General features: G+C 60.0%; 206 protein-coding genes, 6 tRNA genes, 3 rRNA genes and 6 pseudogenes (2 of these 221 cut by a window edge). 99 read left to right on the top strand and 122 right to left on the bottom strand.

Annotated elements, in window-relative coordinates; translation table 11 throughout:
* Positions 1–928: the 5' portion of an FAD-dependent oxidoreductase gene (locus tag ACX3YD_RS26570; RefSeq protein ID WP_458961445.1), read on the bottom strand. 464 nt of this gene lie to the left of the window's left edge; only the first 928 of its 1,392 coding nucleotides appear in the window; it begins with the start codon at positions 926–928; its stop codon lies beyond the left edge, outside the window.
* A gap of 70 nt (positions 929–998) precedes the next feature.
* Positions 999–2,324 carry an MFS transporter gene (locus ACX3YD_RS26565; RefSeq protein WP_458961444.1) on the bottom strand — a complete coding sequence of 442 codons (1,326 nt, stop codon included), beginning with the start codon at positions 2,322–2,324 and terminating at the stop codon, positions 999–1,001.
* Between the two features lie 268 nt (positions 2,325–2,592).
* Here ACX3YD_RS26565 and ACX3YD_RS26560 point away from each other — a divergent pair, with 268 nt between their 5' ends.
* On the top strand, positions 2,593–3,465 hold the full coding sequence (locus ACX3YD_RS26560) for a LysR family transcriptional regulator (RefSeq protein WP_103405986.1): 873 nt from the start codon (positions 2,593–2,595) through the stop codon (positions 3,463–3,465).
* Positions 3,466–3,487: 22 nt separating this feature from the next.
* On the opposite strand, the gene ACX3YD_RS26555 is transcribed toward ACX3YD_RS26560, so the two are convergent.
* Positions 3,488–4,351 (bottom strand): LysR substrate-binding domain-containing protein, encoded by an 864-nt coding sequence (locus ACX3YD_RS26555; RefSeq protein ID WP_458961443.1) that lies wholly within the window; start codon positions 4,349–4,351, stop codon positions 3,488–3,490.
* A 109-nt stretch (positions 4,352–4,460) separates the two neighbouring features.
* On the opposite strand from ACX3YD_RS26555, the gene ACX3YD_RS26550 reads away from it, so the two are divergent.
* The 3 genes from ACX3YD_RS26550 to ACX3YD_RS26540 all read left to right on the top strand — a co-directional run bounded on the left by ACX3YD_RS26550 (position 4,461) and on the right by ACX3YD_RS26540 (position 7,205).
* The gene (locus ACX3YD_RS26550) at positions 4,461–5,570 is read left to right on the top strand and encodes a 2-aminoethylphosphonate--pyruvate transaminase (RefSeq protein ID WP_458961442.1); all 1,110 of its coding nucleotides are present in this window, start codon (positions 4,461–4,463) and stop codon (positions 5,568–5,570) included.
* Positions 5,571–5,637: 67 nt separating this feature from the next.
* Positions 5,638–6,465, top strand: coding sequence for a phosphonoacetaldehyde hydrolase (gene phnX, locus ACX3YD_RS26545; protein WP_103405989.1), 828 nt, complete (start codon positions 5,638–5,640; stop codon positions 6,463–6,465).
* Positions 6,466–6,644: 179 nt separating this feature from the next.
* Positions 6,645–7,205: a cytochrome b gene (locus tag ACX3YD_RS26540; RefSeq protein ID WP_047527556.1), complete on the top strand. Its 561-nt coding sequence runs from the start codon at positions 6,645–6,647 to the stop codon at positions 7,203–7,205.
* Between the two features lie 58 nt (positions 7,206–7,263).
* Here ACX3YD_RS26540 and ACX3YD_RS26535 read toward each other — a convergent pair whose 3' ends face one another.
* Together ACX3YD_RS26535 and ACX3YD_RS26530 are read right to left on the bottom strand one after the other, a co-directional pair.
* Positions 7,264–8,190, bottom strand: coding sequence for a 1-aminocyclopropane-1-carboxylate deaminase/D-cysteine desulfhydrase (locus ACX3YD_RS26535; RefSeq protein ID WP_458961441.1), 927 nt, complete (start codon positions 8,188–8,190; stop codon positions 7,264–7,266).
* Positions 8,191–8,273: 83 nt separating this feature from the next.
* Entirely contained in the window at positions 8,274–10,313 is a 2,040-nt protein-coding gene (locus ACX3YD_RS26530) for an oxidoreductase (RefSeq protein ID WP_458961440.1), read from the bottom strand.
* 211 nt (positions 10,314–10,524) lie between these two features.
* Here ACX3YD_RS26530 and ACX3YD_RS26525 point away from each other — a divergent pair, with 211 nt between their 5' ends.
* Both ACX3YD_RS26525 and ACX3YD_RS26520 read left to right on the top strand, forming a co-directional pair.
* Positions 10,525–11,655, top strand: coding sequence for a nitrilase-related carbon-nitrogen hydrolase (locus ACX3YD_RS26525; protein ID WP_458961439.1), 1,131 nt, complete (start codon positions 10,525–10,527; stop codon positions 11,653–11,655).
* Between the two features lie 3 nt (positions 11,656–11,658).
* Entirely contained in the window at positions 11,659–12,699 is a 1,041-nt protein-coding gene (locus ACX3YD_RS26520; RefSeq protein ID WP_103405993.1) for an AraC family transcriptional regulator, read from the top strand.
* Positions 12,700–12,702: 3 nt separating this feature from the next.
* Here ACX3YD_RS26520 and ACX3YD_RS26515 read toward each other — a convergent pair whose 3' ends face one another.
* From ACX3YD_RS26515 to ACX3YD_RS26460, 12 genes are all read right to left on the bottom strand, one after another.
* A complete protein-coding gene (locus ACX3YD_RS26515; protein WP_130207725.1) occupies positions 12,703–12,888 on the bottom strand; it encodes a hypothetical protein in 186 nt (61 codons plus the stop codon).
* 150 nt (positions 12,889–13,038) lie between these two features.
* Positions 13,039–13,887 carry a DUF2242 domain-containing protein gene (locus ACX3YD_RS26510; RefSeq protein WP_458961438.1) on the bottom strand — a complete coding sequence of 283 codons (849 nt, stop codon included), beginning with the start codon at positions 13,885–13,887 and terminating at the stop codon, positions 13,039–13,041.
* Positions 13,888–14,090: 203 nt separating this feature from the next.
* Entirely contained in the window at positions 14,091–15,962 is a 1,872-nt protein-coding gene (locus ACX3YD_RS26505; RefSeq protein WP_047527544.1) for a SurA N-terminal domain-containing protein, read from the bottom strand.
* Positions 15,963–16,194: 232 nt separating this feature from the next.
* Positions 16,195–16,467, bottom strand: a complete 273-nt coding sequence (locus ACX3YD_RS26500; protein WP_002552737.1) for an HU family DNA-binding protein — start codon at positions 16,465–16,467, stop codon at positions 16,195–16,197.
* A 149-nt stretch (positions 16,468–16,616) separates the two neighbouring features.
* Positions 16,617–19,013 carry an endopeptidase La gene (gene lon, locus ACX3YD_RS26495; protein ID WP_047527532.1) on the bottom strand — a complete coding sequence of 799 codons (2,397 nt, stop codon included), beginning with the start codon at positions 19,011–19,013 and terminating at the stop codon, positions 16,617–16,619.
* 269 nt (positions 19,014–19,282) lie between these two features.
* Positions 19,283–20,566, bottom strand: a complete 1,284-nt coding sequence (clpX, locus tag ACX3YD_RS26490) for an ATP-dependent Clp protease ATP-binding subunit ClpX (RefSeq protein ID WP_047527529.1) — start codon at positions 20,564–20,566, stop codon at positions 19,283–19,285.
* A 112-nt stretch (positions 20,567–20,678) separates the two neighbouring features.
* The gene (gene clpP, locus ACX3YD_RS26485; RefSeq protein ID WP_090468346.1) at positions 20,679–21,314 is read right to left on the bottom strand and encodes an ATP-dependent Clp endopeptidase proteolytic subunit ClpP; all 636 of its coding nucleotides are present in this window, start codon (positions 21,312–21,314) and stop codon (positions 20,679–20,681) included.
* A 93-nt stretch (positions 21,315–21,407) separates the two neighbouring features.
* Positions 21,408–22,718: a trigger factor gene (gene tig / locus ACX3YD_RS26480; RefSeq protein ID WP_047527526.1), complete on the bottom strand. Its 1,311-nt coding sequence runs from the start codon at positions 22,716–22,718 to the stop codon at positions 21,408–21,410.
* Between the two features lie 402 nt (positions 22,719–23,120).
* A tRNA-His gene (locus tag ACX3YD_RS26475) sits at positions 23,121–23,196 on the bottom strand.
* Between the two features lie 78 nt (positions 23,197–23,274).
* Positions 23,275–23,359, bottom strand: a tRNA-Leu gene (locus ACX3YD_RS26470).
* A 57-nt stretch (positions 23,360–23,416) separates the two neighbouring features.
* Positions 23,417–23,492: transfer RNA gene (locus ACX3YD_RS26465), tRNA-His, on the bottom strand.
* Between the two features lie 32 nt (positions 23,493–23,524).
* Positions 23,525–23,601, bottom strand: a tRNA-Arg gene (locus tag ACX3YD_RS26460).
* 275 nt (positions 23,602–23,876) lie between these two features.
* Between ACX3YD_RS26460 and folD the strand changes: the two genes are divergently transcribed.
* Together folD and pbpG are read left to right on the top strand one after the other, a co-directional pair.
* Positions 23,877–24,731, top strand: a complete 855-nt coding sequence (gene folD / locus ACX3YD_RS26455) for a bifunctional methylenetetrahydrofolate dehydrogenase/methenyltetrahydrofolate cyclohydrolase FolD (protein ID WP_047527525.1) — start codon at positions 23,877–23,879, stop codon at positions 24,729–24,731.
* 237 nt (positions 24,732–24,968) lie between these two features.
* Positions 24,969–25,907, top strand: a complete 939-nt coding sequence (gene pbpG, locus ACX3YD_RS26450; protein WP_047527524.1) for a D-alanyl-D-alanine endopeptidase — start codon at positions 24,969–24,971, stop codon at positions 25,905–25,907.
* A 55-nt stretch (positions 25,908–25,962) separates the two neighbouring features.
* Here pbpG and ACX3YD_RS26445 read toward each other — a convergent pair whose 3' ends face one another.
* The 3 genes and pseudogenes from ACX3YD_RS26445 to ACX3YD_RS26435 all read right to left on the bottom strand — a co-directional run bounded on the left by ACX3YD_RS26445 (position 25,963) and on the right by ACX3YD_RS26435 (position 27,236).
* Positions 25,963–26,178 (bottom strand): hypothetical protein, encoded by a 216-nt coding sequence (locus ACX3YD_RS26445; protein WP_047527523.1) that lies wholly within the window; start codon positions 26,176–26,178, stop codon positions 25,963–25,965.
* Between the two features lie 31 nt (positions 26,179–26,209).
* Positions 26,210–26,416 (bottom strand): DUF6021 family protein, encoded by a 207-nt coding sequence (locus ACX3YD_RS26440; RefSeq protein ID WP_047527521.1) that lies wholly within the window; start codon positions 26,414–26,416, stop codon positions 26,210–26,212.
* Between the two features lie 90 nt (positions 26,417–26,506).
* Positions 26,507–27,236, bottom strand: a pseudogene (locus ACX3YD_RS26435) (cysteine peptidase family C39 domain-containing protein).
* A 167-nt stretch (positions 27,237–27,403) separates the two neighbouring features.
* On the opposite strand from ACX3YD_RS26435, the gene ACX3YD_RS26430 reads away from it, so the two are divergent.
* On the top strand, positions 27,404–27,574 hold the full coding sequence (locus ACX3YD_RS26430) for a hypothetical protein (RefSeq protein ID WP_167361806.1): 171 nt from the start codon (positions 27,404–27,406) through the stop codon (positions 27,572–27,574).
* Between the two features lie 77 nt (positions 27,575–27,651).
* Here ACX3YD_RS26430 and ACX3YD_RS26425 read toward each other — a convergent pair whose 3' ends face one another.
* Together ACX3YD_RS26425 and ACX3YD_RS26420 are read right to left on the bottom strand one after the other, a co-directional pair.
* The gene (locus tag ACX3YD_RS26425) at positions 27,652–28,401 is read right to left on the bottom strand and encodes a TerC family protein (RefSeq protein ID WP_047527520.1); all 750 of its coding nucleotides are present in this window, start codon (positions 28,399–28,401) and stop codon (positions 27,652–27,654) included.
* A 29-nt stretch (positions 28,402–28,430) separates the two neighbouring features.
* Positions 28,431–28,673: a hypothetical protein gene (locus ACX3YD_RS26420; RefSeq protein WP_103405995.1), complete on the bottom strand. Its 243-nt coding sequence runs from the start codon at positions 28,671–28,673 to the stop codon at positions 28,431–28,433.
* A gap of 135 nt (positions 28,674–28,808) precedes the next feature.
* On the opposite strand from ACX3YD_RS26420, the gene nhaR reads away from it, so the two are divergent.
* Positions 28,809–29,708 carry a transcriptional activator NhaR gene (gene nhaR, locus ACX3YD_RS26415; protein ID WP_458961437.1) on the top strand — a complete coding sequence of 300 codons (900 nt, stop codon included), beginning with the start codon at positions 28,809–28,811 and terminating at the stop codon, positions 29,706–29,708.
* A 4-nt stretch (positions 29,709–29,712) separates the two neighbouring features.
* On the opposite strand, the gene ACX3YD_RS26410 is transcribed toward nhaR, so the two are convergent.
* On the bottom strand, positions 29,713–30,870 hold the full coding sequence (locus ACX3YD_RS26410; RefSeq protein WP_449105160.1) for an MFS transporter: 1,158 nt from the start codon (positions 30,868–30,870) through the stop codon (positions 29,713–29,715).
* 392 nt (positions 30,871–31,262) lie between these two features.
* On the opposite strand from ACX3YD_RS26410, the gene sstT reads away from it, so the two are divergent.
* A complete protein-coding gene (gene sstT, locus ACX3YD_RS26405; RefSeq protein ID WP_458961436.1) occupies positions 31,263–32,495 on the top strand; it encodes a serine/threonine transporter SstT in 1,233 nt (410 codons plus the stop codon).
* Between the two features lie 120 nt (positions 32,496–32,615).
* Here sstT and ACX3YD_RS26400 read toward each other — a convergent pair whose 3' ends face one another.
* From ACX3YD_RS26400 to ACX3YD_RS26370, 7 genes are all read right to left on the bottom strand, one after another.
* Positions 32,616–33,125: a DUF1993 domain-containing protein gene (locus tag ACX3YD_RS26400; RefSeq protein ID WP_047527511.1), complete on the bottom strand. Its 510-nt coding sequence runs from the start codon at positions 33,123–33,125 to the stop codon at positions 32,616–32,618.
* Between the two features lie 107 nt (positions 33,126–33,232).
* Positions 33,233–34,651 (bottom strand): ArnT family glycosyltransferase, encoded by a 1,419-nt coding sequence (locus ACX3YD_RS26395; protein WP_458961435.1) that lies wholly within the window; start codon positions 34,649–34,651, stop codon positions 33,233–33,235.
* A 5-nt stretch (positions 34,652–34,656) separates the two neighbouring features.
* The gene (locus tag ACX3YD_RS26390; protein ID WP_458961434.1) at positions 34,657–35,592 is read right to left on the bottom strand and encodes an SdiA-regulated domain-containing protein; all 936 of its coding nucleotides are present in this window, start codon (positions 35,590–35,592) and stop codon (positions 34,657–34,659) included.
* Between the two features lie 11 nt (positions 35,593–35,603).
* On the bottom strand, positions 35,604–37,112 hold the full coding sequence (locus ACX3YD_RS26385; RefSeq protein ID WP_458961433.1) for an ArnT family glycosyltransferase: 1,509 nt from the start codon (positions 37,110–37,112) through the stop codon (positions 35,604–35,606).
* A 3-nt stretch (positions 37,113–37,115) separates the two neighbouring features.
* Positions 37,116–37,394 carry a lipid-A-disaccharide synthase N-terminal domain-containing protein gene (locus tag ACX3YD_RS26380; protein WP_103406001.1) on the bottom strand — a complete coding sequence of 93 codons (279 nt, stop codon included), beginning with the start codon at positions 37,392–37,394 and terminating at the stop codon, positions 37,116–37,118.
* Positions 37,391–38,131, bottom strand: a complete 741-nt coding sequence (locus tag ACX3YD_RS26375) for a glycosyltransferase family 2 protein (RefSeq protein WP_103406002.1) — start codon at positions 38,129–38,131, stop codon at positions 37,391–37,393. The genes ACX3YD_RS26380 and ACX3YD_RS26375 overlap by 4 nt, the downstream gene beginning before the upstream one ends.
* 46 nt (positions 38,132–38,177) lie before the next feature.
* Entirely contained in the window at positions 38,178–39,155 is a 978-nt protein-coding gene (locus ACX3YD_RS26370) for an NAD-dependent epimerase/dehydratase family protein (protein WP_103406003.1), read from the bottom strand.
* A gap of 308 nt (positions 39,156–39,463) precedes the next feature.
* Between ACX3YD_RS26370 and ACX3YD_RS26365 the strand changes: the two genes are divergently transcribed.
* Entirely contained in the window at positions 39,464–40,111 is a 648-nt protein-coding gene (locus ACX3YD_RS26365) for a YceH family protein (RefSeq protein ID WP_458961432.1), read from the top strand.
* A 91-nt stretch (positions 40,112–40,202) separates the two neighbouring features.
* Here the strand turns inward: ACX3YD_RS26365 and ACX3YD_RS26360 are convergent, their stop codons facing one another.
* On the bottom strand, positions 40,203–40,721 hold the full coding sequence (locus ACX3YD_RS26360; protein ID WP_458961431.1) for a cupin domain-containing protein: 519 nt from the start codon (positions 40,719–40,721) through the stop codon (positions 40,203–40,205).
* Positions 40,722–40,762: 41 nt separating this feature from the next.
* Positions 40,763–41,581, bottom strand: coding sequence for a shikimate 5-dehydrogenase (locus ACX3YD_RS26355; RefSeq protein ID WP_458961430.1), 819 nt, complete (start codon positions 41,579–41,581; stop codon positions 40,763–40,765).
* A gap of 245 nt (positions 41,582–41,826) precedes the next feature.
* Here ACX3YD_RS26355 and ACX3YD_RS26350 point away from each other — a divergent pair, with 245 nt between their 5' ends.
* The gene (locus ACX3YD_RS26350) at positions 41,827–42,219 is read left to right on the top strand and encodes a hypothetical protein (protein WP_103406007.1); all 393 of its coding nucleotides are present in this window, start codon (positions 41,827–41,829) and stop codon (positions 42,217–42,219) included.
* A 204-nt stretch (positions 42,220–42,423) separates the two neighbouring features.
* Positions 42,424–42,615: a hypothetical protein gene (locus tag ACX3YD_RS26345; protein ID WP_047538427.1), complete on the top strand. Its 192-nt coding sequence runs from the start codon at positions 42,424–42,426 to the stop codon at positions 42,613–42,615.
* Here the strand turns inward: ACX3YD_RS26345 and ACX3YD_RS26340 are convergent.
* A complete protein-coding gene (locus ACX3YD_RS26340) occupies positions 42,612–43,673 on the bottom strand; it encodes an AI-2E family transporter (protein WP_103406008.1) in 1,062 nt (353 codons plus the stop codon). The genes ACX3YD_RS26345 and ACX3YD_RS26340 overlap by 4 nt on opposite strands.
* 162 nt (positions 43,674–43,835) lie before the next feature.
* Between ACX3YD_RS26340 and trhP the strand changes: the two genes are divergently transcribed.
* The gene (trhP, locus tag ACX3YD_RS26335; protein ID WP_090468320.1) at positions 43,836–45,161 is read left to right on the top strand and encodes a prephenate-dependent tRNA uridine(34) hydroxylase TrhP; all 1,326 of its coding nucleotides are present in this window, start codon (positions 43,836–43,838) and stop codon (positions 45,159–45,161) included.
* Positions 45,162–45,190: 29 nt separating this feature from the next.
* Here trhP and ACX3YD_RS26330 read toward each other — a convergent pair whose 3' ends face one another.
* Entirely contained in the window at positions 45,191–46,054 is an 864-nt protein-coding gene (locus ACX3YD_RS26330; protein ID WP_103406009.1) for a LysR family transcriptional regulator, read from the bottom strand.
* 96 nt (positions 46,055–46,150) lie between these two features.
* Here ACX3YD_RS26330 and ACX3YD_RS26325 point away from each other — a divergent pair, with 96 nt between their 5' ends.
* Positions 46,151–47,059: a DMT family transporter gene (locus tag ACX3YD_RS26325; protein WP_458961429.1), complete on the top strand. Its 909-nt coding sequence runs from the start codon at positions 46,151–46,153 to the stop codon at positions 47,057–47,059.
* A gap of 16 nt (positions 47,060–47,075) precedes the next feature.
* Here the strand turns inward: ACX3YD_RS26325 and ACX3YD_RS26320 are convergent, their stop codons facing one another.
* The gene (locus ACX3YD_RS26320) at positions 47,076–47,786 is read right to left on the bottom strand and encodes a FadR/GntR family transcriptional regulator (protein WP_458961428.1); all 711 of its coding nucleotides are present in this window, start codon (positions 47,784–47,786) and stop codon (positions 47,076–47,078) included.
* Between the two features lie 280 nt (positions 47,787–48,066).
* Between ACX3YD_RS26320 and ACX3YD_RS26315 the strand changes: the two genes are divergently transcribed.
* From ACX3YD_RS26315 to ampC, 3 genes are all read left to right on the top strand, one after another.
* The gene (locus ACX3YD_RS26315; RefSeq protein ID WP_458945629.1) at positions 48,067–49,413 is read left to right on the top strand and encodes an MFS transporter; all 1,347 of its coding nucleotides are present in this window, start codon (positions 48,067–48,069) and stop codon (positions 49,411–49,413) included.
* Between the two features lie 36 nt (positions 49,414–49,449).
* Positions 49,450–50,793, top strand: coding sequence for a glucarate dehydratase (gene gudD, locus ACX3YD_RS26310; RefSeq protein WP_103406013.1), 1,344 nt, complete (start codon positions 49,450–49,452; stop codon positions 50,791–50,793).
* A gap of 130 nt (positions 50,794–50,923) precedes the next feature.
* A complete protein-coding gene (gene ampC, locus ACX3YD_RS26305; RefSeq protein ID WP_458961427.1) occupies positions 50,924–52,063 on the top strand; it encodes a class C beta-lactamase in 1,140 nt (379 codons plus the stop codon).
* A 60-nt stretch (positions 52,064–52,123) separates the two neighbouring features.
* On the opposite strand, the gene ACX3YD_RS26300 is transcribed toward ampC, so the two are convergent.
* From ACX3YD_RS26300 to ACX3YD_RS26255, 10 genes are all read right to left on the bottom strand, one after another.
* Positions 52,124–52,684: a DUF4174 domain-containing protein gene (locus ACX3YD_RS26300; protein ID WP_458961426.1), complete on the bottom strand. Its 561-nt coding sequence runs from the start codon at positions 52,682–52,684 to the stop codon at positions 52,124–52,126.
* 310 nt (positions 52,685–52,994) lie between these two features.
* Positions 52,995–53,948: a hypothetical protein gene (locus ACX3YD_RS26295; protein WP_458962083.1), complete on the bottom strand. Its 954-nt coding sequence runs from the start codon at positions 53,946–53,948 to the stop codon at positions 52,995–52,997.
* Positions 53,949–54,009: 61 nt separating this feature from the next.
* Positions 54,010–54,972 (bottom strand): hypothetical protein, encoded by a 963-nt coding sequence (locus tag ACX3YD_RS26290; RefSeq protein ID WP_458961425.1) that lies wholly within the window; start codon positions 54,970–54,972, stop codon positions 54,010–54,012.
* Positions 54,973–55,027: 55 nt separating this feature from the next.
* Positions 55,028–55,984 (bottom strand): hypothetical protein, encoded by a 957-nt coding sequence (locus ACX3YD_RS26285; protein WP_458961424.1) that lies wholly within the window; start codon positions 55,982–55,984, stop codon positions 55,028–55,030.
* 61 nt (positions 55,985–56,045) lie between these two features.
* On the bottom strand, positions 56,046–57,002 hold the full coding sequence (locus tag ACX3YD_RS26280; protein ID WP_458961423.1) for a hypothetical protein: 957 nt from the start codon (positions 57,000–57,002) through the stop codon (positions 56,046–56,048).
* Positions 56,999–59,692, bottom strand: a complete 2,694-nt coding sequence (locus ACX3YD_RS26275) for a toxin VasX (RefSeq protein WP_458961422.1) — start codon at positions 59,690–59,692, stop codon at positions 56,999–57,001. Before ACX3YD_RS26275 ends, ACX3YD_RS26280 begins: the two co-directional genes overlap by 4 nt.
* Positions 59,689–60,255 (bottom strand): DUF4123 domain-containing protein, encoded by a 567-nt coding sequence (locus tag ACX3YD_RS26270; protein WP_458961421.1) that lies wholly within the window; start codon positions 60,253–60,255, stop codon positions 59,689–59,691. The genes ACX3YD_RS26275 and ACX3YD_RS26270 overlap by 4 nt, the downstream gene beginning before the upstream one ends.
* Positions 60,252–62,270, bottom strand: a complete 2,019-nt coding sequence (gene tssI / locus ACX3YD_RS26265; protein WP_458961420.1) for a type VI secretion system tip protein TssI/VgrG — start codon at positions 62,268–62,270, stop codon at positions 60,252–60,254. Before tssI ends, ACX3YD_RS26270 begins: the two co-directional genes overlap by 4 nt.
* A gap of 215 nt (positions 62,271–62,485) precedes the next feature.
* Entirely contained in the window at positions 62,486–63,271 is a 786-nt protein-coding gene (locus ACX3YD_RS26260) for a sulfite exporter TauE/SafE family protein (RefSeq protein WP_047527475.1), read from the bottom strand.
* A gap of 133 nt (positions 63,272–63,404) precedes the next feature.
* Entirely contained in the window at positions 63,405–64,154 is a 750-nt protein-coding gene (locus ACX3YD_RS26255) for a hypothetical protein (RefSeq protein WP_458961419.1), read from the bottom strand.
* 201 nt (positions 64,155–64,355) lie between these two features.
* Here ACX3YD_RS26255 and ACX3YD_RS26250 point away from each other — a divergent pair, with 201 nt between their 5' ends.
* Positions 64,356–65,177 carry an aldo/keto reductase gene (locus ACX3YD_RS26250; protein ID WP_458961418.1) on the top strand — a complete coding sequence of 274 codons (822 nt, stop codon included), beginning with the start codon at positions 64,356–64,358 and terminating at the stop codon, positions 65,175–65,177.
* A 29-nt stretch (positions 65,178–65,206) separates the two neighbouring features.
* Positions 65,207–65,677, top strand: coding sequence for a DUF1810 domain-containing protein (locus ACX3YD_RS26245; protein ID WP_103406712.1), 471 nt, complete (start codon positions 65,207–65,209; stop codon positions 65,675–65,677).
* On the opposite strand, the gene ACX3YD_RS26240 is transcribed toward ACX3YD_RS26245, so the two are convergent.
* Complete coding sequence (locus ACX3YD_RS26240; protein ID WP_458961417.1) at positions 65,642–68,002, bottom strand: DNA polymerase II; 2,361 nt, start codon at positions 68,000–68,002, stop codon at positions 65,642–65,644. The two genes, ACX3YD_RS26245 and ACX3YD_RS26240, sit on opposite strands and share 36 nt — an antisense overlap.
* Before the next feature lie 289 nt (positions 68,003–68,291).
* Between ACX3YD_RS26240 and ACX3YD_RS26235 the strand changes: the two genes are divergently transcribed.
* The gene (locus ACX3YD_RS26235; RefSeq protein ID WP_047527469.1) at positions 68,292–68,732 is read left to right on the top strand and encodes a CBS domain-containing protein; all 441 of its coding nucleotides are present in this window, start codon (positions 68,292–68,294) and stop codon (positions 68,730–68,732) included.
* A 65-nt stretch (positions 68,733–68,797) separates the two neighbouring features.
* On the opposite strand, the gene ACX3YD_RS26230 is transcribed toward ACX3YD_RS26235, so the two are convergent.
* From ACX3YD_RS26230 to ACX3YD_RS26220, 3 genes are read right to left on the bottom strand one after another with little or no spacing between them, the layout of a single operon-like run.
* Positions 68,798–69,421, bottom strand: coding sequence for a glutathione S-transferase (locus tag ACX3YD_RS26230; RefSeq protein WP_130211004.1), 624 nt, complete (start codon positions 69,419–69,421; stop codon positions 68,798–68,800).
* A gap of 18 nt (positions 69,422–69,439) precedes the next feature.
* Positions 69,440–70,216 (bottom strand): hypothetical protein, encoded by a 777-nt coding sequence (locus ACX3YD_RS26225; RefSeq protein WP_458961416.1) that lies wholly within the window; start codon positions 70,214–70,216, stop codon positions 69,440–69,442.
* A complete protein-coding gene (locus tag ACX3YD_RS26220) occupies positions 70,213–71,304 on the bottom strand; it encodes a DUF1615 domain-containing protein (protein ID WP_458961415.1) in 1,092 nt (363 codons plus the stop codon). The genes ACX3YD_RS26225 and ACX3YD_RS26220 overlap by 4 nt, the downstream gene beginning before the upstream one ends.
* Positions 71,305–71,460: 156 nt before the next feature.
* Between ACX3YD_RS26220 and ACX3YD_RS26215 the strand changes: the two genes are divergently transcribed.
* Entirely contained in the window at positions 71,461–72,990 is a 1,530-nt protein-coding gene (locus ACX3YD_RS26215; RefSeq protein ID WP_458961414.1) for an FAD-dependent oxidoreductase, read from the top strand.
* 41 nt (positions 72,991–73,031) lie between these two features.
* On the opposite strand, the gene hemB is transcribed toward ACX3YD_RS26215, so the two are convergent.
* Complete coding sequence (gene hemB / locus ACX3YD_RS26210; protein WP_458961413.1) at positions 73,032–74,006, bottom strand: porphobilinogen synthase; 975 nt, start codon at positions 74,004–74,006, stop codon at positions 73,032–73,034.
* 187 nt (positions 74,007–74,193) lie between these two features.
* Complete coding sequence (locus ACX3YD_RS26205) at positions 74,194–74,904, bottom strand: glutathione binding-like protein (protein WP_103406720.1); 711 nt, start codon at positions 74,902–74,904, stop codon at positions 74,194–74,196.
* 356 nt (positions 74,905–75,260) lie between these two features.
* Here ACX3YD_RS26205 and ACX3YD_RS26200 point away from each other — a divergent pair, with 356 nt between their 5' ends.
* Complete coding sequence (locus ACX3YD_RS26200; protein ID WP_458961412.1) at positions 75,261–75,935, top strand: histidine phosphatase family protein; 675 nt, start codon at positions 75,261–75,263, stop codon at positions 75,933–75,935.
* Positions 75,936–76,022: 87 nt separating this feature from the next.
* Here ACX3YD_RS26200 and mnmH read toward each other — a convergent pair whose 3' ends face one another.
* From mnmH to ACX3YD_RS26175, 5 genes are all read right to left on the bottom strand, one after another.
* Positions 76,023–77,126 carry a tRNA 2-selenouridine(34) synthase MnmH gene (gene mnmH / locus ACX3YD_RS26195; protein WP_458961411.1) on the bottom strand — a complete coding sequence of 368 codons (1,104 nt, stop codon included), beginning with the start codon at positions 77,124–77,126 and terminating at the stop codon, positions 76,023–76,025.
* Positions 77,126–78,160 (bottom strand): selenide, water dikinase SelD, encoded by a 1,035-nt coding sequence (gene selD / locus ACX3YD_RS26190; RefSeq protein WP_047527459.1) that lies wholly within the window; start codon positions 78,158–78,160, stop codon positions 77,126–77,128. The genes mnmH and selD overlap by 1 nt, the downstream gene beginning before the upstream one ends.
* A 111-nt stretch (positions 78,161–78,271) precedes the next feature.
* Complete coding sequence (locus ACX3YD_RS26185; RefSeq protein ID WP_458961410.1) at positions 78,272–79,228, bottom strand: quinone oxidoreductase family protein; 957 nt, start codon at positions 79,226–79,228, stop codon at positions 78,272–78,274.
* Between the two features lie 31 nt (positions 79,229–79,259).
* Positions 79,260–79,433: a DUF1427 family protein gene (locus ACX3YD_RS26180; protein ID WP_081997842.1), complete on the bottom strand. Its 174-nt coding sequence runs from the start codon at positions 79,431–79,433 to the stop codon at positions 79,260–79,262.
* 107 nt (positions 79,434–79,540) lie between these two features.
* Entirely contained in the window at positions 79,541–80,320 is a 780-nt protein-coding gene (locus tag ACX3YD_RS26175) for an AraC family transcriptional regulator (protein ID WP_458961409.1), read from the bottom strand.
* A 146-nt stretch (positions 80,321–80,466) separates the two neighbouring features.
* Here ACX3YD_RS26175 and ACX3YD_RS26170 point away from each other — a divergent pair, with 146 nt between their 5' ends.
* Positions 80,467–80,694 carry a DUF6555 family protein gene (locus ACX3YD_RS26170; protein ID WP_047527456.1) on the top strand — a complete coding sequence of 76 codons (228 nt, stop codon included), beginning with the start codon at positions 80,467–80,469 and terminating at the stop codon, positions 80,692–80,694.
* Positions 80,695–80,731: 37 nt separating this feature from the next.
* Entirely contained in the window at positions 80,732–81,004 is a 273-nt protein-coding gene (locus tag ACX3YD_RS26165; protein ID WP_458961408.1) for a hypothetical protein, read from the top strand.
* A gap of 23 nt (positions 81,005–81,027) precedes the next feature.
* Here ACX3YD_RS26165 and ACX3YD_RS26160 read toward each other — a convergent pair whose 3' ends face one another.
* The 3 genes from ACX3YD_RS26160 to ACX3YD_RS26150 all read right to left on the bottom strand — a co-directional run bounded on the left by ACX3YD_RS26160 (position 81,028) and on the right by ACX3YD_RS26150 (position 82,827).
* The gene (locus ACX3YD_RS26160; RefSeq protein ID WP_047527454.1) at positions 81,028–81,195 is read right to left on the bottom strand and encodes a metallothionein; all 168 of its coding nucleotides are present in this window, start codon (positions 81,193–81,195) and stop codon (positions 81,028–81,030) included.
* A 679-nt stretch (positions 81,196–81,874) separates the two neighbouring features.
* Positions 81,875–82,333 (bottom strand): DMT family transporter, encoded by a 459-nt coding sequence (locus ACX3YD_RS26155; RefSeq protein WP_103406728.1) that lies wholly within the window; start codon positions 82,331–82,333, stop codon positions 81,875–81,877.
* Entirely contained in the window at positions 82,333–82,827 is a 495-nt protein-coding gene (locus ACX3YD_RS26150) for a DMT family transporter (protein WP_458961407.1), read from the bottom strand. Before ACX3YD_RS26150 ends, ACX3YD_RS26155 begins: the two co-directional genes overlap by 1 nt.
* A 117-nt stretch (positions 82,828–82,944) precedes the next feature.
* Here ACX3YD_RS26150 and ACX3YD_RS26145 point away from each other — a divergent pair, with 117 nt between their 5' ends.
* Positions 82,945–83,880 carry a LysR family transcriptional regulator gene (locus ACX3YD_RS26145; protein ID WP_458961406.1) on the top strand — a complete coding sequence of 312 codons (936 nt, stop codon included), beginning with the start codon at positions 82,945–82,947 and terminating at the stop codon, positions 83,878–83,880.
* A gap of 193 nt (positions 83,881–84,073) precedes the next feature.
* On the opposite strand, the pseudogene ACX3YD_RS26140 reads toward ACX3YD_RS26145, so the two are convergent.
* From ACX3YD_RS26140 to ACX3YD_RS26130, 3 genes and pseudogenes are all read right to left on the bottom strand, one after another.
* Positions 84,074–84,665: pseudogene (locus tag ACX3YD_RS26140) on the bottom strand (methyl-accepting chemotaxis protein).
* 312 nt (positions 84,666–84,977) lie between these two features.
* Positions 84,978–85,748: pseudogene (locus tag ACX3YD_RS26135) on the bottom strand (cache domain-containing protein); the annotation flags it as partial.
* Between the two features lie 141 nt (positions 85,749–85,889).
* Positions 85,890–87,206: a Na+/H+ antiporter family protein gene (locus ACX3YD_RS26130; protein WP_103406732.1), complete on the bottom strand. Its 1,317-nt coding sequence runs from the start codon at positions 87,204–87,206 to the stop codon at positions 85,890–85,892.
* A gap of 68 nt (positions 87,207–87,274) precedes the next feature.
* Here ACX3YD_RS26130 and ACX3YD_RS26125 point away from each other — a divergent pair.
* Positions 87,275–88,846, top strand: a pseudogene (locus ACX3YD_RS26125) (methyl-accepting chemotaxis protein); the annotation flags it as partial.
* Between the two features lie 102 nt (positions 88,847–88,948).
* Positions 88,949–89,704, top strand: a complete 756-nt coding sequence (locus tag ACX3YD_RS26120; RefSeq protein ID WP_404943293.1) for a methyl-accepting chemotaxis protein — start codon at positions 88,949–88,951, stop codon at positions 89,702–89,704.
* A gap of 108 nt (positions 89,705–89,812) precedes the next feature.
* Here ACX3YD_RS26120 and ACX3YD_RS26115 read toward each other — a convergent pair whose 3' ends face one another.
* From ACX3YD_RS26115 to ACX3YD_RS26105, 3 genes are read right to left on the bottom strand one after another with little or no spacing between them, the layout of a single operon-like run.
* The gene (locus tag ACX3YD_RS26115) at positions 89,813–91,129 is read right to left on the bottom strand and encodes a sensor histidine kinase (RefSeq protein ID WP_458961405.1); all 1,317 of its coding nucleotides are present in this window, start codon (positions 91,127–91,129) and stop codon (positions 89,813–89,815) included.
* Positions 91,126–91,794, bottom strand: a complete 669-nt coding sequence (locus ACX3YD_RS26110) for a response regulator transcription factor (RefSeq protein WP_103406771.1) — start codon at positions 91,792–91,794, stop codon at positions 91,126–91,128. The genes ACX3YD_RS26115 and ACX3YD_RS26110 overlap by 4 nt, the downstream gene beginning before the upstream one ends.
* A 3-nt stretch (positions 91,795–91,797) precedes the next feature.
* Positions 91,798–92,118, bottom strand: coding sequence for a PepSY domain-containing protein (locus tag ACX3YD_RS26105; RefSeq protein ID WP_103406772.1), 321 nt, complete (start codon positions 92,116–92,118; stop codon positions 91,798–91,800).
* Positions 92,119–92,514: 396 nt separating this feature from the next.
* Between ACX3YD_RS26105 and ACX3YD_RS26100 the strand changes: the two genes are divergently transcribed.
* The 4 genes from ACX3YD_RS26100 to codA all read left to right on the top strand — a co-directional run bounded on the left by ACX3YD_RS26100 (position 92,515) and on the right by codA (position 96,425).
* Positions 92,515–93,594 carry a patatin-like phospholipase domain-containing protein gene (locus ACX3YD_RS26100; protein WP_458961404.1) on the top strand — a complete coding sequence of 360 codons (1,080 nt, stop codon included), beginning with the start codon at positions 92,515–92,517 and terminating at the stop codon, positions 93,592–93,594.
* A gap of 75 nt (positions 93,595–93,669) precedes the next feature.
* Positions 93,670–94,026 (top strand): 6-carboxytetrahydropterin synthase QueD, encoded by a 357-nt coding sequence (gene queD / locus ACX3YD_RS26095; RefSeq protein ID WP_047527439.1) that lies wholly within the window; start codon positions 93,670–93,672, stop codon positions 94,024–94,026.
* Between the two features lie 133 nt (positions 94,027–94,159).
* Positions 94,160–94,990 carry an alpha/beta fold hydrolase gene (locus ACX3YD_RS26090; protein WP_458961403.1) on the top strand — a complete coding sequence of 277 codons (831 nt, stop codon included), beginning with the start codon at positions 94,160–94,162 and terminating at the stop codon, positions 94,988–94,990.
* Between the two features lie 187 nt (positions 94,991–95,177).
* The gene (gene codA, locus ACX3YD_RS26085; protein ID WP_103406775.1) at positions 95,178–96,425 is read left to right on the top strand and encodes a cytosine deaminase; all 1,248 of its coding nucleotides are present in this window, start codon (positions 95,178–95,180) and stop codon (positions 96,423–96,425) included.
* A 48-nt stretch (positions 96,426–96,473) separates the two neighbouring features.
* Here the strand turns inward: codA and ACX3YD_RS26080 are convergent, their stop codons facing one another.
* Positions 96,474–97,466: a diaminopimelate epimerase gene (locus ACX3YD_RS26080; RefSeq protein WP_458961402.1), complete on the bottom strand. Its 993-nt coding sequence runs from the start codon at positions 97,464–97,466 to the stop codon at positions 96,474–96,476.
* A 171-nt stretch (positions 97,467–97,637) separates the two neighbouring features.
* On the opposite strand from ACX3YD_RS26080, the gene ACX3YD_RS26075 reads away from it, so the two are divergent.
* Complete coding sequence (locus ACX3YD_RS26075; protein ID WP_103406777.1) at positions 97,638–98,789, top strand: MFS transporter; 1,152 nt, start codon at positions 97,638–97,640, stop codon at positions 98,787–98,789.
* A 233-nt stretch (positions 98,790–99,022) separates the two neighbouring features.
* Entirely contained in the window at positions 99,023–101,311 is a 2,289-nt protein-coding gene (tynA, locus tag ACX3YD_RS26070) for a primary-amine oxidase (protein WP_458961401.1), read from the top strand.
* A gap of 112 nt (positions 101,312–101,423) precedes the next feature.
* Here tynA and ACX3YD_RS26065 read toward each other — a convergent pair whose 3' ends face one another.
* Both ACX3YD_RS26065 and ACX3YD_RS26060 read right to left on the bottom strand, forming a co-directional pair.
* Complete coding sequence (locus tag ACX3YD_RS26065; RefSeq protein ID WP_458961400.1) at positions 101,424–101,732, bottom strand: cupredoxin domain-containing protein; 309 nt, start codon at positions 101,730–101,732, stop codon at positions 101,424–101,426.
* A gap of 14 nt (positions 101,733–101,746) precedes the next feature.
* Positions 101,747–102,715: a metallophosphoesterase family protein gene (locus tag ACX3YD_RS26060; protein ID WP_458961399.1), complete on the bottom strand. Its 969-nt coding sequence runs from the start codon at positions 102,713–102,715 to the stop codon at positions 101,747–101,749.
* Between the two features lie 153 nt (positions 102,716–102,868).
* On the opposite strand from ACX3YD_RS26060, the gene ACX3YD_RS26055 reads away from it, so the two are divergent.
* Both ACX3YD_RS26055 and ACX3YD_RS26050 read left to right on the top strand, forming a co-directional pair.
* Positions 102,869–103,381, top strand: a complete 513-nt coding sequence (locus tag ACX3YD_RS26055) for a sigma-70 family RNA polymerase sigma factor (protein WP_103405834.1) — start codon at positions 102,869–102,871, stop codon at positions 103,379–103,381.
* A complete protein-coding gene (locus ACX3YD_RS26050) occupies positions 103,374–104,111 on the top strand; it encodes an anti-sigma factor family protein (RefSeq protein ID WP_458961398.1) in 738 nt (245 codons plus the stop codon). Before ACX3YD_RS26055 ends, ACX3YD_RS26050 begins: the two co-directional genes overlap by 8 nt.
* A gap of 39 nt (positions 104,112–104,150) precedes the next feature.
* Here ACX3YD_RS26050 and feaR read toward each other — a convergent pair whose 3' ends face one another.
* The 3 genes from feaR to paaY form a co-directional block, all read right to left on the bottom strand.
* Positions 104,151–105,065: a transcriptional regulator FeaR gene (feaR, locus tag ACX3YD_RS26045; protein ID WP_103405836.1), complete on the bottom strand. Its 915-nt coding sequence runs from the start codon at positions 105,063–105,065 to the stop codon at positions 104,151–104,153.
* Positions 105,066–105,150: 85 nt separating this feature from the next.
* Positions 105,151–106,074, bottom strand: coding sequence for a phenylacetic acid degradation operon negative regulatory protein PaaX (paaX, locus tag ACX3YD_RS26040; protein ID WP_103405837.1), 924 nt, complete (start codon positions 106,072–106,074; stop codon positions 105,151–105,153).
* A 153-nt stretch (positions 106,075–106,227) separates the two neighbouring features.
* A complete protein-coding gene (paaY, locus tag ACX3YD_RS26035) occupies positions 106,228–106,824 on the bottom strand; it encodes a phenylacetic acid degradation protein PaaY (protein WP_458961397.1) in 597 nt (198 codons plus the stop codon).
* Between the two features lie 349 nt (positions 106,825–107,173).
* Here paaY and paaF point away from each other — a divergent pair, with 349 nt between their 5' ends.
* The 15 genes from paaF (at position 107,174) to paaZ (ending at position 123,007) form a co-directional block, all read left to right on the top strand.
* Positions 107,174–107,947 (top strand): 2,3-dehydroadipyl-CoA hydratase PaaF, encoded by a 774-nt coding sequence (paaF, locus tag ACX3YD_RS26030; RefSeq protein ID WP_458961396.1) that lies wholly within the window; start codon positions 107,174–107,176, stop codon positions 107,945–107,947.
* A gap of 38 nt (positions 107,948–107,985) precedes the next feature.
* Positions 107,986–108,777, top strand: coding sequence for a 2-(1,2-epoxy-1,2-dihydrophenyl)acetyl-CoA isomerase PaaG (paaG, locus tag ACX3YD_RS26025; RefSeq protein ID WP_047527419.1), 792 nt, complete (start codon positions 107,986–107,988; stop codon positions 108,775–108,777).
* 3 nt (positions 108,778–108,780) lie between these two features.
* Positions 108,781–110,298, top strand: coding sequence for a 3-hydroxyacyl-CoA dehydrogenase PaaH (gene paaH, locus ACX3YD_RS26020; protein WP_458961395.1), 1,518 nt, complete (start codon positions 108,781–108,783; stop codon positions 110,296–110,298).
* Positions 110,291–110,740, top strand: coding sequence for a hydroxyphenylacetyl-CoA thioesterase PaaI (paaI, locus tag ACX3YD_RS26015; RefSeq protein ID WP_103405841.1), 450 nt, complete (start codon positions 110,291–110,293; stop codon positions 110,738–110,740). Before paaH ends, paaI begins: the two co-directional genes overlap by 8 nt.
* The gene (gene pcaF / locus ACX3YD_RS26010; RefSeq protein ID WP_458961394.1) at positions 110,733–111,944 is read left to right on the top strand and encodes a 3-oxoadipyl-CoA thiolase; all 1,212 of its coding nucleotides are present in this window, start codon (positions 110,733–110,735) and stop codon (positions 111,942–111,944) included. The genes paaI and pcaF overlap by 8 nt, the downstream gene beginning before the upstream one ends.
* A 99-nt stretch (positions 111,945–112,043) precedes the next feature.
* The gene (paaK, locus tag ACX3YD_RS26005) at positions 112,044–113,369 is read left to right on the top strand and encodes a phenylacetate--CoA ligase PaaK (RefSeq protein ID WP_458961393.1); all 1,326 of its coding nucleotides are present in this window, start codon (positions 112,044–112,046) and stop codon (positions 113,367–113,369) included.
* A 387-nt stretch (positions 113,370–113,756) separates the two neighbouring features.
* Positions 113,757–114,746, top strand: coding sequence for a 1,2-phenylacetyl-CoA epoxidase subunit PaaA (gene paaA / locus ACX3YD_RS26000; protein WP_458961392.1), 990 nt, complete (start codon positions 113,757–113,759; stop codon positions 114,744–114,746).
* 28 nt (positions 114,747–114,774) lie between these two features.
* Positions 114,775–115,056, top strand: a complete 282-nt coding sequence (gene paaB / locus ACX3YD_RS25995; RefSeq protein ID WP_007943393.1) for a 1,2-phenylacetyl-CoA epoxidase subunit PaaB — start codon at positions 114,775–114,777, stop codon at positions 115,054–115,056.
* 8 nt (positions 115,057–115,064) lie between these two features.
* A complete protein-coding gene (gene paaC / locus ACX3YD_RS25990) occupies positions 115,065–115,826 on the top strand; it encodes a 1,2-phenylacetyl-CoA epoxidase subunit PaaC (RefSeq protein ID WP_103405844.1) in 762 nt (253 codons plus the stop codon).
* Positions 115,813–116,346: a 1,2-phenylacetyl-CoA epoxidase subunit PaaD gene (gene paaD / locus ACX3YD_RS25985; RefSeq protein ID WP_458961391.1), complete on the top strand. Its 534-nt coding sequence runs from the start codon at positions 115,813–115,815 to the stop codon at positions 116,344–116,346. Before paaC ends, paaD begins: the two co-directional genes overlap by 14 nt.
* 33 nt (positions 116,347–116,379) lie before the next feature.
* Positions 116,380–117,456: a 1,2-phenylacetyl-CoA epoxidase subunit PaaE gene (gene paaE / locus ACX3YD_RS25980; protein ID WP_458961390.1), complete on the top strand. Its 1,077-nt coding sequence runs from the start codon at positions 116,380–116,382 to the stop codon at positions 117,454–117,456.
* Between the two features lie 183 nt (positions 117,457–117,639).
* Positions 117,640–117,948 carry a DUF485 domain-containing protein gene (locus tag ACX3YD_RS25975; RefSeq protein ID WP_103405847.1) on the top strand — a complete coding sequence of 103 codons (309 nt, stop codon included), beginning with the start codon at positions 117,640–117,642 and terminating at the stop codon, positions 117,946–117,948.
* Positions 117,945–119,591, top strand: a complete 1,647-nt coding sequence (locus ACX3YD_RS25970) for a cation/acetate symporter (protein ID WP_458961389.1) — start codon at positions 117,945–117,947, stop codon at positions 119,589–119,591. The genes ACX3YD_RS25975 and ACX3YD_RS25970 overlap by 4 nt, the downstream gene beginning before the upstream one ends.
* A gap of 34 nt (positions 119,592–119,625) precedes the next feature.
* Positions 119,626–120,879 carry an OprD family porin gene (locus ACX3YD_RS25965; RefSeq protein WP_458961388.1) on the top strand — a complete coding sequence of 418 codons (1,254 nt, stop codon included), beginning with the start codon at positions 119,626–119,628 and terminating at the stop codon, positions 120,877–120,879.
* 58 nt (positions 120,880–120,937) lie between these two features.
* Positions 120,938–123,007: a phenylacetic acid degradation bifunctional protein PaaZ gene (paaZ, locus tag ACX3YD_RS25960; protein WP_458961387.1), complete on the top strand. Its 2,070-nt coding sequence runs from the start codon at positions 120,938–120,940 to the stop codon at positions 123,005–123,007.
* Positions 123,008–123,133: 126 nt separating this feature from the next.
* Here paaZ and ACX3YD_RS25955 read toward each other — a convergent pair whose 3' ends face one another.
* The 3 genes from ACX3YD_RS25955 to ACX3YD_RS25945 are packed head-to-tail and all read right to left on the bottom strand — an operon-like array spanning position 123,134 to position 126,591.
* Positions 123,134–123,985 (bottom strand): helix-turn-helix domain-containing protein, encoded by an 852-nt coding sequence (locus tag ACX3YD_RS25955; protein ID WP_178083151.1) that lies wholly within the window; start codon positions 123,983–123,985, stop codon positions 123,134–123,136.
* Positions 123,986–124,038: 53 nt separating this feature from the next.
* On the bottom strand, positions 124,039–125,457 hold the full coding sequence (locus ACX3YD_RS25950; protein WP_458961386.1) for an aminotransferase: 1,419 nt from the start codon (positions 125,455–125,457) through the stop codon (positions 124,039–124,041).
* Positions 125,458–125,487: 30 nt separating this feature from the next.
* On the bottom strand, positions 125,488–126,591 hold the full coding sequence (locus tag ACX3YD_RS25945; RefSeq protein ID WP_458961385.1) for a polyamine ABC transporter substrate-binding protein: 1,104 nt from the start codon (positions 126,589–126,591) through the stop codon (positions 125,488–125,490).
* A 232-nt stretch (positions 126,592–126,823) separates the two neighbouring features.
* Here ACX3YD_RS25945 and ACX3YD_RS25940 point away from each other — a divergent pair, with 232 nt between their 5' ends.
* The 4 genes from ACX3YD_RS25940 to ACX3YD_RS25925 all read left to right on the top strand — a co-directional run bounded on the left by ACX3YD_RS25940 (position 126,824) and on the right by ACX3YD_RS25925 (position 131,672).
* Positions 126,824–127,606: an enoyl-CoA hydratase-related protein gene (locus tag ACX3YD_RS25940; RefSeq protein ID WP_458961384.1), complete on the top strand. Its 783-nt coding sequence runs from the start codon at positions 126,824–126,826 to the stop codon at positions 127,604–127,606.
* A complete protein-coding gene (locus ACX3YD_RS25935; RefSeq protein WP_458961383.1) occupies positions 127,603–128,784 on the top strand; it encodes an acetyl-CoA C-acyltransferase family protein in 1,182 nt (393 codons plus the stop codon). Before ACX3YD_RS25940 ends, ACX3YD_RS25935 begins: the two co-directional genes overlap by 4 nt.
* A gap of 177 nt (positions 128,785–128,961) precedes the next feature.
* Positions 128,962–130,083: an HlyD family secretion protein gene (locus tag ACX3YD_RS25930; protein ID WP_458961382.1), complete on the top strand. Its 1,122-nt coding sequence runs from the start codon at positions 128,962–128,964 to the stop codon at positions 130,081–130,083.
* Positions 130,080–131,672: a DHA2 family efflux MFS transporter permease subunit gene (locus ACX3YD_RS25925; protein ID WP_458961381.1), complete on the top strand. Its 1,593-nt coding sequence runs from the start codon at positions 130,080–130,082 to the stop codon at positions 131,670–131,672. The genes ACX3YD_RS25930 and ACX3YD_RS25925 overlap by 4 nt, the downstream gene beginning before the upstream one ends.
* Before the next feature lie 24 nt (positions 131,673–131,696).
* Here ACX3YD_RS25925 and ACX3YD_RS25920 read toward each other — a convergent pair whose 3' ends face one another.
* From ACX3YD_RS25920 to ACX3YD_RS25910, 3 genes are all read right to left on the bottom strand, one after another.
* On the bottom strand, positions 131,697–132,137 hold the full coding sequence (locus tag ACX3YD_RS25920) for a carboxymuconolactone decarboxylase family protein (RefSeq protein ID WP_103405858.1): 441 nt from the start codon (positions 132,135–132,137) through the stop codon (positions 131,697–131,699).
* Between the two features lie 142 nt (positions 132,138–132,279).
* Positions 132,280–133,722 (bottom strand): mechanosensitive ion channel domain-containing protein, encoded by a 1,443-nt coding sequence (locus ACX3YD_RS25915; RefSeq protein WP_458961380.1) that lies wholly within the window; start codon positions 133,720–133,722, stop codon positions 132,280–132,282.
* Between the two features lie 180 nt (positions 133,723–133,902).
* Positions 133,903–134,769, bottom strand: a complete 867-nt coding sequence (locus tag ACX3YD_RS25910) for a pirin family protein (protein ID WP_458961379.1) — start codon at positions 134,767–134,769, stop codon at positions 133,903–133,905.
* A gap of 270 nt (positions 134,770–135,039) precedes the next feature.
* On the opposite strand from ACX3YD_RS25910, the gene dkgB reads away from it, so the two are divergent.
* Complete coding sequence (dkgB, locus tag ACX3YD_RS25905; protein ID WP_458961378.1) at positions 135,040–135,843, top strand: 2,5-didehydrogluconate reductase DkgB; 804 nt, start codon at positions 135,040–135,042, stop codon at positions 135,841–135,843.
* A gap of 3 nt (positions 135,844–135,846) precedes the next feature.
* On the opposite strand, the gene ACX3YD_RS25900 is transcribed toward dkgB, so the two are convergent.
* The 5 genes from ACX3YD_RS25900 to ACX3YD_RS25880 all read right to left on the bottom strand — a co-directional run bounded on the left by ACX3YD_RS25900 (position 135,847) and on the right by ACX3YD_RS25880 (position 144,046).
* On the bottom strand, positions 135,847–139,086 hold the full coding sequence (locus ACX3YD_RS25900) for a transporter substrate-binding domain-containing protein (protein WP_458961377.1): 3,240 nt from the start codon (positions 139,084–139,086) through the stop codon (positions 135,847–135,849).
* A complete protein-coding gene (locus tag ACX3YD_RS25895; protein ID WP_103405862.1) occupies positions 139,087–139,713 on the bottom strand; it encodes a response regulator transcription factor in 627 nt (208 codons plus the stop codon).
* 110 nt (positions 139,714–139,823) lie between these two features.
* The gene (locus ACX3YD_RS25890; RefSeq protein WP_103405863.1) at positions 139,824–140,237 is read right to left on the bottom strand and encodes a chemotaxis protein CheY; all 414 of its coding nucleotides are present in this window, start codon (positions 140,235–140,237) and stop codon (positions 139,824–139,826) included.
* A gap of 153 nt (positions 140,238–140,390) precedes the next feature.
* Positions 140,391–143,108 carry a magnesium-translocating P-type ATPase gene (gene mgtA / locus ACX3YD_RS25885; RefSeq protein ID WP_090468206.1) on the bottom strand — a complete coding sequence of 906 codons (2,718 nt, stop codon included), beginning with the start codon at positions 143,106–143,108 and terminating at the stop codon, positions 140,391–140,393.
* Between the two features lie 455 nt (positions 143,109–143,563).
* Positions 143,564–144,046: a sigma-70 family RNA polymerase sigma factor gene (locus ACX3YD_RS25880; RefSeq protein ID WP_103405864.1), complete on the bottom strand. Its 483-nt coding sequence runs from the start codon at positions 144,044–144,046 to the stop codon at positions 143,564–143,566.
* Positions 144,047–144,469: 423 nt separating this feature from the next.
* Here ACX3YD_RS25880 and ACX3YD_RS25875 point away from each other — a divergent pair, with 423 nt between their 5' ends.
* Positions 144,470–146,932, top strand: coding sequence for a TonB-dependent siderophore receptor (locus ACX3YD_RS25875; RefSeq protein WP_458961376.1), 2,463 nt, complete (start codon positions 144,470–144,472; stop codon positions 146,930–146,932).
* A 96-nt stretch (positions 146,933–147,028) separates the two neighbouring features.
* Here ACX3YD_RS25875 and ACX3YD_RS25870 read toward each other — a convergent pair whose 3' ends face one another.
* Positions 147,029–148,204: an MFS transporter gene (locus tag ACX3YD_RS25870; protein ID WP_458961375.1), complete on the bottom strand. Its 1,176-nt coding sequence runs from the start codon at positions 148,202–148,204 to the stop codon at positions 147,029–147,031.
* A gap of 174 nt (positions 148,205–148,378) precedes the next feature.
* On the opposite strand from ACX3YD_RS25870, the gene ACX3YD_RS25865 reads away from it, so the two are divergent.
* Positions 148,379–150,205, top strand: a complete 1,827-nt coding sequence (locus tag ACX3YD_RS25865) for a glycoside hydrolase family 15 protein (RefSeq protein WP_458961374.1) — start codon at positions 148,379–148,381, stop codon at positions 150,203–150,205.
* 35 nt (positions 150,206–150,240) lie between these two features.
* On the opposite strand, the gene ACX3YD_RS25860 is transcribed toward ACX3YD_RS25865, so the two are convergent.
* On the bottom strand, positions 150,241–151,224 hold the full coding sequence (locus tag ACX3YD_RS25860; protein ID WP_090468199.1) for a GlxA family transcriptional regulator: 984 nt from the start codon (positions 151,222–151,224) through the stop codon (positions 150,241–150,243).
* Between the two features lie 90 nt (positions 151,225–151,314).
* Between ACX3YD_RS25860 and inhA the strand changes: the two genes are divergently transcribed.
* Complete coding sequence (inhA, locus tag ACX3YD_RS25855; protein ID WP_458961373.1) at positions 151,315–152,001, top strand: isonitrile hydratase; 687 nt, start codon at positions 151,315–151,317, stop codon at positions 151,999–152,001.
* 334 nt (positions 152,002–152,335) lie between these two features.
* Here inhA and ACX3YD_RS25850 read toward each other — a convergent pair whose 3' ends face one another.
* Complete coding sequence (locus ACX3YD_RS25850) at positions 152,336–152,818, bottom strand: SRPBCC family protein (protein ID WP_103405868.1); 483 nt, start codon at positions 152,816–152,818, stop codon at positions 152,336–152,338.
* A gap of 202 nt (positions 152,819–153,020) precedes the next feature.
* Here ACX3YD_RS25850 and ACX3YD_RS25845 point away from each other — a divergent pair, with 202 nt between their 5' ends.
* Both ACX3YD_RS25845 and ACX3YD_RS25840 read left to right on the top strand, forming a co-directional pair.
* Entirely contained in the window at positions 153,021–153,419 is a 399-nt protein-coding gene (locus tag ACX3YD_RS25845) for a GFA family protein (RefSeq protein WP_103405869.1), read from the top strand.
* Between the two features lie 64 nt (positions 153,420–153,483).
* A complete protein-coding gene (locus ACX3YD_RS25840; protein ID WP_047527345.1) occupies positions 153,484–153,885 on the top strand; it encodes a lysozyme inhibitor LprI family protein in 402 nt (133 codons plus the stop codon).
* A gap of 143 nt (positions 153,886–154,028) precedes the next feature.
* Here ACX3YD_RS25840 and peaD read toward each other — a convergent pair whose 3' ends face one another.
* The 4 genes from peaD to peaA form a co-directional block, all read right to left on the bottom strand.
* Positions 154,029–155,147, bottom strand: a complete 1,119-nt coding sequence (gene peaD, locus ACX3YD_RS25835; protein ID WP_458961372.1) for a quinohemoprotein amine dehydrogenase subunit beta — start codon at positions 155,145–155,147, stop codon at positions 154,029–154,031.
* 24 nt (positions 155,148–155,171) lie between these two features.
* Positions 155,172–155,495 carry a quinohemoprotein amine dehydrogenase subunit gamma gene (gene qhpC / locus ACX3YD_RS25830; RefSeq protein ID WP_007971075.1) on the bottom strand — a complete coding sequence of 108 codons (324 nt, stop codon included), beginning with the start codon at positions 155,493–155,495 and terminating at the stop codon, positions 155,172–155,174.
* 1 nt (position 155,496) lies between these two features.
* A complete protein-coding gene (gene peaB, locus ACX3YD_RS25825; RefSeq protein WP_047527340.1) occupies positions 155,497–156,927 on the bottom strand; it encodes a quinohemoprotein amine dehydrogenase maturation protein in 1,431 nt (476 codons plus the stop codon).
* Positions 156,928–157,022: 95 nt separating this feature from the next.
* Complete coding sequence (gene peaA, locus ACX3YD_RS25820; protein WP_458961371.1) at positions 157,023–158,603, bottom strand: quinohemoprotein amine dehydrogenase subunit alpha; 1,581 nt, start codon at positions 158,601–158,603, stop codon at positions 157,023–157,025.
* A gap of 379 nt (positions 158,604–158,982) precedes the next feature.
* Here peaA and ACX3YD_RS25815 point away from each other — a divergent pair, with 379 nt between their 5' ends.
* Positions 158,983–159,711, top strand: coding sequence for a hypothetical protein (locus ACX3YD_RS25815; RefSeq protein ID WP_458961370.1), 729 nt, complete (start codon positions 158,983–158,985; stop codon positions 159,709–159,711).
* A 225-nt stretch (positions 159,712–159,936) separates the two neighbouring features.
* Positions 159,937–161,427, top strand: a complete 1,491-nt coding sequence (locus tag ACX3YD_RS25810; RefSeq protein WP_458961369.1) for an aldehyde dehydrogenase family protein — start codon at positions 159,937–159,939, stop codon at positions 161,425–161,427.
* A 138-nt stretch (positions 161,428–161,565) separates the two neighbouring features.
* On the opposite strand, the gene qhpG is transcribed toward ACX3YD_RS25810, so the two are convergent.
* The 5 genes from qhpG to mrdA all read right to left on the bottom strand — a co-directional run bounded on the left by qhpG (position 161,566) and on the right by mrdA (position 169,169).
* A complete protein-coding gene (qhpG, locus tag ACX3YD_RS25805; protein WP_458961368.1) occupies positions 161,566–162,861 on the bottom strand; it encodes a flavin-dependent monooxygenase QhpG in 1,296 nt (431 codons plus the stop codon).
* Positions 162,858–163,535, bottom strand: coding sequence for a subtilisin-like serine protease QhpE (qhpE, locus tag ACX3YD_RS25800; RefSeq protein ID WP_458961367.1), 678 nt, complete (start codon positions 163,533–163,535; stop codon positions 162,858–162,860). The genes qhpG and qhpE overlap by 4 nt, the downstream gene beginning before the upstream one ends.
* On the bottom strand, positions 163,525–165,243 hold the full coding sequence (locus ACX3YD_RS25795) for an ABC transporter ATP-binding protein (RefSeq protein ID WP_458961366.1): 1,719 nt from the start codon (positions 165,241–165,243) through the stop codon (positions 163,525–163,527). Before ACX3YD_RS25795 ends, qhpE begins: the two co-directional genes overlap by 11 nt.
* On the bottom strand, positions 165,243–167,147 hold the full coding sequence (locus ACX3YD_RS25790) for a sigma-54-dependent Fis family transcriptional regulator (protein ID WP_103405879.1): 1,905 nt from the start codon (positions 167,145–167,147) through the stop codon (positions 165,243–165,245). Before ACX3YD_RS25790 ends, ACX3YD_RS25795 begins: the two co-directional genes overlap by 1 nt.
* Positions 167,148–167,276: 129 nt before the next feature.
* The gene (gene mrdA / locus ACX3YD_RS25785) at positions 167,277–169,169 is read right to left on the bottom strand and encodes a penicillin-binding protein 2 (protein WP_103405880.1); all 1,893 of its coding nucleotides are present in this window, start codon (positions 169,167–169,169) and stop codon (positions 167,277–167,279) included.
* Between the two features lie 268 nt (positions 169,170–169,437).
* On the opposite strand from mrdA, the gene ACX3YD_RS25780 reads away from it, so the two are divergent.
* Positions 169,438–170,361, top strand: coding sequence for a TIGR03571 family LLM class oxidoreductase (locus ACX3YD_RS25780; RefSeq protein WP_458961365.1), 924 nt, complete (start codon positions 169,438–169,440; stop codon positions 170,359–170,361).
* A gap of 114 nt (positions 170,362–170,475) precedes the next feature.
* On the opposite strand, the gene rrf is transcribed toward ACX3YD_RS25780, so the two are convergent.
* From rrf to ACX3YD_RS25755, 5 genes are all read right to left on the bottom strand, one after another.
* A 5S ribosomal RNA gene (rrf, locus tag ACX3YD_RS25775) occupies positions 170,476–170,591 on the bottom strand.
* Between the two features lie 149 nt (positions 170,592–170,740).
* Positions 170,741–173,632, bottom strand: a 23S ribosomal RNA gene (locus ACX3YD_RS25770).
* A gap of 247 nt (positions 173,633–173,879) precedes the next feature.
* Positions 173,880–173,955, bottom strand: a tRNA-Ala gene (locus tag ACX3YD_RS25765).
* 28 nt (positions 173,956–173,983) lie between these two features.
* Positions 173,984–174,060: transfer RNA gene (locus tag ACX3YD_RS25760), tRNA-Ile, on the bottom strand.
* 80 nt (positions 174,061–174,140) lie between these two features.
* Positions 174,141–175,677, bottom strand: a 16S ribosomal RNA gene (locus ACX3YD_RS25755).
* The 16S, 23S and 5S rRNA genes sit together here with 2 tRNA genes alongside, the layout of an rRNA operon.
* 613 nt (positions 175,678–176,290) lie before the next feature.
* Between ACX3YD_RS25755 and rhtA the strand changes: the two genes are divergently transcribed.
* Entirely contained in the window at positions 176,291–177,178 is an 888-nt protein-coding gene (gene rhtA / locus ACX3YD_RS25750; RefSeq protein WP_103406312.1) for a threonine/homoserine exporter RhtA, read from the top strand.
* A gap of 167 nt (positions 177,179–177,345) precedes the next feature.
* Positions 177,346–177,627 (top strand): hypothetical protein, encoded by a 282-nt coding sequence (locus tag ACX3YD_RS25745; protein ID WP_047527319.1) that lies wholly within the window; start codon positions 177,346–177,348, stop codon positions 177,625–177,627.
* Between the two features lie 15 nt (positions 177,628–177,642).
* Here ACX3YD_RS25745 and ACX3YD_RS25740 read toward each other — a convergent pair whose 3' ends face one another.
* Positions 177,643–178,203: a TetR/AcrR family transcriptional regulator gene (locus tag ACX3YD_RS25740; protein WP_458961364.1), complete on the bottom strand. Its 561-nt coding sequence runs from the start codon at positions 178,201–178,203 to the stop codon at positions 177,643–177,645.
* 89 nt (positions 178,204–178,292) lie between these two features.
* Between ACX3YD_RS25740 and ACX3YD_RS25735 the strand changes: the two genes are divergently transcribed.
* A complete protein-coding gene (locus tag ACX3YD_RS25735) occupies positions 178,293–179,021 on the top strand; it encodes an SDR family oxidoreductase (protein ID WP_458961363.1) in 729 nt (242 codons plus the stop codon).
* Between the two features lie 36 nt (positions 179,022–179,057).
* Complete coding sequence (locus ACX3YD_RS25730; protein ID WP_458961362.1) at positions 179,058–179,648, top strand: 2-hydroxychromene-2-carboxylate isomerase; 591 nt, start codon at positions 179,058–179,060, stop codon at positions 179,646–179,648.
* Here ACX3YD_RS25730 and ACX3YD_RS25725 read toward each other — a convergent pair.
* Positions 179,645–180,643, bottom strand: coding sequence for a zinc-dependent alcohol dehydrogenase family protein (locus ACX3YD_RS25725; RefSeq protein ID WP_458961361.1), 999 nt, complete (start codon positions 180,641–180,643; stop codon positions 179,645–179,647). The two genes, ACX3YD_RS25730 and ACX3YD_RS25725, sit on opposite strands and share 4 nt — an antisense overlap.
* Positions 180,644–180,743: 100 nt before the next feature.
* Between ACX3YD_RS25725 and ACX3YD_RS25720 the strand changes: the two genes are divergently transcribed.
* Positions 180,744–181,664 (top strand): LysR family transcriptional regulator, encoded by a 921-nt coding sequence (locus ACX3YD_RS25720; protein WP_458961360.1) that lies wholly within the window; start codon positions 180,744–180,746, stop codon positions 181,662–181,664.
* On the opposite strand, the gene ACX3YD_RS25715 is transcribed toward ACX3YD_RS25720, so the two are convergent.
* The 4 genes from ACX3YD_RS25715 to ACX3YD_RS25700 all read right to left on the bottom strand — a co-directional run bounded on the left by ACX3YD_RS25715 (position 181,657) and on the right by ACX3YD_RS25700 (position 185,880).
* On the bottom strand, positions 181,657–183,468 hold the full coding sequence (locus tag ACX3YD_RS25715) for an aminopeptidase P family protein (protein WP_458961359.1): 1,812 nt from the start codon (positions 183,466–183,468) through the stop codon (positions 181,657–181,659). The two genes, ACX3YD_RS25720 and ACX3YD_RS25715, sit on opposite strands and share 8 nt — an antisense overlap.
* Before the next feature lie 64 nt (positions 183,469–183,532).
* Positions 183,533–184,690 carry a cysteine desulfurase family protein gene (locus ACX3YD_RS25710; protein WP_458961358.1) on the bottom strand — a complete coding sequence of 386 codons (1,158 nt, stop codon included), beginning with the start codon at positions 184,688–184,690 and terminating at the stop codon, positions 183,533–183,535.
* A 204-nt stretch (positions 184,691–184,894) separates the two neighbouring features.
* Complete coding sequence (locus tag ACX3YD_RS25705) at positions 184,895–185,509, bottom strand: LysE family translocator (protein WP_103406280.1); 615 nt, start codon at positions 185,507–185,509, stop codon at positions 184,895–184,897.
* Positions 185,510–185,610: 101 nt separating this feature from the next.
* Positions 185,611–185,880 carry a hypothetical protein gene (locus ACX3YD_RS25700; protein ID WP_103406281.1) on the bottom strand — a complete coding sequence of 90 codons (270 nt, stop codon included), beginning with the start codon at positions 185,878–185,880 and terminating at the stop codon, positions 185,611–185,613.
* Between the two features lie 412 nt (positions 185,881–186,292).
* Between ACX3YD_RS25700 and msuE the strand changes: the two genes are divergently transcribed.
* The 4 genes from msuE to ACX3YD_RS25680 all read left to right on the top strand — a co-directional run bounded on the left by msuE (position 186,293) and on the right by ACX3YD_RS25680 (position 190,473).
* Positions 186,293–186,856: an FMN reductase gene (msuE, locus tag ACX3YD_RS25695; RefSeq protein ID WP_458961357.1), complete on the top strand. Its 564-nt coding sequence runs from the start codon at positions 186,293–186,295 to the stop codon at positions 186,854–186,856.
* 10 nt (positions 186,857–186,866) lie between these two features.
* Entirely contained in the window at positions 186,867–188,012 is a 1,146-nt protein-coding gene (gene ssuD / locus ACX3YD_RS25690) for an FMNH2-dependent alkanesulfonate monooxygenase (RefSeq protein WP_458961356.1), read from the top strand.
* Positions 188,013–188,158: 146 nt separating this feature from the next.
* Entirely contained in the window at positions 188,159–189,346 is a 1,188-nt protein-coding gene (locus ACX3YD_RS25685) for an acyl-CoA dehydrogenase family protein (protein WP_090468151.1), read from the top strand.
* A gap of 23 nt (positions 189,347–189,369) precedes the next feature.
* The gene (locus ACX3YD_RS25680; RefSeq protein ID WP_103406284.1) at positions 189,370–190,473 is read left to right on the top strand and encodes a sigma-54 interaction domain-containing protein; all 1,104 of its coding nucleotides are present in this window, start codon (positions 189,370–189,372) and stop codon (positions 190,471–190,473) included.
* Positions 190,474–190,685: 212 nt separating this feature from the next.
* On the opposite strand, the gene ACX3YD_RS25675 is transcribed toward ACX3YD_RS25680, so the two are convergent.
* The 4 genes from ACX3YD_RS25675 to ACX3YD_RS25660 all read right to left on the bottom strand — a co-directional run bounded on the left by ACX3YD_RS25675 (position 190,686) and on the right by ACX3YD_RS25660 (position 193,700).
* Entirely contained in the window at positions 190,686–191,456 is a 771-nt protein-coding gene (locus ACX3YD_RS25675; RefSeq protein ID WP_090468149.1) for a MetQ/NlpA family ABC transporter substrate-binding protein, read from the bottom strand.
* Positions 191,457–191,530: 74 nt separating this feature from the next.
* The gene (locus tag ACX3YD_RS25670; protein WP_458961355.1) at positions 191,531–192,196 is read right to left on the bottom strand and encodes a methionine ABC transporter permease; all 666 of its coding nucleotides are present in this window, start codon (positions 192,194–192,196) and stop codon (positions 191,531–191,533) included.
* Positions 192,197–192,198: 2 nt separating this feature from the next.
* Positions 192,199–193,413 (bottom strand): SfnB family sulfur acquisition oxidoreductase, encoded by a 1,215-nt coding sequence (locus ACX3YD_RS25665; RefSeq protein ID WP_458961354.1) that lies wholly within the window; start codon positions 193,411–193,413, stop codon positions 192,199–192,201.
* 32 nt (positions 193,414–193,445) lie between these two features.
* Positions 193,446–193,700, bottom strand: coding sequence for a hypothetical protein (locus tag ACX3YD_RS25660; RefSeq protein WP_458961353.1), 255 nt, complete (start codon positions 193,698–193,700; stop codon positions 193,446–193,448).
* Positions 193,701–193,725: 25 nt separating this feature from the next.
* Between ACX3YD_RS25660 and ACX3YD_RS25655 the strand changes: the two genes are divergently transcribed.
* The 4 genes from ACX3YD_RS25655 to ACX3YD_RS25640 all read left to right on the top strand — a co-directional run bounded on the left by ACX3YD_RS25655 (position 193,726) and on the right by ACX3YD_RS25640 (position 196,458).
* The gene (locus tag ACX3YD_RS25655) at positions 193,726–194,184 is read left to right on the top strand and encodes a VOC family protein (RefSeq protein ID WP_458961352.1); all 459 of its coding nucleotides are present in this window, start codon (positions 193,726–193,728) and stop codon (positions 194,182–194,184) included.
* 221 nt (positions 194,185–194,405) lie between these two features.
* Positions 194,406–195,605, top strand: coding sequence for a PepSY-associated TM helix domain-containing protein (locus tag ACX3YD_RS25650; RefSeq protein ID WP_458961351.1), 1,200 nt, complete (start codon positions 194,406–194,408; stop codon positions 195,603–195,605).
* Positions 195,602–196,144: a thiamine pyrophosphate-binding protein gene (locus tag ACX3YD_RS25645; protein ID WP_458961350.1), complete on the top strand. Its 543-nt coding sequence runs from the start codon at positions 195,602–195,604 to the stop codon at positions 196,142–196,144. Before ACX3YD_RS25650 ends, ACX3YD_RS25645 begins: the two co-directional genes overlap by 4 nt.
* Positions 196,141–196,458: a hypothetical protein gene (locus ACX3YD_RS25640; protein ID WP_458961349.1), complete on the top strand. Its 318-nt coding sequence runs from the start codon at positions 196,141–196,143 to the stop codon at positions 196,456–196,458. The genes ACX3YD_RS25645 and ACX3YD_RS25640 overlap by 4 nt, the downstream gene beginning before the upstream one ends.
* 51 nt (positions 196,459–196,509) lie before the next feature.
* Here the strand turns inward: ACX3YD_RS25640 and ACX3YD_RS25635 are convergent.
* The 3 genes and pseudogenes from ACX3YD_RS25635 to ACX3YD_RS25625 all read right to left on the bottom strand — a co-directional run.
* Positions 196,510–196,681: pseudogene (locus ACX3YD_RS25635) on the bottom strand (GNAT family N-acetyltransferase); the annotation flags it as partial.
* Positions 196,682–196,716: 35 nt separating this feature from the next.
* The gene (locus tag ACX3YD_RS25630) at positions 196,717–198,042 is read right to left on the bottom strand and encodes an ATP-binding protein (protein WP_458961348.1); all 1,326 of its coding nucleotides are present in this window, start codon (positions 198,040–198,042) and stop codon (positions 196,717–196,719) included.
* On the bottom strand, positions 198,039–198,719 hold the full coding sequence (locus tag ACX3YD_RS25625) for a response regulator (RefSeq protein WP_047527280.1): 681 nt from the start codon (positions 198,717–198,719) through the stop codon (positions 198,039–198,041). Before ACX3YD_RS25625 ends, ACX3YD_RS25630 begins: the two co-directional genes overlap by 4 nt.
* Positions 198,720–199,009: 290 nt before the next feature.
* Here ACX3YD_RS25625 and ACX3YD_RS25620 point away from each other — a divergent pair, with 290 nt between their 5' ends.
* The 4 genes from ACX3YD_RS25620 (at position 199,010) to dsbG (ending at position 203,155) form a co-directional block, all read left to right on the top strand.
* Entirely contained in the window at positions 199,010–199,711 is a 702-nt protein-coding gene (locus ACX3YD_RS25620) for a hypothetical protein (protein WP_458961347.1), read from the top strand.
* A gap of 110 nt (positions 199,712–199,821) precedes the next feature.
* Entirely contained in the window at positions 199,822–201,558 is a 1,737-nt protein-coding gene (gene dsbD, locus ACX3YD_RS25615; protein ID WP_458961346.1) for a protein-disulfide reductase DsbD, read from the top strand.
* Entirely contained in the window at positions 201,558–202,412 is an 855-nt protein-coding gene (locus tag ACX3YD_RS25610) for a TlpA disulfide reductase family protein (RefSeq protein WP_047527276.1), read from the top strand. Before dsbD ends, ACX3YD_RS25610 begins: the two co-directional genes overlap by 1 nt.
* Positions 202,388–203,155, top strand: a complete 768-nt coding sequence (dsbG, locus tag ACX3YD_RS25605) for a thiol:disulfide interchange protein DsbG (RefSeq protein WP_103406294.1) — start codon at positions 202,388–202,390, stop codon at positions 203,153–203,155. Before ACX3YD_RS25610 ends, dsbG begins: the two co-directional genes overlap by 25 nt.
* Before the next feature lie 42 nt (positions 203,156–203,197).
* On the opposite strand, the gene ACX3YD_RS25600 is transcribed toward dsbG, so the two are convergent.
* Positions 203,198–204,010, bottom strand: a complete 813-nt coding sequence (locus ACX3YD_RS25600; RefSeq protein ID WP_458961345.1) for an alpha/beta fold hydrolase — start codon at positions 204,008–204,010, stop codon at positions 203,198–203,200.
* A gap of 840 nt (positions 204,011–204,850) precedes the next feature.
* Between ACX3YD_RS25600 and kdpF the strand changes: the two are divergent.
* From kdpF to ACX3YD_RS25585, 3 genes and pseudogenes are all read left to right on the top strand, one after another.
* Positions 204,851–205,006 (top strand): annotated as a pseudogene (gene kdpF, locus ACX3YD_RS25595) (K(+)-transporting ATPase subunit F); the annotation flags it as partial.
* Entirely contained in the window at positions 204,943–205,101 is a 159-nt protein-coding gene (locus ACX3YD_RS25590) for a hypothetical protein (RefSeq protein ID WP_458962115.1), read from the top strand. The pseudogene kdpF and the gene ACX3YD_RS25590, both read left to right, overlap by 64 nt.
* Positions 205,044–205,322: a winged helix-turn-helix domain-containing protein gene (locus ACX3YD_RS25585; RefSeq protein ID WP_458961344.1), complete on the top strand. Its 279-nt coding sequence runs from the start codon at positions 205,044–205,046 to the stop codon at positions 205,320–205,322. The genes ACX3YD_RS25590 and ACX3YD_RS25585 overlap by 58 nt, the downstream gene beginning before the upstream one ends.
* A 169-nt stretch (positions 205,323–205,491) precedes the next feature.
* Here ACX3YD_RS25585 and ACX3YD_RS25580 read toward each other — a convergent pair whose 3' ends face one another.
* Positions 205,492–206,322 (bottom strand): substrate-binding periplasmic protein, encoded by an 831-nt coding sequence (locus ACX3YD_RS25580; protein ID WP_458961343.1) that lies wholly within the window; start codon positions 206,320–206,322, stop codon positions 205,492–205,494.
* A 94-nt stretch (positions 206,323–206,416) separates the two neighbouring features.
* The gene (locus ACX3YD_RS25575) at positions 206,417–207,040 is read right to left on the bottom strand and encodes a TetR/AcrR family transcriptional regulator (protein ID WP_458961342.1); all 624 of its coding nucleotides are present in this window, start codon (positions 207,038–207,040) and stop codon (positions 206,417–206,419) included.
* 163 nt (positions 207,041–207,203) lie between these two features.
* Here ACX3YD_RS25575 and ACX3YD_RS25570 point away from each other — a divergent pair, with 163 nt between their 5' ends.
* The 8 genes from ACX3YD_RS25570 to ppnP all read left to right on the top strand — a co-directional run bounded on the left by ACX3YD_RS25570 (position 207,204) and on the right by ppnP (position 216,534).
* Complete coding sequence (locus ACX3YD_RS25570; protein WP_458961341.1) at positions 207,204–209,006, top strand: acyclic terpene utilization AtuA family protein; 1,803 nt, start codon at positions 207,204–207,206, stop codon at positions 209,004–209,006.
* Between the two features lie 12 nt (positions 209,007–209,018).
* Positions 209,019–209,888 (top strand): SDR family oxidoreductase, encoded by an 870-nt coding sequence (locus ACX3YD_RS25565; protein WP_458961340.1) that lies wholly within the window; start codon positions 209,019–209,021, stop codon positions 209,886–209,888.
* A 3-nt stretch (positions 209,889–209,891) separates the two neighbouring features.
* A complete protein-coding gene (gene atuC / locus ACX3YD_RS25560) occupies positions 209,892–211,508 on the top strand; it encodes a geranyl-CoA carboxylase subunit beta (RefSeq protein WP_458961339.1) in 1,617 nt (538 codons plus the stop codon).
* A gap of 28 nt (positions 211,509–211,536) precedes the next feature.
* Entirely contained in the window at positions 211,537–212,694 is a 1,158-nt protein-coding gene (gene atuD / locus ACX3YD_RS25555; protein ID WP_458961338.1) for a citronellyl-CoA dehydrogenase, read from the top strand.
* Positions 212,691–213,488: an enoyl-CoA hydratase/isomerase family protein gene (locus tag ACX3YD_RS25550; RefSeq protein WP_458961337.1), complete on the top strand. Its 798-nt coding sequence runs from the start codon at positions 212,691–212,693 to the stop codon at positions 213,486–213,488. The genes atuD and ACX3YD_RS25550 overlap by 4 nt, the downstream gene beginning before the upstream one ends.
* A 116-nt stretch (positions 213,489–213,604) precedes the next feature.
* Positions 213,605–215,566, top strand: coding sequence for an acetyl/propionyl/methylcrotonyl-CoA carboxylase subunit alpha (locus ACX3YD_RS25545; protein ID WP_458961336.1), 1,962 nt, complete (start codon positions 213,605–213,607; stop codon positions 215,564–215,566).
* Positions 215,567–215,637: 71 nt separating this feature from the next.
* Positions 215,638–216,180 (top strand): 3'-5' exonuclease, encoded by a 543-nt coding sequence (locus tag ACX3YD_RS25540; RefSeq protein ID WP_103406302.1) that lies wholly within the window; start codon positions 215,638–215,640, stop codon positions 216,178–216,180.
* 69 nt (positions 216,181–216,249) lie between these two features.
* The gene (gene ppnP, locus ACX3YD_RS25535; RefSeq protein ID WP_103406303.1) at positions 216,250–216,534 is read left to right on the top strand and encodes a pyrimidine/purine nucleoside phosphorylase; all 285 of its coding nucleotides are present in this window, start codon (positions 216,250–216,252) and stop codon (positions 216,532–216,534) included.
* 67 nt (positions 216,535–216,601) lie between these two features.
* On the opposite strand, the gene ACX3YD_RS25530 is transcribed toward ppnP, so the two are convergent.
* Positions 216,602–217,408: an MOSC domain-containing protein gene (locus tag ACX3YD_RS25530; protein WP_103406304.1), complete on the bottom strand. Its 807-nt coding sequence runs from the start codon at positions 217,406–217,408 to the stop codon at positions 216,602–216,604.
* A gap of 140 nt (positions 217,409–217,548) precedes the next feature.
* A complete protein-coding gene (locus tag ACX3YD_RS25525) occupies positions 217,549–218,484 on the bottom strand; it encodes a chemotaxis protein CheV (protein ID WP_103406305.1) in 936 nt (311 codons plus the stop codon).
* Positions 218,485–218,946: 462 nt separating this feature from the next.
* Between ACX3YD_RS25525 and ACX3YD_RS25520 the strand changes: the two genes are divergently transcribed.
* The 3 genes from ACX3YD_RS25520 (at position 218,947) to ACX3YD_RS25510 (ending at position 221,457) form a co-directional block, all read left to right on the top strand.
* Positions 218,947–219,414 carry a hypothetical protein gene (locus ACX3YD_RS25520; protein WP_103406306.1) on the top strand — a complete coding sequence of 156 codons (468 nt, stop codon included), beginning with the start codon at positions 218,947–218,949 and terminating at the stop codon, positions 219,412–219,414.
* Between the two features lie 493 nt (positions 219,415–219,907).
* The gene (locus ACX3YD_RS25515; RefSeq protein WP_103406307.1) at positions 219,908–220,801 is read left to right on the top strand and encodes a sensor histidine kinase; all 894 of its coding nucleotides are present in this window, start codon (positions 219,908–219,910) and stop codon (positions 220,799–220,801) included.
* On the top strand, positions 220,798–221,457 hold the full coding sequence (locus tag ACX3YD_RS25510) for a response regulator (protein ID WP_047527256.1): 660 nt from the start codon (positions 220,798–220,800) through the stop codon (positions 221,455–221,457). The genes ACX3YD_RS25515 and ACX3YD_RS25510 overlap by 4 nt, the downstream gene beginning before the upstream one ends.
* Here ACX3YD_RS25510 and yegS read toward each other — a convergent pair.
* On the bottom strand, positions 221,441–222,352 hold the full coding sequence (yegS, locus tag ACX3YD_RS25505) for a lipid kinase YegS (protein WP_458961335.1): 912 nt from the start codon (positions 222,350–222,352) through the stop codon (positions 221,441–221,443). The two genes, ACX3YD_RS25510 and yegS, sit on opposite strands and share 17 nt — an antisense overlap.
* A 227-nt stretch (positions 222,353–222,579) precedes the next feature.
* Here yegS and ACX3YD_RS25500 point away from each other — a divergent pair, with 227 nt between their 5' ends.
* Positions 222,580–222,891: a hypothetical protein gene (locus ACX3YD_RS25500; RefSeq protein ID WP_090468109.1), complete on the top strand. Its 312-nt coding sequence runs from the start codon at positions 222,580–222,582 to the stop codon at positions 222,889–222,891.
* 64 nt (positions 222,892–222,955) lie between these two features.
* Here the strand turns inward: ACX3YD_RS25500 and ACX3YD_RS25495 are convergent, their stop codons facing one another.
* Complete coding sequence (locus tag ACX3YD_RS25495) at positions 222,956–224,182, bottom strand: molybdopterin molybdotransferase MoeA (RefSeq protein WP_458961334.1); 1,227 nt, start codon at positions 224,180–224,182, stop codon at positions 222,956–222,958.
* Positions 224,166–224,705, bottom strand: a complete 540-nt coding sequence (gene moaB, locus ACX3YD_RS25490) for a molybdenum cofactor biosynthesis protein B (protein WP_047527249.1) — start codon at positions 224,703–224,705, stop codon at positions 224,166–224,168. Before moaB ends, ACX3YD_RS25495 begins: the two co-directional genes overlap by 17 nt.
* Positions 224,706–224,795: 90 nt before the next feature.
* Here moaB and mobA point away from each other — a divergent pair, with 90 nt between their 5' ends.
* Entirely contained in the window at positions 224,796–225,395 is a 600-nt protein-coding gene (gene mobA / locus ACX3YD_RS25485) for a molybdenum cofactor guanylyltransferase MobA (protein WP_458961333.1), read from the top strand.
* A 77-nt stretch (positions 225,396–225,472) separates the two neighbouring features.
* Positions 225,473–225,694: a YgdI/YgdR family lipoprotein gene (locus tag ACX3YD_RS25480; protein ID WP_047527245.1), complete on the top strand. Its 222-nt coding sequence runs from the start codon at positions 225,473–225,475 to the stop codon at positions 225,692–225,694.
* 95 nt (positions 225,695–225,789) lie between these two features.
* Here the strand turns inward: ACX3YD_RS25480 and ACX3YD_RS25475 are convergent, their stop codons facing one another.
* Both ACX3YD_RS25475 and ACX3YD_RS25470 read right to left on the bottom strand, forming a co-directional pair.
* Positions 225,790–226,068, bottom strand: a complete 279-nt coding sequence (locus tag ACX3YD_RS25475; RefSeq protein ID WP_047527243.1) for a hypothetical protein — start codon at positions 226,066–226,068, stop codon at positions 225,790–225,792.
* Between the two features lie 164 nt (positions 226,069–226,232).
* Positions 226,233–226,311 carry the 3' portion of a pseudouridine synthase gene (locus ACX3YD_RS25470; protein WP_458961332.1) on the bottom strand. Its footprint extends 812 nt past the window's final position, so the window shows 79 of its 891 coding nt (coding positions 813–891); the start codon falls outside the window, past its right edge — the gene reads right to left on this strand; its stop codon occupies positions 226,233–226,235.

The following is a 226,311-nucleotide window of genomic DNA, read 5'->3' as shown; positions in this document are numbered from 1 at the left end:
GACCACCGTAAGCGAAGGTATTGCCGCCCTTGCCGAGCATGATCCGGCCGTCGGGTGTGTTGTGGTAGTAGTGCACGAAAATCCGCGAATCGAGCACGGTGACACCGCTGGTCAAACCGATTTCGTCGAGCAGATCGGGTCGTGGTTCGGTGATCAACATGTCGCTGGAGACGATCGCCACGCTGCGTTCGAACTGTGGGAATGCCCGTGCCATCCAGGCATTCATCGCCAGCACCACACGATCGGCGCGAACGCTGCCATTGGCGGTCTGGATGACGGCCGGCTTACCTTCCTCCAGCCCGGTCATGGCGGTGTTTTCATGAATCCGCACGCCAAGCTGCAAGGCCACCCGGCGCAAACCACGCACCAGTTTGCCTGGCTGCACGCTGGCGGCGGCCGGGGAAAACCAGCCTTCCAGGTGCCTGGTAGAACCGGCCATGCGTTGTACATCAGCCATCGATCGCTGACTGAACGAGTTGATGCCGTTTCGCTCCAGCGCGGCGATCACCGCGTCGGTCGAGCCGACCTGAGCACGGTTGGTCGCGGTGTAGAGGGTGCCATCGAGGCGGTAGTCAGCGTCCACCGCATACCGTTCGCAGAAGGCCCCGATCGCGTGGATGCTGCGCTCGGATTCCTTGACCAGCCGCACCGCTTCTTCAGCGCCGAACAGGCGTTCGAGGGTGAAATACTTGGCCGACCACGACAGCGCACAACCACCGTTGCGGCCACTGGCGCCGGCGCCACAGATATCGGCTTCGATCAGCACCACTTCCAGGCCGGGGTTTTGCTCCTTGAGCATGATGGCGGTCCATAACCCGGTGTAACCGCCGCCGACGATACAGACGGCGGCGCGGGTGTCGCCTTGCAGCGCCGGACAGGTTTCGCACGTCTCGGTCTTCAAGGCCTGCTCCAGCCAAAAGGGTCTCATGGGATCACTCTCCATTCGATAGTCCGCACGCCAGCCTGCCGCAAACGCAGCAGGCGGCGACGGACAGGGTTCAGGTACGCAGGGATTTGACGCTTATTGGCCGGTTAGGCACGAGGGGATAGTGGGTTCGCAAACCACCGGGGCGGCTGTTCCAGTGCGGGATCAACACCAGTGCGGAGAACATCGCGCAGCCAGCGAAGACAATGAACACCGTCACGGTGTCGAAATAACCAGGCAGCAACCCGCCAAGAATCGCCCCGACCGAGCCGCAACCGTTGACGAAACCGGCGGCGGTCGCACCGGCCTTGGCAGTACCGAAGTCGATGGCGGCCGCGCCGCTGATCATCGAATCCGGTCCATAAAGCGTCAGCCCCATGACAAACAGCAGCGCCACTACCAGCAGCACACTGCCGGTGTGCAGGGCACCCATGAACAGCGCGAGCGACACGGTCAGCGCCAGCAGACTGAGCACACAGGCGGGCATACGTCGGGCGCCGAACATTTTGTCGGAGGCGAGGCCGATCATGATCGGTCCGAGCAACCCGGCCAGTTCGAACGCCGTCGGAATGATCGCCGCGCCGACCTTGCCCACCGAGGGCATCTGTTCGAACACAATCACCGGGCCCCAGAGCAGAATCGCATAGCGCGCCGGCTTCAGCATGAAGTACGCGAGGCCGAGCACCAGTACCGTACGATTGCGCAGAATTTCCTTTAACGGCTCCAGGACGCTGATTTTGCTTTGAGCCTGTGCCTCTTCAGCGGTCAGCTCGGGCTCGGGCTCCACAGCCGGCAAACCAACGTCTTCGGGTTTGTTGCGTTGAAAAATAAAAAACAGCACGGCGACCAGCCCAACCACCGCCGCACTGGAAATGAACGCCGCATGCCAGCTGCCGATGAGCGTATAGGCCCACCAACCGGCAAAGGGCGATGCCACGAGACCGCCAAAGGCGTAGCAGGAACTCCACAGGCCCAACACCCGCCCGCGCTGCTCGGCGGGATAGAAACTACCGAGGTTCTTGCACAGCCCCGACCAACCGGTGGACTGCGCCAGGCCTTGAATCAACATGCAAGTGGCGAAAATCGGCAACGTGGCGAAACTGCCCATCACCAGCGCGGCGGCCGCAGAAATCAGCAAGCCGCCCAGTACCACGACCCGCGGGCCGAAGCGATCGGCCAGGATGCCCCAGGTGAATTGCCCGATGGCGTAAGCGGTCAGATAGATTGCATCGAGGTTGGCCATGGCCATTTTGTCGAGCATGAACATCGAGTCTTCGCCAATCCCGAGTTTTGCAACAGAGAATGCTTTGCGAGTGAAGTAGAAAGCGGCGTAGGCGAGCCAGGTGATCGCGAAGATCTGCACGCGCCAACGTTTGATGGTGCCGATGGGCTTGTTCATTGTGGTTCTGACCTCAGGGTGTGAGTGTGCCGGCAGAATTGAAAGAAAACGCCTGTGTTTTTATTGTTGAGCACTGCGAAATCACCTTGTCCCTGTGGGCGATTCCGGTCAGATGAGTCCTGTTGTTGCACGCACAGGCTCATGGCACCCGCTGCTGTTCGATTGACCAGTCACCGGGGCTGAGGTGGATAAAAACAATTACTGATTAATAAGTGAAATCGATTTATCGTATTTCAAAAATAAGCTCAGCTTGTTATTGAGGATTCACATGTCGGTTTCCCACGCCCAACTCAAAGCCTTCCACGCCGTAGCCGTGCACGGGAGCTTTACCAAAGCCGCCGAACGACTGTTTCTCACGCAACCAGCCATTTCCGATCAGGTGCGCAAACTCGAAGAGCGCTACGGTGTGCTGCTGTTCCACCGCAACAAGCGTTCAGTGCGCCTGACCGACCTGGGCGAACGCTTGCTCGGCGTCACGCAGAAACTGTTCGTGATCGAAGCCGAAGCCCAGGAACTGTTGCAAGACTCCCAGGCCTTGCAGACCGGCAGCCTGGTTCTGGCGGTGGACGCGCCGGTGCATGTGCTGCCGCAGATCGCCCGATTCTGTGAGCGTTATCCGGGGATCAGCGTGAAGATCGAAACCGGCAACACCGATGAGTCGCTATTGCGGCTCTTCAACTATCAAGCCGATCTGGCGTTACTGGGCCGTGATGTCAGTGATGAACGTCTGCTCTCGTTACCGCTGCGCAACGACCCGATGGTGGCGTTCGTGTCGCGCAATCACCCGTGGGCCGATCGTAAGTCCATCTGCCTGGCGGACCTGGACGATACGCCGCTGGTGCTGCGGGAAATCGGTTCGGTGACGCGACAAACACTGGAAGAAGAAATGGCTGGCGCCGGTTTTCGCATCCGCCCGGCCATTCAGGTCGAAGGGCGGGAGGCGGCGCGAGAAGCGGTGGTGGTGGGGATTGGTGTCGGCGTGGTGTCGGCAGCCGAATTCGGCGCGGATTCGCGTGTGTGTGCATTGCCGATTACCGATTGCAAACGGCGGTTGACCGAGACGCTGGTGTGCTTGCGCGAGCAGAGTTCGCGGCGGGTGGTGGCGACGTTTCTGGAAATGGTGCGCGAGAGCCTGAGGTAAGCAGGTCTGGCCCCATCGCGGTTTATCGGCCTGGCACCAACTCAAAAAACGCCTGGATCAAACGCAAATCCCGGCGCCGTTCCATGCACCCCATCATGTGCCGGTTCACCAACCCCTCGCCAATGATCGGCACCGCCGTCACCCGGGGGTCGTGGCTCACCTCTACCGAAGACACCACGCCCACGCCCAACTCGGCGGCCACCGCTTCAGTCACCGCTTCGCGACTGTCCAGCTCCAGCAACACCCTTGGGTTGACCTGGGCATGGGCGCACGCCTGATCAAAGGTGCGCCGGGTTATCGAACTCGGCTCACGCAACACCATGATCACCTGATCCAGTTCCTTGAGTGTCACGCCATTGGACCGTTGCGCCCACGGATGACCGTTGGGCACCAGTGCGCAAATGCGTGACTCGCTGAGCGCTTGCAGATGCAGCCCCTTGCGCGGCTCGACTTCGGTCAGCACCGCCACGTCGGCATGTTCGGACAACAGCGCCGCCAGGGTTTCCTGAGCATTGCCCAGGCGCAGGTTCACCGTGATGCCCGGATAACGCGCCCGCAGGCTCGCGAGCATCGGCATAACCATATGCGGGCCGTCCGCCGCCACTTCCAGGCGCCCGGTCAGCAACTGCCGGTTGGCCTCCAGCATCGCCTGTGCTTCTTCGGCCAGGCCGAACATGGCCCGGGTGATCGCCGCCAGTTTGGTGCCCTCTTCCGTCAACTCCACCCGTCGCGCGGTGCGGCGCAACAGGCTGATCTGGTAGTGCTCCTCCAGCGCCTTGATGTGCCCGGTGACCGCCGGTTGACTGATGAACAGCCGTGCGGCCGCCCGGGTAAAGCTGCCCTCGCGGGCCACGGCGTCGAAAGCACGCAGCTGAAACAGATTCATGAATAAGCCTCACTGATGGCTGGCATAACAACAAACAATTTGATTGATAACACGGCAAATTGCAATTTAGGCCCCGTAGCTTCATCCCATCGATTGCGAGGACACGAGAATGAGTACTGCCGCCCCCATCCTGCTCACCCCTGGCCCACTGACCACTTCGGCACGCACCCGTCAGGCGATGATGGTCGACTGGGGTTCATGGGATGAACGCTTCAACCAACTGACCGCCAGCCTCTGCGAACAACTGCTGGCAATCATCAACGGGGGCGCCAGTCATCACTGCGTGCCCCTGCAAGGCAGCGGCACCTTCGCGGTCGAAGCGGCCATCGGCACGCTGGTACCGCGAGACGGCAAAGTGCTGGTACTGATCAACGGTGCCTACGGCAAACGCCTGGCGAAAATCTGCGAAGTGCTCGGCCGCTCGTTCAGCACCTTCGAAACCGCCGAAGACGAACCCACCACCGCCGCCGACGTCGAGCGCCTGCTGCGCGCCGATGACAGCATCACCCACGTCGCGCTGATTCACTGCGAAACCAGCACCGGTATCCTCAACCCGCTGCCGGAAATCGCTCGGGTCGTTGCGCAACACGGCAAACGCCTGATCATCGACGCCATGAGTTCCTTTGGCGCGCTGCCGGTCGACGCGCAACAGATTCCGTTCGACGCACTGATCGCCGCTTCGGGCAAATGCCTGGAAGGCGTGCCGGGGATGGGGTTCGTTTTCGCTCGCAAGGAAGTCTTGGCCAGCGCTGCCGGCAACTCGCACTCGCTGGCAATGGATCTGTTTGACCAGCACTCCTACATGGCCAAGACCGGCCAATGGCGCTTCACCCCGCCGACCCACGTGGTCGCGGCGCTGCACGAAGCCCTGCTGCAATACAACGAAGAAGGCGGCCTGCCGGCCCGGCACCGGCGCTACGCCGCCAACTGCGAGGCACTGATGGAAGAGATGGGCAAGCTTGGGTTGCGCAGCTTCCTGCCGGCCGCCATCCAGGCACCGATCATCACCACGTTCCACGCACCGAAAGATCCACGCTACCAGTTCAAGGAATTCTACGAACGGGTCAAGGCCAAGGGTTACATCCTCTACCCCGGCAAACTGACCCAGGTCGAAACCTTCCGCGTCGGCTGCATCGGTCACGTCACCCCGGCGCAGATGCGCGAAGCGGTGGCGGCGATTGGCGACGTGCTGCGTGAGATGGAAGTGTTAGAGATCTAAGCCATACCGCCTTCCCCACAGTAACCACATCGCCCCTATTAGCCAGTTGCCACAGGACTTGATCACCATGAACTACACCCATCCAAGCAAACTCCAGGCCGCCATCCTCGACTGGGCCGGCACCGTGGTCGATTTTGGCTCCTTCGCGCCGACGCAGATCTTTGTCGAAGCCTTCGCCGAGTTCGACGTCCAGGTGTCCATCGATGAAGCCCGTGGCCCGATGGGCATGGGCAAGTGGGACCACATCCGCACCTTGTGCAATCAGCCGGAAGTCGCCGAGCGCTACCGCAACGTGTTTGGCCGCACGCCCACCGACGATGACGTCACCGCCATCTATGAACGCTTCATGCCGCTGCAGATCGAAAAAATCGCCGAGCATTCGGCACTGATCCCGGGCGCCCTGGACACCATCGCCAACCTGCGCCGGCAAGGGATCAAGATCGGCTCGTGCTCCGGCTACCCGAAGCAGGTCATGGACAAGGTGGTCGAACTGGCCGCCACCAACGGTTACGTAGCCGATCACGTGGTCGCCACCGACGAAGTGCCGAATGGCCGCCCATGGCCGGCACAGGCACTGGCCAACGTGATTGCCCTGGGCATCGACGATGTCGCCGCCTGCGTGAAGATCGACGACACCGTGCCAGGCATTCTCGAAGGTCGCCGCGCTGGCATGTGGACCGTGGCGCTGATCTGTTCGGGCAACGCCCTGGGCCTGGACTACGAGGGTTATCGCGCCTTGGACAGCGATAAACTGGACAGCGAACGCACGCGTATCCATGCGCTGTTCGAAGGCTCGCGCCCGCATTACATGATCGACACCATCACCGACTTGCCGGCCGTGATCGCCGATATCAACAAGCGACTGGCCAACGGTGAGATGCCGCAAACCAGCTGATTGCCACGCCTCCAAATGCAGCGCCAGTGTGTGAACGGAACTGGCGCTTTTTGCTGTCAATCAGCTGAACCAGTGCTCCCGTGACCCATCGCCACAGGCAAACACCGTGAAACAGGATTACAGTAAAGCACACCGTCGAAGAAGAACGGTGGCTTGAGCTGACCTGTGAGGAACACCGTATGCCATGGAAAAATTCCGATTCGCGCTATAGCACCGTCTCGATAGCGCTGCATTGGTTGATGTTGGTCTTGCTGGCGTTGGTTTATGCCTGCATAGAATTTCGCGGGATTTTCCCCAAGGGCAGTGGCGGGCGAACACTGATCGTGGAATCGCACTTCATGCTCGGCCTGACCGTGTTCGTTCTGGTCTGGTTGCGTTTGTTTGCTCGCAGCCTGGGCCCGGCGCCACAAATCTTCCCGGCCTCCCCTCGGTGGCAGACGGTGATGGCCAGGCTGATGCACTGGGCGCTGTACCTCTTCATGATCACCATGCCGATTCTCGGCTGGCTGGTCACCAGTGCCAAAGGCAATCAAGTGATGTTTTATGGTATCGACCTGCCCATGCTGATCGCTGAAGACAAAGCACTGGCCAAACAAATCCAGGGTTGGCATGAACTTGGCGCAACCATCGGCTATTGGCTGATTGGCCTGCACGCGTTGGCCGGGCTTTATCATCACTACGTGGTCGGCGATAACACCTTGCTGCGGATGATGCCCAAACGAGTGAGCCGCAATTCCTGAGACCCGCAATACCTGAGTGTGGGGGCAAGCTTGCTCCCACACTGGTTTCTGTTGCCCTTCAGTGCTGCGAACCGAACCCTCGCAGGCCCTGCAAGCCTCCGGTATGGATGAAGATCAGTCGGGTCCCGGAAGCAAACCGGCCCGCCTCGACTTGCTGTTTGAGCGCCAGCAACGCCTTACCTGTGTACAGCGGTTCCAGAGGAATGCCGCTGGCGCGCTCGGTCTTTTCGATGAATTCAAGCAACGGCGGATCGACGCGGGCAAAACCGCCACGACTGGCGTCGAACAGTTGATAAACCGCCGTGGTTTCGCCCGCTTCTGCAACGATCCTCTCGACCGCCTGCGCGACCCCATGATCGTCGGGCACCGCCAACGCGCCGTAAACCGGATGATCCCCCGTTTCAGCCAGCACCAGGCCGGCCAGGGTCGTACCCGTTCCGCAGGCCAGCCACCAACCGTCGTAGTCGCTCCAGCCGACACGGGCCAGTTGCGCAGTGACCTGCGCCCTCAACTGCATGCAGCCCCGCGCGCCTGGCAAACCACCGCCGCCTTCGGGGACCGGGTGCAATGTCGGGTACAGGGATTGCCACGGCTGCCAGAAACCCGCTTCGTGCCGCGCGCGATAGCCGCCATAACCGAGCCAGTGCAACTGCATGCCGAACGCCTGCAAGTCTTTCACGGTGGGCGTTTGCTGAGGGTGGCCGCGCAGCAGACCGACCGTGGAAAAACCCAGGCGCTTGCCGGCGGCGGCCAGTGCGTGAAGGTGATTGGAGTGCGCGCCACCGAGGCTGATGATGCCCTCGGCACCCGCCCGGTCAGCGGCGTTGAGGTGTTCGATGAGCTTGAACCATTTGTTACCGCTGATCAGCGGGTCGATCTGATCCAGGCGCAGGATGGCGACTTCGATTCTGGCGCGGCTGAGCCAGTCGAGTTGCAGTGGTTCGAGGGGGGCTTGGGGTCGCCAGTTTGCGGGAGGAGAAAGCATTGATGCCGGCCCAGGGAAAAGAGCCGGCATCTTAGCAGTTGACGGGTGACGAGGGCGTTCGCGCCCTCGCCGCAGGGCTGCTATTACAACTCAGCCGCCAACCGCGAACCCTGATTGATTGCACGCTTGGCATCCAGCTCCGCCGCGACGTCGGCGCCACCGATCAAATGCACGTTCTGCCCTGCCGCGACCAGGCCTTCCTGCAACTCGCGCAACGGGTCTTGGCCGGCACAGATCACGATATTGTCCACCGGCAGCACTTGCGGCTCGCCGGTTTCGCCGATGCGGATGTGCAAGCCTTGGTCGTCGATCTTCAGGTATTCGACACTGTTAAGCATCTGCACCTGCTTGTTCTTCAAACCGGTGCGGTGAATCCAGCCGGTGGTTTTGCCAAGGCCGTCGCCGACCTTGGACTTCTTGCGTTGCAGCAGGAACACTTCACGGGCCGGGGCATGGGGCGTGGCCTTGATCCCGGCGACACCGCCGCGCGCTTCCAGGTGCGTATCGATGCCCCATTCTTTCCAGAATTCATCGCGGTTCAGGCTGGTGGACACGCCCTGGTGAACGAGGAACTCCGACACATCGAAACCGATACCACCGGCGCCAATCACCGCGACACGCTTGCCCACTGGCTTGCGCTCGAGGAGCACGTCCAGGTAACTCAGGACCTTGGCGTTCTCGACGCCTGGAATCGCCGGGGTTCTAGGGGCGATACCGGTCGCCAGGATGATCTCGTCGTAACCGCCCTCGACCAGTCTTGCCACATCCACGCGAGTGTTGAGGCACACTTCGACGTGGGTGGTTTGCAACTTGCGGTTGAAGTAACGCAGGGTCTCGTAGAACTCTTCCTTGCCCGGTACGCGCTTGGCGACGTTGAACTGGCCGCCGATTTCGCTGGCCGAATCGAACAGCGTCACTTGATGGCCACGCTCGGCCGCTACGGTCGCGGCGGACAAACCCGCAGGGCCGGCACCGACCACGGCGATTTTCTTGATCTGCTTGACCGGCACATAGTTGAGTTCGGTTTCGTGGCAGGCACGCGGGTTGACCAGGCAACTGGTCAACTTGCCGCCGAAGGTGTGGTCCAGGCACGCCTGATTGCAACCGATGCAGGTGTTGATTTCGTCGGCGCGGCCTTCAGCGGCCTTGTTGACGAAGTCCGGGTCGGCGAGGAACGGCCGCGCCATCGAGACCATGTCAGCATCGCCTTCGGCCAGAATCTGCTCGGCGACTTCGGGGGTGTTGATGCGGTTGGTGGTGATCAGCGGAATATTCACCGAACCACGCAGCTTGGCCGTGACCTTGCTGAAGGCCGCACGCGGGACCTTGGTGGCAATGGTCGGAATCCGCGCTTCATGCCAGCCGATACCGGTATTGATAAGGGTCGCACCGGCCTGCTCGATGGCCTTGGCCAACTGCACGATTTCTTCCCAGGTACTGCCGCCTTCCACCAGATCGAGCATCGACAGGCGGAAAATAATGATGAAGTTCGGCCCTACCGCTTCACGCACCCGGCGGACGATCTCCACTGGCAAGCGCATGCGGTTTTCGTAGCTGCCGCCCCAGCGGTCGGTACGGTGGTTGGTGTGGGCGGCGAGGAACTGGTTAATGAAATAACCTTCGGAGCCCATGATTTCGACGCCGTCGTATTCGGCCTGTTGCGCCAGGGTCGAACAGGTGACGAAATCGCGGATCTGCTTCTCGATGCCTTCCTCGTCAAGCTCTTTGGGCTTGAACGGGTTGATCGGCGCCTGAATGGCGCTCGGCGCGACCTGTTTCGGGCTGTAGGCATAACGGCCGGCGTGAAGGATCTGCATGCAGATCTTGCCACCCGCCTCGTGCACCGCGCGCGTCACGATCTGGTGCTTGAGCGCCTCTTCTTCGGTGGTCAGCTTGGCGGCGCCGGAATACACCCCGCCCTCATCGTTCGGACCAATGCCACCGGTGACCATCAAACCGACACCCCCACGGGCACGCTCGGCGAAATAGGCCGCCATGCGCTCGAACCCACCCGGTTTCTCTTCAAGGCCGGTGTGCATCGACCCCATCAGGGTACGGTTGCGCAGCGTGGTGAAACCCAGGTCCAGCGGGGCCAGCAGGTGCGGGTAATGGGCGGCGGTCATCGGAAACTCCACATCGAGCGATCACGGGAAAAATGCGGAAGCTCTCGTGGCCCCCGTCAGTCATGTTCGACAGACTAAGAGCCGAGTCGTTGTCACTCAATGACCATAACTGACAACTTATTGATCCAAATGCGCAGCCCCCCTTGGCAAGCGCCGGCATGGGCCATACCCTAGTCGCCGAATCCTGCTCGCGGCCGTTGACTGTTTCCCCATGCGCAAACTTTTGTACCTGACCTTCTCCATGGCGCTGATTGCTGTCCTGACGACCTACGCCATGTGGGCCGCGGATCGCCCGGTGGGGCATTACCTCTCGGACTTGCGGATCAACCTGGCCGTCGATCAGGGCACGCCTGCCGATCGCGGCAATCTGCTGGGCATCCAGCCCGAACTCTTTCCCACCGATTATCAGAGCCCTGAACGCCTGCACCGCAAACTCGCGGCCTACTTGCAGAAAGCCAAAGACCAGGGATTGCTGAACGAAAAAACCATCGTGGTCCTGCCGGAGCATGTCGGCACCTGGCTGATGGTCAGCGGCGAGAAGGATGAGCTGTACCAGGCCAGCACGTTGAAGGAAGCCATGAACTGGCTGGCCGCGAGCAACCCCTTGAAATTTGTCCGTGCCTTGATCAGCGCCGAAGGCGGCAACCGCCTGGACGATGCTCACCTGCGTATGAAAGCAAAAGGCATGGCCAAGGATTACCAGGCGTTGTTTGGCGGCCTGGCGAAAGAATTCAACGTGACGCTGGTGGCAGGCTCCATTGTATTGCCCGAGCCGAGCATCATCGATGGCACCCTGAAAATCGGCCACGGTGCGCTTTACAACAGTAGCGTGGTGTTTAGCCGCGATGGCCTGCCAATCGGGCAACCGCAGCGCCAGATGCACCCGATGTTTGCCAAGCAGGATGGGATCAAGGCCAGTGGCGAGCATTCACTCAATGTGGTCGACACACCGGCCGGACGTTTGGGCGTGCTGATCGGTCGCGACAGCTGGTATCCGGAAAATTATCGCAAGCTCGACGAGCTGCACGTGCAACTGGTTGCGGTTCCCGCCTATTTGGCAGGGCGCGGCACCTGGGATCAACCGTGGCGAGGATACCGGGGCTCGTCGACGCCACCCTCTGTCAACCTCAAGCCAGGAGAGCTCAGCGAAGGCCAGGCGTGGCAGCACCTGACCCTCACGACCCAGGCACCGGCCAGTCAGGCCTCCGCCGGGGTCAGCGTGTTTCTGCGCGGGCAATTCTGGGATCAGGGCAGCGCCGGACAAAGCTTCATCAGCAGCAGCGGCCAGCAGTTCATCGATACCAACGCGCATGGTGCGCGCTTGCTGAACCTCTGGTTGTAGCGCATGAAATCCCTTCCGATGCGTCTGGGCGATCTGTCAGTGGGGTTTGTTCACAGCCTGGCTGACGCCATACGCAGCCACGGTGTGGACCCGCAACCCTTGCTCGAACAATACGGCCTCGACGCAGCCCGACTCGGCGAAGCGTGTGCACGACTCTCGATACCCCGCTACATGCGCCTGGGCCATGGCGCTATTCAGCTGACCGATAACCCGGCACTTGGACTGCGCATGGGCCGGTACAGTCGCTTGAGCCAGGCGGGCCTCGCCGGAGTTACCGCCTCCCAGGCGCCGACCGTGCGCGAAGCGGCACGTTGCCTGATCCGTTTTGAAGCCTTGTATGGTTCCAACTATCGCGGACAATCGAGCTTTCACGAAGACCCCCAGGGTGCCTGGCTGAGGTTCTACTCGATCAGCCCTTACAACAGCTATAACCGGTTTGTGGTCGACTCGATCATTGCCGGCTGGTTGCAGCAATTGTCCAGCGTCAGCCCTGCTCCACTGCGTGCCGAGCGCATCGAGATCGAATTCGAAGCCCCCGATTACCGCGCGGACTATGAAGTGTTGGGTGACTGCCCGATCCAGTTCGGCTGCGAACACAATCAGCTGCGCCTGGGCCTGGAGAGTCTCGCTCAGCGCAACCCTGAACATTGTCCAAGCACCTGGCGTCACTTGCTGCAACTGTGCGAGCGGGAACTGGAGCAACTGACACGCACCCGCAGCCTGCGTGAACGTATCACTCAGTTGCTGGGGCCGTTGCTCAATGGCGGCCGGGAACCCGACCTCGAAGAAGTGGCGGCACGCCTGAAGCTGCCCACCTGGACCTTGCGTCGCAGACTTGCCGAAGAAGGCACGCAATTTCGCGCAATTCTCAACGACACACGTCGCGACCTGGCCATGACCTACATTCGCGACACCGAACTGGCATTCGGAGAAATCGCCTATCTGCTGGGTTTTGCCTCAGCCGAAGCCTTTCAACGCGCATTCAAGCGCTGGAACCGTCAGACCCCCGGCGAATTTCGCCGCAGCCACCGTCAGTTAGCCTGACGCTTACAGCTCGGTCGCGTCTTCGGCTGGTTCCAGCGGGTCCAGCTCAAAGGCCTGATACTCGAGCAGCTCTTCCTGATAATCGTCCATTTTGAATCCCCCACGGCTCATTGAAAATTGTCTGAATAAATGACCAGCAACTTGAGCATAAAGTCCGCGCATGAAAGAAAAATGACGCAGCCACGACACGCCTTCGCTCTACGATAAAACGTAGCAGGCGGTCAGGCATTTATCAGCGTTTTTTTCGAGACAGACCGCAGAACGGCAGCCTGGTTTGACGTGGGTCAATCTGTGCAGCGCAATGGGAGCGGTTTTCCACTCCCGCGACGCTGCAACCCGCTATTGGCCGGTAACAGGCATCGCCGGAATCGGTTCTGTCGGCGGCGGCATGTCGCTTGAATGGGTCGGCGGCGTAATGGTTTCCGAGGACGCGGCCGGCTCTTCGCTCCGGGTCGCCGCAACTGGCGCGGTTTCCGGCGGCGCAACCGGTTCAGAGGCTGCGGGAGTGGCTTCAGCGGGCACTGGGGGCACTGGGGCCGCTACGGGTGCAGGTACTGCTGCCGGTGCCGGGGTCGCTGCTAACGGAGCCGGAGCAGCCTTGGCTTCAGGCACTCCCAGATCGGTTTTCGGTTTTTCGGTGATGTGTGCAGCCTTCTTCGCCTCCGGTGGCAGGAACAGTTCGACCAGCGTGAAAAAACGCTCATAGAACTTGGCCGACGATACGGTTTCGCTGGCGACCTTGACCATCGAATCGTCAGACGAGCCTATTGGCATCGACACCGAACCCAACACACCGACACCAAGACTGGCGGAGTTGTTGGTCTTCTTCAATGCATAGCGGTCCTGCAGGGCATTGGCGAACATGGTCGCGTGGTGCCCCTCGCTACCATCATCGGTACACACCACACTGAAGCTGATCTCCATATGGGTCTCGCCGGTCTGCTGGAAGCTCTTGTGACCACTGACCAGTTTCGGATCACTGCTGGTGATGATATAGCCCTGGCTGAGCAACGCCCGACGGGCGGCTTCACAGGATTGCGCATCAGTCACCGGATAGTTACGGGAAAACGTACCGGAGTCGGCGAAGTTCTCATGCTCATAGATGGCGGCTTTTTTCGACGAGCACCCGGCCGCAACGGCCAGCACCAGCGCCAGCCCGGCAACACGCATGGGAAATGATTTAAACATTGAACATCCTGAGGAAATCGGTTCGGGGCGTATTGTGCAACAGATCGATGCTTAGCGGCGCAACGATTGTGTCTTAAAACAGTTACAGGTCCGTTGATCCCGATATTAGGCAAAAGATCCCGGAAGATTGATGACAACTGCACAAACAAAAAACCCCGACCTTTCGGCCGGGGTTCTTGATAAGCGCAAAACTCAGTCGGGCATCAGAAACGCTTGATGTCCGCCTGGCTTTCCAGCTGCTTGCGGTAAGCCGCAAAGTCCTGCTGGCCAACGCGCGAAGCGAGGAAGCGACGGTATTGAGCCTTCTCTTCTTCGGTTGGCGTTGCCGCTTCGTTGACACTGTTCAGCCGCACGATCATCAGGCTGCCATCAGGCAACGTCACGCTACTGAAGGCCGGCTTGTCTTTCGCGACAGGCTTCGGCATCCGGAACAGCGCTTGCAGCACGGTTGGGTCAACCCCCTCCTGAGCGCGAGTCGCGCCGGCGGTGACTTTCCAGTTCTGCCCGTCGATCGCCTTGTCCAACGGCGTCTTGCCAGCACGCAGACTGGCGATCAACTCGTCAGCCTTGGTCTTGGCGGCGGCACTGGCGTGCTCCTTGGTCAATTGCTCGCGGATCGGGCCGGCGACGCTTTCCAGCGGCAGCTGCGCAGGCTTGAGGTGCTCCTTGGCGCGCAACACGATCACGGTTTCCGGATCGAGCTCGATGGCAGTGCTGTTGGCACCCTCATCAAGTACTTCAGGGCTGAACGCTGCAGTCACCACGGCACGGTTGGCCGTAACACCTTCGCCACCTTCACGGCCGAACGGCTTGGAGGTGTGAACGGTCAGCTTCAGGTCCTGCGCCGGCTGAGCCAGATCGGACGCCTCGAACGAAGAGTCTTCCAGTTGCTTGGTTGCCTCGACGAAGCGCTGTTCGACCTGCTGGGCCTTCAGTTCGCGAGTCAGCTTGTCTTTCAAGCTGGCGAAGGTCGGCACTTCCGGCGCTTCCACACCCAACAGCTTGATCAGGTGGAAACCGAAGTCGGTGCGAACCGGTGCGGAAACCTGATCCTTGGCCAGTGAATACAATGCTTTTTCGAACGCTGGATCATAGACACCCGGCCCCGCGTAGCCGAGATCACCACCGTTGTTGGCCGACCCAGGATCCTGGGAGAATTCCTTGGCCAGAGCCTCGAATTTATCGCCCTTGGCCAGACGGGCCTGGATCTCCTCGATCTTGGCCTTGGCTTGCGCCTCAGTGGTCTTGTCGTTCACTTCGATCAGAATGTGCGCCGCCCGACGTTGCTCGGACAGGTTCGCGGTTTCTTTCTGATACGCCGCTTGCAGGTCTTCGTCCTTGACGCTGACCTGATCAAAGAAGGAGGACTTCTTCAACTCCAGGTAATCGATGACCACCTGATCTGGCGTCATGAATTCCTTGGCGTGTTCGTCGTAATAGGCTTTGATTTCATCGTCGGTCAACTTCACAGCCGCCGGGTCAGCCTTGATGTTCAGGGAAGCGAAATCGCGGGTCTGTTTTTCCAGACGGGCGAAAGCCAGGACCTGTGCATCGGTGACAAAACCGCTGCCCGCAACGCCGGCGCGCAATTGACCGATCAGCATTTCCTGGGCCAGCATCTGACGGAATTGCAGACGGCTGTAGCCGAGCTGACGAATAACCTGATCGAAACGCTCAGGACTGAACTTGCCATCCACCTGGAATTCAGGTGTTTGCAGGATGACCTGGTCCAACGCCGCTTCGGAGAAAGCGAATTTCGAGCTCTCTGCGCCTTGCAGCAGCAGTTTGCGGTCGATCAAGCCTTTGAGGGCCGATTCGCGCAGCATTTTTTCGTCGAGCAAGGAAGCATCGAAATCCTTGCCCAGCTGTTGCATGAGTTGACGGCGTTGCATATCAACCGCCTGGCTCAGCTCGTTCTGGCTGATTTGTTCGCCGTTGACCTTTGCCGCTTCATTGTTGTGCGTCGTGGCCTTGAAAATGGCGTCGAAACCAGTCAAAGCCATCAGTGCAACAATGACCCCGATAATGGTCTTGGCAATCCAGCCTTGTGAATTGTCCCTGATATTCTGCAGCATGCGTCCCCCATAAACGGTTGAACTTCAAAATTAGGCAACCGTGGAGCGTGGGTAGAATCCGGATAGAAGAAAGGCGCATCCGAGGATGCGCCTTCTCGTAACTGGCGGAGCGGACCGATGACTCGAACTTGCGAGCCTCGGCGTCTCGGACCGGCATCTGCCGACTGGACTACCGCTCCGCTGCCAGGTCAGGCATGACCCCGACCCGGATAGGCAAAAACCTGAATCGAACTTAGTTGACAGCTTCTTTCAGAGCTTTACCGGCTTTGAAACCTGGTTTTTTGGCTGCTGCGATTTCCAGAGTCTTACCGGTCTGCGGGTTACGACCAATGCGAGCTGGACGATCAGTGACGGAGAAAGTACCGAAACCAACCAGAACAACAGAGTCGCCAGCCTTGAGAGCGCCAGTGACGGATTCGATTACAGCGTCCAGCGCACGGCCAGCAGCAGCTTTCGGGATATCAGCGGATGCAGCGATAGCATCAATCAGTTCCGACTTGTTCACTCTAAGTCCCCTTATATCTATTTGAGTATGATTCTAAGTTTTTTTGGTGAAAGCAAAAACGAGTGCTGAATGGCCTACAGACACTTAAGAGCCGCTTTATAACAAGGGCTCTAAAAAGCTGTCAAGGAAGCCCTTCAGGCAAATACGTACTAATGCGTGCTAATTCTTTCCTTAGAATCCGACTCGCGCTTTTCATCCTTCGCGACTATCTCCGGAGCCACATCAGGCAAGGGCTCCGGCGCGTATTGCAGCGCAATTTGCAGGACCTCGTCAATCCATTTAACCGGTTTAATCTGTAGATCTTGCTTGATATTGTCGGGAATTTCCTTCAGATCGCGCACATTCTCTTCCGGAATGATCACAGTCTTGATCCCGCCACGGTGAGCGGCCAACAGTTTTTCTTTCAGGCCACCGATTGCCAACACCTGACCACGCAAGGTGATTTCACCTGTCATGGCGACATCCGCGCGCACAGGGATACCGGTCAGTGCCGAAACCAGCGCCGTGCACATGCCTACACCGGCGCTAGGGCCGTCCTTCGGGGTCGCCCCTTCCGGCATATGGATGTGCGTGTCACGCTTCTCGTGGAAGTCCAGGGGGATCCCCAAGCTCTTCGCGCGGCTACGGACCACGGTCAAGGCAGCCGTGATCGATTCGACCATCACATCACCGAGCGAACCGGTCTTGATCAACTGGCCTTTGCCCGGTACGACGGCGGCCTCGATGGTCAGCAACTCGCCACCCACCTGCGTCCACGCCAATCCGGTGACCTGACCGATCTGGTCTTGCTGTTCAGCGAGGCCGTAGCGGAACTTACGCACGCCCAGGAAGTGTTCCAGCATGTCTGCGGTGACCTTCACCGAGAAGCGTTTTTCCAGTGCATGCTCTTTGACCGCCTTGCGGCAAACCTTGGCAATCTGCCGCTCCAGCCCCCGTACACCGGCTTCGCGGGTGTAGTAGCGGATGATGTCGCGGATCGCTTCGGAGTCGAATTCCAGCTCGCCTTTCTTAAGGCCATTGGCCGTAATCTGCTTGGGCGAAAGGTATTTGACCGCGATGTTGATCTTCTCGTCTTCGGTGTAGCCCGGCAGACGAATCACTTCCATCCTGTCCAGCAGCGCGGGCGGAATGTTCATGGAGTTCGAGGTGCACAGGAACATCACATCGGACAGGTCGTAATCGACTTCCAGATAGTGATCGTTGAAATTGTGGTTCTGCTCAGGATCGAGCACTTCCAGCAAAGCCGACGCCGGGTCGCCACGCATATCGCTGCCCATCTTGTCGATTTCATCGAGCAGGAACAGCGGGTTGCGAACGCCCACCTTTGTCATCTTTTGAATCAATCTTCCTGGCATCGAACCGATGTAGGTACGGCGATGACCACGAATTTCCGCCTCATCACGTACGCCGCCGAGGGCCATGCGCACGAATTTACGGTTGGTGGCGTGCGCAATCGACTCCGCCAGGGAGGTTTTGCCCACCCCAGGAGGCCCCACCAGGCACAACACCGGGCCACGAATTTTTTTCACGCGCTTTTGAACGGCGAGATATTCGAGAATTCGTTCTTTGACTTCTTCCAGACCGTAGTGATCGGCGTCGAGAATGTCTTCGGCGCGCGCCAGATCCAGACGCACTTTGCTCTGAGCCTTCCACGGCACCTGAACCAGCCAGTCGATGTACGAGCGCACCACGGTCGCTTCCGCGGACATTGGCGACATTTGCTTGAGCTTGTTCAGTTCGGCTGTAGCCTTGGCCAGCGCGTCTTTTGGCAGGCCAGCGGCATCGATACGCTTTTTCAGCTCTTCGATTTCGTTGTGCCCCTCGTCGCTGTCGCCGAGCTCCTTCTGAATGGCTTTCATCTGCTCATTCAGGTAGTACTCGCGCTGACTGCGCTCCATTTGCTTTTTGACACGACCGCGAATGCGTTTTTCGACTTGCAGCAGATCGATCTCGGCGTCCAGCAGCGCCAGAACGTGCTCGACCCGGGCCGATAAATCGATGATTTCGAGAATTTCCTGCTTCTGCTCGATCTTCAGGGCCATGTGCGCGGCCATGGTGTCGACCAGGCGCCCGGGCTCGTCGATGCTGTTGAGCGACGAGAGGACCTCAGCCGGGACTTTCTTGCCCAGCTGCACATATTGTTCGAACTGCGACAGCAGGCTGCGCACGAACACTTCCGACTCGCGCGCAGGCGCGTCGACTTCGTCGATCAAGGAGACTTCGGCACGGCAATGGCCGTCCACTTCACTGAAACGCTCCACGGCGCCGCGTTGCTCGCCTTCGACCAGAACCTTGACCGTGCCGTCAGGCAGCTTCAGCAATTGCAGAACGGTGGCAATCGTACCTACGCGATAAAGCGCATCTTCGCCGGGATCGTCGTCAGCAGGGTTTCTCTGTGCCAGCAGAAGGATTTGCTTGTCGCCCGTCATCGCAGCCTCAAGGGCTTCGATGGATTTCTCGCGCCCCACGAACAGCGGGATAACCATGTGCGGATAAACCACGACATCACGCAATGGCAGGAGAGGCAATTCGATGGTTGTCTTCATGATTTCGCCTCTACGGCGGCCATAAGGCCGTAAACAGATGGAAGTAAGCTTGAAACCAAGATGGGGGCTGATCTGGAAAAAAACAAGCGGATAAAAGTACGACTTAAAAGATCGCTTCTTACGGCGGCAACTGTGGGGCTCGGAGACAGCGAAAAAACAGGCAGGCGGGCTGGCATGTCGCCTTCCCAGCGGCGCAGCGATCCGACAAGCCCACCGCCACAAAAGCAAAGGGGCCCGAAGGCCCCTTCTTTGTACCGGCTGCGTGACGCTTATGCGTCTGGCGCGGCCTTGGCAGCAGGCTCACTGTTTTCATAGATATACAGTGGCTTGGACTTGCCTTCTATAACGCTTTCATCGATCACTACTTTACTCACCTCAGACTGCGAGGGGATTTCATACATAGTGTCGAGCAATACACCTTCGAGAATCGAACGCAGGCCACGAGCGCCGGTTTTGCGTTCCAGTGCGCGTTTCGCAACCGATTTCAGTGCGTCTGCCCGGAATTCCAGGTCCACGCCTTCCATCTCGAACAATTTGGCGTACTGCTTGGTCAGAGCATTTTTCGGCTCGGTGAGGATCTGCATCAAAGCAGCTTCATCGAGCTCGTCCAGTGTGGCAAGAACCGGCAGACGACCGACGAATTCCGGGATCAGACCGAACTTGACCAGATCGTCAGGCTCGACTTCACGCAGGGATTCACCGACTTTCTTGCCTTCTTCCTTGCTGCGCACTTCCGCGTTGAAACCAATGCCGCCCTTGGTGGAACGGTTTTGAATAACCTTTTCCAGACCTGAAAATGCACCACCGCAGATGAACAGGATGTTACGGGTGTCGACCTGAAGGAACTCCTGCTGTGGGTGCTTGCGACCACCTTGAGGCGGAACGGAAGCGACTGTACCTTCGATCAATTTGAGCAGGGCCTGCTGCACGCCTTCACCGGAAACGTCCCGGGTAATCGACGGGTTGTCAGACTTGCGCGAAATCTTGTCGATTTCATCGATGTAGACAATGCCCATCTGGGCTTTTTCCACGTCGTAATCGCACTTCTGCAGCAGCTTCTGAATGATGTTCTCGACATCTTCACCCACATAACCCGCCTCGGTGAGGGTGGTTGCGTCGGCGATGGTGAACGGAACGTTCAGCAAGCGGGCCAGTGTTTCGGCAAGCAGGGTTTTACCCGAGCCTGTCGGGCCGATCAGCAGGATGTTGCTCTTGCCGAGTTCGACATCGTCATTCTTTTTGTCACGCTGGTTCAGGCGCTTGTAGTGGTTGTACACCGCTACGGCCAGAATTTTTTTTGCACGCTCCTGACCAATCACATACTGATCAAGGATGCCGCTGATTTCTTTAGGCGAAGGCAATTTATGCGCGCTGCTTTCGGCCTGGGCTTCCTGCACCTCCTCACGGATGATGTCATTGCACAGGTCGACGCACTCGTCGCAGATAAAGACCGAGGGGCCGGCAATCAATTTGCGCACTTCATGCTGGCTTTTGCCACAGAAGGAGCAATAGAGCAGCTTGCCGTTGTCCTCGCCGTTGCGGGTGTCAGTCATTCGTTCGATCCAAATCCGATAGGCTTGCAACACAAGATGAAGGCTATTGCGGGCTTTTTCAAGCCCGCAGGTGATCGGACCTGCCGACCAACCTTATTTTGAGCTGCTTATTTTAAGCAGGGCGCTGGCTGATCACTTCATCGATCAACCCGTATTCACGCGCGGCTTCCGCACTCATGAAATTGTCGCGGTTTGTGTCTCGCTCGATTTCTTCAAGAGTGCGACCACTATGCTTGGCCATCAGCGTGTTGAGACGCTCACGAATAAAGAGGATTTCCTTGGCATGGATTTCGATATCCGAAGCCTGGCCCTGGAAACCGCCCAATGGCTGGTGAATCATCACACGTGAGTTCGGCAGGCAATAACGTTTGCCAGGGGCACCAGCCGTGAGAAGAAACGCACCCATGCTGCACGCTTGGCCAATGCAGGTAGTCGACACGTTTGGCTTGATGAACTGCATGGTGTCATAGATCGACATGCCCGCCGTCACCGAACCACCCGGGGAGTTGATATAGAGATGGATGTCCTTGTCCGGGTTTTCCGCTTCAAGGAACAGCAGTTGCGCACAGATCAGGTTGGCCATGTAGTCCTCTACCGGACCTACCAGAAAAATCACTCGCTCCTTGAGAAGACGCGAGTAGATGTCATAGGCGCGCTCGCCACGAGCAGACTGCTCGACAACCATCGGGACCAGGCCGCCTGCGGCCTGGATATCAGAGTTCTGCTGAATATACGAATTACGGAACATGCTCTGCAGTCACTCCCAAATAGTTATGTCTTGAATACGCATAAGCCAGCACGAAGGCTGGCTTATGGTGTGTACTTCTTACCGCAAAAACAATCAGTCGGCTTGTGGAGCTTCTACCGGCTTGACCGCTTCTTCGTAAGAGACCGATTTGTCGGTCACGCTAGCTTTCTGCAGAACAGTATCCACAACTTGTTCTTCCAGCACAACCGAACGGACTTCGTTCAGTTGCTGGTCGTTCTTGTAGTACCAGGACACAACCTGCTCAGGCTCTTGGTAAGCCGAAGCCATCTCCTGAATCATCTCGCGAACGCGGGCTTCGTCAGGCTTGAGGTCGAATTGCTTGACCACTTCAGCGACGATCAGGCCCAGTACTACGCGACGCTTGGCTTGTTCTTCGAACAGCTCGGCCGGCAGTTGATCAGGCTTGATGTTGCCGCCGAACTGCTGAACAGCCTGCACGCGCAGACGGTCAACTTCGTTGGACAACAGAGCCTTAGGCACTTCGATCGGGTTGGTGGCCAGCAGACCATCCATAACCTGATTCTTGACCTTGGACTTGATCGCCTGACGCAGCTCACGCTCCATGTTCTTGCGAACTTCGGTGCGGAAGCCTTCCAGGCCGCTTTCCTTGATGCCGAATTGAGCGAAGAACTCTTCGGTCAGCTCTGGCAGTTTTGGCTCGGAAACGGTGTTTACGGTAACGGTGAACTCAGCGGTTTTGCCTGCCAGGTCCAGGTTCTGATAGTCCTCTGGGAAGGTCAGGTTCAGAACGCGCTCTTCGCCGGCCTTGGCGCCAACCAGGCCGTCTTCGAAACCAGGGATCATGCGACCGGAACCCAGAACCAGCTGAGTGCCCTTGGCGGAGCCGCCAGCGAACACTTCACCGTCGACCTTGCCTACGAAATCGATGTTCAGCTGGTCTTCGTTTTGAGCAGCGCGATCGGCCACTTCGAAACGGGTGTTCTGCTTGCGCAGGATGTCCAGCATCTTGTCCAGATCGGCATCAGCCACGTCAGCGCTCAGACGCTCTACGGTGATACCTTCGAAACCGGCAACGGTGAACTCAGGGAACACTTCAAAAACAGCAACGTATTCCAGGTCCTTGCCAGCTTCGAGCGACTTAGGCTCGATCGAAGGCGAACCAGCCGGGTTCAGCTTCTGCTCAACCACAGCTTCATAGAAAGAGGACTGGATCACGTCGCCTACAGCTTCCTGGCGAGCTTCAGCGCCGAAACGGCGCTTGATTTCGCTCATTGGCACTTTGCCTGGACGGAAGCCAGCAATCTTGGCCTTTTGGGCAGTCTGCTGCAGACGCTTGTTGACCTGAGTCTCGATGCGCTCAGCCGGCACGGTGATGCTCATGCGGCGCTCAAGAGCAGAAGTATTTTCAACAGAAACTTGCATGGATATTCCTCGTTGCACAGACGTTAGCCGGCCGTTTCCGACCCCAGAATCAAGGGCATGCATTCTAGTGGGTCAAACTCAAGAAGTCACCCTACTGAAAACGGGTAAAAAAGCAGCTGGCAATTTATAGGTGCGAATGCACGGATGCACCTCGCCCCGGTGGCAAATACAGCCAATCACGCCAGGGCTCTGCGCCGACCCTTCTATATATAGAAGAGGCGGCCAATCATCTCCCTGACAGCCGATCTTGCGAGCAAGGCCGGCGAGCAGCGCAGCATCATCGAGAAACATAAATACGACGAAACGCCCTGCCCCTGCGACCCAGAACCTGCAGCCGCTGAATACTCGAACCACTGAAACAAAAAAGGCGCCAGACTTTTCAATCTGGCGCCTTTCGAAATATGGGGTGGACGATGGGGATCGAACCCACGACAACGGGAGTCACAATCCCGTGCTCTACCAACTGAGCTACGCCCACCATATTGCATGACAAAGAAGCCAAACAACTTCTTTAGTCAGCCCCAAACAAGCCAAGCGGCATGACTGAAGCTTTATTTGGTGCGGATGAAGAGACTCGAACTCTTACGCCTCGCGGCGCTGGAACCTAAATCCAGTGTGTCTACCAATTCCACCACATCCGCGGGTTGAAGCTGTCAAAGCAAAGGCGCCAGACTTTTAATCTGGCGCCTTTCGAAATATGGGGTGGACGATGGGGATCGAACCCACGACAACGGGAGTCACAATCCCGTGCTCTACCAACTGAGCTACGCCCACCATATCGCGCTACTTGTGCCAAAGCTGCCTAATGGCGCACCCGGCAGGACTCGAACCTGCGACCATCCGCTTAGAAGGCGGATGCTCTATCCAGCTGAGCTACGGGCGCCTTGTTAATCTGTAACCTTGGAGGACTACAAACTAAATGCTTTCCAGCCTCGCAAAACCTTGATTCCGCTCGACCTTCTTAACCAGTGCTAGGCTGTGCCCGACAAGTGCGACGAATAGTATAGAGCCCCCCGAGGGTCGTCAAATCCTTTTTAAAAAAAATTCATTTAATTAAAGGAGTTAGGGGAATTTGCAGACCAAGCGCCTTTGCCCTCACCTCATGACATGCGAGAATGCGCTCTCTTTTTTTCCCCTCTCGATGGTTAATCACGCGCAATGACTGCACAACTAATCGACGGCAAATCGATCGCCGCCAGCCTGCGCCAGCAGATCGCCCAACGGGTCAACGAGCGTCGCCAGCAAGGCCTGCGCACGCCCGGACTCGCGGTGATCCTGGTCGGCAGCGATCCTGCCTCTCAGGTTTATGTCTCGCACAAGCGTAAAGACTGTGAAGAGGTCGGCTTCCTCTCCCAAGCTTATGACCTGCCTTCCGAAACCACTCAAGAAGCGCTGACCGATCTGATCGATCGCCTCAATGACGATCCGGCAATTGACGGTGTTCTGCTTCAACTTCCTCTACCGGAACACCTGGACGCGTCCAAGTTGCTGGAGCGCATTCGTCCGGATAAAGACGTCGACGGCTTCCACCCGTATAACGTCGGTCGCCTGGCCCAACGCATACCGCTGCTGCGTCCGTGCACCCCTAAAGGCATCATGACCTTGCTGGAAAGCACCGGCGCCGATCTGTACGGGATGAATGCCGTGATTGTCGGCGCTTCCAACATCGTGGGTCGCCCGATGGCGATGGAATTGTTGCTGGCCGGTTGCACCGTGACCGTCACCCACCGCTTCACCAAGGACCTGGCCGGCCACATTGGTCGCGCGGATCTGGTCGTGGTGGCCGCCGGCAAGCCGGGCCTGGTCAAGGGTGAATGGATCAAGGAAGGCGCGATCGTGATCGACGTCGGCATCAACCGTCAGGAGGACGGCAAGCTGGTCGGCGATGTGGTTTACGAAACCGCCCTGCCCCGCGCCGGCTGGATCACTCCAGTGCCCGGCGGCGTCGGTCCGATGACTCGCGCATGCCTGCTGGAAAACACACTGTACGCGGCTGAAACCCTGCACAGCTGAGTCCCGTTTTCGGCGCTGGCAACAACTCAAGGAACCCCGCCCATGGCGGGGTTCTTTTTGCCCGCGAATAAAGGCCGACCACCTGCCGGAAAATGACATTTTTTTCATGTTTCAAAGGACTTTAACCACTTCCCGGAACAACCATCGACAGTTATTCAGCCATACTCCAGAATGTCGCGCTTTTTACGAAATAGCCCGTTACAAAACGGCTTATCAACATTTTATGAGTCTGCCAGCGTGAAAATCCGTCTTTCCATCCTGAGCCTATTTTTTGCAGTTACAGGGACTTTCATCACGCCAATCGCCAGCGCTGGCGAAACCACCGCCGCGCCTCGAGACACCTCACACCTGAAGATCGCTTCCGGCAGCGCATTGCTGGTCGACTTGCAGTCCAACAAAGTCATTTACGCCAGCAATCCCGACGTCGTTGTCCCCATCGCTTCGGTGAGCAAACTGATGACCGGCCTGGTGGTGGTCGAAGCCCGGCAGAACATGGACGAATACATCAACATCAACATCAGCAACACGCCGGAAATGAAAGGCGTGTTCTCCCGGGTCAAGCTCAACAGCGAGATGCCGCGCCGGGAGATGCTGCTGATCGCCTTGATGTCTTCGGAAAACCGTGCCGCTGCGAGCCTGGCGCACCATTATCCGGGTGGCTACGCGGCGTTCATCGCCGCCATGAACGCCAAGGCCAAGGCCCTGGGCATGACCAATACGCATTTCGTCGAGCCAACCGGCCTCTCGCCACGCAACGTGTCCACAGCCCGCGACCTGAGCAAACTGCTGGTCGCCGCTCACAAGTACCCGCTGCTGACACAACTGAGCACCACCAAGGAAAAAACCGTGTCGTTCCGCAAACCCAACTACAGCCTGGGTTTCCGCAACACCGATCATCTGGTGGGCAAGCCGAACTGGAACATCGAACTGACGAAAACCGGTTTCACCAACGAAGCGGGTCACTGCCTGGTATTGGTGACCCATATGGCTAATCGTCCGGTAGCACTGGTGATCCTCGATGCCTATGGCAAGTACACACACTTTGCCGACGCCACTCGCATCCGCAATTGGGTCGAAACCGGCCACAGCGCAGACGTACCCTCTGTAGCCCTGCAATACAAATCCGAAAAAAACCTCAAGCATCGCCAAAGCGGCGTGGTTGAAGCGTCGAAATAACTGCACGACAGTCGAAAGCAAAAGCCCCGATCATTCGGGGCTTTTGCTTTCTGCCTTAATCATTGGGCAGCGGCATCTGGTCATCATCCGGAATCCCGTCGCCGGTACTCGGGTCTCTCCAGGGTTTCGGATGTTCGGTGGACACCACGGTTGGCCGAGCCAGAGGATCCCTCATCGGGCTATCCGGATCCATCACCGGATCCACATCTTGCTCCGGGGTTGTCGGGACGTTTTCCGGACGTTTATCGTCAAAGCTCGAATCAGTAGACATACGCACCTCCAATGAGACCTGGCAATGAGACCTAGGGTTTCAGATCACCGAGTGGATCGTAAGGCTTTGCCGGAGCCTTGGGATTGTCGCCCGGCTTTACATCCCGTGGCGCCTTTGCCGGACCGATGGGATCGACCTGAGGGTCGGCGAGATCCGGAGAGTCGGGGTCGAACCCCAACTCGTCGCCGGATGAATGCTCAGACGAGTGCGGACCGGCGGGAGTATTGAAATGAGCCATGAACGCCTCCTGGTCGTGGCCCGAGAAACTCGGGCCTCAATCATCAGAGGCTGGCAATGCGCAGTGGTGCCATGGGGGTGACGAACGGGCTTACTGTGCGCCCAACGCTTTTTTCGCCCTGGCGGCCGCTTGCTCCTGGCCGGCCTGAGCGAGGTCGCTCGCAGCCTTTAACCAGCGCTGCCGATCGACGCTGGCCGGAACCTGTGTCGGCGCCTGAATCAAAACCGCCCAGCCACCGGCATCCTTGAAAGACGACTCAAACGAACTGAAACTCATCATCGTCCTCTGACTCATGCCGGCGCGCAGCAGCACCGTCTGTTTCTGCCGGTTGTACCCGGCGAGAATGGCATAACGCGGCTCGGCCCACAGCGCAGAACCCTCAGTGAAGCGCACCATGACCGGATATCCGGCAGCGACCTGAGTCAGCAAGGCAGGCAGATTGCTGTCGAGGGGATAAACCATCATCCCGTATTCACGGGCGAGGCTTTGCATGTTCTGTTGCAATTGCGCTTCGGCACCCGGCAAATGCAACGGCTTTTCGAGCAAGCCCGGGGTAATCACAACGCCCTGTTGGGACAGCATGCTCGCCAACACTTGCGGCCCGCTTTGATTGGCTACGCCCTTATAGAACCGGCCGCCGAGTTCGACGCGCTCCGGCAGACGCTTGATCTCAGGCGCGACACTGCCCGCGCAACCTGCCAAACCAGCCACGCACCCCACAATCAGTGCCGCCGATAGAATTCGAGAAATTACCCGCACCATCATCACTCTCTTCGTTCAGACGCCAGGCAATCGCACTCCCGGCTTGGCCGTCGATCATAGGATGCCTCGCGACAGCGGTATAGCCTTAACCGGTAGTTGATTGCATTCGATAGAGCGAACTGGTTGATCCGGCTCGACCTTTGGTCAATAGCCTGCAACACCGCAGCGTCTAGACTGTCACTTGCAAGTCGTGTGTGCCCGCCGCAGGGCAAAGAGGAGGCATCGATGAGCCTGACAATGACAATCGTGATGTTGATTTCCGGCTGGCTGGCCGTTGCCACCGCCATGCTATGGGGCGTTCTGCGCATTACTCGTCGACACCATCACCACCCTGCACAACCGGCGCCCCTGGTGAAAGCCGAAAAACCGGCCACGCGCCACGCCACTGCCCATTAACCGAAGCGTTGGGGCCCTACAAAAAAACGGCCGCCTGGACTCTTTCGAGTGCAGGCGGCCGTTTCGTTCAGCGCCAATCAAGCTTCCGCGGAGACCCGCTTCTGCCGGGCGCGGCGGGACATCATGTTCAACACCTCGATCGCAGCCGAGAACGCCATGGCAGCGTAGACGTAGCCTTTCGGTACGTGGGCGCCGAAGCCTTCGGCGATCAGCGTCATGCCGATCATGATCAGGAAGCCCAGGGCCAGCATCACCACCGTCGGGTTGTCGTTGATGAACTTGGCCAGGGGATCAGCCGCCAGCAACATCACCAGCACCGACACCACCACCGCGATGATCATGATCGGCAAATGTTCGGTCATGCCGACAGCGGTAATGATGCTGTCGATGGAGAACACCATGTCCAGCATCAGAATCTGACCAATCGCCGCGGCAAAGCCCAGGGTCACGGTCGAGGTCGCCGACGTCGGATCTTCCGGGGCCGGGTCCATGCTGTGATGGATCTCGGTGGTGGCTTTCCACAACAGGAACAGGCCACCGGCAATCAGGATCATGTCTTTCCAGGAGAAGGCCTGGCCAAACACTTCAATCACAGGCGCCGTCAACTGGACGATGAACGCAATGGTGCTCAGCAAGCCCAGTCGCAGAATCAGCGCCATGCCGATACCGATGCGCCGTGCTTTCTGTCGATGTTGCTCAGGCAGCTTGTTGGTCAGGATCGAGATAAAGATCAGGTTATCGATGCCAAGCACGATTTCCATCACCACCAGGGTGGCCAGGGCAACCCACGCGGTGGGGCTGGCAGCTAGTTGTAAAAGGTATTCCATGGGTCAGTCCTGACTCGCTGTAAGACGGTTTAGATTTCCTGGGAGGAAGATTCGGTTTTTTCCGCGTCTTTTTCCGTTGATTCTTTTTTGCTGATCAACCCGCCAGTGGCATCGCTCAGCGCTTGTTCGGCGGCTTTATGGGTGTCGTCGATGGCCTGTTTGGCGCTTTCGGCGGCTTTGCCCATCAGTTGCTGGGCACTTTTTTCGGCCTGGTCACAGCCGGCCAGTACCAGTAAAGACGTGATCAGCAATGCCATGGTCTTAAGCTTCATGTTGCCTCCTTCAATAGAACAAACGGCGCCGAGACGATGGCCCGTTGATAGCGACGCATTCTAGGGAGATGAACACTTCAGGAAAATTCGTATTTTCAGCGTATATACTTCGGTTTTTACGAACTGTAGGTTCCCATGCTCAACTATCGACAACTGCATTACTTCTGGGTCGTGGCCAAGACCGGCAGCATCGTGCGCGCCTGCGAGCAACTGAACCTGACGCCCCAGACCATCAGCGGGCAGATCTCCCTGCTGGAACAAACCTACGGCATCGAGTTGTTTCGCAGGGTCGGTCGGCAACTGGAGCTGACCGAGGCTGGCCGGCAAACCCTGCCCTACGCTGAACAGATGTTTCAGCTGGGTGGAGAGTTGGAATTGATGCTGCGAGCGCAGCCCAATGAACAGCAGATTCTGTTCCGGGTCGGTGTGGCCGATGTGGTCCCCAAATCCATCGTCTACCGCCTGATCGCGCCCACCATGGAATTGAGCGACCCCCTGCGCATCACCTGTCGCGAGGACAAGCTGGAACGCCTGCTCGCCGATTTGGCGATCCAGCGTCTGGATCTGGTGATCTCCGACAGCCCGATGCCGTCGCACCTGGACATCAAGGGCTACAGCCAGAAACTCGGTGAATGCGGGATCAGTTTTTTCGCGACCGCTGAGCTGGCAGCGCTTTACGGTGGGGACTTCCCCCTTAGCCTCAACGGCGCTCCGCTGCTGATCCCCGGACCGGAAACCGTGGTGCGCAGTCGCTTGCAACGCTGGTTCGCCGAGCAACAGATCCAACCGCGCATCGTTGGCGAATTCGACGACAGCGCCTTGATGCAAGCCTTCGGGCAGTCCGGTAGCGGGATTTTCATCGGCCCGAGCGTGATCGCCGATGAAGTGCGGCGCCAATACGGCGTGGAGGTGATTGGCCAGACCGACGCGGTGAGCGAGTCGTTCTATGCCATTTCGGTGGAGCGCAAGGTCAAGCACCCCGGCATTGTCGCCATTACCGAAGGTGCCCGCCGCGAGTTGTTTACCGAACTGTGAAGCCTCAGGCGAAGACTTCGCGGGGTTTGAAAGTCATCAGGGCAAGCGCCAACAGGATCGACGCCATAATAAAAGCGGCAGCCGCAAACCCCAGGCCTTGCAGGCCGACGCTGTCGATCACCCGGCCGCCGATCATGGCGCCCAGGCCAATCCCCAGGTTGGCCCCGGCGATGTTCAGCGAGGCGGCAAACGCTGGCGCCTCGGGCGCGGCTTTCATCAAACGCACATGACTGACCAGAAACAGTGCCGCCTGAGTGATGCCCCAGATACCCATCGCCGCCGCCAGACCGACAGGCGAATGGATGTTCGGCACCAGCGCCACCAGCCCGGCAATCATGAACGCGCAAAACATCATCGACGCGATCAGCGGATGCCGATCCACCGCACGCCCCCCCAGTGAGTTACCGATCAACCCGACCGCGCCAAAGCCCATCAGACACCAGCCAACCACCGTGCCATCGAATCCGGCCAAACGTTCGAGGATGTCCGCCAGATAGGTATAAGCGGTGAACATGCCGCTGAACACAATGATCGACAGCAGTACGTGGCCGACCATCACGGGGCTGCGCAGAATCTTGAACTGTGAACGGAAACTGACCTGATGCTGATGCAGACTGGTTTTCGGCAGATAGATGAACAGCAGCAGCGCCTTGGCAAACGCGATGACCGCGAGGATGCCGAAAGCACTGCGCCAGCCAAATGCATCGGAGATCAGGGTGCCCACCGGAATACCGAACACGGTGGCGCAGACAATGCCGAAGCCGATTTTGGCGATGGCGCGTCCGGCGTAATCCGGCCCGACAATGTCCACGGCCGTCTCACTGGCCAGCGCCCAGAACACCGGTAAGCCCAACGCCGGAATCAAGCGAGCAACCGCCATGACCCAGATATTGGGCGCCAACGCCGCGAGGGTGTTGGCCAGGCCGAACATGATCAGCACGCTGATGAACAGCTTGCGGCGCTCGAACCGGGCGAAATACGCGGTGAGGAATGGCCCGAAGGCGGCCACGGTGAAAGCGAACAGGGTCACCAGCAAGCCCGCTTGCGGGATGCTGACCTCGAGGTCGCGGGCGATGGCCGGCAGCAGGCCGACAATGATGAACTCCGTGGTCAACACCGTGAAACCGGCGGCGGACAACAGAAGGATGGGCAACAACCGCATGCAAAACTCCAAAAAACGACAACACCAGCGATAGCCCGAAGGCCCACTGGCAGACATGAAAAAGAGGATGGCGAATCTTAACAGAGTGTTTCCGGATGCGGTTGCACGAACCTGCAAATCGCGTTGATCGCCAGGGCGTCAGTTCGTCACAGGCCTGAAGGATCGGCCCTGCGCTGTGATAAAGTCCGCGCCCTGAAAAACGTACACCCTGTGGTCGATGCTGTTCATTCAAGTGACAAAACCTGTGGGAGCGAGCTCCCACAAGGTTTCTACACGTTGAATGACATTACACCCCCGCGTTTCTCCTTACGGTTTCCTGCCTGCGGCCTGCCCGGCTTGTTGCTGCAAACCCGCGAAACCATGCACTTACAAAAAATCAGAGATGCCGTTTTATGACCGCTTCATCCCCTTCTCTATGGCAACACCTCAAACGCACCAGCCTGGTCACGCAAATCATCATCGGCTTGATCGCCGGGATTGCCCTGGCCCTGTTCGCGCCGGAAGCGGCAAAGTCCACGGCGTTTATCGGCAAGGTCTTCGTCAGCGCGCTGAAAGCGGTCGCGCCGATTCTGGTGTTCGTGCTGGTCATGGCGTCCATCGCCAACCACAAGCACGGCCAGGAAACCCATATCCGGCCGATTCTGTTCTTGTATCTGCTGGGCACCTTCGCCGCCGCTGTGGTCGCAGTAGTGGCGAGCATGATGTTCCCCTCCAGCCTGGTGCTATCGACCCATGACGTCGCGGTGACCGCGCCCGGTGGTATCGGCGAGGTCCTGCAAAGTCTGTTGCTGAGCGTGGTCGACAACCCGATCAGCGCACTGATGAACGCCAATTTCATCGGTATTCTGGCCTGGGCCATCGGCATGGGCATCGCCATTCGCCACGCCGGCGACACCACCTGCGAAGTGCTGGGCGACCTGTCCAATGGCGTCACCGTGATCGTGCGAGTGGTGATTCGCTTCGCACCGCTGGGGATCTTCGGCCTGGTGGCCTCGACCCTGGCCACCTCCGGTTTCGGTGCCCTGATCGGGTACGCACATCTGCTGGCCGTGTTGCTCGGCTGCATGCTGTTCGTGGCGCTGGTGATGAACCCCGCCATCGTGTTCTGGAAACTGCGTCGCAATCCGTATCCACTGGTGTTTATGTGCCTGCGTGAAAGCGGCATCACTGCCTTCTTCACCCGCAGCTCGGCAGCGAACATCCCGGTCAACCTGGAATTGAGCAAGCGCCTGGGCCTGCACGAAGACACCTACTCAGTGTCGATCCCGCTCGGCGCCACCATCAACATGGCCGGTGCGGCCATCACCATTACCGTACTGGCGCTGGCGGCGGTGCATACCCTGAACATTGCCGTGGACATCCCGACCGCCATCCTGCTCAGCGTTGTCGCGGCGATCTGCGCGTGTGGCGCCTCGGGCGTGGCCGGTGGCTCCTTGCTGTTGATTCCACTGGCGTGCAGCTTGTTCGGCATCCCGAGTGAAATCGCGATGCAGGTGGTAGCGGTCGGTTTCATCATCGGCGTATTGCAGGACTCGGCGGAGACGGCTTTGAATTCATCCACTGATGTGCTGTTCACGGCGGCGGCTTGCCTGGGTGAAGAGCAGAAAGCCGAGCGTTTGGCCTGATAAAAATCCCCGTGGGAGCAAGCTCGCCCCCACGGGGTTCGTGGTGTAGCGAGTACATGCGCGCACATGAAAAAGCCCCCGCAACCCAAGGCTGCGGGGGCTTTTTTGTATCTGGACGGTTTAGAACGCGCCCATATAGTCGCGCTTGCCCACTTCCACGCCGTTATGACGCAACAAGGCGTAAGCGGTGGTGACGTGGAAGAAGAACTGCGGCAAGCCATAGCTCAGCAGGTATGCCTGGCCACTGAAGCGCTTCTCTTTAGGGGTGCCTGGACGCGTGACGATTTCGATGCCTTCCTTGCCGTTGATCTGCTCCGGCTTGATCTCGCCGATGTAAGCCAGAACCTTGGTCAGCAACGCTTGCAGTTCGGCGAAGGTGGTTTCGGTGTCTTCGTATTTCGGAACTTCAACTTCGGCCAGACGCGAAGAAACGCCCTTGGCGAAGTCAACGGCGATCTGCACCTGACGCACCAGCGGGAACATGTCCGGGTACAGGCGCGCTTGCAGGAACGCATTCGGGTCGATGTTCTTTTCAGTCGCGTGGGCTTCGGCCTTCTTCAGCACGTCACTCAAAGCGTTGAGCATTTGTTTGAAAACAGGAACGGAAGCGTCGTACAGGGAAATGGTCATGGCAGTCTCGTGTGATGACGGAGAGAAACGTGCGCCGATTATAGCCATGACCGCCCGCTCAGCGGCTTGTCTTTTGTTGCGTCACGATCGGCAACTCGCCTTGCCGATCAGTGGCAATCGCCGCCCATGCGGACCAACAGCGCCGAGCGGCCCGGTTTCAGATACGCATCGACTTCTCCGACCTTGCACGATGCCAGGTTTTGCAATTGTGGATTCAGTGGCTCCGGCACGAATAGCAGCCCCGCTGGTCGGTCGTCCCCTTGCAACTGATCAATCGTCAGCGGCGCAACCGGTCGGCCCATGTAGTAGACCAGGCGGATATCCGGCTCACCGATTGTGTAGGCCTTCTGGCCCGGTTGCCCTGCCGCCAGCGCGGCGACCTGCTCAAGGCCACCGACGCGGTGAGACAGCACCCGCGCTTCGACGAACGCATAAAACACCACGAACCCGGCCAGCATCACGTAGGGAACCGTGGCCAGGCAGGCACGCCAGCGACCCTTCGCGTCGTCCAGCACGGCCGTCCAGTGCATGGCCAGCAGCAGCACCATGGACGGGTAAACCGGCAGCAAATACTTGCCGTGTTTTTCGGTGAAAAAAGAGAACACCAGCAGTGGCAGCAGACTGCAACACAGCAACATGGCCGCCTCGCGGCGCGAACGGATCATTGCCCAGAACTTTCGCGGCTGCACGAAGACAATCAGCCAGAACGGGAAAAAGTCACCGGCCAGGTACAACAGATAGGCGTACCAGGCTTCGGCGCCTTGCCCGTCGATCTTCTTCACGATGTCTTCGCTGATGATCGACGCCCAGACACCCCAACCCTGATTGATGGACACGGCCAGATACCAGGAACCGCCCAGAACCACTGCAAGGAGCCAGCCCCAACCGTCACACAGATAGGCTTTGGCCCGGGCATCGCGATAGATCAAGGCATAAGCCAGAATCGGCGCCGTCACCCACAGAAGGCACACCGGCCCCTTGGTCAACAACGCGCAGCCTATGAGAACGTAGCTGAGTCGACTCCAAACGGCCCGGCCCTGCTGGAATATGAATTGCCAGGCTGCCAGCAGCGCGCCGAAACACAGCAGGGTCAGCAGCATCTCGATTTCAGAGCGGCGGGCGAACAGGCTGAATGCCCCGTTCGCGGCCAGGAACACCACCGCAAACAGCCCCGCCTGGCGCCCCGCCTGCCTGAGGCCGTACAGATAAGTGCCGACACAGCACAAGGTCGCGGCCAGCGCCGAAGGCAGGCGCATGCTCCACTCGGACAAGCTGCCCACCATGGCGGTCGAAACGAGACCGACCCAATAGAAAAACGGCGGCTTGGACAGGTACAGATCGCCGTTCATATAAGGCAGCAACCAACTCCCCGCTTCGCGCATTTCGCGGACGGTGACCGCGCGCCGAGCTTCGTTGACACTCAAAAACGGTACGCTGCCCAGGCCCCAGAAAAACAGCAGCGCAATGGCTATGGCCGCAAGCAAGGCGATGTTGCGGTTCGACAAACGCAACAGGCTCAACCCCATCCAGGTTACTCCGCAGCAGCTACTTGAGCGTTTTTGGTCTTGCTGAAGCGATAGAAAAGGTTAGGCTCGCTGACGACGTAGAGGTCGCCATCGGCGTCCATTGTCATACCCTCGGCTTGCGGCACCGAATGCTTAAGATCGCCCGCCTGGCTGCGCAGGGAGAGAATGCTGACGAAGTTCCCCTCGCCGTCCAGCTCGGTGATATTGGCGGACTCATCACTGAGCAACAAAAGGTGCCCGCTCTTCGGATCGAAGTAGCCCTCGGAGAGGTCTCGACTGAAGACACTGCGGTTGACCCAGGACGTCAGGTCCTTGATGCGGATCTGTAGAGGGCCGCCCATTGAAGCGAGCATGCCTGTCACCGAATACAGCTGCCGCGGATCACGCTCCTTGATGGCGAAGACACGATCATTGGCGCGGTCGTACGTCACACCTTCAAACCCTTTGTTGTGCGGGCTCAGGTTGACGCCGATGGCAACAAATTGTGCTTGCTCGACATGGATCGGCGCAGGGGTGTCGGGCAAGGTGACAATGTCCAGTTGCTGCAATCTTTCATCGGCGATCACCACCCGTCCACCGCCGATGTAAGCGATGCCTTCGGTGTCTTCGAAGCCGATCAGCGGGTAGCGCCCGAGCAAGTCGCCGTCGCGGCTCAACACCACGATTTCCATGGGCGCGCCATTGGTGATTCCCAGCAGGCGATCACGATCGTAATCGTAAGCGACGCCGGACAAATTGGTGACACCCTCCACAGGTTTGGCCTGGATCACCGCCTTATAGTCAGGCAGCCAGATATTTTTGTCGGGTGCCTGATTGCCGTACCACTGGTTGTGCCAGTGTCCGTACAACTGCGAGAACCAGGCATAACGCACTCCTGTAGTGATAACCAGTGCCAACGCGACAACGACAACCAACAGTCCCGCTTTCCTTGCCTTGCTCATTATTATTTTTCTCAGTCCCAAGTGAAACGATAGACATGCCCAGGCTGCTCCGGATGGCATTTGCCGTTATCGGCATCGGCGCCGACGATCGACCACTCGGCACGGGACGTTTCGCCCAGTTCATGGGCAGCCTCAGGGGCGAAGCACTGGCCGAGCAACTCGTCCGGGACCAATGCATAAGCGTTGGGGTGATCGCGCAGCCATTGTGCAGCCTGCTCGACCGTCGACTCGGCCATACCGAAATGCACGATCGGCTGACGGGCGTACAACCAATGTCCCTCGCGCCAGTTGACCAGTACCAGGTCAGCACCGTGAGTCATTGACGCGGCTTGCTCCATGATGGCGACGTGTGGATTGGCGCCGTCCGTGATCGGCTCGATAAACCCACGGGCGAACCACAACACGAACCAGCCTGCCACCAGGGCCGGAAATGCCCGGCGCAGGCGCGGGCGCTGCTTGAACCAGCGTTGCAGCAGCCAGGGAATCAGCGGCGCCGCCGCCAGTACCAGTCCCGGTAGCGCCGGGTAGATGTACAACTTGCGTTTGCCGGCACTGATGCAAAAGAACAGCACCACCAGCGCAACCCAACCGAGCAGCACCAGCACCCGACCGTCACGCTTTTGCAGCTGACGGCGCCAGGCCGGCACCAGCCATGGCAAGGCCAGTACCAAAGGCAGCCAGTATTGCGGAATGACATTGGTGAAGAAGTACCAGAACGGTTCCCGGTGGTCCCACGAAGCGGCGTAGCGTCCGGCGGTCTGGCGCAGGAGGATTTCCCGGGCATAGGCCACCTCGTCAGCGGAACCATTGAATACGATGGACAAGGTCAGGGGTAACAGCCAGACCGCAATCGCTGCCAGCATTACCAGCAACCCGAGCCACCATTTGCGCGCCTGGCCCGGCATGGTCACCACGCCCGACCAATCCTTGCGTACCGCATAGGCATAAGGGATCAGCATCAGCGCCGGCAGAAAGCCCACGCCTTTGGTGATCACGCCGATGCCCATGCCCGCACAGCCGACGTAGAACCAGCGCCATGCCGGCCCCAGCAACAGATGACGGGCCAGGCCGTACAGGCCCAGGGAAGTGAACAGAATCAGAAAGCTGTCGATCTGCCCGGTACGCAGGATGCTGTAAGTCTGATAGGTCGCCAGGTACAACAGCGCGGCAATGCGTCCGATGCGCTGGTTCCACAGCCGTCGCCCGAGGTCATAGACCATCGCCGTGACGGTCACCGCGGAAAAAAGCCCGGGTATGAACAGGGCAAGGTTGGGTTTGCCGGTCAGCCAGGCGAAGAACGCCACCGTCCACATGAAGATCGGTGGTTTATCGCCATAGATCTCCCCGGCGCGATGGGGAATCAGCCAAGAACCGTTGTGCAGCATTTCCAGGGCCACGCCGAGGAAACGTTCTTCATCGACGTTCTGCACTTGACGCAGGCCCAGACCGGCACCGACCAAAAGCAGGGCGAGCAACATCAACCCCAGGCATTCGACCCTGGGCGACAACGATCTGCGCATGACTTACTCCTTGAGGTTTTTGCTTTTTGCAATCAGTTGCAGGTTGCGCAGATAAACAATAAAGCCAAAAGCCTGGCCGGCAATGAACACCGGGTCCTGCCGGTAAATGGCATACATCAGCAGCAGGGCACTGCCGACGATACTCAGGTACCAGAAGCTGGTCGGGATCACGCTGCGTTTTTTGTATTCGCTGTACAGCCACTGCAGGACGAAACGGCCGGTGAACGCGAGCTGGCCGGCAAAGCCGACCACCAACCACAAGGATTCGCGGGAAAGGTTCATTCCTGAACCTCCCGAGCCTGAGTATTCAGGCGAGTACGCTTGATCAACCACCACACCCCGAAGAGGTCGAGAATGCCGACAAGGGCGCGGTCGATATTGCCGTACTTGGACACGCCGGCGGTGCGGTGCCGGTGGTTGACGGGATGGACGACCATTCGGCCATTGTGGCGCTGGATCAGCGCTGGAATGTACCGATGCATATGATCGAAGTACGGCAGGCGCAAAAACGCCGCGCGTTGAATCAGTTTCAAGCCACAGCCAGTGTCGGGCGTGGCGTCCTTGAGCAGGCGGCTGCGCAGGCCATTGGCGAAACGCGAAGCCCAGCGCTTGCTCGCGGTGTCGCGGCGGTTGACCCGGTGCCCCGCCACCAGCTGCAAGTCGCCACTGCCACGCGGGTTACGCACCAGTGCCAACATGCCCGGGATGTCCGCCGGGTCGTTCTGCCCGTCGCCATCGAGCGTGGCCAGCCACTGCCCGCGAGCCGCCTGTGCCGCGTGGTACAGCGACGTGCTTTGGCCCAGCGAGCGATCATGATGCAGGATGCGTAACTGGCTCAGACCATTGTTTTTGGCCTGCTGCAGTTCGTGCAAGGTGGCATCGGTACTGCCATCGTCGACGACGATGATTTCATAAGACTCATCCGCCAGCGCCACGCGGACTTCTTCAAGCAAGGGCTTGAGATTGTTCGCTTCGTTCTTCGCAGGGATCAGTACCGATACAAAAATGTCATTGCTCATAGAGGCGCTCTTTTGCCTTGCTCTTTTATTTTCACAGGAGAATGGTTCATAACTGATAGAACTGGCGATACCACTTCACAAACTCCCCGACGCCAGTGCCAACCGGCACCTGCGGACTGAAATCGACCCACTCTGCCAGGGCCGACACGTCGGCCCAGGTCTTGACCACATCGCCAGCCTGCAGCGGTAGATAGTTACGTTGCGCCTGCATCCCCAGCGCCGCTTCCAGGCAGTCAATGAACTCCAGCAGCGCCACTGGCTGGCCGCGACCGATATTGAACAACCGGTTGACGCCTTCTCCCGCCCCGGTCGATACCGGTGGTCGTGTGCGCAATCGGGCGACGCTTTCGACGATGTCGTCGATGTACGTGAAGTCCCGTGCCATCTGGCCCTGATTGTAGATATCGATCGGTCGGCCTTTGAGCATCGCCTCGGTAAACTTGAACAGCGCCATGTCCGGCCGCCCCCACGGTCCGTAAACCGTAAAGAAACGCAGCCCACTGGCCTTCAATCCGTATAGATGGCAATAGCTCTCGGCGAGCAGCTCATTGGCGCGCTTGGTCGCGGCATACAAGGAAATGGGATGATCGACCGCGTCCTCGACACTGAACGGCATTTTGCTGTTACTGCCGTACACCGAGCTGCTGGAAGCGTAGATCAAATGCGCGGGATTGTGGTGTCGGCAGGCTTCCAGCACATTGAGGAAACCCACCAGATTCGATTGCGCATAGACGTCGGGATTGTCCAGGGAGTAGCGCACACCCGCCTGGGCGGCCAGATGCACCACTTCGGTAAACGGATGATCGCGAAACAACGCCATCAACGCCGGCTTATCGACAATGTCCATTTTCTCGAAACGAAAGCCCGGCAAGCACTCCAGTTCCTTGAGTCGTGCGCGCTTGAGCGTGACGTCGTAATAGTCATTGAGGTTGTCGATGCCAACCACTTCATGGCCGTCCAGACATAGACGCCGGGCGGTGTGAAACCCAATGAATCCGGCAGCGCCGGTAATCAAAATAGTCATACGAATCGTGTGCTATTGAGCACATCTTGTTTGGCTGATACCAACATCAACTTCATGCCTTGCTCCATCTTCCATTGCTTAAGGCCGGTGACATTGTCGATGCAAGAAACGTGTAAATCCCCCACTTCAAGGACATCCTGTCCATGGCCCCGCATACGGTGCCCATCCAATTGTAAAAAATTCGTTAGTATTGCGTTAAAGCTTCATTAAAAGACCAGATAGTTCGCAAATACTATTGCCATTGACGCACACCAATCTAAAGTGCATCCACGCAAGTGAAAACCTGAACCGGGTAAGGACGCAGAACCATGATCACCGAGCAAGAGACGACCCATGACGAGCCGCGACTCAACAGTACGGAAATCCGTATTCTGGGCTCTCTGATCGAAAAACAGGCCACCAGCCCGGAAACCTACCCGCTTACCCTCAATGCGTTGATGATCGCCTGCAACCAGAAGACCAGCCGTGAACCGGTGATGAACCTGACCCAGGGCCAGGTCGGTCAGAGCTTGCGCGCCCTTGAGGCACGCGGCTTCACCAAACTGGTGATGGGCAGCCGTGCGGATCGCTGGGAGCACAGGGTCGACAAGGCACTGGAACTGGTGCCGGCTCAGGTGGTGCTGGCGGGACTGTTGTTCCTGCGCGGCCCGCAAACGGTCAATGAGCTGCTGACCCGCAGCGGCCGCATGCATGACTTCGAAGATACCGAGCAGGTGGTGCATCAGCTTGAACGCTTGATTGCCCGTGGCCTGGCCCTGCTGATTCCGCGCCAGGCCGGACAGCGGGAAGACCGGTATATGCATGCCTTGGGCGACCCGGCGGACATCGACGCGATTCTCGCGGCGCGGCAGAACCCGGTCGAACGTGGTGGTGGCAGCGCTGTTTCGGTTGAGCGGATCGAAGAGCTCGAGGCGCGGATTGCGGCACTGGAAGAGCGTTTGGCACGCTTTGAGTGAGCGTCATTGATAACTTGAACAAACACCCTGTGGCGAGGGAGCTTGCTCCCTCGCGATAAATTCACCTTTGCCGACTTGATCCAGGAGTCGTTCACTCCCCGTCCCAGTAATCCACCCCATCCGCCTGCCGGGCAACCGCGACAAACCCCGAAGCATTACCCTGGGCATCGACATTGAAGTCATCCATCACCGCATACTTGCCGGAGTCCGGATATTCGCAAATTTCCGGTGACTGCTGGGTGCTGACCGCCAGGTAACGCAGTTCTGCAAGGCTGGTATTGATGATCTGGTGCGCCGCTTCAGGACCGCCCGGCGGACAGGCGATCACGTCGCCAGCGCGAATGGGGAAACGTTCGGCGCCAAGGCGGATCTCCCCCTCCCCGGCCACGACGTAAAACATCTCCTCATTGACCCGATGACTGTGAAACGGACTGCCACGCATCCCCGGTTCCAGCACGTACAGGCGATAACCGAGCTTTTGAGCCCCCAGTTGCTGACCCACGCGGGCCATGCGTTGCCGATAGCGGCCGGCGGTTTCACCGGTGGGCGCCAAGGCTTCGGGCAAGGGCTCGAGTTCGACCTGATTCAGGTTGAGAATGGGGGGATGCATGGATACCTCCTTGATCTGGTTTTAAGGCAGGCAAAAGACCTTCAACTGCGCGCAAACGCCACCGCTTGCTGAAATTGCTCATCCGTCGGCCGCACACCGGTATAAAGGACGAATTGCTCCAACGCCTGGAGCGCGATCACCTCCAGTCCGGTGATCACTTGCTTGCCCTCGGCACGACCACGCACGATCAGCGGCGTTTCCGAGGGAATCGCCACCACATCGAAGACGATATCAGCAGCCACAATGACCTCGGTCTCGTACGCCAACTGCCCGGCCTCCGGGCCGCCATCCATACCGACCGGCGTGACATTGATCAGCATTTGCGGCCGCCTCTCCCCCAGTTCCGCTTGCCACGGATAACCCAGGGACTCAGCCAGGGCCCGGCCGGCGCGCTCGTTGCGGGCCACGATCAGGCCGCTTGTGTAACCGCCATCGCGCAAGGCACTGGCCACCGCCTTGGCCATCCCGCCGCTGCCGCGCAGGGCAAAGGTGGTGTCCTTGGGCACTGCGTGGGTTTCCAGCAGTTGGGCAACCGCCATGTAATCGGTGTTATAGGCCTTGAGATGACCGTCGGTATTGACGATGGTGTTGATCGATTGAATGGCGGCGGCGGACGCGTCCAACTCATCGACCAGCGCAATGCAGGCTTCCTTGAACGGCATCGACACGCCACAGCCGCGAATGCCCAAGGCACGAATACCGCCGACAGCGCCCGGCAAGTCGTGACTGCTGAAGGCTTTGTAGTAGAAATTCAGCCCCAGTTGTTCATACAGATGGTTGTGAAATCGCAGGCCAAAGTTGCCGGGGCGTCCGGAGAGGGACATGCACAGCTGGGTGTCTCTGTTGGGGTTCATCTGCATGTGAATATCCTTCCAGTGCACTTTCAGATGGATGGGCTTAGTCAGTCCGGGGTGTTCTGATCAATCATATTCCAGGGCCTGCGTCCGGCATCGGGCGACCGTAAGCAAGCCGGCACAGACCTTACACAAAATTTACCTAACGGCTGTGCTGATTTTCAAAAAAACGCTGTCTTAGAAGTATCCCCGCGACGATCCTTGGGTCTATTGCAGACGCAAGCGCCGGGGCGAAGAACCGAGGAATTATCATGATCCGTAAAATCCCCACAGTAGCCTTGCTGATCGGCGCGCTCGCTATCGCAGGACAGGCGCAAGCCCATGGTGGTGGTAATGACGCGGCGGTATTTGGAGCAATCGTCGGTACGGCCATCGTCGGCTCGGCCCTGATCAACGCCAACCGGCCGGTGTATGTCGAGCCGCAACCGGTTTATGCACAGCCGGTCTACGCCCAACCCGCACCAGTGTATGCCGCACCACCGCCACCGGTTTACTACCAGCCGGCTCCGGTCTATGTGCAGCAACCGATCTACTACCGTCCGGCACCGGTCTACTACGGGCCTCCCCGTGGTTATTACGGCCCTCCGCGTGGTTACTATGGCCCTCCGCATGGCTACTATGGCCCGCGTTACGGTCACTACTGACACAGTCCGCAGGGACCCGCTTGCTGGCGATGACGCGTTCAAAAACGCTATCGCCGGCCGGCCAGCAGGAACATTGATGGGTGCGGTGACCGACAAACGGTCATTTGCACCCACTGGCGTCAATGACCACTATCGAAAACCGTGATTGTCCGCAAAAGCGCCCGCCCCGTAAGGTATCTCCATAGATCGATGGAGGTACTGATGATGTCTCAGGTTCAGATTATGTCCGTTATCGGCAGCGCCGTTCCCGCCCCTCTCAGGGAGCTGGGACTGCTCGCCTGCTGGTACCTGGTACAGGACGGCGAACAGATCAGCGGCCCGCTCACGTCGCTGCCGGCCGCCCAGGCATTGTCTGAGCGTATCGGCACTGGCCAGACGGGCAAATTCAGCGCTTAAGGCAGCTGAACCCGCGGTTTGGTTTCGATGAAGATCGCCCAGCTCGACATGAACAGTGCGGCAATCAGTGGACCGATCACAAAACCGTTGAGGCCGAAAATCGCCAGGCCGCCCAGGGTCGAGATCAGAATCAGATAGTCCGGCATCTTGGTATCCTTGCCCACCAGGATCGGTCGCAGCACGTTGTCCACCAGTCCGATCACAAAAACCCCGAACACCCCCAGTACCACGCCCTGCCAGATCGCCCCGGTGAACAGGAAAAATGCCGCCACTGGCGCCCAGACAATACCCGCCCCCACCGCTGGCAACAGGGACAAAAACGCCATCAACACGGCCCAGAGCAACGCGCTCGGGATGTCCAGAAACCAGAAAATCAAACCACCCAATGCACCTTGTGTGATCGCCACCAGCAGATTGCCTTTCACCGTGGCCCGCACCACACGGTTGAATTTGAGTTGCAGACGACGTTTCTGGTGTTCCTGCAGCGGTACGGCGGAGCGAACCTTGCGCGCCAGTTCGGCACCGTCCCGCAGAAAGAAGAACAGCAAGTAGAGCATGATGAAAAAACTCACCACAAAATCGAAAGTGCCCTGGCCAAAACTGAAGACCTGCGTGGCGACAAACTCATTGCCCGTCACCGCGCTCTTGATGATCTTCTCCCTCAGGCCGTTCAACTCGCCGACCCCGAACCGATCGAGCAAGTGCTGAAAGTACGGCGGCAGGCTATGTTTGAAGTGCGTCACATAGCCTGCAATGTCCAACTCGCCGCTTTCGATTCTGTTGTAGAGCGCCGCCCCCTCCTGAACCAGCAAGGCACCAAGGATGATCACCGGCAGGATCGCGATCACCAGACAAACGCTCAGCGTCAGCAACGACGTGACGTTGCGCTGCCAGCCGAACTTCAATTGCAACCGACGCTGCAATGGCGCAAACAGGATGCCGAGGATCACTGCCCAGAACACCGCGCCGTAGAACGGCAACAGAATCCAGATGAAGGCGATGCTCACCAACCCCAGCAACACCGTCAGTGACTTGTCTTGTAATGTCTCTTCGTTCATGTCCGATCCATGTCAGTCCGCCGGAACGCAATGTTGCGCCCTGATGCTTAGGCCACCATGGCTCGCGCGAGTGCCATCGTTTTTTCATCAAGCATAGATCCAGATCAATAAACCCTCGGAGCAAGGCGTATACGCTCGGCGGCTTTTGCGATCGATCCCACCATGAACCAGATTGCTCCGGAACTGCTCGCCCCCGCCGGCACGTTGAAAAACATGCGTTATGCCTTCGCCTACGGCGCCGATGCCGTGTACGCGGGCCAGCCACGCTACAGCTTGCGCGTGCGTAATAACGAATTCGATCACGCCAACCTGGCCCTCGGCATTCGTGAAGCGCAGGCCCAGGGCAAGCGCTTTTACGTGGTGGTGAACATCGCGCCGCACAACGCCAAGCTCAAGACGTTCCTCAAGGATCTGGAACCCGTGATCGCCATGGCGCCGGACGCGTTGATCATGTCCGACCCCGGCCTGATCATGCTGGTGCGCCGGCACTTCCCGCAGATGCCGATTCACCTCTCGGTACAAGCCAATACAGTGAACTGGGCCAGTGTCGAGTTCTGGCAACAGCAGGGCTTGAGCCGGATCATCCTCTCGCGGGAACTGTCTCTGGAAGAAATCGCCGAAATCCGCCAACAGGTTCCCGCCATGGAACTGGAGGTATTCGTGCACGGTGCGCTGTGCATGGCCTATTCGGGCCGCTGCCTGCTGTCGGGCTACCTGAACAAGCGCGACGCCAACCAGGGCAGCTGCACCAACGCCTGCCGCTGGAAGTACTCGGCGCAGGAGGCCACCGAAAACACGCTGGGCGAGATCGTCCAGCAGTTTCAGCCGGAACCGACCCTGGGTCTCGGCGCCCCCACCGAGCAGGTGTTCCTGCTGCAAGAGGCCAATCGCCCCGACGAACTGATGCCCGCCTTCGAAGACGAGCATGGCACCTACATCATGAATGCCAAGGACCTGCGCGCCGTACAGCATGTCGAGCGCCTGACGCAGATGGGTGTGCACTCATTGAAAATCGAAGGCCGGACCAAATCGCATTTCTATTGTGCGCGGACCACGCAGGTCTACCGACGGGCCATCGATGATGCCGTGGCCGGCCGCGATTTCGACCGCAGCCTGATGACCGACCTCGAATCCCTTGCTCAGCGCGGCTACACCGAAGGCTTTCTGCGTCGGCATGTGCATGACGAGTACCAGAACTACCAGAACGGCAGCTCGGTGTCGGAGCAGCAACAGTTCGTCGGTGAACTGACCGGCGAGCGACGTGAGCGGTTGGCGGAAGTGAAGGTGAAGAATCGGTTTGGCCTGGGCGATCACATGGAGTTGATGACACCCAAGGGCAACTTCCACTTCGATCTGCATCAATTGCACAACATCCGGGGTGAAGCGATCGAGGTCGCGCCGGGGGATGGGCATACGGTGTACCTGCCGATTCCGGATGCGGTGGATTTGAGTTTCGGGTTGTTGATGCGGGATGTGCGCACGAGCTGATCAATCCGCGTTCACGGCTACCAGTTCGCTTAAGCAAATTCCTCGCGCAACATTGCCACGAACGCCTCTCGCGCCGGGTGCACCCCGGCGTTTTCATGCCAGTAGAACAAGTTCTCGATCGCCGTCAGCTCGGGAAACTCGTAACCCACGCACCCCGCGCCCTTGGCGTATTGATCGAACACACCTTTGGGCACCAGCGCCACGCCGGCCCCGGCGCTGACGCACCCGACAATCGCGCCGTAACTGGCCAGACTGACAATCGGCAACGCCTGCCCCTGGCGCAACAACCAATGTTCCAGCGCCGCCCGATACGGACAACCCTGGGGCCACATGAAGACGGTCTTGTCATGCAGATCCGCCATGTCACGCACTGGCCCCAGCGATGTCGAGGCAATCAGCAACAGGTCTTCGCGGTACATCGGCGTGCGCTTGAGGTGCGAACGCTCGACATCCACCGCGACGATCGCACCGTCGAGCCGATGATTGAGGGTGTCATCCAGCAACTGGCCCCAGGTGCCTGTGGTCAGTTCCAGCGCCACTTGCGGGAAGCGCTTGTGGAATTTGGCCAGCAGTCGCGGCAAGCGACCGGTGGCCGAGGACTCGATGGCGCCGATGCGCAACGGCCCGGAAGGCTCGGCCGCGGGGTCCACCGCCCGCTTAGCCTCCGCGGTCAACGCCAGGATTTTCGAGGCGTAGGCCAGAAAGGTCTGACCCGACGGACTGATGCGCAACCCGCGACCCTCGCGCAAAAACAACGCGACACCCAACTCCGCCTCCAGCGACTTGATCCGCGCCGTGATGTTCGACGGCACGCAATGCAGCACTTCTGCCGCACGGGCGATGCTGCCCAGTTCGGCAACGGTCTTGAACATGCGAATCTGCGCCAGCTCCATACATCACCTAAAGTGAACGGTTAGCACAGTATAAGTCAGTTGTGGCGAATGTTTCAGGTTCAGATACTCAGAGCACCTGCCTACCGGTGCACGACCATGAAGCCGCTCACACACGCCCCCGTTTCACCCTTGAAGATCATCCTGGCCATGGCGTTTGTCGTGACCTGCTGGGGGTATTCCCCGACCGGCATCCATATCGGCCTGCTCGCCTACGACCCCGTGCATCTGGCGCTTTTGCGTTTCCTGCTGGCATCGGTGTTCATGGTCGTGGTTGCGTTGTGCAGGGGCATTCGCCTGCCCGGGTTGCGCGATGTTCCATTGCTGTTCGGGCTGGGTTTCTTTGCGGTCAGCCTGCATCACGTGGCGATCAACTTCGGCCAGCAAGGCGTCAGCGCTGGCGCTTCCAGTGTGCTGGCACAAACCACGCCGTTGTTCAGCACCTTGCTCGCGCGCTTCGCGTTCAAGGACCGGGTCAGCCTCTGGCGCTGGGGCTGCGTTTTATTGGGCCTGCTCGGCGTGTTGATTGTGGTGGCGGGCGACCATGGCCTGGGCAGCATCGACGCCCACGGCTTGCTGATCCTGCTGGCGGCGCTGTCCTGGAGTCTGTATTTCGCCCTGCAAAAGCATCACACCGGGCGTTATGACGGGTTGACCCTGGTCTGTTACACGGTCTGGTCCGGGACGTTACTGTTACTGGTTTTTCTGCCCGGCCTTGTGGAGCAGGTCGCCCTGGCGCCGCTGCGCGTGCAGCTGGCGGTGCTTGCCCTGGGGATATTCCCCAGTGCCTTGGCGTATCTGGCCTGGGCCTATGTGCTGGCACATGTGGATTTGAGTCGGGCGACGATGACGCTGTATCTGGTACCGCCGATGGCAATGGCCATTGCGTCGTTTGCGCTGAGTGAAAGGCCGACGCTGATGGTCGGGGTTGGAGCGGTTGTGGTGTTGATCAGTGTGCTGGCGTTGAATCTGGAGCGCAGACCGATGGTTCAGGCGGCTCGCGCTTGATCAGCGATTTGAGAAATCAACTGGCAGAAAACCGGTCGCGACTGTTGGTCAAATGCAGCCACATCGCTGCCCGCGCCGCGTCCGGGTCCTGGCGCTTGATGGCGTTGAGAATTGCCTCATGCTCGAGGTTGGCCAGTTCGCCGAGTTTGCTCAGGTCCACTGCACCGCGCTCGGCGGCGTTGACCCGGGTTCGCGGAATCATGGCGTTACCCAAATGCTGCATGATCTCGGTGAAGCACACATTGCCCGTGGCTTCGGCGATCAGCAGGTGGAAGCGCCGATCCGCTTCGACACAGCTGTCATTGTTGGCCAGCAGACGCTGATAGTCGTCGAGCGCCTCGCGCATTTGCGCCACCTGTTGATCGCTACGCCGAGTGGCAGCCAGTGCGGCGGCCTGGGTTTCCAGGCCCATGCGCAATTCCAGAATGCTGCGCACCCCCAGCGCCGTATCGACATTCAGTCGCAGGCCCTGTTCGGGCGCACGCTCCAGCACAAAGGTGCCGATGCCGTGCCGGGTCTCCACCAGGCCGGATGCCTGCAACTTCGAAATCGCCTCCCGCACCACGGTACGACTGACACCGTGCTCCTGAACAATCGTGTTCTCCGACGGCAGCTTTGCGCCAGGCAACATCTGCCCGAGCAGGATGCTCTGGGTCAGCTTGGCCACCAGGTCATGGGCCAGGTTGTGGCTGCGCTTGCGGGCAGGTGCATCGAGATCTTCTTGCATGGCGATCATCCAAAAGCAGAACTAGCGCAATCGTAGCACTGCCCTCACCCTAAAACTCAAAAAACACCGCCTGACTTGTATGACAACACTCAACAACACGTCGAAAATCCTTCAATCAATCCGCCAAAAACCACCGACCAAGGAATAAAAATAGGCGCTATAGCGCCGTTTTATTCGGAAAAACCTATTGCAGCATGAAAAAATGCAGTTGTATGATGTCTATCAACAACGCAGCACCCAGCCGCACCCCGCATAAAAATAACGAGTGGGAGAAAACGCAGTGAAAACATCCATATCAGCCATGGACGATGGCGCCGATTCGGTGCTGAAGTCCGCCATCTCGAAAGTCAAACGTCACGTCTTGCCGCTGTTCGTGATCATGTTCATCGTCAATTACATTGACCGCGTGAACATCGGCTTCGTCCGTGCCCACATGGAACACGACCTGGGCATCGGCGCTGCCGCCTACGGCCTGGGCGCCGGTCTGTTCTTCATCGGCTACGCACTGTTCGAGGTGCCCTCCAACATCCTTCTGCAGAAAGTCGGCGCTCGCCTCTGGCTGACCCGCATCATGCTGACCTGGGGCCTGGTCGCCGCAGGCATGGCGTTCATCCAGAACGAAACCCACTTCTACGTCCTGCGTTTTCTGTTGGGTGTGGCCGAAGCCGGGTTTTTCCCTGGCGTGATCTACTACTTCACTCGCTGGTTGCCCGGTGTGGAACGCGGCAAGGCCATCGCCATTTTCCTCAGTGGCTCGGCCGTTGCGTCGCTGATTTCCGGCCCGCTGTCCGGTTTGCTCCTGCAAATCACCGGCTTCGGAATGCACGGCTGGCAGTGGATGTACTTCATTGAAGGGATGTTTTCGGTCGGGCTGTGTGTGTTTGTCTGGTTCTGGCTCGATTCCAGGCCCCACGACGCGAAATGGCTGACCCGGGACGAGCAAGACGCACTGGTCCAGGCCATCGATGATGAGCAACTGGCCCGCGAAGCCGCGACGCCGATCAAACCGTCCCTGGGCAAACTGCTCAAGGATCGCCAGATCATCCTGTTCTGCCTGATCTACTTCTTTATCCAGCTGACCATCTACGCCGCCACTTTCTGGCTGCCGAGCATCATCAAAAAAATGGGCGACTTGAGCGACGTCCAGGTCGGGATGTTCAACTCGATTCCGTGGCTGCTGTCGATTGTCGGCATGTACGCCTTTGCCTCGCTGTCGGCCAAATGGAAACACCAGCAAGCATGGGTCGCCGCCGCGCTGTTGATCGCCGCCGCCGGGATGTTCATGTCCACCACCGGCGGGCCGGTCTTCGCCTTTGTCGCAATCTGCTTCGCCGCACTGGGTTTCAAATCGGCGTCATCGCTGTTCTGGCCAATTCCCCAGGCCTATCTGGATGCGCGCATCGCCGCTGGCGTCATCGCGTTGATCAACTCGGTGGGCAACCTCGGCGGGTTCGTTGCGCCCACTACCTTCGGCCTGCTGGAAGAACGCACCGGCTCCATTCAGGGCGGCCTGTACGGCCTGGCCGCGACTTCGATCATCGCCGCGATCATCGTCTTTGCCGCACGCAACACACCCAAGGCCGCTTCCATCACCACAACGGCCAAACCGGCGCCCCACCACGCCTGATGACTTTTCAAGAACACGGCTTAAAAGGATAAGAACATGACCCAACAAGAAACCGCCAAAGCCCCGATCATCACCAGCATGCAAGTTGTTCCGGTGGCTGGCCACGATGGCATGCTGCTCAACCTGAGCGGCGCCCACGGGCCGTTTTTTACCCGCAACATCGTGATCCTCAAGGACAACGCCGGCCACACCGGCGTCGGCGAAGTACCGGGTGGCGAGCGCATTCGCCAGACCCTCGAAGACGCCCGCAGCCTGGTGGTCGGCAGCCCGATCGGCACCTACCAGAAGATGCTCAATCAAGTTCGCCAGACCTTCGCCGACCGCGACGCCGGCGGTCGTGGCCTGCAGACCTTCGACCTGCGCATTACCATCCACGCCGTCACGGGGCTGGAGGCGGCGCTGCTCGATCTGCTCGGTCAGCATCTGGACGTACCCGTCGCCGCCCTGCTCGGCGAAGGCCAGCAGCGTGATGAAGTGAAAATGCTCGGCTATCTGTTTTATGTCGGCGACCGCCAGCAAACCGATCTTGCCTACCGTAGCGAGCCGGATGCCGACAATGACTGGTTCCGGGTGCGTCACGAAAAAGCCATGACCACCGACGCCGTGGTGCGCCTGGCCGAAGCAGCTCATTCGAAGTACGGCTTCAAGGATTTCAAGCTCAAGGGCGGCGTGCTCAGCGGCGATGCCGAAATCGAAGCGGTGACGGCCCTGGCAGAACGCTTCCCTGACGCACGCATCACCCTCGATCCGAATGGTGCCTGGTCCCTCAAAGAGGCCATTCGATTGTGCCGCGACCAGCACCGGGTACTGGCTTATGCCGAAGACCCCTGCGGCGCGGAAAACGGCTACTCGGGACGCGAAGTCATGGCTGAGTTCCGCCGCGCCACGGGCCTGAAGACCGCGACCAACATGATTGCCACCGATTGGCGGGAAATGGGCCACGCGATCCAGTTGCAATCGGTGGACATCCCGTTGGCGGACCCGCATTTCTGGACCCTGCAAGGCTCGGTTCGCGTGGCCCAGATGTGCCATGAATGGGGCCTGACCTGGGGCTCGCACTCCAACAACCACTTCGATATTTCCCTGGCAATGTTCACCCATGTCGCGGCGGCCGCACCGGGTGAAATCACGGCGATCGACACCCACTGGATCTGGCAGGACGGCCAGCGCCTGACCAAAGCCCCACTGCAAATCGTCGAGGGCTGCGTGCAGGTGCCGCAGAAACCGGGGCTGGGCATCGAGCTTGATATGGATCAGGTGGCCAAGGCCCATGAACTCTACAAGGGCATGGGGCTGGGTGCGCGGGATGACAGCGTGGCGATGCAGTTTCTGATTCCAGGGTGGACATTCGATAACAAGCGGCCGTGCCTGATGCGTTGATTTAGCGGGTGCATGCCCTCCAACGACCCGCCCTGCCGCCTATGGTCGGCAGGGCCCAAAAACCATTCGGAACGGAGCAATTAACCCCCTAACATGACGCGCAACTGAATCGATGACGGACGACACCCACATGGACAGACTGAAAACTTTCGCGGTTTGCGTGGCGGCGCTCGCGGCTGGCCAATGCCTCGCACAGGATCAAATGGCGACGTTGGTGAATGCCGCCGTGCGCCCGGTCATGCAAGCCCAGGGCATTCCCGGAATGGCTGTGGCGGTGACCGTCAACGGCAAGCCGCACTACTTCAACTACGGGGTAGCATCGAAAGAAAGCGCGCAACCGGTCACTGAAAACACCCTGTTCGAAATCGGCTCCCTGAGCAAAACCTTCACCGCCACCCTCGCCGCCTACGCCCAGGCCAGCGGCAAGTTGTCGCTGTCCGACAAGGCCAGCCAGGTGTGGCCCGCATTGCGCGGCAGTGCGTTCGATCACATCAGCGTGCTGCAACTGGGCACCTACACCGCAGGCGGTCTGCCCCTGCAATTCCCCGACGCAGCGGACTCGGCGGACAAGATGCTCGGCTATTTCAAACAATGGCAACCGACCTACGCCGCTGGCACCCACCGGCTGTATTCGAATCCGAGCCTCGGTTTATTCGGCTACCTCGCGGCCCAAAGCATGGGCCAGCCATTCGATGAACTGATGGACAACACGCTGCTGCCCAAACTCGGCCTCAAGCACACCTACCTCAACGTGCCCCAGGCACAAATGAACCTTTACGCCCAGGGCTACAACAAGGACGACAAGCCCGTACGCGTGGGGCCTGGCGCGTTGGACTCCGAGGCTTACGGGGTGAAAACCAGCGCCTCGGACTTGATCAGCTATGTGCAAGCGAACCTGCATCCCGCCTCGCTGGAAAAGCCATTGCAACAGGCTATCGCCCTCACCCACACCGCCTACTACCGCGTCGGCGAGATGACCCAGGGCCTGGGATGGGAGCTCTATCAGTACCCGGTCACCCTGGATCAATTGCTGGCCGGCAACTCGTCGCAGATGGCCATGGAGGCGCACAAGGTCCAGTGGCTCAACCCGCCTCAACCGCAGCAGGAAAACCTGCTGCTGAACAAAACCGGGTCGACCGGTGGCTTCGGCGCCTATGCCCTGTTTGTGCCGTCGAAAGACATTGGCATCGTGATCCTGGCAAACAAAAACTACCCGATCGCGGAACGGGTCAAGATCGCTCACCAAATATTGAGTGCGATGAGCCAGTAATCCCCACATAGCTTAGCTGTGGCGAGGGGGCCTGCTCACTCGCCACCGAGTGGGGGAAAGTCAATCATCCGGCATTTCTAGCGGCTTGGCGGGCTTGACTGGTTTGGCCGGCTTACCGGATTTTGTGCCTTTTGCGCCCTTGGCGCTTGGCTCCGGTTCGGCTGCCGGCGCTACCGTGGGTGCTGGCGTTTCCTTCTCGGCCGCCGGCAACTGATCGACAGCAGCAAAGACTTCTTTCAACTCGACGGGCCCGGACTGTTCAAGCTTCTTTTCGCCGTCCTTGCCCACCAGAATCACCTTGGTCTTGGCCCCGGCACCCAGTTTGAGTGACCGAATCAACGCTGCCGTGTCTTGTGGCCCCAGGTCTTTGCCATCACGTTGGCCCATCAGATTGAGCACCGTGTACAACACCAGGTTTCGCTCGGTGAACCCCTTTTTGTTATCCGGCTCTTCCAGCGACTTTTTCAGGCTCACCCACGTCGGGTCGACCGTACTGGGAGCGATGACAATCAGTGGCCGGGACCTGCCCTTGTCCATGTCCAGCGGTGAGTCGCCATCAGCGGCGAACAAGGGACCGGCAACTGCCAGCAGGGTAGCCAGGGTCAGTGACCTGATGAGCATGCGCATCTCCTTTTGATATCCACGCTCTAATGATTGCGCATCGCGGCGATCGTTCCGGGTGACGCTCCGCAAATGTTGTTCGCCTTGTCCAAAGCTTAGGTCAGGGCGGTCGAAGCGCAACAGGCCGGGCTAAACTCATGCCTCTTCAGGCTCCCCCGGCCAGCAGTCCTGAAGCCAGAACGTATCGAGGCGCGTCGGACTGCAGTCTTCTCGATTTAACGGGTGGTCATGGAAAGAACCGGACACGACAGTTGGGCGCTGATGAATCAATGACAACGAGGCAGCATCAGCCCTTCCTCTTGGGAATGAATCAACTGGCGCTCGCTACGCCAAACCCTTGCATTTGTTCCAGGTCGACCAGGCGTGTGGTACATCCGTTGGCTTTCAGTCGATCAGTGACAAGTTTGGGCCAGAGATTTCTGGAGCGGCGTTTGGCAACGCTGTAGGTGAGTTCCTGGATTCGAAAACAGGGGTAAAGAAGAAATGTACACACAGCCATCACTACATCAGTGCCACCCAAGTAGTTTTTTCCAGCATTTTCGTCCCTGGTCTTTTTGATGCCATCGAGGGTGTCCTTGAACCAGCCGCTCATATTGGGCTTCACGTCCAACTGGCTTTTTACAAAAGCATCCGACTCACTGTGATTTCCCTGCTCATCGAAATATGGGCCGTTGTTCATATACGAACGGATGTACTCCCAAAAGCCTTTTTGCATTTCCAGGCTTTTACCAAAGGGTGCGCCGAGGCTGACCATCAGCGCTGTTTGCGGCTCTTCAAATTTCCACACCCGAATTTCCAGCGAAGCGTTTTGCATGCCACCGATATGGGTGCCGACGAGTTGAAATTCGTTGGCTACAGCTGAGATGCCATCCCATGGGGTGTGGAACAGTTCGCCGTCGTGATCGAAATACACTTCGCGGGTGCGGCGGTTGAACAGGATGGGGAGAGGTAAGGGCCGTAATGTCTCCCACAGGAAGGGAACAAGGAAAAATGCCGCTGACATAATCAGACCAGTAGGTACTCCCTCCCATTTCCCGATAAGCATCAGCAATACGGCCAGACCTATACCGGCGACTCCACCCACTCCCCCTAATATTCCAGTCCATAACCCCCGACCCGAATCACCTCCTGATTGCAGCGCCAAATAATGTTCCGTGTGCTCATCGGTAATAAACAGCTCCATTGGCTGCTCGCCCGTGGGCTTTCCGGCTTCGAGGATAACGGTGGATGAAGCACTGCTTCGGGGTTGCTCCAATTTGCTCATTTCCACGCTCGCTCCATGGGGACGACTGCTGGTAGCGTCAGCCCTTTTGCTTGGGGATGACTCAACTGGTGCTCGCTACGCCAAATCCTTGCATTTGTTCCAGGTCGACCAGGCGTGTGACAGGGCCTTCGGCTTTCAGGCGCTCAGAGACGACTTTGGGCCACCGGTTGCGGGAGCGGCGTTTGGCAACGCTGTAGGTGAACTCTTGAATTCGGTCTTGGGGGAAGAGCATTGGCTCGAATATCAATTTTGCTACATCACTACCGGTTAGATAATTTCTCCCTCCAGCGTCTTTTTTTGCTTGTTTCAACTGCGCCAACGTTTGTTTGAAGCTGTCGCTCATTTTGAAACGAACGGCCAATTGGCTTTTTACAAAAGCATCCGACTCACTGTGATTTCCCTGCTCATCGAAATATGGGCCGTTGTTCATATACGAGCGGATGTACTCCCAAAAGCCTTTTTGCATTTCCAGGCTTTTACCAAAGGGCGCACCGAGGCTGACCATCAGCGCTGTTTGCGGTTCTTCAAATTTCCACACCCGAATTTCCAGCGAAGCGCTTTGCATGCCACCGATGTGGGTGCCGACGAGTTGAAATTCGTTGGCTACAGCTGAGATGCCATCCCATGGGGTGTGGAACAGTTCGCCGTCATGATCGAAATACACTTCGCGGGTGCGGCGGTTGAACAGGATGGGCAGCGGTAACGGACGCATGGTTTCCCATAAAAATGCGGCCATGCAGGGAGGGATACATATCCAAAGCATGATAAATAACCCGTCCGGTTCACCACTCTGTAAGAAACTGAAAAGTCCGAGCCCTATCGAAGGAATCGCTCCCATCCCCCCCACAACTCCTGACCACAATCCCCGACCCGAATCACCTCCTGATTGCAACGCCAAATAATGCTCGGTGTGCTCATCGGTAATAAACAGCTCCATTGGCTGTTCGCCCGTGGGCTTTCCGGCTTCCAGAAATACCGTGGACGGATTAGTGCTTCCTGGTTGTTCCAGTTTGTTCATATCCATGCTCGTTCCATGAGGACGACTGCTGGTAGCGTCAGCCCTTTTACTTGGGGATGACTCAACCAAGGCTCGATATGCCAACGACGAGCTCTCGTTCCAGGTCGACCAGGCGTGTGGTACATCCGTTGGCTTTCAGTCGATCAGTGACAAGTTTGGGCCAAAGATTTCTGGAGCGGCGTTTGGCAACGCTGTAGGTGAATTCCTGGATTCGAAAACAGGGGTAAAGAAGAAATGTACACACAGCCATCACTACATCAGTGCCACCCAAGTAGTTTTTTCCAGCATTTTCGTCCCTGGTCTTTTTGATGCCATCGAGGGTGTCCTTGAACCAGCCGCTCATATTGGGCTTCACGTCCAACTGGCTTTTTACAAAAGCATCCGACTCACTGTGATTTCCCTGCTCATCGAAATATGGGCCGTTGTTCATATACGAGCGGATGTACTCCCAAAAGCCTTTTTGCGTTTCCAGGCTTTTACCAAAGGGTGCACCGAGGCTGACCATCAGCGCTGTTTGCGGCTCTTCGAATTTCCACACCCGAATTTCCAGCGAAGCGCTTTGCATGCCACCGATGTGGGTGCCGACGAGTTGAAATTCGTTGGCTACAGCTGAGATGCCATCCCATGGGGTGTGGAACAGTTCGCCGTTGTGATCGAAATACACTTCGCGGGTGCGGCGGTTGAACAGGATGGGCAGTGGTAACGGACGCATGGTTTCCCATAAAAATGCGGCCATGCAGGGAGGGATACATATCCAAAGCATGATAAATAACCCGTCCGGTTCACCACTCTGTAAGAAACTGAAAAGTCCGAGCCCTATCGAAGGAATCGCTCCCATCCCCCCCACAACTCCTGACCACAATCCCCGACCCGAATCACCTCCTGATTGCAACGCCAAATAATGCTCGGTGTGCTCATCGGTAATAAACAGCTCCATTGGCTGTTCGCCCGTGGGCTTTCCGGCTTCCAGAAATACCGTGGACGGATTAGTGCTTCCTGGTTGTTCAAGTTTGTTCATATCCATGCTCGTTCCATGAGGACGACTGCTGGTAGCGTCAGCCCTTTTACTTGGGGATGACTCAACCAAGGCTCGATATGCCAACGACGAGCTCTCGTTCCAGGTCGACCAGGCGTGTGGTACATCCGTTGGCTTTCAGTCGATCAGTGACAAGTTTGGGCCAGAGATTTCTGGAGCGGCGTTTGGCAACGCTGTAGGTGAGTTCCTGGATTCGAAAACAGGGGTAAAGAAGAAATGTACACACAGCCATCACTACATCAGTGCCACCCAAGTAGTTATTTCCAGCATTTTCGTCCCTGGTCTTTTTGATGCCATCGAGGGTGTCCTTGAACCAGCCGCTCATATTGGGCTTCACGTCCAACTGGCTTTTTACAAAAGCATCCGACTCACTGTGATTTCCCTGCTCATCGAAATATGGGCCGTTGTTCATATACGAGCGGATGTACTCCCAAAAGCCTTTTTGCATCTCCAGGCTTTTACCAAAGGGTGCACCGAGGCTGACCATGAGCGCTGTTTGCGGTTCTTCAAATTTCCACACCCGAATTTCCAGCGAAGCGCTTTGCATGCCACCGATATGGGTGCCGACGAGTTGAAATTCGTTGGCTACAGCTGAGATGCCATCCCATGGGGTGTGGAACAGTTCGCCGTCGTGATCGAAATACACTTCGCGGGTGCGGCGGTTGAACAGGATGGGCAGCGGTAACGGACGCATGGTTTCCCATAAAAATGCGGCCATGCAGGGAGGGATACATATCCAAAGCATGATAAGTAACCCGTCCGGTTCACCACTCTGTAAGAAACTGAAAAGTCCGAGCCCTATCGAAGGAATCGCTCCCATCCCCCCCACAACTCCTGACCACAATCCCCGACCCGAATCACCTCCTGATTGCAACGCCAAATAATGCTCGGTGTGCTCATCGGTAATAAACAGCTCCATTGGCTGTTCGCCCGTGGGCTTTCCGGCTTCCAGAAATACCGTGGACGGATTAGTGCTTCCTGGTTGTTCCAGTTTGTTCATATCCATGCTCTTTCCACGATGGTAACTGCTGGCAGCGTCAGACCTTCTTGTGGGGAATAGATCAACTCACCCTCGATACGCCTCAAGTCTCGTACTCCATCTTCGTGGTACACACGGCGATAAGGGGTAATGCCTTTTGAAACGGGAATGCGACTTCCGCTATGTCGAGCAAAGTCTTTGCCTGTCCATTCGACCTTTTTGATCTTGTCAGGATGGTAGCCAATGGTATCGCCCCAGACTTCAATGCCCTTGAAGTGAATCATCCCCTCGGTCAGCGATACATCTTCCCCGGGCAGTTTCAACATCAGATAGGTGGAAGTGACTTGGCCCTGATAAGGGTGCATTTCCGACAATCGCCAAGCTTCAAAACTGATGGGGAAAAGAATGGGGTAGAGCCTATCCATGGACAGGCTGTAGCTGCTTGACCAGGCGTCGTCCGGGCGGATGCCGAAACGACCGCGTTTTACCCACTGCTCCAAGGGTGAGTCTGTTGTGTAGAGCCGGGCGATAACACCCGCGACAATCACTACGGTGAGGCCCAGTATTTTTATGCCTGCATGCGGCACAACGTCCATTCCCGCTGAAATGGCTGAAGCCTCGCCTAGCAATACAGCCACCTGAGCGGCAAGGTAAGCCCGAAAGAGCTTTACATAGAGCACAACGCTGGACACTTCGGCGCCGACGATTGCCAGATTCGTAACCATGGAATCAAAGTCGCCCGCCTGATACGCCTCAAATGCTTCCATGCCATAGACAATGGCATCAAGGCTGAGAACAACTGCCTGCGCTACTGCAACGGCCGCTGCAACGCCCAGCGCTCTAACAAGAAGTAGCCTCGCGGGTACTGAAGCCTTCCCGCTCTGGCTAACAGACGAAGCCCAATTAACCTCTGCCACTCGCTGAGCGACGGCAGCAACGGCTGCACCAGTGCCAAGTCCTGCTCCGACCGCTACCAAGCCACTCTTGGTCGCCTTATTATCAGTAAACGCATTCCCAGCCCAAACAAAATTCCCCCCCGCCACCAACGTCACCAAAACCTTGATCGGCGCCTTACTCAGCGCCCCTTTCAAATCAAACACACTGCTGAGATCCGCCCCCGCTGCGAGATTCACCGGCAGCGGCGGTAGTCTTGTACTGACCGGCACCAGATGCATGAACGGGATACCCGCAGCCACGCCGCTGGCCAACGAGGCGAGGTTCAAATGAGCGGGCGGGGTATGGCGAGTGCCCATCAGATCGCTGTACCACTCACCCAGTTGGCGCGACGTGACGCTCAATGTCTGGATGCGCTGATCGCTGCGGGCCAGCGCCGCCGCCATGTACAGTGGACCGGCGTTGCCGGTGGCATTGTCCGTCTGGTGCAGTTGCAGAGCGGCGACGGGGGCGACGGCCAGGAACAGTGCTTCAATACTGGCTGCCGGATTGTGCTGCTTGAGTTTGTCGGCGGCTTTGTTCAGCCCATCAGCATGAGCAAAGGCCCTGGCCAGTCTGTCGGCGCCCTCTTGCACCGCTGCCTTGTTGTCGCGCGCCAGATCGCTGAAATCCACAAGGTATTTGATTTCGCCAATGCCCAATCGTGACGTTAGCCCGAGCAACGCCCAAAGCAGCCATGGCTTGCCGGCGCTGTCGCCTTGCAGGCTTAGGGTGATGGCCTCAGCCCCGATACTGGTATTCGCCGGCCCCAGGCAGGCCGCGGCGAAATGCAGCTCCAAGGCTTCACGGGCAATCCCCTGGGTAATGTCGAAATGGCCGCAAGCCGTGTCCATGCTCGATGGGCCGCTCACTCGCTGAGTGTTGAACCACGCCACCCAAAATTGAGCCAGGCGCCGCATGTCGGCGGTGTATCGCTCGTTCTGCGCCTCTTGATCCTTCCATGTTCGCTGGAGTTCGTCGTAGCGGGTGATGGAAGGCAGTTGTGCATGCAACTGATGGTCGCTTTCGCTCAGGGACTTGAGAACACCGGCCAGCGCCCAATCGTCGGCGTGATGCTCCTGATGGCTGTCGAATGCGGTCTTGCGGGCACGGATCAGCGCGGCGAGGTCGAGCAGCACGCCCCACGCATCATCAATCATCGCGAAGGTCTGTTGTTCGCACGCGTTCATCTGCCGTTGCATTTTCAGCCAATCAGGTGCGTGCTCCGTTTCGGGTTGGGCGCTCCAACCGTAGCGTGTGGCATTGGCGTACTCGCCAATTTGCCGGGCGACGGTTTCGACCGGACCGCTGAACGGTGCCACGCCTGGGACAACACTGCGCATGATGCGCTGACGCACGGCGGCATCGGTCCTGGCTGCGACGTATTGCGGCTCGCTCCAACGCACGGGGGACCACACCAGCCCGGCAGGGTCACCGGCCCGAAGCAGCAAATGCGGTTTGACCCGGGTGTCGATGACTTTGCCCGCGCGCGGGGTTTGCGTGAGCAAAGCATTTTCGACTTGATACTCCACCAGTCGGGATGGCCTGCTTTCCCAGACGTAGAGCCAGCCGTCACGCAGCAAACGAGAGGTGTAGTTGAGGGGATGTTCCGTCAGGTCGGGATGGCGCGGCCCAAGCTCGGGGAACTGCCCATTCAGCGCAGGCAAACCATAAGCATCCGTAGTAACAGCCATTGTCGGGCCAACGGCGTAACGCAGGGGCAGAACGGCAGCGAGCAGCGGGCAAGTGCCAAAGCGGTTATTGTCGCGGGCGCTCATCGGTTTGTCTCCGGATGGGCTGGCAGACTGAGCGCCAGCAGCAGTGACTCAGACAGGGTTATTTGCGCGACCAGCCCTTTGGGCTGTGGCGCCAAATCGTGTTCCGGATGCCGGTTTTCCCAAGCGCAGACAGCCCCGTTGCCGTGTCGTAACCAGACGCTTTCGACGCCGCACCAAAAACCTTTCGGCCATTGCGCACCTGCCAGCCAGGCCCGGGTCAATGCCGGGCCATCCGCCAGACGCAACCAGAATTCCTGTCGCTGCTCATCAAAAATCCGTATCCGGCGTCGCAGCATCGGAAGCAATTGCTGAGCGTTTTTTTGCGAAGCGAGCCACACGCCATGCTGCAGATCGGCACCGCTCCACCATGCGTTATGCGCTGCACTGCCGAGTGAAGCGTTAAGCAAAAAAGGCCCGGTGGCGCTAATCGGCGCGTAAGCGGTGCCGTTGAACAGCGACTGGGGATGGTCCGCGCCGTAGTGCTCGTGCAGCCAACTCATCGCGTCCGCATAACGGCCTCCGTCGAGCAGGAGTAGCCCTTTGTGCGAGTTATCCGGGTTCATGCCTCAGCCCTCCGGGCGGCATCGCATATAGGACAAATGCCGGTATCGGCCTCGCGAAAAACGATGGCTTGTTTGAGCAGGGCTTCCATCGGAATTGGTTCAACAACCACATCTTCGGCAGCCGCCGACAACGCGGCCTGCGCCGCCACACCCGCCATCGGCACACCGCCCTCGACAATGGCCACACTGCTGAAGATCCCGCCCGAATGGATCACGAGGTGATGGCCGCCGGCCGACAGCGTCAGGCTCGCCTCGGCATCGATCACCACCTGGCTGGCGGTGACCCGCGCCTGTGGACCGGCCTGGATCACCCAGGTGCCTTCAACCGTGGTACTGCTGTTGCTGCCGACGTTGAGCAGGTCGTGGGTGCCGATGACGGTGCTGCGCATCCCGTCGGTGGTGTGCCGTTCATCCGCCTTGATCAGGCTGGTGCTGTTGGCGTCAACCTGCTCGACGCGGTTGCGGCGGATCAGGCTGTGGCTGTCATTGAGGATCAGTTGCTCGACATCGCGCTCGGCCCGCAGGTAGATTTTTTCCTGACCGGCGCGGTCTTCGATCATCAGTTCGTTGTACCCACCGGTGTGCGGCGAACTGTGGCTGCGCAGCACGGTTCGGGTCTTGTGCTCGGGCAAGGGATAAGGCGCGGACATGACCTTGTTGGCCACGCAGCCGGTGATCAGCGGTTGATCCGGATCGCCCTCCAGAAAAGTCACCACGACTTCCATGCCGATGCGCGGCAGGGTCACCGAACCGAAGTTTTCCCCGGCCCAACTCGATGAAACGCGGATCCAGCAGCTGCTGCGTTCACTGTTGAATTCGGCACGATCCCACGGGAACTCGCACTTCACCCGGCCGAACTCATCGCAGTAGATTTCTTCGTGTTCAGGCCCGGTCACCCGCGCCGTCTGGCTGACCAATGGAGCGCGGCGCGGCGGCAGCGGTGGACGGAAAACCACCTGCGCGGGGATCACGCGGAACGTGTTGCGGTAGCCTTGGGTGAAACCGTCGACGGCCTTGACGTCAGGGGTGACCGCCTCTTCGAGCACATTGGGTTGTCGGCCATCGTGGGAAACACTGAGCAACAGCCACAAGTCGTTGCACTTTTCCCGGGGGTGGTCCGTCAGGTCGAACAGATGGCCGCAACGCAGGTGTGGCTGATCGCTCTCACCCTCGCCCAGTTCATAGTCGCTGCGATGCCGCTCCAGCGCCTGACGGGCAAGGTGGTCGCCGCGCTTTTCGTTCCCCAGCAACAACGGGTAGCGATAATCCTCCAGTTCCGGGGTGGATTCGGCGCTGAAACGGCTTTCGAGCAACAGGCTCGGGCGTTTCAGGTCGTAGTCACGCCGGGTGACGGTACTGGTGCGCGTGCCGGTACGCACGCTGAAGCGGCTGACCACCGGATGCTCGGCCACCATGCCGCAGTCCTGCTGATAAGGCGTGGCCCCGAGTTTGGGCAGGAACACCTGATCATCGGTGAACACCAGCAAATGACCGTCCGCCGAGTGCTGGTGATGCCAGGCGATGCCGTCCTCGGTGCACAGGCGCTGGAGGAACGTAAAATTGTCCTCCCCGTATTGAGTGCAATACTCGCGCGACGCGCTGGTGCTGACATGGAAGGCAAAGGCATCGGCCTGAATGCCATGGCCCTTGAGCACCTGGGTGATGATCTGCGGCACGTTCATGCCCTGAAAAATCCGCTGGTCGTGACTGAACTGCAAATAGTGCAGCGCCGGTACCAGGGTCAGGTGATAGCGAGTCAGGCGTTTACCCGACTCGCCCATCAGCACATCTTCGATATGCCCATGTATGCCTTCGCCATCAAGGCCGAATTGCAGAAACGCGGGTTGGCCGAGCAAGCTTTCCAGATCGAAGTCCGGGTACTCGCTGACCAGTTCAATGTGGAGGCTGTAAAGCGTGCTGATGGCTTCAGTGCCCTTGAAGGCCAGCACCTTGAAGTCGTGACGGATAGCAGGAATCTGCAACACGAAATGCGCTGCATTGGCCGACCGGAACATACGCTTATCCTTAAGCAAAGGAGGAAAAGAGCGCGATGTCCAAACCGTCCCTGGTTCGTGCTCGCGAAAACTGGCGGGCACACTAGCAAGGCAAAAAAAAGATGAATGTAGGAAGCGTCTTTAAAGCCGGAAGGAAGCTTCCTTTACGAAAACCAGCTATTCAGTAGAAACGAAATAGCCCCTGACCATCAGGGGCTTTTTGTCGGTGCGGCATTTTAGAACACCAGTTTGTAACCGATCAGCACCAGCATCGTCGCCAGGCAAGGACGCAGCACTTCATCGGAGATGCGACCAGTCAGATGGCTGCCCAGGTAAATCCCCGGCAGCGAACCCACCAGCAAGTAACCCAGTACATGCCAGTCCATGTTGCCCATGCTCGCATGGCCAAGACCGGCGACCAGGGTCAGTGGCACGGCGTGAGCGATTTCCGTGCCGACCAGGCGGCGGGTCGGCAGCAGCGGATAGAGAATGAACAGCGCCACGGTGCCCAGCGCGCCAGCGCCGATGGAGGTCAGCGCGACCATGGTGCCGAGCACCAGGCCGGTAACGACCGTCAGGACATTCAACCGCGTACCGCTGGGGTTGTAGTTGCCGCCGGCACGCTTGTGGGCGAAATCGAGCAGGCGCTTCTTGAACAGGATCGCCAGCGCCGTGGCGAACAGGACAAAACCCAACGCCTGCTTGATGATGGCGTTCATCGCCTCGGGGGCGCTGTGCAGACTGCTGAGGAACCACAGGGTCAACGCCACTGCCGGCACACTGCCCAGCGTCAACCAGCCGGTGATGGCCCAGTCAATGTTGTCGTTCTTTTTGTGAACCAGCACGCCGCTGGATTTGGTGATGGCCGCGTACAGCAAGTCGGTGCCCACCGCCGTTGCCGGGTTGATGCCGAACCACAGCAAAATGGGCGTCATCAACGACCCGCCGCCCACGCCGGTCATGCCGACGATGAAGCCGACGACCAGCCCGGCTACGACCAACCCGATATTCACTAAATCCATCGATACGTCCACAAAGACTGCAAGGGAAATCTGGCCCGCAGCATAGCGATTTTTCTTATAACCACTTATATCGATGCGATCTATCTTTATTCCCTATATGCACTATCACCCTTGTTGGAGAGTCACCGCCGATCTATTGCACCGGCAGGAAATTCAGGAACAACAGGCTCTGGGCGTAATTGAGGCCGATGCGCCGGTAGCGCTCGTCCAGCATCTGCGTCAACAAATCCAGGCGCGCGACTATTTTGCCGAACTCCACGGCAAAACTCAGGTTGCTGCCCTCTTCCGAGATTTCGTTGGAAAACAGCATGGGTTCGCCGTTTTTGTTTTGCCGCTGACTCAGGATCCAGGTCGCAATCTCGATGTTGCGTGCAGCGTTGCTGACGAATGTCGGGTTGATAGCGTCCGTCATGTAGAACTCCAGGCGATTACCGTGGGCGGTGACCAGCATGCTGCCGACGGCATAGATGAACGCACCGACCCGGTCGCCCAGAAATTTCGGACTCATGGCAAACCGTAGCGCCGCGAGGTCCTTTTTACCGCCAAGCGTTGGCAGCGGCTGCTGCTGTTCGATGGCCATGCGCACTTGCTTGCCGGCGATGCGTGCGTCAAGGAAGCCGGATTTTTTCAGCTCGTCGGGGTTGCGCAGGTACAGCTTGCTCATCAGCAGATAGAGGCTGTCGAGGTTGTCGCGCATGGTCAGGGTGGCCATGCGGTCGACACTGGTTTGCAGAAATTCCTGGGGTTTGCCTTCGCGCAATTGAGTCCAGAGGTCGTTGCCGTCCTGGTGGCTGCATCCACTGACAAGGAACGTCGACAGGCCAACCAGCATCAGGCAATGGCGGCGGATTGAGGGGGTACGGAAAGGTAACGCTCGAGCCATGGGTTCTTGAACTTGGGCATGGGCCGGCAGAGGGGATCGCCGCAGGCTGCCCAAAAGTAGAGCCATTGATTTCGCAAAAGTGCAGTCATGCCGTCACCAATCGATCACCGGCAAGTTGCGATCTTTTGATCTAAGCGCGGAACCCGAAAGCTATGCTGAGTGCCAATAGCAATATGGCTTGGGTGTTTACAGGAGATTTGCATGCGTACTCTCGAATTGGCCGGCGTCAGCGTACCGGTCATCGGCCAGGGCACCTGGCAAATGGGCGAGGACCACTCCCGGCACACCGAGGAGGTCGCGGCGTTGCGCCTGGGGATCGAGTTGGGCATGACCCTGATCGACACCGCTGAAATGTACGCCGAGGGTGGCGCCGAGAAAGTGGTGGGCGAAGCCATCGCCGGCCGGCGCGACGAGGTGTTTCTGGTCAGCAAGGTCTACCCGCACAACGCCAGCCGCCAAGGCATTCCCCAGGCCTGCGAACGCAGTCTGCGGCGCCTGAACACCGACCATATCGATCTGTACCTGCTGCATTGGCGCGGCCAGTACCCTCTGGAGGAAACGGTCGAGGCCTTCGAGAGACTGCGCGCGGCGGGCAAGATCGTTCGCTGGGGCGTGTCCAACTTCGACGTCGATGATTTGCAGGAACTGGCCGCGCCGGCCTGCGCCACCAATCAAGTGCTCTATAACCTGGAAGGGCGCGGCATAGAATTTGATTTACTGCCCTGGTGTCAGCAGCGCAGGATGCCGGTCATGGCCTACTGCCCCATTGGCCAGGGCGGGAGCATGCTGGGCAACACCACCCTCCGGCAAGTGGCCGCCCGTCACGATGCCACGCCTGCCCAAGTGGCGCTGGCATGGCTTTTGCGCCAGGACGGGGTGATTGCCATCCCCAAGGCGGTACGGCCCGAGCATGTGCGACTCAACGCACGCGCGGCGCAGTTAGTGCTTGAACCTGGGGATCTGAAGGCGCTGGACCAAGCGTTTCGAGCGCCACAACGCAAACAGCGGTTGGCCATGGTCTGAGCCATCGCAGTCTGTCAGAGGACTTGCGCATGAGAAGCACCGATCGGCTGGACACCTTTAACCTGCAGCGCTTCATTCAGGCGCAGGACCCGGTGTTCGACCGGGCTCAGGCCGAATTGAATGCCGGCCGCAAGCGTAGCCACTGGATGTGGTTCATCTTTCCGCAGTTTGCCGGGCTGGGTGGCAGCGACATGTCCAAACGCTTCGCGATCGGTTCGCGCGAAGAAGCCCGAGCCTATCTCGAGCACCCATTGCTGGGCGCGCGGCTGCGCACGTGCACCCAAGAGGTGCTGAACATCCAGCAGCGCTCGGTGAGGGACATCTTCGGCCATCCCGATGACCTGAAATTTCATTCGTCGATGACGCTGTTCGCCCAGGTCGCACCTGATGACAGCCTGTTCCATCAAGCCCTGAATCAATACTTCCACGGCATTCTGGATGACTGGACGTTGTCGCTGATGGACTCAAAACAGGCCCAGTTGCCCACCAATCAGGGTTGAAAAATCGTCGTCGACGAACGGCAGGATCGCGTCGGCCACAGGCTGCAATTGCTTGCTGACGTAATGCTCGTAATCGATGGGCGCGCTGCGGATTTCCAGTGGTTCAGGGCCGGCGACGGTCATCACGTAACTGATCCAGCCACCGTTCTGGTACTGGCGTGGACGCCCCTGCCGGTCGTTGTAGTCATCGGCGATACGCGCTGCCCGCACATGCGGCGGCACGTTACGTTGATAATCATCGAGGGTGCGGCGCAGGCGCTTGCGGTAGATCAAGCGCTCATCGAACGCTCCGGCCAGGGTCTTGCGCACATAGTCGCGCACGTAATCCTGATAGGGCTTGCGATTGAAGATGCGCAGGTACAGCTCCTGCTGGAACTGGCGGGCCAGCGGCGACCAGTCGGTGCGCACGGTTTCCAGGCCTTTGTAGACCATCTCGTCGGTGCCATCGGCGCGCGTCACCAACCCCGCATAACGCTTCTTGCTGCCCTCCTCCGCACCGCGAATGGTCGGCATCAGGAACCGCTTGTAGTGGGTTTCGAACTGCAGTTCGAGCGCGCTCTCCAGGCCATATGCCTGCCGCACATGCTCGCGCCACCACTGGTTGACGTGATCCACCAGCGCTTCGCCGATCTGTGCCGCTTCCTGTTGGCCGTGGGCACGGCGCAGCCAGACGAAGGTGGAATCGGTATCACCGTAAATCACCGTATGGCCCTGGTCTTCGATCAACTGACGGGTGCGCAGCATGATCTCGTGCCCGCGCAGGGTGATGGACGACGCCAGGCGTGTATCAAAAAACCGGCAACCGCTGGAACCGAGCACCCCGTAGAAGGCGTTCATGATGATCTTCAGTGCCTGGGACAGCGGCGCGTTGTGCTCGCGCTTGGCGGTTTCCCGGCCTTCGGCGACCCGGGCCACGATGGCGGGCAGGCAATGCCGGGTTCTGGAAAAACGTGCCCCCCGGAAACCGGGCACCGACTCGCTGTCCTCGGGATGCTTGAGCCCTTCGATCAAGCCCACCGGGTCGATGAGGAACGTGCGGATGATCGAGGGGTAAAGGCTTTTGTAGTCGAACACCAGCACCGACTCGTACAGGCCCGGTTGCGAGTCCATGACAAACCCGCCGGGGCTGGCTTGCGGCGGGCGCCCACCGAGGTTTGGCGCGACGAAGCCCTGGCGGTGCATCAACGGCATGTAGAGGTGGGTGAACGCCGCCACTGAGCCGCCCATGCGATCCACCGGCAACCCGGTGACACTGGCCCGTTCCAGTAAAAAGGTCAGCAGTTGGGTGTGGGCGAAAATTCGGGTGACCAACTCGCAGTCCTTGAGGTTGTACCTGGCCAGGGCCGGTTTGTCCTCGGCGAACATGCGATTGATTTCGTCCATGCGCTGGTAGGGGTTGTCGATCGACTTGCCCTCGCCCAGCAAGGTTTGCGCGACGTTTTCCAGACTGAACGACGGAAAACTCCAAGTCGCCGAACGCAGCGCCTCGATGCCGTCGATGATCAGCCGGCCGGCAGCGGAAGCAAAATAATGGTTGCCGTTGCCGTGTTCACGCCACTGCATCTCTTCGCCGCCACGCCCCAGCTTCAGCGGCACGCCCAGTTGCCTGGCGTGTTTATGCAACACCCGCAGATCGAACTGCACGACGTTCCAGCCAATGATCGCGTCGGGATCGTGCCGGGCGAACCAGTCATTGAGCTTTTTCAGCAACAGGGTGCGCGAGTCGCAGTATTCGAGCTCGAAATCCACCTCGCCGGGTTCGCCATTGGGCGGGCCGAGCATGTACACCTGCCGCTCGCCGCAGCCCTCCAGGGCGATGGAGTACAACTCGCCCTGGGCAGTGGTTTCGATGTCCAGGGACGCCAGCTTGAGGCTTGGCCGGTAGTGCGGATCGGGTTTCATCTGTGCGTCGAACAACAGGCCCTCGCCATCCGGCGTACCGCCAAAGCGCACAGGGGCGGTGATGAACCGCTCCATCATGTAGCGTTCCGGCGGGCGTACGTCAGCTTCATACACTTCAACCCCGGCCCTGCGCAGGGCCGTTTCCAGGCGCATCAATTGCCCGTGCTGCGAGCAATACAACCCGAGCACCGGACGGTGCTCGAAATCCCGCAAGGCCAATTCCCGCAGTTCGACATTTTTTTCGTCGTGCAGCAGTGCCTCGGCCTGCTCGCGCTGGCTGGCCGGAATAAACGCCACCGATGGCTGATGAGGCAGGCGAATGCGCCGGGGACCGCTGTCGGTCGCCAGCCAGAACTCGACTTGCGTACCGGTCGGTGTATCGCGCCAATGCCGGGTCAGGACAAAGCCCTGCGGTAAATCCACCACTGAAAACCTCAACATTGATTCAGGGTGGTGATTCTACGCCACCACGGACCTGTGGGAGTGAGCTTGCTCGCGATGGCGGCCTGACATTCAACATGGATGTCGACTGATTTGACCTCATCGCGGGCAAGCCCGCTCCCACAGGTATTTTGCCGGGCAGGAATCCGGGGATTACCGAAGAAAAACCACCAAATGACGTTTTTTGCCGTTTATCTGCCGCTTTCTCTCTTGCCCTGCGCGCCGGCGTCTACGATTCTTCAATAACAACGACAACACCCGAGAAACCGCCATGAAAACCGTCGCGCAACTACTCAAGTTGAAAGATCAGAAGAATCAGGAAGTGCACCAGATCAAACCTGGTCATATGGTGCTGGAAGCGCTGATGAAGATGGCAGAGAAAAACGTCGGCGCCTTGCTGGTGGTGGAGAATGATGAAGTGCTGGGCATCATCAGTGAGCGTGACTACGCGCGTAAACTGGTGCTGCACGGGCGCTCTTCGGTGGGTACGCCGGTACGCGACATCATGGTTTCACCGGTGATTACCGTGGACACCCATCAAACCGTCGATACCTGCCTGGGCATCATGTCCGACAAACGCCTGCGCCACTTGCCGGTGGTGGAGGACGGCAAACTGATCGGTTTGCTGTCGATTGGCGACCTGGTCAAGGAGGCCATCGCGGAACAGGCGGAACTGATTCGTCAGCTGGAACAGTACATTCGCGGGGAATAACTCAAACACACCACCCATCCCCTGCGGGAGCGAGCTTGCTCGCTCCCGCTTTTGTTTTGCAGTGCTCAGGCCGGCCAATGCCGGGCGAACACCGGCGCCAGCGTCGGGTGTCGGTCGATGCGTTCCAGCCAGGCGTAAAACCCCGGCCGGGCCGTGCGCAAATGTTCCCGGCTGCCTGACCATCGACTGACCACCGCCGCCAGCACATCCAGCGCTCCCGGTGTCTCGTCTCCCAGATACAGCTCGCCGGAAAACTGATCGGCAAACACCTCCCAACTCCAATGCAACCGTGCACGGGTGCCCGCCATCAGGTTTTGCCGAGACGATTCATCTGCCTCGGCCAACCAGCGCTCGGGGTAATCGATGATGCCGATGGCCGCATAGCAATTGCTGACGATGTACGCCAGACCACGGATGGCCTGATCACGATCGGCCGGGTTGTCCGGCAACAGATTCGACTCGGGAAACGTCAGCCCGAGGTGAATCAGGATCGCCGCGCTTTCGGTGAGGACGCTGCCGTCGGGCAATTGCAGGGTCGGAATCTGCTTGAGCGGGTTGAGCTTCTCCAACGCGAGGGCGGCCTGCGAAGACGACTCGACGTCAATGAAACGATAAGGGATCTCACACAGTTCCAGTGCCGCCTCGATGGCGGCTGCGCCCGAATTCTGATGACCGTAGAGCTGATACATAAACACCTCCTTGCGACGCTATCCAGTGTAGAAGCCGCTCTTGACCGCGCAGGAGCCATCCGACGACTGCATCATCACGCCCGCCAGGGGTATGCCGCTGGCCCTATCAATCCCGTCGATGTTCACCATCATGCCAATGAAGTTCTCATAAAAATTGCGCGGCGTAACATCTGCTCCATACCCACCCAATAAGACCCGGAGCACACCACCATGAAACGCCAGACTCTTCTCAGCATCGCTTTCTCGGTTTTTGCAGTAAACGCTTTCGCCGCTACCTCTGCTCAACCTGTCGTCGCCGAAGGCGGCTCGGATCGCTTGATTGAAAGTCGCGTGGCGGAAGGTGGCTCCGATCGCCTGATCCAGAATCGGGTGGCTGCTGATGGCTCCGACCGCCTGCAAGGCAACACCGTTGCTGCCGATGGCTCGGATCGCCTGCAAGGCAACACCGTTGCCGCCGATGGCTCGGATCGCCTGCAAGGCAACACCGTCGCCGCCGATGGCTCGGATCGCCTGCAAGGCAACACCGTTGCTGCCGATGGCTCGGATCGTCTGCAAGGCAATACCGTCGCCGCCGATGGCTCGGATCGTCTGCAAGGCAACACCGTTGCTGCCGATGGCTCGGATCGTCTGCAAGGCAACACCGTCGCTGCCGATGGTTCCGATCGTCTGAACAGCAACCACATCGCTTGAATGAATGGCTTTACCGCAGTCCTCGACAAAAAAACCGGCCTGATCAGTCGGTTTTTTTATGCCTGGGATAATGCGTAAAACCGCCTGCGATCGTTTGTTCTTCAACCCGCCCGCGCCATACAGCGTTGATAACGCTCATCAACCCGCTTGGCAAACCAGGCCGTGGTCAGTTTGCGAGTGATTTTCGGGCTCTGCAGGACAATTCCCGGCAACACTTGCCGAGGCAATGGCCGGCCTTCGGCACGGTCCGCCAGCGCGAAGACCCGCTGATACAACGAGCTGTTCTCGAACGCCAGGCTCTTGCCCTCTTCCAGTTGATCCCTGATCGTCGTATTGCGCATGCCCAGTTGCTTGCCGAGGCTGCGCACGGCCACTTCGGTGCTGCCGGGCATGATCGAACCGTAATTGACCAAATCGCCATCCAGCGCCAGCGCAATGCCCGAGGCACGGCTCACGGCGTTCTGGAACGCGGCATTGCGACTGGCATACCAACCGGCGTTGAAATCGGCGAAGCGATAGAGCGGTTGCGGGTAGTTCACCGGGTATCCGAGCAAATGGGCGATACCGAAGTACATGCCGCCGCGCCGAGTGAAGACTTCATGGCGGATCGACCCGTCCACCGGGTAGGGATAGGCCTTGGCATGCTGCTCGGCAAATTCGATGCTGACCTGCATCGGCCCGCCGGTGTGTACCGGGTTGAGGCCGCCAAACAGACTTTTCCCCATGGGCACCATGCCAATGAAGTCATCGAAAATCGCGCTCAGTTCTTTTTCGCTACGCGCCGCATTGAGGCGCTCGCTGTAACTTTTGCCATTGGGCGAGCGTACCTGCAGCGCCGCACTGACCAACAGGCCGGGGATGTGGGCCTTGGCCGCTCGGCGATCGATCTCGTCGCGAGCGATTTTGCCCAGGCCAGGCACACTCGGGTCTGCCTGAAAGGTCGACTCTTGCTCAGTGACAGCCAGCACCGAGCACAGGTTTTGCGTGGTCGTCTCGATGTTCTGCGCGGCAAACGCCGCCTGGATGTCCGTGGCCCAACCCTGGCGGTCGCCGGTTTTGGCCGGCAACAGTCGCATGATGTCGACCTTGACCTCGGCGGGTGTACGCGCCGGCGCCTGCTGCGTGCGTTGACTGCCGCAACCGGCCAGCACCAGCAATGCGACGATGCTCATGATCAATCGATGGGCTTGCATGCTGCTCCAGAAAATCCGTTATGCCGGGCTAACCATACGATCAATGGCCTGTCTGAGGCTATGACCTTGAGCAATGGCCTTCTCCGTTGGGCAGCCAGCCTGGCCGCCCGCCACGGCTGAACCATACTTGCTCCACACCGCGAGGAGGACAGGCTCATGCACCGAAGCGATGTGTTAATCATCGGCGCCGGCCCGACCGGGCTGGTACTGGCACTCTGGCTAAGCACACAGGGCGTCCGCGTGCGGATCGTCGACAAGACGTCGGCGCCCGGCACCACCTCGCGGGCGCTGGCCGTGCAGGCACGTACGCTGGAGCTGTACCGCCAACTCGACCTCAGTGCCAGTGTCGTGCAGAAGGGCCATTGCGTGGAGGCCGCCAATTTCTGGGTCAAGGGTGAACCCGTGGCACGCTTGCCGCTGACCCACATCGGCGAGGGCCTGACACCTTACGCCTTCCTCCAAATATTCCCCCAGGACGAACACGAACGGCTGCTGATCAAACGCCTCGAATCCTTTGGCATCACGGTGGAGCGCGACACCGAGCTTGAGGCTTTCGAGGAAACCGTTGACGGCATCAACGCCACGTTGCGTCTGCCCGATGGTCAGCAGGAAACCTGCCAGGCCTGTTACCTGGCCGGTTGCGACGGTGCCCGTTCAGTCGTGCGCAAGGCCCTGGACACCGGATTTCCCGGCGGGACCTACCAGCAGATTTTCTATGTGGCCGATGTGCAGGCCAGCGGCCCGACGTTCAACGGCGAACTGCACGTGGACCTCGATGAGGCGGACTTTCTCGCGGTGTTCCCACTGGCAGGAAGCGGTCGCGCACGCCTGATCGGCACCGTTCGCGATGAGCGCGCCGAGCGTGCTGAAACGCTGCGATTCGAAGACGTCAGCAGCCGGGCCATCGAGCATCTGAAGGTGCAGATCGAACAGGTGAACTGGTTTTCGACCTACCGCGTGCATCATCGGGTGGCCGATCACTTCCGCACCGGACGCGCATTCTTGTTGGGCGACGCCGCCCATGTGCACAGCCCCGCCGGTGGCCAGGGCATGAACACCGGGATTGGCGATGCCATCAACCTGGCCTGGAAACTCGCCGCCGTATTGAGCGGCGGCGCCGAGGCCAAACTGCTTGATACTTACGAAACCGAGCGCATTGCGTTCGCCCGAAAATTGGTGGCGACCACCGACCGGGTGTTCAGCTTCGTCACCGCTGAAGGCCCCATGGCCGACCTGCTGCGCACACGCCTGGCGCCCTTACTGATTCCGAAAATGGCCTCGTTCGAGAGATCCCGTGAATTCCTGTTTCGCACGGTGTCGCAGATCACCTTGAACTACCGCGGCATGCCTTTGAGCACAGGCGTCGCCGGGCAGGTCCATGGTGGCGACCGCCTGCCCTGGGCACACGACGGCGAGGGGGACAATTTCGAACCGCTCAAATGCCCGAACTGGCAGGTGCATGTGTATGGCGACACCAGCGACGAAATGATCGCCTGGTGCATCGAGCATCATTTGCCGCTGCATGTGTTCGACTGGCGGCCGGCGTTTGAAACGGCAGGCCTGGGGCGTAACGGGTTTTACCTGTTACGGCCGGATACCTATGTGGCGATTGCCGAAACCTGTTCGGATCCCAAGGTGATCGAGCGGTACTTCCGGGATCACGGGATCCGGCCGTTCATTGGTTGAACCCGAAACACTCCCGGCTCCTGCGGGGGGCCGGGTGAGTTTCAGATCCCGGCCAATGCCAGGTCCATCGCGAAGTACGTGAAGATCAGATCGGCCCCCGCCCGCTTGATCGCACCAAGACTCTCGCGCACCACGCGGTCTTCATCAATCGCCCCGGCTTGCGCGCCGAACTTGATCATCGCGTACTCGCCGCTCACTTGATACGCCGCCAGCGGCAAACGCGAAACCTCACGAATATCGCGAATGATGTCCAGGTACGCACCGGCCGGCTTGACCATCAGCGCGTCGGCGCCCTCCTGCTCGTCGAGCAGTGATTCGCGCACCGCTTCACGGCGATTCATCGGGTTCATTTGATAGCTTTTACGGTCGCCCTTGAGTGCGCTGCCGCCGGCTTCGCGGAACGGTCCGTACAGCGCCGAGGCGAATTTGGTCGAATAGGCCATGATCGCCGTCTGACTGAAACCGGCCTCGTCGAGTGCCCGGCGAATGGCCTGGACCTGACCGTCCATCGCTGCCGACGGTGCAATCACATCGGCACCGGCACGGGCCGCCGCCACGGCTTGTTTGCCGAGGTTGATCAGGGTCTGGTCGTTATCGACTTCGTGATTGTGCAGAACACCGCAGTGGCCGTGGTCGGTGTACTCACAGAAACAGGTGTCGGACATGACGATCATTTCCGGCACGGCGTCCTTGGCGATGCGCGACATGCGCGACACCAGACCGTCGTCGCGCCAGGTGTCGCTGCCGCTGCTGTCCAGGTGATGTGACACGCCAAAGGTCATCACCGACTTGATCCCGGCCCGGGCATAACGCTCGATCTCGCCGGCCAGTTTCGATTCGGGAATGCGCATCACACCGGGCATGCTTTTGATCGGTACAAAGTCATCGATCTCTTCTTCGACGAAAATCGGCAGCACCAGGTCGTTGAGGCTGAATTCGGTTTCCTGGAACAGACTGCGCAGGCTCGCATTGCGGCGCAGACGGCGTGGGCGAGCTTCGGGGAACTGACTGGACATGGGCATTCCTGGAAATCGGAGGGCAAGACGAAAGTCGTAAGGGGGCAAAGCTTATGCCCTGCGGGGTGCAGGGCACAAACACCCAACGCTCAAGAATGCGTTACTGCAATGGCAACAATCCTTGGGCAAACACCCGCCCCGCCCTGTGGGAGCGAACTTGCTCGCGCCTACAGGGGGATTGCGGAAATCAGTTGGCGATGGGTTTTGGAATTTCCAGCCCGCGCTTGACCGCCGGCCGCGCCAGGAATTTTTCCAGCACGCGGGTGACGTTGGGGAAGTTCTGGATGCCGACCAGATCGCCAGCCTCATAGAAACCGATCAGGTTGCGCACCCAGGGAAAGGTCGCGATATCGGCAATGGTGTAGCGCTCGCCCATGATCCAGTCACGACCTTCAAGGCGTTTGTCGAGGACGCCGAGCAGGCGTTTGCTTTCTTCGACATAGCGGTCACGGGGACGCTTGTCTTCGTAGTCCTTGCCGGCGAATTTATTGAAGAAGCCGAGTTGGCCGAACATCGGCCCGATGCCGCCCATCTGGAACATCAGCCACTGAATGGTCTCGTAGCGCGCAGCCCCTTCCCGGGCCAGCAATTGTCCACTCTTGTCAGCCAGATAAATCAGGATCGCACCTGACTCGAACAACGGCAACGGCTGGTCTTCGGGGCCGTTAGGATCGAGGATGGCCGGGATCTTGTTGTTGGGGCTTAACGACAGGAATTCGGGGGACATTTGATCGTTGGTGTCAAACCCGACGCGGTGCGGCTCGTAAGGCAAGCCGATCTCTTCGAGCATGATCGAAACCTTGACGCCGTTGGGGGTCGGCAAGGAGTACAGCTGAATCCACTCCGGGTACCGTGCAGGCCATTTTTGGGTGATGGGAAACGCAGACAAATCGGTCATGGGAAGGATCCACGAGAAAATTGAAAGTAGTGATATTAATGCAGGCGTTACGCTGTCGTTATCAATATCACTGATGTTGAAGATCAAGGAATTGCAGCCTTGGTCAGCCCCATAACCTGTACCGTATCCATAATTCAGCAACATCCTGTCGATAACCTTCGCTCCTGTCCGTTCACGGTTGCCGGTAGATTGCTGTGCACTCCGCCGGAATCGAACCAAATGGGCATCAACGGACTCTGAGCAATGCCCTTGTTGAAACGGACCGGCTCGACGACATGGAAAACACCCGACGCAGGAAATTCGTGGTGTAGAGGTTTGTCAGCCTTAACCGAATGCGCTGAAGAATCCTTTATTCCATGAAGAACTTTCTGAAACTCTCCCATCGCTTCAAACACCGCGCGTATCTATTCCTGCCCGCCCTGCTGGCGACCAGCGCGTTGTTTCTATCCCTGGAGTCTGGCGAAAGCCGTGCCCAACCGGCAGATGGTACCCAGACGCTGGTGTTCCTGCGTCATGCGGAAAAACCTGCCGGGGGCCTGGGCCAGCTCAATTGCCAGGGCTTGAACCGTGCGATCGAACTGGCCACCTTGCTTCCGGAAAAGTTCGGCAAGGCCAACTACGTGTTTGCCGCCAACCCGACGCGCAATGTCGAGGAAGGTGAATTGAACAATTCCTACAGCTACATCCGCCCATTGATGACCATCAGTCCCAGCGCGATCAAGCTCGGCTTGCCGGTCAACATCAATTTCTCGGCCAATGACACCAGCGACCTGGCCGATGAACTGCTCCAGGACAAGTATCACAACTCGGTCATCTACACCGCGTGGTCCCACGGCTACCTGCCGGAGTTGATCAACAAGGTCGCCGGGGAAGCGGTCGGCAAGAAACAGAAGATCACCGAAGATTGGGAGTCCAGCGACTATGACTCGCTCTTTGTGCTGACCCTGACCTGGCATAACGGCAAGGCCAGCCTGCAAAGCCACAGCTACAAGCAAGGGCTGGATAACGGGCCGCAGACCTGCCCGACCTGAGTTGAGCAGGGCCTGATCGGGCCTTTTGTGTACGCCACGGCCCCTGTGGGAGCGGGCTTGCCCGCGATGAGGCCGGCAAGACCACCGTCACCCTCGCTGACTACCGCGCTCGCGCAAATACCCCAATACCGCTTCACGATTCCCGGCAAACTCGATCCGCGCGCCCTTCTTTTCACGCTGAAAGGCATACATCGGATCGTAATACTCGGTCAGCAACCCCTCGATCCAGCCCCGGTGCAGATCCATCGAGCCGCTGCGACCCTGCTCCGCCAAGGCATCTTCCATCAGAATCAGCATCCGTCGATGGCGCTCGCCGCCCAGGCGCTTGTGCACGTTATTCAAACTCTCCAGCATCCGCTCGGAAAACAGCGCAAAACCTTCCTCGCCGCGCACCCGGATGAACTCTGCACACAGGTCCACCACGTAATCGCGCAGGATTCGCTCGACCCGGCCCTCCAGGCTGTCCTCGAGCCAGACCATCGGAAACTGCTGCATGCCCTGATAAAGCGGCAAAGGCAGTGCGCAACTGCCGATCGCGCGGCTCTCGTCTTCCAGCACGAATTGCTCGAGGCCCGCGGCGCGCTTCTTCAGCACATCCACCGCCAGGCGGTTTTCGAAATCGATATTGCAAGGTTGCCCCGTGGCGCGCTTGCCGAAACTGGAACCGCGATGATTGGCGTGCCCTTCAAGGTCCAGCCCATTGCTCAGTTGCAGGAGTACTTCGGTCTTGCCGGTGCCCGTCATGCCCCCCAACAACACGAAATCGCACTGGGCCACCGCTTGATCAAGGGTATCGAGCAGAAAACTGCGCATGGCCTTGTAGCCACCCGCGACTCGCGGGTAGTCGATACCCGCCTCGTCCCTGAGCCATTGCTGCACGATCTGCGAGCGCAACCCGCCGCGAAAACAGTACAAAAGCCCATCAGGATGAGCCCGGGCAAAGTCGGCCCAGGCCTGGATGCGCTCGGCCTTGATTGCGCCGGACACCAGTTGATGGCCCAGTTCGATGGCGGCTTGTTGACCCTGTTGCTTATAGCAAGTGCCAACCCGTTGCCGCTCGTGATCGTCCATCAGCGGCAAATTGACCACACCGGGAAACGAGCCCTTGAGAAACTCGACTGGCGCACGGGCATCCATCAGCGGCCGGTCGTTGAGGAAAATATCGCGGTAATCGGTGCAGTCGGCGAACATCAGGAGACCTCGACTGCATGGCTCTGTCGCTCGACCAATTCACCGATGGGCGCAAGGTTCAGGCCCATTTGCGCAGCGGTCGCCAGAAAAGTGTCATTACCCTCGGGCGTCACGGCGATCAACAGGCCTCCGCTGGTCTGCGGGTCGCATAACACATTTTTGTGCAACGCCTGCAATCGCCCCAGTTTGCTGGCGTAGCTGTCGTAGTTACGCAAGGTCCCACCGGGAATGCAGCCCTGCTCAAGGTAATACTCGACACCCGGCAGACGCGGCACGCGGTCATATTCGATAAGGGCGGTCAACTGGCTGCCGTCGGCCATTTCCACCAGATGCCCCAATAGACCAAAACCGGTGACGTCGGTCATCGCGGTCACCCCGTCCAGCTTGCCAAAACGGCTGCCGGGCTTGTTCAGGGTGCACATCCAGTCCCGGGCCAGGCCAATGTCGGCATTGCGCAACTTGCCTTTCTTTTCGGCGGTGGTGAGGATGCCGATGCCCAAGGGCTTGGTGAGGTAAAGCAGGCAACCGGCCGTCGCCGTGTCGTTGCGCTTCATGTGACGCTTTTCCACCAGCCCGGTGACGGCCAGGCCAAAGATCGGCTCCGGTGCGTCGATGGAATGCCCGCCAGCCAACGGAATACCTGCTTCATCGCACACCGAACGGCCACCGCGAATCACTTCCCGGGCAATTTCCGGCGCCAGCACATTGACCGGCCAGCCCAGAATGGCGATGGCCATCAACGGGTCGCCACCCATGGCGTAGATATCACTGATGGCATTGGTGGCGGCGATGCGGCCGAAATCGAAGGGATCGTCGACGATCGGCATGAAAAAATCGGTGGTCGATACCACACCGCGCTCTTCGTCGATGGCATAGACCGCCGCATCATCGCGCGAAGCGTTGCCGACCCAGAGCCTGGGGTCCAGATTCTGCGCCCCGCTGCCGGCGAGAATCACTTCCAGCACCTGGGGAGAAATCTTGCAACCGCATCCAGCGCCGTGGCTGTACTGGGTCAGGCGAATCGGCTCGCTCATGGGGGCACCTCGCAGGATAAGTGCCGTCGATTCTAGCAGAGCACCCTTCTGGCAGTGCATTGCACCGCCGCAGCCCCGGAGGGAGCGAGCCCGCTCCCGCATGGGTCAGTGTTACGGCAACAGGATCACCTTGTCACCGCCGCCTTGGTTGACCTCTGCATAACGTTCCAGACCTTCTGCCAATGGCGACTCGAACAGCCCCTGGGGCAACGGTAACAAGTCCTGATCGAAGAATTGACCGAACTGATCCAGCATCGCCGCGCAGGCTTGTACGCCGTAGAGCAACGAGTTGATACCTACCACCGAACCGCCCTTGCGATACAGCGCCAGGGCCGGTAGCTGCACCATGCCATCCACCGGTGCGGCAATGATGGCAATACGGCCGAAGGTGGCCAATGCCGCAACAGACGCCGGCAACCAGAAGCCGGTGGTGTCGAAAATCACGTCGGCGCCGCCCTTGAAGACGGCATTCACCTGAGCGCCCAGGTCCTCGGGCTTGTCCAGTTGCAGCGTCTGAAAACCCTGGTCCTGCAGCTCCTTGACCTGCTCGGGCCGCCGCGCTGCCGCCAACACTTGGGCGCCACGCACCTTGGCCAATGCCAGCGCGGCACTGCCCACCGCGCCGCCGCCGATCACCAGCAAGCGGGTTTCGGCGGTCACCAGGCTGCGCTCCAGTGCATCCCATGCCGTGGTGTAGGGCACACCCAGGCTGGCGGCCTGGGCAAAGCTCAAATGCGTGGGCTTGAGGGCAACGCCATTGGCCGGCAGTTTGACGAATTGCGCATGGGAGCCATCGGCGAAAAACCCCAGTTCGCGACCAGTACCCCAGACCTGTTGACCGACCAGCGCCTGTGGGCCTTCAACGACGATGCCGGCAAAGTCGCGACCGGGTATGCGCGGCAACGTGGTGTAGGGAAAACGTCCCAGCACATTCTTCACATCGCTGGGGTTGAGCCCGGCCGCCTTGATTTCGACCAGCACTTCATCGGCGCCGGGAACGGGCGTCGCAACCTCGACGTAGCGCAGGGCCGAGAGGTCGCCGGTTTTGTCGAACTGTAATGCTTTCATAAGGGGGTTCCATCGAATGATCAGAAGGGTTTCAGGAGATCCAGCCGGCCACCAGCTCGCGGCCCATCGGCCAGAGCTTTTCACCGGCCAGCATGCCGAGCAGGCCTACCAGTGCGATCGCCGGTGGTGCGGGGGAACGAAAATCCAGGGCGCCGTAGAGCAGACCGACACCCAGGCCGATCGCCAGTGAAATGAGGTAGTTCATGACAGACTCCGTGGGCCATTGGGATATGCCCGAAAGTCTAGTGCGCAGTGCCAACGAGTACCGGCCAAGTGCTTCTGAATTTCGGCCAAACCCTGGCCCTGAAAACGTCAGCCCGGATGCTGACTGGCCGAAAACTGCGACGGCGCGACACCCAGTTCCCGACGGAACATGTCGCTGAAGCTGCTGGGCGAATAACCCAGTTCACGGGCGATGGCACTGACCGGCACCCCCTGAATCAACTCGGCCACCGCCGTCGCCAGTTGCACCTGTCGCCGCCATTCGGCAAAGCCCATGCCCAGGCCGTCCTTGAACAACCGCGCCAGGGTCCGCACGCTGGCGCCGGCGTTTTCCGCGTGTTGCTCGAAAGCGATGTCCAGCGACGGCGCGGCCATGACGGCCTGGCACAGGTTCATCAGTCGCCGGTCAGAATCATCCGGAAGCGGGATCTTCAGCAGTGAGCGCCGGGCCCGCTTGAGCTCCAGCAGCGCCAGCCCCACCAGTGCTTCGTAATACTCGGGCGCACCGTCGTCGCCCTGCTCCACCAGGCCGACGATCAGCTCGCGCAACAACCCGCCGACTTCGATGACCTGGACACTGGCATCGAGTGTTGCCGCCAGCGACGGACGCAGGTAGATGTTGCGCATCTGCAGGTCCGAGACCACGCGAATCCCATGGGGCACGCCGGGCGGCAGCCAGACCGCCCGTTGCGGCGGCACCACCAGTGCCTCGTGGGGCGTCTCGACCCACATCACGCCACTCATCGCATACAGCAACTGCCCCCAGACATGCTCATGCGGCTCGATGAACAACCCGCGCGGATAAGTGCGCGCCAGCGGTTGCACGGGGACATCGGTGTCACTCAAATCCGGCGGTGCGGCAAGGGCCATGGGCAGCAATCATTGGGGTTGGGAAAGGCTCAATGGTAACGAGGCCTTGAATTTGCCGCCAGCGGCTGCCACCGTCCGCCAATCCAAGTGAATTTTCCGTTCGGCCCGTGATCCGTTTATGTACCACAGGGAGGAATACGGGCTATATGAACAATGCAAAACTCTTCGTCATTGAATACACCCTTCATGGCGTCCCCAAATCGTTCATTATCCGTCTGGACAAAATGGACAACGCAGAAGCCTGGCATTGGGCGAGCTGCGACGCGGGAGTCGGCCGGATACCGCGCTTTGGCCGGGAAAAGGTGCAAAAGACCAGCAAGCCGATGGCAGAGAAATTCGGCGTGGAAAACGTCAAGTGGCGGCCGGCTAACTGATACCCGGCACGCGACAGGATTAGAGGGGGCCAAGTACATGACACTCATCAGCAGCCCTGCGCATCTCGACTATGGTCTGGATACGCTGTTTGGCCGCATCACCAAAAGCGCCGAGTGCCGGGTTGGCCTGGAACAGGTCATGAACGACCCGACCTGCTTCGCGATTCGCGTTCCGCCGCCGCTGCCGGAAGATCTCGAGCGGGCCAGGACTGTCGTGCTCAGGGTCGAAGGACGCCGCCTGTCGGGCACCGTCCGACACACCGAACGCCTCGACGATGACAGCCTGAAACTGGACGTGGAGCCCGACTAGGCTCCACTTTCAACGTAAACGAACTATTTGGCGTGGGCGCACTTGCAACCCTTGCTGGAACATTCTTCACCGTGCTCGTGGTGCTTGGCGCAGGCCTCGCAGCAATAGTGCTTGCCGTGGCGCGCAATCGGATGCGCGCCCAGCTTGCACGAACATTTCGGGCAATCGCAGATACTGTCACTGTTGATCATGAGCCTGACTCCTGAGGTAGTGGTCGTCGGGGCGATAAGAACAACCCGTGTTACCAGTGTAGGAGTTGGTTAAGGCGAACACGTGCAATCGCGAGAGATTGGTTGGCTATGAGGCCGCCTTCGCGCTATTTCGAAGTGCGGCAGGCCGGGCAAGATCCACTTCATTCGCTAGCGCCCCTGTAGGAGCGAGCCCGCTCGCGATGGTCGTCAACGAAAACGCGGGGAGTCTGGTACCCCGCGCTGTCCTCAAGTCCATCGCGAGCAGGCTCGCTCCTACGGAAAAGCAAGTCGGCATACACCCACCCGCTCCTCACCACTCATCAGGCCGAGCGTTAGCTCGCCTGCAGCTTTTGATCTACCCGCCCCTTCGGGAGGCTGAGTGGAGGTGTGCATCCGGGGAGTGGCGCGCAGCGCCGTTCGACGCAGTCGAACACGCTGCATGTAGGTTGAAGCGAAGCCAACCGGAGGGCAGTGTCCCCGGATGGATACCGCAGCGAAGGAACGCCGAGCCCCAGCGAGGGGCCGGACGCTCGGGGCGAGCCTTTTTTTGCTTATCTTTTTTTTGGCGTTTGAAAAAAAAGTAAGTCGCCGTAAGGGCGAAACCGCCAGCCGCCGTTACCGCAGCAACGGATATGTCCCCAACCAACCCAAAACCTGGTCGGCCCAGAGGCCGCCAAGGTCACCCCTGACACCGCACACTACTGCGATACATGAACACCAGGGCCAACCCCAAAAGCCCCATCGCCAGCACCCGACTCCCGGACAACTCGATCGCCGGATTCCCCAGCCAACCGAAATTATCAATCAGCATCCCCATCCCCAACTGCCCGACAATCACCGCCACCGTCGCCACCGCAGTCCCCACCCGTGGCACCGCGCCCACCATCACCATCATGTAGACGACACCGAACAACGCACCGCTCAGCTGCCATTTCGGCACGTCCAGCAAACTCACCGCATGCGCTGGCTCAAAAAACAGGATCAGCAACCCGGTACTCACCGCCCCCACCACGAACGTCAGCAAACTGCTGCGCAACACCCCGACCGTTTCGCCAAGTCGACCATTAATAGCCGCTTGCACACTCAACACCGCACCGGCGGCCACGACCACCGCCAACAAAATAATCAGATTCATCATCAACCCCGGGCGATCAGAACAAGTGCCGCCACAATCAGCAGCAAGGCCAGCCAACGTTCACCGTTGACCTTTTTGCGAGTCGCGCCGAACCAGCCGAAATGATCGATCAAGACGCTTTTGCCGACTTGCCCGGACAGGATCGCGATCATGGTCATGGCAATACCGATATGCGGCGTGGCCAGCGTCAGCACCACCACGTAGATCGGCCCGAGAAAACCGCCGATCAATTGCCAGCGCGGCAGTTCGCCCAAGGCAGGCCCCTGTTGCCGGCCGCTGAACAACAGCAGCAAGAACAAAATCGCCGAGCCGACACCGAAAATGCTCAAGGTCGCCCACAAGTGCCCGACCTGTGCACCCAGCGGTCCAAGCAACCCGGCCTCCACGGACAGGCCCATGCCGGCCAGGATCACCAGCGGCAACAGCAACAACCGCTGCCCCGATCCGGTCGCCGGCGTTGTGACAACGTCCGCGTGATTGATTGAAGAAGTTTGCATAAAGAGCCCCCGTGAAATGGATCAAAACGTCAGGCGGGCATTATCGATTGGCGCATCTGTGCGATAAATGGGAGCATGCCGACAACACTTTTGCGTAATACGCACAGCAGGTCGCTCATGCACGGCTTCAACGAACTCGGATTCAAGGCACTTCGGCTGTTTGTCGCGGTACTCGACCATGGCAGTTTTTCCGAAGTGGCGCGCCGTGAGGGCCTGGCGCCCTCTTCGATCTCCCGGCAGATCCAATTGATGGAGCAGGCCCTGAACCAGCAATTGCTTTACCGCCACACCCGCGCCGTCACCCCCACCGAAGCGGGGCGCATGCTCGGTCATCATGCGCGGTTGGTGCTGGTGCAACTGGAGGAAGCCGAGCAAGCCCTGCAGGAACAACAAAGCGAACCCAGCGGACTGGTACGGATCAACGCACCGGTGGTGTTCGGCCAACGCCACCTGACGCCCTGGTTGGGGCAGTTGTGCGCGCGTTATCCGAAGCTGCAACTGGATATCCAGCAGACAGACAGTTACGTCGACCCGTTGCAGGAAGGCGCCGACCTGTTGTTTCGCATAGGGCCGCTGCACGACTCGAGCATGCAGGCGCGGATTCTTGCGCCCCACCGTTTCCAGGTCGCGGCAAGCCCTGCTTATCTGCAAAGGTACGGCACGCCGCAACATCCCGACGATCTTGCGGCCCATCAATGCCTGGCCTATAAGGGCGTCACCGGCCAGCAGCGCTGGTTTTTCCGAAAGGGCCAGCAAACGTGGACGCCCTACTCGGTGAGGGGACCGATCACCGGCAACCACGCCGATACCCTGACCCAAGCCGCCGAACAGGGGCTGGGGCTGGTGATGTTTCCGTCGTGGTTGATTGGTGAGGCGGTACGCAACGGCACGCTGGTGCCGGTACTGGGGAACTATCAAGTGTCCAACAGCCTCGAGCCGCAGCAGATTGCCGTGCTCTGGCCCGGTAGCCGACGCCTGTCGGTGAAGGTCAGGACGGTGATCGACTTCTTTGTCGAATGCTTTGGTGCAGTGCCGTATTGGGACAGGCCGTAGCAGGCTTTCTTGTAGAAGCCTGCTTGCCGGTTCCTATAACTATTACGTGACCGAGACCGTCCCCTGTAGGAGTTGGCTTGTCGGGTCGCCGCATCGCCGCGATGGTCGTCAACGATCAAGCGGGTGACCTGATTCAACGCGTCGCCCTTGAGTCCATCGCCAGCAGGCTGGCTCCTTGGGTCAGGGTGGCTGGTCAGATGCGGAACTGCCCGACCAGATTGCCCAAGCGCTGCCCCAGCTCCGCCAGACTGCGCGAGGTTTGCGCACCAAGCTGGGTTTCATCGGCGACGTTGTCCACCGCCACCGCGATCTGATGCACGCTGCGGTTGATCTCCTCGGCCACGGCGGTCTGTTCTTCGGCGGCGCTGGCAATCTGTGCGTTCATCGAATTGATGGTAGCAATCAACTGGGCCATGGTATCGAGCGACGCGCCCGCTTCGTTGGCCTGGGCCGAGGTGCCGTCGCCGGCCTCACTGGAACGGCGCATCGCTTCCACCGCCGACTGGGTGCCGGCCTGCAAGCGGTCGATCATGCCCTGGATTTCCTGGGTGCTGATTTGCGTGCGGCTGGCCAGTGCCCGCACTTCATCGGCCACCACTGCGAACGCGACCAGCCTCACCGGCGCGCGCCGCTTCAATGGCCGCATTGAGCGCCAGCAGGTTGGTTTGTTCGGCAATCGAACGGATCACCCCGAGCACGCTGACAATCGACGACACGTCTTTTTGCAAGCTGTCGAGGGACACACCGCTGCTACGAATGTCGTCCACCAACGCATGAATCTTCACGATACTGCCAGCCACCACACGCTTGGCCGCCTGGCCTTCTTCGTCGGTCTGCTGGGCGGCCACCGCCGCGTTTTGCGCACTCTTGGCCACTTCCTGAGCGGCCGCCGACATTTCATTGATCGCCGTGGCGACTTGATCAGTCTCGTGACGCTGACGCTCCATGGCCTGGTCAGAACGGTGCGCCTGATCGGAAACCTGATGCACCAACCCGGTCAGCTGCGTGGTCATTTCGGTGATCTGGCGCACCAGGCCGTGGATCTTGTCGACAAAACGGTTGAACGAACCGGCCAGTTGGCCCAACTCATCCTGGCTGGTGATGGTCAGGCGACGGGTCAGGTCGCCCTCGCCCGCCGCAATGTCGTCCAGGTTGGCTTTCATCAGGTTCAGCGGACGCAGAATGGTATTGGCCAGCAGCATCCCGGCCGCGGCGATCACCAGCAGCACCACCACGGCGACGCCGACGATGCTCAGCACCACACCTTCCATGCGTTCCTGAACCTTGGCCTCAACCACCGCGACTTGCGCCTCGATGCCGTCCAGATTGACCGAAGTACCCACCGCCATGTCCCATTTCGACAGGTATTCGGTGTATCCGAGCTTGGGCACCAGCACCTGGTTGTTGCTGGGCAGCGGCGAGCTGTATTGGAGGTAGTGAGTACCGTCCTTGGCGACCTTCACCAGATCACGGTTGACGTAGACGCCGTTCGGGTCGCGGTTGTCCTTGAAGCTCTGGCCCACGCCTTCGGGGCTGTTGGCCTTGAACAGCCGCACGGTGTTGGAGTCGTAGCCGAAGAAATAGCCTTCCTTGCCGTAAGCGATGCTCGACAGCAGCTTGATCGCCTGGGCCCGCGCCGCGTCATCGCCTGGGGTTGCCGCGTCGTAGAGCGGTTTGATCGCGGTCATGGCCACGGCAACGTAGCTTTGCAGGGTGGCCTTGGCATCGCTGAGCAGGCGTTCGCGGGTTTCTTCGACTTCGTGGCGAGCCTGTGCCTGCAAGATGAATAACGTGGTCAGGCTGATGACCAGCGCAAAGAGCAACACCGGGAGGACGGCAAGGGACAGGACTTTGGCCTTCAGGCTCATGCGCATGGCGTTCACTCTTTTTTGATTTTATTGGCGTGGTTAAAGGCGTTAACGGCAGGCCAGGTCAAAAGTTGAACACGTTCATCGGGAGCACTGGAGCCCCCCTGTGAGAGCGAGCTGGCTCCCACAGGGGTTGCGGTTTTACAGCACCATCGCCGCCACCCAGCCAAACGCGAGCAATGGCAGGTTGTAGTGCAGGAAGGTCGGGACCACGGTGTCCCAGATGTGGTGATGCTGGCCGTCGATGTTCAGGCCGGAGGTCGGGCCTAGGGTCGAGTCCGAGGCTGGCGAACCGGCGTCGCCGAGTGCGCCGGCGGTGCCGACGATGCAGACGATTGCCAGCGGGCTGAAACCCAATTGCACGCACAGCGGCACGAAGATCGCCGCCAGAATGGGCACGGTGGAAAACGACGAACCGATGCCCATGGTCACCAACAGTCCCACCAGCAACATCAACAAGGCGCCGATGCCTTTGCTGTGGTCGATCCAGGACGCCGACGACTCGACCAGCGTCTGCACTTCACCGGTGGCCTTCATCACTTCGGCGAACCCTGAGGCGGCGATCATGATGAAGCCGATCATCGCCATCATCTTCATGCCTTCGGTGAACAGGTCATCGGTGTCGCGCCATTTGACGATGCCCGACACCGAAAAAATCAGGAAGCCCACCAGTGCACCGATGATCATCGAGTCCAGCAGCAGTTGCACAATGAAGGCGGCGGCAATCGCCACCCCGGCCACCATCAGGCTCAGCGGGTTGTACTGCACCGCGACCTGCTCGACTTGCTCGATTTTTGCCAGGTCATAGACGCGCTTCTTGCGATAACTGATAAACGCGATCAGCAGGCCCGCCACCATGCCCAGCGCCGGAATGCCCATGGCGTGGGTGACATTGATGCCGGTGATGTCCACGCCGCTGCGGGCCACGTTGGCCAGCAGGATTTCATTGAGGAAGATATTGCCGAAGCCCACCGGCAGGAACATGTACGGCGTAATCAAGCCGAAGGTCATCACGCAGGCGATCAAACGTCGATCCAGTTGCAGCTTGGTCAGTACATAAAGCAGCGGCGGCACCAGCAACGGGATAAAGGCGATATGAATCGGCAGAATATTCTGCGAGGCAATGGCCACCACCCACAGCAACCCGATCAGCAACCACTTGACCTGACCACCCCCGCTGGCGTGCTGGCGATCGACCATCGCCAACGCCTTGTCGGCCAGGGCATGGGCCAGGCCTGACTTGGCGATGGCCACGGCAAACGCACCGAGCAATGCGTAGGACAGCGCCACCGTCGCCCCGCCGCCCAGGCCACTGTTGAAGGCCTTGAGCGTCGCGTCAATGCCCAGGCCGCCGGTCAGGCCACCCACCAGCGCACCGACGATCAGCGCGATGACCACATGCACGCGGGACAGGCTGAGTATCAGCATGATGCCGACCGCGGCAATCACTGCATTCATTTCATTACCTCGAGACAATAGGAAAGAGTCCGTCCGGCAGTCTGCGTGAGCCGCCAGCGGATAAAGGAATGGGTTTTATTAGAGGGCGCGCACTGTGCCGCAGACTCACCCTCGTGTCAAAGCGTCCAAGCCCTGCGCAGATGTACCGGCATATGAATACCTGCAGGAGCGAGCCAGCTCGCCAAGCGCATGAGAGCACCGAGGGGTATCAGGTTTCCATCGTGATCGTTGACGACCATCGCGAGCAGGCTCGCTTTTACAGGGAGATCGACGATAGACGGGATAAAGAAACCAGAAACCCGGCCGTTACAGTTCAAAGTCGCAGATATTTATCGAATAAGGACGTCTCCATGTCACTCAAGCAACTGTCCATTCAATGGAAAATCACCCTGCTGGCCGGGCTTTGCCTGGCGGGCATCGTGACCCTGCTGGTGGGTCTTTCGCTGTATCGCATGGAGAACAGCTCGGAATTGGTGAAAGCCTCGAGCATGGAAATGCTGACCGAATCCGCCCAGGCACGGATCGAGTCCCAGGGTGAAAACCAGGCGCTGGGCATTCGCCAGCAGTTCATGGACGCCTATCAATATGGCAACGGTTTTTCACGCCAGGTGCTGTTTCTGCGCGACCAGGCCGAAAAGCGCTTTCTCGATGCCTTCGACTTGCGCGAAGACCTGACCCGCCAGGTCAAGTCGACACTGCAAGCCAACCCTGAACTGCTCGGCCTGGCCCTGGTGTTCGAGCCCAACGGCCTGGATGGCAAGGACGAACTGTTTGCCGGCCAGAGTGACGTCGGCAGCAATGAAAAGGGGCGTTTTGCCTTGTACTGGTCGCAACCGACGCCAGGCCAGCTGACCTCCATGCCACTGCCGGAAAAAGACATCGCCGATACCAGCACCGGCCCCAGCGGCGAAGCGGCCAACGCCTGGTTCACCTGCCCGCGCACCACCCTCAAGCCCTGCGTGATCGAGCCCTACTTCTATACGATCGACGGCCAGAACGTGCTGATGACCAGTATCGTTTTCCCGCTGATACTCAACGGCAAGCTCATCGCCTCGCTGTCGGTGGACATCAACCTCAACAGCCTGCAAACGATCAGCCAGAGCGCCAGCAAAAAGCTCTATGACGGCCAGACCAGCGTCAGCATTCTCAGCCCGGCCGGTTTGCTCGCCGGCTACAGCCCCGACGCCAGCAAACTCAGCCAGCGCCTGGAAACCGTGGACAAGACCAACGGTGCCGAGCTGGTACGCATGCTCGCCGCCAGCAGCAAGACCGCCAGCCTGCATAGCCAGCAACAGCTCAAGGTGCTGTCGCCGTTCCAGCCGATTCCCGGTGGCAAAACCTGGGGCGTATTGCTCGACGTCCCGGAAAAAGTGTTGGTTGGCCCCGCCGAAGCCCTGAAAAAGCAACTGGATGAAAGCAACACCGCCGGCACCCTGACGGAACTCGCATTGGGCGTTCTGGCGGCGTTGATGGGTCTGCTCCTGGTATGGCTGATGGCTCGCAGCGTGACCAGACCGATCCTCGGCGTGGCGCACATGCTCGAAGACATCGCCAGCGGCGAAGGCGACCTGACCCGACGCCTGGCCTACGACAAACAGGATGAACTGGGCCAGTTGGCCGGTTGGTTCAACCGCTTCCTCGACAAGCTGCAGCCGATCATCGCCGAGGTCAAACGCTCGGTGCAGGACGCCCGCAGCACCGCAGACCAGTCCTCCGCCATCGCCACCCAGACCAGCGCCGGCATGGAGCAGCAATACCGGCAGGTGGATCAGGTCGCGACCGCTTCCCACGAAATGAGCGCCACCGCCCAAGACGTTGCCCGCAGCGCCGCACAAGCGGCACAGGCTGCGCGGGATGCCGATCAGGCGACCCGTCAGGGCCTGACCGTAATCGACCGTACCACCGCCAGTATCGACAACCTCGCCGCCGACATGAGCGCGGCAATGGTGCAAGTCGAAGGCCTGGCGGCCAACAGTGAGAAAATCGGTTCGGTGCTGGAAGTGATCCGCGCCATCGCCGAACAGACCAACCTGCTGGCGCTCAACGCGGCCATCGAAGCGGCCCGTGCCGGGGAAGCCGGCCGTGGTTTTGCCGTGGTCGCCGATGAAGTGCGTAACCTGGCGCGGCGCACCCAGGAGTCGGTGGAAGAAACCCGCCTGGTGATCGAACAACTGCAAAGCGGTACTCAGGATGTGGTCGGTTCGATGGGCAACAGCCATCGCCTGGCCCAGGGCAGCGTCGATCAGGTCGGCCAGGCCGTGACCGCGCTGCGCCAGATCGGCGATGCCGTGACGGTGATCAGTGACATGAACCTGCAGATTGCCAGCGCCGCCGAGGAACAAAGCGCGGTGGCCGAGGAGATCAACAACAACGTGGCGACCATTCGTGACGTGACGGAATCGCTGTCGGGTCAGGCCAACGAGTCGGCGCGGGTGAGCCAGTCGCTCAATAGCCTGGCGAATCAGCAGCAGAGCCTGATGGATCAGTTCCGCGTCTGACCCCGCCCCCCTGTAAGAGCGAGCCTGCTCACGATGGCGTATCAGTTGCCACCTCGGTGACTGACACGCCATCGCGAGCAGGCCCGCCCACAGAGTCCCCGTCTGGTTTCAGAGGCGCTTGGGCAATTCGATCAGCACTTTCAACCCGCCCCACTCGCTCTCCTGCAGCTGCAATACCCCGCCCCACGCCTCGACGATGTCGCGGACAATCCCCAAACCCAGGCCATGCCCGTCAGTCTGCTCATCCAGCCGAGTACCGCGGCTGAACACCTGCTTGCGGCGATCTTCGGGGATCCCCGGCCCGTCGTCTTCCACACTCAGTTCAAAGCCTTCAACGGTTTCGAGCACGCTCAGTCGCACGTCGGCATCCGCCCACTTGCAAGCGTTGTCCAGCAGGTTGCCGAGCAATTCCAGCAAGTCCTCACGATCCCACGGCAACTGCAGGCCCTCGGGGGCGTGAGCGCTCAGCGTCAGGTGCTCACCATGGATCATGTTCAAGGTCGCCAGCAATCCCGGCAGTTCGGCATCGCAATCAAACAATGCTCCCGGCAGTGCATCGCCGGCGAGACGGGCACGGTTGAGTTCGCGATTGAGCCGTTGCTGCACCTGCTCCAGTTGCGCCTTGAGGGTTTTGCGCAGCTGCGGATGCGCGTCCAGCTGTGCACTTGAGGCCAGGCTCAGCAGTACGGCCAACGGGGTTTTCAAGGCGTGGCCGAGGTTGCCCAGGGCATTGCGCGAACGCTTGAGGCTGTCTTCGGTGTGGGCCAGCAGATGGTTGATCTGCGCCACCAGCGGCTCCAGTTCCACCGGAACCTGATCATCGAGTTGCGAGCGTTGGCCCTGCTGCAACTGAGCGATCTGCTCGCGGGCCTTTTCCAACGGGCGCAAGGCGCGCCGTACGGTGATTCGTTGCAGCAGCAGAATCAGCAACAATCCCGCCAGCCCGAGCCCCAACCCCACCTGCTGCATGCGCCGGAAGCTCTCGCGCACCGGGGTGTAGTCCTGCGCCACGCTGATGGAGATCGACTGGCCCAGGCGGCGATAGTCCGAGCGCAGCACCAGCAACTGCTGCCCTTCGGGTCCCAATTGCAAGTCGCTGTCCAGGCCGGGATGTTCTAGACGTGGCAGTTCCTGGTCCCACAACGAACGGGAACGCCAATGGCTGTCAGCAAAATCGATGCGGAAATAATGCCCGGAAAAGGGTCGTTGATAGGCCGGTGCCAGGTGCCTTTCGTCCAGCTGCAAACCTTGCGGACCACGCACCAGCGCCACCAACAGGTTTTCACTGTCGTTGCGCAGCCCGGCTTCGAGGTAGCGCTGCAACCCCATTTCAAACAGCCACAGGCTGGTCTGCGCCAGCACCAGGCCGACAATCACCATCACGCTGATCAAGCCCAGACTCAAGCGGCGCTGGATCGACCTCACCGGGTTTGCCCACCGAACAGATAACCCTGGCCGCGACGAGTCTCGATCACGCTGCGCCCGAGCTTGCGCCGCAGGTGATTGACGTGGACTTCCAGCACGTTGGAGTCGCGTTCGGTCTCGCCGTCGTAGAGGTGTTCGGCGAGGTGGCTTTTGGAAAGGATCTGTTCCGGGTGCAGCATGAAATAACGCAGCAAGCGGAATTCGGCGGCGGTCAGTTGAATCTCGGCACCGTCGCGGGTCACGCACTGACGCCCCTCATCCAGCTGCAGGCCCGCAGCCTTGAGGGTTGGCTGATTGACCTGGCCGTGGGAACGGCGCAGCAACGCCTGGACTCGCAAGTGCAATTCTTCGGGATGAAAGGGTTTGGTCAGGTAATCGTCGGCGCCGGCCTTGAGGCCTTCGATGCGCTCGGCCCAGGAGTCGCGGGCGGTGAGGATCAGCACCGGCGTGGGCAAACCCTCGGCACGCCAGCGGGCCAACACTTCGAGCCCTGACAACCCCGGAAGGCCGAGGTCGAGGATGATCAGGTCGTAAGGCTCAGTGCTGCCCTGATGGACCGCATCGCGACCGTCGGCCAGCCAGTCCACCGCGTACCCTTGGCGATTGAGGCCGGCCATCAGTTCGTCGGCCAGGGGCACATGGTCTTCCACCAGGAGCAAACGCATCGATCAATCTTCCTTGTCTTTGAGTAACCGGCCCGTGGCAGCGTCGATATCGAGCTCTCGAACCACGCCTGCCGCCGTCAGCAACTCGACTTCATAAATGTAGACATCGTGTTTCTCTTCCAGCTCGGCTTCCAGCAGTCTGGCCCCGGGATAACGGTCCAGCGCCTGCTGCAACACTTGCTCGAGCGGCAGGATGATCCCTTGCTGGCGCAAGCGCAGGGCTTCGTCCTGGTCCAGATCGCGAGCCATGACCACCGAGCAGAAAGCCAGCAACACCAGCGCCAGAATGCCCGCGCGCCGATGTAAAAAAGAAAGCAGCGTCATTTCGAATCCTGATGATCCTTGAGTCACTGGCCGCCGCCCGCGTTTAATTCCAGATCCCGGTCGATGCCACGGCGTTGAGCTTCTCGAAAGGCACAATGGTACCAGCGTCGTGCAACCTCAAGGCGTTGTCCGGCTCCTGGGTGTTGCACACGGGTTCCACCTTAGCGACCTGAACTTAATTGAAACTGAATGGCCATCATTGGGTTGCAGTGGCAAGCAGACACGGGTGCAAACCCTGTGGGAACGAGCCCGCTCGCGATGGAGGATAACGATGGCGTGGGCTGTCTGAATGCTCGCGTTGTCCTCGCGCTTTTCGCGAGCAGGCTCGCTCCTACAGGATTAGCGCCGTGATGGAACCTGCTTATACTTCCACGCTTGCCCGACATCGAGACCGGTATGACCGCCATCCACATCAAGTTCCCTTCCCTGACGCTCAAGGCCGGCCCCCGTGCCTTTGCGCGCGTCCGTGAAAACGGCCTGAACGCCGTTGATGTCGGCACGCTACCGGGTGCCGCCGGTGGCCCGAAGGCGCTGGGAATCCAGGGGCTGGACCTGGCGTTGTTCGGCGAATGGCTGCCGGCGGCGCCGCGGGAGCGCTCGCTGATCGGAGCATCAGTCGGGTCCTGGCGCTTCGCCAGCGCCTGCCTGCCGGATGCCGCCGAAGGCATCCGCCGCCTCGGCCATCTCTACACCGAGCAGAATTTCGCCAAAGGCGTGACCATGGCGCAGATCAGCCAGAGCTCGCGGCGCATGCTCGATGACCTGCTAGACGGCCGCGACGCCGCCCTGCTCGACAACGCCCATTACCGCTTGAACATCATGCTGGTCAAAAGCCACGGCCTGCTCGCGGACGATCATCGCGGCCGCCTGGGCCTGGGCCTGTCGTCGGTGATCGCCGACAACCTGCGCGGCCGGGCGCGCCTGTCGCGGCACTTCGAACGCGTGATCATCCACGATCCGCGCCTGGCTCCGCCGGTCAACACGCTGAACGATTTCCCGTCGCGCTTCGTCACGCTGAACGCCGGCAATCTGCGCCAGGCCCTGCTCGCCTCGGGGTCGATTCCGATGGTGATGGAAGGCGTGCGCGACCTGCCAGGTGCAGGCGCCGGGACCTTCCGCGATGGCGGCCTGCTGGACTACCACCTCGACCTGCCCTACAGCGGCGACGACATCGTGCTCTACCCGCATTTCACCGATCGGGTGATTCCGGGCTGGTTCGACAAGACCCTGCCATGGCGCCGCGCCTGCCCTGCGCGCCTGCAAAATGTGCTGTTGCTGGCACCGTCCAGGGAATACCTGTCGCGTTTGCCCTACGGCAAACTGCCGGATCGTAATGACTTCAAACGCTTCATGGGCGACGCCCCGAGCCGGCAGAAATACTGGCGCGCGGCGATGGATGAAAGCCGTCGCCTGGGTGATGAATTCCTTGAACTGGCCGCCAACGGTCGCCTCGGCGAGCGCTTGCTGACCCTTTAGTCAGGACAAGCTGTTAAACTCGCCGCCTGCCCCTATCGCCACGGCGATCGCCACCTGAACAGAGCTGAAAACACTGTGGAAATCTTCAAAGAATTTACCTTCGAATCCGCCCACCGCCTGCCCCACGTCCCGGACGGCCACAAGTGCGGCCGCCTGCACGGCCATTCGTTCAAAGTGGCGATTCACCTGAGTGGCGACATTGATCCGCACACCGGCTGGATTCGTGATTTTTCGGAGATCAAGGCGATCTTCAAGCCGCTGTATGAGCGTCTGGACCACAACTATCTGAACGACATTCCTGGCCTGGAAAACCCGACCAGCGAAGTGTTGGCCAAATTCATCTGGGCCGAACTCAAGCCATTGCTGCCGGAACTCAGTGCGATTCGTATCCACGAGACCTGCACCAGCGGTTGCATCTATCGCGGCGAGTAAACCAGCCCCCCGTAGGAGCAGGCTCGCTCCTACGGGGGAAATGCGTTTCGTCAGTGATACAAAAAACAGCCTTCAACGGCTGTTTTTTTATGCCTATGCTTTTTGGCGTTCACACGCCAAGAGGACACGCCCAATGACAGACTGGCCACTGGCTCAGAGCTACCGCTTCAATGGTCACTCCGTTCGCTACGCGGTAAGGGGCGACGGCCCGCCGTTGGTGTTCGTGCATGGCACGCCTTTCTCTTCTTATGTCTGGCACCGGATTGCACCGCACTTCATCACCTCGCACCGGGTGCATTACTTCGATCTGTTGGGCTATGGGCAATCCGAGAAGGTCGACGGCGATGTGTCGCTGGGTGTGCAAAATCAACTCTTGGCGCAGCTGCTGGAGCATTGGGGGCTGGATCGTCCCGATGTGGTGGCCCATGATTTTGGCGGCGCGACCGCCCTGCGCGCCCACCTGTTGAACGGCAAGGAGTACCGCAGCCTGACACTGATCGACCCGGTGGCGCTGACGCCCTGGGGTTCGCCGTTCGTGCAGCATGTTCGCCAGCATGAGGCCGCGTTCAGCGGGCTGCCCGACTACATTCAGCGCGCCATCGTACCGACCTATATTCGCGGGGCGATCAAGCGCGATATCCCTGATGACGAGCTCGACCCTTACGTGCAACCGTGGGTGGGCGACCCCGGGCAAGCGGCGTTTTATCGGCAGATCGCCCAGATGGACGAGCGCTACACCCGCGAGGCCGAGGGCTTGTACCCGACGATCCGCTGCCCGGTGCAGATTCTCTGGGGTGAAGACGATCAATGGATCCCCATCGAACGCGGGCGCGCCCTGCAACAGATGATTCCGGGAGCGCAATTTCACGCCATTCCCAACGCCGGTCATCTGGTCCAGGAAGATGCACCCGAAGCCATTGTCGCCGCACTGATGCGCTTTTTGCCGCAGCCCCCGTCTTCCTGAAGGAATGGCCCTTGCGGGAGCGAGCTTGCCAGCAATGATGGCATCAACCACGCCACGCAATTGACTGATCCAGCGCAATCGCAAGCACGCTCGCCCGACATTTGCACAGGCAAGATCAATGACGCTGGCAGGGATTGCCCTCGTCGCGCTAACGTAGAGTCATTGCCTATCGAAAAGGACGCTCCTGATGCACATCATCAACGCCCGGCTGCGTCACCAGGAAGGCCTGCATGAGTTGCACCTGGAAAACGGTCTGATCAGCCACATCGCCCGACAAACCGAGGCCCCAACCCTGGGCCCCGACGATCTGGATGCCGGTGGCAACCTGGTGGTACCGCCCTTCGTCGAGCCGCACATTCACCTCGATGCAACCCTGACCGCCGGCGAGCCCCGCTGGAACATGAGCGGCACATTGTTCGAGGGCATCGAGTGCTGGGGCGAGCGCAAGGCGACCATTACCCAGGAAGACACCAAGACCCGCGCCAAGAAAACCATCCAGACCCTCGCCGCCCATGGCATCCAGCATGTACGCACCCACGTCGATGTCACCGACCCGCAACTGACCGCCCTGAAGGCCATGCTCGAAGTGCGCGAGGAAAGCCGTGATCTGATCGACCTGCAAATCGTCGCATTCCCCCAGGAGGGCATCGAGTCGTACCGCAACGGCCGGGACCTGATGGAAGAAGCGATCCACATGGGCGCCGACGTGGTCGGCGGCATTCCGCATTTCGAATACACCCGCGATCAAGGCGTGAGTTCGGTGAAGTTCCTCATGGACCTGGCCGAGCGCACCGGTTGCCTGGTGGATGTGCATTGCGACGAAACCGACGACCCGCACTCGCGCTTTCTCGAGGTGCTGGCTGAAGAAGCCCGCAGCCGCGACATGGGCTCGCGCGTGACCGCCAGCCACACCACGGCCATGGGCTCCTACGACAATGCCTACTGCGCCAAACTGTTCCGCCTGCTCGGGCATTCCGGGATCAGTTTTGTCTCCTGCCCCACCGAAAGCATTCATCTGCAAGGGCGCTTCGATAACTTCCCGAAACGCCGTGGCGTGACCCGGGTCAACGAATTGCTCGAAGCCGGCATGAACGTGTGTTTCGGCCAGGACTCGATCGTCGACCCCTGGTATCCGCTGGGCAACGGCAACATCCTGCGGGTGCTCGAAGCCGGCCTGCACATCTGCCACATGCTCGGTTACCGCAACCTGCAAAGCGCGCTGGACCTGGTGACCGATAACAGCGCCAAGGCCATGGCCCTGGGTAATCGTTACGGGTTGGAGCCCGGGCGGCCGGCGAACTTGCTGATTTTGTCGGCGGAGAGCGATTACGAGGTGATCCGCAGCCAGGGCCTGCCGCTTTATTCGGTTCGCAGGGGTAAGGTGTTGATGAAGCGGACGATGCCGGTGGTTGAGTTCGGTGATGGCTTGGGCTGAATTCGGGTCGACACCATCGCCGGCTTGCCGGCGATGGCTGTCTCGGGATCAGTCAATTAACTGTGCCGTCCCAAACAGGCTCACCCGACTCAACGCGCCCTGTTCTTCCTCCAGCAGAATCGGCGCCGTCCCACCCGGCATCGTCACCTTCACCTCCCCCGCATCGACCCAACCAACCCGCCATGCCGCACACGCCACCGCACTGGCACTGGTGCCCGAGGACGCCGTCGGCCCCTCCCCGCGCTCGAACACCCGCGCGGCGATGTGGCCGGGTGACAGCCGCATCGCCCATTGCAGATTGATCCCCGCCGGGCAAGGTTTCCCTGCGCCGGTCGGCATGGCGTAGGCGATCCGCGTCAGCCCTTCGCCCAACGCCGGCTCGCGCATCTGCTCATTGCCCGGTAAGGCATCGGCACTGTCGACCAGGGTCACGCAGTGCGGGTTGCCGAGCCGCACGAACTGGCTGCGCGACCAGGCGCCATTGAGTGCTGACAGTTGTTGAATGTGGCTGAGTTCGTGCCCGTTCAACAGCACCGTGTCAACGCCTGTCGCGCTGACCGCCGCCGGCCCGAACCCAGGTTGGCCCAAGTCAAGCCAGAAACCCCGGACACCCTCGACTTGCGCGGCTTTCACGGACGTCTGGCCCGGTGAAGGCGTGTCGGATTTGTCGTGGTGGACCCTGAGCACGCAAGGGTCATCGCTGGGTAAAAACCCCTGGTCGCTGAGCGCCTGGGAGAAAATCGTCAGCCCGTTGCCACTGCGCTCGGCCAGTGTGCCGTCGGTGTTGACGATCAGCAGATCAAACGGCGGCGACGACTGGAACGGGCCGACCAACAGACCATCGCTGCAATGGTCTTTGCTACCAGGTGGTTGCGTACCCGGGGCCCAGCCACAGTACGCCGCAATGGCCGCCAACGCCCAGACCTCGCGGGTTTGCGCGGCGTGGCCGGCCTGATCGGGTACGGCGATACCCTGTTGGCGCAGCGCCTCGGGCGCCACAACGATATAGATATTGCCCCGTGCATCGTACATCCGCGCCATGGCGCCCTCCCTGCTGGAATGATTGGACTGCCTCAACATATCGCGAAACACACTCTGGCTGTGCAAGGATGTCAGCCTGTTTGAGCGCAAGCCTGGCGGACACTGATCGAACCCTTGCAGGCGGATCACTGTCCCTTGGAATCGCGACGTTTTTTTTGGCCAAGGATCGATATGACCAACCTCAACACCCAGACCTCATTCGTGCCGGGGCGACTGGAACAAATGTCCACGCGCATCGCCTTCTTCATCGCCGGGTTCGGCATCGCCGCGTGGGCGCCACTGGTGCCGTATGCCAAGGCCCGGGCCGGGCTGGATGAAGGCACCCTCGGTCTGTTGCTCCTGTGTCTGGGCGTGGGTTCGATTCTGGCGATGCCCATGGCCGGACTGCTCGCCTCGCGTTTTGGCTGTCGCAAAGTGGCCACCGGCGGCACCTTGCTGATCTGTCTGGCGCTGCCACTGCTGGCAACGGTGTCATCGATTCCGGCCCTGATCGCGGCGTTGTTCATCTTCGGTGCCGGCCTCGGCACGGTGGATTCCACGGTAAACCTGCAAGCAGTGATCGTCGAACGGGCCAGCGGCAAGAACATGATGTCGGGTTTTCATGGCCTGTTCAGCCTCGGCGGGATCGTCGGCGCAGCCGGCGTCAGCGGGCTGCTCGGTCTCGGGATTTCACCGCTGGGCGCGACGTTGGTGGTGATCGTGATTCTGCTGATCGCCCTGGCCAAAGCCGCGCCGCATCTGCTGCCCTATGGCAGCGACAGCTCGGGACCGGCGTTTGCCGTTCCCCACGGCATCGTGCTGTTCATCGGCGCGATGTGTTTCATCGTATTTCTCGCCGAAGGCGCAGCCCTCGACTGGAGCGCGGTGTTCCTGGCCCAGGAGCGTGGAATCGACAAGGCCTATGCCGGATTGGGTTACGCGGCGTTTGCCCTGACCATGACGGCGGGACGATTGACCGGTGATTCGATCGTGCGTCGCCTTGGCGCCACGCGGGTCATTGTGTTCGGTGGACTAACGGCGGCGGCCGGTCTGTTTCTGGCCACATTCGCGCCCGGCTGGGAGTCGGCACTGCTGGGGTATGCGTTGCTGGGCGCAGGCTGTTCGAACATTGTGCCGGTGCTGTACACCGCAGTGGGCAAGCAGACGGTCATGCCGCAAAGCATCGCCGTACCGGCCATCACCACCCTCGGTTATGCCGGCATTCTCGCGGGGCCTGCAGTGATCGGCTTCATCGCCCATGGCAGCAGTTTGAGCTTTGCCTTTGGCTTGATGGCGCTGCTGCTGGTGGCGGTGGCCATTGGCGGGAAGGTGTTGAAGGCCTGAAAAGCATCGCTGGCAAGCCCGCTACGGTTGATCCATGTGGTTCATAAACGCTTCCCGTTAACCAGCGGCGGCGCGATGGCAAAGCGCTATATCCGCTTGCCAAGCCCTCGCCAGTCGGGAAAGCTGATGGCGGCACAGAACCAAAGGATTTTGGCAGGCATCCAAAAGCAGCCATCGCCGGGCTGTAGCAAAGTACAGGTGCGCTGTCACCGGCTTTTTCGAAGGAACCCAGAATGTTCACCTCCCTTGCGTTGCGAAACAGAAAACCGCTTGCCCGGCTCGCCCTGGCGATCACCCTGGGCACCCTTGGCCTGCCTTACTGGGCGGACAATGCCCAGGCCCACGGCGGTCACGCCGAAATGGTGCCGCTGCAGGCGGGCCTCGAGGAATTCGGCGCCACGGTCAAATGGGACGACTATTCCAACCTGTTCACCATTGCCAAGGATGGGGTCTACCTCAAGGTCAAGCCGAACAGCAAAGTGGCCATGCTCAACGGCAAGCCCATGGCGCTGACGGTGCCGGTCGTGTTCAAGGGCAAGACCGCCTTCATGTCCAAGGACTTCATCAACCAGGTATTCCAGTCCGGCCTGGACAAGACCTTTGTCGTCGAAACCCGCCCTAACCCGCTCAACCCCCTGAGCGCGGACGAAATCACCGCGGCGGTGGACATCGTCAAGAAGTCCGAGCATTACCAACCCGGTTTTCGCTTCACCGAAGTCTCGGTCAAGGAGCCGCCGAAAGATCAGGTGTGGAACTTCGTCTACACCGGGCAGAAGGTCGATCAGCCACGCCAGGCCAATATCGTGGTGCTGGACGGCAAGCACGTGATCGAAGCGCTGGTCGATCTCGACAGCAAGGAACTGAAGTCCTGGAAACCGATTGAAGGCGCCCATGGCATGGTGCTGCTGGACGATTTCGCCACGGTGCAATCGGCCGTCGAGACCAGCCCGGAGTACGCACAAGCCCTGGCCAAGCGCGGCATCAACGATGTGAAAAAGGTCGTCGCGACACCGTTGACCGTCGGCTACTTCGACGGCAAGGACGGCCTGGCCCAGGACAAGCGCCTGCTGAAGATCGTCAGCTACCTCAATACCGATGACGGCAACTATTGGGCGCATCCGATCGAAGGCCTGGTGGCGATTGTCGATCTGGAGCAGAAGAAACTCATCAAGATCGAAGACGAAGCGCTTATCCCGGTGCCGATGAAGCCGACGCCGTATGACGGGCGTGGGCGCAAGGGTACGTCGGTCAAGCCGCTGGAGATCATCGAGCCCGAGGGCAAGAACTACACCATCACCGGCAACAGCATTCACTGGCAGAACTGGGATTTCCATGTTCGCCTCGACTCGCGGGTCGGCCCGATCCTGTCCACCGTCACCTATGACGACAAGGGCAAGAAACGCAAAATCATGTACGAGGGCTCGCTGGGCGGCATGATCGTGCCGTATGGCGATCCGGATGTCGGCTGGTACTTCAAGGCCTACCTGGACTCGGGCGACTACGGCATGGGCACCCTGACCTCGCCGATCGCCCGGGGCAAAGACGCCCCGGAAAACGCCGTGCTGCTGGACGCCACCATCGCCGACTACACCGGCGCCCCGACGGCGATCCCGCGCGCCATGGCGGTGTTCGAACGCTACGCCGGCCCCGAGTACAAACACCAGGAAATGGGCCAGCCCAACCTCAGTACCGAACGCCGGGAACTGGTGGTGCGCTGGATCAGCACCGTCGGCAACTATGACTACATCTTCGACTGGGTCTTCCAGCAGAACGGCACCATCGGCATCGACGCCGGCGCCACCGGCATCGAAGCGGTCAAGGGTGTGAAATCCAAGACCATGCACGAGGACACCGCCAAGGAAGACACCCGTTACGGCACCCTGCTCGATCACAACATCGTCGGCACCACCCACCAGCACATCTACAACTTCCGCCTCGACATGGACGTGGACGGTGAAAGCAACTCGCTGGTGGAGGTGAATCCGGTCATTGCCCCGAACGACCGTGGCGGACCGCGCACCAGCACCATGCAGACCGAAACCAAAGTGGTCAGCACCGAGCAACAGGCGGCGCAGAAATTCGACCCGTCGACCGTTCGCCTGCTGACCAACTTCAGCAAGGAAAACAAGGTCGGCAACCCGGTGTCCTATCAGTTGATTCCCTATGCCGGCGGCACGCACCCGGTGGCCAAGGGCGCCAACTTCGGCAAGGACGAATGGCTGTATCACCGCCTGAGCTTCATGGACAAGCAACTGTGGGTGACGCAATACAACCCGGAGGAGAAATACCCGGAAGGCAAGTACCCGAATCGCTCGGACAAAGACTCGGGACTGGGGCAGTTCACCCAGGACAACCACTCCATCGAAAACACCGACGATGTCGTGTGGCTGACCACCGGCACCACCCACATCGCCCGCGCCGAAGAGTGGCCGATCATGCCGACCGAATGGGTGCACGTGCTGCTCAAGCCGTGGAACTTCTTCGATGAAACGCCGACGCTGAACCTCAACGCACCGAAATAACGTACATCCCCCTGTAGGAGCGAGCCTGCTCGCGATGGTGTGTCAGGCGACACCTATGTTGCTGATACTCCATCGCGAGCAAGCTCGCTCCTACAGGGTTACTTCGGTCCGTTCATTGGCTGACCACAATCTTCCCCAGCATCTGCGGATGCAGTGCACAGAAATACTCATACTCCCCCGGTGTATTGAACACCCAGGAATAGCTGTCACCGGTATCCAGCGCCCCGGAGCGAAACAGCTTGTGGGTTTCCGCCACCGTGTGCGGAATCTCGTCGTCGTTCACCCAGGTCACTTTGGTGCCCACCGCCACGTTCAAATCCCTGGGCCCGAACATGAACGCCTTGATATCGACTTTCACCTCCTGAGCCCACACCGGCATCGACAGCAGCAGGCAGATAACGGCCAGCAATCGCGCGTTCATTCCCATTCCCTCCGCTAAACCAGTGTCGAATCGATCAGTGCCAAGGGGTGCTCACCCTGGGTCGCTCGTACATCGGTGATCCCCAGGTAATTGCGCAATTGATCCGCCGCCACCGTCATCGGTCCCGGAGCCGGCGCCGTGCCCGGCGCCGGTTGTGGATAGGCGGTGCCGCGCGCGGTGTGGAAGGTGATGTTGCCCTCGACCTTCTGGATGACCTGATGGATGTGCCCGTTCAGCACCGTCACCGATCCGTACTTGCGCAGCATGGCAATCGCCTGATCGCCATCCTCGGTGCCCCAGCCCCACGGCTGATAAATGGTCCACAACGGAATATGGGTGAACACGACGATCGGTGTGCTGCTGCTCACCGCACGCAAGTCGTCGGCCAGCCAGGCCAGTTGATCGGCGCCGAGGGTCGCTTCATGGCCAGCCTGGAAGTTGAAGACGTTCACCAGGGCAATGAAATGCACGCCGTGGTCGTCGAAGCTGTACCACCCATTGCCTTTGGTGCCCTTGCCGTAACGCTCCAGATAGAGCTGGCCGCCGCCCTCGTCGAGGGTGTCGTGTTCGCCCGGCACATAGTGCACGGTGGACGGCAGGGCCTTGAGCAATTGTGCGGCGGTGTCGAACTCTGCGGGTTTGGACAGGTGGGTAATATCGCCGGTATGCAGGATCAGCGATGGCCGTTTGGGCAGCGCGATGACCTTGTCGATCGCCACTTGCAAGGTCTTCACCGGATTGGGATTGGCCTCTTTATTGAAACCGATGTGCGAGTCGCTGATCTGCACGAAATGGAAGGTGCTGGCCAGCGCCTTGGGGTCGGAAACATTCCCCGTGTCATCCAGAGCGAAGGCCCGGGGAATGCCGCCGCTCAAGGCCCAGATGACCCCGGCCCCGGCCCACGCCGAGCACTTGAGCAGTGTCCGGCGGTCGGGGTTCAACGGGGCGTCGGTGCGCAGTGGATGTTTTGCTTGAATGTCCATCGGTATTCCCTCGCTGGAGAACTACAGTGATGTAGCTGACACGAGGTAAAACCTTGCAGGACGGGTCTTTATTCCCGGTCGAAAAAATAAATTTTCCCGGGAATAAAAGACCCTGCACCGCAGTTATAGGGGTGGGACAGTGCGGGAACCACTATGAAGCGATTTGAGGAACTGTTTGCGCCGCACCTGGACGCCGCTTACAACCTCGCGCGCTGGCTCACGGGCAATGACAGCGCCGCGCACGATGTCGTGCAGGAAAGCGCCCTGCGCGCCTTGCGGTTTGCGCACCGCTTCGTCGACGGCAACGCCAAGGCCTGGTTTCTGACCATCGTGCGCAACGAAAGCTACACCTGGCTCAAGGCCTCGGCCGGACGGCATTGGGTCGCTTTCGACGACGAATCCGATGAAAACGAGGCTGCGATGAGCCACAGCCAGACCCCGGAACTGCTGGCCATCCACACCGAAAATGCGGCGCTGGTCCAGCAAGCCCTGTGCGCCCTGCCACCGGCGTTTCGTGAGGTGATCGTTCTGAAAGAACTCGAAGACCTGGCTTACAAGGACATCGCCCTGGTGGTCGACGTCCCCATCGGTACCGTCATGTCGAGGCTGGCCAGGGCTCGCGCCATGCTCAAGCTCGAACTATTGAAGTTGCACGCCCATGAATGAACTCGACTGCACGGTTTGCCAGACGCTGATGCATGGCTATCTGGACAAGGAACTCGATCCGGCGACGGCGGCGAATGTGGCCGGGCATCTGGCCGAGTGCGTTGCGTGCGCGCGGCTACATGATCAGGCGCAACTGCTGAAGGTCAGCGTCAGGCACAAGGCACCGTATTACGCCGCACCGGCGTCCTTGGCTGCCCGCCTGAAAGCCCCTGAGGCGCCAGCACCCCGAGCCCTGGAGCGCTGGCGAAAATGGTTTGCACCGGCTTTTTCAGCGGCGGCGCTGGCCTTGGCGATGGTGCTGTATGTGGCAACGCCAGGCAGCGACCAGCCGTTGATGGACGAAGCGGTCTCCAGTCATGTCCGCTCGTTGATGGGCGAACATCTGAACGATGTGGTGTCGTCCGACCGCCACACCGTCAAGCCCTGGTTCACCGGCAAGCTCGACTTCTCGCCACCGGTGTTCGATTACTCGGCGCAAGGCTTTCCCCTGCTGGGCGGGCGTCTGGATTATCTGCAACACCAGACCACGGCGGCCCTGAGCTATGGCCGGGCCAAGCACATCATCAACGTGTTTATCCTGCCCGCGCCCGAGGCCGACAAGCCGCGCCAGAGTCAGACGATCCGCGGTTTCAATGTCGTGTCCTGGCAAGCCAACCACATGCGCTTCGTCATGGTTTCCGATCTGGAGAAAGGCGAGCTGGAGGCGTTTAGCGAATTGCTCAAACCCTAGAACGTCCAGGCATCGAACGCTGCAATCAGTTAAAGGACCTCAAGCATGCAGCTTGCGATACTCCCCCGGCGCAATACCGAAGCGTGACTTGAACGCCGTGGAGAAGTAGCTCGAATCGGAAAAACCCCATGAGTAGCCCAGCACCGACAACTTTTGCTCCTTGCCCGATTGGCGCAGGGATTCGGCGCACAGGTCCAGGCGACGATTCTTGATGTAGCGCGCCACCACCAGGCCCTTCTTGGCAAACATCCGGTACAGCCCGCGAGTGGACATGCCCACTTCCCGCGCCAGCCATTCCGGGCACAGCTCTTCGGAGCGGATGTGCTGGTCGATAAAACTCAGGGTCTTGCGGAAGGTGCGCTCATGCAGATCCGTGCAGTCGTCGGTCTGACTGATCGCCGGGCGCAGCAGGCTGACAATCGCTTCCAGGGTCGCTTCGCTTTCCTGACGGCTGAGGCTTGGCTGACGGGTAGCATCAAGGATCAGCCGGTGCGACAGCATCGCGATGGGCGATGTCGCGGCGATGCGGTGACCGCACTTGACCTGATTGAAGCGCAGGGTCTGCTCGACCAATGGGTAGGGCAGGATCAGCGACAACTGTCGGGAGTTTTCGCTGTAGGTGAAGTCGCTTGGGCGCGACGCATCGATCAGTGTGATGTCGCCGGCGGACAGCAGCACCTTGTCGTCGCCCTGGGCCATGCCCGCCGAGCCATCGAGCTGGAACACTGCGAAGTACTTGCCGCCCTCGCCCGCCGCGACTTCTTGCGGCGTGCGGTACAGGCGCGCCTGACAGGCATCGACAAAGCTGAGCTTGAGGGCATCGCTGCGGTATTCCCGGATCTGCCCGGTAAACCCGCTGCCCAGCGGTTGTGCATTGAAGGCGCCACAGATCTGGTTGATCTGATGGATCCACTGATCGAACCCATCCTGGCGCTGTGCAATTGTAGAAATCATGTCAGGCCTCACGCAGGCTTATTTTTATTGTCTACGTCAAAACACAGGTTCTCCTGAACAGCGACTCTCCCTGAACGGCGACGGGTTACTTCAACCCGCCAAACCGTCGATAAAAACTTTCACCCACATCCGGCAATGGGCCGTCGGCGGTTTCCAGTGCACTGTTCAGCCATTCCTCGGCCTTGGCATAGATCAAACGGTAAATGTTGCGGCACAACTGCCGGGCCGCGCGGCCTTCCCAATCGCCGGGCAACAACTCGTCCGGCAGCTGCGGGTCGCGCAGCAGCAATTTGCGGTACTCATGAATAAGCAGGATCCGCGCCAGGAAGCAGTCGGACGGTTGCAGGTTTTCCTGCTCGCGAAGCGCCTGCCAGAGCGGCCGGAACAGCTGAATAAATTCGCTGTAGTGCGTTGCCAGCTCCTCGATGTTCCAGCTCTCGCGCACTTGCAGGCGCAGGGCCTTGGAGGCGAGTACGTCCTGGGCGGTGGTTTCGAAGACGATGGTGTCTTCCTGGGCGCCGAGATCGAGCAGCGTCGCGTTGACATCGGAACGGTCGCTGCGCGGGCAGGCCAGGACAACCGGCGAAATCGCACCAAAACCTTGCCACTCCAGTTCTTCACGCACTTGTTTGCGCTTGTCCTGGGTCAGCTGCGACAGCATCACCAGGCACCATGAACCGTCCCAGGCCGGCATGCTGGTGCTGTAGACCCGTTTGAACGCCTTGTCGAAACGCCGGCGACCGGTGCCGGTCAGGCTGTAGTAACTGCGACGCCCGACTTTTTCGGCGGTCAGCCAGCCTTCCTTGGTCAGGCGGAAAATCGACGTGCGGATCAGCCGTTCGTTGATGCCGATCGGTTCGAGCAACTGAATCAGGCTGCCCAGCCACACCGTCCCGCCATGAGGCTCGATGGCATCGCCGTACAACGTGATGATCAAGGAGCTGGCGCGGATCGGCGTCTGCTCCTGGAAGCGGGTAATCAAGTGATTCAAAGGTGTCAGGGACGACATGGGCGTACCGAGCGAAAAAAGAAAACGAATATACCGAAAGCGCCAATCCCTGTGGGAGCGGGCTTGCCCGCGATTGCGGCGGGTCAAACAAAATTACGCCATCTGACACTACGCCATCGCGGGCAAGCCCGCTCCCACAGGGGAAGATGGTGTTCACGAAATCGTGCCCTTTGGCCGCAGACCACTGTGGCTGATGCGCGGGCGATCCGGCTCCGGCTCGCTCAGTGGTTCGCAGACCTGCATCTGTTCCAGGCAACGCCGGGCCAATTGCTGATACTCACGGGTGCCTGCCTGTTTCCACGCCACCTCCTGATCGCTGAGGCTGCGCTTGACGCTGGCCGGGGCGCCCATCACCAGCGACTGCTCGGGGCATTCGAAACCGGCCTTGACGAACGCCGCCGCCGAGACGAATGAACGCGGGCCGATGTGCGCGTTGTCCATCACCACCGCATTCATGCCCACCAACGCATCGGCGCCGATCCGGCAACCATGCAGCACGGCACCGTGACCGATGTGACCATTGCGCTCGACCACGGTGTCACTGTCGGGAAAACCGTGCATCACGCAGGTGTCCTGCAGATTGGCGCCTTCCTCCAGGACGATCCGGCCAAAGTCGCCACGCAGGCTCGCCAGCGGCCCGACGTAGCAATGAGGACCGACGATCACATCACCGATCAACACGGCAGACGGATGCACATAGGCACTGGGGTCAACCACCGGGGTCAGGCCATCAAGGCTGTAGCAGGTCATGGCAGGCTCCTTCACAAAGCGATGCAAATAATGGCTCATTTTGTATCACATCAGTTTTACCAGAACAAAGACTAAAAACCGTATCACTTGAAAAGGCCGGTCAACGCCGCCACTCACCCGCCACAACGACGGGATTACCAGCCAATAAAATCGGGACATTCAGGCATATCAACGCCCTCTCCCGGCAGGTACGCAATGACTGAACCAACGGCAAAAGGACACATTAAATCTATTTTTGTATTGCATTTGCGTATCACGTTGCGGGTATACTCGGGCAAAACCGGTTCCTGCGACCGATCCAATAACAAGCCGGCATCACCGCCGAGCGTGCACCGTGAGGGCATCCGCCATGCCTCTAACCCTTGCCGTCGAACTGATCGAGCCCGGCGTCCGCCTGATTTCCCTGCAGCGCCCGCAAGCCCTGAACGCCCTGACCACCCAATTGCTGGGTGAGCTGGCCGACGAACTGAGCGCCGCACAAGCCGACCCCCAGACCCGCGCCGTGGTCCTCACCGGTAGCCGCAAGGCCTTCGCCGCTGGCGCCGACATCAAGGAAATGGCCGAACGCGACCTGGTCGGCATCCTCGACGATCCCCGCCAGGCTTCGTGGCAAGCGATCACCCGCTTCAGCAAACCCCTGATCGCCGCCGTCAATGGCTTCGCCCTCGGCGGTGGCTGCGAACTGGCGATGCACGCCGACATCATCATTGCCGGTGAGGACGCGCGCTTCGGTCAGCCGGAAATCAACCTCGGGATCATGCCCGGCGCCGGTGGCACCCAACGCCTGCTGCGTGCCGTCGGCAAATCCATGGCCATGCAGATGGTCCTGACCGGCGAACCGATCAATGCGCGCCAGGCCCAGCGCGCCGGTCTGGTCAGCGAAGTGACGCAACCGGAATTCACCGTCGAACGCGCCCTGCAAATCGCCCGCAGCATTGCCGGCAAAGCCCCGCTGGCGGTGCGCCTGGCCAAGGAAGCGCTGCTCAAGGCCATGGACACCGACCTGGCCAGCGGCCTGCGCTTCGAGCGCCATGCCTTCACCGTGCTGGCCGGCACCCGCGACCGCGAAGAAGGCATTGCCGCCTTCCAGGAAAAACGCACGCCGACCTTCACCGGCCAGTAAGCACTGAATTCGAGACCTCCCAAGAGAGCGCCAAGACCATGAACTTCGAACACATCCTGTTTTCCATCGAGGCCGGCGTTGCCCTGCTCAGCCTCAATCGCCCGGACCAGCTCAACAGCTTCAACACGCAGATGCACGGCGAAGTGAAGGAAGCGCTCAAGCAAGTGCGGCAGAACCCGGACGTGCGCGTGCTGCTGCTGACCGGCGAAGGTCGTGGCTTCTGTGCCGGACAAGACCTCAGCGACCGCAATGTCGCACCGGGCAGCGCCGTGCCGGACCTGGGCGAATCCATCGAGAAGTTCTACAACCCGCTGATCCGCCAACTGCGCGACTTGCCGATGCCGGTGATCTGCGCGGTCAACGGCGTGGCGGCCGGTGCCGGCGCCAACATTCCGCTGGCCTGTGACCTGGTACTGGCGGCCCGTTCGGCCAGCTTCATTCAGGCGTTCTGCAAGATCGGCCTGATCCCTGATTCCGGCGGCACCTGGACCCTGCCGCGCCTGGTCGGCATGGCCCGCGCCAAGGCCCTCGCCCTGCTTGGCAATCGCCTGACCGCCGAACAGGCCGAGCAATGGGGCCTGATCTACCGCTGCGTGGAAGACGCTGAATTGCGCGACGAAGCGCTGAAACTTGCACAACACCTGGCCACGCAACCGACCTACGGCCTGGCCCTGATCAAGCGCAGCCTCAACGCCAGCCTGAGCAACAGCTTCGACGAACAGCTGGAACTGGAGCGCGATCTGCAACGCCTGGCCGGGCGCAGCGAGGACTATCGCGAAGGCGTCAGCGCCTTCATGGAAAAACGCACCCCAAGTTTCAAGGGACGCTGAGCCATGACCGCACTGAACGTCAACGCACGCATCGCGGTGATCGGTGCCGGCGCCATGGGCGCCGGGATTGCCCAGGTCGCGGCGCAGGCCGGTCACCCGGTGTTGCTGCTGGACAACCGCCCCGGCGCCGCCGCCCAGGCCATCGAAGGCATCGACCGGCAACTGGGCAAACGGGTCGAGAACGGCAAGCTCTCGGCCGATGCCCGCAGCGCGACCATCGCCCGCCTGCAAGCGGTAGAAGCCATTGAAGCGCTGGCCGATTGCGAGCTGATCATCGAGGCCATCGTCGAGAACCTTGAGGTCAAACGCGCGCTGTTCCGGCAGCTGGAAGGCATTTGCGGCGAACACTGCATCCTGGCCAGCAACACGTCGTCGCTGTCGATCACCAGCATCGCCGCACAACTTGATCACCCCAATCGCCTGCTCGGCCTGCACTTCTTCAACCCGGCGCCGGTCATGGCGCTGGTGGAAATCGTTTCCGGCCTGGCCAGCGATCCAACCCTGGCCGAGTGCCTGTACGAGACCGCCAAAGCCTGGGGCAAAAAACCGGTGCACACCCGTTCCACGCCGGGCTTCATCGTCAACCGCGTGGCCCGGCCGTTCTACGCCGAGAGCCTGCGCCTGTTGCAGGAAGGCGCCGCCGATTGCCCGACCCTGGATGCGCTGATGCGCGAGGCCGGTGGTTTTGCCATGGGTGCGTTCGAGCTGACCGACCTGATCGGCCACGACGTCAACTATGCCGTGACCTGCTCGGTGTTCGACGCCTATTACCAGGACACCCGTTTCCTGCCTTCACTGATCCAGAAAGAGCTGGTGGACGGCGGACGCCTGGGACGCAAAAGCGGTCAGGGTTTCTACAGCTACGCCCCAGGCGCCGAACGTCCGCAAGCCGCTCAAATCAGCAGCAAAGCAACGGTCGAGGTTTGCGCTGCTGAAGGCGACCTCGGCATTGCCCAAGGCTTGCTGGCGCGTTTGCGTGAACAAGGCGTCAATGTCATCCAGCGTGATGGCCAGGGCCTGCTGCGGGTCGGTGACGCGGTGCTGGCCTTGAGCGACGGGCGCATGGCCTGTCAGCGCGCCCGGGAAGACGGCCTGCGCAACCTGATCCTGCTGGATCTGACCCTCGATTACAGCAAGGCCCAACGCATCGCCATCAGCTGCGCGGCGGGCATCGATCCACGGGCCCTCGATCAGGGCGTTGCCCTGCTGCAACGGGCCGGCTTCAAGGTCAGCCTGCTCAGCGACAGCCCGGCCCTGGCGGTCCTGCGCACGGTGGTGATGCTGGCCAACGAGGCGGCGGATGCGCTGCTGCAAGGCGTGGCCTCGGCGGCCGACATCGATCTGGCCATGCGTGCCGGGGTCAATTACCCGCAAGGGCCGCTGGCCTGGGCCGATGCCATTGGCCTGGCACACATCGTTACCGTGCTCGACAACCTGCAAGCCGCCTACGGCGAAGAACGCTATCGCCCATCGTTGCTGTTGCGCCGTCGGGTCGCCGAAGGGAGAAACTTCCATGACTAATCACGAAGCCATGACCCTGGCCAGCGATTGCGCCCAGGCCCTGTTCCAGCGTGACAGCGCCAGCCAGGCCATGGGCATGCGCCTGCTGTCCGCCGGCCCCGGTTGCGCCCGGGTGGGCATGACCGTGCGCGCCGACATGCTCCAGGGCCACGGCACCTGCCACGGCGGCTACCTGTTCGCCCTCGCCGACTCGGCGTTCGCCTTTGCCTGCAACAGCTACAACGAAGCCACCGTGGCCATCGGTTGCAGCATCGACTACATCGCCCCGGCGCGCCTGGGCGACACGTTGAACGCCGATTGCACCGAGCAGAGCCGCTCGGGTCGCACCGGCAACTACGACGTACGCATTGAAAACCAACAGGGCCAGTTGATCGCCCTGTTCCATGGCAAATCCTACAAAGTGCGCGGCCCGGTGCTGACGCAGGAGAACCCGAATGAATGACGCCCTGATCATCGATGCGGTACGGACCCCGATCGGTCGCTACGCCGGAGTCTTGAGCAGCGTGCGCGCCGACGACCTCGGCGCGGTGCCGCTGCGCGAACTGCTGCGCCGTCACCCGCAAGTGGACTGGAGCAGCGTCGACGACGTGATCTACGGCTGCGCCAACCAGGCCGGCGAAGACAATCGCAACGTCGCGCGCATGTCGGCGCTGTTGGCCGGGTTGCCGGTCAGCGTGCCCGGCACCACCCTCAATCGCCTGTGCGGTTCCGGGCTGGATGCGGTCGGCACGGCGGCGCGCGCCATTCGCAGTGGCGAGGCCGGGTTGATGCTGGTCGGCGGCGTCGAATCGATGTCCCGCGCACCGCTGGTGATGGGCAAGGCCGAGCAGGCGTTTTCCCGCCAGGCGGAGATTTTCGACACCACCATCGGCTGGCGCTTCATCAATCCGTTGATGAAAAAGGCCTTCGGTATCGACTCCATGCCGGAAACCGCAGAGAACGTGGCCGAACAGTTCAACATCTCCCGCGCCGACCAGGACGCTTTCGCCCTGCGCAGCCAGCAACGGGCCGCTGCCGCCCAGGCCAACGGGCGCCTGGCCAAGGAAATCGTCGCGGTAGAAATCCCCCAGCGCAAAGGCCCGGCCAAAGTGGTCGAGCAGGATGAACACCCGCGCGGCGACACTACCCTTGAGCAGTTGGCCAAACTCGGCACGCCGTTCCGCGAAGGCGGCAGCATCACCGCCGGCAACGCTTCCGGGGTCAACGATGGTGCCTGCGCGCTGTTACTGGCCAGCCCGGAAGTCGCCAAGCGTCACGGCCTGACCGCTCGCGGCCGGGTGGTGGCGATGGCCACTGCCGGGGTCGAGCCACGCATCATGGGCATCGGCCCGGTGCCGGCCACTCGCAAGGTGCTGGAGCTGGCCAACCTGAGCCTGGCGGACATGGACGTGATCGAACTCAACGAAGCCTTCGCCGCACAAGGCCTGGCGGTGTTGCGTGAACTGGGCTTGAGCGACACCGATCCACGGGTCAACCCCAACGGCGGCGCGATTGCCCTCGGCCATCCACTGGGCATGAGCGGCGCGCGCCTGGTGACCACGGCCCTGCATGAGCTTGAGGAACGGAGTGGCCGCTACGCCCTGTGCACCATGTGCATCGGCGTCGGCCAGGGGATCGCGCTGATCATCGAGCGACTCTCCCACTAAAGAACCGCGATTCCCGGGGAGCCGAGAGGTATCCTTGGGTCATGCACTCAAAGCCCCTGTGCAAAGGGGCTGGAACACAAAAACAATTCGAGTGAAGTCATGAACATGCCAATTGCCCAATCCGTGCTTGATCCTGTGCTGGACCCGCTGGAAACCGCCAGCATCGACGAGTTGCGTCAACATCAGCTGGATCGCCTGCGCTGGAGCCTCAAGCACGCCTACGAGAACGTGCCGCTGTACCGCCAGCGTTTCGATGCCCTGGGCGTGCACCCGGACGACATCCAGTCTCTCGAAGACCTGGCGAAATTCCCGTTCACCACCAAGTCCGACCTGCGTGACAACTACCCGTACGGCATGTTCGCCGTGCCAATGCATGACATCGTTCGCCTGCACGCCTCCAGCGGCACCACCGGCAAACCGACCGTCGTCGGCTACACCCAGAACGACATCGACACCTGGGCCAACGTGGTCGCCCGCTCGATTCGCGCCGCGGGCGGACATCGCGGCGACAAGGTGCATATTTCCTATGGCTACGGCCTGTTCACCGGCGGCCTCGGCGCGCATTACGGCGCCGAACGCCTGGGTTGCACGGTGATCCCGATGTCCGGCGGCCAGACCGAGAAACAAGTGCAGCTGATCAAGGATTTCCAGCCAGACATCATCATGGTCACGCCGTCCTACATGCTCAACATCGCCGATGAAATCGAGCGCCAGGGCATCGACCCGCACAAACTGGCCCTGCGCCTGGGCATCTTCGGCGCCGAGCCATGGACCGCCGAACTGCGCAGCGCCATCGAAACACGCCTGGGCATCACCGCCCTGGACATCTACGGCCTCTCGGAAATCATGGGCCCGGGTGTCGCCATGGAATGCGCCGAGTCCAAGGACGGCCCGACCATCTGGGAAGACCACTTCTACCCGGAAATCATCGACCCGGTGACCGGCGAGGTTCTGCCGGACGGTCAGATGGGCGAACTGGTGTTCACCTCCCTGAGCAAAGAAGCCCTGCCGATGATCCGCTACCGCACCCGCGACCTGACGCGCCTGCTACCGGGCACCGCAAGGCCAATGCGACGCATCGACAAGATCACCGGACGCAGCGATGACATGCTGATCATCCGTGGGGTCAACGTGTTCCCGACGCAGATCGAAGAACAGGTGCTGAAAGTCAAACAACTGGCCGAGTGCTACGAGATCCATCTGTATCGCAATGGCAACCTGGACAGCGTCGATGTCCATGTCGAGTTGAAGGCCGAACATCAGCACTTGAGCGATGAACAGCAGAAGGCTGTTTGCGGCGAGCTGACCAAGCACATCAAGACCTATATCGGGATCAGTTCGCGGATTGTTTTGCAGCCTTTCCACTCGATCAAACGCTCCGAGGGCAAGGCTTGCCACGTGATGGACAAGCGCCCGAAAGCATGACTGCTGCACCCCTTGTGGCCCCGCTTTTGCGGGGCTTTTTTTTGGTTTTTTTTGGTGTACGTCCATCAGCTTTTCCGTAGGAGCAAGCCTGCTCGCGAAAAACGCCGGGACAACGCGGGCATTCAGACAGCCCGCGTCATCGTTATCCCCCATCGCGAGCGAGCTCCTACAGGGGGCGGCGTTACGTTCTTCCAAATGGTTCGCCTGAACGGCGAAACCGCCAGCCGCCGTTACCGAAGAAATGGATATACCCCCAAAACCAAGCTTCCCTCCCCCAAAGCGATACAAAAAACAAATACGACACATCATTTTCCGTTTGATATTAATTTCCGTATCGCTTATAAAGTTCTCCATGCCCTCGAACAGATTCACGGCGGGAGACCCCTAATGTACGCACAGCTCGTAGAAACAGGCGTAAAGCGCATCAAAGACCTGTCGGAAATGTCCGACCAGGAACGCGCCTTTCAGGAAAAAATCGATTCAGAAATCAAGATCGAAGCCAAGAACTGGATGCCAGATGCCTACCGGCAAACCCTGATCCGGCAGATTTCCCAGCACGCCCACTCCGAAATCGTCGGCATGCTGCCTGAAGGCAACTGGGTCACCCGTGCGCCGACGCTCAAACGCAAACTGCAATTGATGGCCAAGATTCAGGACGAAGCCGGTCACGGTCTGTATCTGTACAGCGCCATGGAAACCCTGGGCGCCGACCGCGATGAAGAGATCGCCAAGCTGCACAGCGGCAAGGCCAAGTACTCGAGTATCTTCAATTACCCGACGCTGAACTGGGCCGACATGGGCGCGGTGGGCTGGCTGGTGGATGGCGCGGCAATCGTCAACCAGGTGGTTTTGCAGCGCACCTCGTACGGACCCTACTCCCGCGCCATGGTGCGTATCTGCAAGGAAGAGAGCTTCCACCAGCGCCAGGGCTACGAAATCCTCCTGACCATGATGCGTCACGGCAATCAGGCGCAAAAAGACATGGTCCAGGACGCGATCAACCGCCTGTGGTGGCCGTCGCTGATGATGTTCGGTCCAAGCGACGAACACTCGCCCAACAGCGCCCAGTCCATGGCCTGGAAAATCAAGCGCCAGAGCAACGACGAACTGCGCCAGCGCTTCATCGACCAGACCATCCCGCAACTCGAGCTGCTGGGCTGCACCTGCCCCGATCCGGACCTGAAGTGGAACGCCGAGCGCGGCCACTACGATTTCGGCGAGATCCAGTGGAACGAATTCTACGAAGTGCTCAAGGGCAACGGCCCGTGCAACCAGGAACGCGTCGCCACCCGCCGCAAGGCGATTGAAGACGGTGCCTGGGTTCGTGAAGCCGCCGTCGCCCACGCCCGCAAAAAACAAAACAAGAACGCCGCCTGATTCGGCCACCTGATGTGGAGTAATTGAAATGTCCGAGTGGACCCTCTTTGAAGTCTTCGTGCGCAGCAAGCACGGCCTCAACCACAAGCACGTCGGCAGCGTGCATGCCGCCGACACCACCATGGCCATCGAGAACGCGCGCGAGCTCTACACCCGTCGCAGCGAAGGCGTCAGCCTGTGGGTCGTGCCATCGGCGCTGATCACCGCCTCCTCCCCGGATGAAAAAGACCCGCTGTTCGATCCGTCGGACGACAAGGTTTACCGCCACGCCAGCTTCTACGAGCTGCCGGCCGAAGTCGGGCACATGTGAGGTCGACCATGAATAACAAGACCGATCTGATCGAATACCTGCTGCGCCTCGGCGACAGCGCCCTGATCCAGGGCCAGCGCCTGTGCCAATGGTGCGGCAAGGCCCCGGCCCTGGAAGAAGAGCTTGCGCTGATGAACGTCGGCCTCGACCTGGTGGGACAGGCGCGCAACTGGCTGGACTACGCTGCCGAGCTGCTGGACGACGGCCGCGACGCCGACGACCTGGCGTTCCGTCGCGACGAGCGCGCCTACCGCAACCTGTTGCTGGTGGAGCAACCCAACGGCGATTACGCGGTGACGATCCTCAAGCAGTTCCTGTATGACGCCTGGCACCTGCAAGTGCTGAACGGCCTGAGCCAGTCCAGCGATGAACGCATCGCCGGGATCGCCGCCAAAGCCGTGAAGGAAGTCACCTATCACCTGCGCCGCTCCGGCGAGTGGGTCGAGCGTCTGGGTGACGGCACCGAGGAAAGCCACAAACGCATGCTGGCGGCGATCCCCGAGGTCTGGCGTTTCACCGTCGAACTGACCAGCGCCGACGACAGCGAACAGCGCCTGCACGCGGCCGGCATCACCCCGGACACCGCGCAAGTCGCCGCCGCCTGGCAAGCCAAGGTCAACGAAATCTTCGCCAGCGCCACCCTGCCCGTGCCTGCCGCGCCCAGTTATTTCTACCTCAATGCACGCAAGGGCCTGCACACCGAACACTTGGGCATCCTGCTGGCCGAGATGCAATTCCTGCCACGAGCGTACCCCGATGCAACCTGGTGAGCTGATCGCCAGCGACCTCGGCGCCCGGCCGGCACAACCGACCGACCTGGCTGCTGCGTGGGCGATCCTCGCCGAGGTCATGGACCCGGAAGTGCCGGTGGTCAGCGTGGTCGACCTGGGCATCGTCCGCGATCTCGATTGGCAGGCCGGCCATCTGCATGTGGTGGTCACGCCGACCTACTCCGGCTGCCCGGCCACCGAAGTGATCGAAGGCGATATTCGCCAGGCGCTGGAACAGGCCGGTTTCCAGGCGCCGCAGCTGGAGCGTCGGTTGACCCCGGCCTGGACCACCGACTGGATCACTGACGGCGGCCGCGAACGCCTGCGCGCCTATGGCATCGCACCGCCCGAGGGCAGCACCAGCAAACGCAGCCTGCTCGGTGAAAGCCCGGTGATCCGCTGTCCGCAATGCGGCAGCGCCCACACCGAAGTGCTCAGCGAGTTCGGTTCCACTGCGTGCAAGGCGCTGTATCGCTGCGTCGATTGCCGGGAACCGTTCGACTATTTCAAGTGCATCTGAGCGGCAATCGGCCGTCCCAGCTGGAGAACAACAATGAGTAAATTTCACAGCCTGACCATCAAGGACGTGCGCACCGAGACCCGTGACGCGGTGTCCATCGCCTTCGACATTCCGCAACACCTGCAGGACAGTTTTCACTTCACCCAGGGCCAGCACCTGGTGATGCGCACCCATCTGGACGGCGAAGAAGTGCGTCGCTCGTACTCGATCTGCACCGGGGTCAACGACGGTGAACTGCGTGTCGCCATCAAGCGCGTGGCCGGCGGGCGCTTTTCCGCCTTTGCCAACGAACAGTTGAAGGCCGGGCACAGCCTGGAAGTGATGCCGCCTGCGGGGCATTTTTGCGTCGAACTCGATCCGGCGCGCCACGGCCACTACCTGGCGGTCGCGGCAGGCAGCGGCATCACGCCAATCCTGTCGATCATCAAGACCACCCTGGAAACCGAGCCGCACAGCCGCGTCACCCTGCTGTACGGCAACCGTTCTAGCTCCGGCGCCTTGTTTCGCGAACAGCTTGAAGATTTGAAGAACCGTTACCTGCAACGCCTGAACCTGATTTTCGTGTTCAGCCGCGAGCAGCAGGATGTCGACCTGTACAACGGCCGGATCAACGCCGAGAAATGCGAGCAACTGTTCAGCCGCTGGATCGATGTCAAAGCCCTCGACGCCGCCTTCATCTGCGGCCCGCAGGAAATGACCGAGACCGTGCGCGACAGCCTCAAGGCCAAGGGCATGGCGCCTGAACGCATCCACTTCGAACTGTTCGCCGCCGCTGGCAGCCAGCAAAAACGTCAGGCCCGCGAAGCCGCGCGCCAGGTCGACGCCGCCGTCAGCCAGATCACCGTGATCAGCGACGGCCGCGCCCTGGCCTTCGACCTGCCACGCAACAGCCAGAGCATCCTCGACGCCGGCAACGCCCAAGGCGCCGAACTGCCTTACTCGTGCAAGGCCGGGGTGTGCTCGACCTGCAAATGCAAGGTCATCGAGGGCGAAGTGGAAATGGACAGCAACCACGCCCTGGAAGACTACGAAGTGGCCGCCGGCTATGTGCTGTCGTGCCAGGCGTTTCCGGTGAGCGACAAGGTGGTGCTGGATTTCGATCAGCTCTAATCCCCCAACCGCACCCCTGTAGGAGCGAGCCTGCTCGCGAAGAACCTGAGAGCAACGCGTGTATCCAGACTACACGCGTCATCGTTCACGGCCATCGCGAGCAGGCTCGCTCCCACAGTTGTTCAGTGATCAACCCGAATACACCGTTACACCCAAAACAAAAACAACAAAGGAGCTCGCGTCATGACCCCCCAGGAAATAGAACTCATCGGCCAGCACCCGGATTTCATCCAGCTGGTTCGTCGCAAACAGAAACTGTACTGGTCACTGAGCCTGGCCATGCTGGTGATCTATTACGGCTTTGTGCTGCTGGTGGCTTTCTCCCCTTCTACCCTCGGCCAATCCCTCAGTGGCGGCGTAACCAGCGTGGGCATGCTGGTGGGTGTAGTGATCGTGCTGCTGGCCTTTGCATTGACCGGTTTCTATGTCTATCGCGCCAACAACGTGATCGATCCGCTGAATGAAAAACTCAAGCAGGAGTGCGCCCGATGAGCCGACTTCTCGCGATGTTCCTGCTGCCGCTGGCGGCAGTCACTGATTTCGCCGTGGCCGCCGACGGCGCGTCCCGGCCAATGAACTGGAACGCCATCGGCATGTTTCTGGTGTTCGTGCTGTTCACCTTCGGCGTGACGCGCTGGGCGGCACGGCGTACTCGCTCCGCCAGCGATTTCTACACCGCCGGCGGTGGCATGACCGGCTTTCAGAACGGTCTGGCGATTGCCGGCGACATGATCTCGGCGGCGTCCTTCCTCGGCATCTCCGCGATGATGTTCCTCAATGGTTATGACGGTTTGCTGTACGCCCTGGGTGTATTGGCGGGCTGGCCGATCATTCTGTTTTTGATCGCCGAGCGCCTGCGCAACCTCGGCAAATACACCTTTGCCGACGTGGTTTCCTATCGCCTGGAACAAACCCCGGTGCGCCTGACTTCAGCGTTCGGCACCCTCACGGTGGCGTTGATGTACCTGGTGGCACAAATGGTCGGCGCCGGCAAACTGATCGAGTTGCTGTTCGGCATCGATTACCTCTACGCGGTCATGCTGGTCGGCGTGCTGATGGTGTTCTACGTGACCTTCGGCGGCATGCTCGCCACCACCTGGGTACAAATCATCAAAGCCGTGATGCTGCTGTTCGGCACCACGTTCATGGCGTTCATGGTGCTCAAGCATTTTGGGTTCAGCACCGAAGCGATGTTCGCCGGCGCCACCGCCGTGCATGCCAAGGGCAACGCCATCATGGCGCCCGGCGGGTTGCTGTCGAACCCGATCGATGCGATCTCGCTGGGGCTGGGCATGATGTTCGGCACCGCCGGCCTGCCGCATATCCTGATGCGCTTCTTCACTGTCAGCGATGCCAAGGAAGCGCGTAAAAGCGTGTTCTACGCCACCGGTTTCATCGGCTATTTCTACTTGCTGCTGATCATCGTCGGCTTCGGCGCGATCGTCATGGTCGGCACCGACCCGGCGTTCCGTGACGCCAGCGGCGCGATCATCGGCGGCGGCAACATGATCGCCGTACACCTGGCGCAAGCCGTGGGCGGCAACCTGTTCCTCGGCTTCATCTCGGCCGTGGCCTTCGCCACCATTCTGGCGGTGGTCGCGGGGCTGGCATTGTCCGGCGCATCGGCGGTGTCCCACGACTTGTATGCCTGCGTGATGCGCAAGGGTCAGGCCACCGAGCAGCAGGAAATTCGCGTGTCGCGCATGGCCACGCTGTGCATCGGCGTGCTGGCAATCATCCTCGGTCTGTTGTTCGAGTCGCAGAACATTGCGTTCCTGTCCGGGCTGGTCCTGGCCATCGCCGCGTCGGTGAACTTCCCGGTGCTGTTCCTCTCGATGTACTGGAAAGGCCTGACCACCCGTGGCGCAGTGACCGGCAGTCTGGCGGGGCTGGTCTCGGCGATTGTCCTGCTGATCCTGAGCCCGGCGGTATGGGTCAACGTGCTGCACCACGACAAGGCCCTGTTCCCTTACTCCAACCCGGCGCTGTTTTCCATGAGCCTGGCCTTCTTCAGTGCCTGGGTGTTTTCGGTCACCGATGCCTCGCCCCGTGCCGCCCTTGAACGCGGCCGTTATCTGGCGCAGTTCATCCGTTCAATGACCGGCATCGGTGCCTCCGGCGCCAGCAATCACTAAACGACAATCGATCTGATGGCAGGGAACAAAAATAATGAAGCCCGCGCGTACCGCATCCTACGAATCACTGTTTTCGCTGGCCGCCGCATTGAGTCTGCCCATGGTCGCCACCAGCGCCATGGCCGATTTCATCGACGATAGCAAGGCCCGCATTGAAATGCGCAACCACTACATCAATCGCGATTTCCGTCAGGACAACGCACCACAATCCAAGGCTGAAGAATGGGCCCAGGGGTTCACCGCGCGCATCGAGTCCGGGTTCACCGAAGGCACATTCGGCTTCGGTCTCGACGCGTTGGGAGAGTTGGGGCTGAAGCTCGATTCCAGCCCGGATCGCCGGGGTACCGGGTTGCTGCCCTACGGCCCGAACAGCCATGAACCGGCGGACGAGTACAGCCAACTGGGGCTGACCGGCAAGCTGCGAGTGTCCAAAAGTGTGCTGAAGCTCGGCACCCTGCAACCCTTGCTGCCGGTGGCAACCTACAACGACACCCGCCTGCTGGCGTCGACCTTCGAGGGCGGCTTGCTCACCAGCCAGGAAATCAGTGGCCTGACGGTGAACACCGGGCGCCTGACCAAGACCAACCTGCGAGATTCCTCCAGCAACGATGACATCGGCTACGGCACCGCCACCAGTGATCACTTCGACTTTGCCGGCGGCACCTACGCCTTCAGCCCGCAACTGAACCTGAGCTACTACTACGGCAAGCTCGATCAGATTTATCGCCAGCAGTTCGTCGGACTGGTGCACACCCAGCCGCTGGGCAACGGCTTCAACCTGCGCAGCGACCTGCGCTATTTCGACAGCCGGGGTGACGGCGCCGAGCGGGCCGGGCGTATCGACAACCGCAACTTCAACAGCATGTTCACCGTGTCCCACGGTGCCCACAAGGTCAGTGCCACGTACCAGCAGTTGTCTGGCGACAGTGCCTTTCCGTTCCTCAACGGCGGCGACCCGTACGTGGTCAACCTGGTGACCTACAACACCTACACCCGCGCGGACGAGGACTCCTGGCAGCTGCGTTACGACTATGACTTCGCAGCGCAAGGCATCCCCGGCCTGACCTTCATGACGCGCTACACCGACGGTCGCCACGTCAAGGCCGGCAGCGTCGACAACGGTCGCGAGCGGGAGCGCGACACCGACATCAGTTACGTCATTCAGAGCGGCGTGTTCAAGGACGTCAGCCTGCGCTGGCGCAACGTGACCTTCCGTTCCGGCAATGGCTTGAAAACCGCCATCGATGAGAACCGGCTGATTGTCGGTTACACCCTGGCGCTTTGGTAATCCCTGAAAAGCGCGGTTGCGGCCGCGCCAACACCTTTCATAATCTGGAGCAATCGTGATGTCCTCTTCACCTGCACTGCACGCCCCCACCCTGCAAAGTTTCATCGCCGGCCGCTGGATCGGCCAACACGGCGCCCAGGTGCTGCGCAGCGCTATCGACGGCCATGAAATCGCCCGTACCCACGAAGAACGCCCGGACTTCGCCGAAGCCATCGAACATGGCCGTCGCCAGGGTGTCAGCGGCCTGATGGCGCTGGACTTCCAGCAGCGAGCCCAGCGCCTCAAGGCCCTGGCCCTGTACCTGGCCGAACGCAAGGAACAGCTCTACGCGATCTCCCACCACAGCGGCGCCACCCGCGCCGACAGCTGGATCGACATCGAAGGCGGCAACAGCACGCTCTTCACCTACGCCGGCCTCGGTTCGCGGGAACTGCCGTCGGGCAACGTCGTCCATGAAGGCCCGGCCCTGCAGCTGAGCAAAATGGGCACCTTCGCCGGCACCCACATCCTCGTGCCTCGTGGCGGCGTGGCGGTGCACATCAACGCCTTCAACTTCCCGATCTGGGGCATGCTGGAAAAATTCGCCCCGAGCTTCCTCGCCGGCATGCCATGCATCGTCAAACCGGCCAGCGCCACCAGCTACCTGACCGAAGCCGTGGTGCGCCTGATGGACGAATCCGGCTTGCTGCCAGCGGGCAGCCTGCAACTGATCATCGGCGGTACCGGTGATCTGCTCGACCGCCTGCAAGGCCAGGACGTGGTGACCTTCACCGGTTCGGCCGACACCGCGGCCAAGCTACGGGTCAACCCGAACCTGATTCGCAACTCGGTGCCGTTCACCGCCGAAGCGGACTCGCTGAACTGCGCGATCCTCGCCCCGGATGTCACCCCGGACGACGAAGAGTTCGAGCTGTTCATCAAGGAAGTCGCCCGGGAAATGACCACCAAGGCCGGGCAGAAATGCACCGCCATTCGCCGTGCCATCGTCCCGGCCAAACACATCGATGCCGTGGCCACCCGCCTGCGCGATCGCCTGGCCAAAGTGGTGGTCGGCGACCCGTCGGTGGAAGGTGTGCGCATGGGTGCGCTGGCGTCCCACGATCAACAGAAAGACGTCGCCGAGCGCCTGGAAGCCCTGTTGCAGAGCAGCGACATGCTGTTCGGTGCCCGTGACGGCTTCGAACCACGCGGTGAGAACGTCAGCCAGGGCGCGTTTTTCGCCCCGACCCTGCTGCAAGCCCGCGACCCGCACGCCGAGGGCGGCGCCCACGATATCGAAGCCTTCGGTCCGGTCAGCACCTTGATGGCCTATGACGATCTCGACGAAGCCCTGGCCCTGGCCGCACGCGGCAAAGGCAGCCTGGTGGCCAGCCTGGTAACCAAGGATCCGCAGATCGCCGCCAAGGCGATTCCGGTGGCCGCTGCGTTGCACGGGCGCTTACTGGTGCTGGATCGCCACTGCGCAGGCGAATCCACCGGTCACGGCTCGCCGCTGCCGCAACTCAAGCATGGCGGCCCCGGTCGTGCCGGTGGCGGTGAAGAACTGGGCGGCCTGCGTGCGGTGAAGCACTACCTGCAACGCGCGGCGGTACAAGGTTCGCCCACCATGCTCGCGGCGGTGACCGGTGAATACGTGCGTGGCGCCAACGTCATCGAAACCGAGGTGCACCCGTTCCGCCGTTACTTCCAGGACCTGCAGATCGGCGAGTCGCTGCTGACTCACCGCCGCACGGTCACCGAAGCGGATTTGGTGAACTTCGGCTGCCTATCGGGGGATCACTTCTACATGCACTTCGACGACATCGCCGCCAAGGAATCGCAGTTCGGCAAGCGCATCGCCCACGGTTATTTCGTGCTGTCGGCCGCCGCCGGTCTGTTCGTATCCCCAGGCGTCGGCCCGGTACTGGCCAACTACGGCCTGGACACCTTGCGCTTCATCAACCCGGTGGGCATCGGCGACACCATCCAGGCACGCCTGACCTGCAAACGCAAAATCGACCAGGGCAAAAAGAGCCCGCAAGGCGTCCCGCAAGGGGTGGTGGCGTGGGACGTGGAAGTCACCAACCAGTTGGGTGAACTGGTGGCCAGCTATGACATTTTGACCCTGGTCGTAAAACGCGAAGACTGATGCAACACCTGTAGGAGCGAGCTCGCTCGCGATGGACGTGAATAATGGCGCGCGCTTTCTGGATGAACGCGGTGCTCTCGGGTTCTTCGCGAGCAAGCTCGCTCCTACATGGGCTCTGCGTTGTAGTCAGTGCTTGCGCAACCACTCAATAAACAACGCGAACAACTCCGACTGCGACCCCACTTCCAGTTTCAGGTACAGATTCTTGCGGTGCATGCGCACGGTTTCCGGGGAGATGCCCATCTGGCTGGCGGTGGATTTCACCGAGTGGCCGCGTAGCACCATGTGCGCCACTTCCCGCTCGCGCTCGGTCAGCACGTCGCACCCGAATTGCTCGAATGCCGACTGCACCCGGTGCTTGAGATCATCGCGCAGGCCTTGATCGTTATTGCTCTGGATTTCGTGACTGCGCAGCAGGCCACGCTGACTGAACTCGCTGACAAATTCGCGCACCAGCGGTTCGACGGCGCGCAGCAGGTTCAGCTGATCGACCCGCAGGCATTCACCCCCGAAACCCTGGAACAGGCTGATGGAGATCTTGGTGTCGTTGCCCGTATCGACGATGTAGTAACTGTCTTCCGAACAACCCGCCTTCAGGTAATAGGACTTGTAGTAGTCACTGTCGAAGAAGTTGTCCGGGGCGATTTCCTCCAGATGATAGAAGCCTTGCGCCAGGCCATGCTCCACCGCCAGGCAAAACGGGTCGAGCAGGTAGCCCCCGGAAAAATAGCGGTCGAGAATCGAGACCTGGTACTCCTGGGCAATACCGCGCTGATGCAGCAACCGGGGCGCGCGGTCCTTGCGCTCCAGGCTGATCATCATCGACTCGATGGACACCAGTTGCGCCAAGGCGGACGCCAGGTATTGCAGGGCGTCAGGCTCGTCGACATGGGCGAATGCCTCGCGCATGCCCCCATGCCATTTGTGCAACGCCCCGAAGGGCATTGCGATCAGTGTGTCGTCGTCTGGTTTGCTCATGCCCCGCAGTCTAGCGGGTGAGCAGGCCCTTGGTAAAAACCTGACGGAAAGACTCATTGGCCGAAATACTGGCCGCTCTGCTCCAGCTCGGCCGCCACTTCGAGGATGCACACCCGCAGGATCTCGACAATTTCGTCGACCTGGTCATAGCTGAGAATCAACGGCGGCGACATCACATTGAGGTGCATGATCGGCCGCACCAGCAAGCCCCTGGCCTGTGCCCGCACATGGATTTTTTCGCCGATGTTGATGTCGTCGGCGAACAACGCCTTGATGCGTTTGTCGGCGACGAACTCCACGCAGGCCATCAACTTCTGGCAACGCACATCCCCCACCAACGGCAAATCCTTGAGCGTGGCCAGGCGCTGTTCCAGATAGCCGCCGACATCGTCGACATGGGCCAGCAGGTTTTCCCGCTCGATGATTTCAATGTTCTTCAGCGCCGCCGTGCAGCACACCGGATGACCGCTGTAGGTGAAGCCGTGGGTAAAGCAGCGACCCTTGCCGGGTTCGGCGATGACTGTCCAGATGCGGTCGGAAAAGATGCACGCCCCCAATGGCAGATAGGCGGAGGTCAGGCCCTTGGCGGTGGTGATGATGTCGGGTTGCACATCGAATACGTCCAGGGAGGCGAAAAACTTGCCCAGGCGCCCGAACGAAGTGACCACTTCGTCGGCAACGAACAGGATGTCGTAGCGCTGGCACACCTCCCACATGCGCTTGAGATAACCCTTGGGCGGAATGATCACCCCGCCCGAGCCCATGATCGGCTCGGCGAAAAAGCCGGCGACCTTGTCCACGCCGATCGACAGGATCTTGTCTTCGAACTCCTTGACCAGAAACTCGAGGAACTGCGCTTCGTCCATGCCGTCCGGGGCGCGGTACGGGTTGGGGTTGGACACGTGATGGATCAGCGGGTTGGCGTAATCGAACTCCGGCACCCGGTCGGCGGCCTTGTTGCCGATCGACATGGTCAAGGTGGTCGAGCCGTGATAGGCGTTGAAGCGCGCGATGATGTGTTTCTTTTCCGGCTTGCCGCGGCAGTTCTGGTAGTACTGGATCAGCCGGTACGCCGTGTCCACCGCCGTGGAACCGCCGGTGGTGAGGAACACATGGTCGAGGTCGCCGGGGGCGAGGCTGGCGAGTTTTTCGCACAGCTGAATCGCCACGTTGTTCGACATGTCGGAAAACGGGTTGGAATACGCCAGTTGCCGTACTTGATCGGCAATGGCCAGGGCCATTTCTTCACGGCCCAGACCGATGTTGGTGCACCACATGCCGCCGACGGCATCGAGAAAACGGTTGCCCTGGGTGTCATATATATAGGCGCCGTCGCCGGCGACGATGTTCAGCGAGCCCTGCTCGGCATGCTCGTCGAAGACGTGATAGCCGTGCATGTGATGGGCCTTGTCGGCCTTGACCAGTTCAGCCGCTTCGACGGTCGAGAACACTTTTTTAGTTGGGGTAGCCATACAAGAACCTCAAACAAAACGATTGGACGATCAAATCCCGCTTTTCACGGTGCTCCAGACGCGTGTCATGGCTCGCATGTCTTTCGCGTCCTGGGTTTTCTGCGGAAACAACCGTTGACGAACATCTTCATCGGGATAAATCGCCGGATTGTTTCGCACGCTGGCATTGAGCAATGGCGTGGCCGCCGCGTTGCTGTTGGCGTAATTGATGAAGTCGCTCACGTCCGCCATCACCTGCGGCTGCATCAGGTATTGCAGAAACCTGTGGGCGTTGGCGACGTGGGGCGCATCGGCCGGGATGTACATGTTGTCGAACCAGATCAGCGAGCCTTCCCTGGGAATGAAGTACGCCAGGTTGCTCTGCTTCTTGGCTTCTTCGGCGCGGGCCATGGCCGTCGCGTAGTCACCGGACCAGGTCATGGCCATGCACACGTCGCCATTGGGCAGACTGGTGAGGTAATTGACCGAGTCGAACTTGCGGATGTACGGCCTGACCGACAGCAGCAAGTCCTGGGCGGCTTTCAGGTCCGCCGGGGCCGCACTTCTCGGGTCACGTCCCAGGTATTTCAAGGCCATGGGAATGACTTCGGTGGGGGCATCGAGCAGGGTCACGCCGCAGTCGGCGAAGCGCGAAACGATCTTCGGATCGAAGATCATCGCCAGCGAGCCGATCGGCGCGTCCGGCATGCGCTCCTTGATTTTGTCGACGTTGTACGTGACGCCGTTGCTGCCCCAGGTGTAGGGCGCCGAGTAGGCGGTGCCCGGATCGAACCCTTGCAGGTCGTGCAGGACTTTCGGGTCAAGATTGCTCCAGCCCGGCAGCAACTTTTTATCCAGCGGCTGGAAGACCCTGGCCTGGATCAGCGGCGGTGCGAGGGAGGCGTTGAGCACGATCAGGTCGTAACCGGAGTGGCCGGTGAGCAACTTGGCCTGCACGGTTTCATAGGAATCGAACGTGTCGTAGATGACTTTGATGCCGGTGGACTTTTCAAAGTCCGACAGGGTTTTTTCACCGATGTAATCCGCCCAGTTGTAGAGCCGCAGCGTATGGCTGTCGTCCACTTCGGCGGCCTGGGCGTTGATGATCAACGGAAGAGCAAACAGACTGGAAATCACCCTCAGTGTCTTGCGCATTGCACATTCACCTTATCAAGCGAGTTCGGCTCTGGATGAGCGGTGAACCTACTATTGGGCGATTCGCCAGGCGGCACCATACCCCGAATGGGTGTGTGCGGACCGACTGGCACTGCCGGCCAAGTCACGGCACATGGCAAAAAGCATCAGGTGGGTTGACCCGTTTTGTCATAGCTGCGGGGTTTGCCTGCCGCTTAAAGTGGCGGCCGAACCGACTCTGCAAGAGCCATCCATGACCGACCTGATCAAACATGAACAACGCGATGGCGTACTGACGCTGACCATCGACCGCCCCGACAAGCTCAACGCACTGACCAACGCCATGTACATGCGCCTGGCCGACCTGTTGTTCGCCGCGGACGAGGACGACTCGGTCGGCGTGGTCATCCTGACCGGTGGCCCGACCTGTTTTTCCAGCGGCAATGACCTGGTGGACTTCCTGCAACAACCACCTACACATCTGGACAGCCCGGCCTTTCGCCTGATGCGCGCCGTGACCCATCTGCAAAAACCACTGATCGCGGCCGTGTGCGGGGCCGCGATCGGCATTGGCACCACCGTGCTGCTGCATTGCGATCAGGTGCTGGTCACCCGCAATGCCAAGCTGCGCATGCCGTTCGTCAACCTGGGCCTGTGCCCGGAGTTCGGTGCCAGCCTGCTGCTGCCGCGCCTGCTCGGGCAGGCCCGCGCCGCACGCCTGTTGCTGTTGGGCGACAGTCTGGACGGCAGCGAAGCGGTGGCATGGGGCCTGGCCAACGAGGTGTTCGACGACGGGGCGCAATGCCTGGCGGCGGCCACCCGTGTGGCCCATCGGCTGTTGGCAATGCCCAGACACGCCCTGCGGCAATCGCGACAACTGATGAAACAGGCCGGCATGGCCGAACTGCAAGCCACCCTGCGTGAAGAGAACCTGCTGTTCATCGAACGCCTCAATAGCGACGAAGCGAAAACGGCCTTGAACGCCCTGCTCAATCGCAGTACTGATAAGAATTCACCGAAAGGAAACCAGCCATGAACACTCCGCAAATCTACGTCGTCAGCGCCGCCCGTACCGCCATCGGCACCTTTGGCGGTTCACTCAAGGACGTACCACCCGCCGACCTGGCCACCACCGCCGTGAAGGCCGCCCTGCAACGGGCCGCCGTGGACCCGGCGCTGGTCGGTCATCTGGTCATGGGCAACGTGATCCCGACCGAAAACCGTGACGCCTACATCTCCCGGGTCGCCGCGATGAACGCCGGCATCCCGAAAGAAACCCCGGCCTACAACGTCAACCGCCTCTGCGGTTCCGGCCTGCAAGCGATCATCAGCGCGGCGCAGACGCTGCTGCTGGGCGATGCCGAAATCGCCATCGGTGCCGGCGCCGAATCCATGAGCCGCGGCCCGTACCTGCTGCCTTCGGCCCGTTGGGGCGCGCGCATGGGCAACGTCCAGGCCATCGATTACATGCTGGGCATCCTGCATGACCCGTTCCACAACATCCACATGGGCATCACCGCCGAGAACATCGCCGAACGCAACGGCATCACTCGCGAAATGCAGGATGCCCTGGCGCTGGAAGACCAGAAACGCGCCGCCCATGCGATTGCCAACGGTTATTTCAGCGAGCAGATCGCGACCGTGGAAATCCAGGATCGCAAGGGCACCAAGCTGTTCAACGTCGACGAGCATCCACGCGCCACCTCCCTGGAACAGCTGGCCGCAATGAAGCCGGCGTTCAAGAAAGAGGGTTCGGTCACCGCCGGCAACGCTTCGGGCTTGAACGACGGCGCGGCGGCGCTGGTCATGGCCACCGGCAACGCGGTCCAGGCTAACAACCTGCGCCCACTGGCGCGTCTGGTCAGCTACGCCCACGCCGGCGTCGAGCCTGAACTGATGGGCCTGGGACCGATCCCGGCCACGCGCCTGGCACTCAAGCGCGCCGGCCTGACCGTCGCTGACCTGGACGTGATCGAAGCCAACATCGCCTTCGCCGCACAAGCCTGCGCGGTCAGCCAGGAACTGGACCTCGATCCGGCCAAGGTCAACCCGAACGGTTCGGGTATCGCCCTGGGTCACCCGGTAGGCGCGACCGGCGCCATCATCGCCACCAAGGCCATCCACGAACTGCACCGCATCAACGGCCGTTACGCCCTGGTGACCATGTGCATCGGTGGCGGTCAGGGGATTGCGGCGATTTTCGAACGCGTTTAATCCCCCACGTTACACCTGTGAGGAGCTGCCGCTGGCAGCTCCTCCGTCCTCGTTTCCGACTTCAATCCTCCGTTGACCTTGCACCTGACGACCGGCCGCAAAAACCATTTGCCACAAAATATTACATACGTCATATTACGCACGTAATTAAAAGCCGCTTCCGACAGGTAATTCTCCATGACCGGCATGCCCTCCGTTGAACCCGACCTTGCTATCCCGGTGAACACCCCCCGGTCTCCCCTGCTCAAGCACCTGCTGCTGCCAACGCTGGGTGTGGCGGCGCTGGTAGTGGCCGGCGTGTATACCGCGCATTGGTGGACAACCGGCCGTTTCATCGAAGCAACGGACGATGCCTACATCGGCGGCGACGTAACGGTGATCGGGCCGAAAGTGGCGGGTTACATCGACGAAGTGCTGGTGACCGACAACCAGAAGGTCAAGGCCGGCGATGTGCTGATTCGTCTCGACTCCCGCGATTACCGCGCCAACCTGGCCAAGGCCGAAGGTGCGGTGGCGGCCGAGGAAGCCTTGCTAGCCAACCTCGACGCGACCGAACAACTGCAGCAAGCCGTCATCGGCCAGGCCCGCGCCGGCATCGACGCCGCCGGCGCCGAAACCGCCCGTTCGCGGGATGACGACGCGCGCTACAAAAAACTGGTCAGCACCAACGCCGTTTCCGTGGAAAGCGCGCAGAGGGCCAACGCCACTTTCAAGACCGCCCAGGCCCAAAGCAATCGCGCCCAGGCTGAGTTGCTGGCCGCTCAGCGGCAGTTGAACGTGATCGCCACCCAGAAGCAGCAGGCCCGCGCCGCGCTGATCCAGGCCAGGGCCGAACGTGATCTGGCGCAGTTGAACGTTGGCTATACCGAACTGCGCGCCCCCGTCGACGGCGTGATCGGCAACCGCCGGGCACGGCTCGGCGCCTATGCCCAGGCCGGTTCGCAACTGCTGTCGGTGGTGCCCTCCAGCGGCTTGTGGGTCGATGCCAATTTCAAGGAAGACCAATTGGCACGCATGACGCCCGGCCAGCGAGTCGTGATTCATGCCGACGTGCTCTCGGGTCAGGAATTCCACGGTCACCTGGACAGTCTCGCGCCGGCCAGCGGCGCTCAGTTCAGCGTGCTGCCGCCGGAAAATGCCACCGGCAACTTCACCAAGATCGTGCAACGGGTGCCAGTGCGCATCCACCTCGATCCGGCTGACGGCGTGCTCGGCCACCTGCGCCCCGGCCTGTCGGTGACCGCCGAAGTGGACACCCGCAAGGAGCCTGAAGCGCCAGCCGTGGCCAGCGCGCCATGAGCCGCGCCTTCGCCGCCCCGGCGCAACCGTTCAATGCGGCGAACATGGCGACGGCGACCAAGGTCTTCGCCTTCGCCAGCATGTGCATCGGCATGTTCATTGCGTTGCTGGACATCCAGATCGTCTCGGCGTCGCTGCGTGACATTGGTGGCGGACTGTCGGCCGGCACCGACGAAACTGCCTGGGTGCAAACCAGTTATCTGATCGCCGAAATCATCGTCATTCCGCTGTCGGGCTGGCTCTCCCGAGTGTTTTCCACCCGCTGGCTGTTTTGCGCCTCGGCGGTGGGCTTCACCCTGACCAGCCTGTTGTGCGGCGCGGCATGGAACATCCAGAGCATGATCGCCTTCCGCGCCCTGCAAGGGTTTCTCGGCGGATCGATGATCCCGATGGTGTTCACCACGGCCTTCGTGTTCTTCAGCGGCAAGCAACGGGTCATCGCCGCCGCGACCATCGGCGCCGTGGCTTCTTTGGCGCCGACCCTGGGCCCGGTCATCGGTGGCTGGATCACCGACATTTCGTCCTGGCACTGGCTGTTCTACATCAACCTGGTGCCAGGAATTTTTGTCGCCGTGGCCGTGCCGATCCTGGTGAAAATCGATCAGCCGGAACTCTCGCTGCTCAAGGGCGCCGACTATACAAGCATGGTGTTTCTCGCGCTGTTCCTAGGTTGCCTGGAATACACCCTCGAAGAAGGCCCGCGCTGGAACTGGTTCAGTGACCGCACGATTCTGACCACCGCCTGGATCAGCGGCCTGGCAGGCCTGGCGTTCATTGGCCGGACCTTGCACGTGGCCAACCCGATCGTCGATCTGCGAGCCTTGAAGGACCGCAACTTCGCCCTCGGCTGCTTCTTCTCGTTCGTCACCGGCATCGGCCTGTTCGCCACCATTTACCTGACGCCGCTGTTTCTCGGTCGGGTGCGTGGCTACGGCGCGCTGGACATTGGTCTGTCGGTTTTCTCCACCGGCGTGTTCCAGATCATGGCGATTCCGCTGTATGCCTTTCTGGCCAACCGTGTCGATCTGCGCTGGATCATGATGGCCGGCCTTGGGCTGTTCGCCTTGTCGATGTGGGATTTCAGCCCGATCACCCATGACTGGGGGGCCAGGGAATTGATGCTGCCGCAGGCCCTGCGCGGGATTGCCCAGCAATTGGCGGTGCCGCCCGCAGTGACCTTGACCCTGGGCGGGTTGGCACCGGCGCGACTGAAACATGCTTCGGGGTTGTTCAACCTGATGCGTAACCTGGGCGGCGCGATTGGCATCGCCGCCTGTGCGACCATTCTCAATGACCGCACCAACCTGCACTTCACCCGGCTGGCGGAAAATCTCAACAGCACCAACGAAGCCCTCAACCAGTGGCTGTCGCAGGTCGCAAACAACTTCGCCGCCCTGGGACAGAGCGGCGATGTCGGGGTCACTGCCAGCCTGCATCAGCTCTGGCTGTTGACCTATCGCGAAGCCCAGACGCAAACCTATGGCGACGCGTTTCTGATGATCGGGGTCTGCTTCGTCATCGCCACGGCGATGGTGCCCTTGATGCGCAAGGTGCAACCACCGGCCGCGCCGAGTGCCGATGCCCATTGAGGCGCATCGGCAACGACTTGAGGATCAGGCCTGAGGGGTTTTGCGGAAGCCTACCGCCAGGCGGTTCCAGCTGTTGATGGTGCTGATGGCCACGGTCAGGTCGACCATTTCCTTGGGTGTGAACTGGGCGCTGACCACTTCGTAGTCTGCATCCGGCGCGTGGGTCAGGCTCAGTTGGGTCAGGGATTCGGTCCACAGCAGCGCGGCGCGTTCACGCTCGGTGAAGAACGGCGCTTCACGCCAGGCGGTCACGGCGAACAGGCGACGCGGGGTTTCACCCCCCTTGATCGCATCGGCGGTGTGCATGTCGATGCAGAAGGCGCAGCCATTGATTTGCGAAGCACGCAGCTTGACCAGCTCGATCAGGGGCTTCTCCAGCGGCAGCTTGGAAACCGCGGTTTCCAGGGCGATCATAGCTTTGAGGGCGTCAGGGCTGGCGGTATAGAAATCGGTACGTGGTTGCATGGGATGTGCTCCAGGGCAAGTGGATGTGTGACTACGTTAGTGCCTGAAGCGCTTTGGACAAATAGCCAATATTCCAGAAGTCGAGGAGGCCACTTGCGCAAGAAGAAAGGTCAACCTCCCCCACGAATCCTGCAACGACCCTTCATACCCGATTACGCAACCAATGCAAAAAACCCGTTTTCTGCACAACCTGCGGCACGTCCTGAGTCAGTGTCTGCGCTTTGTGCAAACGGAAATCCAGCAGGTTTTTCATCGCATCGTTGATGTCGTGACGGGCATCCAGACAAGGTTTGAGGTACTCCTTCTCGATGCGGTAAAGCGCGCACGGGGTTTTCGCCGCGAACGCGGCGGGCACCGAACTGTCTTCCAGGATGCCCGCCTCGCCGATCACTTCGCCCGGTCCCATGCGCCCGGATTCGAAAGGCGTACCGTGGCGGCTCAAGGTGACCGTCACCACCCCGGATTCAATGATGAACAAATGATCACTGACCTCCCCCGCCGCCAATATCGTCTCGCCGGCACGAAAGGTTTGCAGGCTCATGTTCTGGCTGAAGGTTTCTTTCTCTTCCTGACGCAAGGTAGAGAAGATCGGTGAACTGTCGAGCAGCGCCCGTGGCCGTGAAAGGTTGGTCGATGCGATGGGTTCCTCGCTCGACAACAGGTTGACCCCGGACGCCTGCAAATGCCGGTACGCCAGATCGTAGAGTTGATTGCGTACCTCGCGCTGCTCGTTCATCGAGGCGACAAACCCGCTGATTTCGTATTCGACACCGGCACTGCTGGCGCTTTTCAACGCCACTTTCGGCGCCGGCTTGTTCAACAGCATGCGACAGCCCTGCATCGCCCGCTCAAGGGCATCGATCACCCTGTTCGGCCGGACATGGGGGCTCACCTGCAAACTGATCGAAATGCCGAAAATGTCGCTGGGCCGGCTGAAGTTGACGATCTTGGCCTTGGCCGCCAGCGAATTGGGAATCACCGCCATGCTGCCCAGGGACGTCTGCAGGCGCGTGGCGCGCCAATCGATGTCGATGACCCGGCCTTCGGTGCCGTCGATGGAGATCCAGTCATCCAGTTGATAGGGTTTGGTGGTGTTGAGGACGATCCCGGAAAACACGTCGCTGAGGGTGCTCTGCAAGGCCAGGCCGACAATGATCGCCAGCGCGCCGGATGTGGCCAGGACGCCCTTGACCGGCAGATCAAGCACATACGCCAGGGCCGCGATGACCGCGACCAGGAAAATCACCGCGCCGAGCAGGTCCTGCAACAGTCGCCCGGTATGCCCGACCCGTTGCATCATCGCCGCGCCAATCAACACGGTCAGGGTGCGCGCACCGAACAGCCACCAACCGATCTGCAACCCTGTCGCCGCCAGATGCAACGGCACGTTGTCGGCCCACGGCGCCGGCTCCATCGGATTCAAGCCTTCGTTGAACAACAGAAGACTGAACAATGAAAAAATCACGACCCGCACCAACAGCTTCCAGCCATTGCGATTGGCACTGACCAAACGCCACAGCCCGAGATCGATCAACACCAGCGCCATGGCGCAAATCAGCGGATGTTCGGTAAGAAAAGACAACATCAAGCAACTCCAGCCCGGAACAATGAACGCAAGATCGCATTGGCCACAGTGTAGGAGCAATTGATTTAGCTGGAGCCTGACGTGCACAAACCTGCAGCAGCGTGCTTGCCCGTTGCCACAGGTTATGGGGGTTGCCGGATGTACGTGCCCATGCTCAGCGCGATGTCGCGGGTCTTCCCGTCAACCGTGCATGCGACCGAAGCGGCCGGACTGGAAGTCGGCGAAAGCCTGGTGGATCTCCTGTTCGGTGTTCATCACGAACGGACCGTGACCAACGATCGGCTCGTCAATCGGCTCACCGCTGAGCAACAGCACCACTGCATCGGCACTCGCTTGCAGGCTGAGCTGGTCGCCCTGGCGCTCGAACAGGACCAACTGGCCTTCGCCCACCGACTCCAGACCATTGACCTGAACCGTGCCGCGCAAGATCACCAACGCCGTGTTACGACCTTCATGAAGGTCAAGCGTGAGCGCCTGGCCGCCATTGAGACGCAGGTCCCAAACGTCGATCGGCGTAAAGGTGCGCGCCGGGCCTGTTTGCCCCTCGAACTCACCGGCAATCAAGCGCAGACGGCCCGCGTTGTTCTTCAGGGCGATGCTTGGGATATCAGCGTCAAGAAGGGTCTGGTAACCGGGGTCGGCCATTTTGTCCCTGGCCGGCAGGTTGACCCACAACTGCACCATCTCCAGGGTGCCGCCGCTTTTGGCAAAACTTTCGGAATGGAACTCTTCGTGGAGAATGCCGGAAGCTGCGGTCATCCATTGCACATCGCCGGCGCCGATCTTGCCGCCACTGCCGGTGGAATCACGGTGTTCCAGCTCGCCCTTGTAGACGATGGTCACGGTTTCGAAACCCCGGTGCGGGTGCTGACCCACGCCACGTCGCTCGGTGGTCGGGGTGAATTCAGCCGGCCCCGCGTGATCCAGCAGCAGAAACGGGCTGATGTGTTTGGCCAGGTTGTCGTAGGAAAACAGCGTACGGACCGGAAAACCGTCGCCGACCCAGTGCATATGCGGGCTGGTGTAGATACCGATGATGTTTTTCATGGTGTCTCCTGAAGAGGTGAGTGAAACCATGGACATAGCTTAAAAACATCGCCAATGAAGCGCTAGACGGTGAAAAACAGCTTGATCGTTCTACTAGCGGAACGATGATTACTCAGCTGACGCCCACGCCGCCAGATCAGTCCTCGCGCTACAGCAGACTGTCCGATTGATGATTTCCGGTAAACATTGCTTTGCCATTGCAGCGGTTTTTCCCAGGGAAGCGAATACGGATACTCGCGCCCATTCCCACTGCAACCTCTGGAGTCTTTCATGTCTATCCCCGCATTCGGCCTGGGTACTTTTCGCTTGCAAGGCCAGGTGGTCATCGATTCGGTGCGCACCGGCCTCGAACTGGGCTACCGGGTCATCGACACCGCGCAAATCTACGAGAACGAAGCCGAGGTCGGCCAGGCCATCGCCGCCAGTGGCATTGCCCGTGAAGAACTGTTCATCACCAGCAAGATCTGGGTGGCCAACTTCGCCAGGGAGCGCCTCATCGACAGTCTCAAGGAGAGCCTGCGCAAACTGCGCACCGACTACCTGGACCTGACGCTCATCCACTGGCCGTCGCCGGAAGATCAGGTACCGGTGGAGGAATTCATGGGCGCCCTGCTCGAAGCCAGGCAACTGGGCCTGACCCGGCAGATCGGGGTATCGAACTTCACCATCGACCTGATGAAACAAGCCATCGCCGCCATCGGCGCCGAGCACATCGCTACTAACCAGATCGAACTGCACCCCTATCTGCAAAACCGCAAAGTGGTCGAGTTCGCGCAGCGCCATGGCATCCAGATCACCTCATACATGACCCTGGCCTACGGCGAAGTGCTCAAGGACCCGGTCATCCGGCAGATAGCCGAGCGCCTGCAGGCGACTCCGGCGCAGGTCACCCTGGCCTGGGCCATGCAATCGGGTTACGCGGTGATTCCTTCGTCCACGAAACGCGCCAACCTTGAAAGCAACCTGAAGGCTTGCGAACTGAAGTTGAGCGATGCCGACATGGCCTTGATCGCCAGTCTGGATCGCGGCCATCGCCTGACCAGCCCCAAAGGCATCGCGCCACACTGGGACTAAGCGTCAGCCCTGCTCAAGGCCTTGTTCCAGGCGCCTCATGGCTTGCTGCAACTGATCGACGGCGACGTCGATCAGTGACGCGTTGCCCTCGCCACACGCACGTTCCAGCTGTTCGCAGCACTCGACCAGATTCATGGCCCGGACCATCAACGCTCCGCCCTTGATCCGGTGCGCCAGCTCCTGCAAGCCATGGTGATTACCGCTGGCATGCTCCTGCAGCAGGCGTTCACGATCATCGCGATTGGTCACTGCCAGATCGTGCAACAACTGGGTAATCAGCTCATGATCGGCGCCCACATAGCGCTCCAGTCCGCTCAAGTCGATCTCGCCGGATGAAGGCGCTTTGACCGGCGCGGCCGGCTCGCTCAAAAACCTTGCGGCCAACCAGGCGCTCAGATCCTCCAACCGAATCGGCTTGAACAGGCAATCGTCCATCCCCGCCTCGATACAGCGAATTTTCTCCTCGGGTTGCGCATTGGCCGTTAACCCCAGGATCACCGTCGGCGACAATCCCTGGCACCGCTCCTCGTCGCGAATCGCCCCCGCCAACTCATAACCACTGACCACCGGCATGTTGCAGTCGGTGATGACCAGGTCGAATTCGAACTCGCTCCACTGCTCAAGACCTTGCTGGCCATCCTCGGCCTCCAGCACCTGATGCCCCAGCCAGCTCAACTGCCGCGAGAGCAACAGGCGATTGGCCGGGTAATCGTCGACCACCAATATCGTCAGCGGTCGTGTCGGTGCCTGCACGGCGCGCTCCTCCAGCGCGCTGGCGGGCAGCGGTTGCAGGGCGACCAGTTCAAGGTTGATGTCGACACGGGTACCGCCCCCGAGGGTGCTTTCGAGCTGCAAGCGACCACCCATCATTTCGCACAAGGTGCGGCTGATCACCAGCCCCAGCCCGGAACCCTGCCGACCCGATTGCTGACCATTGCCGGCCTGTACGAAGGGACTGAACAAGCGCTGCTGATCGAAGGCGCTGATGCCGATACCGCTGTCCTGCACTTGCACACTGACCGCCAGACGCTGCGATGACAGCGGATCCACCCGCAGTTTCAGACTGACCTCGCCTTGAGGGGTGAACTTGATCGCATTACTCAACAGATTGGACAGCACTTGCTTGAAACGCGTGGGATCGATCAGCACATCACAGTCGCTCTGTGGGTCGAGCTCAACCCGCCATTGCAGGTTTTTCTGCCGCGCCAGGCCTTCGAAGATCCGACACACCGACAGCACCAACGCCTGCAAGCGGGTGCGCTCCGGCGTCAGCGACAGATGCCCGGACTCGATACGGGCGATGTCCAGAATGTCACCGATCAATGCCAGCAATTGTTGGCCGGCATTGGATGCCACTTCGATGGCCGAACGGTCGGTGACGCCTTCATCCGCCCGTTTCAGCGCCAGTTCGAGCATGCCGATAAGGGCGTTCATCGGCGTGCGGATTTCATGGCTCATGGTGGCCAGAAACGTGGTCTTGGCCCGGTTGGCGTCGTCCGCGGCGTCCTTGGCGTCCTGCAGTTGCGCCAGCAATTGTTGACGCTGCCGGATCTGCCGACGCTGCCAGACGATCCCTGCCAAAGCGATCAAGAGCAAGACGCCAGCGGCGGCGAACGCCTGGAAAATGGTCTGCCGATGCCGCAGCCAATAGCTCTGCTCGACCATCAGGTCATTGCGCCAGGGCAGTATCATCTCGTCGATTTCTTCAGGGGGGATACTCAGCAGCGCCTTGTCCAGGATCGAATGCAACTCGGTGGCTTCGCGACTGGTGGCCAGGGTGCTGCGAGCGGGGTCGGTGCCCACCGTGCTGGTCACTTGCAGACGATCGCGATATTGCCGGGAAATCTGGTAACGGGCGCCGATCAAGGAGTTGATGCTGCCATCGGCCTTGCCCTGGGCGACCATTTCCATGGCCTCCGCCGACAAGGGCGCATCCACACAGCGGATCAGCGGGAAGTGCTCCCGAATGTACTCGCTGGCGATGTTGCCCTGGGTCAGCGCGAGGGTTTTTCCGGCCATCTCATCCAGGGTTTTTGGGCTGCCCGGTGCTACCCGTGTCACCAGCACCGAAGGACTGGTCAGGAATGGCCGGGTAAAGAGCAGCGCCTCTTCCCGTCGAGAACTGAGGCCGATCCCGGCCAGCATGTCGATCTGGCCGCTCTTGATGCCCTCTATCATTTCGCTCACCGAATGCATGACGTGAATGTCGAACTGCATGCCGGTGCGCAGGCCGATTTTCGCCAGGACATCGACACCGATGCCACGAAACCGGCCCTCGCTGTCAGTGAACGTGATCGGCGGGATGTTCGCATTGATCGCCACATTCACACGCGGGTGCCGGTCGAGCCAACGCTGCTCGGCCGCGCTCAATTGCAGAGACTGAGTGCCCGGCATGGACACCCCCCCCGCCCCCCAGCGCCGCAAAATGTTCATCTGCTCATTGGTGGCAATCACGGCCAACGCCTGGTTGACGATGCCCAGTAACGGACGGTTGTCGCGGGTCATCGCAAAAGCGAAACGGCCGGACTCCATGCGCGAGAAGTCGGCCAACTGCACGTTGTTGAGGTAGTTCTTGCTGATCAGGTAATGGGCGCTGATCGCATCGCCCAGATACGCATCCGCCTGACCGAAGGCCACGGCACCCACTGCCGCCAGCGTCGAGGGATAGAGCTGAACGTTCGCGTCGGGGTAGAACTGCTGCACGCTGTGTTCGGGCAAATAGTGGTACAGCATCGCCAGTCGCTTGCCGGCCAGCGTCGGGTCCGTTATCCGAGGCGCATCAGTCTGGGTCACCAGCACCGGTTGATCGACGGCATAGGCACTGGACATCTGTAACTGCGGGTCCTGAGCCTCATAACCATTGGCCGTGCCCAACAAGTCCGCATGCCCCTCCTTGAGCGCCCGGACCGCTTCCTCCCGGGACTCGTAGCGCTGAACGTCGATCTGCACCTGCAACAGTTGTTGGAGCACACCGGCATAGTCCGCCGTCACCCCTTCCAGCGCATGGCCGGTGGTGGTGATGTCGAAGGGCGGATAATCCGGAGCCGAGACGGCCAGCACCAGCCGCCCCTTTTGCTGCAGCCAGCGCGAATCGGCCGCGGACAGCTTGATGCTGTCGCCCTCCACGCTTGAGCGCCCGAGCAAGGTCAACGTTTTCGGCTGCGCGCAGGCACTCGATGCCCATAGACAAAGTCCCAGTAGCAAAAGGATGCTCAGGTCGCGCGGGCGTCGAAAAATGTTCATTCAGATCAGGTGATTGCGCCGGGCAAGATCGCGCAGGTGCACCGGTGAATCGACGTTGAGCTTGTCCGTCAAACGGGTTTTATAGGTGCTGACGGTCTTGTGGCTCAAATGCATGATTTCGGCGATGGCCTTGTTACTCATCCCCCTGGCCAGGTGCTGGAAGATCGACAGCTCACGGTCCGACAGATTGGCGATCATCTGTTTCTCGCTGCGTTGCAGTGTGCTCAACGACACTGAACTGGAGGGTAAGCGGGTGAAATAGGTGTAACCGGACATCACCGCGTGCACGGCTTTATGCAAATGCTGCAGGTCATTGGTCTTGGCGACGAAGGCAGAGGCCCCTGCACGCATGCACCGGTCCTGGAAAAACTCCGGCTCCTGGGACGTGAAGACCACGATCCGGCAAGGCACCTCACCGCCCTTGATCCTGGCCAGCACATCCAGCCCGTCGAGGGACGGAATGTTCAGGTCCAATACCACCAGTTCCGGTCGGTGCTTACGGATCATCGGCAGCACTTCGTTACCGCTGGCCGCTTCGTAAATGCGTTTGTACCCCTCTTGCTTGAGTACGATTTTGAGTGCGCCGCGAATCACCGGGTGATCGTCCACTATCAGCACTGACTTCATGGCTACTCCCTGTGCAACAACACGACGATTAGGCACTGATTACCCATGAGCAAAGCTCGAATTGGACGCAGTAGCTGCGCATAGACTGTTGCATGAAAAGCCTCTGCAAACTACCTGACAGAAATGACAGTGCCGACAAACGGCAGGCGTGGATCGATGATCGCCATCAGGCGCTGGATCGTCCCCGGATCCGGCAGCGAGGCATGGCTGACCTGAATTTTCTGCCGCTCGCAGGCTGGGACAGGTGGCAGTTGCGCCTGCTGGCCGTCGTAGATCAACACGCGATCCAACTGTCGGTTGTCGAGGCAGTAATCCAACAGATCCAGCTTCCCGCCCGGCAGCGCGGCATTGATGACCAACAGGTCGAAGGGCTCGCCACCGTATTCCACCAGGCTCAGCAACTCGTCGAGATTTTGCACTGGCGCTATCCGAAAGTAACTGAGTTGGTTGAACCAGCGCTCGATTCTCAGCCGATTGAAGTGTTGCTCGTCAGCGATCAGGATGCGTAAGGACTTGTTCGACAACGTGCGCCCCCAGAAAGGTGTCAGATGAGTGAGGGCGCAAGGCTACGGAAGACCTGTCGAGCTTTCTGTAGGACTTTTCCTAAATCCCGTACCCCGTTGGCGGCGCGTTCTCCCGCAGGCACCGGGCTTGCCCGGCGCCTGCGGTTGACAGCCTTATTGCCAGCCGAATCGCCGGATGTAGAACCCCTTCACCGCCTGGGTCAGGCCCATGTACGCCAGCAGAATCACCGGCAGGAATACAAAGTACAGCGATGGCAGCGCCTGCAGTTTGAAGTAGTGCGCCAGAGGTCCCATCGGCAGGAAAATGCCCACCGCCATGATGACCGCGGTCATCACCATCAACGGCATCGCCGCGCGGCTTTGCAGGAACGGGATCTTCGGCGTGCGGATCATGTGCACGATCAGCGTCTGGGTCAGCAGCCCGACCACGAACCAGCCCGACTGGAACAGGGTTTGATGGTCCGGGGTGTTCGCGTCGAACACGTACCACATCAACGCAAAGGTGGTGATGTCGAAGATCGAGCTGATCGGCCCGAAAAACAGCATGAACCGCCCGACGTCGGCGGGTTGCCAGCGCTGTGGTTTTTTCAGCATGTCCGCGTCGACGTTATCGAACGGAATGGCAATCTGCGAGATGTCGTAGAGCAGGTTCTGCACCAGCAGGTGCATCGGCAACATCGGCAGGAACGGAATAAATGCACTGGCCACCAGCACCGAGAACACGTTGCCGAAGTTCGAACTGGCCGTCATCTTGATGTACTTGAGCATGTTGGCGAAGGTCCGCCGACCTTCCAGTACGCCCTCCTCCAGCACCATCAGGCTCTTTTCCAGGAGGATGATGTCCGCCGCCTCCTTGGCGATGTCCACGGCACTGTCCACCGAAATCCCGATGTCGGCGGTGCGCAGGGCCGGCGCATCGTTGATGCCGTCGCCCATGAAGCCGACCACATGGCCGTTGCCCTTGAGCAGACGGACGATGCGCTCCTTGTGCGATGGCGTGAGTTTGGCGAACACATTGGTGTGCTCCACCGCCACCGCCAGTTCCGCGTCGCTCATGCGCTCAACGTCATTGCCCATGAGCAGGCCTTGTTGCTCCAGGCCGACTTCACGGCAGATCTTCGCGGTGACCAGTTCGTTGTCGCCGGTCAGCACTTTCACCGCCACACCGTGGGCGGCCAACGCCTTAAGCGCGGGCGCGGTACTTTCTTTCGGCGGGTCGAGGAAGGCGACGTAGCCGATCAGCGTCAGGTCCCGTTCATCCGCCAGGCTGTAGGCGTCACGCCCTTCAACCATCGGCCGCGCGGCCACGGCAACCACCCGCAGCCCTTCAGCGTTGAAGGTCGCGGTCACTTGGCGAATCCGCGCCAGCAGTTCCTCGCTCAGTGCTTCGTCAATCTCGCCATGGCGCACCCGCGAGCAGACCGCCAGCACCTCTTCGACCGCCCCTTTACAGATCAGCAAGTGTGGCTGGTCACGCTCGGCCACCACCACTGACATGCGCCGGCGATTGAAATCGAACGGGATCTCGTCAACCTTGCGAAACGCCGTGCCGACTTTCAGTTCGCGGTGGATTTCCACGTGTTCAAGCACCGCCACATCCAGCAGATTTTTCAGACCGGTCTGGTAGTAGCTGTTCAGGTACGCCATTTCCAGCACATCGTCGGAATCGTTGCCCCAGACATCGACATTGCGCGCCAGGAAGATTTTGTCCTGGGTCAGGGTGCCGGTCTTGTCGGTGCACAGCACGTCCATGGCACCGAAGTTCTGGATGGCGTCGAGGCGTTTGACGATGACTTTCTTGCGCGACAGGAACACCGCGCCCTTGGCCAGGGTCGAGGTGACGATCATCGGCAGCATTTCCGGGGTCAGGCCCACGGCAATCGACAGGGCGAACAACAGCGCTTCGGTCCAGTCGCCCTTGGTGAAGCCGTTGATGAACAACACCAGTGGCGCCATCACGAACATGAAGCGGATCAGCAGCCAGCTGACTTTGTTGACCCCGGTCTGGAACGAGGTCGGTGCACGGTCGGTGGCGCCGACCCGCTGCGCCAGTGCGCCGAAATACGTGCTGTTGCCCGTGGTCAGGATCACCGCCATGGCCGTGCCCGACACCACGTTGGTGCCCATGAACAGAATGTTGTCCAGGTCCAGCGGGTTGCAGGTGTCGTTGTCCTGTTGGCGTGGAAACTTCTCCACCGGCATCGATTCACCGGTCATGGCCGCCTGGCTGACGAACAAGTCCTTGGCGCTCAGCACCCGGCAATCGGCGGGAATCATGTCACCCGCCGAGAGCACGATCAGATCGCCTGGCACCAGTTGCTTGATCGGCAGCTCGATGCGCTGGGCACCGTGGTCCTCCAGATCCCGCCGCAGCACAGTGGCGGTGTTGCTCACCATGGCCTTGAGGGCGTCGGCGGCCTGGTTGGATTTGGTTTCCTGCCAGAAGCGCAGCAAGGTCGAGAGCACCACCATCGAAAAAATCACGGTGGCGGCCTTCATGTCTTCGGTCAGCCAGGAGATCACCGCCAGCAGGGTCAGCAGCAGGTTGAACGGGTTTTTGTAGCAGTGCCACAGGTGAACCCACCATGGCAGCGGTTGTTCGTGTTCGACTTCGTTGAGGCCGACCTGCTCACGCACGGCTTCGGCTTCGAGTTCGCTCAGACCGTCGGTGTGGCTGCCGAGGCTCTCCAGCAAGTGGCCGGTATCGCTGATCGCGGCGTTGACCAGGGTTTGTGCCAGGGTGGGCGGGACCTCACGGCTGACCGTGGTGTCGGTGAAATTTTCCAGCAGCGCCAGGCGACGGAAGTGCCGGGCAATGTGGCGGGTGCGCAGGAATCCGGCAAAGAATTCCTTGAGCAGGGTCAGGTTCATGGCAGTTCCCCCAGGGTCGGCCAGGAAACCGTCGAGCAGGCGTGTCGATGCGTCGCGATGACGACACAAGGTCGAACATCACGCACGGGTCAGCGTCGATGAGAGGACGTCGGGAATCCAGCCTGGGCCGGCCGGAATCGGGATGCCGCTGCTCGCTTTACGGCGAGACAACGGCATAAAAAAATGCGCGTTATCTTGCCGGGAAGGTGCCGGTTATCGAAACCGGCCGACTACTGTCACTCGAACAAGTACCCACTGTGGGTCTCCGCTATTGATGAAAACGCGCGAAGCTTACGCCCCGGTTTTTGGAGAGTAAACCTGTTACAGAATCTTGCAGGGGGAATTGTGGGGTTCTTCAGGAAGGGTTCAGTTTACAAGCGTTGCAGCGCTTTTAAGGGCCCTGTTGCGCAGCGGCTGCAAGGTGTTTTTATGAAACGGACGGGGCAACGGGCCGATCAATGCGCATCCCATTGCCGCATGCGCACCCGGCAGTGCTTCATCGCATTGACGATGTGCTTTTCGACCATGGCCTTGGAAATACCCAGGTGCTCGGCGATCTGCGGGTGGGTCAGTCCTTCGATCTTGCGCAGCAGGAAACTCTCGCGGCACAGCTGTGGCAGTTCGGCCAATGCGCGCTGGAGCATGTCGATGCGCTGGCCATGGTCAAGGCTGTTAAGGGGCGAAGGACTGACATAGCGTTCTTCGCTGTCCAGCACTTCCAGCGATTCGACCTGGCGCAAGGCATTGCGCCGATGATTATCGATCACCAGGTTCAGCGCGGTGCGATAGAGAAACGCCCGCGGCTGCTCGATCGGCGTGTCACTGGAGCGTTCCAGGACACGCAGGTAAGCGTCATGCACCACATCTTCGGCCACCTGACGGTTGCCGAGCTTGGCGTTCAAGAAACACACCAGCTCGCGATAGTAGTTTTCCAACATGACTCCCGTCCGCACGGGTGCGGTTTCTGTCCTTGAGCGACTTGATCGGACACTGAAGCAGACAGTGGCACGATAGTGGCAATTTGAGGTGCGTAATTTATAGTAATTCTCATATAGATTTAAAGTAATGCTTTGCCCTGCTCGGAAATAGTCGTGGCCCCACGCATCGCTTTCTGTAGGCACGAGCCTGCTCGCGAAAAACGTCAACGATTACGCGAGACAACCTGACGATACGCGGCGCCCAGACGTCCATCGCGAGCAGGCTCGCTCCTACAGGTTGTTTTTCGCCCCGCCTGAACCTAAAAACCTCGGCCATTCATCATTCTGAAATTTCTTTTCCGGTTTCGCGCCCACGCCCCGTCTTAATAATAATTCCCATTAACAAAAACTCCGCACGACCCTTTTCAGGAGCACAGGCAAGTAATGCGATCCCTTTCACGCCGCACACCTCTCGCGCTGGCCGTTCAGCGCCCGACCCTGCATCGAACCCTGCTGACCGGCATTCTGCTGACCGCCACCTTGCTGGGGAGCTCGATGGCCAATGCGCAACCGGTAAAAGTCAGTATTGCCGTGCAACCACTGTCCAGTGCCCTGACGGAACTGGGCATGCAGACCAACCTGCAGATCCTGTACAGCCCCGATCAAGTGGCCGGCCTCAAATCCCGCGCGGTGTCCGGGTCGCTGGAGCCTTCCGCGGCATTGGCCGAAATGCTCAAGGGCAGCGGTATTTCGTTCCAGATCAATGGCAACAGCGTCACGCTGACGTCCGGTGGTGCCTCCAGCCTGCAACTGGGCGCGACCACCATTTCCGGCCAGGCCCTGGGGCTGGTCACCGAAGACACCGGCTCCTACACCACCGGCGCGACCACCACCGCCACCAAGCTGCCGCTGACCATTCGGGAAACCCCACAGACGGTCACCGTGATCACCCGCCAGCAAATGGACGATCAGGGTGCAAAGAGCGTCGGTGATGTGCTGCGCAATACCCCGGGGGTCTCGGCGCAAAAGTACGACAGTGACCGTACCGAGTTCTCCGCTCGCGGCTTTGCCATCACCAACTTTCAGTACGACGGCGTCAACATCCCTTACGACGGCGTCTACGGTGAAAACCCGAACAACAGCGACGACGCCGCCAGCCTGGATCGGGTCGAAGTCATCAAGGGCTCGACCGGCCTGATGACCGGCGCGGGCGACCCGTCGGCCACCGTTAACCTGGTACGCAAGAAGCCGACCAAGGACTTCAAGGCGTCGATCAGCGCCACCGCCGGTTCCTGGGACAACTATCGGACCGAAGGCGACATCTCCGGTTCGTTGACCGATTCGGGCAACGTGCGTGGTCGCTTTGTCGGTGCCTATCAGGACAAGGATTCGTACATCGACCACTACAGCCAGAAAAAAGACCTGTTCTACGGCATCCTCGAAGCCGACCTGAGCGACGACACCCTGCTGACCTTCGGCGTCGACAAGTCCAGTGCCACCCCGCGCGGCAGCTCCTGGACCGGCAACGCGGTGTACTTCGCCGATGGCGGCCGTACCGACTTCCCGCGCAGTTTCAACCCGGGTGCCGACTGGAGCCGTCGGGATTTCGACAGCACCACCTACTTCGCCGCCCTGGAACAGGCACTGGCCAACGACTGGAAACTCAAGCTCAGCCTCGACCAGAAAACCACCGACCACGACACCCGCCTGGCCTCGGCCAGCGGCGGCAGCCCGGACCGCGCCACCGGTGAAGGCATGTTCCTTTACTGGGGCCGCTGGGAAGGTCATCGGGTGCAGAACACCGCAGACGTCAACGTGACCGGCCCGTTTACATTGGGCGGTCGTGAGCATGAACTGGTGGCAGGTTTCATGACCTCCCACTCCCGTCAGACCGGTGCGACCTACGACACCAGCGCCACCGGCCTGGTCCCGGGCAGCATCTATGACTGGAACGGCGACCTGGCGTACCAGGACTTCCCGAAAAACGGCAAATACGAGCGCACCCAGAGCCAGAACGGCATTTACCTGGCCACGCGCCTGCGCCCGACCGACGACCTGTCGTTCATCCTCGGCGGCCGCCTGAGTACCTTCAAATACAACGAGGATTACCGCTACAACGCTGACGCCGGTCAAGCCGACACCCACGCCGGCTATAAGGAACACGGGGTCGTCACGCCTTATGCCGGTGTGGTCTACGACCTCAACGACACCTACTCGGTCTATGCCAGTTACACCAACATCTATCAGCCACAAATCAACAAAGACGCCAGCGGCAAGACCCTGGACCCGGTCGAAGGCGACAGCTATGAAACCGGTCTGAAAGCGGCCTACCTCGATGGCCGACTCAACGCCAGCCTGGCCCTGTTCCGCATCGAGCAGGACAACGTCGCCCAATACGTCATCACCGACACGAACACCGGCCAAGACATCTACAAACCGACCTCCGGCGCGACCACCAAGGGTGTCGAACTGGAACTGGCCGGCGAACTGGCCGAAGGCTGGAACGTCTCGGCCGGCTACACCTACGCCCGTACCCGCGACAAGGACGAACAGCGCATCTACGGCTTTCCGCTGGCCACCACCAAACCGGAACACGTCGTGCGCACCTTCACCACCTATCGCCTGCCCGGCGTACTGGACCAGGTCACCGTCGGCGGCGGCATCAGCTGGCAGAGCGCGTTCTACGGCCAGAGCTCCAGCCCTACCGAAGGCGCCACTTCCCTCAAACAAGGCGGCTACACCCTGGTGGACCTGATGACCCGCTATCAGTACGACGACCACCTGAGCTTCACCGTCAATGCCAACAACGTGTTCGACAAGCACTACCTGACAGGCCTGGGCAACTTCGGCACCACGTTCGACGGCGAACCGCGCAACCTGCAACTGACCGCGAAGTACAACTTCTGAGCGGGTGAACCGAAATGAAAAATGCCCGCCTTGTGAGAGGCGGGCATTTTTTGCCGTCTGCGATGCCGCCATCGCCAGCCAGCTCCCACGGGTGAATCATCCTTTCAAATGACGGTGGCTTTGCACCGCCGACCCCAGTACCACCACCCCCGCCGCAATCGCCACCCAGAATCCGCTGCGCGCCCCGAAGGCATCCACCAGCCACCCCGAACTGGCGGCGCCGATTGCCACGCCGATGCTTAACCCGGTGACCAGCCAGGTCAGGCCTTCGGTGAGTTTGGCCGGCGGCACGATTTGCTCCACCAGGGCCATGGCGACAATCAGCGTCGGCGCAAAAAACAGCCCCGCGACGAACACCGCCAGCGACAGCCCGAGAATGTTCACCGCCAACAGCAGCGGCAAGGTGGTCACCGCCGTCGCCACGCCGCCGTACAGGAACAAGCGCGGCAGCGGCACGCTCGAGCGCAATGCGCCGAACGCCAGCCCGGCCAGGCACGAACCAATGGCATACACCGACAACACGACGCTCGCCGCCGCCGGTTGCCCCTGTTGCTGGGCGAAGGCCACGCTGACCACATCCACCACGCCGACGATGGTGCCCATGGCGACCATCAACAGCATCAGCAACTGAATGTCCCTTGAACGGATGATCGACCCCTGGTGATGTTCTTCATGGGGATGCAGCGCGGGCTCGGTGTCGCGTTGCAACACAAACGCGGTCACGCCGATCGCCAGCATCAGTGCCGCTGCCAAGGGCCCGGCCTCGGGGAACGCCACCACGCACAGCCCGACCGACAAGGGCGGCCCGACAATGAAGCAGACTTCGTCCAGCACCGATTCCAGGGCATAGGCCGTTTGCAGTTGCGGCTGACCGCGATAGACCTCGGTCCAGCGCGCCCGCACCATCGCCGACATGCTCGGCATGCAACCGGCCAGCGCGGCGAACACGAACAGCGTCCAGTGCGGCGCCTGCAAGCGGGTGCAGAGCAACACCATCAACAGCGCCCCGCCCCCGACCAACGCCGACACCGGCAAGATTCGCCGCTGGCCAAAACGGTCCACCAGCCGCGACACCTGCGGCGCACAAAACGCCGTGGCCAGGGCAAAAGTCGCCGCCACTGCCCCGGCCAACCCATAGCCGCCCTGCAACTGCGAGAGCATGGTGATCAGACCGATGCCGGTCATGGAAATCGGCATGCGCGCGATCATCCCCGCGAGCACGAAGGCACGACTGCCAGGGGCGTTGAACAGTTCGCGGTAGGGGTTCGCCATGGGGTCCGGCCTCGATAGGGGCCTGCAAAGTGCCACAACGGCAGATTGAGGGGGAAGCGGCAATTTGTTGCTTGAATGTGAAGGCCACAGACACCCTGCTCTCCCATCGAATGAACTCCAGGGCGTTCGGGCCAGTCAGTTGCATAGGAGCTCAACTCCCGGAGTTTCACGGTTATGCCTGATCATCACCCGGAACGACAAAGCCCCATCGACGCCCACGGCATCATCGGTGACATGCGCAGCGCCGCGCTGGTCAACGACAAGGGCAGCGTGGATTTTTTCTGCTGGCCGGAGTTCGACAGTCCGTCGATTTTCTGTTCGCTGCTGGACACCCCCGAGGCCGGCATTTTCCAGCTGTCCCCGGATTTGCCCGATGCGCGTCGCGAGCAGATTTACCTGCCAGACACCAACGTGTTGCAAACCCGTTGGCTCAGTGACCGCGCTGTTGTTGAAATCACCGATCTGCTGCCCATCGGCGACACCGAAGATGATTTGCCGATGCTGATGCGTCGGGTGCGGGTGGTCAGTGGCCGGGCGACGTTTCGCCTGCGCTGCGCCGTACGCCATGACTACGCCCGCGCCAAGACCCTCGCACGACTGGACGGCAAAGACGTGATTTTCAGCGCCGCCGATCAACCGTCACTGCGGCTGTCCACGGACCAACCGCTAAGGATCGACGGCAACGTGGCGGTCACCGAATTCACCCTCGAACAGGATCAGACCGCCGAGTTTCTGCTCGGCGCCATCGACGATCCGCGCTTCAGGGAGGGCGCCGCCGATCTGTGTCTTGAGCGCACCCTCAAGTTCTGGCGCGACTGGATCAGGCAGTCCAGCTATCGCGGTCGCTGGCGGGAAATGGTCAATCGCTCGGCACTGGCGATGAAGCTGCTCACCTCGCGCAAACACGGCGCCATCCTCGCCGCCGCGACCTTCGGCCTGCCGGAAAGCGTTGGCGGCGAACGCAACTGGGACTATCGCTACACCTGGATCCGCGACGCCTCGTTCACCGTTTACGCCTTCATGCGCCTGGGTTTCGTCGACGAGGCCAACGCCTACATGCGCTGGTTGCGCGGGCGGGTCAGTGACTGTCGAGGCCACGCGATGAAACTCAATATCCTGTATGGCATCGACGGCCGTCAGGAACTGCCGGAAATCGAACTCACCCACTTGTCCGGCCATGGTGGTGCAACTCCGGTGCGCATCGGCAATCTGGCGTATGCACAGGTGCAACTGGATATCTTCGGCGAGCTGATGGACGCGGTGTACCTGGTCAACAAGTACGGCGAAGCCATTTCCCACGAAGGGTGGAAGCACACGGTAGAAGTGGTCGATCAGGTCTGCGAAACCTGGCAGCAGGGCGATGTCGGCATCTGGGAAATGCGCGGCGAGCAGCATCATTTCCTGCATTCGCGCCTGATGTGCTGGGTGGCGCTGGACCGGGCGATCCGCCTCGCCTCGAAACGCTCCCTGCCCGCCCCGTTCGCCCGTTGGGACCAGACGCGGCAGGCCATCTATTCCGATATCTGGGAAAATTTCTGGCACGAGGAACGCGGGCATTTCGTCCAGCACATCGGCAGCACCGCCCTCGACGGCTCGATGCTGCTGATGCCATTGGTGCGTTTCGTCAGCGCCAAGGACCCACGCTGGCTGGCCACCCTCGATGCCATCGAAAAGAACCTGGTGCGCGACGGCATGGTTTATCGCTATCACAATGACGACAACCCCATCGACGGCCTGCCCGGCACCGAAGGCGCCTTCGCCGCGTGCTCGTTCTGGTACGTCGAATGCCTGGCCCGGGCCGGCCGCGTGGAAAAGGCCCATCTGGAATTCGAACAGTTGCTGCGCTACGCCAACCCGCTGGGGTTATACGCGGAAGAATTCGACAGCCAGGCGCGGCACATGGGCAACACGCCGCAAGCGCTGACGCACCTGGCGTTGATCAGCTCGGCGTGTTTTCTGGATCGGAAGTTGAGTGGGGAAAAGAGTGTGTGGCAGCCTTGAACGGACTGACTACAGTGGCAACGCCAGCATCCCGTTCAAGGCAGCACTGGATCTGTCCCGGCATTGACGGAAAACCGCTCACGATAGGCCTGTGGTGTCACGCCCATGGCGCGCAGAAAGCTGCGTCGCAGGGTTTCCTCGCTGCCGAACCCGCATTGCACGGCGACCCGTTTGATCGGCACGCCGGTGTCGCTGAGCAGCCGTCGCGCGGTCTCGACGCGGATCTGCTCGATGGCCCGTGCCGGGGTCTGGCCGGTGTCGGCGCGGTAATGGCGCACGAAGCTGCGCTCGCTCATGCCGGCCTGCTGGGCCAGGGTCGGAATGCCGAGGTCCTTGGTCAGGTTTTCGCTGATCCAGGCGTGAAGCTCGTCGAACCGGTTGCCTTCTTTTTGCAAGGACAGGGTCACGCTGAATTGCGACTGACCGCCGGGCCGCTTGAGGAACACCACCAGTTGCCGGGCAACTTCCAGGGCCATGCCACGGCCGAGGTCTTGCTCGACCATGGCCAGCGCCAGGTCGATGCCGGCGGTGACCCCGGCCGAGGTCCAGACCGGACCGTCGTTGATGAAAATCGGATTGGGTTCGACCTGCAATTGCGGATGCTGCTGCGCCAGCTGCTCGCAACGGGTCCAGTGGGTCACCACACGCCGCCCATCGAGCCAGCCACTGGCCGCGAGCAAAAACGCCCCGGTGCATACGGATGAAACCCGCCGACACCCCGCTGCATGCTCGCGCACCCACGCCACCAGCGGCAGATCTTCAGCCGCCGCATAAACGCCCCAGCCGCCGGCGATGATCAAGGTGTCGCTGCCCTGCTCCGGCAACGGTTCGGCCAGCAAGGCCAACCCCGCCGACGACATCACCGCCCCGCCGCCGCTGGCGATCACCGTCGGCGCATAGGGCGGCGGCAAGCCTTGCTGACGGGCGATGTCGTTGGCCGAAGCAAAGACCTGCAACGGCCCGGTGACGTCCAGCAATTGCACGTTGGTGAAGGCGAGCACATGAATGGTCTTGGGCATGATTGGCGTAATTCGTGGGGTAATTGGCGTATGCGCCAAATCCTACGAGCCTACAGTGAAGCCGTCCACCCATTTCATGAGAAATACACCATGACCTTGCAGATCGGTTTTCTGTTGTTTCCACAGGTTCAGCAACTCGACCTGACCGGCCCTTACGACGTGCTGGCCTCGCTGCCGGATGTGAAGGTGCATTTGATCTGGAAGGACCTGATGCCGATCACCGCCAGCACCGGTCTGATGTTGAAACCGACCGTCACCTTTGACGACTGCCCCGCGCTGGATGTGATCTGCATTCCGGGCGGCAGTGGCGTCGGGCCATTAATGGAGGATGAGCAGACCCTGGATTTCATCAAGACCCAGGCCGCCAACGCGCGGTATGTCACCTCGGTCTGCACCGGTTCGCTGGTGCTCGGTGCGGCGGGCCTGCTCAAGGGCAAGCGTGCGACCACCCACTGGGCCTATCACGAACTGTTGGCACCGCTGGGGGCGATTGCGGTGAAAGACCGGGTGGTGCGCGACGGCAATTTGCTGACCGGTGGTGGAATCACCGCCGGCATCGATTTCGCCCTGACCCTGGCGGCGGAGTTGTTCGATAAGGACACCGCCGAACTGGTGCAATTGCAGCTCGAATACGCCCCGGCGCCGCCGTTCGCCGCAGGCAGTCCGGAAACGGCGCCCGCCAGCGTATTGGAAGAAGCCCGCAAACGCGCTGCCGGTTCATTGAAGCTGCGCGCAGAAATCACCGAACGTGCTGCGGCGAAACTGGATCGACGCTGACAGAAATGGCTGCGGGAACCGGGTCCCCGCAGCCAGTACTTTTCTTGCGCTCATAAAAAAACCCGCCGAGGCGGGTTCTTCCAAGACCATTACGACTCCCTGTCGTCAGCATTCCATGCAGGCCGATCATCCATGATCCTGAGCACTCCCTGTGCTTCAGTGGATGGGGCCAGAATACGCATGGGATCCAATCTGCGATAGAGGACATATCTACTAACACTTGTAGGACATTCGCTATAGCGGCCCTTCCGAAATCCCTGAGAGACGTCGGACATCGAGCTCGGAGGCCGCGAGTGACGCGACCAGTGGCTGACTTGCAGCTATCCGGGTGCCATCACTCCACTTGGCGTTCGTGAGCCTTGGCGATAAGAAACTGCTCGATGTTGCTCATTTGCTCATCCCAACCACGACTGTCCATGCGGAACGCCTTGAGTCGGCGAGTTTGGGGAATGTGGTCGAATCCCGACTCGGACACCTTCAGCAACGTGCCGTTTTCCATGTCTTCGAGCTCGAATTTCACCAGTGTGGTGGGCTCCTGGGAGTAATCGAAGCCCGGCTCCACGGCGTATGGATGCCAGCGAAACGAAAACAGCCGCTCCGGCTCGACCCGTTCGACCAACACATTCCACAACACATGTTCATAACCCGGGTACGTCACCTGCCCCTGGGTCCACTCGCCGGCGACAAAACGCCTTCCGTCCAGCGCCACGCCAAACCATTTCCCGAATTGCTCGGCATGGGCTATGACGCGCCAGACCTGTGAACGCGGCGCCTTGAGCAGGATCTTCCTTTCGATGCGATCTGATGCTGGGTTCATAAGTCACCTCCTGTACTGAACAACAGTAGGCCTGTAAGACCACTTGTCCAACCCTAAAGTTGTGTGGCGATCAACGTTGCCCGAAGTATTCGGCTGTATTCGTGGCGATAAGTTCTGCTTTGACGGTGGCGGTTGGCGTCGAACAAACCTGCTAACGTTGCCCGCCACAACGCAGAATCCAGCCATGCCACCGGGAGGCACCGTGAACAAACTGCAGGGAAGCTGCCTGTGCAAAGCCATCCAATACGAAGTCGACAGCCTCGACATGCCCATCAGCCATTGTCACTGCCATACCTGCCGCAAGGCACACGCGGCGGCTTTTGCGTCGACTGCCGGAGTGATGCGCGAGCATTTTCGCTGGATCAAGGGCCAGGATCGGCTGAGCAGCCATGAGTCCTCACCGGGTAAGTGGCGGCATTTCTGTTCAGTCTGCGGCTCGCATTTGATGGCGGAACGTTTGGCCCAGCCCCACGTGATCGTTCGTGTCGCCACACTGGATGACGATCCGGAAATGACGCCTCAGGCGCACATCTGGACGTCCCACGACGTGCCCTGGCTTGCCTGTGACGCGGTGAAAAAACACCCTGAATGGCAGACGTAGAGGGCTGGAGATTGCACTGCGCTAAACTGCACCGCTCTTTTCCCTGTCATAGCGAGCTTCTGACATGCATCCACGCTTTCTTCTGGCGCTGGCACCCTTGATGTTGACCCCCATGGCCCATGCCGTGGACTGCGACAACGCCTCCGACCAGGCGACAATGAACCAGTGCGCGTCGCAACAGCACGCCGCGGCTGACAAGGAGCTGAATGCGCTCTACCAGCAAATCACCGCTCGACTGAAGGCCAATCCCGACAGCAAGAAACTGTTGGTGGGCGCACAGCGTTCGTGGATTGCGTTCAGGGATGCCGAGTGCAAGTTTTCGGCGTCAGGGGTGGAAGGCGGGAGTGTCTATCCGCTGGTCTACGGCAACTGCATCACGCAATTGACCAAGGCGCGGGTCGAGACGTTCAAGACGTATCTGAAGTGTCAGGAAGGGGATTTGGGGTGTCCGGTGCCGGGGATTTGACTCTGCCTATTTTTGCTGTGTTTGTGGGGGCCCCATCGCGAGCAAGCTCGCTCCTACAGGGTTCAGCGGCGTACACAAATGTGTGATCCACCGAAATCCTTGCAGGAGCTGACTTGCCAGCGAAGGCAGCTCAGGCGCCGTGATTACCGCACAAACACCTGCGCCGTGGTAATCGCCATATCCCCACCTGGCATCTTGATGCTGCCGATCTGCTTCAGGCTGTCGGCATCGAAGATCGCCACGTCGTTGAAGGTCCCGGCCAGGTAGATCTTGCTGCCGTCCTTGTTGAAGGAAATGCAGTAGTAAGAGTGATCCAGGGTGGCGGACTGGAGCAGTTTCTTCTGCTTGATGTCGTACTTGGCCAGGCGGTTAAGCACGCCGAACATCAGGTTCGGGTCCTTGGGCGAGCGCATGCCGCTGAAGTAGATTTCCGTCAGGGGACCGAAGTCGGTGGTTTCGGTCTTGCCGGTTTTCAGGTCGATGCTGAACAGGCCATACAGGTATTCGGCAGTGGCCGGGTCCTGTTTCTTGTCCTTGAATTTCGCGGCGGTGTAGAGCAGCGAGAAGTCATGGCGATAGGTCTGCTGGTTCCACACGTAGAGCACGTCCGGGGCGCTGTAGTTCGGGCGCTTCCAGTGGCGGCTCGGGATCAGCACGTCGAATTTTCCGGTCTGCACGTTGACCTTGTAGACATCCGCCCCCGCCACGTACAGCGTGCCGTCGTCACCGCTCTGCATAATGGTCAGCTGTCGCGGCGCCGGGAAGCTGCGCACCGGTTTGGCGTCCATGCCGGCGTCAGTCTTGTACACGTCGAGCCGCGGCTGCTGCACTTCGTAGCGGTCGTTGAGCATCAACGTCGGATTGGCGACGGTGAACAGTTCCTTGCCGTCGTGGCTGAGGGTAAAGGCGAACATCGACCGCGCTTTCTCCCCCGGCTTCTGGGTGATGCTGGCGTGGAACACCTGCTTGCAGCTGTCCAGTTCGACGCCATAGACATCCGCATAGTGGTTGTTCAGTACATAGGCGGTCTTGCGGTCCGGCGACAGTTGCACGGTGCCGGGACCGAAGGCGTCGGGCATCTTGCAGGTCTTGTACAAGGTGTCCGTGGACAGGTCGATCACGTGCAGGTTGTTCGGGTAATTGGTGGTCAACATGTATTCGTGACCGTCTTGCAATGCGGTGTTTTCATCGGCCAGAACACTGAGCGAACAGGTGCTCAGGAGGGCGAAAGCGGCCAGGCCGCAGGCTTTGATGCTGTGCATGCTGGAATCCTTCTTCTTATCTGATCACTTGTCTTTGGGGAAGACAGTGCCGAGGTTGCGCCAGTTTTCGTTGGACGCCTGGGCATCCTTGTTCCAGTCCGGATAGGTGCTCATCATGTCGGGCACCTGGGCCGGCCACCAGCACGGATCGGAGCAGCCATACAGGTCGGCTTCCATCGGCTGGCACAGCGACGACACACCGCCAAATGCATCGATCTCCCAACCCGGGTCGGTGGTCGAGGCGCAGCCCGCCACCGAGCTCATCGCCACCACTTCTTCGATGCGGTTTTCGTCCGCGGCCTGATCCAGCTTCAACGCTTTGTTATTGATTGCCTTGAGATGTTTCATATCAGTGAGCCTTGCGCGGAGTGATGTAGCTGCTGATGAACGCAGGGTTATGAGCCATGATCCGGGTGTAGACCTCGATGCCGAAGTCGACCCAGTCACGCATCAGTTCGCAGTAGTGATAGGTCGGATGGGTCGGGTCGCCGTAGCGGGCGTAGCTTTCGTGGTAGCAGCCACCGGAGCACAGATTACGGATCTGGCAGTCTTCGCAGCCGGTGTTGGTACGGTCGAGGCGCTGGGACAGGAAGTCGTTCAACTCCACCTGTTTCACGCCGCTGTGTACGTTGCCGAAGGTCGGCAGGCTCGAACCGGTAAAGCGGTGGCACAGGTTCAACTCACCCTTGTGATCGACCGCCAGCATCTTCAGGCCCGCGCCGCAAGGCAGGGCTTTTTTGTGGCCTTCGTGGATGTCGGTGATCAACTGATGCAGGTTGGAGAAGCCGATGTTGCGGTGCTCCAGCGCCGCTTCCAGGTAACGTCGGCCGAGCTTCTTCATGTTGGCGAAGACTTCGATCAGCTCGTCACTGGTCAGGTTGAAGGTGCTGATGTCGCCTGAGGTGACGGGGGCGAAACCGACTTCGGCAAAACCCAGTTCGTTGAACAGGTGATCCCAGATGGTTTCGACATCAGTGACGCCGGTGGTCAGGGTCACCCGCGCGCCGACCGGACGGCTGTTGTAGCGCGACAGCAGCATTTCGGCCTTGCGCCGCACCACGTCGTAGGTGCCCTGCCCGCCCACGGTGATGCGGTTGCGGTCGTGCACGGTTTTCGGCCCGTCGATACTTACCGAGAGCCCGAAACGGTGGGCGTTGAGGTAGTCCACGGTTTCTTCGGTGAGCAGCGTGGCGTTGGTGGTCATCACGAACTCGACGAACTTGCCGGCCTCGCGAAAACGCTTTTCACAGTAATCGACCATGTACTCGATCAGCTTGCGATTGCTCAGCGGCTCTCCGCCGAAGAACACCACGGTGAAACGTTCTTCGTCCGGGGATTCGCGCAGCAGCATCTCCACCGAAGCAATGGCGGTCTCAACGTCCATTTTCTTACCGGCCGAGGGCTTGTCCAGGTCTTCCTTGTAGCAGTAGGTGCAGCTCAGGTTGCAGCCGGTGTTGACGTTGAGCACCACGGTGTTGATCGCCGTGCGCTCGACCCGTTTGGTGGCGATGTCCGGGGTCAGCGGCGAGCCGTCGCTGACGAGTTCCAGGGCCATCAGCTCGCGCAGTGTTTCAGTGACTTCTTCACCGTTGAAACGCGTAGCCAGCCGCTCGATCAGGTCGTCCGACGAGCAGCCGGGGCCGCGCAAGGTATCGATGATGGTGCCCGTCAGTTCATCGCTGGCGAACAGCGAACTGCTGGGGATATGGAACAGCATGCGGTCGGCATCAACGTGCACTTCGTGCAGGTTGCGTTCGACCAGATTCAAGATAGCGCCCATGGCAAACCTCCTGTGCAAGCCCCGTTCTGCGGGGCTTGCGGTCATTCCGAATAGTGTCTGAAGCCTTTGCTGTCAGTGCAGCTCACGTTTCAACATCACGGAATGGGTGGGTTGTTCCAGCGTTGCACAGTCACGATCATGTGGCCTTCGCCGGTCAGGGATTTCCCTGCGTCGTCGACGGCGGCGATCACCTTGAGGTTGCCGGCGTTGTTGGTGGACATTTTGCGCGCCGGATTCGGTCCGGCATCGCCCGGTGTGAACACGCCCGCGTCGGCCTGCATGGTGCCGGCGAACTTGACGTCTTCGTCTTCCCTGGCGCGGTCGTCGAAGGCCTCGACCTTCCACTGCGCCGGGAACACGCCGATGCGATACGGCTTGCCATCGGCGCCCTTGCCCCAGGCTTCGGCGTCGAATCGGCCCTGGACTTTCGGCGTCGAACCGCCGCCCTCGCCGATCCGCGCCACCGAGAACTCAGGCACGACTTTGACTTCGGCGATCTGGCTGTACACCGACAGGCTCGGGCCTTTCAGCGTATCGACAGTGACCGCGCGCAGACCCGGCTGGGCATTGGCGGCGGCCTTGAGTTTGACCTTGATCCGCTGCGGGCTCTGCTCGATGACTTCGAGCACTTCCACGCCTTTGCCGAAATTTGGCTTGCCACTCAGACCGCTGCCGACCAGGGTGACTTCGCTTTCGCTGCCGGCCTTCAGATAACCCGGCTGCACCGCCAGCAAACGGGCGGAACCCTGTTTGGCGGCGACGAAGTCCAGGCCACGCTCATCGTGCTCGGCCTCGAACATCCGGCCCTGCATCGCATTGCCCTGGGCGGCGAACACCTGGCGCATGGTCACGCCGTCGATGGTCACGTTGCCGCGCCATTCGTAGCCGGTGTAGAGGATCGCGCTGCCGTCGCCGTTGAATGGGGTGCCGTCGGCGTATTGGCCTTTGACGCTGACCTTGAAGGTGTCGCTGCCGTCGGCGCTGACGCTCATCACACCCGCCAGTTCACCCTTGCCCGGCAAATGACCGCTGAAGCTCCAGTCGCCCACCAGTGCATCGGACTTCGGCGCCACGCTCTGCCATTTCTTCCAGGCCGGGTTGTCCAGCGGATAGCGCTTGGCCAACAGCGGCACCATGTCTTTGCGAGCGATATCGAACCAGTCGCGATCGCGGGCCAGGGCCTGGTATTCCAGGGACGGCCACTGGCCGAGGTGGAAGTTCACCAGACGCTCCCATTCCTGGGCCGGACGTCGTTGCAGGGCAACCCGCGCACCGGAGTGGCAGCGACCGCACATCTGGCTGGTCTGCTCGTCGAACTTCTCGGCGGTGTTGAGCCGGCGTTCCAGTGCATAACGCACGCCGTCGGTCTCGCTCGGTGCCAGGCCCTGGGTGTCGGCCAGGTACTTGACCAGCGTCCGGCGGTCTTCATCGCTGATCTGCAAACCGTGCATGGTCTGCATTCGGGCGATGCTCATCAACCAGCCCTCCGGCGTCTTGCGCTGGTGGCTGATGCGGCTCAGGGCGTTATCGGCTTCGGGGGTATGACAGCCCTGACAGGTTTCCTTGAGGATGGTCTGGGCGTCGCGGGCTGCCAGGCTGTGAGGCGAATGCAGTGCTATACAAGCGGCTACAGCCAGCAGGCTGGCGCTCATGCCTGATCGGAGTTTTCTCTTCATCAACGTCGAACCTCGCACGGTGCTTTCTTATTTTTGTGGCTTATCGTTTTTTGGGTTTCTGCCGCCGGCGGCGAGCCGCTGACGGAGGCAGTAGAAACGTCTGCGATGAGCAATACACGGAGCGTGCCAGCTTGCCGATAATCTTTTTAATCAAACAGTTACGGGTTTATCACCGCATTGCGTCGGCATTTACCCCAAGCCCCGGCGTCCAGTTTCGCGACAGCTGTTGCAATCTGAGACAAGCATAGATGCCTATGTTTGCAGTCACCTCCCAATACACTCCCGACACATTCAGTAACGTCTGTCGAAACGCAATCGCTCAAGCCTGGCTTCAACTCGTCGATAAACGACTTACGACCAATGATCAGGGAATGACGACATGGCAATCTCTTTAAACTCTGTCTTTATCCAGCCATCAGCCGCTGAGTTGAGCAAAACTGCGCAACCATTGACAAAGACATCGCTCAGCGAAGACCTCCAAAAGACGGCGGTCAACCTCAATCCGGCGGCGGTTTACCATCCCAGCGATGAAGCCCAGACAATCAGCCCGACAATGGAAGTCATCGAGACCTGGATCGGCCGTTCCCAGGCAGCTGACTTCCCGCAAATTGCCGAACAGCACAAAAATGCGCACGAGTCGCTGAAACTGGCGTTCGAAGACTTCAAGTCGGCCTTGAGTGATGTTTTTCCGGATCTCGCCAACAAGAAATTCGGCTTTACCATTGAAGCCGATGGCAACCTCAAAGTGCTGAACACCGCCAACGAGCTGAGTGCTTCAGACATGGATCAACTGAACTCACTGCTCAATGCCTCAAGCTCACTGAAAATGGCGGCGAGCGGTTACCGGGACACGTCCATCGAGTTGGTCGCGGCCGATGCAGGCTGGGGAGGCAGCCATTTGGGCAAGTACAACCTGACCAAAGACAACTTCGCCAACACTATTGATATGGCGGCCCTGTTTCTGCCAAAGGGCAACGCGCCAAGCGCTGAAGCCATCGACGGCTATTTCTCACACCAGTTATGGCGTAAAGGTGAACTGGGGACGCCGCAGACGGATGCCGCAATCGTGGCTGCACGCGATGCCAAAAGAATCAATGAGAAGGTCTGATTCCCAATAGCCCTGCCCGGACACGCCCTGGCCTCATCGCTGGCCGGGGCTGACCAATCCGTCGCGTGCGTCTCAGCCAACGTCGCGATTTGCGACAATTCCCCCGCTGCCGCCCGTCCCGGGCTTTATCCAACTCCCGCCAACAGCGGGCCGTAAGGCCTTCCCGGGGCAGTTGGCACAGCCATTGCGAAAGTCTCGTTCTCACGAACAACAAGAGGCTTTGCCATGTCCCTCCCGAATCTACTCCCCGCCACTTCGGCCTTCATCCAGCGCGCACCGCGCATGTTGATCGGCGGTGATTGGGTCGAGGCCGCCGACGGCCAAACCATGCCCCTGCACAACCCGGCCACTGGCGAAGTGCTTTGTGTGGTGCCACGGGCCACGCCGGAAGATGTCGACCGCGCCGTGCTCGCCGCGCGTCACGCGTTCGATGACTCGGCCTGGAGCCGTACCCGCCCCCGGGAGCGGCAGAACCTGTTGTGGAAACTCGCCGACCTGATGCAACGCGACGCCGAGCTGCTGGCGCAGCTGGAGTGCCTGAACAATGGCAAAAGCGCTGCCGTCGCACAGGTGATGGATGTGCAGTTGGCCATCGACTTCCTGCGCTACATGGCCGGTTGGGCGACCAAGATCGAAGGCTCCAGCGTCGAGGTGTCGTTGCCGCTGATGCCCAACGATCAGTTCCACAGCTTTATCCGTCGCGAAGCGGTGGGTGTGGTCGGTGCCATCGTTGCCTGGAACTTCCCGTTGCTGCTGGCCTGCTGGAAGCTCGGTCCGGCCCTGGCCACCGGTTGCACCGTGGTGCTCAAGCCTGCCGATGAAACGCCACTGACCGCATTGAAGCTGGCGGAGCTGGTACTGGAAGCCGGTTATCCCGAAGGCGTGTTCAATGTGGTCACCGGCACGGGCATCACCGCCGGCTCCGCACTGACCCACAACCCGCTGGTGGATAAGCTGACCTTTACCGGCTCCACCGCCGTGGGCCAACAGATCGGCAAGATTGCCATGGACTCGATGACCCGGGTCACCCTCGAATTGGGCGGCAAGTCGCCGACCATCGTCATGGCCGATGCCGACCTGCCAAGCGCCGCCGCCGGCGCCGCCAGCGCGATTTTCTTCAATCAGGGCCAGGTGTGCTGCGCCGGCTCGCGCCTGTATGTGCAGCGCAAGCATTTCGACAATGTGGTGGCGGACATCGCCGGCATCGCCAATGCCATGAAACTCGGCAACGGCCTGGACCCGAGCGTCGAGATGGGGCCGCTGATCTCTGCGCGCCAGCAGGCGCGGGTGTATGGCTATATCGAAAAAGGCCGGGAAAGCGGTGCGACCATTGCCTGCGGCGGCGAGCAATTCGGGCCGGGGTTTTTCGTCAAGCCAACGGTGATCGTCGACGTCGATCAGAAGCACTCACTGGTGCAGGAAGAAATCTTCGGCCCGGTGCTGGTGGCGATTCCGTTCGATGACGAAGCTGATGCGCTGCGCATGGCCAACGACAGCCCTTACGGCTTGGGCGCGAGTGTCTGGTCGAATGACCTGGCGGCGGTGCACCGGATGATTCCGCGGATCAAGTCCGGTTCTGTGTGGGTCAACTGCCATAGCGCGCTGGACCCGGCGTTGCCGTTCGGCGGTTACAAGATGTCGGGGGTCGGGCGCGAGATGGGTTATGCGGCGATCGAGCATTACACGGAGTTGAAGTCGGTGTTGATCAAGCTGTAATAGCGGGGCCCTTTCGGCCGCCATCGCGGGCAAGCCCGCTCCCACAGGTTTTGTGGCGTTGCTGAATTCATTGGCCTCACACAAATCACTGTGGGAGCGGGCTTGCCCGCGATGGGGCCGGTCCAGACAGCACAAATTTCAGGGTTTGAAGCCTTGAGCCAATAACCAACTGCGAACCATCCTCCCCTGCTCCACCGTCAGCCCGGCCAGCGCCTGCTCGGCCGGCTCGGTGCGCAACCGCCGTATCAATGGCGCCAGCTCAATCCCCTGTACATGCCAGATCCCCAACGGCTGATCCGCCGTGATCACCACTTCGGCCTCATCGACAAACCCGTCGCGCAACACCGGCGCCCGCTCGATTCGCAGCGCACTGAAATCCGCCTCGGCATGGGCGATCTCGGCATCCGGCCACTGTCGCCGCGCCTCCCAGAACGGCTGGCTCAACCAGCGCTGCTCATCGGCATAAAAATCCCGACCGATCCGTGCGAAACGCAAAAACAGCTGTTCCACCCGTTGCTGGTGAAAACGCCGGGCCAGCGCAGCCCGTTCGGGTTTGCACAACAGGGTGTTGATCACCGTCGGCGCCTGCAATGCCGACGACAGCGATTGAAAGATGCCATTGCCCGACAGCGGATCCACCGCCATCGCCGCATCGCCGACCCGTATCCAGTGATCGCCACACACCTGCGGGCTCAGGATGGCTGTGCTGCTGCGGGCGTGCAGGTTCAGATCAACCTCCGCTTCGCCGGCAAAAAACGCCCGAGCCACGGCCGAATCCCGACGCCGCTGGCGACAGTACGCCAGCAACTGCGCCTTGCCCGGCAACCCGGCGCTGGCCACGTCCACCGTCCATTGCCAGTAGCACTGGCCGTCGGCCCGCCGCGCCATCCACGCCCAGCCGTCCTCAAGGCTTTCCACGGCGCTGGCGGTGTCGCCCGGGGTGCCTTGCCAGCGATTGAGCAGGCTGACCGTCTCCGGCCCGCGCAGGCCCTTGCCGAGCGCCGGTGCCTGACGCCCACGGGCTTCGACCAGAAAGTCTGCGCTCAGGCTTTCGCGGCCTTCGATGTCGATGCAATGCCCATCGGGGAATGACTGCACGCCCAGCACCCGGCCTTCGATCAACAGCACGCCAGCCGCGCGCAAGTCTTGGCGCAGGCCGCGATCGAAGGTCGGGCGATCCAACAGGAATTCGATGTTTTGTGCGTGTTGCTGGCCGTTCCAATTGACCTGCCGTTGAGAAGGCAACGCCGCCTCCTCCAAAGCGTGATGCAGCCCTGCACCGCGCAAGGCCTCCAGCACCCGCACGGATACGCCTTCCAGCGCGGCAAACCGGCGCCACTCGCTGACCAGGGTCACGGCATAGCCGAGGCGCCGCAGCCCCAGTGCCACCGCCGCACCGGCCGGGCCCGCGCCTAAGACCACAATCGCGGTCATGGCCCGAGGCGCCGTTCAGGTCCGCGATAGCGAGCGTTGTGTTGCAGGTAGTCGATCACCTGTTCATTGCTCGCCTCGGGGTGGGCCACCAGGAACGCAGCGATATGCCCGCTCAACGCCGCGCAACCGAGACTGGCGCCCGACTGCCCTGGATAAGTGCCGTGCACGCAGGCGGCAAAGTCTGCCTGTGTGGTGTTGAGCCACGACCATTCGAGTTCGGCGCAGCGCGCATCGCCGGTCACGCGCAGCACGTGTGGATAATTCGCCGGGAACACGCCTTCGCCCTGGGCAGGGCTGGACGCACAAAGCAAAACGCCTTTCGCCACCGCCGCCGCGCAAGCAGCACGCAACAGACTGCGATCCTGACGCAGGCCGAGACTCAAATTGATCAGCCGTACATCCCGGGCCACCAGCCAGTCGATCGCCGTGGCAATTTGTAAGGCACTGGTCACCCCACGCTGATCGAACACCTGGGCCACGCAGAACAGTGCCGATGGCACACGGCGGCCGATGGCTTCGATGACCGCGCTGCCGTGGCCCAGGGGATCGCCGTGCAAATCGCTCTCGGTGAGTCCGTCCTCCACCAGCGCAAAGCGCCGCCCGGCGATAACTTGCACCTGCTGCGCCGCCGAGTGACCGCTGTCCACCACGCCAATACGCAACTCAGGCTTCATGCAGCACCGCTTTGGAAATTAATACGCCGTCGAGCAATTCAAAGCGCAGATCGGCATCGGCCAGGGTGGAAGGACGATGGCTGATCAGTATCCGTGTGCGCCCGGCGAACAGGCGGTCGATAGCCTCGATCACTTCGCGCTCGGTGGCTTCGTCCACCGCCGAGGTGGCTTCGTCGAGCACCAGGATCAGAGGGTCCTGCAACAGTGCTCGGGCAATGGCGATGCGTTGTTTTTGCCCACCGGACAACTGCTGCCCGCGCTCACCCAGCGGGCTGTCGAGGCCTTCGGGCAAGGAGGCGATCAGGCTATCGAGTTGCGCCAGCCGGGCCACTTCGGCAATCGCTTCGCGGCTGGCATCCGGCACCGCATAGGCCAGGTTGTCGGCCAGGCTGCCGCGAAACAGCACGATGTCCTGACTGACCACGGCGATACGCCGACGCAGCTGGAACAGATCCAGTTCTCGCAAGTCCACTTCGCCGAGCAACACCCGACCGGATTGCGGGTCATGGTGGCGTTGCAGCAGGTCGATCAAGGTCGATTTGCCAACGCCGGAGCCGCCGCTCAAGGCGACTTTCAAACCGTAGGGTATGGATGCCTGGATGCCGCGCAGGGTGGTCGATCGACCCGGATGGCTGAAGTGCACGTCATCGAAACGCAGATCGCCAGAGGACGGCAGCGGCTGTGGCGTCGCGGGTGTCAGTACGGTCGGCTGTTCGCCGCGCAGTTCCATCACGCGCCCGAGGCTGACGGTCATTCGCTGAATGGCGACATAGAGCCCGAGCAGGCTCTGCACCGGCCCGACGGCCATGCCCAGGTAGGTCGAAAACGCGATCAGCGCGCCCAGTTGCCAAGTGCCCTGCACCACCCAGTATCCGCCGATCAGAAAGGCGCAGGCGCGGGACAGGGACGTCAGCGTGCCCGGCACGGCCTGGGTGAAAAACTCGGTGACTTGCAGGCGCAGCAACTGGCTCATGTAGCCCTGGCCGAGGTTTTCCAGGCGCCGTGCTTCGCGCTGCTGCTGACCGGCGGACTGGATGAATTTCATCACCGGCAGCGTTTCGACCATGAATGAGGACATGTCTGCCGAGCGCTCGCGTAACTGCCGCACATCACGCTCGACCTTGCGTCGCATCCAGCGCAGCCAGAGCACGTCCAGGGGAATCAGCACCAGCGCCAGCAGCGACAGTTTCCACGACAGGGTCAGCAGCATCGCCAGCGCCACCACCAGGCCAATCACGCTGGACACCGCCGAGAACAGCGAGTCCACGGCAAAACGCTGGATCTCCGCCACGTCGCCATCGAGGCGCGACATCAGGTCACCGATGCGCCGCTGGCCGTAGAAGCTGGGTGACAGGGTCTGCAAATGCCGATAGAGGTCATCACGCAGTGCAAACAGCATGCGCCCGGACAGCCGCGTGTGCAGATAACGGTTGATCCCGGACAACGCCGTGCCGAGCAAGCCGGCGACGATCATCAACCCGGCGATCAGCACCAGCATCGGGAAATTGCGCGCGAGCAACCCGTCGTCGATCAACAGCTTGGTCAGCCACGGTTGCACCAGCACCAATGCCGACGCACAGACCGACAAGCCGAGCAGCCCGGCGATCGCCAGCCGATGGGGCCGCACGAAACTGTAGAGCCAGCGCAGCGCTGATTGCAGAGCTTCGGGGTTCTGGCTGTCGATCAGCCGAACGATCAGGCGCTGCATCACGAGCGCAACTGTTTGAGCTTGCGATACAGGGTCGCGCGGCTGATGCCCAAGGCGTCCGCGGCGGCCGAGACGTTGCCCTGATGGCTATCCAGGGACTGGCGAATCATCTCCAGTTCGTTTTCGCGAATACTCCCGGACTGCGGTCGTTCGCTGGAGTTCAGGTCGTCGAGCATGCTGTCGGGCAGGTGATCGAGGGTCAGCACGGTTTCCCCCGGTTCGCGCATGGCCAGCGCGGTACGCAGGACCATCTCCAGTTGGCGGATGTTGCCTGGCCAGTGGTAACCGCCGAGCAAACGACTCAAGTCGTCATGCAGCACCACTGTGGGCGCATCGAGTCTGGCCAGCAAACGGCTGACCAGCGCGCTGAAGTCATCGCGCTCGCGCAGGGCCGGGAGCATCACGCTGATGCCGTTGACCCGGTAGAACAGGTCTTCGCGAAAATGTTGTTCTTCCACCAGACGCTTGAGGTCGCGGTGGGTGGCGCAGATTAATGCGATGTCGATGTCCTGTTCTTCGCCAGCGCCCAACGGCGCGACTTTGCGATCCTGCAACACGCGCAACAATCGCGCCTGCAATGCAAGCGGCATGTCACCGATTTCGTCGAGGAACAGCGTGCCGCCATGGGCCTGTTGCAAGCGACCGATCATGCCGCCACGCCGCGAACCGGTGAATGCGCCTTCGCGATAGCCGAACAGTTCGGACTCGATCAGACCTTCAGGAATGGCCGCGCAGTTTACCGCCACGAAGGGCTTTTCGGCGCGGCTGCCAGCCATGTGCAGGGCGCGGGCGATGACTTCTTTACCGGTGCCGGTTTCGCCCAACAGCAACACCGGCAGTTCGTTGGCCAGGCCTTGGCGGGCCATGCGCAACGCCCGGGCGTAACGCACGTTGTTGCCGGCCAGTGATTCGAGGTCCGGCTGGGTCTTGGCGGGTTTTGCGACGCTGCGCGGCGGAGTGCTGACGTTGATCGAACGCTGCGGCGCACGCAGGGTTTTGTAGAAGAACTCGCCTTTGGCGGTCTGCAGGCTGCCAACGCCGCCCTGATGCAGCCGCGCCAACAGTTGCAAGCCATCGACGCCGAGAAACTCTTCGCACCGTCGACCCACCAGCGCCGAGCGCTCGGCATGCAGCAACTGGCAGGCCTGGGCACTGACCGCGAGGATCTGCCCGCCGAGGCTGACGGCCAACAAACCCTGCCAGGGAGATTCGAGGTACTGCCGACGGCTGTGGAAGGCCAGGACGATTTCGTCCGGATAGCTGGCGTTGAACACTCGGCTTTCGATCTGGCTGACGGCCATGGCCAGCAACGCGGTGCTGTCGTGGGCGCGGCCCAGTGGACCTTCGCGGGTCAGGTCGAGGACGCCGAGAATGTCGCCCTGAGGGCAATGGATCGGCACCGAGGTGCAAGAGAAATCACTGAGGCGATCCAGGTAATGTTCGCCGCAATCGATCAGGGTCGGCCGGGCTTCCACCAGCGCCGTACCGAGGGCATTGGTACCGCGTACGGCTTCGCTCCAGCAGGCACCGAGGGTGATGTCTTGCAGACCGCTGCCCTTGAGACGGTCGGCGCGTCCTTCGACCGCGAGAATGGTCGCCTCGGAGTTGGCGAGAATGATCAGCCCTTCCTTGCCCTGGCGTTCGGCCAGGTAATCGATCGCCGGCAGTGCCGCATCGATCAGCAGCCGGTTGCTTGCCAGCAGAACATCCAGGCTGGCCGTCGATTCCAGCGCCAGTTCATGCTTGGCGTTGAAATGCACGCCATGGCTGAGGCTGCGCCGCCACGAGGCATCGATTTCGGCGCGCAGGACGCCGTCCGGCACTTCGCCTTCCAGATGCAGCTTTTCCCGGGCCAGCCGGGCTTCGCGGTGCAATTTGGGGGAGTTTGTTTTTATTAGAGTCATCAAGCGCTCCGGGTCGGTCCGCCCTGCGCCTTGGTACAACGGCGCCCTGCCGCAATCTTTACGTTAACGTAAGGGCTATGGCAAGTGCCGTAGGGCGTTTGTGTTTCGACAGGTGGATCGCGATGGCTTTCAGACGTGAGGATCGCCCGGCGGTTTGCTCGGCGCGGCGTATTGCGGCTTCAAGTGACCGTCCTGATCAAGTAGCCAGGCGTCCATGATCTGCCGCACCACGGGACCGGCGACGCGGCCACCGGCCTCGCCGTTTTCGATCATCACCGAAATGACAATCTTGGGGTGTTCCGCCGGTGCGAAACCGACGAACAAGGCGTTGTCGCGGTTGCGCTCCAGGGTCTTCGCGCGGTTGTAACGCTCACCCTGCTTGATTGCCACCACTTGCGCGGTGCCGCTCTTGCCGGCGATGCGGTACTGCACCCCCACTGCGGCTGCCCGGGCAATTCCTCGGGCATCGTGCATGACCATCTGCATGCCATGGTTGACCTGCTCCCAGTCACGGGGATCCTTGAGCAGGATATTCGGCATCGGGTGCTCATCCACCGGTGCGACACCGTCCACAGTCCGGGCCAGGTGCGGGCGGTTCCACACCCCTTTGTTGGCGATCAGCGCGGTGGCCTGGGCCAGTTGCAGCGGCGTGACTTGCATGTAGCCCTGGCCAATGCCGAGGATCACCGTCTCACCCGGGAACCAAGGCTGGCGGCGCGTGGCGCGCTTCCAGGCCTGGGACGGCATCAAGCCGGGAGACTCTTCGTACATGTCCAGCGAGACCTTTTCACCGAGACCGAACATCGCCATATAGTCGTGCAGACGATCAATGCCCAGCTTGTGTGCCAAGTCGTAGAAATAGGTATCGTTGGAACGCATGATCGCCGCGTCCATGTCCACCCATCCGTCACCGCTGTGGTTCCAGTTACGGTATTTGTGATCGAAGTCCGGCAGTTGGTAGTAGCCCGGGTCGAAAACTCGAGTCTGCGGTGTGACCACGCCCGCATCGAGGCCGGCAATCGCGACTTCCGGCTTGATGGTCGAGCCCGGCGCATAGAGGCCGCGCAGCACGCGGTTGAACAGCGGCCGGTCGATAGAATCGTGCAGCGCCGCGTACTCCTTGAAGCTGATGCCGGTGACGAACAGATTCGGGTCGAAGCTGGGCTTGCTTACCATGGCCAGCACTTCACCCGTCGACGGATCAAGCGCAACCACCGAACCACGGCGGTCACCCAGGGCTTGCTCGGCGGCTTCCTGAAGTTTGACGTCTAGACTCAGGACGATGTTTTTACCCGGAACCGGGTCGGTGTGCTTGAGCACTCGCAATACGCGCCCTTGAGCGTTGGTTTCAACTTCTTCGTAACCGACATGGCCATGCAGTTCCGACTCGTAGAATTTCTCGACCCCGGTTTTGCCGATGGATTGAGTGCCACGGTATTCGACCGAGTCCAGGGCCTTGGATTCTTTCTCGTTGATACGACCGACGTAGCCGATTGAATGAGCGAAGTGTTCAGCGAATGGATAGTGGCGTACGAACTGAGGTTCGACATCGATGCCAGGCAAGCGGAATTCGTTGACCGCGAGCACCGCAATCTGTTCTTCGCTGAGCTCATAGAACAGCGTGACCGGTACGAACGGATGCCGCGCCTGCTTCATCGCTTTATCGAACAGTGCGCGGTCTTCGGCAGGCAAGTGCAGCAGGTTGATCACTTCGTCCAGTTCTTGCTTGACGTCCGAAGCGCGCTCGCGGGTGATGGTCAGGTTGTAACTGGGCCGGTTGTCCGCCAGAACCACGCCATTGCGGTCATAGATCAACCCGCGAGTCGGGGTGATTGGCAGGACGTGGACACGATTGTTTTCGGAGATCGTGGAGTGATAGTCGAATTCGACCACTTGCAGGACATACATGCGTACCACCAGCGCGCAGGTAATCGCGACGACAAACAAGGCGCAGGCGATCAGCCTTTTGTTGACCAGGCGCGTCTCATTTTCGTGGTCCTTGATCGGTATCGGTTCGGGCATTTCTGGAGCAACTCTTTGAAGAGGAAGTGCCGATCCGTGGGCTTGAAATCAGTCCATTAAAAAACGAGCTGCACCATAACAAAAACTGCCCGGTCACTTTAGTGCGATTTCCTCTAAGGGCAGTCGTTGAGCGTCGCAAAGTGATCTCGGTTGCCGCTGACTCGTGCGTCTTACTCAAGACTGATATTCCCTTGCGTGCATTTTTCTTGCTGATTAGCCCGTGAATACTGGGTGCATGTCATTCCGTTCTGTTTTTTGGGAGTTATACATGCATCCACGATTTCAACGATTGCTTGGGCCGAATGGGTTTTCCATCGGACTGGAACTGCCACTCGACAACGATTGGTCCAGCGGCGGTCAACGTCTGCGGATGGCCGAAGGTCGACCTTTTGGCGTACCGGACCTGAGGCAGCACGCGGCCATGGCGCGCCTGGCCGACAAGTCGGGTTTTCGTGCCCTTTGGGTTCGTGATGTGCCGATTTATGACCCGCATTTCGGTGATGCGGCACAGGTTTTCGAAACCTTTTCCTATCTCGGGTACCTGGCCGGCATTACCGAAAACATCATGCTGGGTACGGCGGCGGTTGTACTGCCGCTGCGTCAGCCTTGGCTGACGTTGAAATCGGCTAACAGTGTCGATGAGTTGAGTGACGGGCGCCTGCTGCTGGGCGTGGCCAGTGGTGACCGCCCGATGGAGTATCCGTTGTTTGGCGTGGATTACGATCGGCGCGGTGAAATCTTCCGCGATACCGTTGAATTGCTGCGCAGCCAAGGGGAAGGTCATTTACCCGAGGGGGCTCGCTTGCTTCCCGAGCGAGGTGAGTCAGCACCGTTGCTCGTTGCGGGTCTTGGCCAACAATCTCCAACATGGATTGGTCAACACATGGACGGTTGGCTCGCCTATCCAGGCACGCCAGACGAACATCGTCGCAGAGTCGGGTTGTGGCGCGAGGTTGGCGGCAACAAACCTTATGTCAGCTTCATTCACCTGGATCTCGCAGACGATCCCCACGCCCCCATGGGACGAGTACGGTTCGGCGGCACTTGTGGGCGGTTGGCGTTGATTGACGAACTTCAGGCATTGCGCGAAGCCGGGGTACAGCATGTTGGCCTGCATCTACGGCGCAGTGAACGACCCGTCGCAGAAATTATTCAAGAGATTGCGGACTACGTGTTGCCGAAGTTTCACTAGCGCTTTGGGATGAAAAAGGGATAGCCATCAGACTATCCCTTTTTAAGCGACACTTTCCTGCGGACAAAAACAAAACCCCTACCTGCATACGCAGATAGGGGTTTTGGAATTTAATCTTGACGATGACCTACTCTCACATGGGGAAACCCCACACTACCATCGGCGATGCATCGTTTCACTGCTGAGTTCGGGATGGGATCAGGTGGTTCCAATGCTCTATGGTCGTCAAGAAATTCGGGTACCGAACCGTCTTTCGACGCTTCAGCAAATTGGGTATGCGATAGTTTGTGCGGCTTTTGTGAATGGTTGCGAACTTTCGGTTCATTGCGTCTTCACACACCGCAATCTGGCTCTTAAGCGCAAATTGCTTGGGTGTTATATGGTCAAGCCTCACGGGCAATTAGTATTGGTTAGCTCAACGCCTCACAGCGCTTACACACCCAACCTATCAACGTCGTAGTCTTCGACGGCCCTTCAGGGGACTCAAGGTCCCAGTGAGATCTCATCTTGAGGCTAGTTTCCCGCTTAGATGCTTTCAGCGGTTATCTATTCCGAACATAGCTACCCGGCAATGCCACTGGCGTGACAACCGGAACACCAGAGGTTCGTCCACTCCGGTCCTCTCGTACTAGGAGCAGCCCCTCTCAAATCTCAAACGTCCACGGCAGATAGGGACCGAACTGTCTCACGACGTTCTAAACCCAGCTCGCGTACCACTTTAAATGGCGAACAGCCATACCCTTGGGACCGGCTTCAGCCCCAGGATGTGATGAGCCGACATCGAGGTGCCAAACACCGCCGTCGATATGAACTCTTGGGCGGTATCAGCCTGTTATCCCCGGAGTACCTTTTATCCGTTGAGCGATGGCCCTTCCATACAGAACCACCGGATCACTAAGACCTACTTTCGTACCTGCTCGACGTGTCTGTCTCGCAGTCAAGCGCGCTTTTGCCTTTATACTCTACGACCGATTTCCGACCGGTCTGAGCGCACCTTCGTACTCCTCCGTTACTCTTTAGGAGGAGACCGCCCCAGTCAAACTACCCACCATACACTGTCCTCGATCCGGATAACGGACCTGAGTTAGAACCTCAAAGTTGCCAGGGTGGTATTTCAAGGATGGCTCCACGCGAACTGGCGTCCACGCTTCAAAGCCTCCCACCTATCCTACACAAGCAAATTCAAAGTCCAGTGCAAAGCTATAGTAAAGGTTCACGGGGTCTTTCCGTCTAGCCGCGGATACACTGCATCTTCACAGCGATTTCAATTTCACTGAGTCTCGGGTGGAGACAGCGCCGCCATCGTTACGCCATTCGTGCAGGTCGGAACTTACCCGACAAGGAATTTCGCTACCTTAGGACCGTTATAGTTACGGCCGCCGTTTACCGGGGCTTCGATCAAGAGCTTCGCGTTAGCTAACCCCATCAATTAACCTTCCGGCACCGGGCAGGCGTCACACCCTATACGTCCACTTTCGTGTTTGCAGAGTGCTGTGTTTTTAATAAACAGTCGCAGCGGCCTGGTATCTTCGACCGGCGTGGGCTTACGTAGCAAGTACTTCACCCTCACCGGCGCACCTTCTCCCGAAGTTACGGTGCCATTTTGCCTAGTTCCTTCACCCGAGTTCTCTCAAGCGCCTTGGTATTCTCTACCCAACCACCTGTGTCGGTTTGGGGTACGGTTCCTGGTTACCTGAAGCTTAGAAGCTTTTCTTGGAAGCATGGCATCAACCACTTCGTGTTCTAAAAGAACACTCGTCATCAGCTCTCGGCCTTAGAATCCCGGATTTACCTAAGATTCCAGCCTACCACCTTAAACTTGGACAACCAACGCCAAGCTGGCCTAGCCTTCTCCGTCCCTCCATCGCAATAACCAGAAGTACAGGAATATTAACCTGTTTTCCATCGACTACGCTTTTCAGCCTCGCCTTAGGGACCGACTAACCCTGCGTCGATTAACGTTGCGCAGGAAACCTTGGTCTTTCGGCGTGGGTGTTTTTCACACCCATTGTCGTTACTCATGTCAGCATTCGCACTTCTGATACCTCCAGCAAGCTTCTCAACTCACCTTCACAGGCTTACAGAACGCTCCTCTACCGCATCACCTAAGTGATACCCGTAGCTTCGGTGTATGGTTTGAGCCCCGTTACATCTTCCGCGCAGGCCGACTCGACTAGTGAGCTATTACGCTTTCTTTAAAGGGTGGCTGCTTCTAAGCCAACCTCCTAGCTGTCTAAGCCTTCCCACATCGTTTCCCACTTAACCATAACTTTGGGACCTTAGCTGACGGTCTGGGTTGTTTCCCTTTTCACGACGGACGTTAGCACCCGCCGTGTGTCTCCCATGCTCGGCACTTGTAGGTATTCGGAGTTTGCATCGGTTTGGTAAGTCGGGATGACCCCCTAGCCGAAACAGTGCTCTACCCCCTACAGTGATACATGAGGCGCTACCTAAATAGCTTTCGAGGAGAACCAGCTATCTCCGAGCTTGATTAGCCTTTCACTCCGATCCACAGGTCATCCGCTAACTTTTCAACGGTAGTCGGTTCGGTCCTCCAGTCAGTGTTACCTAACCTTCAACCTGCCCATGGATAGATCGCCCGGTTTCGGGTCTATTCCCAGCGACTAGACGCCCTATTAAGACTCGCTTTCGCTACGCCTCCCCTATTCGGTTAAGCTCGCCACTGAAAATAAGTCGCTGACCCATTATACAAAAGGTACGCAGTCACAGAACAAAGTCTGCTCCCACTGCTTGTACGCATACGGTTTCAGGATCTATTTCACTCCCCTCTCCGGGGTTCTTTTCGCCTTTCCCTCACGGTACTAGTTCACTATCGGTCAGTCAGTAGTATTTAGCCTTGGAGGATGGTCCCCCCATATTCAGACAAAGTTTCTCGTGCTCCGTCCTACTCGATTTCATGACCAAGAGATTTTCGCGTACAGGGCTATCACCCACTATGGCCGCACTTTCCAGAGCGTTCCGCTAATCTCAAAGCCACTTAAGGGCTAGTCCCCGTTCGCTCGCCACTACTAAGGGAATCTCGGTTGATTTCTTTTCCTCAGGGTACTTAGATGTTTCAGTTCCCCTGGTTCGCCTCTTAAGCCTATGTATTCAGCTTAAGATAACCATCTTATGATGGCTGGGTTCCCCCATTCAGACATCTCCGGATCAAAGTCTGTTTGCCGACTCCCCGAAGCTTTTCGCAGGCTACCACGTCTTTCATCGCCTCTGACTGCCAAGGCATCCACCGTATGCGCTTCTTCACTTGACCATATAACCCCAAGCAATCTGGTTATACTGTGAAGACGACATTCGCCGAAAATTCGCGCTACTCAATTAAGAGCAACTCACAAATTTTACCTTAGCCTGATCCGTTACCAGTGAAAGTAACGTTCAGTCTATCTTTCTATCACATACCCAAATTTTTAAAGAACGATCTAGCCAAAGACTAGAAATCAACATTCACCATCCTTCGATGGAATGCTCATTTCTAAGCTTTCAAACTTCAGAAGCAGTAGTGGTGGAGCCAAACGGGATCGAACCGTTGACCTCCTGCGTGCAAGGCAGGCGCTCTCCCAGCTGAGCTATGGCCCCGTATCTCTACAGGTTTCCCACACAAAATTGGTGGGTCTGGGCAGATTCGAACTGCCGACCTCACCCTTATCAGGGGTGCGCTCTAACCAACTGAGCTACAGACCCAATTTCGGGCTGCTTCTATCGTCTTCTTCAATGAATCAAGCAATTCGTGTGGGAACTTATGGAGTAGCTGAGTCGTCGATTAAGGAGGTGATCCAGCCGCAGGTTCCCCTACGGCTACCTTGTTACGACTTCACCCCAGTCATGAATCACACCGTGGTAACCGTCCTCCCGAAGGTTAGACTAGCTACTTCTGGTGCAACCCACTCCCATGGTGTGACGGGCGGTGTGTACAAGGCCCGGGAACGTATTCACCGCGACATTCTGATTCGCGATTACTAGCGATTCCGACTTCACGCAGTCGAGTTGCAGACTGCGATCCGGACTACGATCGGTTTTGTGGGATTAGCTCCACCTCGCGGCTTGGCAACCCTCTGTACCGACCATTGTAGCACGTGTGTAGCCCAGGCCGTAAGGGCCATGATGACTTGACGTCATCCCCACCTTCCTCCGGTTTGTCACCGGCAGTCTCCTTAGAGTGCCCACCATTACGTGCTGGTAACTAAGGACAAGGGTTGCGCTCGTTACGGGACTTAACCCAACATCTCACGACACGAGCTGACGACAGCCATGCAGCACCTGTCTCAATGTTCCCGAAGGCACCAATCCATCTCTGGAAAGTTCATTGGATGTCAAGGCCTGGTAAGGTTCTTCGCGTTGCTTCGAATTAAACCACATGCTCCACCGCTTGTGCGGGCCCCCGTCAATTCATTTGAGTTTTAACCTTGCGGCCGTACTCCCCAGGCGGTCAACTTAATGCGTTAGCTGCGCCACTAAGAGCTCAAGGCTCCCAACGGCTAGTTGACATCGTTTACGGCGTGGACTACCAGGGTATCTAATCCTGTTTGCTCCCCACGCTTTCGCACCTCAGTGTCAGTATCAGTCCAGGTGGTCGCCTTCGCCACTGGTGTTCCTTCCTATATCTACGCATTTCACCGCTACACAGGAAATTCCACCACCCTCTACCATACTCTAGCTTGTCAGTTTTGAATGCAGTTCCCAGGTTGAGCCCGGGGCTTTCACATCCAACTTAACAAACCACCTACGCGCGCTTTACGCCCAGTAATTCCGATTAACGCTTGCACCCTCTGTATTACCGCGGCTGCTGGCACAGAGTTAGCCGGTGCTTATTCTGTCGGTAACGTCAAAATTGCAGAGTATTAATCTACAACCCTTCCTCCCAACTTAAAGTGCTTTACAATCCGAAGACCTTCTTCACACACGCGGCATGGCTGGATCAGGCTTTCGCCCATTGTCCAATATTCCCCACTGCTGCCTCCCGTAGGAGTCTGGACCGTGTCTCAGTTCCAGTGTGACTGATCATCCTCTCAGACCAGTTACGGATCGTCGCCTTGGTGAGCCATTACCTCACCAACTAGCTAATCCGACCTAGGCTCATCTGATAGCGCAAGGCCCGAAGGTCCCCTGCTTTCTCCCGTAGGACGTATGCGGTATTAGCGTCCCTTTCGAGACGTTGTCCCCCACTACCAGGCAGATTCCTAGGCATTACTCACCCGTCCGCCGCTGAATCAGAGAGCAAGCTCTCTTCATCCGCTCGACTTGCATGTGTTAGGCCTGCCGCCAGCGTTCAATCTGAGCCATGATCAAACTCTTCAGTTCAAACATCTTTGGGTTTTGAGAAAACCCTAAACTTGGCTCAGCAATCGTTGGTTACATCTTTGATTTCTCGCGGAGTAACTTGTGATGCTGATAATCTGTTGACTAGCAGTCTGACTCCACAAGCACCCACACGAATTGCTTGATTCAGTTGTTAAAGAGCGGTTGGTTAAGATCTTTCGTCTCAACCGAGGCGCGCATTCTACAGCAGCCTCATTTGCTGTCAAGTGATTATTTTCAGAAGTTTTCAAGGATTCCTTAACAACTTCAACCACTTGCGCCTTCGATCTCTCGTCAGCGGGAGGCGAATTCTACAGCGTTACTCGCTGCTGTCAACACCTCTTTTTCAACTTCCTTTCGACTTCGATGACCTGAAGCAACCCGCTGCCGAAAACTGCGTAACTCATTGTTTATCAAGGAGTTTTCCGTTTCGACTGCGCCGGAAGTGGGGCGAATTATAGGCTTCCAGAATCTGCCGTCAAGCACTGATTTGGGTTTTCTATCAGACAGACAAAATCACCGCTTATATATAGACGTGCCTGCAACGATTGCGCAGTATATTGCCCATTACCAAGAGCAATACCCCAAGCTCTCTACCTTCGGACGATGCCACTCAATGAATGATCAGCCTCGCAGCCTTGCCTCGACCCTGTTTTCGGTCGGCCTGCTATTAATAGCCATGGCATCGATCCAGTCCGGTGCCTCCCTGGCCAAAAGCATGTTCCCTGTTGTCGGCGCACAAGGGACCACCACCCTGCGCCTGATCTTTGCCAGCGTAATCATGCTGCTGTTGCTCCGACCATGGCGGGCGAAGCTCACGGCAAAATCTCTGCGCACTGTCATCGTCTATGGCATGGCGCTGGGCGGAATGAACTTCCTCTTCTATATGTCTTTGCGCACGGTTCCGCTAGGGATCGCGGTGGCGCTGGAGTTCACCGGGCCATTGGCGGTTGCCATCTACGCTTCACGCCGAGCTATCGACTTTTTATGGATCGCCCTGGCAGCTGTCGGTCTCCTGCTATTGATTCCCACAGGAGCAACCACAGCGAGCATCGATCTGGTAGGGGCCGGTTATGCATTGGGGGCCGGTGCCTGCTGGGCGCTGTATATTCTTTTCGGCCAAAAGGCCGGTGCCGACAATGGTGTGCAAACCGCCGCGCTGGGGGTAATGATTGCTGCGCTGTTCGTAGCCCCCATCGGGATTGTTCATGCGGGTGCCGCGCTGCTGACCCCCTCACTGATCCCGATCGCCCTCGGCGTCGCCATTCTCTCCACCGCACTGCCTTACACCCTGGAGATGGTCGCCCTCACACGCATGCCGGCCAGGACTTTCGGCACATTAATGAGTATTGAACCCGCTATTGGCGCCCTTTCAGGGTTGCTGTTCCTCCACGAGTACTTGTCGCTGTCACAGTGGATGGCCATCCTGTGCATCATTCTGGCTTCCGTCGGTGCCACCATGACGATGGGCAGTACCGCAAAGCCCGCTGTTGCGGCAGATTGATACAGGAATTGACGAGACTCTGGTATTTACCGCTCAATTAGGCCATGTTTAGGCCCGCAACCCAGTGACAAACATGGACTTTTCAAGACAGGGATATCAGAACGCTTCATGCGAAAGCGATTACAGCCGAACCCGGGCAAAAGACCCGGGACGCTACAAGGACAGCAATGAAACGAATTTTGATACTGATCGCCGTACTTGCAGTTGCGGGCTGCGCGGCGACATCCCAAACCCAGATCAAACACGGCAAGAAAGGACTGCATATCAACTGTTCCGGGCTGTCGTCTTCCTGGGACAAGTGTTATGCGAGTGCCGCGAACTCATGCGCCCCCAAAGGCTACAAAGTCATCGCCAAGTCAGGGGATGTCGTGGAAGAACCGGGGGATTACCCTTTTGGCCTCAATCCGGCCGGGTATACAAGCCGCAGCATGATCGTCATCTGCAAATAGCTTGAAGCCGCCGTGTCAGGCTCTCGGACTTGCAATCTGGCGGCTGGTCTCATCATAACTGGACTTCAGCACCCTGCGCTGCAGCTCCGGAGTAACGAGCATCCGAGCCACCACCAACGCCCCGATGCACTGCGACAGAATGGCCCAAGCCAGGCTGTCGCTCTCCAGCACCTGCGCCCAGCTTTCCTGAAGCAGGCAGATCCAGTGCTCTGCCTGCTGCCGTATCACTACGTCGGAACGGGCGATCTCGGCACCCAGGACCGGTAATGCACAACCGGTTTCCGGATGATCGACGTGGGACATGCTCAAGTAATGCTTCAAGCATCGCTCGAGTTTATCCCGGTCCTGATCAGCCCCCAGTCGTTCCAGGCTTTGACGCAACTCACGCTCGACAATGGACGCGAACAGCTCGTCCTTCGACGAGAAATGGTTGTAGAACGCGCCCCCGCTCAAACCGATCGCTTTCATCAAGCCGTCCACGCCCACACTGGAAAAACCAGACTTCTTGGCCGACACCGAGCTGCTTTGCAGCAGTTTTTCCTTGGTTTCCAGCTTGTGATTGGCCGAGTAACGCATTGCCTTCCCCCTGAGTTGATCGCCTTGACGCTGGCCCGATCGTAGCATAACGTTCGTTCAGTTAACGATCGTTTATCAAAGGGCTACCCATGAATAACAAGAAGGTCGTACTGGTTGTAGGGGCAGGTGATGCCACAGGTGGCGCCATCGCCAAACGCTTTGCACAGGAAGGTTTCATCGCCTGCGTCACCCGGCGCAGTGCGGAAAAACTCCAGCCGCTGGTAGATGCCATCAAGGCCAATGGTGATGAGGCCCATGGTTTTGCCTGCGATGCACGCAAGGAAGATGACGTGATCGCACTGGTCGAGCAGATCGAAAGCGAAATTGGCCCCATCGAGGCGTTCGTGTTCAACATCGGCGCCAACGTGCCTTGCAGTATTCTCGAAGAAACCGCCCGCAAGTATTTCAAGATTTGGGAAATGGCCTGTTTCTCAGGGTTTCTCAATGCCCGTGAAGTGGCCAAACGCATGGCCAAACGGGAACGGGGCACGATCCTCTTCACCGGAGCCACTGCTGGAATGCGTGGTGCCGCAGGCTTTGCCGCATTTGCAGGTGCCAAGCACGGGATTCGTGCATTGGCGCAAAGCATGGCTCGCGAACTAGGGCCGATGAACATCCATGTCGCCCACATCATCGTCGACGGCGCCATCGATACCGATTTCATCCGCGACAACTTCCCCGAAAAGTACGCGACCAAGGACCAGGACGGCATCCTCAATCCCGATCACATTGCCGAGAACTACTGGTACCTGCACAGCCAGCCACGCGACGCCTGGACCTTCGAACTGGACCTGCGCCCCTGGAGCGAACGCTGGTAAGCCCTCCCGAATAACAATAAGCAGAGAGCATCAACCATGAGCAAAACCGTGGAGTTCTATTTTGACCTGGGCAGCCCGGCCACCTATCTGGCGTACACACAGTTGCCAAAGATCTGTGAGCGGACCGGCAGCCAGCTGACCTATATTCCGATCCTGCTCGGCGGCGTGTTCAAGGCAACCGGCAACGCCTCGCCAGCGACCGTCCCGGCCAAGGGCCGCTACATGTTTCAGGACCTTGACCGTTATGCCAGACGCTACGGCGTGCCACTGAAATTCAACCCGCACTTCCCGATCAACACCTTGATGCTCATGCGCGCCGTCACCGGAATGCAGCTGCGCCATCCAGAGCGCTTTGCCGCATTCATCGATTGCCTGTTCAAGGCGCTCTGGGTCGACGGTCGCAGCCTCGACGAACCGACAACCGTTGCGGCAGTGCTGACCGAGAACGGCTTTGACCCCAACGAAGTGCTGCCCCTGACCGCCGATGAGCACATCAAGGCCGTGCTCAAGGACAACACTGAGAAAGCGGTGCAACGTGGCGTTTTCGGCGCACCCAGCATGTTTGTCGATAATCAGCTGTTCTTCGGCCAGGACCGTCTGGACTTCGTCGTGGAAGCCCTGGGTTAAATATCGATGACCAACCGCCCTTGCGCCGCTCCCGACAGGAGCAGCTCATGGGCGGCCTCGGCGGATTCCAGGTTGAACCAGTGCGGATCGAGAATGGGCACCACACTGCCCGCTTCTATCAGCCTCGCCGCCTCCTGAAGGATCCGGCCATGGTGCTCACGCCCCTTCCCTGTCAACAACGGTAACAAGGTGAACACGCCGGAATAGGTTGCCCCGCGAAAGGACAGCGGCGCCAGGCTGTGCTGCCCCCAACCCAGACAACTCACCACATGACCGTGATAGACCCGTGCCGCCTTGAATGACGCATCCAGGGCTTCACCGCCTACCGTGTCATAGACAATGTCAAAACCCTCCCCGTCCGTATGCTCAGCCACGTAGGCCTCCACCGACGTCTTTCGGTAATCAATGAAGGTCGCGCCCAAGCCTTCGATGATTTCCTGCTGTCCCGTCGACCCGGTGGCGAACACCTTGGCACCGAACGCGCGGGCGATTTGCACCGCCACATGCCCGACACCTCCTGCACCACCGTGAATCAGCACTTTCTGACCCGCACGCACCCGAGCGCGGTCGACCAATCCTTCCCACGCCGTAATCAACACCAATGGCAATCCCGCCGCTTCGCGCATGCTCAGATTGGCCGGCTTGCGCGCCAGCAGACGCGCATCGACCACCGCGTATTCAGCCAGAGAACCCTGGGCGCCGCCGATTCCCGTCGCCATGGCATACACCTCATCGCCGGGCAGCCAGTCACTGACGTCCCCGCCTGAGGCTTCGATGGTGCCCGCCAGATCCATACCCAGTACCGCTGGCAGTGGCTGGCGCGCGTGGGCGGCCTGGCCCGAACGGATTTTCCCGTCCAGCGGGTTGACCCCGCTGGCCGCGATCCGCACCAGTACCTGTCCCGCTCCAGGCACCGGTCGCTGAATCGAAGCCAGGCGCAGGGGGGCATTAGCAGAGTCAACAATCAGCGCGCGCATATGCATTGAGTCATTCATTTCGGCTATTCCCGTCAAAGGTGGTGGAGCCATCTTCCAACAAGCCACTCATGCCGATAAGACGCCGAATAGCTATAGTGATCATTCCCATCTGGCATCAATGAGAAATCCCGTGGACAAACTCCATGCAATGGCGATTTTCGTCCGGGTGGTCGAACGCGGCAGCTTTTCCGCCGTCGCCCGGGAAATGCAGACCACCCAGCCGACCATCAGCAAAGTACTGCGCGCACTGGAAATCGAGCTGAGTGGAAAGCTGATCGCACGCAGTACCCGTCGGTTATCCCTGACCGATGAAGGCCAGCGCTACTACAGCGAGTGCCGACAAATCCTCGCCGCCGTCGATGCAGCCGAGCACAGTTTCCAATCCGGCAGAGAAACGATTGCCGGTCATCTGCGCATCGGCTCGTCGGTCAGCTTCGGGCGCTTGCAGATTGCTCCGCGCCTGCCGGCATTCCTCAAGCGATATCCAGAGATTGAAATCGACCTGCAATTGAATGATCAGAACCAGGACCTGGTCAGCGAAGGCCTGGACGTGACGTTCAGGATCGGGCCATTGAATGACAGTGGCCTGATCGCTCGTCACATCGGTACCACCCACCGGGTAACCGTCGCAACGCCCGCCTACCTCAAGCAACACGGTCAACCACAAACACCACAGCAATTGAGCGAACACAACTGCCTGCTATTCAACCTGCTGAACAGTCAGAACCTGTGGGTTTACGAGCGCGACGAACAACTTCACGAGGTGCGGATCAAGGGCAACGCCCAAAGCAACAACTCCGAGGCGATTCGCGAGATGGTGCTGGGTGGCTTGGGTATTGCGATGTCACCGGTGTGGCTGTTCAGCGAGGATCTGAAAGCCGGCAGAGTGACAGCGATTCTGCGCGAGTACACCGCGCAATCACTTCCAATACATGCAGTGTCCCCGGCGAATCGTCGCCAATCCGCCAGGGTCAAAGCCTTTGTCGACTACATGAGCCAGGCGCTGCAAGCGGCGCCCGAACTGCAGGCGGTCAAATAGCCGCGGTACGGGTGTTCAACCACTCCAGTGCCGCACCGTCGAGCAACGGGCTCAAGCGCTTGCGCACTTCGGCGTGGTAAGCATTGAACCACTGCTTTTCTTCTTCCGACAGCAGCGACGGTTCCAGGCAACGGGTGTCGATCGGGCACAGGGTCAGGGTTTCGAACTTCAGGAACTCACCGAATTCGCTGGTGCCCGCTTCGCGGTTCATCGCCAGGTTTTCGATCCGCACACCCCAGCGGCCCGGGCGGTAAGTGCCGGGCTCGATGGAGGTGATCATGCCCGGTTGCATCGCGGTTTGCGGTGCGGGTGCTGCCTGATAGGCAATGACTTGCGGGCCTTCGTGAACGTTGAGGAAGTAGCCAACGCCGTGACCGGTGCCATGACCGTAATCGACGCTTTCGGCCCAGATCGGCGCACGGGCTATCGCGTCCAGCAGCGGCGACAGGATGCCTTTCGGGAATTGCGCACGGGACAAGGCAATCACGCCTTTGAGCACACGGGTGCAATCGCGCTTCTGCTCGGCCGTCGGTGTGCCGACCGGGACCATCCGCGTGATGTCCGTGGTGCCCCCCAGGTACTGGCCGCCGGAATCGATCAGCAGCAGACCATCACCTTCGATCACCGCGTGTTCTTCTTCGGTGGCGTGGTAATGCGGCATGGCGCCGTTGGCGTTGAATGCGGCGATGGTGTTGAAGCTCAGCGACACATAACCCGGACGGCGTTCACGGGCGGCGGTCAGTTTCTCGTCGATGGTCAGCTCGGTGATGCGCTCGCTGCCCGTGAGTGCCGAGTCCAGCCAGGTGAAGAATTCGCAGAGCGCCGCGCCATCCTGCTCCATGGCCTGACGGATATGCTCGGCGTCAGCCAGGCTTTTTTGCGACTTGGCCAGGGTGGTCGGGTTCAAGCCTTCGACCAACTTGACGCCGCTGTCGAGGTTATCCAGCAATCCCGCCGTGACCCGCGCCGGGTCGACCAGCAAGCTCGCCCCTTTCGGAACGGCCCGCAACGCGTCGGCCACTTCGCTGTAATCGCGCAGGGTCACGCCATCCTGTTCAAGGACCGCACGCAGTTCGGCATCGACCTTGCTCAACGCCACGAACAGGGTGGCCTGCTGCTGGTTGATCAAGGCGAAGGAAACAAACACCGGATTGAACGACACATCGCCGCCGCGCAGGTTGAACAGCCAGGCGATGTCATCGAGGGTGGCGATGAAATGCCAGTCAGCGCCGCGCGCCAGCAGGGTTTCCCGCAGTTTGGCCAGTTTCTCGCCACGGCTGACGGTCGCCTGCGGAGGCAAGTGCTGATAGATCGGTGCATTCGGCAGGCTCGGGCGGTCGTTCCAGACCTCGCTCAACAGATCGATATCCGTGCGCAGACGAGCGCCACGCTCCTCCAGCTTGCCGCTCAACGTACGTGCGGAGGCCACGGCCATCACCGCACCGTCGACCGCGACCACACCGCCTTCCGGGGTTTGCTCAGCCAGCCAGTCCAGCGGCCCCGGTTGGCCCGGTTGCAGCTTGACCAGTTCGATGCCGCTGCCCTTGAGCTCCTTGGTCGCCTGCTCCCAGTAACGGCTGTCGGCCCAGACGCCAGCAAAGTCCGCAGTCACGATCAGGGTGCCGACCGAGCCATGGAAGCCCGACAACCACTGCCGGCCCTGCCAGTAGCCGGGCAGGTATTCGGACAGGTGCGGGTCCGCCGACGGCACCAGCAGGGCGTGAATACCCTCGCGGCTCATCAGTTCACGGGTTTGCGCCAGGCGCTGGGGCACCGATCCATTGATCGAAGACTGCGTACTCATCATGACTCCTGCTAACCACTCATCATTATTGTTTAGCGCCGATCGGTGTCGGCGCTTCGAGGCGCTACTGCCAGAATGCCGGTGCACTGGCGCAGGCCGTTTTAATCAGTTGTACCGCTTGATCAATATCCTGCTCGGTGGTGAAACGCCCCAGGCTCAAGCGAATGGTGCGACTCGCCAAACGCGCGTCATGCCCCAGGGCCAGCAGCACATGGGACGGAGCATTGCTCGCGGAATTGCAGGCCGAGGTCGCGGAAAACGCGATCGACGCGAGCAACGCCGCCGAATTGAACTCGCCTTCACTGAAGGTCAGGCTCAGGGTATGAGGGATGCGCCGGGTCGGGCTGCCATTAAGGCGCACGCCGGGAATGCCCAGCAATTGATCGAGCAGGCGTTCACGCAGTCGCACGATCAAGGCTTTTTCTTCATCAAACGCAGCCGCCGCCAGGGCGAACGCCGCGCCCATGGCGGCAATCTGGTGGGTCGCCAGGGTGCCGGAACGCAGGCCACCCTCGTGACCACCCCCGTGAATCTGCGCCTGCAAACGCCGGTGCGCGCGCGGCCCGACATACAGCGCGCCAATGCCTTTGGGCCCATAGAGTTTGTGCGCCGAGAACGACATCAGATCCACCGGCCATTGCGCCAGATCGATCTGCACTTTGCCCGCACCCTGCGCCGCGTCGACATGAAACAAGGCGTCGCGATCACGCACCACCTGGCCAATGGCCGGGATGTCGTTGACCGTGCCCAGCTCGTTGTTGACCAGCATCAGCGACACCAGGAAGGTGTCCTCGCGCAGGGCTTCGCTGACGGCTTGCGCGGTGATCAGGCCGTCGGCGTCCGGCACCAGATAGGTCACTGCCACACCCGCGTCCTGCAATTGTCTTGCGGTATCGAGGATGGCCTTGTGTTCGATCTGGCTGGTGATGATGTGGCCGCCGGCAACGCCGCGGGCCTGGGCAACGCCCTTGAGGGCAAGGTTGTTCGATTCGGTTGCGCCGGAAGTCCAGACGATCTGTTCAGGCGTGGCGCCGACCAGTTCGGCGACCTGGCGCCGTGCCTGCTCAACGGTTTGCCGGGCCTGTTGGCCGAATGCGTGGGAGCTGGATGCCGGGTTGCCAAAGTTGCCGCTGAAACCCAGACACTCGACCATGACCTTGATGACCCGCTCATCCACCGGCGTGGTGGCGGCATAGTCGAAATACAACGGACGTTTATTCATAAAAGACTCGCAGAGCGTGTTCCGGGATCAGGAGGCTCGTCACTGTAAACATCAACACGCAGCCTCGTGAGCGGCGCCCGGTTTCAGAACGTTACCAATACCTGATCGGATGCTGTTAAAGAAGTACCACTTCATTAAAAGTGCGTAGGAACGCTCCTGAAAAGCGAGCTTAACAGGCATCGGTCGACCGGTTGAAGCAATGCGTCAGCGAAAGCTTTCGAGCAACAGCGGATACAGCGAAGCCACCAGCAACGCGGCCATGCCCCAGTTGAACAGGCGCAACCAGCGACGGTCCTTCAGAACGTTGCGCAACAGCGTGCCGCACGCAGCCCAAACGCCCACGCTCGGCAGGTTGATCAGGGCGAATACCGCGGCAATCACGATGACATTGGTGAAGTAACCCTGCATCGGCGTGTAAGTGCTGATGGCACCGATGGCCATGATCCAGGCCTTGGGGTTGACCCACTGGAACGCGGCGGCGCCCAGGTAGCTGATGGGTTTTCCTTCAACCTGCTCGCCATCCGAGACTGGCCCGGAATGGGCGATTTTCCACGCCAGGTACAGCAAATACGCGGCACCGACATAACGCAGCACGGCGTAGAGCAATGGATACGTCTGAAACACCGCGCCCAGGCCAAAGCCCACCGCCACGACCAGCACGAAAAAACCGCAGGTAATGCCAAGCATGTGAGGAATGGTGCGGTTAAAGCCGAAGTTCACGCCGGATGCCAACAACATCGTGTTGTTTGGGCCTGGCGTGATTGAAGTGACAAGGGCGAACAGGGCGAAGCCCAGCAGCAGATCAAGCGAGAGTGTCATGGGAGGCAGTCCATCAGGGTCAATCAGGTAACGACCCTAACGCACACCCCGGGGGAAACCCACGGACAGTTGGGTAAAACTTCCGGCAGTACAGTTTTCGCTTAGCTCGGGCGACCGTGCAGCTGTACAGCGCGTCCGGCGTTCATCTCACCTTGTTTGTCGAAACCGAACGATTTTTGCGGCACACCGAGCAATTCGGCTTTTTTCGCCTGGTATTCATCGAAGGACAGACCCCGGCGATTCAATGCTTCCAGGGCGAGTTCCTGAGTTTCTTCAGCGGTGTAGGGCCTCAGTTCCGGAGCAGGCTGACTGGCGCATCCGGCGAGAACGGAGACGGTCAGCAGCAACAAAGTGGCGATCAGAGGTTTCATGTTCAGGCGTCCTGGCATCTGGGTTCGGGGCAATGAACACAGGCTACTCGCGCCTTTGCGCGGGTAAAAATCATCGCTCTCGATAGTCGCTATCGAGTTTTCCTGATGCTGCCAACCTGTAGCAGCTCTTATATTCAAAAAAGATCTATAAATATCAATCAACGATCTTTTGAGGAATAACAAATAGCCTTTATAACAACTGCATCCCCTGACGCACTGTTGCTCACGCAACTGTTCGCCAGGCAACAGTCAATCAACAAACAGCCCTTGGAAATCAACAGCGCGGCCTGATCAAGTCGCCGCAAGCCCCGTAGAACGTGGCTTCGAGGGATTGGTACAGCTCTTGCTCAATGGGGAAAAGCCCAGTGATGACTCACTGCTCCCACAGCAACTGTTTAAAAAGGAACTGATCATGTCGCGTCCATTGAAAGTCGTTGCCGTCTCCGGCGGCACCTGGCGTCCCTCCCGCACCCTGGTGCTGACCCAAGCGCTGTTGGCGCAGCTAGCCGAGCAACTGCCGATCGAGAGCCAGTTGATCGAACTGGGTGACATCGCCCGGCCATTGGGCGCGGCGCTGTCTCGCCAGGAACTGAGTGAGGACGTCGAAGCCGAACTGCAAGCGATTGAAAATGCCGATCTGCTGATTGTCGCCGCGCCGGTTTATCGCGGTTCCTACCCTGGCCTGCTCAAGCACCTGTTCGACCTGATCGATCTGAATGCACTGGTCAACACCCCGGTACTGCTGGCCGCCACCGGTGGCAGCGAACGTCATGCGCTGGTGCTCGATCATCAGCTGCGCCCCCTGTTCAGTTTTTTCCAGGCGTTGACCTTGCCGATTGGCGTCTATGCCACCGAAGCCGATTTCTCCAATTACCAGATCACCAGCGAACTGCTCAGGGCCCGCATTCAATTGGCTGCAGAACGCGCGGCGCCGTTGTTCGGCGTGCACACCAACAATCTGCTGAAAATCGCTTAAGGAATTCGTCATGGATGTTTTCTGGTTTCTGCCGACCCACGGCGACGGGCATTACCTGGGCACCACTCAGGGCGCACGCCCGGTCACCCTCAACTACCTGAAACAAGTGGCACAGGCCGCGGACAGCCTCGGCTACCACGGCGTATTGATTCCCACCGGACGCTCCTGCGAAGACTCATGGGTGATCGCTTCAGCCCTGGTGCCGCTCACCGAACGCTTGCGTTATCTGGTGGCGATCCGCCCGGGGATCATTTCGCCCACCGTGTCGGCGCGCATGGCGGCGACCCTGGATCGATTGTCCGGTGGCCGCTTGCTGATCAACGTCGTGACCGGCGGCGATCCCGACGAAAACCGTGGCGACGGCAGCTTCCTCGATCACAGCGAACGCTATGAAGTCACCGACGAGTTCCTGAAGATCTGGCGCCGGGTATTGCAAGGCGAATCGGTGGACTTCGAAGGCAAACACCTGCGGGTACAGAACGCCAAGGCGCTGTATCCACCGGTGCAGAAACCTTATCCGCCGCTGTACTTCGGCGGCTCGTCCGATGCCGCACACGACCTGGCCGCCGAGCAGGTCGATGTCTACCTGACCTGGGGCGAACCACCGGCCGCCGTGGCGCAGAAACTCGCCGATGTCCGTGAACGTGCCGCCCGTCACGGGCGCACCGTAAAGTTCGGGATTCGTTTGCATGTCATCGTCCGCGAAACCGCCGAAGAAGCTTGGAAAGCCGCCGACAAACTGATCGAACACATCAGCGACGAAACCATTGCCGCCGCACAGAAGTCGTTCTCGCGCTTCGACTCCGAGGGCCAACGGCGCATGGCCGCGCTGCATGACGGGCGGCGCGACAACCTGGAGATCTCGCCCAATCTGTGGGCCGGCGTCGGCCTGGTGCGTGGCGGTGCCGGGACGGCGCTGGTCGGCGACCCACAGCAGGTCGCCGCGCGCATCAAGGAGTACGCGGACCTGGGGATCGAGAGTTTCATCTTCTCTGGCTACCCGCATCTCGAAGAAGCGTATCGCTTTGCCGAACTGGTCTTCCCGCTGCTGCCCGAGCCGTACGCGAGTCTCGCCGGGCGTGGCGTCACCAATCTCACCGGGCCGTTTGGCGAAATGATCGCCAATGATGTGTTGCCGGCCAAAACCAAGGCCTGACCCACGCACTACCTGTAGGAGCGAGCCTGCTCGCGATGGTCGTCAACGATGACGCTGTCATTCAGACATCCCGTGTAATCGTTGTCCTCCATCGCGAGCAGGCTCGCTCCTACAGGGGATCTGCGTCTTTTGAAAAGGAAAACAGCGTGACTGCCAAGCCGCAAAGCGCCCTGATCCCCCCGTTGCAGACCGCCCGTCAATTGGCCGCCGAATTTGCCCTGACCGCCGTCGAGCGCGACGAACGCGGCGGTACACCCAAGGCCGAGCGTGACGCGCTGCGCCACAGCGGGCTGCTCGCGTTAAGCATTCCCACCCGGTTCGGCGGCCTCGGCGCCAACTGGAGCGAAACCCTGACCATCGTGCGTGAGTTCGCCAAAGTCGACAGTTCGATTGCCCATGTGTTCGGCTTCCATCACCTGATGCTCGCCACCGTGCGCCTGTTCGCCCGTCCCGAACAATGGCAGCCATGGTTTGAACAAACGGCGCGCAAGAACTGGTTCTGGGGCAATGCCCTCAACCCGCTGGACACCCGCACCGTGGTGAAAAAACTCGATGGCTGGCGCGAGTTTTCCGGCAAGAAGAGCTTCTGCTCCGGCGCCAGCGATTCGGAGATGCTGATCGCTTCGGCGGTGGACGAAAGTGCCGGCGGCAAACTGTTGATCGCCGCCATCCCCAGCGGTCGCAGCGGCATCACCTTGCACAATGACTGGAACAACATGGGCCAGCGCCAGACCGACAGCGGCAGCGCCACCTTTGAACGGGTGCGGGTCGAAGAATCAGAACTGCTGCTCGATCCAGGTCCGTTGAGCACGCCGTTCGCTTGCCTGCGCCCACTGATTGCCCAGCTGACGTTCACCCATATGTTCCTCGGCATTGCCGAGGGAGCGTTCGAAGAAGCGCGCCAATACACACTGACCGAGACTCGGCCATGGCACAAATCCAGCGCCCGGGAAGTCAGCCAAGACCCTTATGTACTCGGCCACTACGGCGAATTCTGGGTGGCCCTCGAAGGGGTGCGGCTGTTGGTGGAGCGCGCGGCTGATTTGCTCGACAAGGCTTGGGCCAAAGGCCCGAACCTGAGCGCCGAAGAGCGCGGACATCTGGCCACCGCCATCGCCACGGCCAAGGTCGCCGCCACGCGCAATGGCCTGGAACTGTGCAGCCGCTTGTTCGAAGTCACCGGCGCACGCTCGACCCACGCCTCGCTGCGCCTGGACCGCCACTGGCGCAACCTGCGCACGCAAACCCTGCACGACCCGGTGGATTACAAACTCCATGAACTGGGTGACTGGGCGCTGAACCAGGCCTTGCCGATTCCGACTTTCTATTCATAACTGCCCAACAAGGAGCGTGCCCCATGCAACTGCTGACCTTACCGCCCTCGCCCGCTCTGGCCACGTCGATCCGCGCCACGGCCCAGGTGTTCGAAGACCCGAAATCCCAGGCCTTGCTCGCCCACTTGCAACAAGTCGCCCCGAGCGAAGCCAGTGTGTTGATCATTGGCGAAACCGGCACCGGCAAGGAGTTGGTGGCACGCCATATCCACAACCTCAGCGCCCGGCGCAACCGGCCGTTTGTGGCGGTGAACTGCGGTGCGTTCTCTGAATCCCTGGTCGAGGCCGAGCTGTTCGGCCACGAAAAAGGCGCTTTCACCGGCGCCCTCAGCGCCAAGGCCGGCTGGTTCGAGGAGGCGGACGGCGGCACCCTGTTCCTCGATGAAATCGGTGATTTGCCGATGGCCATTCAGGTCAAGTTGTTGCGGGTGCTGCAAGAGCGCGAAGTGGTGCGCCTGGGTTCGCGCAAGAGCATTCCCATCGACGTGCGGGTGTTGGCAGCGACCAACGTGCAACTGGAGAAAGCCATCAACGCCGGGCATTTCCGCGAGGATCTGTACTACCGGCTGGACGTGGTCAGCCTGGAGCTGAGCCCGCTGCGTGATCGCCCCGGCGACATCCTGCCCCTGACCCGTCACTTCATCGACGCCTACAGTCAGCGCCTCGGCTACGGCAGCATCACTATCAGCAAAGAAGCCGAACTGAAACTGCGCAGCTACAGTTGGCCGGGCAACATCCGAGAGCTGGAAAACGTCATTCACCACACCCTGTTGATCTGCCGTAACGGCATCATCGAACGCGATGACCTGCGCTTGTCCAACATGCGCATCGAGCGTCAGGACGATCACCACGCCCAAGTCGACGACTCAGCCGAGGCCCTGCTCGACCGGGCATTCCAAAAGCTGTTCGAGGAACAGGCCGGCGCGCTGCATGAAAAAGTCGAGGACGCCTTGCTGCGGGCGGCCTACCGCTTCAGCCACTACAACCAGGTGCACACCGCCGCGCTGCTGGGCCTGAGCCGCAACGTGACCCGCACGCGCCTGATCAAGATCGGCGAACTGGCGGTGAACAAGCGACGACCGACGGAAAACGTGCAGGGCGAGCGCTTGATGCAGTTGTCCATCTAACAGGCGCTTGCGCCGACTGCTGCGAATGACGGTTGCCGATGTGCTCGGGGGCGCGGCTATTGGCATCCGGGACAGATCTGAAATTGTGGCGAGGCCATCGCGGGCAAGCCACGCTCCCACAGGGTTTGAGTTGTTTGCACATTTCGTGAACGACCCAAAAAGCTGTGGGAGCGTGGCTTGCCCGCGATGGCGTCCTTGCCCTCAATAGAGAATCAGAACCCCGGCGCAATCTGCCCCTTGTAGCGCGTCAAAATGAACTGCCGAACCTCATCGGAGTTCAACGCCTTGGCCAGTTTCTGCACGCCTGGGTCGTTGATGTTGTCTGGTCGCGCCACCAGGAATTCGACGTACAGACTCTTGCCCTTCTCAACGATCAACGCACTGTTAGTGTCGATCCCCGCTTCCAGCGCGTAGTTGGCGAACACGAACGCCAGGTCTACCTGACTCACCGAACGCGCCAGCAGCGCGCCTTCCAGCTCACGGATTTTCAGGTGCTTGGGGTTTTCGGCGATGTCCCGTTGCGTCGCCAGGGTGTTGCTCGGGTCCTTGAGCTTGATCAGTCCCGCTTCGTGCAACAGCACCAAAGCGCGACCGGTGTTCACCGGATCGTTGGGGATTGACACGGTGGCGCCGTCCTTGAGCTCGGAAATGTTTTTGATCTTGGTCGAATAGGCCCCGAACGGTTCGATGTGCACACCGACCACCGGCACCAGGTCGGTGTGGCGGGTCTTGTTGTAGTCATCGAGAAACGGCCGGTACTGGTAGTAGTTGGCGTCGAGGTTCTTCAGCGCCAGCTGCTGGTTGGGCTGGATGAAATCGGTGAAGACCTTGATGTCCAGGTCTACGCCTTCCTTGGCCAGGGTCGGTTTGACGAATTCGAGGATTTCCGCGTGCGGCACCGGCGTGGCGCCGACGGTCAGTTTTTCGTTGGCGTGAACGCTCAGCGAAATCAAGGCAGCCAGAACGGCCAGGGTCTTTTTCATGTTGTGCTCCTAGGCAGATAGAGTGGCCGTCGTGGGGCGGACGTGGGGCCGATTGTTGGTTTTGAAAAGAATGTTTATCGGTGGCTGTAGCGCGCCACCAGTCGGTCGCCGCTCATTTGCAGGGCCTGGACCAGGATCAACAGCAGCACTACGGTGACCACCATCACGTCGGTCTGGAACCGCTGGTAGCCATAGCGGATCGCCAGGTCACCCAAACCACCGCCGCCAATCACCCCGGCCATTGCCGTGTAATCCACCAGCACGATGGCCGTGACCGTCACCGCCGCCAGCAGCCCTCCCCGAGCCTCGGGGAGCAAGGTGAAGCGAATGATTTGCCAGGTGTTGGCGCCCATGGCCTGGGTTGCCTCGACCACCCCGCGATCAACTTCACGCAATGCGGTTTCCACCAGCCGCGCGAAGAATGGCGTGCAACCGACCACCAGCGGCGGAATGGTCCCCGGCACGCCCAGGGACGTGCCCACCAGTAAGGTGGTCAGGGGAATCAGCACGATCAGCAAAATGATGAACGGCAGCGAACGCAGCATGTTCACGATCACCGACAGCACCCGGTAAACCCCGACCGCTTCATGCAACTGGCGCTTGCCGGTGAGGAACAGCAACACCCCCAGCGGCAAACCCAGCAACACGGTGAAACCAAGGGCCGCACCGAGCATGCTCAGGGTGTCGAGACAGGCCTGGCCGATGTCGGCCCAATAAAGGTTCTTGAACAATTCAGCCATGGTCACGACCAGTCATGACGCGGCGGTTTCACGCCGTTGAGCAGCCAGTTGCCGACCACGTGGTATTTCCAGCGCACCGGATCGTGCAAGGTATGCACCCGCGCGTTACGCCAGTGGCGGTCGAAATTGTGTTTCTTCAGGGTCGAACGAGTACCGCCCAGTTCAAACAGCTTGTTACTCGCTTCAATGGCGATCTCGGTGGTCAGCACCTTGGCCCTGGCCACGGCCAGGGACGCCAGGGCCACGTTGTCCTCATCCGGTGCCGGGCGCGCCGCGTCCAGTGCCCGTCCTGCCCTTTCCAGCAAGGCTTCGGCGGCTTCCAGGCGAATGTCCAGGCCACCGACCTGAATGATGGTCAGCGGATCTTCGCTGGCCCTTTCCACACCTGCGTCGATCCATGGCCGGGCGAACTGCTGGACGAAGGCGATGGTGTCGCGCAGGGCAGCGCGGGCAATGCCGGCATCGATGGCGGCCGTGGTCAACTGGGCGAACGGGCCGGCCAGGGTCGGGTTTTCGTAGGAGCGATAAGTCGGGAACAGGTTGAACGCCGAGACGTGCAGATCTTCGGCCAGCACGGTGCCGCTGGAGGTGGTGCGCTGGCCGATGCTGTCCCAGTCGTCCACGATCACCAGCCCTTGAGTGCCGCGCTGGACGAACGCCAGCTGGCCATTCTGCTCTTCATCCAGCGCCAGCACCGCTAGCCAGTGCGCATACAACGACCCCGTGCAATAACCCTTGCGTCCGTTGATCACATGGCCGTCGCCGTAACGGCGGATGGTCGCCTGAATGTCCTGCACATTCTTGCCGCCGGTTTCCGACAAGGCGTTGGCGAACCGATGCCCCTGCAGTGCCAACTCAAAGAAATGCGCCTGCTGCTCCGGGGTGCCTTGCAGACGAATGTCTTCCAGCAGGCAGTAGTGGTTTTGCGGGATCTGCCCCAGGGATGGATCGGCCGCCGAGATGATCGCGATCACCTGCGCCAGCACGGCGGAGGACACCTGCGCTCCGCCAAATTCCCTGGGCACCGTAATGCCCCACAGGCCGCTGTTGGAGAACAGATCGACGATATCGGCGGGCACCTGGCGGGTGCGATCACGTTCGGCGTCCTGCTCCAGCAGAATCGTGGCGATTTGCTCGGCCACGCGCAGGGCTTCGGCTTCGCTGGCGATCCGGTGGGCGGCCGGCGGGTTGATCGGATAAACGGCAGATTCAGACATACAAGACTCTCGATACCAGTGTTTACCGAAGGTCATTGCAGCTTCTGTGCCTGACTGCGAGAGCCCGTTTTTTCGGGCACTTCAACGGGTTCTGGCGGGTTCGACAATGCCGAAGTCAAGGCAATCTGTTGCTTCACTGTTGATTGCCGGACAGTGGCGCTGCTGCCGAACGCTGCGATCTTTTTGTGAACTTGGCGAGTGCTGAAGATCAAACACAAGACATCGCCTTTTTCGTCAGGACCTACACTGGGAGTCCTGCCGAACAGCAGCGAAACGAGATCTTCCATCTACAACAAATCAGGGAGAACGATCATGAGCGTCAAACCCATTCCAGAGGGCTATCACAGCATCACCCCGTACCTGGGCATCAAAAAAGCGGCCGAAGCCATCGATTTTTACAAGAAAGCCTTCGGCGCCATTGAGGTCATGCGCCTGTCCATGCCCGACGGCGGCATCGGTCACGCCGAACTGCGTATCGGCGACTGCCCGATCATGCTCGGTACACCGTGCGACCAAGGCCCGTTGAGCAATCCGGACCAATCGCCGTCCGTGGGGCTGCATTTGTATGTGACCGATGTGGACAAGTCCTATAACCAGGCCATTGCGGCGGGCGGCATTGTGGTGTCGGAGGTCAAGGATCAGTTTTATGGCGACCGTTCAGGGACGTTGAAAGACCCCTATGGCCATCTGTGGTTTTTGGCCTCGCGCAAGGAAGATCTGACCCAGGAACAGATCGAACAGCGGGCGAAGGAGATGTTTCAGCAGGGTTAGTGATTTCATGTGTGGCGTGGGGGCAACAAGTCTCCCGATAGAAACGCCCCTCGAAATACGAAACATTTTCTTTCATATCCCTCTTCGGGATTTCCCATGCTCATCCGTCTTATCTAGATGCAGTCCTGTCGCGCCGGTAAAAGCCGCGTCCGGACCCGGATCGACCTCATCGCTGCGAAGCCCGTGGCAGAGGCCTTCTCATCGAACCAAGACCCTTGATCATGTCGAAGAAATCCCGTTCCAAACTCTGGTTTCTGGTCCACAGCTGGCTGGCGCTGCCGATCTGGTTTTTTGTCCTGATCGTCTGTGTGACCGGCACCCTGGCGGTGGTCAGTCAGGAAATTCTCTGGCTGGCCAACCCGCCCATGCGCGCCAGCCAGCCCTCTGACGATGCACCCCGGCTCAACTACGACCAGATTGTCGCCGCCATCAAGAAGGCCGAGCCCGACACACTGATCGAAAGCATCAGCCGGCCCGACGAGTCGCACTTTGCCCTGGACGTGGAAGTCAGCTACCCCGACGGGCGTTCGGCGACGGTCTACGTCAATCCTTACACCGGCACCATTCAAGGCACGGCCCCGCCCTTTGACTTCAAGGCCTTTACCCGAGCGCTGCATGGTTGGTGGCTGGTGCCGTTCACCCATGGCTACAGTTGGGGCTGGTACCTGGTGTCGTTCCTCAGCCTGCCGATGCTGGCGTCCCTGGTGACCGGGCTGGTGGTGTACAAGCGTTTCTGGAAAGGCTTTTTTCGCCCGACCCTGCGGATTCGTCACGGGGCGCGCATTTTCTGGGGCGATTTCCACCGCCTCAGCGGCATCTGGTCGATCTGGTTCATCGCAGTGATTTCCATCACCAGTACCTGGTTCCTGATCCAGGCGTTCTTGTTCGATAACCAGATCTCGATCTCCACCGAACCGGTCACCGCCGTGGTACCCCGTGAAAGCGTACCGCTCAGCGCCGATGGTTCGCCGGCACCGATGATCAGCCTGGAGACCGCGATCCGCCAGGCCAGGGCACGTATTCCCGGACTCGACGAGGGTTTTGTCAGCCTGCCCGACAATGCCTACGGCTATCTGTCGGTGGGCGGTCGCAGCGGGTATCCGTTGATGTACCAGACCGCGGACATCAACCCCTATACCGGCGATGTCGCCGCCACACGCCTGCTCTCGGACCGCTCGGGCCTGGAGTGGGTGACCGAGTCCATGCGGCCGTTGCACACCGGAGACTTTGGCGGGATCTGGATCAAGCTGATCTGGTTTTTCTTCGGCCTGCTGCTGAGCATGATGGTGCTCAGCGGCCTGTTGATCTGGACCAAGCGAACCGCCCTGGCCACGGCCAATGCCCTCAAGCGCAACCACAAAACGTCACGCAGCCAGACGGCTGCGGCCATCCGCCACGAGTCCAGGCAGGTCAGCCAATGAACCCGGTCGCCGCTGAAAAACCGCGTTCGCCGCTGAGCCGTTTCTGGCACAAGTGGCGCTTTCACCTCAACGTTCTGCTGTTGCTGGTGCCGCTGGGTTTCATGCCCGAGTATTTCGCCGACGCTGCGCTGTCCCGGGGTGACACCGGCCTGGGCGAACGGGACATCGGCGAAGTCACCGTCGGCCCGTGGAGCCTGCGCCTGGCCGAGTTGCATAACGAGGCCCCGCAGCTCGATGGCCCGGCCGGCCACATGAAGAGTTTCAACGCGGCGCTGTGCGCCCGCTGCCGCGAACAGGTCAAGGCGACTTACCTGCGCATCGGCAAACCGCGCAGCCTGCGCGCCGCCGGGGTGATTTTCGTCGGCACGCCTTACCGCATGAGCGCGATGTTGCCGATCCCGGCCAGAACCAGGGCCGACGCGGAACTGTGGATCACCATGGAAGGTTGGGACGGCGCGATGCACCAGGCATCCATTCCTCTGAGCCAGGCCTCCCCCGCCACCCTCGCCTGGCTGAGCACACAAAGAGGTACACCATGATCGACCTTATTCGCCAGGTGAGCGCCGCACTGCTGATGTTCAGCGCCAGCGCCCTGGCCCATAACCCGATCTGCGAATGCAAAGCCATCGACGCCGGGCAGATCAAGTGCACGGGCGGTTTTTCCGATGGCAGCGGCGCGCCTGGCGTGACCCTGGATGTGATCGGTTACGACGAAACCATTCTCGTGCCCGGCAGGCTCGGAGCCGATTCGACCCTGACCTTCAAGAAGCCGGAAACCGAGTTTTATGTGCTGTTCGACGTGGGGCCCGGCCACGTCGTCGAAATCGATCAGGCGGACATTCAGGCCCCATGAGCAGCCCAACCGCGCCCATCGTCCGCCCGGTCGGTGCCGGCCTTGAAACCGCGCCTGCCCCCCACCGCGACGAAACCACTCCGGTGCACTTCACAGAACGCCACCTTGCCATTGCTTGCGGCCATCGCGATGCCAAAGGGTATGTCCTGCAACAGGGCGAGATTCGTTTACAACCGTGGGTCACCCAACCAGGGCTGAGGTGTTCGATGGTTTTGTTGTGCGACTCTAAACCTTCTGGGAGCGGGCTCGCTGTGCTTATCAGACCGGTTGCAACGGCATCGTCAACTCAACCCGCAACCCGTCCGGTCGACTGTCGAAACGCAGGGTGCAGCCGCAGCGCTGGACGATGGCCTGAACAATCGCCAGGCCAAGGCCGCAGCCGGTGCTTTGACCGTTGCGCCAGAAGCGTTGGGTCAAGTGCTGCAGATCGTCTTGAGCAATGCCCGGCCCGTGATCCCGCACCACGAACTGCACGCGATCGCCGTTGGTTTGCAAACTCAACTCCACCGGACCTTCACCAGAGGTATGGCGCAGGGCGTTGTCCAGCAGGTTGCGCAACGCCGCGATCGACAGCACGGCGGGCATTTGCACCGGGGCGTGCGAAAACCTGGCCGGCACCTCGAACCGGATACGCTCGCGATCACCGCCGGCCGCATCTTGTATCGCCAGTTTCGCCACTTGCTCGGCGCTGCATTGCACGCCGTCATCGAACGACAGACTGCCTTCGACCCGTGCCAGCAACAGCAATTGCTCCAGGGTCCGGTGCAGGCGGTCGGCCCCCTCTTCGGCCCGGGCCAGGGACTGATCCCGCGCGGCACCCTCGGTCATGCGCGCCACCTGCAGGTGGGTCTTGATCGCGGTCAAAGGGCTGCGCAACTCGTGAGCCGCATCGCCGGTCAGTCGGCGCTCACGCTCGATGGTCTTGCCGATTCGTTGGAACAACTGATTTTGCGTATCCAGCAAGGGTTGCAGTTCGCTGGGCAAAGGCTGGACCTGCAAGGGCTCGAGCGAATCAGGGCTGCGCCGCATTAGCGCATCGCGCATGCGATTGAGCGGCGCGAGCCCTTGGCCGATCCCCAGCCACAGCAGGCACAGGCAAACGAGCAGCGCCACGCCCACCGGCACGGAAGCGGCCAGCAGGATCGACATGTTCAACGCCTCGCGCTCGATCTGCCGGTCGGCGGTGGTGATCCGCAGATCGCCACGGGCCAAGGTGAAACTGCGCCACGGCGCACCATCGATCATCTGATCGTGGAAGCCCATTTTCTCCGCTTCCAGGGTTTGCCCCGGATCACTGTGGCTACGGGCAAGAATTTCCCCGCGCAACGAACTGACCTGACAGGCCATGCCACCGGGGATATTCAGTTGTTCGGCGCTGAAATGGGTGCCCTCGCCCTTGCTCGGCACGGGCGGCAACTGCTCCATCAACCCGGCCACCATCCGCGCCGAGGCCACCAGCCGCTGGTCGAGGGAAAACATCATTTGATTGCGCAGGTCGCTGAGCATCCAGGCCGCAGCCAGCGCCCAGATCAACGCAAACGCGGCACCGAGCGTCAGGCTCAGGCGCAAACGCAAACTCATCACTTCTGAGGTTCTCCACCATCAGCCGGTCCCAGGCGATAGCCCAGGCCGCGCACGGTCTCGACAATGCCATTGCCGAGTTTGCGCCGCAGGTGATGGATGTGGACATTGAGGGCGTTGCTTTCCAGTTCGTCGTTGAACCCGTAGACGCTGTCCTTGAGCTGCTCGGTCGACAATACGCGGCCACGGTTGTGCAACAGGGCCTGCAACAGCGACTGTTCACGACGCGACAGGTCCACCGGCTGGCCGGCGAGCGTGGTCTCGCGACTGCTCGGATCATAGGTCAGGGCACCGTGTTCGATCAGGTTGACGCTGCGTCCCGCCACCCGACGCAACAAAGTGTGCAGGCGTGCAGCCAGTTCACGCAGGTCAAAAGGTTTGAGCAGGTAGTCGTCGGCACCGGCCTGCAGGCCGTCGACGCGGTCGGTGACCGAGTCCCGGGCCGTCAGGATCAACACCGGCAACTCCAGGCCGTTGTGGCGCAGTTGCTGCAATAACTTCAGACCGTCCTCGTCAGGCAACCCGAGGTCGAGCACCATCACATCGAACTCCGCGACCTTGAGCATCGCCCGTGCGGCGGACGCCGTGGCCACGTGCTCCACGGTCAAGCCTTGGGCGGAGAGGCCGGCGACGATGCCGCTGGCGATCAACTCATCGTCTTCGCAAACCAGAACGTGCATGGCAACTCCACGAGTAAAAAGGCGAGTCAAACAGTTGAGGATTAAGCGGTAATTATGGCAAGGGCACTGGCCGACGAACAGCGCGGAGCTGACGGCAGGACGTTCATCCGGACCTCAACACAATCCATCCACTTTCAAGGCAAATTAGCCAGCGTGAAAAGCGAAACAAACAGCCATCAAAATCCCCTATAAAAATTCATATAAAACGGTAGTTTCAAACCCGGCTTCGATATAAGACAAGCCGAGATTGTCCAACTAATGAAACACATTTATCTGAAAGGATTCAGATCATGCCGAAACTTGAAAACGTGGTTGCCGTGGATTGGCGATCCGGTAAGGACCGCTGCTACTTCTTCTTCAAAGACAACAATACCTATACCCGATTTGATATCGGAACCAACAACGTACCGCAGGGATATCCCGCCGAAGTCAACGCCGGCAATTGGGGACAGTTTCACACTCACGTAAAAAACCTGCGCTTCGGATTTACGACCACAGGGCTCCCTGACGGCACGGCAAACGGTTCTGACGATGACATTCTATGGTTCTTCTATGACGAAAACGGCACGCCCATGGTCTGTAAGTACGATCAGGATCTGGACGAAGTCAGGCGCACTCAACCCGTTGCCAAAACGATATGGGCGCCGCTACTGCCGTACTTTTACCGCATCGTCGCCGGAACCTGGTGGCCTCGACCCGGGTATAGCCTGAGCTTTCGATTTCTCATGAATGACGGGCACTCCCTCACCTACGATTACAAACAACAACGCCTAAAACATGAAACCATCAACGCCAGTTCGTGGCCCGGGCTGGAGCCGTACAAACACCGCATAATCACCGCTGTGCAAAACGACCGCACGCTGGCCGACAGCTACCTCTATATTTTCCTGACCAACCATCAATACATCCGCTACAACATGCCGCTCAACCGCGCGCAGTCCCGCCCCATCAATGTCGACGACGAGTCGTGGCCCGGTTTGTTGGACGACTGACCCTGCAACGAGGCCCTTTCCCTCAGGATCGGGCCTCACCGCAGTGGTTAATCATCGGTTAATCGCCACCGCCCATTGTGCATGCACTTGCACAGAACCAAGGCTTATTCATGCGTCGTCTGTTTTTACTTTTTTTTCTCTTGCTCTCGGGTCTGGCCCAGGCGGGAACCAATCCGTTTGAGACCAAACCCGACTTTCTTCCGGTCGGTAAAGCTTTCACTTTCACCTCTGAACGCCTGGAATCCGGTGAAACCCAACTGTTCTGGCAGATTGCCGATGGCTATTACCTGTATCAAAAGCGCCTGAAATTCGATGGCTTGCCTGCTGAACAGCATCCAGCGCTGCCGGAAGGCGAAGCTCACAGCGACGAGTTTTTCGGTGATCAGCAGGTCTATCGCCAGGGCCTGGAACTGAAGATTCCCGCCGGTGCCAGCGGCCAGATCAAGGTGGGTTTCCAGGGTTGTGCCGATGCCGGTTTGTGCTATCCGCCGCAGACCCAAGTCGTCGATCTGGGGGGGAAAGTTGCCAGCGTCGCGACAGACGAAGCCGCGGATCAAGCCTTGGCCAATGGCCTGCAGCAGCGGGCACTCGGCTGGAGCCTTCTGGTGTTCTTCGGCCTGGGCCTGCTGCTGGCCTTTACCCCGTGCTCGCTGCCCATGTTGCCGATCCTGGCCGGGCTGATCGTCGGCAGCGGCGCCTCGCCCAAGCGCGGTTTTGCCCTGGCCAGCAGTTATGTGGTGAGCATGGCGCTGGTCTATGCGGCGATGGGCGTGCTCGCGGCGCTGCTCGGTGCGAACCTGCAGGCACTGTTACAGAACCCGTGGCTGCTCGGCAGTTTCGCGGCGATTTTCGTCCTGCTGGCGTTGCCGATGTTCGGCTTCTTCGAACTGCAGCTGCCGGTGGCCGTACGCGATCGCCTGGAAAACGTTTCGCGCAATCAGCGTGGTGGCAGTCTGGTCGGTGCCGGTGTACTGGGGGCCTTGTCGGGCCTGCTGGTCGGCCCGTGCATGACCGCTCCGCTGGCCGGCGCCCTGCTCTACATCGCACAAAGCGGTAACGCGCTGCATGGCGGGTTGATCCTGTTTGCCATGGGCATCGGCATCGGCGTGCCACTGTTGCTGCTGGTGACCGTCGGTAATCGCTTCCTGCCCAAACCTGGCGCCTGGATGAACCTGCTCAAAGGCATCTTCGGCTTCCTGTTCCTCGCCACCGCGTTGCTGATGCTGCGCCCGGTGCTGGATGAGTCGCTGTGGGTCGGCTTGTGTGGGGCGTTGTTGTTGATTGCGGCGTATAGCGCCTGGAAACAGTCGGAAGGCTTTGGCCGTGTCGCTCATCTGTTCGGCGCCAGTTCACTGCTGCTCGGGTTGTGGGGCAGTCTGTTGATGATCGGTGCGGCGGGTGGCGCGGATGATCTGTTCAAGCCATTGCAGGTCTATAGCGTCGCCAACGCGCGCGGCGCCACAAACCCGGTCGGCCACGACGCCTTCACCACCATCAAGGACCCCGCCGAACTGCAACGTCAACTCGACGCGGCGCAGGCTCAGGGCCAGTGGGTGCTGCTGGATTACTATGCGGACTGGTGCGTGTCGTGCAAGGTCATGGAAAAACAGGTGTTCGCCAAAGCTGACGTACTCCAAGCCCTGAGCGACGTACGCTTGCTCCGCCTGGACGTCACCGCCGACAATGCCGCCAGTCGCCAATTGCTCGGCCGCTATAAAGTGCCGGGACCACCGAGCCTGCTGTGGATCGGTGCCGATGGCAACGAGCGTCGCAGCCAACGCATCACTGGCGAGGTCGATGCCACCACTTTCCTGCAACGCTGGACCACCACCCGAGACGCCCGTTAATGCTGACATTCACCCTCGGCACCTTTGCCATTGCGCTTAACCATCTACTGCTGATCAGTGCATTGGCACTGGCGACATTCGTCGGCTGGCGGGTGGCCAAGCGCGGTGGCGAAAACCCCGAGTCGGTGCTGTTCAGTCTGTTCCTGATCGGCATGCTCGCGGCGCGGATCAGTTTCGTCGCCGTTTACTGGATGCACTATCGCAACGATCCCTGGCAGATCATCGACCTGCGCGACGGCGGTTTCCTCGCCTGGCCGGGAGTGATCGCGCTGGTACTTGCCACGCTGTACCGCGCCTGGCGCCGTCCGGGACTGCGCCGCCCATTGGGCTTTGGCGTGGCGAGTGGCCTGGCCTTCTGGCTGCTGGCGACGTTCTCCTTGAGTATCTACGAACAAGGCACGCGCCTGCCGGACATCACCCTGCGCAACGCCGCCGGTGAAACCGTGCAACTGGCCGACTACAAGGGCGGTCCGCTGGTCATCAATCTCTGGGCCACCTGGTGTCCACCGTGTCGCAGGGAAATGCCTGTGCTCGAGAGCGCCCAGCAACAACGCCCGGACCTGACCTTCTTGTTCGTCAATCAGGCGGAAAGCATGCAAAGTGTCAGCACCTTTCTGGAAACCCAGGGCCTGAGCCTGTCCAACGTGCTGTTCGACGGTAGCGGCCGTTTGGGCCATGCCGTCGGCTCCATGGCGTTGCCGACTACGCTGTTCTATAGCCCTGAGGGTCGCCTGCTGGGCAGCCATCTGGGCGAGTTGTCGCAAGCCAGCCTGGCTCGCGCACTGGAAAATTTCGATACCGCTCCTGCCACCTCTTCAAGGAAACTGCCATGCCCCGCCTCCGCCACCTGCTGACCCTGAGCCTGGGTGCCGCCCTGCTGCACTTGCCATCGGTGCAGGCTGAAGAGCTGCCCGAGGCGATCAAGAAGATCGAAGCCAAAGGCGCGAAAATCGTCGGCCAGTTCGACGCTCCCGATGGCCTGCGCGGTTATGCGGCGCAATATCAGAACCGCGGCATGGCGCTGTACCTGACGCCGGATGGCAAGCACGTGCTGCTGGGCAATCTGTACGACGCCGAGGGCAATGACCTGAGCAGCGCGCCGTTGCAGAAACTGGTCTACGGGCCAATGTCCAAGGAAGTCTGGGGCAAGTTCGAGGCGAGCAGCTGGATCGGCGACGGCGACAAGAGTGCCCCGCGCATCGTCTACCTGTTCAGCGATCCGAACTGCCCCTACTGCAACCTGTTCTGGGAACAGGCGCGGCCATGGGTCAAGGCTGGCAAGGTGCAGTTGCGCCACATCATGGTCGGTATCATTCGCGAAGACAGTCCGGGCAAGTCCGCCGCACTGCTCGCCGCCAAGGACCCGCAAAAAGCCCTGGCGGACCACGAAGCCGCTGGCAAGGGCAGTTCGCTCAAGGCGTTGAAGGATGTACCACCGGCGATTCAAGCGAAACTCGCGGCGAACATGCAGTTGATGGAAGACCTGGAGTTGCAAGCCACGCCGGCGATCTTCTACATGGACGACAAGGGCGAGCTGCAACAGCAGCAAGGTGCGCCGTCGCCGGACAAACTGGTGAAGATTCTCGGGCCCAAGTGACCTCATCGGCCCCTTCGCGAGCAATGGGGCCATTACAACCGACTAGTGTCTCTCGGCTAAAAAACCGAGCAACACTTCAGTGACGAACTGCGGATTTTCCAGATTGGAAATATGCCCCGCGTCCGGCACCAACACACACGGGCAACCGATCAGCTCGGCCATTTCCCGCGCTTCGCCGGGTGGGCGTGGCTTGTCCTGATCGCCACAGATCACCAGCGTCGTCGCGGCGTTCAATTCGCCCAGGCGTGGCAACAGGTCCTCTCGGCCAAAGGTGATCCGCCCCATCGGCACGATGCTTTCGCGCAGGCGCTCAGGCGGCAACGCGGCGAGTTTGGCGCGGAAGTCCCGGTACAGTGCCGACTGCGGATCGATGCCCGGACGGAAAAAGATCGGCACCACGATGTCGAGCAGTTGCGGCGATATTTCGCCGCTTTCCTCGATCATTTTGAACAGCGAAAAATAGTATTGCCGGGTCGGCTCCGGCTCGACGCCGACATAGGTGTCCATCAGCACCAGGCCGTTGAGTCGTTGCGCAGACGACAACGCCAACCGCACGCCCCACATGCCACCGACCGAAAGCCCCACCAGCGTGAAGCGTTCTATTTCCAGATGATCGATCAACGCCAGCGCCTGACGGGCGATATCGTCCAGCGACCGTGTGCCCTGCGGAAGTCGCCCGGATTCACCATGGCCCCACAGGTCCAGCGCAATCACCCGATACTGTTGCGACAACGCAGCAATCTGCGGCGCCCACATGTTCTGGTCCCACAGGTAACTGCCGGCCAGCAGCACCGCCGGGCCAGTGCCTTGATCAATATAGTAAAGGGCTTGTCCGTCTATGGTCAGGAAGGGCATCGGATGACTCCGCTTGAAAAAATGGAGCCGGAAGGCTGATCCGAGAGTTATCGATAGTCAATTGCCTGGAAGCAACGAGCGCAGGTTTATAACCAAAATTTGTAACGTCAATTTAGGAAGTGTCTGACATCAATTTATTGGCAGCCTTGTTAGTGTTGCGTTCCGGGGCCTTTAAGAGAGGCAATCTTGCTCGCCTTCCCCTCCAGCAGGACACCTGCGCAATTAGATAAGCTCAACGATGTCTCTTCAGAATCTTCTAAAAAAAATCACGGCCATGACAACAATGTTTCTATGCCTTGTTGGTTGTGTCGGGGTCACGGTTTCAGTACCAGAAAAGGAAACCCACCAACAGTTCAACAAAGAGGTGACCACGCGAGCTTGGTGCGGTGTAACACTCTGGGCGGTGGTCGTACCCATTCCACTCAAACTGCCCGTCTGCGAACTTTACAAGAATCAATCTCTGACTACTCCATTTTATGCCTGCGGTCCTTTTATGTTCATGGGACATCTCGTGCACGGTTACGAAGGATATGTTCTGTGTGGTGTATTCCCCAGGTAATGGAAAGTGACAGTCTTGTGACTTCAGTCTTGAGGGGAAACGCAACGACACTCAAACGGCACTATTTAATTGGATTTTTATAAGATCTTTCTTCTTTTGCCCCCAATCCTTTTAACAACTTACTAAAAGGCCGACTAGGCTTCACCCATCGCTGGAGGGAATGCCATGGACTTCGTCTTTTTAGTGCTCGGCGTACTGTTCTTTTTCGTCTTCGGCGGCCTTGCTCGTGGCTGTGCCGCGCTTAACAGGAGGCGGTCATGACTGGCTTCTAGCTTTTCGGCGGCTTGATAGCGGCGGGTTTGTTGATTTACCTCGTCTGCGCACTGCTTTTTCCGGAGGACTTCCTGCGACTACTCAAGCCTGGGGCTTGCTCGTGGCCTTTCTGCTGGTGCTGGGTATTCTGGCCTGGCCTCTCGGGCGCTGGTTGGCCACGGTGATGGAGGGCCGATTTGCCTTCGGTACGCGCATTGTGACGTGCGAATCGATGTCGAACGCCGCGTCGTGGAACGCTCAGGCATTCCGTTACACCTGACGCCACTGGAATACCGTCTGCTGGTCCCTCTTTGCTCGCATCCGAACCGGGTCCTGACACACCAGCAACTGCTCAACGCGGTATGGGGCCCATCGCACACCACTGATACGCCTTACCTTCGAGTATTCATGGGTGGCCTGCGAAAGAAAGTCGAGGCTGACCCTTCCCAGCCACGACACCTCATCACCGAAACCGGTGTTGGATACCGTTTTATTTCTTGAAGCTGCAAATAGAGGATATTGGCAGTTTTTGGCCAAACGTAACTGGGCGCGTCGAGGTCGTTAACTGGCGATATGAAAGGCGTTCGCTGCTCACATGAACATAGATATCTGGCCTGTGGCAGCTCAACGAAGTGAAGGGTTCCGGGGCGTGAAATTCAAGCGGGGTCGGTCAATTCGCGAGCTGCGGCGCGCTCTGTGTCGCCGGGACCGGCAACACCGCAATTTTGTACGGATCGAATATCCTCAGCATCTGACCGTTATCCCGCAGCCCTTGCAACAACTTGCCGAATGCCTCGCTGCTGATGGGCGAGGCCGGGCGCAGGATCGCGTAATGGTGATAGACCTGATCGACGCGCTCGGACACCAGAAATTGATCGGCGACCTTGTCGTTGCGCAAAAAATAGTCGCTGAGATAGGAGCGCGTGACCAGGGCGATGTCGGCGCGCCCGCGCAGCACCATCAGCAAGTTGCTGTCATGGGAATACGTCAGCGTAGCGTTGTAGTTCTGCGCGAGGAATTTGGGATCGGCATTGAAACCGGCAAATTCGTAGTGATAGCCGCTGAACATCGCCAGACGCTTGCCCGTCAGGTCGGCAAAGTAGTTTTGCTGGCGCACTGGCTGACCTTCATGCTGGCGCTGCGCGACAAAAATCTCGGCGTCTTCCAGGCCCATGTCGACACTGGTGTGGGGGATGTCCTTCCAGCCCCAGTCGGGGTTTTCGAAGATCGCCATATCGACCCGCCCTTGTTTGAAATCACCGAAACGCCGAGGAATGGAGGTGGGCACCAGGACGAACTGATAGTCGTTTTGCAGGGCGTTGAGCGCCTCGACCAATTGCGGCAGCAAACCGGTGTCGGCACCGGACTCCGGGCGCACGGTGTAGGGCGGAAAGTGCGCCGCACCGATACGCACCAACTGTGCAGCCTGGGACGGCATCATCCATAACGCAGCAAGCGCAATCAGCAAAAGCCGCGAAGCCGTCCGAATTGGCGAAGACATCAAAACTACCACTCCAAAAAAGTACTGCATCAATGCATTCAAGCTAGGCGGTTTCACCCAATTAGCCAGTTTCCTGCCGACCAATGCAATCTAATTATTTTTCCCCCAGCACCAGAATCAGCGCCTCGTCGGCCAGTTGATCGAGGTTCATGCTGCCACCGGCGCGAAACCAGGTGGTGGTCCAGGACAGTGCCCCGGTGAGAAAGCGTCGCGTGACAAACACATCACCGCGAATGAGACCGGCACTCTTCGCTTCCCCCAGTACCTGCAACCAGATGTCCTCGTAAATATCGCGCAACGCCAGGACCTTGGCCTGACCGTCCTCGGACAGTGAGCGCCATTCGTAGACCAGCACCGCCATGGCCTCGCCACTGCCGCCCATGATCGATTGCAATTCACAACGGATCAGCGCCAGCACCCGCTCGCGCACGTTGCTGGCGTCGGCGATGGCTGCACGCATCAGCGCGGTGTTGTAGCGAATGGTCTCCTCCATCACCGCCCGCAGGATTTCTTCCTTGCTTTTGAAGTGATGAAAAATGCTCCCTGACTGAATGCCCACGGCACCGGCCAGATCACGCACCGTGGTGCGTTCGTAGCCTTTATTGCGAAACAGGTGAGCCGCCACTTGCAGGAGCTTGCCGCGGGCACTGTCCGGATCGGTCAATTGGCCGTTTTCGACCAGTTCATGCATGACCCTCAGGGCTTTTTGCTCGTCCACCCGTTTTCTCCTACAGTCGAGATCACCGCTAAAACAGCGGGGTTGCGCGGGCAATTTAAGCTGCTGCCCGCGACCAAGCAAGCGCTCGGGCAGAAGTTATTTTAGCCGTTTACAAACCAAGCGCTTGCTTGGTAGTCTCGAAACACTTCTGTCGGAGGTGGTTATGGAGTTGACTGCGCCAAAAACGATCCGCATCGGTTGCGCCAGCGCGTTCTGGGGCGACACCTCGACCGCCGCCGCGCAACTGGTGGAAGCTGGGCGCCTGGACTATCTGGTCTTCGACTACCTGGCGGAAATCACCCTGTCGATCATGGCCGGCGCACGGATGAAAGATCCCCAGGCGGGCTATGCCAGCGACTTCATCGAAGTGCTCAGTCCGCTGCTCAAGCAACTCTGCGAACAAAAGATCCGTGTCATCAGCAATGCCGGCGGGGTCAACCCACAGGCCTGCGCCGCCGCGCTGCAAGCGGCGTGCGACAAGGCCGGCGTTGCACTGAAGATCGCCGTCCTGCTGGGCGATGACCTGCAACCGCAGTTCAAACAGCTGAGCACTCGCGGCATCCATGAGATGTTCAGCGGCGCGCCCCTGCCGCCCCTGTGCGTCTCGACCAACGCTTACCTTGGCGCACCGGGCATTGTCGAAGCCCTGCGCCTGGGGGCGGACATCGTGATCACCGGGCGCGTGGTCGACAGCGCGGTGGTCAGCGCCGCGCTGGTTCATGAGTTCGGCTGGTCGTGGCATGACTACGACAAACTGGCCCAGGCGGCCCTGGCCGGCCACATCATCGAATGCGGCGCCCAGTGTACCGGCGGCAACTTCACCGATTGGCGCGACGTGCCCGACTACGAGCACATCGGATTTCCCATCGTCGAAGTCAGCGCCGACAGCCAGTTCATCGTCAGCAAACCCGAAGGCTCTGGCGGGCTGGTCACCCCGCTGACGGTGGGCGAGCAAATGCTTTATGAAATCGGCGACCCAAGGGCGTATCTGCTGCCCGACGTGGTCTGCGATTTCACCCGGGTCAAACTCGTGCAGCAAGGCAAAAACGCGGTGCAGGTGCACGGTGCGAAGGGATTGCCGCCGACCGATCAATACAAAGTCAGCGCCACCTACCCGGATGGTTTTCGCTGCACCGCCAGTTGCCTGATCGCCGGCATCGATGCGGTCGACAAGGCTCGGCGGGTCAGCGAAGCGATCATCAACAAGACCTCGGAGATCTTCAGCCAGCGCGGCTGGGCGCCCTATAGCGAGGTCAACATCGAACTGCTCGGCAGCGAGGCCACTTACGGCCCCCATGGCCAGCGTCGCGACAGCCGCGAAGTGGTGATCAAACTCGCCGTGCGCCACCCGAATAAACAGGCATTGATCGTGTTCTCCCGGGAAATCGCCCAGGCCGCCACCGGCATGGCACCGGGCCTGACCGGGATTGTCGGCGGCCGCCCCACCGTGTACCCGCTGATCCGCCTGTTCTCGTTCCTGATCGACAAAACCGCCTGCACGCTGGAAATTGATCTCATGGGCCAGCGCCATCCGTGCGCCCTGCCCGCTGTCGATCTGCTCGACAGCGCCGACTTGCCCGTGCCGCTCGAACCACCCAAGCCTGCGGGCATGGCCGACGCCAGCGTGGCGCTGGTCAAACTGGCGGTGGCCCGTTCGGGCGACAAGGGCAACCACAGCAACATCGGCGTGATGGCCCGCGACCCCGAGTACCTGCCCTGGATCGCCGAAGCCTTGACCCCGGCGGTGCTCGTCGACTGGATGAGCCATGTGCTGGACCCGATCCACGGCCGTGTCGAGCGCTGGTATCTACCCGCCTCCCACAGCCTGAACTTCCTCCTGGAAAACGCCCTCGGGGGCGGCGGTGTCGCCAGCCTGCGGATCGACCCACAAGGCAAGGCATTCGCCCAGCAACTGCTGGAAATCCAGATTCCGGTGCCTCAGCGCATCGCCGACCAGGTCAACTAGAGGGCTGCCACCATGGCCTACGATTCGATTTTCAAAGCCGATTTGTTTGCAGGTTTTACCGTCATCGTCACCGGTGGCGGCAGTGGCATTGGCCGTTGCACCGCCCATGAACTGGCCGCCCTCGGCGCGCACGTGCTGCTGGTCGGACGCAAGGCCGACAAGTTGAAAGCCGTCGCTGCCGAAATTACCGAAGACGGCGGCAAGGCCGACTGGAGCACCTGCGATATTCGCGAGGAAGATGCAGTGACGCACCTGGTTGGCGAACTGATCCGCAAGCACGGCCCGATCCACGGTCTGGTCAACAATGCCGGCGGGCAGTACCCGTCGCCCTTGGCTTCGATCAATCAGAAGGGGTTCGAAACGGTGATGCGCACCAATCTGGTCGGCGGTTTCCTGATGGCCCGGGAAGTGTTCAACCAGTCCATGAGCAAACACGGCGGCGCCATCGTAAACATGCTCGCCGACATGTGGGGCGGCATGCCGGGCATGGGCCACTCGGGCGCCGCGCGTTCCGGCATGGACAACCTGACCAAGACCGCGGCGTTCGAGTGGGGTTACGCCGGGGTGCGGGTCAACGCCGTGGCGCCGGGCTGGATCGCGTCCAGTGGTATGGACACCTATGAAGGCGCGTTCAAGGCGGTGATCCCGACCTTGCGCGAACACGTGCCGCTCAAGCGGATCGGCACCGAGTCGGAGGTCAGCGCGGCCATCGTTTTCCTGCTCAGCCCGGCGGCGGCGTTTATCAGTGGCAGTACCCTGCGCATCGATGGCGCCGCGAGTCTCGGTGGCCGCGCATGGCCGATTCACCAGGCGACCCACAGTGAGTCGTACAACGGCTTTCACCGTGCGTACCTTCCAGACGTACTCAAGGATAAGGAATAACCCATGCCGGTGATTCAGTCGCAACTCGATCCCCACAGCGAACAGTTCGCCCGCAATCGCGCGGCCATGCTGGTGGGGATCGAGCAGGTCCGCGAACTCGAGCAGAACCTGTTGAACAAGGCAGCCGAGGCCAAGCCCAAGTTCGACAAGCGCGGACAATTGCTGCCCCGCGAACGCCTCAATCTGCTGCTGGACCCCGGCGCGCCCTTCCTCGAACTGGCGAGCCTGGCCGGTTACAAACTGCACGACGACAAGGATGGCAGCTCGGCCGGTGGCGGCCTGATCGCCGGCATCGGTTACGTGTCCGGCGTGCGCACTCTGGTGGTGGCGAACAACAGCGCGATCAAGGGCGGGACCATTTCCCCCAGCGGTTTGAAAAAGTCCCTGCGCCTGCAACAGATCGCCATGGAAAACAAACTGCCGGTGATCACCCTGGCCGAAAGCGGGGGCGCCAACCTCAACTACGCGGCGGATATTTTCGTCGAAGGCGCGCGCAGCTTTGCCAATCAGGCGCGGATGTCAGCCATGGGCCTGCCGCAGATCACCGTGGTGCATGGCTCGGCAACGGCGGGCGGTGCTTATCAACCCGGATTGTCGGATTACGTGGTGGTGGTACGGGGCAAGGCCAAGCTGTTTCTCGCCGGCCCGCCGCTGCTCAAGGCGGCGACTGGTGAAGTGGCGACCGACGAAGCACTGGGCGGCGCCGAGATGCACGCGCAAATCGCCGGCACCGCTGAATACCTGGCGGAAAACGATGCCGACGGTGTGCGTCAGGCGCGCGAGATCGTCAGCCTGTTGCCGTGGAACGACCGATTGCCTGCGCTACCGGAACGTCACTGGGAAGAACCGCTCTACCCCATCGATGAATTGCTCGGCCTGATCCCGGATGATCCGAAAAAGCCCTACGACGTCCGCGAGATCATCGCCCGTATCGCCGACGGTTCGAACTTCCTCGAGTTCAAGGGCGAGTTCGACCAGCAAACCGTCTGCGGCCAACTGAAAATCCAGGGCCGCGCCTGCGGCTTCATCGGCAATAACGGCCCGATCACGCCCCAGGGTGCGAGCAAGGCTGCGCAGTTCATCCAGCTGTGCGACCAGAGCCAGACGCCATTGCTGTTTTTCCATAACACCACGGGGTTCATGGTTGGCACCGAATCGGAGCAACAAGGCGTGATCAAGCATGGCGCCAAGATGATTCAAGCGGTGGCCAACGCCGGGGTGCCGAAACTGACGATCGTCGTCGGCGGTTCCTATGGCGCCGGCAACTATGCGATGTGCGGCCGCGGCCTCGACCCGCGCTTCATCTTCGCCTGGCCCAATAGCCGTACAGCGGTGATGGGCGGTGCCCAGGCCGGCAAAGTGCTGCGCATCGTCACCGAGGCCAAACAGGCCAAGGACGGCCTGGTACCCGATCCGAAAATGCTCGACATGCTGGAACAGGTCACGGCGCAGAAACTCGACAGTCAGTCCACGGCGCTCTACGGCAGCGCCAACCTATGGGACGACGGCCTGATCGATCCGCGCGATACCCGGACCTTGCTCGGTTACTTGCTGGATATCTGTCACGAGGCCGAGGTACGGCCGCTGCACGCCAACAGTTTTGGTGTCGCACGGTTCTAGGCCGGCGACCAAAGGGAGAACAATAAAAATGATTTTCACCCAGGAACATGAAGCCCTGCGCCGCACCGTCCGCCAATTCGTCGACAACGAGATCAATCCCCACGTCGAAGAATGGGAAAAGGCCGGACGCTTTCCGATTCACGAGATTTTCCGCAAGGCTGGCGACCTTGGCCTGCTGGGGATATCCAAACCGGAAAAATTCGGCGGCATGGGCCTGGACTACAGCTACTCGATCGTCGCCGCCGAAGAATTCGGCACCATTCATTGCGGCGGCATTCCCATGTCCATCGGCGTGCAGACCGACATGTGCACCCCGGCCCTGGCGCGTTTCGGCTCCGATGAATTGCGCGACGAATTCCTCCGTCCGGCCATCAGCGGCGAGCAAGTCGGCTGCATCGGCGTCTCCGAAGTCGGTGCCGGTTCCGACGTGGCCGGGTTGAAGACCACCGCGCGCAAGGACGGCGACGATTACGTGATCAACGGCAGCAAGATGTGGATCACCAATTCGCCGAGCGCCGACTTCATTTGTTTGCTGGCCAACACCTCGGACGACAAACCGCACATCAATAAATCGCTGATCATGGTGCCGATGAACACGCCGGGGATCAGCCTCAGCTCGCACCTGGACAAACTCGGCATGCGCAGCTCGGAAACCGCCCAGGTGTTTTTCGACAACGTGCGCGTGCCGCAACGCAATCGCATCGGCCATGAAGGTGCGGGGTTCATGATGCAGATGCTGCAGTTCCAGGAGGAACGCCTGTTCGGCGCGGCGAACATGATCAAGGGGCTGGAGTACTGCGTCGACAGCACGATCGACTACTGCAAGGAGCGCAAGACGTTCGGCAGTGCATTGATTGACAACCAGGTCATTCACTTTCGCCTGGCCGAACTGCAAACCGAAATCGAATGCCTGCGAGCGCTGGTTTATCAGGCCACCGAGCAATACATCAAGGGTCATGACGTCACTCGCCTCGCGTCCATGGCCAAGCTCAAGGCCGGCCGGTTGGGCCGCGAAGTCAGCGACAGCTGCCTGCAATACTGGGGCGGCATGGGCTTCATGTGGGACAACCCGGTGGCCCGCGCCTACCGCGATGTACGGCTGGTGTCGATCGGCGGCGGTGCTGACGAAATCATGCTGGGGATCATCTGCAAACTCATGGGCATTCTGCCGGGGAAAAAGAAATGACGACCTTGCCGGTTTGCCAGACCTTGCTGCTGGAGCCGCATAACGGCGTGCTGCACATCACCCTCAATCGCCCGGACAGCCGCAACGCCATGAGCTTGCAGATGGTCAGCGAACTGCGCGCGGTGCTGGCGGCGGTGCACGATGACCGGGCGACCCGCGCCTTGGTCATTGGCGGCGCCGGCGGGCATTTCTGTGCAGGCGGCGACATCAAGGACATGGCCAATGCCCGCGCCCAAGGCCAGGATGCTTACCGCGATTTGAACCGCGCCTTCGGTGCCTTGCTCGAAGAAACCCAGCATGCGCCACAAGTGGTGATCACCGTGCTGCAAGGCGCAGTGTTGGGTGGCGGTTTCGGCCTGGCCTGTGTCAGTGACATCGCCCTGGCCGATCATCAGGCGCAATTCGGCCTGCCGGAAACCAGCCTCGGCCTGCTGCCGGCGCAGATCGCGCCGTTCGTGGTCCAGCGCATTGGTTTGACCCAGGCCCGGCGACTGGCCCTGACGGCGGCGCGATTCGATGGGACCCAGGCGCGGCGGATGGGGCTGGTGCATTTTGTCGAGCACGATCCACAAGCACTGGCCGAACGCCTGGATGAGGTGTTGGCCCATGTGCTGTGTTGTGCGCCGGGAGCGAATGCGGCGACGAAAAAGCTGTTGCTGGCGAGCGCCGCGCAGCCATCGGCTGAACTGCTGAATCAAGCGGCCGAGTGGTTCAGCGAGGCGGTGACCGGAACAGAAGGCATCGAGGGCACCATGGCCTTTGTGCAGAAGCGTAAACCGGGGTGGGCCTCCTGAAAAACATCGCTGGCAAGCCAGCTTCCACGGTGGATTTGTGCCACACACAACCCTGTGGGAGCTGGCTTGCCAGCGAAGAGGCCAGCACTTTCACCGCAAAACCAAGGGAAAAACCCATGCCCGCACTCAAGAAAATCCTCATCGCCAACCGCGGTGAAATCGCCTGCCGCATCCAGCGCACCGCCCAGGCCCTGGGCTACCGCACCGTCGCCGTGTTCAGCGATGCCGACGCCGATGCGCTGCATGTGCGGATGGCCGACGAAGCGGTGAACATTGGCCCGGCTGCGGTGCAACAGTCTTATCTGAATATCCCGGCCATCATCGAGGCCGCCCGGCGCACGGGCGCGGATGCGATCCATCCCGGCTATGGCTTTCTCTCGGAAAACGCCGGTTTCGCCCTCGCCTGTCAGCACGCCGGCATTACCTTCATCGGCCCCAGCCCCGAGGCGATTGAGTTGATGGGCAGCAAACGCCTGTCGAAGATCGCCATGCTCGAGGCCGGTGTGCCGTGCATCAAAGGCTATCAAGGTGCCGAACAGGACGACGCAACCCTGAGCCGCGAAGCCGAACGCATCGGCTATCCGCTGATGATCAAGGCCAGCGCTGGCGGTGGCGGACGCGGCATGCGCCTGGTACACACGGCCGGCGACTTGCCGGAGCAGCTTCGCACCGCGCGCTCCGAAGCCCTGCACGGTTTTGGCAGCGAAGAACTGATCCTCGAACAGGCCCTGATCGAACCACGGCATGTCGAAGTTCAATTGTTCGGCGATCAGCACGGCAACCTGATCTACCTCGGCGAACGGGATTGTTCGATTCAACGCCGCCATCAGAAGGTCATCGAGGAAGCCCCGTGCCCGGTCATGACCGCCGAGTTGCGCCAGGCCATGGGCGAAGCGGCGCTCAAGGCGGGACGCGCGGTGAATTACGTCGGCGCCGGTACGGTGGAATTTCTGCTGGATGCGCGCGGACAGTTTTTCTTTCTGGAAATGAACACGCGGCTGCAGGTGGAGCATCCGGTGACGGAGCTGATCACCGGGCTTGATCTGGTGGCCTGGCAACTGAATATCGCCGAGGGGCAGCCTTTGCCGCTGCGTCAGGAACAGGTGCAACTCAACGGCCACGCCATGGAAGTCCGGGTGTATGCCGAGGACCCGGCCCAGGGTTTTCTGCCGCAGACCGGGCGCGTCGACGCCTGGGAACCGGCCGCGCAAAGCGGTGCACGGATCGACCATGGCCTGATCGAAGGCCAACAGATCAGCCCTTTCTATGACCCCATGCTGGGCAAGATCATCGCCCATGGCGCCACCCGCGAGGAAGCCCGGCGCAAGTTACTGCGAGCGGTGCAGGACACCGTGCTGCTGGGAGTGCAGAGCAATCAGCGTTTGCTCGCCAGCCTGCTGGATCATCCACAATTCATCAGCGGCAAATTCAGCACCGGGTTCATCGCGCAGCATTTCGCCGACCATACCTGCCTTCACCCACACGTCCCCGGCGCCGAGGAACTGGCGATTGCCGCGGCGCTGTTCTATCAGGCCTCTGCTCAATCGCATCGCGCCCCGCTGGCCGGTTGGCGCAACAACGCCAGTGTGCCGCTCCAGTATTGTCTGGGTTTGGAGGATCAAACGTGGTCGGTAGAGCTGAAGGCTATGCCGGGCAAGGCCTACCGGATTCGGATCGCGACCCGCAGCCTGGATCTGAACATCATCGAATGCGACGGACGCTGGGCCACTTTGGAAATCGACGGCATCCGCAAGCGCCATGCCTACCGATTGGAAGCCCGGCAACTCTGCCTGTTCACCCGCCCGGGCAGTTTGAGCCTGACAGACCGGACCCAGGCGCTGGTCAGCAGTCTGGCCAGCGTCAGTTCCGGTACCCTAAAGGCGCCAATGGACGGAGCGATCGTCGATGTGCTGGTCCATGAAGGCAGCCCGGTGAGCAAAGGCCAATTGCTGGTGGTGCTGGAGGCCATGAAGATGGAGCATCCGCTCAAGTCGGGCATCGACGGCGTCCTCAAGCGCTTGCAGGTGCAGGTGGGCGATCAGGTGAAAAACCGGCAGATTCTGTTGGAGGTCGAATAAGCCGCTAGGCGGATCCGCCGGGTTTGGCTACGCTCAAGCCCTATCAGGACGCGGATACCAGGAACCCTGCAATGCCTCACTGGCTGGTCATTGATCTGGAAGCCACCACCGATGAAGGTGGCTGGCCCATCACGGAAATGGAAATCATCGAAATCGGCGCCAGCCTGGTGGACCGCAAGGGCCGGGAGCTGGACCACTTCCAGCGCTTCGTCAAACCGGCACGGCGTCCGTTACTGACATCGTTTTGCCGGGAACTGACCCACATAACCCAGGCCAATATCGATGCCGCGCAGCCATTGGACGAGGTATGGGAATCGTTCGAGCGTTGGCTCGGCCAACATCGCACGCACCTTGAAGGCTGGGCCAGTTGGGGCGATTACGATCGCAAACAGCTGCTTCAGGAATGGCAGCGCCTGCACATCGACAGTGCACTGGCCAAGGTGCAACACATGAACCTCAAGCAGCGCTTTGCCAAGGTCCGACGCCTGGAGCGTCCGCTGGGGCTCAATGGTGCCCTGCAACTGGCGGGTTTGCAGTTCACCGGCCAGCAACACCGGGCGCTGGAAGATGCGCGCAATACCGCACGGCTGCTGCCACTGGTTCTTCCCCTTTAGAGAGGTGACTCGGCGTTGGGCCTTGTGCATACTGGCCGGCCCTTTTTAGCCCTTTTCGAGGAATCGCCCATGTTTAAAGTCAACGAGTACTTCGACGGCAACGTCAAGTCGATCGCCTTTGACAACGCTGAAGGTCAGGCGACCATCGGTGTCATGGCTCCGGGTAACTACGACTTCGGTACCAGCCAGCGTGAAATCATGCACGTGGTGTCCGGCGCGTTGACCATTCAACTGCCGGATAGCACCGAATGGGAAACTTTCAACGCCGGTGAACAGTTCAACGTTCCGGCCAATAGCAAGTTCAAGGTGAAAGTGGCCGTCACCACCGCTTACCTGTGCGAATACCGCGGCTAACCCCCGGGTTTCACAGCAGCAAAAAAATGCCCGTGTCCAAGGACTCGGGCATTTTTATTGAGCGCCGTTACTCGAGGATGGTCACCGGCATACCGACTTGCAGCCGGCCATTGCCGTCATTGACCAGATTCTGGCCGAACATCGCGCCATCGGCTTCAGACCGGTACTTCTGTAGGGAGGCCAAGGGTTCGCGATCTGCGCTGCGCTCGCCGGTCTGCGGATCGATGGTGGTCAAAATGCAACGCGCGCACGACTTGACCACCCGGAACTCGACATCGCCGATGCGAATGCGCTTCCAGCTATCCTCGGCATACGCCTCGCTGCCTTCGATCACCAGATTTGGCCGAAAACGCAGCATTTCCAGCTCACGTCCGACTTTTTGCGACAGGTCTTCCAGCGATGCCTGGCCGATCAGCAGCAGCGGATACCCATCGGCAAACGCCACCTGATCGTCGTCCTTGCCATAACCGGCCTCGGTCATGCGCGCACGATCCAATGGCACTTGTACCAGGCGCGTCGGTTTGCCAATGAATTGGCTGACCCATGCGCCCGCTTCATCGCCGGCATCGGGCACACGCAGGGTGTCGCGCCAGATGGTGACACCACGCAGTTCGGCGTCGCTTGCGGGCAAGGCGATATCGATCGGTGGGTGGCCGGGGGCGCTGAGGGTCAAGCCGCCTTCAGCATTCCACAACGCTGACAATTGGCTCATCTGCGCCACCGCACGCTGGGTCAGAAAGCGCCCGCTGGCCTCGTCGACCAGCATCCAGCGTCGATCTCCGTCCAGCCCCAGTTTGTCGAGGCTGACCTGCTGCAAAGGCTCACCCTTGCCAGATTTCAACGGATAACGATAAAGCGCGCTCAGACGCAACATGACCAGCTCCCTGGGAGGTAAAAACGCCACCCTATACGAGCTTGATCGCTGAATCAAAGGCCAAAAAACAGTGGGAGCGGCTCGCCGGATAAAGCGACGTCACAGACTCAGCCGGCTCCACAGGTTGTTTGCGGGCGCGGTCAGGCCGGCACGGCGTCAAGCATCAGGCGCTGACGCACCACGTCGACGAGTTTGTCGGGCTGGAACTTGGAGAGGAAATTATCGCAGCCAACCTTCTTGACCATGGAGTCGTTGAAGCTGCCGGACAAAGACGTGTGCAACACCACATAGAGGCCTCGCAGACGTGGATCGTTGCGGATCTCGGTGGTCAGGCGATAGCCGTCCATTTCCGGCATTTCCGCGTCGGTGAAAACCATCAGCAGTTTGTCGGTCATGTTAACGCCGGTATCGGCCCAGCCCTTGAGCATGTTCAGCGCCTTCAAGCCATCGCTGGCAATGTGCATCTTCACACCCAACTGCCCCAAGGTGTCACGCAACTGCGACAGGGCCACATTCGAGTCATCCACCAGCAACACTTCACGACCACGGGCACGCTCCAGCACCGGATCGTCGAGCTTGTCGCGGGATACCTTGGCGTTGTACGGGACGATTTCCGCCAGGACTTTTTCAACGTCGATGATTTCCACCAACTGATCATCGACCTTGCTGATGGCGGTCAGGTAATGCTGACGACCGGCGCTGGTCGGCGGCGGCAGAATGGCTTCCCAGTTCATATTGACGATACGGTCCACACCCCCCACCAGGAATGCCTGTACCGAACGGTTGTACTCGGTGACGATGATCGTGCTGTTCGGGCCTGGCACCAGTGGACGCATGCCGATGGCCTGGGACAGGTCAATCACCGGCAGGGTCTGGCCACGCAGGTTGACCACGCCACAAACGAACGGGTGACGCTGAGGCATCAGGGTCAGCTTCGGCAGTTGCAGGACTTCCTGCACTTTAAAGACGTTGATCGCAAACAATTGCCGTCCGGCCAGCCGGAACATGAGAATTTCCAGGCGATTCTCACCCACCAGTTGCGTACGTTGGTCTACCGTATCGAGAATGCCGGCCATTCAATGACTCCTGGGCTTGTTCTGATGAATTCACTATTGGAGGGTTATCGGCTGTTTTTGCCGGAGCTTGACCCCTTGCAAAATGCCACGCACAGGCATTGATGTCACATTAACATCATGCTTTACTGGCGTTGTGATTTCATCTGCTACACTCCTGCAACGCGACCACAGCTTTCGCGTTCGGTTCCTTTGCGTAAGGGATTCCCCTAGCATCAATCAGGTAAAACCTGATATTCGCAATATCCAATAGCCATTAATGTGACGCCATTCTCATTGCATGAATGGAGTCAGGCTTGTGTGTGCGATTGCAGGTAAGTGGCCAGCCACCCTTTCGATTACTACTGCCCGCACTCCAGCCGGTCGTAGCGCGATCCCGCGACCAAACGGTTACGTCGGGACGCTGTCCGTCCTGATCGACACGCGCGACATCCCCTCATTAGTCATGACGTTGTGGAGATAAGCATGCCGAACAATCGCAATGAATGGGCACAGCGGATCCCTGAATTTCTCGTCGAAGCTGAAACACTCCTGGCCAAGACCGAGGAATGCCTGAGTCATTTGCAACTGATCAGCAATGACAAGGACGCGATCGACTGCATGCTCAGTACCCTCCTCAAGCTGGCCAACAAGGCCGATGCCCTGGCGCTGGCCGCTGTTTCAGAATTCTCCTTACACATACACGGCTTGCTCAATCATGCGCAGAATCATATGGATCTGCATGACGAGGCCCTGAGCGCGCTGAAAGACTGCCTGACACTGATTGCCTGGCAACTCGAACTCATCGACCAGAAAACCGGCCAGCTCAGCCTTGATGAAAGTGAACAGACCACCCTGATTGAAGCGTTTGCCTGTCAGGTTGGACAAAGTCAGTTTCGGCCACCGATTAACTCCAAACCCTTCACAATCATTTCCTATGCTGAACAGACTTAAAACGACAGAACGCCCCGTATTTCTTTTTTTCCCGATGACGACTCAGTAACTTGAGCAAACACACATCGCAACTGGCTATTGCATATTTAAGCGACAACCCCCAACAAATAACTAATCTCCTCGACAGCCGACAGCCTAGGGTTTTGCCTGATATTAAATGACAAAAACCTATAGACAAACGCCCCCCCCATGCGCCGACGAAACAGCCTCCTTTTTGCTGGCTGGAGCCAGGGTTTGGACTCGTGTTTCCTGACTCAAGGGACATCTATCGCGTACGCGACCAACGGTATCTTAAGTGGTATTATGCCGCCCAATAGTTTGCGTCAAGTAATGGCAACGTGATTGCAGACGGTCGTAATCCGATCAAGTTCCAGACTGGATTTCTTATTCAGAATACGCCCCGTTGAAATCGATGCCTGATACTAAAAAACATTGACTCGTCAGCTTGCATGACCGGTCTGCCCGCAGCGAACATCCATTGGCTCCATCCGCTATGCACGCCAGCCTCAAGTCCATCGCCAAGTGGCCACCTTCCAGAGAAAATGCAAGTCGGTTCACCCTTGCTCTGTGCGCCGCCTCGACGCTCGGCAATCTGCTGATCTACAGCCTGTCCGCGTATCTGCCACCAGGTTTGCTGGTGCTCAACATAGCGGCACTGGGTTGCGTCTGGATGCAGTATCACCTGTCGCGCAAGTCGATCAAATTCCAGCCTCAGGAGTTGGCCGACCGCTTGCTACAGGTTCAGGAAAACGAGCGTCATCGACTGAGCCGCGAACTGCATGACGACATCGGTCAGTTGCTGACGGCAGCAAAGCTTCAAAGTGACTGGCTCAGGCGCCGGATGCCGGAAGACCTGCAGGGACAATGCTCGGTGCTCTGCGATACGCTGGACGAAACCCTGACCAAAGTTCGCGATGTATCGGCCATCCTCAATCCCCGACAACTGACCAGCCTTGGGCTGGAAGCCAGCCTGCGTGCACATTTGCTCAAGACGCTGACCAATACGTCGGTTCACTGGAGCCTTGAATGCCATCAACGCCTGACGGGCATCCCGGAAGAGATGGCAGTGGCCGCTTTTCGAATCACTCAGGAAGCGATCACCAACATACTGCGACATGCCGAAGCGAAAAACCTTCTGGTCTGCCTCCAGCGCTTGCCGCAAGGCCTGTCGCTGCTGATCAGTGACGACGGCCTGGGGTTTGCGCCGGCTACAGATCCCGGTCGCGAGGGGCAACGTGGTATGGCCGGGATGTCGGAACGGATCGCTCAGTTGGGTGGCACACTGACCGTGACCAGCGAACCGGGCAAAGGCACTCAAATCGAAGCTCTCCTCCCTTGGGCACCTCGCGCGCTCGAACGGGCCAGTACGAAAAAGGTTATACATTGACTTGTAACTTACTTCTGGTGGATGACCACTCGCTGATCAGGGCTGGCGTACGCGCCCTGGTGCTCGACCTTCCTGGCTACGCGGTCATTGGCGAGGCCGATGACGGCTCGCAATTGCTCGCGATGGTCGAGCATCTGTCCCCGGATATCGTGCTGCTGGACATCTCCATGAAGCAAACCGGCGGCGTTGAAGCCTTGCAGCAGCTCAAGCGGATACGCCCACAGGCCAAGGTGCTGATCCTGTCGATGCACACCGACCCGGCACTGATCATGCAGGCGCTGGAATCGGGTGCCCATGGCTACCTGCTAAAGGACACCACAGCCACTGAACTGGAACAGGCGCTGGAGGCGTTGCGAAACAACGAACGTTACCTGAGCCCGGCCATCGCCCATACGGTTATCAACCAGGCGCTGACCCGAACCCAGAAAAACCAGACGGAATCCGCTGATTCGCACAACCTGACGCCCCGTCAGCTGGAAATCCTTCGTTTGATTGTTCGAGGAAAATCCACCCGGGAAATCGCCAACGGCCTGGGCCTGAGCGTCAAGACTGTCGAAACCCATCGCTCGCAGATCATGAAACGCTTGCAGATCTTCGATGTGGCAGGCCTTGTTTTATTCGCCGTGCGCGAGCAGATCATCAGTCTGGACGATTAACACTGGCGCCCAACAACGGCGAATGCTCGGGCAGATGCACCCGTAGCGCCCCCGGTCGAGCCGAGAATCGCAGGTTGTCACCTTCCAGCGGCTCGCCATCGAGGTTGATGTGCAGGCCTTCGGAGGCCTTGATCTCGACCCAAGGCAGGCGTGCCCGTACGAACATGTTGTCGATACCAAAGCCATCGGCCAGCAGGTTTTTCAAGGTGCCCACCAGTTCCTGCGGTGCCGGCAAAATGCTGATATCGAGCAGACCGTCGTCCGCCAGCGCTTGCGGACATAACACATGGCCACCTCCCGCCTGCCGGCCATTACCGATGCCCAACGCCAACAGCTCGCCACTCCAGTGAAAATCCGGCCCGTGCAACTCGCCATAAGCCGCGTGCAACTCACTGAAACGTGACAGACCCGTGAAGAGATACGCAGCGCCACCGAGGACTTTTTTCAGCTCCTCCGAGGTATTGGCGGTGACCTGGCTGCCAAAACCGCCCGTGGCCATGTTCAAGAACACTTGCCCGCCCACGTCCCCCAGATCGATGGCACTGGGCTCACGCTCCAGAAGTTCCAGCGCCTGATCCGGCTCCAGTGGAATACCGGCGGCGCGGGCAAAATCATTGGCGGTTCCCAGAGGCATCAGCACCAGGCTGGCCCCGGTCGAATGCGCCGCCATGGCCTCGGCAATATCACGCAACGTGCCATCGCCACCGCCAGCAATGATTTGCCGGTAGCCGGCGGTCAGTGCTTCATCCACCAGCCGCTGTGCGTCACCGGCCTCCCAGGTCACCCGGACAGCCAGTTCCCAACCCTGCTCGCGCTTGCTTTCGACGGCAGCACGCACTGCCTCGTTGAGCGCCTGCTTACCATGCAATATCAACAGCGCCTTGCGTTCGCTCATCGGTGTCACTCCCGGGATTGATTGGCCTATGGGAGATGTTGACCGCGACGCTACCGATAAAAGTCGCAAGAAATTGAATTATTTCCAGTCGAGTCGACTTGAGCCCTATGTAGCAGGATTTTTCTTACAAAACGTGAGGAATCGGCTCAATTGACCAGAAAGTGTGATTGGTCCACTTTGGTGCCTTCGGTTTTTAGTGATCAGCAGCACAAACACAAGGACGTGCCATGCAGAGCCATCACTCCAGCCTATCGGTGTTTCCGGTCGCACCACTCGCAGAGAAACAGGCCAACCAGCCGGCTGAAATCAAAAACAGCATGAAACCCAACGGAGAAGTTGATATGGAACCTCGCGTCACTGAACTGGAAACACGCCTCAAGTGCATCCGAAGGGACATGGAAGACATTCGCAGTGACCTCAAATCCATCAAGCACCGACTCGCCTATTCGGCTGGCGGCACAGCCGTAGTCCTCGGGCTTCTCGGCTGGATCGCCAATAGTCGTTTCGAGCAGCTCGTGACACTGCTTCTGGCGAATTAAAGCCTCATCAACGCAAAACCCGGTTCGATCAACCGGGCTTGCAAGACGAAGATTGTTCACCGGGTCAGCCCAGGACTTCGCTCAATGGTATGAAGTACACACTGTCACCTACGACAAGCGTACGATCCTCGAGCACCTCAACCAGTCCATCGGCCCAGGCGGCGCTGCGCAACACCCCGGAACTCTGGTTCCTGTAGATGATCGCCCGACCATTCTCCAGGCGACCGCGCAAATACTCGCGTCGATTGCCGGCTTTGAGCCAGTCAAATCCTGCCTGTACCTGCACTTTCAACGGCTCGACTTCCTTTACCCCCTGACGACGCAGGAGATAGGGCCGTGTCAGCAAGGCAAAGGTCACCAGGGTTGATGCCGGATTGCCGGGCAAGCCAATGACCGGAACGCCACGGAAGTGCCCGAATGTCAGTGGTTTGCCGGGTTTGATGGCGAGTTTCCACAATGCCAGCTCACCCTCTTCCCGCAGGGCAATGCCCAAAAAGTCCGCCTCACCTACCGATACGCCCCCCGTCGAGAGAATCAGATCGACATCCTTCAACTCGCCAAGGCGCGCGCGCGTGGCGGTCAGGTCATCCGGCAGAATACCGGCATCGATCACTTCGCAACCCAAACGCTGTAACCAACTGCAGAGCAACACACGGTTGCTGTTATAGATCTGGCCAGGCCCCAGCGCCTGCCCTGGTTCAATCAATTCGTCCCCGGTGGAAAGAACCGCGACACGAACCTTACGAATCACGACCAGCTCGGCACACCCCAGCGAAGCCGCCAGGCCTTGCTCGATCGGCCCCAGACGAGTCCCCGCCGGCAAAATCAGTTCACCGATGGTGGTTTCCTGGCCTTGTGGACGGATGTTTTGCCCAAGGGTCATGGTTTCGGTGAAATGTATTCGCTCATCTGCCTGGATGACCGCGTTTTCCTGCATCTCGACGCAGTCAGCACCCGCCGGTACAGGGGCACCCGTGAAGATTCTGGCACAGGTACCCGGCTGCAATGGTTCGGGTGCCTGCCCGGCAAATATCTTCTGACTGACAACCAACGGCTCACCCGTCCAGTCAGCCAGGCGCAAGGCATAACCGTCCATGGCGCTGTTGGGCCACGGGGGCAAATCAAGGGTCGACACCAAATCGTCCGCCAGCACACGGCCTTGCACCTGCGCCAACGGCAAGCGTTCACGCTCGTGAATCCGGGAGTTGTCGGCCAATTCCAGCAGGCGTGCCAGCGCCACCTCGACCGGCATCAGGCTGCCGCTCTTGCCCGGTTTACCCACGGGATTCACAGGGTGCCGCCTGTTTCAAATGAGCCACGAAATTACAGGGGCGATGGCGCGAGTCCAGTTGCTCGGAAAGAATGCCATCCCAACCCGTGCGCACCGCATTGGTCGAGCCTGGCAGGCAGCAGACCAGCGTCCCGTTCGCCAGACCGGCCAGGGCGCGGGACTGAACAGTGGAGGTGCCGATGTCCGCCACCGAAATCTGCCGGAACAACTCACCGAAGCCATCGACTTGTTTATCGAGCAGGCAGCTCACCGCTTCCGGGGTGCTGTCGCGACCGGTAAAACCGGTGCCGCCAGTGATCAGCACGACCTGCACCACATCATCGGCAATCCAGTTGGCGACTTGCGCGCGAATTTTGTAGAGGTCATCTTTAAGCAATACCCGGGAGGCCAGGTTATGGCCGGCAGCCGTCAAGCGGTCGACGAAGACCTGGCCTGAGGTATCGGTTTCCAGGGTACGGGTATCGCTGACAGTCAGCACCGCAATGTTGAGCGGCGCGAAAGGTACATCAGCCTTGGCTTTCATAGGCTCGTCCAGTTGTAGGAGAAACAGCCCGGTGTTATATCACAGCGCCTCATTTTTTCGCCGCCCTCCCATGCCTGATGGAGAACTGCCATGACTTCGAATCAGTTGCCGCCCTGCTCCATTCTGCTCCTGGCAGGCGGTCGCGGCCAGCGCATGGGAGGGCAGGATAAAGGGTTGCTGGACTGGCACGGTGAACCGCTGATTGCACATCTGCATCGCAAGACACGGCCACTGAGCGATGACCTGATTATCTCCTGCAACCGGAACCCGGAAAAATACGCGCCTTATGCCGATCAACTGGTGCATGACGACGAAGGTGACTTTCCCGGGCCGTTGGCCGGCATTCGTGCAGGATTGAAAGCCGCTCGCCATACACATCTGCTGGTCTTGCCGTGTGATGTTCCACGCATCGATGCCGCCCTGCTCAACAGCATGCGCGAAACCGCCAACCAGCATCCCGACAAGCCGTTGATGCTGCGCCATGGCGAGCACTGGGAACCTCTGCTATGCGTCATTCCCGTGGCACTTCGCGCTGACTTCGAAAGCGCCTGGAACGACGGCGAGCGCAGCCCGGGCCGACTTATGCGCAAACTGGGCGCTACCGCATTGCAGTGTCCTGATAATGATCCACGTCTGGCCAATCTCAACACACCGGAACTGTTAAGCGCGCACAACACTGTGTCAGACTGAACCTATCAAGGAACTTGCACGTTCCGCATACGTCTCAAGCTCAGTAACCAAAAGAATTCATTTTCGGAGATACACCCATGACTCAACGGATCCTGGCCACTTTCATGCTCGCACTGGGTCTAGCTACCCTGGCCGGTTGCGCGTCACCTGCAGTAATCACCTTGAACGACGGTCGCGAAATCCAGGCCGTCGACACGCCACACTATGACAAGGATTCGGGCTTCTACGAATTCGAACAACTGGATGGCAAACAGACCCGCATCAATAAGGATCAGGTTCGTACCGTTAAAGAGTTGTAATTCGCGCAGCGGACACCTGATACAAGAATGCCCCGACTCGTCGGGGCATTTTTTTGTCTGCATCAAATTCATGAAGCCGAATCGGATTGACGCGATTACGGATTCGGTTCGTTGCTCAGCTTATCCGCGCGTGATAAGGCTTGCGTCGCTTCGGTAACGCATTTCGTGTTATCCCCGGCAAGCTTGGACGCTTCGGCACTGGCCAACAACCGCCTGATTTCCATGGTGGTGTTTTCAGAGGTGGCTGGCAGGCTCGTGACTTTGTCCTTGAGCTCCTGAAGCTTGGCGGTGCATAGATTGTTGTCTGCGGCGAATGCAGGAGAGGCCAACATTGCAGCGCAAATGAATATTCCAGCGAAAGCGGTACGTTTCATGGGGGGGGGTTCCTTGCACGATAGGTCTCGGTGCTACCGGGCGATCCGGCTGCTATGCCGAGGTCGTTGAAAGCCAAGATCGCGAGGCCTTATCAACTGACTGTAGAGCGGCCCTTAAATTCGATATTTTTTGCAGGCACGGCTAAATAAAACGCCCTGGTTCATCACCATTGAAGGGTAATGGCGCTCTCGAACTCTCGTTCCTGCCCCGTGACCGGATCGACAAATTTCAGTCCTTGGGCC

This window comes from Pseudomonas fluorescens group sp. PF-1 (assembly GCF_054481335.1).
The sequence above is the reverse complement of the archived record's forward strand: the minus strand, read 5'-3'. Positions and strand labels throughout refer to the sequence as shown.

What these genes read in the sequence shown, in the direction of transcription:
- ACX3YD_RS26565 (WP_458961444.1), bottom strand. Translation starts at nt 2,324, where the DNA reads ATGAACAAGCCCATCGGCACCATCAAACGTTGGCGCGTGCAGATCTTC.
- ACX3YD_RS26560 (WP_103405986.1), top strand. Translation starts at nt 2,593, where the DNA reads ATGTCGGTTTCCCACGCCCAACTCAAAGCCTTCCACGCCGTAGCCGTG.
- ACX3YD_RS26555 (WP_458961443.1), bottom strand. Translation starts at nt 4,351, where the DNA reads ATGAATCTGTTTCAGCTGCGTGCTTTCGACGCCGTGGCCCGCGAGGGC.
- ACX3YD_RS26550 (WP_458961442.1), top strand. Translation starts at nt 4,461, where the DNA reads ATGAGTACTGCCGCCCCCATCCTGCTCACCCCTGGCCCACTGACCACT.
- phnX (WP_103405989.1), top strand. Translation starts at nt 5,638, where the DNA reads ATGAACTACACCCATCCAAGCAAACTCCAGGCCGCCATCCTCGACTGG.
- ACX3YD_RS26540 (WP_047527556.1), top strand. Translation starts at nt 6,645, where the DNA reads ATGCCATGGAAAAATTCCGATTCGCGCTATAGCACCGTCTCGATAGCG.
- ACX3YD_RS26535 (WP_458961441.1), bottom strand. Translation starts at nt 8,190, where the DNA reads ATGCTTTCTCCTCCCGCAAACTGGCGACCCCAAGCCCCCCTCGAACCA.
- ACX3YD_RS26530 (WP_458961440.1), bottom strand. Translation starts at nt 10,313, where the DNA reads ATGACCGCCGCCCATTACCCGCACCTGCTGGCCCCGCTGGACCTGGGT.
- ACX3YD_RS26525 (WP_458961439.1), top strand. Translation starts at nt 10,525, where the DNA reads ATGCGCAAACTTTTGTACCTGACCTTCTCCATGGCGCTGATTGCTGTC.
- ACX3YD_RS26520 (WP_103405993.1), top strand. Translation starts at nt 11,659, where the DNA reads ATGAAATCCCTTCCGATGCGTCTGGGCGATCTGTCAGTGGGGTTTGTT.
- ACX3YD_RS26510 (WP_458961438.1), bottom strand. Translation starts at nt 13,887, where the DNA reads ATGTTTAAATCATTTCCCATGCGTGTTGCCGGGCTGGCGCTGGTGCTG.
- ACX3YD_RS26505 (WP_047527544.1), bottom strand. Translation starts at nt 15,962, where the DNA reads ATGCTGCAGAATATCAGGGACAATTCACAAGGCTGGATTGCCAAGACC.
- lon (WP_047527532.1), bottom strand. Translation starts at nt 19,013, where the DNA reads ATGAAGACAACCATCGAATTGCCTCTCCTGCCATTGCGTGATGTCGTG.
- clpX (WP_047527529.1), bottom strand. Translation starts at nt 20,566, where the DNA reads ATGACTGACACCCGCAACGGCGAGGACAACGGCAAGCTGCTCTATTGC.
- clpP (WP_090468346.1), bottom strand. Translation starts at nt 21,314, where the DNA reads ATGTTCCGTAATTCGTATATTCAGCAGAACTCTGATATCCAGGCCGCA.
- tig (WP_047527526.1), bottom strand. Translation starts at nt 22,718, where the DNA reads ATGCAAGTTTCTGTTGAAAATACTTCTGCTCTTGAGCGCCGCATGAGC.
- folD (WP_047527525.1), top strand. Translation starts at nt 23,877, where the DNA reads ATGACTGCACAACTAATCGACGGCAAATCGATCGCCGCCAGCCTGCGC.
- ACX3YD_RS26445 (WP_047527523.1), bottom strand. Translation starts at nt 26,178, where the DNA reads ATGTCTACTGATTCGAGCTTTGACGATAAACGTCCGGAAAACGTCCCG.
- ACX3YD_RS26440 (WP_047527521.1), bottom strand. Translation starts at nt 26,416, where the DNA reads ATGGCTCATTTCAATACTCCCGCCGGTCCGCACTCGTCTGAGCATTCA.
- ACX3YD_RS26430 (WP_167361806.1), top strand. Translation starts at nt 27,404, where the DNA reads ATGAGCCTGACAATGACAATCGTGATGTTGATTTCCGGCTGGCTGGCC.
- ACX3YD_RS26425 (WP_047527520.1), bottom strand. Translation starts at nt 28,401, where the DNA reads ATGGAATACCTTTTACAACTAGCTGCCAGCCCCACCGCGTGGGTTGCC.
- ACX3YD_RS26420 (WP_103405995.1), bottom strand. Translation starts at nt 28,673, where the DNA reads ATGAAGCTTAAGACCATGGCATTGCTGATCACGTCTTTACTGGTACTG.
- nhaR (WP_458961437.1), top strand. Translation starts at nt 28,809, where the DNA reads ATGCTCAACTATCGACAACTGCATTACTTCTGGGTCGTGGCCAAGACC.
- ACX3YD_RS26410 (WP_449105160.1), bottom strand. Translation starts at nt 30,870, where the DNA reads ATGCGGTTGTTGCCCATCCTTCTGTTGTCCGCCGCCGGTTTCACGGTG.
- sstT (WP_458961436.1), top strand. Translation starts at nt 31,263, where the DNA reads ATGACCGCTTCATCCCCTTCTCTATGGCAACACCTCAAACGCACCAGC.
- ACX3YD_RS26400 (WP_047527511.1), bottom strand. Translation starts at nt 33,125, where the DNA reads ATGACCATTTCCCTGTACGACGCTTCCGTTCCTGTTTTCAAACAAATG.
- ACX3YD_RS26395 (WP_458961435.1), bottom strand. Translation starts at nt 34,651, where the DNA reads ATGGGGTTGAGCCTGTTGCGTTTGTCGAACCGCAACATCGCCTTGCTT.
- ACX3YD_RS26390 (WP_458961434.1), bottom strand. Translation starts at nt 35,592, where the DNA reads ATGAGCAAGGCAAGGAAAGCGGGACTGTTGGTTGTCGTTGTCGCGTTG.
- ACX3YD_RS26385 (WP_458961433.1), bottom strand. Translation starts at nt 37,112, where the DNA reads ATGCGCAGATCGTTGTCGCCCAGGGTCGAATGCCTGGGGTTGATGTTG.
- ACX3YD_RS26380 (WP_103406001.1), bottom strand. Translation starts at nt 37,394, where the DNA reads ATGAACCTTTCCCGCGAATCCTTGTGGTTGGTGGTCGGCTTTGCCGGC.
- ACX3YD_RS26375 (WP_103406002.1), bottom strand. Translation starts at nt 38,131, where the DNA reads ATGAGCAATGACATTTTTGTATCGGTACTGATCCCTGCGAAGAACGAA.
- ACX3YD_RS26370 (WP_103406003.1), bottom strand. Translation starts at nt 39,155, where the DNA reads ATGACTATTTTGATTACCGGCGCTGCCGGATTCATTGGGTTTCACACC.
- ACX3YD_RS26365 (WP_458961432.1), top strand. Translation starts at nt 39,464, where the DNA reads ATGATCACCGAGCAAGAGACGACCCATGACGAGCCGCGACTCAACAGT.
- ACX3YD_RS26360 (WP_458961431.1), bottom strand. Translation starts at nt 40,721, where the DNA reads ATGCATCCCCCCATTCTCAACCTGAATCAGGTCGAACTCGAGCCCTTG.
- ACX3YD_RS26355 (WP_458961430.1), bottom strand. Translation starts at nt 41,581, where the DNA reads ATGCAGATGAACCCCAACAGAGACACCCAGCTGTGCATGTCCCTCTCC.
- ACX3YD_RS26350 (WP_103406007.1), top strand. Translation starts at nt 41,827, where the DNA reads ATGATCCGTAAAATCCCCACAGTAGCCTTGCTGATCGGCGCGCTCGCT.
- ACX3YD_RS26345 (WP_047538427.1), top strand. Translation starts at nt 42,424, where the DNA reads ATGTCTCAGGTTCAGATTATGTCCGTTATCGGCAGCGCCGTTCCCGCC.
- ACX3YD_RS26340 (WP_103406008.1), bottom strand. Translation starts at nt 43,673, where the DNA reads ATGAACGAAGAGACATTACAAGACAAGTCACTGACGGTGTTGCTGGGG.
- trhP (WP_090468320.1), top strand. Translation starts at nt 43,836, where the DNA reads ATGAACCAGATTGCTCCGGAACTGCTCGCCCCCGCCGGCACGTTGAAA.
- ACX3YD_RS26330 (WP_103406009.1), bottom strand. Translation starts at nt 46,054, where the DNA reads ATGGAGCTGGCGCAGATTCGCATGTTCAAGACCGTTGCCGAACTGGGC.
- ACX3YD_RS26325 (WP_458961429.1), top strand. Translation starts at nt 46,151, where the DNA reads ATGAAGCCGCTCACACACGCCCCCGTTTCACCCTTGAAGATCATCCTG.
- ACX3YD_RS26320 (WP_458961428.1), bottom strand. Translation starts at nt 47,786, where the DNA reads ATGCAAGAAGATCTCGATGCACCTGCCCGCAAGCGCAGCCACAACCTG.
- gudD (WP_103406013.1), top strand. Translation starts at nt 49,450, where the DNA reads ATGACCCAACAAGAAACCGCCAAAGCCCCGATCATCACCAGCATGCAA.
- ampC (WP_458961427.1), top strand. Translation starts at nt 50,924, where the DNA reads ATGGACAGACTGAAAACTTTCGCGGTTTGCGTGGCGGCGCTCGCGGCT.
- ACX3YD_RS26300 (WP_458961426.1), bottom strand. Translation starts at nt 52,684, where the DNA reads ATGCTCATCAGGTCACTGACCCTGGCTACCCTGCTGGCAGTTGCCGGT.
- ACX3YD_RS26295 (WP_458962083.1), bottom strand. Translation starts at nt 53,948, where the DNA reads ATGAGCAAATTGGAGCAACCCCGAAGCAGTGCTTCATCCACCGTTATC.
- ACX3YD_RS26290 (WP_458961425.1), bottom strand. Translation starts at nt 54,972, where the DNA reads ATGGATATGAACAAACTGGAACAACCAGGAAGCACTAATCCGTCCACG.
- ACX3YD_RS26285 (WP_458961424.1), bottom strand. Translation starts at nt 55,984, where the DNA reads ATGAACAAACTTGAACAACCAGGAAGCACTAATCCGTCCACGGTATTT.
- ACX3YD_RS26280 (WP_458961423.1), bottom strand. Translation starts at nt 57,002, where the DNA reads ATGAACAAACTGGAACAACCAGGAAGCACTAATCCGTCCACGGTATTT.
- ACX3YD_RS26275 (WP_458961422.1), bottom strand. Translation starts at nt 59,692, where the DNA reads ATGAGCGCCCGCGACAATAACCGCTTTGGCACTTGCCCGCTGCTCGCT.
- ACX3YD_RS26270 (WP_458961421.1), bottom strand. Translation starts at nt 60,255, where the DNA reads ATGAACCCGGATAACTCGCACAAAGGGCTACTCCTGCTCGACGGAGGC.
- tssI (WP_458961420.1), bottom strand. Translation starts at nt 62,270, where the DNA reads ATGTTCCGGTCGGCCAATGCAGCGCATTTCGTGTTGCAGATTCCTGCT.
- ACX3YD_RS26260 (WP_047527475.1), bottom strand. Translation starts at nt 63,271, where the DNA reads ATGGATTTAGTGAATATCGGGTTGGTCGTAGCCGGGCTGGTCGTCGGC.
- ACX3YD_RS26255 (WP_458961419.1), bottom strand. Translation starts at nt 64,154, where the DNA reads ATGGCTCGAGCGTTACCTTTCCGTACCCCCTCAATCCGCCGCCATTGC.
- ACX3YD_RS26250 (WP_458961418.1), top strand. Translation starts at nt 64,356, where the DNA reads ATGCGTACTCTCGAATTGGCCGGCGTCAGCGTACCGGTCATCGGCCAG.
- ACX3YD_RS26245 (WP_103406712.1), top strand. Translation starts at nt 65,207, where the DNA reads ATGAGAAGCACCGATCGGCTGGACACCTTTAACCTGCAGCGCTTCATT.
- ACX3YD_RS26235 (WP_047527469.1), top strand. Translation starts at nt 68,292, where the DNA reads ATGAAAACCGTCGCGCAACTACTCAAGTTGAAAGATCAGAAGAATCAG.
- ACX3YD_RS26230 (WP_130211004.1), bottom strand. Translation starts at nt 69,421, where the DNA reads ATGTATCAGCTCTACGGTCATCAGAATTCGGGCGCAGCCGCCATCGAG.
- ACX3YD_RS26220 (WP_458961415.1), bottom strand. Translation starts at nt 71,304, where the DNA reads ATGCAAGCCCATCGATTGATCATGAGCATCGTCGCATTGCTGGTGCTG.
- ACX3YD_RS26215 (WP_458961414.1), top strand. Translation starts at nt 71,461, where the DNA reads ATGCACCGAAGCGATGTGTTAATCATCGGCGCCGGCCCGACCGGGCTG.
- hemB (WP_458961413.1), bottom strand. Translation starts at nt 74,006, where the DNA reads ATGTCCAGTCAGTTCCCCGAAGCTCGCCCACGCCGTCTGCGCCGCAAT.
- ACX3YD_RS26205 (WP_103406720.1), bottom strand. Translation starts at nt 74,904, where the DNA reads ATGACCGATTTGTCTGCGTTTCCCATCACCCAAAAATGGCCTGCACGG.
- ACX3YD_RS26200 (WP_458961412.1), top strand. Translation starts at nt 75,261, where the DNA reads ATGAAGAACTTTCTGAAACTCTCCCATCGCTTCAAACACCGCGCGTAT.
- mnmH (WP_458961411.1), bottom strand. Translation starts at nt 77,126, where the DNA reads ATGTTCGCCGACTGCACCGATTACCGCGATATTTTCCTCAACGACCGG.
- selD (WP_047527459.1), bottom strand. Translation starts at nt 78,160, where the DNA reads ATGAGCGAGCCGATTCGCCTGACCCAGTACAGCCACGGCGCTGGATGC.
- ACX3YD_RS26185 (WP_458961410.1), bottom strand. Translation starts at nt 79,228, where the DNA reads ATGAAAGCATTACAGTTCGACAAAACCGGCGACCTCTCGGCCCTGCGC.
- ACX3YD_RS26180 (WP_081997842.1), bottom strand. Translation starts at nt 79,433, where the DNA reads ATGAACTACCTCATTTCACTGGCGATCGGCCTGGGTGTCGGTCTGCTC.
- ACX3YD_RS26175 (WP_458961409.1), bottom strand. Translation starts at nt 80,320, where the DNA reads ATGGCCCTTGCCGCACCGCCGGATTTGAGTGACACCGATGTCCCCGTG.
- ACX3YD_RS26170 (WP_047527456.1), top strand. Translation starts at nt 80,467, where the DNA reads ATGAACAATGCAAAACTCTTCGTCATTGAATACACCCTTCATGGCGTC.
- ACX3YD_RS26165 (WP_458961408.1), top strand. Translation starts at nt 80,732, where the DNA reads ATGACACTCATCAGCAGCCCTGCGCATCTCGACTATGGTCTGGATACG.
- ACX3YD_RS26160 (WP_047527454.1), bottom strand. Translation starts at nt 81,195, where the DNA reads ATGATCAACAGTGACAGTATCTGCGATTGCCCGAAATGTTCGTGCAAG.
- ACX3YD_RS26155 (WP_103406728.1), bottom strand. Translation starts at nt 82,333, where the DNA reads ATGATGAATCTGATTATTTTGTTGGCGGTGGTCGTGGCCGCCGGTGCG.
- ACX3YD_RS26150 (WP_458961407.1), bottom strand. Translation starts at nt 82,827, where the DNA reads ATGCAAACTTCTTCAATCAATCACGCGGACGTTGTCACAACGCCGGCG.
- ACX3YD_RS26145 (WP_458961406.1), top strand. Translation starts at nt 82,945, where the DNA reads ATGCACGGCTTCAACGAACTCGGATTCAAGGCACTTCGGCTGTTTGTC.
- ACX3YD_RS26130 (WP_103406732.1), bottom strand. Translation starts at nt 87,206, where the DNA reads ATGAATGCAGTGATTGCCGCGGTCGGCATCATGCTGATACTCAGCCTG.
- ACX3YD_RS26120 (WP_404943293.1), top strand. Translation starts at nt 88,949, where the DNA reads ATGGAGCAGCAATACCGGCAGGTGGATCAGGTCGCGACCGCTTCCCAC.
- ACX3YD_RS26110 (WP_103406771.1), bottom strand. Translation starts at nt 91,794, where the DNA reads ATGCGTTTGCTCCTGGTGGAAGACCATGTGCCCCTGGCCGACGAACTG.
- ACX3YD_RS26105 (WP_103406772.1), bottom strand. Translation starts at nt 92,118, where the DNA reads ATGACGCTGCTTTCTTTTTTACATCGGCGCGCGGGCATTCTGGCGCTG.
- ACX3YD_RS26100 (WP_458961404.1), top strand. Translation starts at nt 92,515, where the DNA reads ATGACCGCCATCCACATCAAGTTCCCTTCCCTGACGCTCAAGGCCGGC.
- ACX3YD_RS26090 (WP_458961403.1), top strand. Translation starts at nt 94,160, where the DNA reads ATGACAGACTGGCCACTGGCTCAGAGCTACCGCTTCAATGGTCACTCC.
- codA (WP_103406775.1), top strand. Translation starts at nt 95,178, where the DNA reads ATGCACATCATCAACGCCCGGCTGCGTCACCAGGAAGGCCTGCATGAG.
- ACX3YD_RS26080 (WP_458961402.1), bottom strand. Translation starts at nt 97,466, where the DNA reads ATGGCGCGGATGTACGATGCACGGGGCAATATCTATATCGTTGTGGCG.
- ACX3YD_RS26075 (WP_103406777.1), top strand. Translation starts at nt 97,638, where the DNA reads ATGACCAACCTCAACACCCAGACCTCATTCGTGCCGGGGCGACTGGAA.
- tynA (WP_458961401.1), top strand. Translation starts at nt 99,023, where the DNA reads ATGTTCACCTCCCTTGCGTTGCGAAACAGAAAACCGCTTGCCCGGCTC.
- ACX3YD_RS26065 (WP_458961400.1), bottom strand. Translation starts at nt 101,732, where the DNA reads ATGAACGCGCGATTGCTGGCCGTTATCTGCCTGCTGCTGTCGATGCCG.
- ACX3YD_RS26060 (WP_458961399.1), bottom strand. Translation starts at nt 102,715, where the DNA reads ATGGACATTCAAGCAAAACATCCACTGCGCACCGACGCCCCGTTGAAC.
- ACX3YD_RS26055 (WP_103405834.1), top strand. Translation starts at nt 102,869, where the DNA reads ATGAAGCGATTTGAGGAACTGTTTGCGCCGCACCTGGACGCCGCTTAC.
- ACX3YD_RS26050 (WP_458961398.1), top strand. Translation starts at nt 103,374, where the DNA reads ATGAATGAACTCGACTGCACGGTTTGCCAGACGCTGATGCATGGCTAT.
- feaR (WP_103405836.1), bottom strand. Translation starts at nt 105,065, where the DNA reads ATGATTTCTACAATTGCACAGCGCCAGGATGGGTTCGATCAGTGGATC.
- paaX (WP_103405837.1), bottom strand. Translation starts at nt 106,074, where the DNA reads ATGTCGTCCCTGACACCTTTGAATCACTTGATTACCCGCTTCCAGGAG.
- paaY (WP_458961397.1), bottom strand. Translation starts at nt 106,824, where the DNA reads ATGACCTGCTACAGCCTTGATGGCCTGACCCCGGTGGTTGACCCCAGT.
- paaF (WP_458961396.1), top strand. Translation starts at nt 107,174, where the DNA reads ATGCCTCTAACCCTTGCCGTCGAACTGATCGAGCCCGGCGTCCGCCTG.
- paaG (WP_047527419.1), top strand. Translation starts at nt 107,986, where the DNA reads ATGAACTTCGAACACATCCTGTTTTCCATCGAGGCCGGCGTTGCCCTG.
- paaH (WP_458961395.1), top strand. Translation starts at nt 108,781, where the DNA reads ATGACCGCACTGAACGTCAACGCACGCATCGCGGTGATCGGTGCCGGC.
- paaI (WP_103405841.1), top strand. Translation starts at nt 110,291, where the DNA reads ATGACTAATCACGAAGCCATGACCCTGGCCAGCGATTGCGCCCAGGCC.
- pcaF (WP_458961394.1), top strand. Translation starts at nt 110,733, where the DNA reads ATGAATGACGCCCTGATCATCGATGCGGTACGGACCCCGATCGGTCGC.
- paaK (WP_458961393.1), top strand. Translation starts at nt 112,044, where the DNA reads ATGAACATGCCAATTGCCCAATCCGTGCTTGATCCTGTGCTGGACCCG.
- paaA (WP_458961392.1), top strand. Translation starts at nt 113,757, where the DNA reads ATGTACGCACAGCTCGTAGAAACAGGCGTAAAGCGCATCAAAGACCTG.
- paaB (WP_007943393.1), top strand. Translation starts at nt 114,775, where the DNA reads ATGTCCGAGTGGACCCTCTTTGAAGTCTTCGTGCGCAGCAAGCACGGC.
- paaC (WP_103405844.1), top strand. Translation starts at nt 115,065, where the DNA reads ATGAATAACAAGACCGATCTGATCGAATACCTGCTGCGCCTCGGCGAC.
- paaD (WP_458961391.1), top strand. Translation starts at nt 115,813, where the DNA reads ATGCAACCTGGTGAGCTGATCGCCAGCGACCTCGGCGCCCGGCCGGCA.
- paaE (WP_458961390.1), top strand. Translation starts at nt 116,380, where the DNA reads ATGAGTAAATTTCACAGCCTGACCATCAAGGACGTGCGCACCGAGACC.
- ACX3YD_RS25975 (WP_103405847.1), top strand. Translation starts at nt 117,640, where the DNA reads ATGACCCCCCAGGAAATAGAACTCATCGGCCAGCACCCGGATTTCATC.
- ACX3YD_RS25970 (WP_458961389.1), top strand. Translation starts at nt 117,945, where the DNA reads ATGAGCCGACTTCTCGCGATGTTCCTGCTGCCGCTGGCGGCAGTCACT.
- ACX3YD_RS25965 (WP_458961388.1), top strand. Translation starts at nt 119,626, where the DNA reads ATGAAGCCCGCGCGTACCGCATCCTACGAATCACTGTTTTCGCTGGCC.
- paaZ (WP_458961387.1), top strand. Translation starts at nt 120,938, where the DNA reads ATGTCCTCTTCACCTGCACTGCACGCCCCCACCCTGCAAAGTTTCATC.
- ACX3YD_RS25955 (WP_178083151.1), bottom strand. Translation starts at nt 123,985, where the DNA reads ATGAGCAAACCAGACGACGACACACTGATCGCAATGCCCTTCGGGGCG.
- ACX3YD_RS25950 (WP_458961386.1), bottom strand. Translation starts at nt 125,457, where the DNA reads ATGGCTACCCCAACTAAAAAAGTGTTCTCGACCGTCGAAGCGGCTGAA.
- ACX3YD_RS25945 (WP_458961385.1), bottom strand. Translation starts at nt 126,591, where the DNA reads ATGCGCAAGACACTGAGGGTGATTTCCAGTCTGTTTGCTCTTCCGTTG.
- ACX3YD_RS25940 (WP_458961384.1), top strand. Translation starts at nt 126,824, where the DNA reads ATGACCGACCTGATCAAACATGAACAACGCGATGGCGTACTGACGCTG.
- ACX3YD_RS25935 (WP_458961383.1), top strand. Translation starts at nt 127,603, where the DNA reads ATGAACACTCCGCAAATCTACGTCGTCAGCGCCGCCCGTACCGCCATC.
- ACX3YD_RS25930 (WP_458961382.1), top strand. Translation starts at nt 128,962, where the DNA reads ATGACCGGCATGCCCTCCGTTGAACCCGACCTTGCTATCCCGGTGAAC.
- ACX3YD_RS25925 (WP_458961381.1), top strand. Translation starts at nt 130,080, where the DNA reads ATGAGCCGCGCCTTCGCCGCCCCGGCGCAACCGTTCAATGCGGCGAAC.
- ACX3YD_RS25920 (WP_103405858.1), bottom strand. Translation starts at nt 132,137, where the DNA reads ATGCAACCACGTACCGATTTCTATACCGCCAGCCCTGACGCCCTCAAA.
- ACX3YD_RS25915 (WP_458961380.1), bottom strand. Translation starts at nt 133,722, where the DNA reads ATGTTGTCTTTTCTTACCGAACATCCGCTGATTTGCGCCATGGCGCTG.
- ACX3YD_RS25910 (WP_458961379.1), bottom strand. Translation starts at nt 134,769, where the DNA reads ATGAAAAACATCATCGGTATCTACACCAGCCCGCATATGCACTGGGTC.
- dkgB (WP_458961378.1), top strand. Translation starts at nt 135,040, where the DNA reads ATGTCTATCCCCGCATTCGGCCTGGGTACTTTTCGCTTGCAAGGCCAG.
- ACX3YD_RS25900 (WP_458961377.1), bottom strand. Translation starts at nt 139,086, where the DNA reads ATGAACATTTTTCGACGCCCGCGCGACCTGAGCATCCTTTTGCTACTG.
- ACX3YD_RS25895 (WP_103405862.1), bottom strand. Translation starts at nt 139,713, where the DNA reads ATGAAGTCAGTGCTGATAGTGGACGATCACCCGGTGATTCGCGGCGCA.
- mgtA (WP_090468206.1), bottom strand. Translation starts at nt 143,108, where the DNA reads ATGAACCTGACCCTGCTCAAGGAATTCTTTGCCGGATTCCTGCGCACC.
- ACX3YD_RS25880 (WP_103405864.1), bottom strand. Translation starts at nt 144,046, where the DNA reads ATGTTGGAAAACTACTATCGCGAGCTGGTGTGTTTCTTGAACGCCAAG.
- ACX3YD_RS25875 (WP_458961376.1), top strand. Translation starts at nt 144,470, where the DNA reads ATGCGATCCCTTTCACGCCGCACACCTCTCGCGCTGGCCGTTCAGCGC.
- ACX3YD_RS25870 (WP_458961375.1), bottom strand. Translation starts at nt 148,204, where the DNA reads ATGGCGAACCCCTACCGCGAACTGTTCAACGCCCCTGGCAGTCGTGCC.
- ACX3YD_RS25865 (WP_458961374.1), top strand. Translation starts at nt 148,379, where the DNA reads ATGCCTGATCATCACCCGGAACGACAAAGCCCCATCGACGCCCACGGC.
- ACX3YD_RS25860 (WP_090468199.1), bottom strand. Translation starts at nt 151,224, where the DNA reads ATGCCCAAGACCATTCATGTGCTCGCCTTCACCAACGTGCAATTGCTG.
- inhA (WP_458961373.1), top strand. Translation starts at nt 151,315, where the DNA reads ATGACCTTGCAGATCGGTTTTCTGTTGTTTCCACAGGTTCAGCAACTC.
- ACX3YD_RS25850 (WP_103405868.1), bottom strand. Translation starts at nt 152,818, where the DNA reads ATGAACCCAGCATCAGATCGCATCGAAAGGAAGATCCTGCTCAAGGCG.
- ACX3YD_RS25840 (WP_047527345.1), top strand. Translation starts at nt 153,484, where the DNA reads ATGCATCCACGCTTTCTTCTGGCGCTGGCACCCTTGATGTTGACCCCC.
- peaD (WP_458961372.1), bottom strand. Translation starts at nt 155,147, where the DNA reads ATGCACAGCATCAAAGCCTGCGGCCTGGCCGCTTTCGCCCTCCTGAGC.
- qhpC (WP_007971075.1), bottom strand. Translation starts at nt 155,495, where the DNA reads ATGAAACATCTCAAGGCAATCAATAACAAAGCGTTGAAGCTGGATCAG.
- peaB (WP_047527340.1), bottom strand. Translation starts at nt 156,927, where the DNA reads ATGGGCGCTATCTTGAATCTGGTCGAACGCAACCTGCACGAAGTGCAC.
- peaA (WP_458961371.1), bottom strand. Translation starts at nt 158,603, where the DNA reads ATGAAGAGAAAACTCCGATCAGGCATGAGCGCCAGCCTGCTGGCTGTA.
- ACX3YD_RS25815 (WP_458961370.1), top strand. Translation starts at nt 158,983, where the DNA reads ATGGCAATCTCTTTAAACTCTGTCTTTATCCAGCCATCAGCCGCTGAG.
- ACX3YD_RS25810 (WP_458961369.1), top strand. Translation starts at nt 159,937, where the DNA reads ATGTCCCTCCCGAATCTACTCCCCGCCACTTCGGCCTTCATCCAGCGC.
- qhpG (WP_458961368.1), bottom strand. Translation starts at nt 162,861, where the DNA reads ATGACCGCGATTGTGGTCTTAGGCGCGGGCCCGGCCGGTGCGGCGGTG.
- qhpE (WP_458961367.1), bottom strand. Translation starts at nt 163,535, where the DNA reads ATGAAGCCTGAGTTGCGTATTGGCGTGGTGGACAGCGGTCACTCGGCG.
- ACX3YD_RS25795 (WP_458961366.1), bottom strand. Translation starts at nt 165,243, where the DNA reads ATGCAGCGCCTGATCGTTCGGCTGATCGACAGCCAGAACCCCGAAGCT.
- ACX3YD_RS25790 (WP_103405879.1), bottom strand. Translation starts at nt 167,147, where the DNA reads ATGACTCTAATAAAAACAAACTCCCCCAAATTGCACCGCGAAGCCCGG.
- mrdA (WP_103405880.1), bottom strand. Translation starts at nt 169,169, where the DNA reads ATGCCCGAACCGATACCGATCAAGGACCACGAAAATGAGACGCGCCTG.
- ACX3YD_RS25780 (WP_458961365.1), top strand. Translation starts at nt 169,438, where the DNA reads ATGCATCCACGATTTCAACGATTGCTTGGGCCGAATGGGTTTTCCATC.
- rhtA (WP_103406312.1), top strand. Translation starts at nt 176,291, where the DNA reads ATGAATGATCAGCCTCGCAGCCTTGCCTCGACCCTGTTTTCGGTCGGC.
- ACX3YD_RS25745 (WP_047527319.1), top strand. Translation starts at nt 177,346, where the DNA reads ATGAAACGAATTTTGATACTGATCGCCGTACTTGCAGTTGCGGGCTGC.
- ACX3YD_RS25740 (WP_458961364.1), bottom strand. Translation starts at nt 178,203, where the DNA reads ATGCGTTACTCGGCCAATCACAAGCTGGAAACCAAGGAAAAACTGCTG.
- ACX3YD_RS25735 (WP_458961363.1), top strand. Translation starts at nt 178,293, where the DNA reads ATGAATAACAAGAAGGTCGTACTGGTTGTAGGGGCAGGTGATGCCACA.
- ACX3YD_RS25730 (WP_458961362.1), top strand. Translation starts at nt 179,058, where the DNA reads ATGAGCAAAACCGTGGAGTTCTATTTTGACCTGGGCAGCCCGGCCACC.
- ACX3YD_RS25725 (WP_458961361.1), bottom strand. Translation starts at nt 180,643, where the DNA reads ATGAATGACTCAATGCATATGCGCGCGCTGATTGTTGACTCTGCTAAT.
- ACX3YD_RS25720 (WP_458961360.1), top strand. Translation starts at nt 180,744, where the DNA reads ATGAGAAATCCCGTGGACAAACTCCATGCAATGGCGATTTTCGTCCGG.
- ACX3YD_RS25715 (WP_458961359.1), bottom strand. Translation starts at nt 183,468, where the DNA reads ATGAGTACGCAGTCTTCGATCAATGGATCGGTGCCCCAGCGCCTGGCG.
- ACX3YD_RS25710 (WP_458961358.1), bottom strand. Translation starts at nt 184,690, where the DNA reads ATGAATAAACGTCCGTTGTATTTCGACTATGCCGCCACCACGCCGGTG.
- ACX3YD_RS25705 (WP_103406280.1), bottom strand. Translation starts at nt 185,509, where the DNA reads ATGACACTCTCGCTTGATCTGCTGCTGGGCTTCGCCCTGTTCGCCCTT.
- ACX3YD_RS25700 (WP_103406281.1), bottom strand. Translation starts at nt 185,880, where the DNA reads ATGAAACCTCTGATCGCCACTTTGTTGCTGCTGACCGTCTCCGTTCTC.
- msuE (WP_458961357.1), top strand. Translation starts at nt 186,293, where the DNA reads ATGTCGCGTCCATTGAAAGTCGTTGCCGTCTCCGGCGGCACCTGGCGT.
- ssuD (WP_458961356.1), top strand. Translation starts at nt 186,867, where the DNA reads ATGGATGTTTTCTGGTTTCTGCCGACCCACGGCGACGGGCATTACCTG.
- ACX3YD_RS25680 (WP_103406284.1), top strand. Translation starts at nt 189,370, where the DNA reads ATGCAACTGCTGACCTTACCGCCCTCGCCCGCTCTGGCCACGTCGATC.
- ACX3YD_RS25675 (WP_090468149.1), bottom strand. Translation starts at nt 191,456, where the DNA reads ATGAAAAAGACCCTGGCCGTTCTGGCTGCCTTGATTTCGCTGAGCGTT.
- ACX3YD_RS25670 (WP_458961355.1), bottom strand. Translation starts at nt 192,196, where the DNA reads ATGGCTGAATTGTTCAAGAACCTTTATTGGGCCGACATCGGCCAGGCC.
- ACX3YD_RS25665 (WP_458961354.1), bottom strand. Translation starts at nt 193,413, where the DNA reads ATGTCTGAATCTGCCGTTTATCCGATCAACCCGCCGGCCGCCCACCGG.
- ACX3YD_RS25660 (WP_458961353.1), bottom strand. Translation starts at nt 193,700, where the DNA reads ATGGAAGATCTCGTTTCGCTGCTGTTCGGCAGGACTCCCAGTGTAGGT.
- ACX3YD_RS25655 (WP_458961352.1), top strand. Translation starts at nt 193,726, where the DNA reads ATGAGCGTCAAACCCATTCCAGAGGGCTATCACAGCATCACCCCGTAC.
- ACX3YD_RS25650 (WP_458961351.1), top strand. Translation starts at nt 194,406, where the DNA reads ATGTCGAAGAAATCCCGTTCCAAACTCTGGTTTCTGGTCCACAGCTGG.
- ACX3YD_RS25645 (WP_458961350.1), top strand. Translation starts at nt 195,602, where the DNA reads ATGAACCCGGTCGCCGCTGAAAAACCGCGTTCGCCGCTGAGCCGTTTC.
- ACX3YD_RS25640 (WP_458961349.1), top strand. Translation starts at nt 196,141, where the DNA reads ATGATCGACCTTATTCGCCAGGTGAGCGCCGCACTGCTGATGTTCAGC.
- ACX3YD_RS25625 (WP_047527280.1), bottom strand. Translation starts at nt 198,719, where the DNA reads ATGCACGTTCTGGTTTGCGAAGACGATGAGTTGATCGCCAGCGGCATC.
- ACX3YD_RS25620 (WP_458961347.1), top strand. Translation starts at nt 199,010, where the DNA reads ATGCCGAAACTTGAAAACGTGGTTGCCGTGGATTGGCGATCCGGTAAG.
- dsbD (WP_458961346.1), top strand. Translation starts at nt 199,822, where the DNA reads ATGCGTCGTCTGTTTTTACTTTTTTTTCTCTTGCTCTCGGGTCTGGCC.
- ACX3YD_RS25610 (WP_047527276.1), top strand. Translation starts at nt 201,558, where the DNA reads ATGCTGACATTCACCCTCGGCACCTTTGCCATTGCGCTTAACCATCTA.
- dsbG (WP_103406294.1), top strand. Translation starts at nt 202,388, where the DNA reads ATGCCCCGCCTCCGCCACCTGCTGACCCTGAGCCTGGGTGCCGCCCTG.
- ACX3YD_RS25600 (WP_458961345.1), bottom strand. Translation starts at nt 204,010, where the DNA reads ATGCCCTTCCTGACCATAGACGGACAAGCCCTTTACTATATTGATCAA.
- ACX3YD_RS25580 (WP_458961343.1), bottom strand. Translation starts at nt 206,322, where the DNA reads ATGTCTTCGCCAATTCGGACGGCTTCGCGGCTTTTGCTGATTGCGCTT.
- ACX3YD_RS25570 (WP_458961341.1), top strand. Translation starts at nt 207,204, where the DNA reads ATGGAGTTGACTGCGCCAAAAACGATCCGCATCGGTTGCGCCAGCGCG.
- ACX3YD_RS25565 (WP_458961340.1), top strand. Translation starts at nt 209,019, where the DNA reads ATGGCCTACGATTCGATTTTCAAAGCCGATTTGTTTGCAGGTTTTACC.
- atuC (WP_458961339.1), top strand. Translation starts at nt 209,892, where the DNA reads ATGCCGGTGATTCAGTCGCAACTCGATCCCCACAGCGAACAGTTCGCC.
- atuD (WP_458961338.1), top strand. Translation starts at nt 211,537, where the DNA reads ATGATTTTCACCCAGGAACATGAAGCCCTGCGCCGCACCGTCCGCCAA.
- ACX3YD_RS25550 (WP_458961337.1), top strand. Translation starts at nt 212,691, where the DNA reads ATGACGACCTTGCCGGTTTGCCAGACCTTGCTGCTGGAGCCGCATAAC.
- ACX3YD_RS25545 (WP_458961336.1), top strand. Translation starts at nt 213,605, where the DNA reads ATGCCCGCACTCAAGAAAATCCTCATCGCCAACCGCGGTGAAATCGCC.
- ACX3YD_RS25540 (WP_103406302.1), top strand. Translation starts at nt 215,638, where the DNA reads ATGCCTCACTGGCTGGTCATTGATCTGGAAGCCACCACCGATGAAGGT.
- ppnP (WP_103406303.1), top strand. Translation starts at nt 216,250, where the DNA reads ATGTTTAAAGTCAACGAGTACTTCGACGGCAACGTCAAGTCGATCGCC.
- ACX3YD_RS25530 (WP_103406304.1), bottom strand. Translation starts at nt 217,408, where the DNA reads ATGTTGCGTCTGAGCGCGCTTTATCGTTATCCGTTGAAATCTGGCAAG.
- ACX3YD_RS25525 (WP_103406305.1), bottom strand. Translation starts at nt 218,484, where the DNA reads ATGGCCGGCATTCTCGATACGGTAGACCAACGTACGCAACTGGTGGGT.
- ACX3YD_RS25520 (WP_103406306.1), top strand. Translation starts at nt 218,947, where the DNA reads ATGCCGAACAATCGCAATGAATGGGCACAGCGGATCCCTGAATTTCTC.
- ACX3YD_RS25515 (WP_103406307.1), top strand. Translation starts at nt 219,908, where the DNA reads ATGCACGCCAGCCTCAAGTCCATCGCCAAGTGGCCACCTTCCAGAGAA.
- yegS (WP_458961335.1), bottom strand. Translation starts at nt 222,352, where the DNA reads ATGAGCGAACGCAAGGCGCTGTTGATATTGCATGGTAAGCAGGCGCTC.
- ACX3YD_RS25500 (WP_090468109.1), top strand. Translation starts at nt 222,580, where the DNA reads ATGCAGAGCCATCACTCCAGCCTATCGGTGTTTCCGGTCGCACCACTC.
- moaB (WP_047527249.1), bottom strand. Translation starts at nt 224,705, where the DNA reads ATGAAAGCCAAGGCTGATGTACCTTTCGCGCCGCTCAACATTGCGGTG.
- mobA (WP_458961333.1), top strand. Translation starts at nt 224,796, where the DNA reads ATGACTTCGAATCAGTTGCCGCCCTGCTCCATTCTGCTCCTGGCAGGC.
- ACX3YD_RS25480 (WP_047527245.1), top strand. Translation starts at nt 225,473, where the DNA reads ATGACTCAACGGATCCTGGCCACTTTCATGCTCGCACTGGGTCTAGCT.
- ACX3YD_RS25475 (WP_047527243.1), bottom strand. Translation starts at nt 226,068, where the DNA reads ATGAAACGTACCGCTTTCGCTGGAATATTCATTTGCGCTGCAATGTTG.